206 protein-coding genes, 5 tRNA genes, 1 pseudogene, 3 CRISPR repeat arrays and 1 riboswitch (2 of these 216 only partly in view) are annotated in these 230,686 nt (G+C 55.9%); of the genes and pseudogenes, 126 read left to right on the top strand and 86 right to left on the bottom strand.

What is annotated here, in order from left to right:
- Positions 1-374: the end of an ADP-forming succinate--CoA ligase subunit beta gene (gene sucC, locus ACOTY9_RS10095; protein ID WP_006809579.1), read on the top strand. The gene continues 793 nt to the left of window position 1, outside the view; the window shows 374 of its 1,167 coding nt (coding positions 794-1,167); its start codon lies off the left edge, out of view; its stop codon occupies positions 372-374.
- The gene (gene sucD / locus ACOTY9_RS10090) at positions 374-1,243 is read left to right on the top strand and encodes a succinate--CoA ligase subunit alpha (RefSeq protein WP_008501094.1); all 870 of its coding nucleotides are present in this window, start codon (positions 374-376) and stop codon (positions 1,241-1,243) included. The genes sucC and sucD overlap by 1 nt, the downstream gene beginning before the upstream one ends.
- 83 nt (positions 1,244-1,326) lie before the next feature.
- On the opposite strand, the gene ACOTY9_RS10085 is transcribed toward sucD, so the two are convergent.
- Positions 1,327-2,043 (bottom strand): GntR family transcriptional regulator, encoded by a 717-nt coding sequence (locus tag ACOTY9_RS10085; RefSeq protein ID WP_014883040.1) that lies wholly within the window; start codon positions 2,041-2,043, stop codon positions 1,327-1,329.
- A 171-nt stretch (positions 2,044-2,214) separates the two neighbouring features.
- Between ACOTY9_RS10085 and mngA the strand changes: the two genes are divergently transcribed.
- The 20 genes from mngA (at position 2,215) to pnuC (ending at position 19,073) form a co-directional block, all read left to right on the top strand.
- Positions 2,215-4,131: a PTS 2-O-a-mannosyl-D-glycerate transporter subunit IIABC gene (mngA, locus tag ACOTY9_RS10080; RefSeq protein WP_063434279.1), complete on the top strand. Its 1,917-nt coding sequence runs from the start codon at positions 2,215-2,217 to the stop codon at positions 4,129-4,131.
- Positions 4,132-4,154: 23 nt separating this feature from the next.
- Positions 4,155-6,785, top strand: coding sequence for a mannosylglycerate hydrolase (gene mngB, locus ACOTY9_RS10075; RefSeq protein WP_180261949.1), 2,631 nt, complete (start codon positions 4,155-4,157; stop codon positions 6,783-6,785).
- Between the two features lie 671 nt (positions 6,786-7,456).
- The gene (gene cydA / locus ACOTY9_RS10070) at positions 7,457-9,025 is read left to right on the top strand and encodes a cytochrome ubiquinol oxidase subunit I (RefSeq protein WP_014883043.1); all 1,569 of its coding nucleotides are present in this window, start codon (positions 7,457-7,459) and stop codon (positions 9,023-9,025) included.
- Between the two features lie 15 nt (positions 9,026-9,040).
- Entirely contained in the window at positions 9,041-10,180 is a 1,140-nt protein-coding gene (gene cydB / locus ACOTY9_RS10065) for a cytochrome d ubiquinol oxidase subunit II (RefSeq protein WP_014883044.1), read from the top strand.
- Positions 10,181-10,194: 14 nt separating this feature from the next.
- Positions 10,195-10,308 carry a cytochrome bd-I oxidase subunit CydX gene (gene cydX / locus ACOTY9_RS10060; protein ID WP_003858598.1) on the top strand — a complete coding sequence of 38 codons (114 nt, stop codon included), beginning with the start codon at positions 10,195-10,197 and terminating at the stop codon, positions 10,306-10,308.
- Positions 10,308-10,598 (top strand): cyd operon protein YbgE, encoded by a 291-nt coding sequence (ybgE, locus tag ACOTY9_RS10055; RefSeq protein ID WP_010428735.1) that lies wholly within the window; start codon positions 10,308-10,310, stop codon positions 10,596-10,598. The genes cydX and ybgE overlap by 1 nt, the downstream gene beginning before the upstream one ends.
- A gap of 148 nt (positions 10,599-10,746) precedes the next feature.
- Positions 10,747-11,151 (top strand): tol-pal system-associated acyl-CoA thioesterase, encoded by a 405-nt coding sequence (ybgC, locus tag ACOTY9_RS10050; protein ID WP_003858593.1) that lies wholly within the window; start codon positions 10,747-10,749, stop codon positions 11,149-11,151.
- Positions 11,148-11,840 (top strand): Tol-Pal system protein TolQ, encoded by a 693-nt coding sequence (tolQ, locus tag ACOTY9_RS10045; RefSeq protein WP_348565687.1) that lies wholly within the window; start codon positions 11,148-11,150, stop codon positions 11,838-11,840. The genes ybgC and tolQ overlap by 4 nt, the downstream gene beginning before the upstream one ends.
- A 3-nt stretch (positions 11,841-11,843) precedes the next feature.
- Complete coding sequence (tolR, locus tag ACOTY9_RS10040) at positions 11,844-12,272, top strand: colicin uptake protein TolR (RefSeq protein ID WP_003858589.1); 429 nt, start codon at positions 11,844-11,846, stop codon at positions 12,270-12,272.
- 28 nt (positions 12,273-12,300) lie between these two features.
- Entirely contained in the window at positions 12,301-13,569 is a 1,269-nt protein-coding gene (gene tolA, locus ACOTY9_RS10035) for a cell envelope integrity protein TolA (RefSeq protein ID WP_014883046.1), read from the top strand.
- Positions 13,570-13,699: 130 nt separating this feature from the next.
- Positions 13,700-14,992 carry a Tol-Pal system beta propeller repeat protein TolB gene (tolB, locus tag ACOTY9_RS10030; RefSeq protein ID WP_013097529.1) on the top strand — a complete coding sequence of 431 codons (1,293 nt, stop codon included), beginning with the start codon at positions 13,700-13,702 and terminating at the stop codon, positions 14,990-14,992.
- Between the two features lie 35 nt (positions 14,993-15,027).
- The gene (pal, locus tag ACOTY9_RS10025; protein WP_003858578.1) at positions 15,028-15,549 is read left to right on the top strand and encodes a peptidoglycan-associated lipoprotein Pal; all 522 of its coding nucleotides are present in this window, start codon (positions 15,028-15,030) and stop codon (positions 15,547-15,549) included.
- A gap of 9 nt (positions 15,550-15,558) precedes the next feature.
- A complete protein-coding gene (gene cpoB, locus ACOTY9_RS10020; protein WP_023332428.1) occupies positions 15,559-16,356 on the top strand; it encodes a cell division protein CpoB in 798 nt (265 codons plus the stop codon).
- A gap of 161 nt (positions 16,357-16,517) precedes the next feature.
- Positions 16,518-16,593, top strand: a tRNA-Lys gene (locus ACOTY9_RS10015).
- Positions 16,594-16,619: 26 nt separating this feature from the next.
- Positions 16,620-16,695: transfer RNA gene (locus tag ACOTY9_RS10010), tRNA-Val, on the top strand.
- Positions 16,696-16,698: 3 nt separating this feature from the next.
- A tRNA-Lys gene (locus ACOTY9_RS10005) sits at positions 16,699-16,774 on the top strand.
- Positions 16,775-16,920: 146 nt separating this feature from the next.
- Positions 16,921-16,996 (top strand) — tRNA-Lys (locus tag ACOTY9_RS10000).
- A gap of 24 nt (positions 16,997-17,020) precedes the next feature.
- A tRNA-Lys gene (locus ACOTY9_RS09995) sits at positions 17,021-17,096 on the top strand.
- Between the two features lie 191 nt (positions 17,097-17,287).
- Positions 17,288-18,331 (top strand): quinolinate synthase NadA, encoded by a 1,044-nt coding sequence (gene nadA, locus ACOTY9_RS09990; RefSeq protein WP_032637167.1) that lies wholly within the window; start codon positions 17,288-17,290, stop codon positions 18,329-18,331.
- 22 nt (positions 18,332-18,353) lie between these two features.
- A complete protein-coding gene (gene pnuC, locus ACOTY9_RS09985; protein WP_014883049.1) occupies positions 18,354-19,073 on the top strand; it encodes a nicotinamide riboside transporter PnuC in 720 nt (239 codons plus the stop codon).
- Here the strand turns inward: pnuC and zitB are convergent.
- Together zitB and ACOTY9_RS09975 are read right to left on the bottom strand one after the other, a co-directional pair.
- A complete protein-coding gene (gene zitB / locus ACOTY9_RS09980; RefSeq protein ID WP_014883050.1) occupies positions 19,070-20,008 on the bottom strand; it encodes a CDF family zinc transporter ZitB in 939 nt (312 codons plus the stop codon). The two genes, pnuC and zitB, sit on opposite strands and share 4 nt — an antisense overlap.
- 105 nt (positions 20,009-20,113) lie before the next feature.
- Positions 20,114-20,494, bottom strand: coding sequence for a protein YbgS (locus tag ACOTY9_RS09975; RefSeq protein ID WP_014883051.1), 381 nt, complete (start codon positions 20,492-20,494; stop codon positions 20,114-20,116).
- 303 nt (positions 20,495-20,797) lie between these two features.
- Between ACOTY9_RS09975 and aroG the strand changes: the two genes are divergently transcribed.
- Positions 20,798-21,850: a 3-deoxy-7-phosphoheptulonate synthase AroG gene (gene aroG, locus ACOTY9_RS09970; protein WP_050862805.1), complete on the top strand. Its 1,053-nt coding sequence runs from the start codon at positions 20,798-20,800 to the stop codon at positions 21,848-21,850.
- A gap of 61 nt (positions 21,851-21,911) precedes the next feature.
- Here aroG and gpmA read toward each other — a convergent pair whose 3' ends face one another.
- The 7 genes from gpmA to modE all read right to left on the bottom strand — a co-directional run bounded on the left by gpmA (position 21,912) and on the right by modE (position 29,660).
- Positions 21,912-22,664: a 2,3-diphosphoglycerate-dependent phosphoglycerate mutase gene (gene gpmA, locus ACOTY9_RS09965; protein WP_008501111.1), complete on the bottom strand. Its 753-nt coding sequence runs from the start codon at positions 22,662-22,664 to the stop codon at positions 21,912-21,914.
- Between the two features lie 205 nt (positions 22,665-22,869).
- Positions 22,870-23,913 (bottom strand): galactose-1-epimerase, encoded by a 1,044-nt coding sequence (gene galM, locus ACOTY9_RS09960; RefSeq protein WP_348565686.1) that lies wholly within the window; start codon positions 23,911-23,913, stop codon positions 22,870-22,872.
- Positions 23,907-25,055, bottom strand: a complete 1,149-nt coding sequence (gene galK / locus ACOTY9_RS09955) for a galactokinase (protein WP_014883054.1) — start codon at positions 25,053-25,055, stop codon at positions 23,907-23,909. The genes galM and galK overlap by 7 nt, the downstream gene beginning before the upstream one ends.
- 3 nt (positions 25,056-25,058) lie before the next feature.
- A complete protein-coding gene (gene galT, locus ACOTY9_RS09950; RefSeq protein ID WP_023332433.1) occupies positions 25,059-26,105 on the bottom strand; it encodes a galactose-1-phosphate uridylyltransferase in 1,047 nt (348 codons plus the stop codon).
- Positions 26,106-26,114: 9 nt separating this feature from the next.
- Entirely contained in the window at positions 26,115-27,131 is a 1,017-nt protein-coding gene (gene galE / locus ACOTY9_RS09945) for a UDP-glucose 4-epimerase GalE (RefSeq protein WP_023332434.1), read from the bottom strand.
- Positions 27,132-27,331: 200 nt separating this feature from the next.
- Entirely contained in the window at positions 27,332-28,804 is a 1,473-nt protein-coding gene (gene modF, locus ACOTY9_RS09940) for a molybdate ABC transporter ATP-binding protein ModF (protein WP_032637161.1), read from the bottom strand.
- A 67-nt stretch (positions 28,805-28,871) separates the two neighbouring features.
- Positions 28,872-29,660 (bottom strand): molybdenum-dependent transcriptional regulator, encoded by a 789-nt coding sequence (modE, locus tag ACOTY9_RS09935; protein WP_023332436.1) that lies wholly within the window; start codon positions 29,658-29,660, stop codon positions 28,872-28,874.
- A 127-nt stretch (positions 29,661-29,787) separates the two neighbouring features.
- On the opposite strand from modE, the gene ACOTY9_RS09930 reads away from it, so the two are divergent.
- From ACOTY9_RS09930 to modC, 4 genes are all read left to right on the top strand, one after another.
- Positions 29,788-29,937: an AcrZ family multidrug efflux pump-associated protein gene (locus ACOTY9_RS09930; protein ID WP_014883059.1), complete on the top strand. Its 150-nt coding sequence runs from the start codon at positions 29,788-29,790 to the stop codon at positions 29,935-29,937.
- Between the two features lie 176 nt (positions 29,938-30,113).
- A complete protein-coding gene (modA, locus tag ACOTY9_RS09925) occupies positions 30,114-30,887 on the top strand; it encodes a molybdate ABC transporter substrate-binding protein (RefSeq protein WP_014883060.1) in 774 nt (257 codons plus the stop codon).
- The gene (modB, locus tag ACOTY9_RS09920) at positions 30,887-31,576 is read left to right on the top strand and encodes a molybdate ABC transporter permease subunit (RefSeq protein ID WP_032637160.1); all 690 of its coding nucleotides are present in this window, start codon (positions 30,887-30,889) and stop codon (positions 31,574-31,576) included. Before modA ends, modB begins: the two co-directional genes overlap by 1 nt.
- 2 nt (positions 31,577-31,578) lie before the next feature.
- Positions 31,579-32,637, top strand: a complete 1,059-nt coding sequence (gene modC / locus ACOTY9_RS09915) for a molybdenum ABC transporter ATP-binding protein ModC (protein ID WP_014883062.1) — start codon at positions 31,579-31,581, stop codon at positions 32,635-32,637.
- On the opposite strand, the gene ACOTY9_RS09910 is transcribed toward modC, so the two are convergent.
- On the bottom strand, positions 32,638-33,456 hold the full coding sequence (locus tag ACOTY9_RS09910) for a pyridoxal phosphatase (protein WP_032637158.1): 819 nt from the start codon (positions 33,454-33,456) through the stop codon (positions 32,638-32,640).
- A 140-nt stretch (positions 33,457-33,596) separates the two neighbouring features.
- Here ACOTY9_RS09910 and pgl point away from each other — a divergent pair, with 140 nt between their 5' ends.
- Together pgl and tisB are read left to right on the top strand one after the other, a co-directional pair.
- Complete coding sequence (gene pgl / locus ACOTY9_RS09905) at positions 33,597-34,592, top strand: 6-phosphogluconolactonase (protein ID WP_023338174.1); 996 nt, start codon at positions 33,597-33,599, stop codon at positions 34,590-34,592.
- 444 nt (positions 34,593-35,036) lie between these two features.
- Complete coding sequence (gene tisB / locus ACOTY9_RS09900; RefSeq protein ID WP_023332440.1) at positions 35,037-35,126, top strand: type I toxin-antitoxin system toxin TisB; 90 nt, start codon at positions 35,037-35,039, stop codon at positions 35,124-35,126.
- 52 nt (positions 35,127-35,178) lie between these two features.
- On the opposite strand, the gene ACOTY9_RS09895 is transcribed toward tisB, so the two are convergent.
- Positions 35,179-36,462 carry a putative acyl-CoA thioester hydrolase gene (locus ACOTY9_RS09895; protein ID WP_014883065.1) on the bottom strand — a complete coding sequence of 428 codons (1,284 nt, stop codon included), beginning with the start codon at positions 36,460-36,462 and terminating at the stop codon, positions 35,179-35,181.
- A gap of 225 nt (positions 36,463-36,687) precedes the next feature.
- Here ACOTY9_RS09895 and hutI point away from each other — a divergent pair, with 225 nt between their 5' ends.
- The 5 genes from hutI (at position 36,688) to hutH (ending at position 42,930) form a co-directional block, all read left to right on the top strand.
- Positions 36,688-37,908 (top strand): imidazolonepropionase, encoded by a 1,221-nt coding sequence (hutI, locus tag ACOTY9_RS09890; RefSeq protein ID WP_348565685.1) that lies wholly within the window; start codon positions 36,688-36,690, stop codon positions 37,906-37,908.
- Positions 37,905-38,843 (top strand): formimidoylglutamase, encoded by a 939-nt coding sequence (gene hutG, locus ACOTY9_RS09885; RefSeq protein WP_032637153.1) that lies wholly within the window; start codon positions 37,905-37,907, stop codon positions 38,841-38,843. The genes hutI and hutG overlap by 4 nt, the downstream gene beginning before the upstream one ends.
- Before the next feature lie 19 nt (positions 38,844-38,862).
- Entirely contained in the window at positions 38,863-39,597 is a 735-nt protein-coding gene (locus tag ACOTY9_RS09880; RefSeq protein ID WP_014883068.1) for a histidine utilization repressor, read from the top strand.
- 127 nt (positions 39,598-39,724) lie between these two features.
- Positions 39,725-41,413, top strand: coding sequence for a urocanate hydratase (gene hutU, locus ACOTY9_RS09875; protein WP_014883069.1), 1,689 nt, complete (start codon positions 39,725-39,727; stop codon positions 41,411-41,413).
- A complete protein-coding gene (hutH, locus tag ACOTY9_RS09870; protein ID WP_196361331.1) occupies positions 41,410-42,930 on the top strand; it encodes a histidine ammonia-lyase in 1,521 nt (506 codons plus the stop codon). Before hutU ends, hutH begins: the two co-directional genes overlap by 4 nt.
- 83 nt (positions 42,931-43,013) lie before the next feature.
- Here the strand turns inward: hutH and ACOTY9_RS09865 are convergent, their stop codons facing one another.
- Both ACOTY9_RS09865 and bioA read right to left on the bottom strand, forming a co-directional pair.
- A complete protein-coding gene (locus tag ACOTY9_RS09865; protein WP_014883071.1) occupies positions 43,014-43,490 on the bottom strand; it encodes a kinase inhibitor in 477 nt (158 codons plus the stop codon).
- Positions 43,491-43,538: 48 nt separating this feature from the next.
- On the bottom strand, positions 43,539-44,828 hold the full coding sequence (gene bioA / locus ACOTY9_RS09860; protein WP_072093594.1) for an adenosylmethionine--8-amino-7-oxononanoate transaminase: 1,290 nt from the start codon (positions 44,826-44,828) through the stop codon (positions 43,539-43,541).
- Positions 44,829-44,914: 86 nt separating this feature from the next.
- Here bioA and bioB point away from each other — a divergent pair, with 86 nt between their 5' ends.
- Genes bioB through bioD form a run of 4 tightly spaced genes read left to right on the top strand, consistent with a single transcriptional unit; the run spans position 44,915 to position 48,542 of the window.
- Positions 44,915-45,955 (top strand): biotin synthase BioB, encoded by a 1,041-nt coding sequence (gene bioB / locus ACOTY9_RS09855; RefSeq protein ID WP_008501133.1) that lies wholly within the window; start codon positions 44,915-44,917, stop codon positions 45,953-45,955.
- Complete coding sequence (gene bioF, locus ACOTY9_RS09850) at positions 45,952-47,109, top strand: 8-amino-7-oxononanoate synthase (RefSeq protein WP_014883073.1); 1,158 nt, start codon at positions 45,952-45,954, stop codon at positions 47,107-47,109. Before bioB ends, bioF begins: the two co-directional genes overlap by 4 nt.
- Complete coding sequence (gene bioC / locus ACOTY9_RS09845; protein ID WP_032637148.1) at positions 47,093-47,848, top strand: malonyl-ACP O-methyltransferase BioC; 756 nt, start codon at positions 47,093-47,095, stop codon at positions 47,846-47,848. The genes bioF and bioC overlap by 17 nt, the downstream gene beginning before the upstream one ends.
- Entirely contained in the window at positions 47,841-48,542 is a 702-nt protein-coding gene (gene bioD, locus ACOTY9_RS09840) for a dethiobiotin synthase (protein ID WP_045134235.1), read from the top strand. Before bioC ends, bioD begins: the two co-directional genes overlap by 8 nt.
- Here bioD and ACOTY9_RS09835 read toward each other — a convergent pair.
- A complete protein-coding gene (locus ACOTY9_RS09835) occupies positions 48,505-49,227 on the bottom strand; it encodes an ABC transporter ATP-binding protein (RefSeq protein ID WP_023332449.1) in 723 nt (240 codons plus the stop codon). The genes bioD and ACOTY9_RS09835 overlap by 38 nt on opposite strands.
- A 750-nt stretch (positions 49,228-49,977) precedes the next feature.
- On the opposite strand from ACOTY9_RS09835, the gene uvrB reads away from it, so the two are divergent.
- Complete coding sequence (gene uvrB / locus ACOTY9_RS09830; RefSeq protein ID WP_014883077.1) at positions 49,978-51,993, top strand: excinuclease ABC subunit UvrB; 2,016 nt, start codon at positions 49,978-49,980, stop codon at positions 51,991-51,993.
- Positions 51,994-52,066: 73 nt separating this feature from the next.
- Here uvrB and yvcK read toward each other — a convergent pair whose 3' ends face one another.
- Positions 52,067-52,975: a uridine diphosphate-N-acetylglucosamine-binding protein YvcK gene (gene yvcK, locus ACOTY9_RS09825; protein ID WP_045281104.1), complete on the bottom strand. Its 909-nt coding sequence runs from the start codon at positions 52,973-52,975 to the stop codon at positions 52,067-52,069.
- A 226-nt stretch (positions 52,976-53,201) separates the two neighbouring features.
- A riboswitch (molybdenum cofactor riboswitch) is annotated at positions 53,202-53,336 on the top strand.
- Between yvcK and moaA the strand changes: the two genes are divergently transcribed.
- From moaA to ACOTY9_RS09795, 6 genes are all read left to right on the top strand, one after another.
- Entirely contained in the window at positions 53,324-54,313 is a 990-nt protein-coding gene (moaA, locus tag ACOTY9_RS09820) for a GTP 3',8-cyclase MoaA (protein WP_248177374.1), read from the top strand. (Overlaps the previous riboswitch by 13 nt.)
- A gap of 24 nt (positions 54,314-54,337) precedes the next feature.
- Positions 54,338-54,850 carry a molybdenum cofactor biosynthesis protein B gene (moaB, locus tag ACOTY9_RS09815; protein WP_032637144.1) on the top strand — a complete coding sequence of 171 codons (513 nt, stop codon included), beginning with the start codon at positions 54,338-54,340 and terminating at the stop codon, positions 54,848-54,850.
- Between the two features lie 3 nt (positions 54,851-54,853).
- Complete coding sequence (moaC, locus tag ACOTY9_RS09810; RefSeq protein ID WP_014883081.1) at positions 54,854-55,339, top strand: cyclic pyranopterin monophosphate synthase MoaC; 486 nt, start codon at positions 54,854-54,856, stop codon at positions 55,337-55,339.
- Positions 55,332-55,577, top strand: coding sequence for a molybdopterin synthase sulfur carrier subunit (gene moaD / locus ACOTY9_RS09805; RefSeq protein ID WP_014883082.1), 246 nt, complete (start codon positions 55,332-55,334; stop codon positions 55,575-55,577). Before moaC ends, moaD begins: the two co-directional genes overlap by 8 nt.
- Position 55,578: 1 nt before the next feature.
- Positions 55,579-56,031: a molybdopterin synthase catalytic subunit MoaE gene (gene moaE / locus ACOTY9_RS09800; RefSeq protein WP_014883083.1), complete on the top strand. Its 453-nt coding sequence runs from the start codon at positions 55,579-55,581 to the stop codon at positions 56,029-56,031.
- A gap of 64 nt (positions 56,032-56,095) precedes the next feature.
- Positions 56,096-56,803 carry a Bax inhibitor-1/YccA family protein gene (locus ACOTY9_RS09795; protein ID WP_014883084.1) on the top strand — a complete coding sequence of 236 codons (708 nt, stop codon included), beginning with the start codon at positions 56,096-56,098 and terminating at the stop codon, positions 56,801-56,803.
- A gap of 89 nt (positions 56,804-56,892) precedes the next feature.
- Here the strand turns inward: ACOTY9_RS09795 and ACOTY9_RS09790 are convergent, their stop codons facing one another.
- Genes ACOTY9_RS09790 through ACOTY9_RS09780 form a run of 3 tightly spaced genes read right to left on the bottom strand, consistent with a single transcriptional unit; the run spans position 56,893 to position 59,851 of the window.
- Positions 56,893-57,855, bottom strand: a complete 963-nt coding sequence (locus tag ACOTY9_RS09790) for a YbhN family protein (RefSeq protein WP_348565683.1) — start codon at positions 57,853-57,855, stop codon at positions 56,893-56,895.
- Positions 57,855-59,093 carry a cardiolipin synthase ClsB gene (clsB, locus tag ACOTY9_RS09785; RefSeq protein ID WP_014883086.1) on the bottom strand — a complete coding sequence of 413 codons (1,239 nt, stop codon included), beginning with the start codon at positions 59,091-59,093 and terminating at the stop codon, positions 57,855-57,857. The genes ACOTY9_RS09790 and clsB overlap by 1 nt, the downstream gene beginning before the upstream one ends.
- Entirely contained in the window at positions 59,090-59,851 is a 762-nt protein-coding gene (locus ACOTY9_RS09780) for an endonuclease/exonuclease/phosphatase family protein (RefSeq protein ID WP_180253472.1), read from the bottom strand. The genes clsB and ACOTY9_RS09780 overlap by 4 nt, the downstream gene beginning before the upstream one ends.
- A gap of 133 nt (positions 59,852-59,984) precedes the next feature.
- Here ACOTY9_RS09780 and ACOTY9_RS09775 point away from each other — a divergent pair, with 133 nt between their 5' ends.
- Entirely contained in the window at positions 59,985-60,395 is a 411-nt protein-coding gene (locus ACOTY9_RS09775; RefSeq protein ID WP_014883088.1) for a YbhQ family protein, read from the top strand.
- Here ACOTY9_RS09775 and ACOTY9_RS09770 read toward each other — a convergent pair.
- From ACOTY9_RS09770 to cecR, 5 genes are read right to left on the bottom strand one after another with little or no spacing between them, the layout of a single operon-like run.
- Positions 60,357-61,463: an ABC transporter permease gene (locus tag ACOTY9_RS09770; RefSeq protein WP_023332455.1), complete on the bottom strand. Its 1,107-nt coding sequence runs from the start codon at positions 61,461-61,463 to the stop codon at positions 60,357-60,359. The genes ACOTY9_RS09775 and ACOTY9_RS09770 overlap by 39 nt on opposite strands.
- Before the next feature lie 9 nt (positions 61,464-61,472).
- Positions 61,473-62,606: an ABC transporter permease gene (locus ACOTY9_RS09765; RefSeq protein ID WP_023332456.1), complete on the bottom strand. Its 1,134-nt coding sequence runs from the start codon at positions 62,604-62,606 to the stop codon at positions 61,473-61,475.
- Positions 62,596-64,335: an ATP-binding cassette domain-containing protein gene (locus ACOTY9_RS09760; protein ID WP_348565682.1), complete on the bottom strand. Its 1,740-nt coding sequence runs from the start codon at positions 64,333-64,335 to the stop codon at positions 62,596-62,598. Before ACOTY9_RS09760 ends, ACOTY9_RS09765 begins: the two co-directional genes overlap by 11 nt.
- Positions 64,328-65,323 carry a secretion protein HlyD gene (gene hlyD, locus ACOTY9_RS09755; protein ID WP_023332458.1) on the bottom strand — a complete coding sequence of 332 codons (996 nt, stop codon included), beginning with the start codon at positions 65,321-65,323 and terminating at the stop codon, positions 64,328-64,330. Before hlyD ends, ACOTY9_RS09760 begins: the two co-directional genes overlap by 8 nt.
- Positions 65,320-65,997 carry a transcriptional regulator CecR gene (gene cecR, locus ACOTY9_RS09750; RefSeq protein ID WP_014883093.1) on the bottom strand — a complete coding sequence of 226 codons (678 nt, stop codon included), beginning with the start codon at positions 65,995-65,997 and terminating at the stop codon, positions 65,320-65,322. The genes hlyD and cecR overlap by 4 nt, the downstream gene beginning before the upstream one ends.
- Positions 65,998-66,205: 208 nt before the next feature.
- Here cecR and rhlE point away from each other — a divergent pair, with 208 nt between their 5' ends.
- Together rhlE and dinG are read left to right on the top strand one after the other, a co-directional pair.
- On the top strand, positions 66,206-67,588 hold the full coding sequence (rhlE, locus tag ACOTY9_RS09745; RefSeq protein ID WP_023332460.1) for an ATP-dependent RNA helicase RhlE: 1,383 nt from the start codon (positions 66,206-66,208) through the stop codon (positions 67,586-67,588).
- 97 nt (positions 67,589-67,685) lie between these two features.
- On the top strand, positions 67,686-69,863 hold the full coding sequence (gene dinG, locus ACOTY9_RS09740) for an ATP-dependent DNA helicase DinG (protein WP_348565681.1): 2,178 nt from the start codon (positions 67,686-67,688) through the stop codon (positions 69,861-69,863).
- On the opposite strand, the gene ACOTY9_RS09735 is transcribed toward dinG, so the two are convergent.
- The 5 genes from ACOTY9_RS09735 to ACOTY9_RS09715 all read right to left on the bottom strand — a co-directional run bounded on the left by ACOTY9_RS09735 (position 69,850) and on the right by ACOTY9_RS09715 (position 75,242).
- Positions 69,850-70,362, bottom strand: a complete 513-nt coding sequence (locus ACOTY9_RS09735) for a fimbrial protein (protein WP_045281117.1) — start codon at positions 70,360-70,362, stop codon at positions 69,850-69,852. The two genes, dinG and ACOTY9_RS09735, sit on opposite strands and share 14 nt — an antisense overlap.
- Before the next feature lie 5 nt (positions 70,363-70,367).
- Positions 70,368-71,357, bottom strand: coding sequence for a fimbrial protein (locus tag ACOTY9_RS09730; RefSeq protein WP_348565680.1), 990 nt, complete (start codon positions 71,355-71,357; stop codon positions 70,368-70,370).
- Positions 71,358-71,377: 20 nt separating this feature from the next.
- The gene (locus ACOTY9_RS09725) at positions 71,378-73,888 is read right to left on the bottom strand and encodes a fimbria/pilus outer membrane usher protein (protein WP_045307504.1); all 2,511 of its coding nucleotides are present in this window, start codon (positions 73,886-73,888) and stop codon (positions 71,378-71,380) included.
- A gap of 74 nt (positions 73,889-73,962) precedes the next feature.
- Positions 73,963-74,637, bottom strand: a complete 675-nt coding sequence (locus ACOTY9_RS09720) for a fimbrial biogenesis chaperone (RefSeq protein ID WP_047026667.1) — start codon at positions 74,635-74,637, stop codon at positions 73,963-73,965.
- 68 nt (positions 74,638-74,705) lie between these two features.
- Positions 74,706-75,242 carry a fimbrial protein gene (locus ACOTY9_RS09715; protein ID WP_014883100.1) on the bottom strand — a complete coding sequence of 179 codons (537 nt, stop codon included), beginning with the start codon at positions 75,240-75,242 and terminating at the stop codon, positions 74,706-74,708.
- Between the two features lie 252 nt (positions 75,243-75,494).
- Between ACOTY9_RS09715 and ybiB the strand changes: the two genes are divergently transcribed.
- Positions 75,495-76,457, top strand: coding sequence for a DNA-binding protein YbiB (gene ybiB / locus ACOTY9_RS09710; protein ID WP_014883101.1), 963 nt, complete (start codon positions 75,495-75,497; stop codon positions 76,455-76,457).
- 118 nt (positions 76,458-76,575) lie between these two features.
- Here ybiB and ybiJ read toward each other — a convergent pair whose 3' ends face one another.
- The 3 genes from ybiJ to mcbA all read right to left on the bottom strand — a co-directional run bounded on the left by ybiJ (position 76,576) and on the right by mcbA (position 77,778).
- Positions 76,576-76,836, bottom strand: a complete 261-nt coding sequence (gene ybiJ, locus ACOTY9_RS09705; RefSeq protein WP_014883102.1) for a DUF1471 family protein YbiJ — start codon at positions 76,834-76,836, stop codon at positions 76,576-76,578.
- A 285-nt stretch (positions 76,837-77,121) separates the two neighbouring features.
- Complete coding sequence (locus ACOTY9_RS09700; protein WP_014883103.1) at positions 77,122-77,388, bottom strand: DksA/TraR family C4-type zinc finger protein; 267 nt, start codon at positions 77,386-77,388, stop codon at positions 77,122-77,124.
- A 123-nt stretch (positions 77,389-77,511) separates the two neighbouring features.
- Positions 77,512-77,778, bottom strand: coding sequence for a DUF1471 family periplasmic protein McbA (mcbA, locus tag ACOTY9_RS09695; protein ID WP_014883104.1), 267 nt, complete (start codon positions 77,776-77,778; stop codon positions 77,512-77,514).
- Between the two features lie 243 nt (positions 77,779-78,021).
- Here mcbA and rlmF point away from each other — a divergent pair, with 243 nt between their 5' ends.
- A complete protein-coding gene (gene rlmF / locus ACOTY9_RS09690) occupies positions 78,022-78,933 on the top strand; it encodes a 23S rRNA (adenine(1618)-N(6))-methyltransferase RlmF (protein ID WP_023332468.1) in 912 nt (303 codons plus the stop codon).
- A 47-nt stretch (positions 78,934-78,980) separates the two neighbouring features.
- Here the strand turns inward: rlmF and ybiO are convergent, their stop codons facing one another.
- The 6 genes from ybiO to rhtA form a co-directional block, all read right to left on the bottom strand.
- A complete protein-coding gene (gene ybiO / locus ACOTY9_RS09685) occupies positions 78,981-81,194 on the bottom strand; it encodes a mechanosensitive channel protein (RefSeq protein WP_014883106.1) in 2,214 nt (737 codons plus the stop codon).
- A 123-nt stretch (positions 81,195-81,317) separates the two neighbouring features.
- Positions 81,318-82,040, bottom strand: a complete 723-nt coding sequence (gene glnQ / locus ACOTY9_RS09680; protein ID WP_014883107.1) for a glutamine ABC transporter ATP-binding protein GlnQ — start codon at positions 82,038-82,040, stop codon at positions 81,318-81,320.
- A complete protein-coding gene (glnP, locus tag ACOTY9_RS09675) occupies positions 82,037-82,696 on the bottom strand; it encodes a glutamine ABC transporter permease GlnP (RefSeq protein WP_003858462.1) in 660 nt (219 codons plus the stop codon). Before glnP ends, glnQ begins: the two co-directional genes overlap by 4 nt.
- A 93-nt stretch (positions 82,697-82,789) precedes the next feature.
- Positions 82,790-83,533, bottom strand: a complete 744-nt coding sequence (gene glnH / locus ACOTY9_RS09670; RefSeq protein WP_348565679.1) for a glutamine ABC transporter substrate-binding protein GlnH — start codon at positions 83,531-83,533, stop codon at positions 82,790-82,792.
- Between the two features lie 362 nt (positions 83,534-83,895).
- Positions 83,896-84,399: a DNA starvation/stationary phase protection protein Dps gene (dps, locus tag ACOTY9_RS09665; protein WP_008501171.1), complete on the bottom strand. Its 504-nt coding sequence runs from the start codon at positions 84,397-84,399 to the stop codon at positions 83,896-83,898.
- A gap of 299 nt (positions 84,400-84,698) precedes the next feature.
- Positions 84,699-85,586, bottom strand: coding sequence for a threonine/homoserine exporter RhtA (rhtA, locus tag ACOTY9_RS09660; RefSeq protein WP_014883109.1), 888 nt, complete (start codon positions 85,584-85,586; stop codon positions 84,699-84,701).
- A 355-nt stretch (positions 85,587-85,941) separates the two neighbouring features.
- Here rhtA and ompX point away from each other — a divergent pair, with 355 nt between their 5' ends.
- On the top strand, positions 85,942-86,460 hold the full coding sequence (gene ompX / locus ACOTY9_RS09655) for an outer membrane protein OmpX (protein ID WP_014883110.1): 519 nt from the start codon (positions 85,942-85,944) through the stop codon (positions 86,458-86,460).
- Positions 86,461-86,571: 111 nt separating this feature from the next.
- On the opposite strand, the gene ACOTY9_RS09650 is transcribed toward ompX, so the two are convergent.
- On the bottom strand, positions 86,572-88,155 hold the full coding sequence (locus tag ACOTY9_RS09650) for a phosphoethanolamine transferase (protein WP_348565678.1): 1,584 nt from the start codon (positions 88,153-88,155) through the stop codon (positions 86,572-86,574).
- 283 nt (positions 88,156-88,438) lie between these two features.
- On the bottom strand, positions 88,439-88,567 hold the full coding sequence (gene mntS / locus ACOTY9_RS09645) for a manganase accumulation protein MntS (protein WP_014831181.1): 129 nt from the start codon (positions 88,565-88,567) through the stop codon (positions 88,439-88,441).
- A gap of 183 nt (positions 88,568-88,750) precedes the next feature.
- Here mntS and mntR point away from each other — a divergent pair, with 183 nt between their 5' ends.
- From mntR to ACOTY9_RS09600, 9 genes are all read left to right on the top strand, one after another.
- Positions 88,751-89,224, top strand: a complete 474-nt coding sequence (gene mntR / locus ACOTY9_RS09640; RefSeq protein WP_014169260.1) for a manganese-binding transcriptional regulator MntR — start codon at positions 88,751-88,753, stop codon at positions 89,222-89,224.
- Positions 89,221-90,330, top strand: a complete 1,110-nt coding sequence (locus ACOTY9_RS09635; RefSeq protein ID WP_023332471.1) for an anion transporter — start codon at positions 89,221-89,223, stop codon at positions 90,328-90,330. Before mntR ends, ACOTY9_RS09635 begins: the two co-directional genes overlap by 4 nt.
- A 101-nt stretch (positions 90,331-90,431) precedes the next feature.
- Positions 90,432-91,526: an HlyD family secretion protein gene (locus tag ACOTY9_RS09630; RefSeq protein ID WP_421637338.1), complete on the top strand. Its 1,095-nt coding sequence runs from the start codon at positions 90,432-90,434 to the stop codon at positions 91,524-91,526.
- On the top strand, positions 91,523-93,094 hold the full coding sequence (locus ACOTY9_RS09625) for a DHA2 family efflux MFS transporter permease subunit (protein WP_045134221.1): 1,572 nt from the start codon (positions 91,523-91,525) through the stop codon (positions 93,092-93,094). Before ACOTY9_RS09630 ends, ACOTY9_RS09625 begins: the two co-directional genes overlap by 4 nt.
- Positions 93,094-94,617, top strand: a complete 1,524-nt coding sequence (locus ACOTY9_RS09620) for an efflux transporter outer membrane subunit (protein WP_023332473.1) — start codon at positions 93,094-93,096, stop codon at positions 94,615-94,617. Before ACOTY9_RS09625 ends, ACOTY9_RS09620 begins: the two co-directional genes overlap by 1 nt.
- A gap of 102 nt (positions 94,618-94,719) precedes the next feature.
- On the top strand, positions 94,720-95,760 hold the full coding sequence (locus ACOTY9_RS09615) for an aldo/keto reductase (protein ID WP_014883115.1): 1,041 nt from the start codon (positions 94,720-94,722) through the stop codon (positions 95,758-95,760).
- 161 nt (positions 95,761-95,921) lie between these two features.
- Complete coding sequence (locus ACOTY9_RS09610; protein ID WP_014883116.1) at positions 95,922-97,298, top strand: glycoside hydrolase family 1 protein; 1,377 nt, start codon at positions 95,922-95,924, stop codon at positions 97,296-97,298.
- Positions 97,299-97,349: 51 nt separating this feature from the next.
- The gene (locus ACOTY9_RS09605) at positions 97,350-98,672 is read left to right on the top strand and encodes a PTS sugar transporter subunit IIC (RefSeq protein WP_014883117.1); all 1,323 of its coding nucleotides are present in this window, start codon (positions 97,350-97,352) and stop codon (positions 98,670-98,672) included.
- A gap of 15 nt (positions 98,673-98,687) precedes the next feature.
- Positions 98,688-99,404 (top strand): GntR family transcriptional regulator, encoded by a 717-nt coding sequence (locus tag ACOTY9_RS09600; protein ID WP_063861127.1) that lies wholly within the window; start codon positions 98,688-98,690, stop codon positions 99,402-99,404.
- A gap of 42 nt (positions 99,405-99,446) precedes the next feature.
- Here the strand turns inward: ACOTY9_RS09600 and ldtB are convergent, their stop codons facing one another.
- Complete coding sequence (gene ldtB, locus ACOTY9_RS09595; protein WP_063861126.1) at positions 99,447-100,367, bottom strand: L,D-transpeptidase; 921 nt, start codon at positions 100,365-100,367, stop codon at positions 99,447-99,449.
- 222 nt (positions 100,368-100,589) lie between these two features.
- Between ldtB and ACOTY9_RS09590 the strand changes: the two genes are divergently transcribed.
- Positions 100,590-102,185, top strand: a complete 1,596-nt coding sequence (locus ACOTY9_RS09590) for an ABC-F family ATPase (protein ID WP_014883120.1) — start codon at positions 100,590-100,592, stop codon at positions 102,183-102,185.
- A 90-nt stretch (positions 102,186-102,275) separates the two neighbouring features.
- Here ACOTY9_RS09590 and ACOTY9_RS09585 read toward each other — a convergent pair whose 3' ends face one another.
- Positions 102,276-104,639 (bottom strand): TIM-barrel domain-containing protein, encoded by a 2,364-nt coding sequence (locus tag ACOTY9_RS09585; protein ID WP_047343483.1) that lies wholly within the window; start codon positions 104,637-104,639, stop codon positions 102,276-102,278.
- A 17-nt stretch (positions 104,640-104,656) separates the two neighbouring features.
- Positions 104,657-105,958: an MFS transporter gene (locus ACOTY9_RS09580; protein ID WP_014883122.1), complete on the bottom strand. Its 1,302-nt coding sequence runs from the start codon at positions 105,956-105,958 to the stop codon at positions 104,657-104,659.
- A 288-nt stretch (positions 105,959-106,246) separates the two neighbouring features.
- Here ACOTY9_RS09580 and ACOTY9_RS09575 point away from each other — a divergent pair, with 288 nt between their 5' ends.
- Complete coding sequence (locus ACOTY9_RS09575; protein ID WP_032637126.1) at positions 106,247-107,320, top strand: LacI family DNA-binding transcriptional regulator; 1,074 nt, start codon at positions 106,247-106,249, stop codon at positions 107,318-107,320.
- Here the strand turns inward: ACOTY9_RS09575 and ACOTY9_RS09570 are convergent.
- The 4 genes from ACOTY9_RS09570 to ACOTY9_RS09555 form a co-directional block, all read right to left on the bottom strand.
- Positions 107,317-108,573 carry a DUF1479 domain-containing protein gene (locus ACOTY9_RS09570; RefSeq protein ID WP_241819786.1) on the bottom strand — a complete coding sequence of 419 codons (1,257 nt, stop codon included), beginning with the start codon at positions 108,571-108,573 and terminating at the stop codon, positions 107,317-107,319. The two genes, ACOTY9_RS09575 and ACOTY9_RS09570, sit on opposite strands and share 4 nt — an antisense overlap.
- Positions 108,574-108,722: 149 nt before the next feature.
- Entirely contained in the window at positions 108,723-109,538 is an 816-nt protein-coding gene (locus ACOTY9_RS09565) for a Cof-type HAD-IIB family hydrolase (protein WP_241819787.1), read from the bottom strand.
- 167 nt (positions 109,539-109,705) lie between these two features.
- On the bottom strand, positions 109,706-112,138 hold the full coding sequence (locus ACOTY9_RS09560) for a formate C-acetyltransferase/glycerol dehydratase family glycyl radical enzyme (RefSeq protein WP_179120653.1): 2,433 nt from the start codon (positions 112,136-112,138) through the stop codon (positions 109,706-109,708).
- Between the two features lie 4 nt (positions 112,139-112,142).
- Positions 112,143-113,042 carry a glycyl-radical enzyme activating protein gene (locus tag ACOTY9_RS09555; RefSeq protein ID WP_241819788.1) on the bottom strand — a complete coding sequence of 300 codons (900 nt, stop codon included), beginning with the start codon at positions 113,040-113,042 and terminating at the stop codon, positions 112,143-112,145.
- A 127-nt stretch (positions 113,043-113,169) separates the two neighbouring features.
- Here ACOTY9_RS09555 and fsa point away from each other — a divergent pair, with 127 nt between their 5' ends.
- Positions 113,170-113,832: a fructose-6-phosphate aldolase gene (gene fsa, locus ACOTY9_RS09550; RefSeq protein WP_023336970.1), complete on the top strand. Its 663-nt coding sequence runs from the start codon at positions 113,170-113,172 to the stop codon at positions 113,830-113,832.
- Between the two features lie 89 nt (positions 113,833-113,921).
- Here fsa and moeB read toward each other — a convergent pair whose 3' ends face one another.
- Both moeB and moeA read right to left on the bottom strand, forming a co-directional pair.
- A complete protein-coding gene (moeB, locus tag ACOTY9_RS09545; RefSeq protein ID WP_047343480.1) occupies positions 113,922-114,674 on the bottom strand; it encodes a molybdopterin-synthase adenylyltransferase MoeB in 753 nt (250 codons plus the stop codon).
- Position 114,675: 1 nt separating this feature from the next.
- Positions 114,676-115,908, bottom strand: coding sequence for a molybdopterin molybdotransferase MoeA (gene moeA / locus ACOTY9_RS09540; protein WP_032637117.1), 1,233 nt, complete (start codon positions 115,906-115,908; stop codon positions 114,676-114,678).
- A 188-nt stretch (positions 115,909-116,096) separates the two neighbouring features.
- Here moeA and iaaA point away from each other — a divergent pair, with 188 nt between their 5' ends.
- From iaaA to gsiD, 5 genes are read left to right on the top strand one after another with little or no spacing between them, the layout of a single operon-like run.
- Positions 116,097-117,035 carry a beta-aspartyl-peptidase gene (iaaA, locus tag ACOTY9_RS09535; protein WP_023336973.1) on the top strand — a complete coding sequence of 313 codons (939 nt, stop codon included), beginning with the start codon at positions 116,097-116,099 and terminating at the stop codon, positions 117,033-117,035.
- Between the two features lie 11 nt (positions 117,036-117,046).
- Positions 117,047-118,918 (top strand): glutathione ABC transporter ATP-binding protein GsiA, encoded by a 1,872-nt coding sequence (gene gsiA / locus ACOTY9_RS09530; RefSeq protein ID WP_023338180.1) that lies wholly within the window; start codon positions 117,047-117,049, stop codon positions 118,916-118,918.
- Between the two features lie 23 nt (positions 118,919-118,941).
- A complete protein-coding gene (gsiB, locus tag ACOTY9_RS09525; RefSeq protein ID WP_047026679.1) occupies positions 118,942-120,480 on the top strand; it encodes a glutathione ABC transporter substrate-binding protein GsiB in 1,539 nt (512 codons plus the stop codon).
- 5 nt (positions 120,481-120,485) lie between these two features.
- A complete protein-coding gene (gsiC, locus tag ACOTY9_RS09520) occupies positions 120,486-121,406 on the top strand; it encodes a glutathione ABC transporter permease GsiC (protein WP_045268560.1) in 921 nt (306 codons plus the stop codon).
- A gap of 1 nt (position 121,407) precedes the next feature.
- The gene (gene gsiD, locus ACOTY9_RS09515) at positions 121,408-122,319 is read left to right on the top strand and encodes a glutathione ABC transporter permease GsiD (protein ID WP_014883135.1); all 912 of its coding nucleotides are present in this window, start codon (positions 121,408-121,410) and stop codon (positions 122,317-122,319) included.
- A gap of 63 nt (positions 122,320-122,382) precedes the next feature.
- Here gsiD and rimO read toward each other — a convergent pair whose 3' ends face one another.
- Complete coding sequence (gene rimO, locus ACOTY9_RS09510; RefSeq protein ID WP_045134211.1) at positions 122,383-123,708, bottom strand: 30S ribosomal protein S12 methylthiotransferase RimO; 1,326 nt, start codon at positions 123,706-123,708, stop codon at positions 122,383-122,385.
- A 216-nt stretch (positions 123,709-123,924) separates the two neighbouring features.
- Here rimO and bssR point away from each other — a divergent pair, with 216 nt between their 5' ends.
- Together bssR and ACOTY9_RS09500 are read left to right on the top strand one after the other, a co-directional pair.
- Positions 123,925-124,308 carry a biofilm formation regulator BssR gene (gene bssR / locus ACOTY9_RS09505; protein WP_023332493.1) on the top strand — a complete coding sequence of 128 codons (384 nt, stop codon included), beginning with the start codon at positions 123,925-123,927 and terminating at the stop codon, positions 124,306-124,308.
- A gap of 106 nt (positions 124,309-124,414) precedes the next feature.
- A complete protein-coding gene (locus ACOTY9_RS09500; RefSeq protein ID WP_023336979.1) occupies positions 124,415-125,533 on the top strand; it encodes a PQQ-dependent sugar dehydrogenase in 1,119 nt (372 codons plus the stop codon).
- Here ACOTY9_RS09500 and ACOTY9_RS09495 read toward each other — a convergent pair whose 3' ends face one another.
- Entirely contained in the window at positions 125,534-126,160 is a 627-nt protein-coding gene (locus ACOTY9_RS09495) for a glutathione S-transferase family protein (RefSeq protein ID WP_023338183.1), read from the bottom strand. It abuts the gene before it with no gap.
- Between the two features lie 242 nt (positions 126,161-126,402).
- On the opposite strand from ACOTY9_RS09495, the gene dacC reads away from it, so the two are divergent.
- The gene (dacC, locus tag ACOTY9_RS09490) at positions 126,403-127,608 is read left to right on the top strand and encodes a serine-type D-Ala-D-Ala carboxypeptidase (protein WP_045268580.1); all 1,206 of its coding nucleotides are present in this window, start codon (positions 126,403-126,405) and stop codon (positions 127,606-127,608) included.
- 67 nt (positions 127,609-127,675) lie between these two features.
- Here dacC and deoR read toward each other — a convergent pair whose 3' ends face one another.
- The 3 genes from deoR to ACOTY9_RS09475 all read right to left on the bottom strand — a co-directional run bounded on the left by deoR (position 127,676) and on the right by ACOTY9_RS09475 (position 129,846).
- Positions 127,676-128,434 carry a DNA-binding transcriptional repressor DeoR gene (gene deoR / locus ACOTY9_RS09485; protein WP_014883141.1) on the bottom strand — a complete coding sequence of 253 codons (759 nt, stop codon included), beginning with the start codon at positions 128,432-128,434 and terminating at the stop codon, positions 127,676-127,678.
- A 67-nt stretch (positions 128,435-128,501) separates the two neighbouring features.
- Positions 128,502-129,110, bottom strand: coding sequence for an undecaprenyl-diphosphate phosphatase (ybjG, locus tag ACOTY9_RS09480; RefSeq protein ID WP_023338185.1), 609 nt, complete (start codon positions 129,108-129,110; stop codon positions 128,502-128,504).
- A gap of 7 nt (positions 129,111-129,117) precedes the next feature.
- A complete protein-coding gene (locus ACOTY9_RS09475; RefSeq protein ID WP_023332498.1) occupies positions 129,118-129,846 on the bottom strand; it encodes a phosphatase PAP2 family protein in 729 nt (242 codons plus the stop codon).
- A gap of 168 nt (positions 129,847-130,014) precedes the next feature.
- On the opposite strand from ACOTY9_RS09475, the gene ACOTY9_RS09470 reads away from it, so the two are divergent.
- Positions 130,015-131,247 carry an MFS transporter gene (locus ACOTY9_RS09470; protein ID WP_014883144.1) on the top strand — a complete coding sequence of 411 codons (1,233 nt, stop codon included), beginning with the start codon at positions 130,015-130,017 and terminating at the stop codon, positions 131,245-131,247.
- A 67-nt stretch (positions 131,248-131,314) separates the two neighbouring features.
- Here the strand turns inward: ACOTY9_RS09470 and ACOTY9_RS09465 are convergent, their stop codons facing one another.
- Positions 131,315-132,127, bottom strand: a complete 813-nt coding sequence (locus ACOTY9_RS09465) for a Cof-type HAD-IIB family hydrolase (RefSeq protein ID WP_014883145.1) — start codon at positions 132,125-132,127, stop codon at positions 131,315-131,317.
- Positions 132,117-133,331 carry an MFS transporter gene (locus ACOTY9_RS09460; protein WP_014883146.1) on the bottom strand — a complete coding sequence of 405 codons (1,215 nt, stop codon included), beginning with the start codon at positions 133,329-133,331 and terminating at the stop codon, positions 132,117-132,119. The genes ACOTY9_RS09465 and ACOTY9_RS09460 overlap by 11 nt, the downstream gene beginning before the upstream one ends.
- A gap of 81 nt (positions 133,332-133,412) precedes the next feature.
- Between ACOTY9_RS09460 and ACOTY9_RS09455 the strand changes: the two genes are divergently transcribed.
- Entirely contained in the window at positions 133,413-133,964 is a 552-nt protein-coding gene (locus ACOTY9_RS09455; RefSeq protein ID WP_014883147.1) for a TetR/AcrR family transcriptional regulator, read from the top strand.
- 249 nt (positions 133,965-134,213) lie between these two features.
- Here ACOTY9_RS09455 and ACOTY9_RS09450 read toward each other — a convergent pair whose 3' ends face one another.
- Positions 134,214-135,899 (bottom strand): aspartate:alanine antiporter, encoded by a 1,686-nt coding sequence (locus ACOTY9_RS09450; protein WP_014169303.1) that lies wholly within the window; start codon positions 135,897-135,899, stop codon positions 134,214-134,216.
- A 279-nt stretch (positions 135,900-136,178) separates the two neighbouring features.
- Here ACOTY9_RS09450 and ACOTY9_RS09445 point away from each other — a divergent pair, with 279 nt between their 5' ends.
- Positions 136,179-136,547: an inner membrane protein YbjM gene (locus tag ACOTY9_RS09445; protein ID WP_014883148.1), complete on the top strand. Its 369-nt coding sequence runs from the start codon at positions 136,179-136,181 to the stop codon at positions 136,545-136,547.
- A 30-nt stretch (positions 136,548-136,577) separates the two neighbouring features.
- Here the strand turns inward: ACOTY9_RS09445 and ACOTY9_RS09440 are convergent, their stop codons facing one another.
- Positions 136,578-136,847 carry a GrxA family glutaredoxin gene (locus tag ACOTY9_RS09440; protein ID WP_014883149.1) on the bottom strand — a complete coding sequence of 90 codons (270 nt, stop codon included), beginning with the start codon at positions 136,845-136,847 and terminating at the stop codon, positions 136,578-136,580.
- Positions 136,848-137,030: 183 nt separating this feature from the next.
- On the opposite strand from ACOTY9_RS09440, the gene nfsA reads away from it, so the two are divergent.
- From nfsA to ACOTY9_RS09385, 11 genes are all read left to right on the top strand, one after another.
- Entirely contained in the window at positions 137,031-137,753 is a 723-nt protein-coding gene (gene nfsA / locus ACOTY9_RS09435; RefSeq protein ID WP_014883150.1) for a nitroreductase NfsA, read from the top strand.
- Positions 137,754-137,804: 51 nt separating this feature from the next.
- A complete protein-coding gene (rimK, locus tag ACOTY9_RS09430) occupies positions 137,805-138,707 on the top strand; it encodes a 30S ribosomal protein S6--L-glutamate ligase (protein ID WP_032664871.1) in 903 nt (300 codons plus the stop codon).
- Positions 138,708-138,770: 63 nt separating this feature from the next.
- Positions 138,771-139,247: a YbjN domain-containing protein gene (locus tag ACOTY9_RS09425; RefSeq protein WP_003858385.1), complete on the top strand. Its 477-nt coding sequence runs from the start codon at positions 138,771-138,773 to the stop codon at positions 139,245-139,247.
- 351 nt (positions 139,248-139,598) lie between these two features.
- Positions 139,599-140,711, top strand: a complete 1,113-nt coding sequence (gene potF / locus ACOTY9_RS09420; protein ID WP_014883152.1) for a spermidine/putrescine ABC transporter substrate-binding protein PotF — start codon at positions 139,599-139,601, stop codon at positions 140,709-140,711.
- Positions 140,712-140,809: 98 nt separating this feature from the next.
- Entirely contained in the window at positions 140,810-141,943 is a 1,134-nt protein-coding gene (gene potG, locus ACOTY9_RS09415; RefSeq protein ID WP_348565677.1) for a putrescine ABC transporter ATP-binding subunit PotG, read from the top strand.
- A 10-nt stretch (positions 141,944-141,953) separates the two neighbouring features.
- Positions 141,954-142,889, top strand: coding sequence for a putrescine ABC transporter permease PotH (gene potH / locus ACOTY9_RS09410; RefSeq protein ID WP_014883154.1), 936 nt, complete (start codon positions 141,954-141,956; stop codon positions 142,887-142,889).
- Positions 142,886-143,731 (top strand): putrescine ABC transporter permease PotI, encoded by an 846-nt coding sequence (potI, locus tag ACOTY9_RS09405; RefSeq protein WP_014883155.1) that lies wholly within the window; start codon positions 142,886-142,888, stop codon positions 143,729-143,731. Before potH ends, potI begins: the two co-directional genes overlap by 4 nt.
- A 20-nt stretch (positions 143,732-143,751) precedes the next feature.
- Positions 143,752-144,270 carry a YbjO family protein gene (locus tag ACOTY9_RS09400; protein ID WP_045134203.1) on the top strand — a complete coding sequence of 173 codons (519 nt, stop codon included), beginning with the start codon at positions 143,752-143,754 and terminating at the stop codon, positions 144,268-144,270.
- A 40-nt stretch (positions 144,271-144,310) separates the two neighbouring features.
- Positions 144,311-145,450: a 23S rRNA (uracil(747)-C(5))-methyltransferase RlmC gene (gene rlmC / locus ACOTY9_RS09395; protein ID WP_348565676.1), complete on the top strand. Its 1,140-nt coding sequence runs from the start codon at positions 144,311-144,313 to the stop codon at positions 145,448-145,450.
- A 105-nt stretch (positions 145,451-145,555) separates the two neighbouring features.
- Positions 145,556-146,263: a response regulator transcription factor gene (locus ACOTY9_RS09390; protein WP_045134201.1), complete on the top strand. Its 708-nt coding sequence runs from the start codon at positions 145,556-145,558 to the stop codon at positions 146,261-146,263.
- The gene (locus ACOTY9_RS09385; protein ID WP_045268579.1) at positions 146,247-147,716 is read left to right on the top strand and encodes a sensor histidine kinase; all 1,470 of its coding nucleotides are present in this window, start codon (positions 146,247-146,249) and stop codon (positions 147,714-147,716) included. The genes ACOTY9_RS09390 and ACOTY9_RS09385 overlap by 17 nt, the downstream gene beginning before the upstream one ends.
- Before the next feature lie 87 nt (positions 147,717-147,803).
- Here ACOTY9_RS09385 and artJ read toward each other — a convergent pair whose 3' ends face one another.
- The 6 genes from artJ to ACOTY9_RS09355 form a co-directional block, all read right to left on the bottom strand.
- Positions 147,804-148,535 carry an arginine ABC transporter substrate-binding protein ArtJ gene (gene artJ / locus ACOTY9_RS09380; RefSeq protein ID WP_348565675.1) on the bottom strand — a complete coding sequence of 244 codons (732 nt, stop codon included), beginning with the start codon at positions 148,533-148,535 and terminating at the stop codon, positions 147,804-147,806.
- Between the two features lie 195 nt (positions 148,536-148,730).
- Positions 148,731-149,399: an arginine ABC transporter permease ArtM gene (artM, locus tag ACOTY9_RS09375; protein ID WP_014883161.1), complete on the bottom strand. Its 669-nt coding sequence runs from the start codon at positions 149,397-149,399 to the stop codon at positions 148,731-148,733.
- Positions 149,399-150,115: an arginine ABC transporter permease ArtQ gene (artQ, locus tag ACOTY9_RS09370; protein WP_014883162.1), complete on the bottom strand. Its 717-nt coding sequence runs from the start codon at positions 150,113-150,115 to the stop codon at positions 149,399-149,401. The genes artM and artQ overlap by 1 nt, the downstream gene beginning before the upstream one ends.
- A gap of 6 nt (positions 150,116-150,121) precedes the next feature.
- Complete coding sequence (artI, locus tag ACOTY9_RS09365) at positions 150,122-150,853, bottom strand: arginine ABC transporter substrate-binding protein ArtI (RefSeq protein ID WP_008500032.1); 732 nt, start codon at positions 150,851-150,853, stop codon at positions 150,122-150,124.
- A gap of 19 nt (positions 150,854-150,872) precedes the next feature.
- Complete coding sequence (artP, locus tag ACOTY9_RS09360) at positions 150,873-151,601, bottom strand: arginine ABC transporter ATP-binding protein ArtP (protein WP_014883163.1); 729 nt, start codon at positions 151,599-151,601, stop codon at positions 150,873-150,875.
- 226 nt (positions 151,602-151,827) lie between these two features.
- Complete coding sequence (locus tag ACOTY9_RS09355; protein WP_348565674.1) at positions 151,828-152,346, bottom strand: lipoprotein; 519 nt, start codon at positions 152,344-152,346, stop codon at positions 151,828-151,830.
- A gap of 97 nt (positions 152,347-152,443) precedes the next feature.
- Between ACOTY9_RS09355 and ACOTY9_RS09350 the strand changes: the two genes are divergently transcribed.
- The 3 genes from ACOTY9_RS09350 to ACOTY9_RS09340 all read left to right on the top strand — a co-directional run bounded on the left by ACOTY9_RS09350 (position 152,444) and on the right by ACOTY9_RS09340 (position 154,487).
- The gene (locus ACOTY9_RS09350) at positions 152,444-152,767 is read left to right on the top strand and encodes a heavy metal-binding domain-containing protein (RefSeq protein WP_023332507.1); all 324 of its coding nucleotides are present in this window, start codon (positions 152,444-152,446) and stop codon (positions 152,765-152,767) included.
- Positions 152,764-153,594 carry an N-acetylmuramoyl-L-alanine amidase gene (locus tag ACOTY9_RS09345; protein ID WP_348565673.1) on the top strand — a complete coding sequence of 277 codons (831 nt, stop codon included), beginning with the start codon at positions 152,764-152,766 and terminating at the stop codon, positions 153,592-153,594. The genes ACOTY9_RS09350 and ACOTY9_RS09345 overlap by 4 nt, the downstream gene beginning before the upstream one ends.
- Positions 153,595-153,863: 269 nt before the next feature.
- A complete protein-coding gene (locus tag ACOTY9_RS09340) occupies positions 153,864-154,487 on the top strand; it encodes a helix-turn-helix domain-containing protein (protein WP_348565672.1) in 624 nt (207 codons plus the stop codon).
- On the opposite strand, the gene ACOTY9_RS09335 is transcribed toward ACOTY9_RS09340, so the two are convergent.
- Positions 154,488-155,126 (bottom strand): hypothetical protein, encoded by a 639-nt coding sequence (locus ACOTY9_RS09335; RefSeq protein ID WP_045268550.1) that lies wholly within the window; start codon positions 155,124-155,126, stop codon positions 154,488-154,490.
- Entirely contained in the window at positions 155,126-156,691 is a 1,566-nt protein-coding gene (locus ACOTY9_RS09330) for a peptidoglycan-binding protein (protein WP_348565671.1), read from the bottom strand. Before ACOTY9_RS09330 ends, ACOTY9_RS09335 begins: the two co-directional genes overlap by 1 nt.
- Before the next feature lie 300 nt (positions 156,692-156,991).
- On the opposite strand from ACOTY9_RS09330, the gene gspC reads away from it, so the two are divergent.
- From gspC to ACOTY9_RS09255, 15 genes and pseudogenes are all read left to right on the top strand, one after another.
- A complete protein-coding gene (gspC, locus tag ACOTY9_RS09325; protein ID WP_014883170.1) occupies positions 156,992-157,723 on the top strand; it encodes a type II secretion system protein GspC in 732 nt (243 codons plus the stop codon).
- A 13-nt stretch (positions 157,724-157,736) separates the two neighbouring features.
- Entirely contained in the window at positions 157,737-159,668 is a 1,932-nt protein-coding gene (gene gspD / locus ACOTY9_RS09320) for a type II secretion system secretin GspD (RefSeq protein ID WP_348565670.1), read from the top strand.
- Positions 159,669-159,682: 14 nt separating this feature from the next.
- Positions 159,683-161,161: a type II secretion system ATPase GspE gene (gene gspE / locus ACOTY9_RS09315; RefSeq protein ID WP_014883172.1), complete on the top strand. Its 1,479-nt coding sequence runs from the start codon at positions 159,683-159,685 to the stop codon at positions 161,159-161,161.
- The gene (gspF, locus tag ACOTY9_RS09310; RefSeq protein WP_023336989.1) at positions 161,161-162,369 is read left to right on the top strand and encodes a type II secretion system inner membrane protein GspF; all 1,209 of its coding nucleotides are present in this window, start codon (positions 161,161-161,163) and stop codon (positions 162,367-162,369) included. Before gspE ends, gspF begins: the two co-directional genes overlap by 1 nt.
- Positions 162,370-162,372: 3 nt before the next feature.
- Entirely contained in the window at positions 162,373-162,822 is a 450-nt protein-coding gene (gspG, locus tag ACOTY9_RS09305; protein ID WP_014883174.1) for a type II secretion system major pseudopilin GspG, read from the top strand.
- Complete coding sequence (gene gspH / locus ACOTY9_RS09300; RefSeq protein WP_201405446.1) at positions 162,822-163,307, top strand: type II secretion system minor pseudopilin GspH; 486 nt, start codon at positions 162,822-162,824, stop codon at positions 163,305-163,307. Before gspG ends, gspH begins: the two co-directional genes overlap by 1 nt.
- Positions 163,300-163,680 (top strand): type II secretion system minor pseudopilin GspI, encoded by a 381-nt coding sequence (gene gspI / locus ACOTY9_RS09295; RefSeq protein WP_023332514.1) that lies wholly within the window; start codon positions 163,300-163,302, stop codon positions 163,678-163,680. Before gspH ends, gspI begins: the two co-directional genes overlap by 8 nt.
- On the top strand, positions 163,677-164,348 hold the full coding sequence (gspJ, locus tag ACOTY9_RS09290; protein WP_348565669.1) for a type II secretion system minor pseudopilin GspJ: 672 nt from the start codon (positions 163,677-163,679) through the stop codon (positions 164,346-164,348). Before gspI ends, gspJ begins: the two co-directional genes overlap by 4 nt.
- On the top strand, positions 164,345-165,355 hold the full coding sequence (gspK, locus tag ACOTY9_RS09285) for a type II secretion system minor pseudopilin GspK (RefSeq protein ID WP_023338196.1): 1,011 nt from the start codon (positions 164,345-164,347) through the stop codon (positions 165,353-165,355). The genes gspJ and gspK overlap by 4 nt, the downstream gene beginning before the upstream one ends.
- Before the next feature lie 15 nt (positions 165,356-165,370).
- Entirely contained in the window at positions 165,371-166,504 is a 1,134-nt protein-coding gene (gene gspL / locus ACOTY9_RS09280; protein ID WP_348565668.1) for a type II secretion system protein GspL, read from the top strand.
- The gene (gene gspM / locus ACOTY9_RS09275) at positions 166,501-166,986 is read left to right on the top strand and encodes a type II secretion system protein GspM (protein ID WP_014883180.1); all 486 of its coding nucleotides are present in this window, start codon (positions 166,501-166,503) and stop codon (positions 166,984-166,986) included. The genes gspL and gspM overlap by 4 nt, the downstream gene beginning before the upstream one ends.
- Positions 166,983-167,780 (top strand): A24 family peptidase, encoded by a 798-nt coding sequence (locus ACOTY9_RS09270; RefSeq protein WP_348565667.1) that lies wholly within the window; start codon positions 166,983-166,985, stop codon positions 167,778-167,780. The genes gspM and ACOTY9_RS09270 overlap by 4 nt, the downstream gene beginning before the upstream one ends.
- 252 nt (positions 167,781-168,032) lie before the next feature.
- Positions 168,033-170,747: pseudogene (locus tag ACOTY9_RS09265) on the top strand (glycosyl hydrolase family 18 protein).
- Positions 170,748-170,850: 103 nt separating this feature from the next.
- Positions 170,851-171,291: a type III secretion system invasion protein IagB gene (gene iagB, locus ACOTY9_RS09260; protein ID WP_014883183.1), complete on the top strand. Its 441-nt coding sequence runs from the start codon at positions 170,851-170,853 to the stop codon at positions 171,289-171,291.
- A 133-nt stretch (positions 171,292-171,424) separates the two neighbouring features.
- Positions 171,425-173,248: a glycoside hydrolase family 19 protein gene (locus ACOTY9_RS09255; RefSeq protein WP_063861102.1), complete on the top strand. Its 1,824-nt coding sequence runs from the start codon at positions 171,425-171,427 to the stop codon at positions 173,246-173,248.
- Between the two features lie 104 nt (positions 173,249-173,352).
- Here ACOTY9_RS09255 and ACOTY9_RS09250 read toward each other — a convergent pair whose 3' ends face one another.
- The 4 genes from ACOTY9_RS09250 to poxB form a co-directional block, all read right to left on the bottom strand.
- Positions 173,353-174,366: an NAD-dependent epimerase/dehydratase family protein gene (locus ACOTY9_RS09250; RefSeq protein ID WP_014883185.1), complete on the bottom strand. Its 1,014-nt coding sequence runs from the start codon at positions 174,364-174,366 to the stop codon at positions 173,353-173,355.
- An 89-nt stretch (positions 174,367-174,455) separates the two neighbouring features.
- Entirely contained in the window at positions 174,456-175,895 is a 1,440-nt protein-coding gene (locus tag ACOTY9_RS09245; protein WP_023332521.1) for an SDR family oxidoreductase, read from the bottom strand.
- 10 nt (positions 175,896-175,905) lie between these two features.
- Positions 175,906-176,907 (bottom strand): low-specificity L-threonine aldolase, encoded by a 1,002-nt coding sequence (gene ltaE, locus ACOTY9_RS09240; RefSeq protein WP_032637088.1) that lies wholly within the window; start codon positions 176,905-176,907, stop codon positions 175,906-175,908.
- 38 nt (positions 176,908-176,945) lie between these two features.
- Positions 176,946-178,664 carry a ubiquinone-dependent pyruvate dehydrogenase gene (gene poxB / locus ACOTY9_RS09235; RefSeq protein ID WP_282375542.1) on the bottom strand — a complete coding sequence of 573 codons (1,719 nt, stop codon included), beginning with the start codon at positions 178,662-178,664 and terminating at the stop codon, positions 176,946-176,948.
- A 151-nt stretch (positions 178,665-178,815) separates the two neighbouring features.
- Here poxB and ACOTY9_RS09230 point away from each other — a divergent pair, with 151 nt between their 5' ends.
- The gene (locus ACOTY9_RS09230; RefSeq protein ID WP_023338201.1) at positions 178,816-179,250 is read left to right on the top strand and encodes a DoxX family protein; all 435 of its coding nucleotides are present in this window, start codon (positions 178,816-178,818) and stop codon (positions 179,248-179,250) included.
- A 165-nt stretch (positions 179,251-179,415) separates the two neighbouring features.
- Positions 179,416-179,923: a CRISPR direct-repeat array (repeat unit 28 nt; unit sequence GTTCACTGCCGTACAGGCAGCTTAGAAA).
- Between the two features lie 202 nt (positions 179,924-180,125).
- Here ACOTY9_RS09230 and hcr read toward each other — a convergent pair.
- The 4 genes from hcr to aqpZ form a co-directional block, all read right to left on the bottom strand.
- Entirely contained in the window at positions 180,126-181,094 is a 969-nt protein-coding gene (gene hcr / locus ACOTY9_RS09225) for an NADH oxidoreductase (RefSeq protein ID WP_023337002.1), read from the bottom strand.
- Positions 181,095-181,104: 10 nt separating this feature from the next.
- On the bottom strand, positions 181,105-182,757 hold the full coding sequence (hcp, locus tag ACOTY9_RS09220; protein WP_014883191.1) for a hydroxylamine reductase: 1,653 nt from the start codon (positions 182,755-182,757) through the stop codon (positions 181,105-181,107).
- 144 nt (positions 182,758-182,901) lie between these two features.
- Entirely contained in the window at positions 182,902-183,801 is a 900-nt protein-coding gene (locus ACOTY9_RS09215) for a lysine exporter LysO family protein (protein WP_032637084.1), read from the bottom strand.
- Between the two features lie 170 nt (positions 183,802-183,971).
- Positions 183,972-184,667, bottom strand: a complete 696-nt coding sequence (gene aqpZ / locus ACOTY9_RS09210; RefSeq protein WP_014883193.1) for an aquaporin Z — start codon at positions 184,665-184,667, stop codon at positions 183,972-183,974.
- 289 nt (positions 184,668-184,956) lie between these two features.
- Between aqpZ and ACOTY9_RS09205 the strand changes: the two genes are divergently transcribed.
- On the top strand, positions 184,957-186,615 hold the full coding sequence (locus ACOTY9_RS09205) for an ATP-dependent endonuclease (RefSeq protein WP_014883194.1): 1,659 nt from the start codon (positions 184,957-184,959) through the stop codon (positions 186,613-186,615).
- On the opposite strand, the gene ACOTY9_RS09200 is transcribed toward ACOTY9_RS09205, so the two are convergent.
- Positions 186,612-187,568 (bottom strand): VirK/YbjX family protein, encoded by a 957-nt coding sequence (locus ACOTY9_RS09200; RefSeq protein WP_014883195.1) that lies wholly within the window; start codon positions 187,566-187,568, stop codon positions 186,612-186,614. The genes ACOTY9_RS09205 and ACOTY9_RS09200 overlap by 4 nt on opposite strands.
- Before the next feature lie 159 nt (positions 187,569-187,727).
- Here ACOTY9_RS09200 and macA point away from each other — a divergent pair, with 159 nt between their 5' ends.
- Positions 187,728-188,843: a macrolide transporter subunit MacA gene (macA, locus tag ACOTY9_RS09195; protein ID WP_014883196.1), complete on the top strand. Its 1,116-nt coding sequence runs from the start codon at positions 187,728-187,730 to the stop codon at positions 188,841-188,843.
- A complete protein-coding gene (gene macB / locus ACOTY9_RS09190) occupies positions 188,840-190,780 on the top strand; it encodes a macrolide ABC transporter ATP-binding protein/permease MacB (protein ID WP_014883197.1) in 1,941 nt (646 codons plus the stop codon). Before macA ends, macB begins: the two co-directional genes overlap by 4 nt.
- 70 nt (positions 190,781-190,850) lie before the next feature.
- Here macB and cspD read toward each other — a convergent pair whose 3' ends face one another.
- Positions 190,851-191,072 (bottom strand): cold shock-like protein CspD, encoded by a 222-nt coding sequence (gene cspD, locus ACOTY9_RS09185; protein WP_008499993.1) that lies wholly within the window; start codon positions 191,070-191,072, stop codon positions 190,851-190,853.
- Between the two features lie 267 nt (positions 191,073-191,339).
- On the opposite strand from cspD, the gene clpS reads away from it, so the two are divergent.
- The 9 genes from clpS (at position 191,340) to cas6f (ending at position 204,258) form a co-directional block, all read left to right on the top strand.
- Positions 191,340-191,660 carry an ATP-dependent Clp protease adapter ClpS gene (gene clpS, locus ACOTY9_RS09180; protein ID WP_006174393.1) on the top strand — a complete coding sequence of 107 codons (321 nt, stop codon included), beginning with the start codon at positions 191,340-191,342 and terminating at the stop codon, positions 191,658-191,660.
- A gap of 27 nt (positions 191,661-191,687) precedes the next feature.
- Positions 191,688-193,967 carry an ATP-dependent Clp protease ATP-binding subunit ClpA gene (clpA, locus tag ACOTY9_RS09175; protein WP_014831269.1) on the top strand — a complete coding sequence of 760 codons (2,280 nt, stop codon included), beginning with the start codon at positions 191,688-191,690 and terminating at the stop codon, positions 193,965-193,967.
- Between the two features lie 254 nt (positions 193,968-194,221).
- A complete protein-coding gene (locus ACOTY9_RS09170; RefSeq protein ID WP_248082077.1) occupies positions 194,222-194,662 on the top strand; it encodes a hypothetical protein in 441 nt (146 codons plus the stop codon).
- A 175-nt stretch (positions 194,663-194,837) separates the two neighbouring features.
- Positions 194,838-195,887: direct repeats of the CRISPR family, unit length 28 nt; unit sequence GTTCACTGCCGTACAGGCAGCTTAGAAA.
- A 334-nt stretch (positions 195,888-196,221) separates the two neighbouring features.
- The gene (cas1f, locus tag ACOTY9_RS09165) at positions 196,222-197,205 is read left to right on the top strand and encodes a type I-F CRISPR-associated endonuclease Cas1f (protein WP_248082079.1); all 984 of its coding nucleotides are present in this window, start codon (positions 196,222-196,224) and stop codon (positions 197,203-197,205) included.
- Complete coding sequence (gene cas3f, locus ACOTY9_RS09160; protein WP_248082081.1) at positions 197,202-200,432, top strand: type I-F CRISPR-associated helicase Cas3f; 3,231 nt, start codon at positions 197,202-197,204, stop codon at positions 200,430-200,432. The genes cas1f and cas3f overlap by 4 nt, the downstream gene beginning before the upstream one ends.
- A gap of 15 nt (positions 200,433-200,447) precedes the next feature.
- Positions 200,448-201,749 (top strand): type I-F CRISPR-associated protein Csy1, encoded by a 1,302-nt coding sequence (csy1, locus tag ACOTY9_RS09155; protein ID WP_347484545.1) that lies wholly within the window; start codon positions 200,448-200,450, stop codon positions 201,747-201,749.
- Entirely contained in the window at positions 201,746-202,681 is a 936-nt protein-coding gene (csy2, locus tag ACOTY9_RS09150) for a type I-F CRISPR-associated protein Csy2 (protein ID WP_347484547.1), read from the top strand. The genes csy1 and csy2 overlap by 4 nt, the downstream gene beginning before the upstream one ends.
- A gap of 11 nt (positions 202,682-202,692) precedes the next feature.
- On the top strand, positions 202,693-203,694 hold the full coding sequence (gene csy3 / locus ACOTY9_RS09145) for a type I-F CRISPR-associated protein Csy3 (RefSeq protein ID WP_121527681.1): 1,002 nt from the start codon (positions 202,693-202,695) through the stop codon (positions 203,692-203,694).
- A gap of 9 nt (positions 203,695-203,703) precedes the next feature.
- Positions 203,704-204,258, top strand: coding sequence for a type I-F CRISPR-associated endoribonuclease Cas6/Csy4 (gene cas6f / locus ACOTY9_RS09140; protein ID WP_348565666.1), 555 nt, complete (start codon positions 203,704-203,706; stop codon positions 204,256-204,258).
- 21 nt (positions 204,259-204,279) lie between these two features.
- Here cas6f and ACOTY9_RS09135 read toward each other — a convergent pair whose 3' ends face one another.
- From ACOTY9_RS09135 to trxB, 7 genes are all read right to left on the bottom strand, one after another.
- On the bottom strand, positions 204,280-204,753 hold the full coding sequence (locus tag ACOTY9_RS09135; RefSeq protein WP_121527683.1) for an RES family NAD+ phosphorylase: 474 nt from the start codon (positions 204,751-204,753) through the stop codon (positions 204,280-204,282).
- Positions 204,750-205,193, bottom strand: coding sequence for a type II toxin-antitoxin system Xre/ParS family antitoxin (gene parS, locus ACOTY9_RS09130; RefSeq protein ID WP_248227768.1), 444 nt, complete (start codon positions 205,191-205,193; stop codon positions 204,750-204,752). The genes ACOTY9_RS09135 and parS overlap by 4 nt, the downstream gene beginning before the upstream one ends.
- Before the next feature lie 236 nt (positions 205,194-205,429).
- Positions 205,430-206,179: a CRISPR direct-repeat array (repeat unit 28 nt; unit sequence GTTCACTGCCGTACAGGCAGCTTAGAAA).
- Positions 206,180-206,350: 171 nt separating this feature from the next.
- Positions 206,351-206,569 carry a translation initiation factor IF-1 gene (infA, locus tag ACOTY9_RS09125; RefSeq protein WP_002211347.1) on the bottom strand — a complete coding sequence of 73 codons (219 nt, stop codon included), beginning with the start codon at positions 206,567-206,569 and terminating at the stop codon, positions 206,351-206,353.
- A 284-nt stretch (positions 206,570-206,853) separates the two neighbouring features.
- On the bottom strand, positions 206,854-207,558 hold the full coding sequence (gene aat / locus ACOTY9_RS09120; RefSeq protein WP_047343454.1) for a leucyl/phenylalanyl-tRNA--protein transferase: 705 nt from the start codon (positions 207,556-207,558) through the stop codon (positions 206,854-206,856).
- 45 nt (positions 207,559-207,603) lie between these two features.
- A complete protein-coding gene (cydC, locus tag ACOTY9_RS09115; RefSeq protein ID WP_348565665.1) occupies positions 207,604-209,325 on the bottom strand; it encodes a heme ABC transporter ATP-binding protein/permease CydC in 1,722 nt (573 codons plus the stop codon).
- Positions 209,325-211,091: a heme ABC transporter permease/ATP-binding protein CydD gene (gene cydD / locus ACOTY9_RS09110; protein WP_348565664.1), complete on the bottom strand. Its 1,767-nt coding sequence runs from the start codon at positions 211,089-211,091 to the stop codon at positions 209,325-209,327. Before cydD ends, cydC begins: the two co-directional genes overlap by 1 nt.
- A gap of 114 nt (positions 211,092-211,205) precedes the next feature.
- A complete protein-coding gene (gene trxB / locus ACOTY9_RS09105) occupies positions 211,206-212,174 on the bottom strand; it encodes a thioredoxin-disulfide reductase (protein WP_023332535.1) in 969 nt (322 codons plus the stop codon).
- Between the two features lie 544 nt (positions 212,175-212,718).
- On the opposite strand from trxB, the gene lrp reads away from it, so the two are divergent.
- From lrp to ACOTY9_RS09055, 10 genes are all read left to right on the top strand, one after another.
- Entirely contained in the window at positions 212,719-213,213 is a 495-nt protein-coding gene (gene lrp, locus ACOTY9_RS09100) for a leucine-responsive transcriptional regulator Lrp (RefSeq protein ID WP_000228469.1), read from the top strand.
- 135 nt (positions 213,214-213,348) lie between these two features.
- The gene (locus ACOTY9_RS09095; protein ID WP_348565663.1) at positions 213,349-217,038 is read left to right on the top strand and encodes a DNA translocase FtsK 4TM domain-containing protein; all 3,690 of its coding nucleotides are present in this window, start codon (positions 213,349-213,351) and stop codon (positions 217,036-217,038) included.
- 128 nt (positions 217,039-217,166) lie between these two features.
- A complete protein-coding gene (gene lolA, locus ACOTY9_RS09090) occupies positions 217,167-217,781 on the top strand; it encodes an outer membrane lipoprotein chaperone LolA (protein WP_014883204.1) in 615 nt (204 codons plus the stop codon).
- Positions 217,782-217,790: 9 nt separating this feature from the next.
- Entirely contained in the window at positions 217,791-219,134 is a 1,344-nt protein-coding gene (gene rarA, locus ACOTY9_RS09085; protein ID WP_014883205.1) for a replication-associated recombination protein RarA, read from the top strand.
- A 92-nt stretch (positions 219,135-219,226) separates the two neighbouring features.
- A complete protein-coding gene (serS, locus tag ACOTY9_RS09080; protein WP_023332538.1) occupies positions 219,227-220,519 on the top strand; it encodes a serine--tRNA ligase in 1,293 nt (430 codons plus the stop codon).
- A 212-nt stretch (positions 220,520-220,731) separates the two neighbouring features.
- Positions 220,732-223,176 carry a dimethylsulfoxide reductase subunit A gene (dmsA, locus tag ACOTY9_RS09075; RefSeq protein WP_023338208.1) on the top strand — a complete coding sequence of 815 codons (2,445 nt, stop codon included), beginning with the start codon at positions 220,732-220,734 and terminating at the stop codon, positions 223,174-223,176.
- Positions 223,177-223,186: 10 nt separating this feature from the next.
- Complete coding sequence (locus ACOTY9_RS09070; RefSeq protein WP_014883208.1) at positions 223,187-223,804, top strand: DMSO/selenate family reductase complex B subunit; 618 nt, start codon at positions 223,187-223,189, stop codon at positions 223,802-223,804.
- Position 223,805: 1 nt separating this feature from the next.
- Positions 223,806-224,669 (top strand): dimethyl sulfoxide reductase anchor subunit family protein, encoded by an 864-nt coding sequence (locus tag ACOTY9_RS09065; RefSeq protein ID WP_014883209.1) that lies wholly within the window; start codon positions 223,806-223,808, stop codon positions 224,667-224,669.
- A 274-nt stretch (positions 224,670-224,943) separates the two neighbouring features.
- A complete protein-coding gene (locus ACOTY9_RS09060; RefSeq protein WP_047343753.1) occupies positions 224,944-226,092 on the top strand; it encodes an MFS transporter in 1,149 nt (382 codons plus the stop codon).
- 123 nt (positions 226,093-226,215) lie between these two features.
- A complete protein-coding gene (locus ACOTY9_RS09055; RefSeq protein WP_023332541.1) occupies positions 226,216-226,737 on the top strand; it encodes an anti-virulence regulator CigR family protein in 522 nt (173 codons plus the stop codon).
- 36 nt (positions 226,738-226,773) lie between these two features.
- On the opposite strand, the gene pflA is transcribed toward ACOTY9_RS09055, so the two are convergent.
- The 3 genes from pflA to focA form a co-directional block, all read right to left on the bottom strand.
- Entirely contained in the window at positions 226,774-227,514 is a 741-nt protein-coding gene (gene pflA / locus ACOTY9_RS09050; RefSeq protein ID WP_014883212.1) for a pyruvate formate lyase 1-activating protein, read from the bottom strand.
- 205 nt (positions 227,515-227,719) lie between these two features.
- Positions 227,720-230,002 (bottom strand): formate C-acetyltransferase, encoded by a 2,283-nt coding sequence (gene pflB / locus ACOTY9_RS09045; RefSeq protein ID WP_023332542.1) that lies wholly within the window; start codon positions 230,000-230,002, stop codon positions 227,720-227,722.
- A gap of 51 nt (positions 230,003-230,053) precedes the next feature.
- A protein-coding gene (gene focA / locus ACOTY9_RS09040) for a formate transporter FocA (protein ID WP_014883214.1) crosses the window boundary here: on the bottom strand, positions 230,054-230,686 show its 3' portion. It continues 225 nt past the right edge of the window; the window shows 633 of its 858 coding nt (coding positions 226-858); its start codon lies off the right edge, out of view; it ends in the stop codon at positions 230,054-230,056.

Here is a 230,686-nt window from a genome sequence, read left to right as displayed (position 1 = left end):
GTGCGGGCCTGGCAATGGGCACCATGGACATCGTTAAGCTGCACGGTGGTGAGCCAGCGAACTTCCTCGACGTGGGCGGTGGCGCAACCAAAGAGCGCGTGACCGAAGCGTTCAAAATCATCCTCTCTGACGACAATGTTAAAGCGGTTCTGGTTAACATCTTCGGCGGCATCGTTCGTTGCGACCTGATCGCCGACGGTATCATTGGTGCGGTAGAAGAAGTGGGTGTTAACGTTCCGGTGGTTGTACGTCTGGAAGGTAACAACGCTGAACTCGGCGCGAAAAAACTGGCTGACAGCGGCCTGAATATTATTGCAGCGAAAAGTCTGACGGATGCAGCTCAGCAGGTTGTTGCCGCAGTGGAGGGGAAATAATGTCAGTTTTAATTAATAAAGATACCAAGGTTATCTGCCAGGGCTTCACCGGTAGCCAGGGGACTTTCCACTCCGAACAGGCGATTGCCTACGGCACGCAGATGGTTGGCGGCGTCACGCCAGGTAAAGGTGGCACCACGCACCTGGGCCTGCCGGTGTTCAACACCGTGCGTGAAGCCGTAGAAGCGACGGGCGCAACCGCGACCGTTATCTACGTTCCGGCACCGTTCTGCAAAGACTCCATTCTGGAAGCGATCGACGCGGGCATCAAACTGATCATCACCATCACTGAAGGTATCCCGACGCTGGATATGCTGACCGTGAAAGTGAAGCTGGATGAAGCTGGCGTGCGCATGATCGGCCCGAACTGCCCGGGTGTTATCACGCCAGGCGAATGCAAAATCGGCATCATGCCGGGTCACATCCACAAGCCGGGCAAAGTGGGCATCGTGTCCCGTTCCGGTACCCTGACCTATGAAGCCGTTAAGCAGACCACCGATTACGGCTTCGGCCAGTCCACCTGTGTGGGCATCGGCGGTGACCCGATCCCGGGCTCTAACTTCATCGACATCCTGAAACTGTTCCAGGAAGATCCACAGACCGAAGCGATCGTGATGATTGGTGAGATCGGTGGTAGCGCGGAAGAAGAAGCGGCTGCTTACATCAAAGAACACGTGACCAAGCCAGTTGTCGGTTACATCGCGGGTGTGACCGCGCCGAAAGGCAAGCGTATGGGTCACGCAGGGGCGATCATCGCCGGTGGTAAAGGTACGGCTGACGAGAAATTCGCAGCGCTCGAAGCCGCAGGCGTGAAAACCGTTCGCAGCCTGGCGGATATCGGCGAAGCACTGAAATCCATCATTAAGTAAGTCCTCTCTGCTCCCCGACAGGGGAGCGTTGAAGTAAAAAAATGTCCGTTTCGACATGGTTGGCCGCTGAAAAGCGGCCTTTTTTATTGCCTGCGTTTGGCAACGAGCGTGAACTTGTAATCGTCGGTATTGAAGACGTTGCGACTGTATTCAAATACCCGTCCGTCCTTCAGGAAACCGCGGGAGGCTTTTTCCAGGATCGGTTTGGCCGGATCGAGCGCCAGCGCGGCGATCGCCTCCTCTGATGGCATGATAGGCACCAGCTCCTGCTCGCTGCGATCGATAACCATCTTTTTGATCTGCTCGACGTAGTGGTATTTCGAATTTTCCATCACGTCCCAGGTGAGGTCGGGGAACATTGCCAGCGGCATCCATGTCTCTTCCAGGTTAACCGGCTTCTGCTTGATGAAGCGTACGCGCTTCACGTGCCAGACTTTATCCTCCGGATTGATGGCCAGCGTTGCCGCAAGCCGCTCATCGGCTTTCACCACTTCAAAAATTTTAACATCACTGTGCGTATCGACGTTTCGGTCCGCCAGCTTTTCGTAAAAACCGGTGAGCTGGTAGATATCGTAATTTACGCGTTCCTCTTTTACATAAGAGCCGCTGCCCTGAATGCTTTCGATAATCTGCTCATCAGCCAGCAGTTTCAGGGCCTGCCGGACGGTGACACGGCTAACGCTGAACGTCTCCTGAAGGCTGGACTCCGTCGGGAGCGCGTCACCGGGTTTTAACTCCCCGGCGTTAATTTTCTCGCGAAACGCATCGGCTATCTGCCGGTACATCGGTTTATTACCCATTTGATTGCGCCTGCTTAATACCTTTTCAGGGAATTATGCATTCAACTGATGATTTGTAAATAATACAAATAAAATACAAATTAGCTTATTAGTGAAAGTGATCACATACATGTATTATAAGGTCTGCCAGAATCCATCCCAGACAATAACGATCTAAATGTGAGGATCACTATGAACCTGACGACCCTGACCGATCCGCGTGCAGTTTGCGTTCAGGCGCGGTTTTCCTGCCGGGATGAGGCAATCCGTCAGCTTGCGACACGTCTGGTGGCGCTGGGCAAAATCGCTGATGCCGATGCTTTTATTAAAGAAGTTTTCCATCGGGAATCGCTTGGCCCCACCGCCCTGGGCGAAGGGCTGGCGGTGCCACACGGTAAATCAGCCGTCGTGAAAGAAGCGGCCTTCGCCGTGGCAACGCTGCGCGAACCGCTAGAGTGGGAAGGCGTGGACGGACCGGAAGAGGTTGAGCTGATTTTTCTTCTCGCCATTCCTCCTGCCGAAGCGGGGTCGACACATATTCAGGTACTGACGGAACTGACGTCTCGCCTGGCGGATGACGATCTCCGGGCGCGCGTGATGGCAGCCACCACGGCGGAAGATGTGCTTGCTGCACTGGAAGCGACCCCTGAAGCGCAAGAGGCCGCCGTTGCGGTGAATGCCCCGACGATCGTTTGCGTTAGCGCCTGTCCGGCTGGAATTGCGCATACCTATATGGCTGCGGAATACCTGGAAAAAGCGGGACGCAGGCTGGGCGTCAACGTGGTGGTCGAAAAGCAGGGGGCGAACGGCATTGAGGGGCGCATCACTGCGCAGCAGTTGAAGGAGGCGAAAGCATGCATTTTTGCCGCAGACGTGGCGATCAAAGAGCGTGAGCGTTTTCAGGGGATCCCCGCGGTTTCCGTCCCCGTTGCGGAGCCCCTGCGCCATGCTGAAGCGCTAATTGAGCGCGCGCTGGCGCTACGGCCTTCATCCGAAGCGGGTCATGAGTACGTCGATACCGAAACGAAAAAGGGCGTAAAAAGTGAGCTCAAACAGGCGCTCCTCAGCGGGATCTCCTTTGCGGTGCCGCTGATCGTCGCTGGCGGTACGGTGCTGGCCGTGTCGGTACTGCTGGCGCAAATCATGGGCTTGCAGCACTTGTTCGACCAGGAAAACTCGTGGCTGTGGATGTACCGCAAGCTTGGCGGCGGCATGCTCGGAATTTTGATGGTTCCCGTTCTGGCCGCGTATACCGCTTACTCGCTGGCGGATAAACCCGCGCTGACACCGGGATTTGCTGCTGGTCTTGCTGCCAATATGATCGGCTCCGGTTTTCTGGGGGCTATCGTGGGCGGCCTGATCGCGGGTTACCTGATGCGCTGGGTGAAAAATCACATCCGCCTGAGTAGCCGCTATAACGGCTTTTTAACCTTTTATCTCTATCCGGTCATTGGCGTGCTGGGGGCGGGTAGCCTGATGCTGTTTGTGATCGGCGAACCGGTGGCCTGGCTTAATAACACGCTCACCGTCTGGCTTAATGGTCTGTCCGGTGCGAATGCGCTGCTCCTGGGGGCGATCCTCGGCTTTATGTGTTCATTTGATTTGGGCGGGCCGGTCAACAAAGCCTCTTACGCGTTTTGCCTGGGCGCGATGGCGAACGGCGTATACGGTCCCTATGCCATTTTTGCCTCCGTCAAAATGGTCTCGGCCTTTACCGTGACGGCGTCAACGATGCTGGCTCCGGGACTGTTTAAACCGTTTGAAATTGAAACCGGTAAATCAACGTGGCTGCTCGGACTCGCGGGCATTACCGAAGGGGCGATTCCGATGGCGATAGAAGATCCCCTTCGCGTCATTGGCTCCTTTGTGCTCGGCTCCATGGTAACCGGCGCGATTGTTGGGGCGATGGGGATCGGGCTGTCTACCCCGGGGGCGGGTATTTTCTCTCTCTTTTTACTTCACGACGCAGGGCTGACCGGTGTGGTTGCCGCGGCGGGCTGGTTTGGCGCGGCGCTGCTGGGGGCCGCTATCTCCACGTTTATTCTGCTGCTCTGGCGACGCCAGGCGGTAAAAAAGGGCAAATACGTCACTGAAGACGCCATACGGTAAAAACTCACACACAGGAAACGAAGATGAAAGCTGTATCTCGCGTTCATATCACACCGCATATGCACTGGGACCGTGAGTGGTATTTCACCACCGAAGAGTCACGTATTCTTCTGGTCAATAATATGGAAGAGATCCTGACCCGCCTGGAGCAGGATGACGAGTATAAATATTACGTCCTTGATGGGCAGACGGCGGTGCTGGAGGATTATTTTGCCGTCGTGCCTGAAAACCGCGCGCGCGTGAAGGCCCTTGTCGAGCGCGGAAAACTGATTATTGGCCCCTGGTATACCCAGACTGATACCACCCTCGTCAGCGGCGAGTCGATCGTCCGCAACCTTATGTATGGCATTCGCGACTGTATGGCGTTCGGCGAGCCGATGAAAATCGGCTATCTGCCGGATTCATTTGGTATGTCCGGTCAGCTTCCGCATATTTATAACGGGTTTGGCATAACGCGGACCATGTTCTGGCGCGGCTGCTCGGAACGACACGGAACCGATAAAACGGAATTTCTCTGGCAGAGCCAGGACGGCAGCGAAGTGACGGCACAGGTGCTGCCGCTGGGCTACGCGATTGGTAAGTACTTACCGGAGGACGAAGCGGGGCTGCGAAAGCGGCTCGACAGCTATCTCGAGGTGCTGGAAAGCGCCTCCGTCACCAAAGAGATTTTGCTGCCCAACGGTCACGATCAGATGCCGCTGCAGCAGAATATTTTTGCAGTAATGGACAAGCTGCGAGAAATCTATCCCCAGCGTCAGTTTGTGATGAGCCGGTTCGAAGAGGTATTTGACCACATCGATGCGCACCGCGATGAACTGGCGACGGTAAAAGGGGAGTTTATCGACGGGAAATACATGCGCGTTCACCGGACAATCGGCTCTACGCGCATGGACATCAAAATCGCCCATGCGCGTATTGAGAACAAAATTGTCAATATCCTCGAGCCACTGGCGACCCTTGCCTGGACGCTGGGCTTCGATTACCACCACGGTCTGCTGGAGAAAATGTGGAAAGAGATCCTCAAAAACCACGCTCACGACAGCATCGGTTGCTGCTGCAGCGACAAAGTGCATCGTGAGATTGTCTCCCGCTTCGAACTGGCTGAAGACATGGCAGACAACCTGGTGCGTTTCTATATGCGCAAGATTGTCGACAACATGCCGCAAAGCGATGCCGATAAGCTGGTGATGTTCAACCTGATGCCCTGGCCGCGTGAAGAGGTGATGAACACCACCATCCGACTGCGTGCCAGCCAGTTCCGTTTGCGGGATGATAAAGGTAACGAGATCCCGTATTTCATTCGCAGCGCACGCGAACTCGACCCCGGTCTCATCGACCGACAGATTGTCCATTACGGCAATTACGAACCGTTTATGGAGTTTGATATTCAGCTCAGCCAGATACTGCCGTCGATGGGGTACCGTACGTTGTTTATCGAACCGAACGTGGCCGGGAAGCAGCGCCCAGCGGTGAAAAACACAGAATCCTTCCTTGAAAATGCGTTCTGGCAGGTTGATTTCAATGAAGACGGCACGTTGCGCCTGCGTGACAAAGAAACCGGGCTGATTTATGACCGCGTACTGGAAATCGAAGAGAGTTCGGATGATGGCGATGAGTACGACTACTCGCCTGCCCGGGAAGAGTGGAGGCTCACTTCAGCACAGGGTGAGCATCAGGTTGAGGTGACGCATGAAGGCTGGCAGAGCAGGGCGGTGATCCGTCATCGGATCGCTGTTCCGGCTAATCTGGCCGAACGCACGGCGCGTCAGAGGAACGGTTCTCTCAGCGCTGAGTGTGAAATCACGCTTAGCCACAACAGCAGACGCATTGATGTGGCGGTTCGTCTGGACAATCAGGCTGACGACCACCGCGTTCGCGTGCTGATCCCAACGCCGTTTACAGCCCAGGAGGTGTTAGCGGATACGCAGTTTGGTACGGTCACGCGTGCTGCGCAGGATCCCGCCATGCAAAACTGGCAGGAGGAGGGCTGGAAAGAAGCGCCGGTTCCCGTCTGGAACTTACTCAATTACGCCGTCCTGCAGGAGAAACGAAACGGGCTGGCGCTGTTCACCGAGGGACTGCGCGAATTTGAAGTGGTGGGCGAGGATAAAAAAGCCTTTGCCGTAACCTTGTTGCGTGGCGTGGGGCTACTCGGCAAAGAAGATTTGCTGTTGCGTCCCGGCAGACCATCAGGGATCAAACTGCCCGTTCCTGACTCCCAGGTTCGGGGCGCGTTAAGCTGTCGCTTTAGTCTCTTCAGTTTCAGCGGTACGCCGGAAAATGCGGGTGTCGCGCAGCAGGCTAAATCGTGGTTAACGCCCGTACAGTGCTACAACAAAATTCCCTGGGATGCCATGAAACTGAACCGCGCACCGTTTACCACGCCGGAAAGTTACAGTTTGTTAGCGCTTTCGCCAACGGGATGTGTGCTCAGTGCTCTCAAAAAGGCGGAAGATCGTGATGAGCTTATTCTTCGTCTGTTTAACCCGTCAGCGTCCAGCGCATGTGATGCGACGTTATCTGTGAATCCGACGGTGAAACGGTGCTGCGAAACGGACATGAATGAACAGGTGTTAGCGCAGCATGAAGGCGAGGGCATTGCCGGGGTATTCAGGCCTGGACAGTCACGCACCTTTAGCGTGCTTGTCGGCTGAAAACAGTGATAAAAGGCTGCAGCGTTAGCGGCCTTTTTTCATTGAATAGTCACACCGTGGTGTTAACTTATGGGGTGATAAAGGTAAATTAAATGTAATTTCTAAGGGTTGCAGAAAAGCAATGGAAAAATAATCTGGCTCGACTACGCTTTATTGTTGGTTGCGCTTGAAAAGGACAATTTCTCTCGCGTTAATAAAAATCACTTCTGTTTATATTTTTTCCTTCTTCGATAACCTATCACATCCTTGCATGTACATATCGTTAACATGGTTTTTACTATTCTCACCGCGATTAAACATGATTAACATTGCTGCTGGTTTTTGATTTAAATCAATGTTTAATCCTTGGAAAAAGGCGTTGAAAAGCGCTAAATTGTTCCCGATCAAAATGGCCGAAAAGTGGTAATTTTGCTATAAATTGATCGCCGTCGAAAAACGTAAATGTGATTCAATAAAAACCTGTTTATTGTAAGGGTTTTGCAGCGTATTATATTTGCGGGATCAATTTGAGTTTTTTATTAACCTATTTGTAACCTGACGTCATCGTTTTTATCCTTCTTCAGGGTAATAACGACGACCAGGATGCGAATAATTTGTATTGGGGCATGCGTGTGGATCTCTTCTGACGGGGTTCACTCTCGGAGTCTTCATGCGATGAGCAAGGAGTCATAATGTTAGACGTAGTCGAACTGTCGCGCTTACAGTTTGCCTTGACCGCGATGTACCACTTCCTGTTTGTGCCGCTGACGCTCGGTATGGCGTTCCTGCTGGCCATTATGGAAACGGTTTACGTCCTCTCCGGCAAACAGATTTATAAAGATATGACCAAGTTCTGGGGCAAGTTGTTTGGTATCAACTTCGCACTGGGCGTGGCCACCGGTCTGACCATGGAGTTCCAGTTCGGGACTAACTGGTCATATTATTCCCACTATGTAGGGGACATCTTCGGTGCGCCGCTGGCCATTGAAGGTCTGATGGCCTTCTTCCTCGAATCCACCTTTGTAGGTCTGTTCTTCTTCGGCTGGGACCGTCTGGGTAAAGTTCAGCATATGGCCGTCACCTGGCTGGTGGCATTAGGTTCGAACCTGTCCGCGCTGTGGATCCTGGTGGCGAACGGCTGGATGCAGAACCCCATCGCGTCTGATTTCAACTTCGAGACCATGCGTATGGAGATGGTCAGCTTTGCCGAGCTGGTCCTGAACCCGGTTGCACAGGTGAAATTCGTTCACACCGTGGCTTCTGGTTACGTGTGCGGCGCGATGTTCATTCTGGGCATCAGCTCTTACTACATGCTGCGCGGTCGTGACTTCGCCTTTGCTAAGCGCTCCTTTGCTATCGCTGCAAGCTTCGGTATGGCTGCCATCCTCTCTGTTATCGTTCTGGGTGATGAATCCGGTTACGAAATGGGTGACGTGCAGAAAACCAAACTGGCTGCAATCGAAGCTGAATGGGAAACTCAACCCGCGCCTGCTGCCTTTACGCTGTTCGGTATTCCCGATCAGGACGCGCAGGAAAACCGCTTCGCGATTCAGATCCCTTACGCGCTGGGTATCATCGCCACCCGTTCTGTTGATAAGCAGGTCACTGGTCTGAAAGAGCTGATGGTTCAGCACGAAGAGCGTATCCGTAACGGTATGAAAGCCTACTCGCTGCTGGAACAGCTGCGTGCCGGTTCGACCGATCAGGCGGTACGTGACCAGTTCAACGACGTGAAGAAAGATCTGGGTTACGGTCTGCTGCTGAAACGCTATACCCCGAACGTTTCTGATGCGACGGAAGCGCAGATCCAGATGGCGACCAAAGACTCGATTCCGCGTGTTGCGCCACTGTACTTCGCATTCCGTATCATGGTGGGCTGCGGCATCATCATGCTGCTGATCATTGCGGCTTCCTTCTGGTCCGTCATTCGTAACCGCATCGGCGAGAAAAAATGGCTGCTGCGCACGGCGCTGTACGGTATTCCACTGCCGTGGATCGCTATCGAATCCGGCTGGTTTGTTGCGGAGTATGGCCGTCAGCCATGGGCCATTGGTGAGGTACTGCCAACGGCGGTAGCGAACTCTTCCCTGACTGCAGGCGACCTGATCTTCTCCATGCTGCTGATTTGCGGTCTGTACACCCTGTTCCTGGTGGCTGAACTGTTCCTGATGTTCAAGTTCGCGCGCCTTGGCCCAAGCAGCCTGAAAACCGGTCGCTATCACTACGAGCAGTCCACTGCGACTACTCAGCCGGCACGCTAAGACAGGAGTCATCAAATGATCGATTATGAAGTATTGCGTTTTATCTGGTGGCTGCTGATTGGCGTTCTGCTGATCGGTTTCGCTGTCACCGATGGTTTCGACATGGGGGTGGGGATGCTCACTCGTTTCCTCGGTCGTAATGACACCGAGCGTCGAATCATGATCAACTCCATCGCCCCGCACTGGGACGGTAACCAGGTGTGGCTGATCACCGCAGGCGGCGCGCTGTTTGCTGCCTGGCCGATGGTCTACGCGGCTGCGTTCTCCGGCTTCTATGTGGCGATGATTCTGGTGCTGGCCTCTTTATTCTTCCGTCCGGTCGGTTTCGACTACCGTTCCAAGATTGAAGACACCCGCTGGCGCAACATGTGGGACTGGGGCATCTTCATTGGTAGCTTCGTTCCACCGCTGGTGATCGGCGTGGCGTTCGGTAACCTGTTGCAGGGTGTACCGTTCCACCTGGACGAATACATGCGTCTTTACTACACCGGTAACTTCTTCCAGTTGCTAAATCCGTTTGGTCTGCTGGCGGGTGTGGTGAGCGTGGCGATGATCATCACGCAGGGCGCAACATACCTGCAGATGCGTACTGTGGGTGAACTGCACCTGCGTTCCCGTGCGACGGCTCAGGTTGCTGCACTGGTGACGCTGGTTTGCTTCGCACTGGCAGGCGTATGGGTGGTGTACGGTATTGATGGTTATGTTGTGACGTCTGCGATCAACCATACGGCACCGTCTAACCCGCTGACCAAAGAAGTGGCGCGTCAGGCTGGCGCATGGCTGGTGAACTTCAATAACATGCCTGCGCTGTGGGCGATCCCGGCTCTGGGTGTACTGCTGCCGCTGCTGACCATGCTGACGTCTCGTCTGGAGAAAGGCGCGCTGGCGTTCCTGTTCTCCTCGCTGACCCTGGCGTGCATCATCCTGACGGCGGGTATTGCCATGTTCCCATTCGTCATGCCATCCAGCACCATGCTGAATGCTAGCCTGACCATGTGGGATGCAACCTCCAGCCATATGACGCTGAACTTAATGACTTACGTTGCTTGCGTGTTCGTTCCGATTGTTCTGGCTTACACCATCTGGTGTTACTGGAAAATGTTCGGTCGTATCACCAAAGAACATATCGAAAGCAACACCCACTCTATGTACTAAGTAAGGAGCTGAATATGTGGTATTTCGCATGGATTTTAGGGACGCTTCTTGCCTGTGCTTTTGGTGTCATCACCGCCCTGGCGCTTGAGCATGTTGAAGCGACGAAAGCGGGTGAAGAAAAACACTGATGAATATTATCGCGACGCTTTACGCGGTAATGGATAAGCGCCCGTTACGGGCGCTTTCTTTAGTGATGGCATTACTGCTGGCAGGCTGCATCTTCTGGGACCCGTCGCGTTTCGCGGCAAAAACCAGCGAACTGGAAATCTGGCATGGCTTCCTCATTATGTGGGCAGTGTGTGCTGGGGTGATCCACGGCGTGGGCTTTCGTCCGAAAGCGGTACACTGGCAGGGCATTTTCTGCCCGCTGATTGCCGATCTGGTTCTCCTCGCCGGTTTGATTTTCTTCTTCTTCTGAATAAGAAATGTCCTATAACGATATGGGCTTACCCGAGCCCATAAAAATTTACTCTCCGTTTACTTTCTCCCATTCCAAACCATCTTTCCCGCGCGTATAGTAGCGAAGTTTGAAAGCTCCAACTTTTCTTGTATTACTGGGATGTAAAGTGAATACAACGCTGTTTCGATGGCCGGTTCGTGTCTATTACGAAGATACCGATGCCGGTGGTGTGGTTTACCACGCCAGCTACGTTGCTTTTTATGAACGGGCACGCACAGAGATGCTGCGCCATCATCACTTTAGTCAACAGGTGCTGTTGGCTGAGCGAGTTGCCTTCGTGGTACGCAAGATGACGCTTGAGTATTTTGCGCCTGCCAGACTCGACGACATGCTCGAAGTCCAAACTGAAATTACATCAATGCGCGGGACCTCACTGGTTTTCACGCAGCGGATAGTCAACGCAGAGAACACCGTACTGAACTCAGCTGAAGTACTGATTGTTTGTGTTGATCCAACCATAATGAAGCCTCGTGCGCTTCCTAAGTCTATTGTCGCGGAGTTTAAGCAGTGACTGACATGAATATCCTTGATTTGTTCCTGAAGGCAAGCCTTCTGGTTAAACTTATCATGTTGATTTTGATTGGTTTTTCAATCGCATCCTGGGCCATCATCATCCAGAGAACGCGTATCCTCAATGCTGCTGGCCGTGAAGCGGAAGCGTTTGAAGATAAGTTCTGGTCGGGTATTGAGCTTTCTCGCCTGTATCAGGAGAGCCAGGGGCGCCGTGAAAACCTGACCGGCTCCGAACAAATTTTCTATAGCGGCTTCAAAGAGTTTGCTCGCCTGCATCGCGCAAATAACCATGCGCCGGAAGCGGTTGTGGAAGGCGCTTCTCGTGCGATGCGTATCTCCATGAACCGTGAGCTGGAAAATCTTGAAACGCACATTCCTTTCCTCGGTACTGTCGGCTCCATCAGCCCGTATATCGGCCTGTTTGGTACAGTATGGGGGATCATGCACGCCTTTATCGCGCTGGGTGCGGTGAAGCAGGCGACGTTGCAGATGGTTGCACCGGGTATCGCTGAAGCACTGATTGCGACCGCTATCGGTCTGTTTGCGGCAATCCCGGCGGTAATGGCGTACAACCGCCTGAACCAGCGCGTGAACAAACTGGAACTGAACTACGACAACTTTATGGAAGAGTTCACTGCGATTCTGCACCGTCAGGCGTTTACCAGCAGCGAGAGCAACAAGGGGTAAACCATGGCCAGATCGCGTGGACGAGGTCGTCGCGAGCTCAAGTCCGAAATCAATATCGTTCCACTGCTGGACGTCCTGTTGGTACTGCTGCTGATCTTCATGGCAACAGCGCCAATCATAACCCAGAGCGTGGAGGTGGATCTGCCGGATGCGACAGAATCACAGGCGGTGAGCACCAATGACGATCCTCCGGTCATCATTGAAGTTTCCGGCGTAGGGCAGTACAGCGTGGTGGTAGAAAAAGATCGTATGGATCAGCTTCCACCGGAGCAGGTGATAGCTGAGGCGCAGCGTCGCCTGGAGTCAAATCCGAAAACGGTCTTCTTAATCGGTGGCGCGAAAGACGTACCCTACGATGAAATTATTAAAGCGCTGAACTTGCTACATAGTGCGGGTGTTAAGTCAGTTGGCTTAATGACTCAACCTATTTGATCATCCGCGTAGTTTTTGGGAACCGATAGTGTCAAAGGCAACCGAACAGAACGACAAGCTTAAGCGAGCGATAATCGTCTCCGCAGTGCTGCACGTGATTCTTTTTGCAGCGCTGATCTGGAGTTCGTTCGATGAGCATATTGATGCATCAGGCGGCGGTGGAGGGTCTTCCATCGATGCCGTTATGGTGGATCCCGGTGCGGTAGTGCAAAACTATAATCGCCAACAGCAGCAGAAGGCGAGTGCAAAACGGGCTGAAGAACAGCGTGAAAAACAGGCGCAACAGCAAGCGGAAGAGCTGCGTGAAAAGCAGGCCGCGGAGCAGGAACGTCTGAAGCAGCTTGAGAAAGAACGTTTGCAGGCGCAGGAAGCGGCGAAAGAGCAGGCGGAACAGCAGAAGCAAGCTGAAGAGGCCGCGAAAAAAGCGCAGGAGCAGCAAAAGCAGGCGGAAGAAGCGGCCGCTAAAGCCGCAGCGGATGCCAAAGCGAAGGCTGATGCCCAGGCAAAATTAGCGGCTGAAGCAGCGAAGAAAGCGGCTGCCGATGCCCAGAAAAAAGCTGAAGCCGAAGCCGCGAAGAAAGCCGCTGCTGATGCTCAGAAGAAAGCCGAAGCCGAAGCGGCGAAGAAAGCGGCTGCTGACGCTCAGAAGAAAGCTGAAGCCGAAGCGGCGAAGAAAGCCGCTCAGGAAGCAGAGAAGAAAGCAGCGGCTGACGCTGCGAAGAAAGCGGCTGCTGCCGAGAAGGCCGCGGCTGAAAAAGCGGCTGCGGCTGAAAAAGCTGCTGCTGATAAAAAAGCGGCTGCCGAGAAAGCTGCAGCAGATAAAAAAGCGGCTGCCGATAAGAAAGCTGCGGCTGAAAAAGCCGCTGCCAAAAAGGCCGCTGCAGATAAAGCGGCTGCGGCTGCCGGCGTCGACGATTTGCTGGGCGACCTGAGTTCAGGTAAGAACGCACCAAAAGCGGGTGGCGGGGCGAAAGGGAACGGTCAGCCGTCTAAAGACAGCGGGACCTCCGGCGCCAACGGCGGGGCAACGGGTGCAGATATCAGCGCTTATGCGAAGCAGATTCAGGTGGCGATCCAAAGCCGTCTGTTTGATGCGGGCCTGTATCAGGGCAAACAGTGCGTGCTGCATATCAATCTTGCCCCAGATGGACGGTTGAAAAGCGTCACTTCTGAAGGGGGCGATCCTGCGCTTTGCCAGGCAGCGTTAGCCGCAGCAAGATCGGCGAACATTCCTAAACCGCCGAGTGAGGCTGTTTACGATAAGATAAAAGATGCCAAACTAGACTTTAAGCTGTGATCGTCTTTCCTTTGGGAAGTATAGAAAACCGACTATTGTCATAGCCAGGATCGTGTAGTTTTGTCTATTTGAGTTTGTTAACATTCTGCTAAATTATCGTGGGTAAGGTTACCCGGATAAGGGAGATATGATGAAGCAGGCATTACGTGTAGCATTTAGTTTTTTAATGCTGTGGGCAGCTGTGCTGCACGCAGAAGTACGTATCGAGATCACCCAGGGGGTGGACTCGGCACGCCCAATCGGTGTTGTTCCGTTCCAGTGGGCCGGTCCTGGCGCTGCACCTGAAGATGCCGGTGGCATCGTGGCGGCTGACCTGCGTAACAGCGGTAAATTCAACCCGTTAGATCGTTCTCGTCTGCCTCAGCAGCCGGGCAGTGCACAGGAAGTACAGCCTGCTGCATGGTCTGCGCTGGGTATTGATGCGGTCGTTGTGGGTCAGGTTACCCCTAACCCGGACGGCTCTTACAACGTGGCCTGGCAGCTGGTAGATACCGGCGGTGCACCGGGTACCGTTCTGGCACAGAACTCCTACAAGGTCACTAAACAGTACCTGCGCTACGCGGCTCACGCGGCCAGCGATGCGGTATTCGAAAAACTGACCGGCATTAAAGGTGCGTTCCGTACCCGTATTGCTTATGTGGTGCAGACCAACGGCGGTCAGTTCCCGTATGAGCTGCGCGTCTCTGACTACGACGGCTACAACCAGTTCCTGGTGAAACGTTCTTCCCAGCCGCTGATGTCTCCAGCCTGGTCTCCGGACGGTTCTAAACTGGCATACGTGACTTTCGAGAGCGGTCGTTCTGCGCTGGTTATCCAGACGCTGGCTAACGGTGCTGTGCGTCAGGTAGCGTCGTTCCCACGTCACAACGGTGCGCCTTCCTTCTCTCCGGACGGCTCTAAACTGGCCTTTGCGCTGTCTAAAACCGGTAGCCTTAACCTGTATGTAATGGATATTGGCTCTGGCCAGATCCGCCAGGTGACCGATGGTCGCAGCAACAACACCGAACCTTCATGGTTCCCGGACAGTCAAAACCTGGCGTTTACCTCTGACCAGGCTGGCCGTCCACAAATCTATAAAGTAAACATCAACGGCGGTGCTCCGCAGCGTATTACCTGGGAAGGTTCGCAGAACCAGAACGCAGACGTGAGCAGCGACGGTAAATTCATGGTAATGGTCAGCTCCAACGGTGGGCAGCAGCACATTGCCAAACAAGATCTGGTAGCGGGTGGCGTTCAAGTTCTGTCGTCAACGTTCCTGGATGAAACGCCAAGTCTGGCACCTAACGGCACTATGGTAATCTACAGCTCTTCTCAGGGGATGGGATCTGTGCTGAATCTGGTTTCTACAGATGGGCGTTTCAAAGCGCGTATTCCGGCCACTGATGGACAGGTAAAATCACCTGCCTGGTCGCCGTATCTGTAAATAATAATTAATTGATTACTAAAGGAATCATAGAAATGCAACTGAACAAAGTGCTGAAGGGGCTGATGATCGCTCTGCCTGTAATGGCAATCGCAGCGTGTTCTTCTAACAAGAACGCAAGCAATGACCAGAGCGGCGAAGGCATGATGGGTGCCGGTACCGGTATGGACGCGAACGGCAATGGCAACATGTCTTCTGAAGAGCAGGCGCGTCTTCAGATGCAGCAGCTGCAGCAGAACAACATCGTTTACTTCGATCTGGATAAATACGACATCCGTTCTGACTTCGCTGCGATGCTGGATGCTCACGCTAACTTCCTGCGTAGCAACCCATCTTACAAAGTCACCGTAGAAGGTCACGCGGACGAACGTGGTACCCCAGAGTACAACATCTCCCTGGGTGAACGTCGTGCTAACGCTGTTAAAATGTACCTGCAGGGTAAAGGCGTTTCTGCTGATCAGATCTCCATCGTTTCTTACGGTAAAGAAAAACCTGCAGTACTGGGTCACGACGAAGCGGCTTACTCCAAAAACCGTCGTGCCGTACTGGTTTACTAAGAGAATGGCATGAGCAGTAACTTCAGACATCATCTGTTGAGTCTGTCGTTACTGGTTGGAATAGCGGCCCCCTGGGCCGCTTTTGCTCAGGCACCAATCAGTAGTGTCGGCTCAGGCTCGGTAGAAGACCGGGTCACTCAACTCGAGCGTATTTCTAACGCTCACAGTCAGCTTTTAACCCAACTCCAGCAACAACTTTCCGATAACCAAAACGATATTGACTCTCTCCGCGGTCAGATTCAGGAAAGCCAGTATCAGCTTAACCAGGTTGTGGAACGTCAGAAGCAAATCTTGTTGCAGATAGATAGCCTCAGCAGCGGTGGTGGTGCAGCAGCACAACCCGCAGCAGGCGATCAGAGCGGAGCGGCGACATCCGCGCCCGCGCCGTCTGCGGATGCTTCCGCCTCCACAGGCGCGCCTGTACAGAGCGGTGACGCGAATACGGATTACAATGCGGCCATTGCCCTCGTGCAGGATCAATCTCGTCAGGACGACGCGATTGCTGCGTTTCAGAACTTTGTTAAGAAATACCCTGATTCAACCTACCAGCCAAATGCCAATTACTGGCTTGGTCAGTTGAATTACAACAAGGGTAAAAAGGATGATGCGGCGTTTTATTTTGCCTCCGTGGTGAAAAATTACCCAAAATCGCCGAAAGCGCCAGATGCGATGTATAAGGTTGGCGTGATCATGCAGGACAAAGGAGACACTGCGAAAGCCAAAGCGGTTTATCAGCAGGTGGTCGCCAAATTCCCTGGTACCGAAGGTGCCAAACAGGCGCAAAAACGTCTGAATTCGATGGGATGATTATCGCATGACCAGAAATCGCGTTATTTCTGGTCGTGCAGCATGATTCGTAAGCAGTTAAGTGATCTTCATCGAAATTTTTGTTGCGCAGAATTCTTAAATCAGTAATATATGCCGCCGTTGCCACGGGATATCAAACAACGTGAAAACAGCGTAAAAGTGGGTCGTTAGCTCAGTTGGTAGAGCAGTTGACTTTTAATCAATTGGTCGCAGGTTCGAATCCTGCACGACCCACCACTTAAGCAGTTCCGGTAGTACAGAGTGGGTGATTAGCTCAGTTGGTAGAGCATCTCCTTTACACGGAGGGGGTCGGCGGTTCGAGCCCGTCATCACCCACCACTCGGGTCGTTAGCTCAGTTGGTAGAGCAGTTGACTTTTAATCAATTGGTCGCAGGTTCGAATCCTGCACGACCCACCAATTTTAATGTCTTACTCAGATATTAAACGTGAAGGATAACGTTGCTTTAGCAACGGCCCGAAGGGCGAGGCGAAGCCGAGTCATCCTGCACGACCCACCACTTAAACGTGGTACCGAGTAAAAATCTTCGAAGTCAGCACCCGAATGGGTCGTTAGCTCAGTTGGTAGAGCAGTTGACTTTTAATCAATTGGTCGCAGGTTCGAATCCTGCACGACCCACCACTTCGAAGAAAAAAATCCCGCAAGGGGTCGTTAGCTCAGTTGGTAGAGCAGTTGACTTTTAATCAATTGGTCGCAGGTTCGAATCCTGCACGACCCACCAATGTAGAAAGGCGCCCTAAAGGCGCCTTTTTGCTATCTGCAATTCTATAAATGCTCCACACCTCTATTCCCGGTGACTTTTCACTCCAGATTCGCTATCTTGTTTAGTATACAAAACACAATTGCCATGCGTTTTGCTATGTCAGGCAAAAGAAAGGCAATATTGTTAAGCCAGTAAAACGAGAAGCCATAATGAGTGTGATGTTTGATCCCGAAGCCGCCATCTATCCGTTTCCGCCAAAACCTGTTCCGCTAAGCCAGGACGAAAAACAGTTCTACCGCGAGAAGATCAAACGTCTTCTGAAAGAGCGAGACGCGGTGATGGTGGCGCATTACTACACCGACCCGGAAATCCAGCAACTGGCGGAAGAGACCGGGGGCTGCATCTCTGACTCTCTGGAGATGGCGCGCTTTGGCGCAAAACATCCTGCTTCCACGCTGCTTGTTGCTGGCGTGCGTTTTATGGGCGAAACGGCGAAAATTCTCAGCCCGGAAAAAACCATTTTGATGCCGACGCTGAATGCCGAGTGTTCGCTCGATCTTGGCTGCCCGATTGACGCGTTCACCGCCTTCTGCGACGCCCATCCTGACCGTACCGTGGTGGTTTATGCCAACACCTCCGCGGCGGTAAAAGCGCGGGCAGACTGGGTCGTGACCTCCAGCATCGCCGTTGAGCTGATTGAGCATCTGGACAGCCTGGGTGAGAAAATTATCTGGGCACCTGACCGACATCTCGGCAATTATGTTCAGAAGCAGACAGGCGCTGACGTCCTCTGCTGGCAGGGGGCCTGCATTGTGCACGACGAATTTAAAACCCAGGCGCTGGCACGCATGAAGGCGCTTTATCCTGACGCCGCCATTCTTGTTCACCCTGAATCCCCCCAGTCCATTGTCGACATGGCGGATGCCGTGGGTTCAACCAGCCAGCTTATCAACGCGGCCAGAACGCTGCCGCACAAGCAGCTCATCGTGGCGACCGATCGCGGTATCTTTTATAAGATGCAGCAGGCCGTGCCGGAGAAAGAGCTCCTTGAAGCCCCAACGGCAGGCGAGGGCGCGACGTGTCGCAGCTGCGCGCATTGCCCGTGGATGGCGATGAACGGTCTGAAAGCGATTGCCGAAGGGCTGGAGACGGGCGGCGCCGCGCATGAAATTCATGTCGATGCTGCGCTGCGCGAAGGTGCGTTAATTCCGCTTAACCGCATGCTGGATTTTGCGGCTACACTACGTACTTAATTCAAAACGTTCCGGGGAAAAGATGGATTTTTTTAGCACGCAGAACATTCTGGTTCACATACCGATTGGTGCAGGTGGCTATGACCTGTCATGGATTGAGGCCGTCGGCACGCTGGCGGGTTTACTCTGCATCTGGCTGGCAAGCCTGGAGAAAATCAGCAATTACGCGTTCGGGCTGATTAACGTTACGCTTTTTGCGATTATCTTCTTCCAGATCCAGCTGTACGCCAGTCTGCTTTTGCAGTTGTTCTTCTTCGCCGCCAATATTTACGGCTGGTACGCGTGGTCGCGGCAGAACAGCCAGCAGGAGGCTGAGCTACAGATCCGCTGGCTACCCCTGCCGAAAGCCATTGCCTGGTTTGTCGCTTGCGTGGTCGCTATTGGATTCATGACCGTTTATATCAACCCGGTGTTTGCCTTCCTGACCCGCGTGGCCGTTTCGGCTATGTCCGGTATCGGCCTGAGCGTAACGATGCCAGAACTTCAGCCGGATGCTTTCCCATTCTGGGATTCCTGCATGATGGTGCTGTCAATTGCGGCGATGATCCTGATGACCCGTAAATACGTTGAGAACTGGCTGCTGTGGGTCATCATCAACGTTATCAGCGTGGTCATTTTCGCGCTGCAGGGCGTCTATGCGATGTCGCTGGAATATCTGCTGCTGACCTTCATTGCCCTGAATGGCAGCCGTATGTGGATTAAGAGCGCGCGTGAGCGAGGCTCTCACGCGCTTTCCCGCTAATGGTGATGATGATGTGAATGGTTGGGCTGCGCCTCGTTAAGGTGGCAGTCCGGCCCGTTACAGGCCTGATACTCCATCTGGACGGTGGCGTGGCCAATCTCGTAATGATGTTCCAGGAAATGATGAATGCGTTCCAGTAATGCATCGTGATCGTGAGGTGGGATCACCTGAACGTGTAGCGTCATCACCGGTTTTTCACCTACCTGCCAGACATGCACATGATGAACATTGCGCACTTCCGGGACAGAACGGCGCAGGTTACGCTTCAGCTCGTCAATGTCCATGGATGCGGGTGCCCCTTCAAGCAGTTCATTGACGCTCTCCTTCAGCAGACTCCAGGCGCTACGTAAAACCAGACACGATACAAGCACGGAGAGAATCGGGTCGACTGGCGTCCAGCCTGTATAGAGGATCACCAGCGCGGCGACTATCGCCCCGACTGAGCCGAGCAAATCCCCCAGCACATGCAGGGCAGCAGCGCGCACGTTGAGGTTCTTTTCCCCGCTGCCGCGATGCAAAATCCAGAATGCCAGAATATTTGCCAGCAGCCCCGCGACGGCAATCACCATCATTGTCGTTCCGGCTATTGGCTGCGGGTGCCTGAAGCGTTGGATGGCTTCCCAGACGATAAGAATAGTAATGACCACCAGCGCGATGGCGTTAACAAACGCGGCAAGCGTAGTCAGCCTCAACCAGCCGAAGGTATGGCGTGCGTTCGGAGGACGACGAGCAAATTGCACTGCCAGCAGAGCGAAGAGTAGCGCTGCGGCATCGGTCAGCATGTGCCCGGCATCAGCCAGCAGCGCCAGCGAGCCGGAGACCAGACCGCCAATGACCTCGATAACCATAAACGTGGCCGTAACGCCGAAGGCCAGCATGAGTCGTTTTACGTTGTCATTTCCGGGAGAAGATGCGTGTGAGTGGGTGTGCGCCATGTCTGCTTTCCTGTTTCGTTATTTTTTAGTGTAGCGTTTTTAACAGGTTACTCCAAAAAGAAAGGAGAGCCTGGGCTCTCCTTTCGCATTTAAAGCACTGACGACTTACTGGGTTGTGCCATCGGTTTTGGTATTGGCATCGTTACCCACTTTGTCGTTAGGGTCGGGACATTTGCCGTCCTTACACATTGAGTTCTTATGAACTTCATCTGAACTCATATTGTCGTGATTCATGGTGCCGGAATCACTGCCGTTCGGATGCAGCATGGTGCCGCCGGTATTGGTGTTGCCGGTATTGATCTGGCTGTTATCGACATTATTTGGGGCGATATTCTGTTTCGCATCAGGGGCGACCTGGCCTGCTTCTGCTGCCGCATTGGCATCACCGTTGCTGTCTGAGGTGCCCGTTTCAGCAGCCAGGACGCTGCCGCTTGCCAGGGTGAGAGTGGCGGTCAGGAAGAGGGTTGCCAGTTTTGTCATTTTCATCATGGTGCTCCTGTTCTTGTCGTTACGCTGGATAACTTTCTCCAACAGTGCATCTTTTTAGAGGCGAAAGATTCCGCCTTACGGACTTACGTCAGTAGGGAATCGCGTTTAGGCGTATAAAATTGGTTGTTACAGTTAAAAAGCTTAGGTTAGATCTCATTTTTCGCTATTTTGTGGCGATTTTTAGGCGAATTCCAGGAATTATCTGCGTGAAGTGTAAAACCGTGTTTACACTTCCTGGTCGACAAGATAGATTGAAAGGATTGCTTTCATTACTAAAGATATGGCAGAGCTGGAAAGAAAATGAATTATCAGAACGACGATTTACGCATTAAAGAGATCAATGAGTTATTACCTCCTGTAGCGCTCCTTGAGAAATTCCCCGCCACTGAAAATGCCGCAAACACGGTTTCTCATGCTCGCAAAGCGATCCATAAGATCCTGAAAGGTAATGACGATCGTCTTCTGGTGGTGATTGGTCCATGCTCTATCCACGATCCTGCTGCGGCAAAAGAGTATGCGGCAAGGCTGCTTCAGCTGCGCGAAGAGCTGAAGGATGAGCTGGAAATCGTCATGCGCGTCTATTTTGAAAAACCGCGTACGACCGTTGGCTGGAAAGGGCTCATTAACGATCCGCACATGGATAACAGCTTCCAGATCAACGACGGTCTGCGTATTGCGCGCAAGCTGCTGCTGGAGATCAACGACAGTGGCCTGCCTGCTGCCGGTGAGTTCCTGGACATGATCACGCCACAATACCTGGCTGATTTGATGAGCTGGGGCGCAATTGGTGCCCGTACCACGGAATCTCAGGTTCACCGCGAACTGGCATCCGGTCTCTCTTGTCCGGTTGGTTTTAAAAACGGCACTGACGGCACCATTAAGGTGGCTATCGACGCCATTAACGCAGCGGGTGCGCCGCACTGCTTCCTGTCCGTGACCAAATGGGGTCATTCCGCCATCGTGAACACCAGCGGTAACGGGGATTGCCATATCATTCTGCGTGGCGGCAAAGAGCCAAACTACAGTGCAAAACATGTGGCCGACGTGAAGGTCGGGCTGGAAAAAGCCGGGCTGCCACCGCAGGTGATGATCGATTTCAGCCATGCCAACTCCAGCAAGCAGTTTAAAAAGCAAATGGACGTCGGGGTTGATGTCTGTCAGCAGATTGCCGGCGGTGAGAAGGCGGTGATTGGCGTGATGATTGAAAGCCATCTGGTCGAAGGTAACCAGAACCTGGAAGGCAGCGAGCCGCTGGTGTACGGCAAGAGCGTCACGGATGCCTGCATCGGCTGGGACGATACCGACACCCTCCTGCGTCAGCTGGCGAACGCGGTGAAAGCACGTCGCGGTTAAGTCCTGAGGCAGAAATAAAAAAGCGCGGAAGGCTCCGCGCTTTTTTTATGTCTGGCGAAAATTACTTCGCTTTACCCTGGTTCGCGACAGCCGCGGCTTTCGCTGCGATTTCATCCGCGTTACCCAGATAGTAGTGTTTGATTGGTTTGAAGTTTTCGTCAAACTCATACACCAGCGGTACGCCAGTTGGGATGTTCAGTTCAAGAATTTCGTCTTCACCCATGTTGTCCAGGTATTTCACCAGCGCACGCAGGGAGTTACCGTGAGCGGCGATGATCACGCGCTCACCGCTTTTCAGGCGTGGCAGAATGGTTTCGTTCCAGTAAGGCACAACGCGGTCGATGGTCAGCGCCAGGCTTTCGGTGGTTGGCAGCTCAGCGTCAGTCAGTTTCGCGTAACGCGGGTCGTGGCCCGGGTAGCGCTCGTCATCTTTGGTCAGCTCTGGTGGGGTTACCGCGAAGCCGCGACGCCACTGTTTAACCTGCTCGTCACCGTATTTCTCAGCGGTTTCGGCTTTGTTGAGACCCTGCAGCGCACCGTAGTGGCGCTCGTTCAGTTTCCAGGATTTCTCAACCGGCAGCCAGGCCTGATCCAGTTCGTCGAGCACGTTCCACAGCGTGTGGATGGCACGTTTCAGCACAGAGGTGTAAGCAAAATCAAAGCTGAAGCCTTCTTCCTTCAGCAGTTTACCTGCTGCTTTTGCTTCGCTTACGCCTTTCTCAGACAGATCAACGTCGTACCAACCGGTAAAGCGGTTTTCGTTGTTCCACTGGCTTTCGCCGTGACGCACCAGGACCAGCTTAGTAATAGCCATCTCTTACTCCTCAAGCATTTTTAGAATGATAACAATTCTCATTATATTGCTGTGGCCAGGCCAGCAGCAACGCTTAACCCTAACCATAGCGAAAATAGTCTTCGAGTGTAAGATGCTTGTGAATCCAGGGTTATGATTTTGTCTGCGATCGGCGCTATTTTCAGCAAGGGGAGCAGAAAAAAGCCCTCGATGTGAGGGCCTGTCGTTAAGCGCGCGGAATGAAATGATACTCGGTGACGCTCACGTACTCTTCACCCGGGCGCAGAACGCAATCTGGCTGCGGCCATTCCGGATGATTCGGGCTGTCAGGCAGGAACTCGCTCTCCAGTGCCAGACCCTGCCAGTCGCTGTATTCATTGTGTTCGCGTGCCGTTGTGCCGCCAAGATAGTTACCTGAGTAGAACTGCAGGGCAGGGGCGGTGGTATAAACGGTCATCTGCAACTTCTCGTCAGCAGACCAGACCTGCGCGGCGGGCTGGCTGATATCGCCTTTGGCCTGCAACAGGAAAGCGTGGTCGTAGCCTTTCACCTTGCGCTGATCGTCATCACTCAGGAAATCCTGTGCGATAGCTTTCGCAGTGCGGAAGTCGAAGCTGGTGTCGTTCACCTGCTTCAGGCCCTGATACGGTATGCCCATTTCGTCAACCGGCAGGTACGCGTCCGCAAGAATTTGCAGCTTGTGGTTGCGCACGTCGCACTGGTTGCCGTCCAGATTAAAGTAGGCATGGTTAGTCAGGTTAACCGGACACGGCTTGTCGACCGTGGCACGGTATTCGATGGCGATTCGGTTGTCGTCGGTCAGCGTGAAGCGTGCGGAGGCGATAAGGTTGCCCGGGAAGCCCTGATCGCCATCAGGTGAATCCAGCGAGAACAGCACTTCGCTGTCATTTTGACGGACAATTTTCCAGCGGCGTTTATCAAACCCTTCCGGTCCGCCGTGAAGCTGGTTCTCACCCTGACTTGGAAGGAGAGGGTACGCCACGCCGTCGAGTTCGAAACGGCTTTTAGCGATGCGGTTGGCATAGCGGCCGACGGACGCTCCCAGAAAAGCAGATTGGTTAACATACTGCTCAGGCGATGCACAGCCGAGCAGCGTTTCACGCACGCTGCCGTCCGGCATCGGTACGCGGGCGGAGAGCAGGGTTGCACCCCAGTCCATCAGCGTAACCACCATCCCCGCGTGGTTGCGCAGGGTTAACAGGCGATACGGCAGCCCATCCGGTGCGAGGGTAGGTGTTTCGTTTAGCACTGTCCGGCTCCTTGTGATGCTTTACATACATAGAAGGTTTCTTTAATACCTGTCTTTGCTTCGTACTGCTTCGTCACGGCATCCTGTACGGCAGGGACCAGCTCTTCCGGTACCAGCGCAACGATGCAGCCCCCGAAGCCGCCGCCGGTCATGCGCACGCCGCCTTTATCGCCGATGGTCGCTTTGACGATCTCAACCAGGGTATCAATTTGCGGGACGGTGATTTCAAAGTCATCGCGCATGGAGGCATGCGATTCAGCCATCAGTTCTCCCATGCGTTTCAGGTCGCCTTTCGCCAGCGCGGACGCGGCTTCAACGGTACGGGCGTTCTCCGTCAGCACGTGACGAACGCGTCTGGCGACAACCGGATCCAGCTCATGCGCAACCTTATTGAATTCATCAAGCGTCACGTCGCGCAGGGCGGGCTGCTGGAAGAAGCGTGCACCGGTTTCACACTGCTCGCGGCGGGTGTTGTACTCGCTGCCCACCAGCGTGCGCTTAAAATTACTGTTGATAATCACAACAGCCGCGCCTTTGGGCAGCGGAACGGCTTTGGTGCCAAGCGAGCGGCAGTCGATCAGCAGCGCGTGCTCTTTTTTGCCCAGCGCGGAGATCAGCTGGTCCATAATGCCGCAGTTACAGCCCACGAACTGGTTTTCTGCTTCCTGACCGTTAAGGGCGATTTGCGCCCCGTCCAGCGGCAGATGATAAAGCTGCTGGAACACGGTCCCCACGGCGACTTCCAGAGAGGCAGAGGAGCTTAAGCCCGCGCCCTGTGGCACGTTGCCGCTGATCACTAAATCCGCACCGCCAAAGTTCTTGTTACGCTTCTGCAGATGCTTCACCACGCCGCGCACATAGTTAGACCACTGCTGGCTGTCGTGCGTCACAATGGGGGCATCAAGGGAAAACTCGTCGGTTTCGTTACCGTAATCCGCCGCTATTACGCGGACGTTACGGTCGTCGCGCTTTGCGCAACTAATAACCGTCTGGTAATCAATGGCACACGGCAGCACAAAACCGTCGTTGTAGTCAGTATGTTCACCGATCAGATTGACGCGGCCAGGCGCCTGAATAACATGGGTGGCAGGGTAGCCAAATTTCTCAGCAAACAGGGATTGTGTTTTATCTTTCAGACTCATTTTTTAGACTCCTGATTCGCGATAGTGGACGTCACTCACGGCACGCAGACGTTCGGCTGCCTGTTCCGCCGTCAGGTCACGCTGGGTTTCCGCCAGCATTTCATAGCCCACCATGAACTTACGTACCGTCGCAGAGCGAAGCAGTGGCGGATAGAAATGGGCATGCAGCTGCCAGTGTTGGTTCTCTTCACCGTTAAACGGTGCGCCGTGCCAGCCCATGGAATACGGGAAAGAGCACTGGAACAGGTTGTCGTAACGGCTGGTCAGTTTCTTCAGCGCCAGCGCAAGGTCGTCGCGCTGTGCGTCGCTGAGATCGGTCATGCGCTGTATGTGCGCTTTCGGCAACAGCAGCGTTTCAAACGGCCAGGCGGCCCAGTAAGGTACGACGGCGAGCCAGTGTTCGGTTTCCACCACGGTACGGCTGCCATCGGCCAGCTCACGCTGGGTGTAATCAACCAGCATGGGTGAGCCGTTTTCCTCGAAATAGGCTTTTTGCAGGCGGTCTTCGCGTTCGGCTTCGTTAGGCAGGAAGCTGTTCGCCCAGATCTGGCCGTGCGGATGCGGGTTGGAGCAGCCCATCGCCGCACCTTTGTTTTCAAATACCTGCACCCATGGGTAAGTCTGCCCCAGCTCAGCGGTTTGCGCCTGCCAGGTGCCGATCACCTCTTTCAGTGCCTCAACGCTCAGCTCCGGCAGCGTTTTGCTGTGATCGGGCGAGAAGCAGATCACGCGGCTGGTACCCCGCGCGCTTTCACAGCGCATCAGCGGGTCATGGCTCGCAGGCGCGTCCGGCGTGTCGGTCATTAGCGCAGCAAAATCGTTGGTGAAGACGAAGGTGCCTTTGTAGTCCGGGTTTTTATCTCCGGTGACGCGCGTGTTGCCCGGACACAGGAAGCAATCCGGGTCATGCTGCGGTAGCGTTTGTTTCGCAGGCGTCTCTTGCGCCCCCTGCCAGGGGCGCTTGGCGCGATGCGGAGACACCAAAATCCATTGTCCGCTTAACGGGTTAAAACGACGATGCGGATGATCGACGGGATTAAACGAAGTCATGAAGGATCCTTAGTCCGGATAGCCTTGCGGGTGGCGTGACTGCCAGTGCCAGGTATCCTGTGCCATTTCATCAAGCGTGCGGGTAACACGCCAGTTAAGCTCTTTGTCGGCTTTAGTGGCATCCGCCCAGTAAGCGGGCAGGTCACCATCACGACGCGGTGCGAAGTGGTAGTTCACTGGCTTACCGCAGGCTTTGCTGAAGGCGTTAACCACGTCCAGCACGCTGCTGCCGACCCCGGCGCCGAGGTTGTAAATATGCACGCCCGGTTTATCTGCCAGCTGTTGCATGGCCGCAACGTGACCGTCGGCCAGATCCATCACGTGGATATAGTCGCGCACGCCGGTACCGTCCTGGGTTGGGTAGTCGTTACCAAAAATCGCCAGCGACTCACGACGGCCTACCGCCACCTGGGCGATATACGGCATCAGGTTGTTCGGGATGCCCTGCGGATCTTCACCCATATCGCCAGACGGATGGGCGCCGACCGGGTTGAAGTAGCGCAGCAAGGCGATGCTCCATTCCGGCTGCGCTTTTTGCAGATCGGTCAGGATCTGTTCCACCATCAGCTTGCTTTTGCCGTACGGGCTTTGTGGCGTGCCTGTCGGGAAACTTTCAACGTAGGGGATTTTTGGCTGATCGCCATAGACGGTGGCGGAGGAGCTGAAGATAAAGTTTTTAACGTTTGCCGCACGCATGGCGGAGATGAGACGCAGGGTACCGTTGACGTTGTTGTCGTAATACTCAAGCGGCTTCGCAACGGATTCACCAACGGCTTTCAGACCGGCGAAGTGGATCACCGCTTCAATGGCGTGGTCGTGAAGGATTTCGGTCATCAGCGCTTCGTTGCGGATGTCGCCTTCCACGAAAGTGGGTTGTTTCCCGCCAAGACGTTCAATCACCGGCAGCACGCTGCGCTTACTATTGCACAGGTTGTCGAGGATGATCACATCGTGACCATTTTGCAGCAGTTGCACACAGGTATGACTTCCGATGTAACCGCTACCACCTGTTACCAGAACTCGCATGATTCGCTCCATTAGGCTTATGGTATGTAATAACCATAGCATAACAGAGACGCTAAAAGTGTGACATGGGATAAAATAGTGGAATCGTTTACACTCGTTTTCAAACTCGCTTTTTCAATCACTCAGACCATTCTAGATCAAAGAGATAGTGTTGTATTGATGCAAGTTATCTGAAAAGAGGAGGGCGGGGCCCTCCACGGTTAGTCGATGTGGCTGAGAAGATAGCGATAGCGCTCGCCGTCCGGAATGAACTCAAGACGATGGGTGATACAGGAAGGGGCATCCTCGGCATGGTGTGAAACAAACAGCAGTTGGGTTTCACCCTCGGCAATGAGAATATCCACAAAGCGACGAATCAGCTGGCGGTTTAGCGGATCCAGACCCTGCAGGGGCTCATCCAGAATTAACAGTGTCGGGTGTTTTACCAGCGCGCGAACGATCAATGCCAGGCGCTGCTGCCCCCATGACAAACTGTGAAACGGCGCGTCGGCCACCCGGCTATCCATCCCCAGAATATCCAGCCACTGCTGGGCCAGCTTGTGCTGCTTGTCCGACACCGCCTGATAAATTCCGATGGAGTCAAAATACCCGGAGAGGATCACGTTACGTACCGTGGTACTGACCCGGTAATCCAGATGCAGGCTGCTGCTGACGTAGCCGATATGTTTTTTAATATCCCAGATGGTTTCACCGCTGCCGCGACGACGGCCAAACAACGTGAGATCGTTGCTATAGCCCTGCGGATGGTCGCCGGTGATGAGGCTCAGCAGCGTGGATTTTCCCGCGCCATTCGGGCCGACAATCTGCCAGTGCTCGCCCGGATTCACCGTCCAGCTAAGATGGTTAAGGATCGGGCGGTCGTCATAAGAGACGATACCATCACGCAGCACGATGCGTGGCTGGTGAGGATCGAGCGCGTGGCGGGCTGACGGGGCATCGGGTTCCGGAAGGGTGATGCCGTCGAGCTGTTCACTGTGCGCGAGCTGGGCGATCAGCGCCTGCTTAAGCAGCGCCGACTTTTCGCCCGTCTCGGTCAGATGGCAGTCGGCCAGCACACCGGCATGCTGGACAAAATCCGGAATCTCATCAAAGCGGTTAAGTACCAGCACAAGGGTATATCCCTGCTGATTAAGCGAGCCCAGCAGATGCGCCAGCTGCGCCCGGGACTGGACGTCAAGGCCGTCGAACGGTTCGTCGAGGATCAGCAGCTCAGGCTCGCTCATCAGCGCCTGGCAAAGCAGGGTTTTCCGCGTTTCGCCGGTAGAAAGATATTTGAAGCGTCGGTTGAGCAGGGCGGTAATGCCGAACTGTTCAGCCAGGCGCTGACAGCGGGCAGGATCTTTCACCTCATCCTGGATAATTTCCGCCGTTGTACGGCCGGTATCTTCTTCTCCAGGACTGAGTAAATCGGTATTGTTGCGCTGCCATTCGTCGCTCACCAGCTTTTGCAGTTGTTCAAAAGAGAGGCGCGTCAGGCGCGTAACGTCGCTCTGGTATTCCCCTTTGAGGAGGGTGAGCTCCCCCGCCAGCGCACGGGCCAGCGCGGATTTACCGCTACCGTTAGTGCCAACAAACGCCCAGCTTTCAGCCGCGCGTATTGTCAAATCAGCAATCGCCAGCGTCCGGGTATCGCTAAGACGAAACGTACCTTGCGAAATATGCAATAATGCCATGATTTATCCCATTTTTTGCAGCAACAGATGTCAGGGATACTCACTGTCAGCGCGGTTGTCAATGCGCTCAGCACAATGTGGCGATAATCACCCGGTCTGCGTTGAAATATGCGGTGACGACAGCACCTTCTTCTAAGCCGTCCGCCTCGCTGCAAGGTACCGTCGCGCAGAGTGATTGTCCGTCCGCCAGCGTCATAAGCACTTCGCATTGCGCCTTACCGCGTTCAATATGGCTGATTGCGCCCGATAGCTGGTTATCCGCTGCCTGTGCCGTGTCGGGGTTACGCGTGATATTGACCCATGGCGCTTTCAGTAACACCAGCACCTCTTTACCTTCATCCAGGCCAAGGCGCTCTGCACTCTGCGCGGTGATTGCGGCTTTCAGACGCGTTGTTCCATCGGCAAGCAGGATCTCAACATGCTGTTGTATCTGAAGATTATCGCGCGCCGTCACCGTACCAAACCACTGGTTGCGGGCGCTGGTTTGTAACGAGAAGCGGGAAATGGCGGCCAGCAAACTGTCCAGTGGAACGCTATCGTCATCACTCAGTACATCAAACGCTTTTTGCTGGATCTGGCCCAGAAGATCGTAAAGCTGAATCAGGCGCTGGCCGTAGCGCGTCACCCTGGCGCCGCCACCGCCCTTACCGCCCGTGGCTCTGTCCACCAGCGGGTGTTCGCTCAGGGTGTTCATTTCATTGATGGCATCCCAGGCGCTTTTATAGCTGATCCCGGCATTCTTTGCCCCCTGGCTAATCGAGCCCGTTTGTTCTATTTGTTTAAGCAGGGCTATACGTCTGGGGTCGGCAAAAAGCTTTTGCTGTAGTCGGAGAGTAAGAAGAATTTCGGCCTGCATAACAGTGTCCTGGCAAAAAGGATATTGTGACCCAAATGGTGCGGGGCGCAAAGGCTACCGCACAAAAGGGGATGTTTTTCTTACTTTTCAGGGTAGAATAAGCCCTTCACAATATCTGGAGAAAACCATGTTAGAGTTGTTGAAAAGTCTGGTATTCGCCGTGATCATGGTGCCAGTAGTGATGGCCATCATCCTCGGTGCCATCTACGGCCTGGGTGAAGTGTTCAACCTCTTTTCGAACATTGGTCACAAAGACCAGGCTAAAAAGCAGCATTGATTCCCTTCAAAACGCCCGGCTAGCCCGGGCGTTTTGCTCTCAAGCTTTTCTCATTTTCTCCGATAGTATTAAGAATCAGTCCAGCTTACCCCTTGAGCGGTACGATATAGCGCTGGGATCTCCATGAAGATATCGTTATATTATCGCCTATATAACGCTATATACAGGAGCTACAAATGGCACGTTCATGGGTACGTCTTTTCGCAGGGGCAACGCTGACGCTTTCACTTGCCGGGCAGGCGCTGGCGGACGACGGAAAAATTACGGTTTTTGCGGCGGCGTCACTGACCAACGCGCTGCAGGATATTGCGGCGGCATATAAAAAAGAGAAGAACGTCGATGTTGTCTCCTCTTTCGCCTCTTCATCTACGCTGGCGCGCCAGATAGAAGCGGGGGCACCGGCGGATCTGTTCATTTCAGCCGATCAGAAATGGATGGATTACGCGGCGGAGAAGAAATCAATTGATCCGGCAACCCGCGAAACGCTGCTGGGGAATAGCCTGGTTGTCGTGGCACCAAAAGCCAGCGCGCAGGCGGATATTACCATTAACAAAGAGACCAACTGGATGAGCCTGCTTAACGGTGGCCGTCTGGCGGTGGGCGATCCGGAGCATGTTCCGGCGGGGATCTACGCCAAAGAAGCGCTGCAAAAACTGGGCGCGTGGGAGACATTGTCGCCGAAACTGGCGCCGGCGGAAGATGTACGCGGTGCGCTGGCGCTGGTGGAACGCAACGAAGCCCCGCTGGGGATTGTATATGGCTCTGATGCCGTTGCCAGCAAGGGTGTGAAAGTGGTTGCAACGTTCCCGGAAGACTCCCACAAGAAAGTGGAATATCCTGTCGCGATTGTTGATGGACATAAAAACGCGACCGTGACGGCCTTTCGCGATTACCTGAAGGGGCCAGAAGCGTCCGCAATCTTTAAACGTTATGGATTTACGACTCACTGATGATATTGACCGATCCTGAATGGCAGGCTGTTCTGCTGAGCCTTAAAGTCTCTTCCCTGGCGGTTGCGCTGAGTTTGCCCTTTGGGATCTTCTTTGCCTGGTTACTGGTGCGCTGCCGGTTTCCCGGCAAAGCGCTGCTCGACAGCGTACTTCATCTCCCGCTCGTTTTACCCCCCGTGGTGGTCGGCTATCTGTTGCTGATTTCGATGGGGCGACGCGGTTTTATCGGCGAGAAGCTCTACGACTGGTTTGGGCTGACGTTCGCCTTTAGCTGGCGCGGTGCGGTACTGGCCGCGGCGGTGATGTCATTTCCGCTGATGGTGAGGGCGATCCGCCTCGCGCTGGAAGGGGTGGACATGAAGCTCGAACAGGCGGCCCGCACGCTGGGTGCCGGGCGCTGGCGCGTCTTTTTCACCATCACGCTCCCGCTTACGCTGCCGGGGATTATAGTTGGCACGGTACTGGCGTTTGCCCGTTCGCTGGGCGAGTTCGGCGCGACCATCACGTTTGTATCGAACATTCCCGGCGAGACGCGAACGATTCCGTCAGCCATGTACACCCTGATTCAAACACCCGGCGGAGAAGGCGCGGCGGCGCGACTGTGCATCATTTCAATCGTCCTGGCCCTGGCTTCGCTGCTGGTGTCTGAATGGCTGGCGCGGCTGAGTCGCGAACGGATGGGGAAATAAGGATGCTGGAACTGAATTTCACCCAGACGCTGGGGAACCACACGCTGACGCTTAACGAGACGCTGCCTGCAAGCGGCATCACCGCCATTTTTGGCGTCTCCGGTGCGGGAAAAACCTCTCTGATTAATGCGATTAGCGGCCTGACACGCCCGCAGTCAGGGCGAATTGTTCTGAATGACCGCGTTCTGAATGACGTGGAGAACAAAATATACCTCTCGCCGGATAAACGTCGCATCGGCTATGTTTTCCAGGACGCGCGCTTGTTCCCGCACTACAGCGTGCGCGGCAACCTGCGCTACGGTATGGCCAAAAGTATGGCCGGGCAGTTTGATAAGCTGGTGACGCTGTTAGGTATTGAGCCTCTGCTCGACAGGCTGCCTTCCTCGCTTTCCGGTGGAGAAAAACAGCGTGTGGCGATTGGCCGTGCCTTGCTGACCGCGCCCGAGCTGCTGTTGCTCGACGAACCGCTGGCTTCGCTGGATATTCCGCGTAAACGTGAACTGCTGCCCTACCTGCAGCGCCTGACCCGCGAGATTAACATTCCCATGCTCTACGTCAGCCACTCGCTGGATGAGATCCTCCATCTGGCCGACAAAGTGCTGGTACTGGAAGAGGGCAGCGTAAAGGCCTTTGGCAACCTGGAAGAGGTATGGGGAAGCAGCGTGATGCATCCCTGGCTTCCAAAGGAGCAGCAGAGCAGTATCCTGAAAGTGAGCGTGCTGGAACACCACCCGCATTATGCGATGACCGCGCTGGCGCTGGGCGACCAGCATCTGTGGGTGAGCAAGGTCGACAAGCCGTTACAGTCCGCGCTGCGTATTCGCATTCAGGCATCGGACGTCTCGCTGGTGCTGCAACCGCCGCTGCAAACCAGCATTCGTAATATTCTGCGCGCCAAAGTGGCGGAGTGTTTTGATGATAACGGTCAGGTGGAAGTGAAGCTTGAGGTGGGAAGCAGGACGCTCTGGGCGCGCATCAGCCCGTGGGCCAGGGACGAGTTAGGTATCAAGCCCGGCCTGTGGCTTTACGCGCAAATCAAGAGCGTCTCGATCACTGCCTGATTACAGCAGGTGGGTATAAATGTACTGCGCGATGCTATCGGTGGTGTTATCGCCAATCACCACGTTAGCGCGCGCTTTCACCGCGTCATCGGCGTTGCCCATCGCCACGCCGGTACCGGCAGCCTCCAGCATACTGATATCGTTATAGTTATCGCCAAAGGCAATCACGTCACGCATCGACCCTCCCTGAGATTCCACGTACTGCGTCAGGCGCTTGCCCTTGCTGTTGCCTTTACGGGCAATATCTACCTGATCGTGCCATGACCATTCACATTCCAGACCCAGGGTCTGTTCAACCTGTTTCGCGAAGGTATTCAGTTTGGTGGTGTCTTCATCCGTCAGGGCGAATTTCCAGATAGCGTCAACATCCTGAGCGGCCTGGCGCAGGGAGGACACCTGGGTAAAGACCGGACGCTGCGCTTCCGGCAGCGAAAGTGCCCAGTTACTGGTGCGCACCACATGGCCGGTAGGGCGCTCGTACAGCATCGCGTTGTCCACATACATCAGGCCATGAATGGCATGCTCATCCAGCAGATCAATCAGTTGCAGCGCCTGAGGAACCGGTAGCGGGTCGGAGGCTAAAACCTTTTTTGCCTGATAATCATACAAATAAGTGCCATTACAACAAATTGCAGGTGTATCTAACGCCAGTGCCTGATAAAAAGGATGAATGGCAACGTGATGTCGACCCGTTACGATAAGGAGTTGATACCCGGCTTCCTGGGCTCGTTTAAGCGCTTCAAGGGAGGAGGGAAGCAGGGTTTTCTGAGGGGTCAGTAATGTTCCGTCTAAATCCAGGGCAATCACACGCGAGGTCATTTGTTCTTCCGGGTTAATGTTGAATTTTAGGTCTCAGGCGATGTTACACCGAGAGTAAATCGCTGCAAAATTCCTGGCTAAAATTCAGCATTCACCGTTAAAAATAATCACTTTCACGCGCAGTGAGGAAAGGAGTATTCATGAAACAAACCGTTTATACCGCCAGTCCTGAAAGTCAGCAGATCCACGTCTGGCGTTTGAATGCAGAAGGTTCGCTCACGCTGGTTCAGGTTGTTGATGTTCCGGGGCAAGTACAGCCAATGGTCGTCAGCCCGGATAAACGTTTTCTCTATGTTGGCGTACGCCCTGAGTTCCGGGTGCTGGCCTACCGCATCTCGCCGGACGACGGTGCGCTGACCTACACTGCCGAAGCGCCGCTGCCGGGCAGCCCGACCCACATCTCGACCGATCGTAAAGGGCGTTTCATCTTTAGCGGCTCTTACAATGCGGGCTGCGTCAGCGTGACCCGCCTTGACGACGGCATTCCGGTCGACACAGTCGACGTGGTGGAAGGACTGGAAGGGTGTCACTCGGCGAATATCTCTCCGGACAACCGCACGCTGTGGGTGCCTGCACTGAAGCAGGATCGCATCTGCCTGTTTACCCTGAGCGACGATGGTCACCTGGTGGCGCAAAACCCGGCTGAAGTGACTACCGTTGAGGGCGCAGGCCCACGCCATATGGTCTTCCACCCGAACCAGCAGTATGCCTATGTGGTAAACGAACTGAACAGTTCGGTAGACGTGTGGGAGCTGAAAGATCCAAACGGTCAGATCGAATGCGTGCAGACGCTGGATATGATGCCATCTGACTTCTCTGACACCCGCTGGGCGGCGGATATCCACATTACGCCTGACGGCCGTCATCTGTATGCCTGCGACCGTACCTCCAGCCTGATTACCGTCTTTAGCGTCTCCGAAGATGGCAGCGTGCTGGCCATTGAAGGTTTCCAGCCAACGGAAACTCAGCCGCGTGGCTTTAATATCGATCACAGCGGTAAATACCTGATTGCGGCAGGGCAGAAATCCCACCATATCGCGCTGTATGAAATCAAAGGCGTACAGGGTCTGCTGGAAGAAAAAGGACGCTACGCCGTAGGCCAGGGACCGATGTGGGTCCTGGTCAACGCTCACTAAGTGGCCTGAAACAAAAAACCTCGCGAATGCGAGGTTTTTTTATGCCCGGTGGTAGCCGGGTAGAGCACATCAAAACGTAACCAACCTGATTATCATAATGTTGACTTAAGACGATGTAAAATCATCACCAATGAAGAAAAGACGTTCTCAAGCGGTGGTTCGCAAAAATAATTAATATAATCAATGAGATATTTGGTTTTTCTTTATGGATTCCTAAACTCTTCATAACTGTTTTTATGTACAGTAATGGTTTGATATCATTCTGTTCGTTGGTTTGATGTGTTGCAGTTCCGCAATTCAGGATCCTTTTTAAGTCCTGGCTGTCGGGTGGTGCCGACAGTGCCTAAACTGCGGAGCACATCAAAACATAGCCAACACACCTCTGGTGACAGGCAGCGGAAAGGTAAGGCAGAGGAGAAGTGCTCTATACCAAAGGAGTGGCGTATGAGCGGTGTGGAATGGGCAATTCTGTTCCTGCAACTCATGGTTGCGATTATGCAACTATTGGATGCGTATCTTAAGTTTGGTGCCTGACGCATTCAGTCGCAGTAAAAAGGGGGATTAAAATCCCCCTTTTACTCTCATCTTACTGCTTCGGCTCTGCAACCACCTTGCTACCCAGACCGCGGTTGTTGTATTCCCACATGCGGTTGAAGTTCGCGTCGTTCAGATTGCGCTGCACGTTCCCTTTATCATCCACCGCACCGGTATTGCCGGAGAACGGACGTTTGGAGATCGCGGCATCAGCCCACGGCTTCGCCATGTTAAAGCCTTCGTTGATCACGCTGTCGCGGATCACGACCTGACCGTTAGTGGCAGAGTCCACATCCAGGGAGCGACCCAGCTGTGCCACGCCGTCACCGGCAGCGTTAAAGCGGCTGTTAACGGCCAGGAAGCCGTAGAACAGGTTAGACTGTGTTGCTGGCGCAAACACGTAACCTTCCTGCTGAGTGCGCGAGTTCACCACGCGGAAATCGGTGTTTTCAAATACCACCGCGCCGCGACCGGACACCAGATCCACGTCACCTTCAATGTAGCTGTTGGTCACCAGCGTACGGGTCAGGCGGTTGTTCTGCAGCGTGTTCTTAACATCGCTGTTGGTCACAAAGAAGGTATTCTGACGGCCCAGAATGTTGACGTTGTTAATCTGCACCTTATCGCCATCACTACGCAGCGCGACGGCCTGGTGAGTACCGGCATCGACGCTGTCGCCGAGGGTATTTTGAATGGTCAGGTTTTGCAGCTGCAGACCATTATTTTGGGACCAGAATACCGCCGAGCACATCAGGCCAACGGTAGCGGAACGCTTGCTCTGGCAGTTATCAAACATGTACCACGCCGGTTTACCTGGCATATATTTACCGGCCGGGTTCACCAGGCGACGCCAGGTGGTGCTGTCGATTTCGGAATCAATCGCCAGGCCAATTTTCACGTCGATTGCTTTTTCGCCCAGACCGTAAAGGGTGATGCTGCCTGGCGCGGCCGGAACATACACGGTGCCTTCGTATTCGCCCGGCAGGATCGCGATGTACTGGCGAGAGGCGCTGTGTTTGGTAATGGCCGCGTCAACCGCTGCCTGAATGGACGTGTGCGTTACGCCCTGGGCGCCAGCCGGGCCAACCACGAAGTCAGGCTGTTTCGGCAGGTTAATAGAAGACGGTGTCCACGGCGCAGCGTTAGGATCCATCGCTGAGAAGTAGTGGGCACGGTCGAAGTTCTTCGCTTCATCAGCGGACAAAATCGGGCGGGACGCGGTGCCCGGTGCTACCTGCTCAGAAGGCAGCTGATCCGGTGGTGTTGAACTGCATGCGGATAAGGTCACGCCAAAGGCGAGCGCTAACGCCAGACGGGAAATCCTGGAAATGTTCAAGGTGGAGCTCCTGGGTATGCAAGTCTTAAACGGGATAGACGAAATAGCCTGCTTTTTTATACTAAGTTGAGCGAAACGGGAAGATAAAAAGGGTAAAAGTTGCATTTTTTACCCCCGGGAGGCGGGAAAGTCATCACAAATAAATAACATTTTCTACCAGAACGGTTGACAGCAGACGGCGGATGAAAATAAATGTCTATACAACCTATGACAAGTGGAATGCCCATGCAGCTTCATCCTGACGATGTAATATGGCGAAATGCGCGACTGGCAACGATGGTTCCCGATGCCTCCGCACCCTATGGTCTGAAAGCGCAACACGCCCTGGTCGTGCGCGGTCAAACCATCCTGGCCGTGATACCTGAATCTGACATTCCTTCCGGACACCGTCACTGCATCGATCTACAGGGGCGTCTGGTGACGCCGGGGCTGATTGATTGCCATACCCATCTGGTATTTGGCGGCGACCGCGCGGCAGAGTGGGAGCAGCGCCTGAACGGTGTCTCTTATCAAACCATCAGCGCGCAGGGCGGCGGGATTAACGCCACCGTGACGGCGACACGCAACAGTTCGCCGGAAACCCTGTTGAAGCTGGCGCAGCAGCGGCTAGAGCGTCTCATGAATGAAGGCGTGACGACCATAGAAATTAAATCGGGATACGGACTTAACGCGGATGCCGAAGAGAAAATGTTGCGGGTTGCTCGCCAGCTTAGTCTGAGTAATCTGGTCGAGATTAGCCCGACGCTTCTGGCGGCACATGCCGTCCCTGCGGAATACCGACAGGATCCGGATGCGTATCTCACGCTGGTCTGCGAGCAGATCATGCCCACGCTGTGGCAAAAAGCGTTATTTGAAGCGGTAGATGTGTTTTGTGAAAACGTCGGCTTTACCCCGTCGCAAACCGAGCGCCTTTTCCAGGCCGCCACCGCGCTGGGTATTCCGGTGAAAGGGCATGTTGAGCAGCTGTCTAATCAGGGCGGTGCGGCGCTGGTCAGCCAGTATAAAGGGCTGTCAGCGGATCATATCGAATATCTCGACGACGCAGGCATTCAGGCGATGGCGCAAAGCGGTACGGTGGCGGTATTGCTCCCCGGCGCGTTCTATTTCCTTCAGGAGCGCCAGCGCCCGCCGGTTGAACAGCTCAGAAAACAGGAAGTGCCGATGGCGGTGGCCACCGACTATAACCCCGGCACCAGCCCGTTTGCGAGCCTGCACCTGGCGATGAATATGGCCTGCGTCCAGTTTGGCCTGACCCCTGAAGAGGCCTGGGCTGGCGTCACGCGACACGCCGCGCAGGCGCTGGGTCGCGGCGCAACCCACGGGCAATTGCAGGCGGGGTATGTGGCCGATTTTATCGTCTGGGATGCTGACCATCCGGTTGAGATGGTCTATGAACCGGGTCGCAATCCGTTGTATCAGCGTATTTTCCGTGGGGAGGCAGTATGAGGTTATGGCGGCCCGTAGCCGAAACGGTCTGGCAGGGGCGTGACGACAGCGCCGAGGCCAGCAATGCAAAGCGTATTTTTCAGACGATACAGCAGCAGGCGCAGTTTACGCCGCTTTCCTCTGGCATCGCGCTGATCGGGTTTGAATGCGATGCAGGGGTTAAACGCAATCAGGGCAGGTCTGGCGCCGTACAGGCCCCTGATATCCTGCGCAACGCGCTGGCGAATATGGCCAGCCATCAGGGACACGAACGGCTTGCTGATATGGGATCCGTGTATGTCGAAGGTGATGAACTTGAAGCGGCACAGCGGGTTTTAAGCGATGCGGTGACGGCCTGCCAGCAGTCCGGGATGCGCACGCTGATCTTTGGCGGCGGGCACGAGACCGCCTGGGCGCATGGTCGGGGCATTCTCGATGCCTTCCCGAACGAGCGCGTGACAGTGATTAATCTTGATGCCCATCTCGATCTGCGCAAGGCCGAGCGTGCAACATCTGGTACCCCGTTTCGTCAACTGGCCCATTACTGCGAGGACCACGGTCGGGCGTTTCGCTACGCCTGCTTTGGCGTCAGCCGGGCAGCCAACACGCAGGCACTCTGGGATGAAGCGGAACGCCTGAACGTCACGCTGGTGGAAGACTGGCATTTCAGACGCGATGCGTTATCTGCGCTGGAAAAGGTGCTGGCGCAGGCCGATCGGGTCTACCTGACTATTGACCTCGACGTTCTGCCGGCGAGCGAAATGCCTGCCGTATCCGCCCCTGCGGCGTTAGGGGTACCGGCGCTGGATCTTCTGCCGGTTATCGAACAAATCTGTCGCAGCGGTAAGCTGCAGGCCGCCGATCTGGTAGAGTTTAACCCGCAGTACGACAGGGACGGACAGGGCGCGAAGCTTGCCGCTCGTCTGGCCTGGCAAATTGCTCACTGGTGGGCATAACCCGAGTTAAGGAGTCATGATGTTTTCACGCTCGCCCCTGGCGCAGTCGAGCCCTCCTGCGCCTTTCTACGAAAAGGTGAAGCAGGCTATCAGCGAAAAAATTGCTACCGGTGTCTGGCGCCCTCACGATCGTATTCCGTCCGAGGCCGAACTGGTGGCGCAATTTGGATTTAGCCGGATGACCATCAACCGGGCGCTGCGCGAACTGACCGATGAAGGTCTTCTGGTGCGCCTGCAGGGGGTCGGCACTTTCGTGGCGGAGCCCAAAGGTCAGTCGGCGCTGTTTGAAATCCGCAGTATTGCCGATGAGATACACTCGCGAAATCATCAGCACCGCTGCGAGGTGCTGGTGCTCGAAGAGACCGAGGCGAGCGCCGAGCAGGCCGCCGAGCTGAATGTTAAAGAAGGGAGCCGCATCTTCCACTCCGTGATGGTGCATTTTGAGAACGACATTCCGGTACAGATTGAAGATCGCTGCGTTAACGCAGAGCGGATACCGGAGTATCTGAGCCAGGATTACACCCAAACCACGCCGCATGCGTACCTCTCGCTGGTCGCACCGCTGACGGAAGGGGAACACATTGTGGAGGCTGTGCGCGCCACGCCGCAGGAGTGTGAACGGTTGCGCATTAAAGAGCACGATCCGTGCCTGCTGATCCGCCGTCGAACCTGGTCATCATCGCAGATTGTCTCCCATGCCAGGCTGCTTTTCCCGGGTAACCGTTACCGGCTGCAGGGCCACTTTATGTCATAAGTTTTATAAGCGTGATCGCTAACGCAATATAACAAAATTGTATCTTTTTTGTTAAAACTGACCTTGTGTGTGCTTGTCTATACAAGTATATCTAAATGCATCATCTGTCCTTTATGAGGAGCACACAATGTCGTCAGGTAAATACCGCCAGCAGGATGTCCGCGCCGCGCGCGGCACCACGCTTACTGCCAAAAGCTGGCTCACCGAAGCCCCGCTGCGCATGTTGATGAATAACCTCGACCCTGAGGTGGCGGAGAACCCCCACGAGCTGGTGGTCTACGGCGGCATAGGCCGCGCCGCGCGTAACTGGGAATGCTATGACGCAATTGTAAAATCCCTGACTCATCTCGAACACGACGAAACCCTGCTGGTGCAGTCCGGCAAGCCGGTCGGCGTATTCAAAACCCATAAAAATGCGCCACGCGTGCTGATCGCCAACTCTAACCTGGTGCCGCACTGGGCGACGTGGGAACACTTCAACGAGCTGGATGCCAAAGGGCTGGCGATGTATGGTCAGATGACCGCCGGGAGCTGGATCTACATTGGCAGCCAGGGGATTGTGCAAGGCACTTACGAAACCTTCGTGGAAGCCGGCCGCCAGCACTATAACGGCTCGCTGAAAGGCCGCTGGGTATTGACTGCCGGTCTCGGCGGTATGGGCGGCGCGCAGCCACTTGCCGCCACGCTTGCTGGCGCCTGCTCGCTTAACATTGAGTGCCAGCAGAGCCGCATTGATTTCCGTCTGCGTACCCGCTACGTCGACGAGCAGGCTGATAACCTCGACGATGCGCTGGCGCGCATCAAAAAATACACCTCGGAAGGCAAAGCGGTGTCGATCGCCCTGTGCGGCAACGCGGCAGAGATTCTGCCTGAACTTGTCGCCCGCGGCGTTCGCCCGGATCTCGTCACCGACCAGACCAGCGCCCATGACCCGCTGCACGGTTACCTGCCAAACGGCTGGACGTGGGAAGAATATCAGCAAAAAGCGGAAACCGACCCGGAAGGCACGGTACTTGCCGCGAAACGTTCGATGGCTGAACACGTCTCCGCGATGCTGGCCTTCAGCAAGATGGGCATTCCGACCTTCGATTACGGCAATAACATCCGCCAGATGGCGAAAGAGATGGGCGTGACGAACGCCTTCGACTTCCCGGGCTTCGTGCCTGCCTATATTCGCCCGCTGTTCTGTCGCGGCATTGGGCCGTTCCGCTGGGTTGCCCTGTCCGGTGACCCGGAGGATATCTACAAAACCGATGCCAAAGTGAAAGAGATCGTCGCGGATGACGAACATCTCCACCACTGGCTGGACATGGCGCGCGAGCGCATTAACTTCCAGGGCCTGCCTGCGCGTATCTGCTGGGTCGGTCTGGAGTGGCGGCAAAAACTGGGTCTGGCCTTCAATGAAATGGTGCGCAGCGGCGAAGTCTCCGCACCGATTGTCATTGGTCGCGACCACCTTGATTCCGGCTCCGTTGCCAGCCCTAACCGTGAAACGGAAGCCATGCGCGACGGCTCGGATGCCGTTTCAGACTGGCCGCTGCTGAATGCCCTGCTTAATACCGCCAGCGGCGCGACCTGGGTCTCGCTGCACCACGGCGGTGGCGTGGGAATGGGCTTCTCCCAGCACTCGGGGATGGTTATCGTTTGTGACGGTACCGATGAAGCCGCCGCGCGTATCGCTCGCGTGCTGCACAACGACCCGGCCACCGGCGTGATGCGTCACGCGGACGCGGGTTACGAGATTGCTATTGACTGTGCCAAAGAGCAGGGGCTAAACCTGCCGATGATCCCTGCCACACAAGGAAATCATGAATGAACGCCTTAACACTTACGCCCGGTTCCCTGACGCTTAAACAGCTGCGAAACGTCTGGCGTCAGCCGGTTACGCTCTCGCTTGATGAAAGTGCCCACGCCGCCATTAACGACAGCGTTGCCTGCGTGGAGGCCATTGTTGCCGAAGGGCGCACGGCTTACGGGATCAACACCGGGTTTGGTCTGCTGGCACAAACGCGCATTGCAACGCACGATCTGGAAAACTTACAGCGTTCACTGGTGCTGTCTCACGCGGCGGGGGTCGGCCAGCCGCTCGATGACGAGATTGTCCGTCTGATGATGGTGCTTAAAATCAACAGCCTGGCGCGCGGTTTCTCCGGCATTCGCCTGAGCGTGATCCAGGCGCTGATGGCGCTGGTTAATGCCGACGTCTATCCGTGGATCCCGGCGAAAGGTTCCGTCGGCGCCTCCGGCGATCTTGCGCCGCTGGCGCATATGTCGCTGCTTCTGTTGGGGGAAGGGCAGGCACGCTGGCAGGGCGAATGGCTTCCTGCCAAAGAGGCGCTGAACAAAGCCGGTTTAGCCCCGATCACCCTGGCGGCGAAGGAGGGGCTGGCGCTGCTGAACGGCACGCAGGCGTCGACTGCCTTCGCGCTGCGCGGCCTGTTTGAAGCGGAGGATCTGTTTGCCTCGGCGGTGGTGTGCGGCGCGCTCACCACCGAAGCCGTGCTGGGTTCGCGTCGTCCGTTCGACGCCCGCATCCACGAGGTGCGCGGCCAGCGCGGCCAAATTGACGCCGCCGCCATGTATCGCCACGTGCTCACCGACACCAGCGAAATTGCGGATTCACACCACAACTGTGAAAAAGTGCAGGATCCGTACTCTCTGCGCTGCCAGCCGCAGGTGATGGGCGCGTGCCTGACGCAGCTGCGCCAGGCCGCAGAGGTACTGCTGATAGAGGCCAACGCGGTATCCGATAACCCGCTGGTCTTCGCCCAGGAAAACGAGGTGGTCTCCGGCGGTAACTTCCACGCCGAGCCGGTGGCGATGGCGGCGGATAATATCGCCTTGGCCATTGCCGAAATTGGCGCGTTGTCAGAACGCCGTATCGCGCTGATGATGGATAAACATATGTCGCAGCTGCCACCGTTCCTGGTGCGTAACGGCGGGGTCAACTCGGGCTTTATGATTGCCCAGGTGACGGCTGCCGCGCTGGCGAGTGAAAACAAAGCGCTGTCGCACCCGCACAGCGTCGACAGCCTGCCAACCTCGGCGAACCAGGAGGACCACGTCTCGATGGCCCCGGCTGCCGGACGTCGTCTCTGGGAGATGGCCGCCAACACCCGCGGCGTGCTGGCGGTGGAATGGCTGGCGGCAAGTCAGGGTATTGATTTGCGTGAAGGGCTGAAATCCAGCCCGCTGCTGGAGCAGGCGCGTCAGGCGCTGCGTGAGCACGTATCGCATTACGATGACGACCGCTTCTTTGCGCCGGACATTGATAAAGCGATGCAGCTTCTGGAAGAGGGACGGCTGGTAGGGCTGCTACCTTCCGTGCTGTGATTCGTGCCCGGTGGCGCTGCGCTTACCGGGCCTACGAGTGCAAAATGTAGGCCGGGTAAGGCGTAGCCGCCACCCGGCTTTTTTTACGAATACATCGCCGTAATCGACGCGCTACCAAGCGAATGGAAATGCACGTTAAAGCCTACCATCGCGCCACTCGCGCCTTCATCGACCTCAATCTTGTCCACATCCAGCGCATGCACCGTGAAGATATAGCGGTGGGTTTCCCCTTTTGGTGGCGCCGCGCCGCCGTAGCCCGCTTTACCAAAGTCAGTGCGCGTCTGAATAGCGCCTTCCGGCAGGGCGACCAGGCCGGAGCCGGAACCCTGCGGCAGCACGCGCGTGTCGGCAGGCAGGTTTGCTACGATCCAGTGCCACCATCCGGAGCCGGTTGGCGCATCCGGGTCGTAACAGGTCACGACAAAGCTTTTCGTGCCAGCCGGAACCTCATCCCACGCCAGGTGCGGGGAGATATTATCGCCCTGATACCCCATGCCGTTGAAAACGTGGCGTTCCGGCAGCTTTTCGCCGTCGCGCAGATCTTTGCTGATGATTTTCATACGGTTTACCCTCGTTAATCACTCGTTCTCGAAGTGTAACGCATAGGGCTAAATCGTGAAATGCGCAGGTATGTTGACCGCGTCGACTACCGCAGCGGTGAGCTTACGCAGCTGCTCAGCAGTGATGATATACGGCGGCATCAGGTAGATCAGCTTGCCGAAAGGCCGCACCCAGACGCCCTGCTCAACGAAGAAGCGCTGCAGCGCCGCCATATTCACCGGATGCGTGGTTTCAATTACCCCGATGGCGCCCAGCACGCGCACGTCCGCCACAAAATGGGCACCCGAGGCGGCGCTCAGCTCGTCTTTCAGCTGCGCTTCAATCGCCGCGACCTGCGTCTGCCACTCGCCGCTCTCCAGTATGGCGAGGCTTTCACTTGCGACGGCGCAGGCCAGAGGGTTGCCCATAAACGTCGGACCGTGCATAAAGCAGCCCGCGTCGCCGTCGCTGATGGTGTCGGCAACATGACGGGTCGTGAGGGTGGCCGAGAGCGTCATGGTGCCGCCAGTCAGCGCTTTGCCCAGGCATAAAATATCCGGGGCGATACCCGCATGCTCGCAGGCAAACAGCTTCCCGGTGCGGCCAAAGCCGGTGGCGATTTCATCGGCAATCAGCAGAATGCCCTCGCGGTCGCACATCTTGCGAATACGCTTCAGCCATTCCGGATGATACATCCGCATTCCGCCTGCGCCCTGCACAATCGGCTCCAGGATCACGGCGGCGATATCATGACGATGTGCCGCCATGAGTCGCGCGAAGCCAACCATGTCCATCTCGTTCCACTCGCCGTCGAAGCGGCTTTGCGGGGCAGGCGCGAACAGGTTTTCCGGCAGATACCCTTTCCACAGGCTGTGCATGGAGTTATCCGGGTCGCAGACCGACATCGCCCCGAAGGTATCACCATGATAGCCGTTGCGGAACGTGAGGAAGCGCTGGCGCGTTTCGCCTCTGGCGTGCCAGTACTGCAGCGCCATTTTCATCGCCACTTCCACCGCCACGGAGCCGGAATCGGCCAGGAAGACACACTCCAGCGATTCAGGGGTCATTGCCACCAGGCGACGGCACAAATCCACCGCAGGTTGATGGGTGATCCCGCCAAACATGACGTGCGACATCTGGTCAATCTGGGCCTTCATCGCCGTATTCAGGCGCGGGTGGTTATACCCGTGAATGGCCGCCCACCAGGAGGACATCCCGTCCACGAGCTGTTCACCGCTGGCAAGGTGCAGCTCGCAGCCGTGGGCCGAGGCCACCGGATAGACGGGAAGAGGGCGGGTGGTGGAGGTGTAAGGGTGCCAGATATGCTGCTTGTCGAAGGCGAGATCGTCCTGGGTCATAATCGACTTGTAAACCATTTTGAAAAGTTTTAGGTTTACGAGTATAAACCGAACCGAAAATTAACAAAACCCTTTGGAGAAGCCCGATGGCTCACCACGCACGCTGGACGATGTCGCAAGTTACTGAATTATTCAATAAACCTTTCCTTGAGTTGATGTTTGAAGCCCAACAGGTGCATCGTCAGCACTTCGATCCGCGCCATGTTCAGGTCAGCACGCTGCTGTCGATCAAGACCGGCGCCTGTCCTGAAGACTGCAAATATTGCCCACAGAGCGCACGCTATAAAACCGGTCTTGAATCCGAACGCCTGATGGAAGTAGAGCAGGTGCTCGATTCCGCGCGTAAGGCGAAAAACGCCGGTTCGACCCGCTTCTGCATGGGGGCGGCGTGGAAGAACCCGCACGATCGCGATATGCCGTATCTGGAGCAGATGGTGAAAGGGGTGAAGGAGATGGGCCTCGAAGCCTGTATGACGCTCGGAACGCTGAACGAAGAACAGGCGCAGCGCCTCTCGGCGGCAGGACTGGATTACTACAACCATAACCTCGATACCTCGCCGGAGTTTTACGGCAACATCATCACCACGCGCACCTATCAGGAGCGTCTGGATACGCTGGACAAAGTGCGTGACGCGGGGATCAAAGTCTGTTCCGGCGGTATTGTGGGCTTAGGTGAAACGGTGAAAGATCGTGCGGGTCTGCTGCTGCAGCTGGCGAACCTGCCAACGCCGCCGGAAAGCGTCCCGATTAACATGCTGGTGAAGGTCAAAGGCACGCCGCTGGCGGATAACGAGGACGTGGATGCGTTTGATTTTATTCGCACTATCGCGGTGGCGCGCATCATGATGCCGACCTCTTATGTACGCCTTTCTGCGGGCCGTGAGCAGATGAACGAGCAGACCCAGGCAATGTGCTTTATGGCCGGGGCCAACTCCATCTTCTACGGCTGCAAGCTGCTGACCACGCCGAACCCGGAGGAAGACAAAGATGTTCAGCTGTTCCGCAAGCTGGGGCTGAACCCGCATCAGACCGAGGTGCTGACGGGCGATAACGAGCAACAGCAGCAGCTGGAGCAGCAGATTTTCAATGCCGACACCGACCAGTTCTACAACGCGGCAGCAGTATGACCTGGCAGGCACGTATCCAGTCGGCGCTCGACGAGCGTCGGGCGACTGATGCGTTTCGCGTACGCAAGGTGGTCGAAAACGGCGCAGGCCGTTTTCTGACCCGCGACAGTCGGCGTTACCGTAACTTCTCCAGTAACGATTATCTCGGTCTTAGCCAGCATCCGGCTATCGTTCGCGCCTGGCAGCAGGGGGCAGAGCGGTTTGGCGTGGGCAGCGGTGGATCGGGGCACGTTAGCGGCTACACCCCGGCACATCAGGCGCTGGAGGAGGCGCTTGCCGACTGGCTGGGCTACCCGCGCGCGCTGTTGTTTATCTCGGGTTTTGCCGCCAATCAGGCGGTGATTACCGCCCTGATGGGGAAGGACGACCGCATTGTCGCCGACCGCTTAAGCCATGCCTCGCTGCTGGAAGCGGCAAGTTTGAGTCCGGCTCAGCTGCGCCGCTTTGCCCATAACGATGCGGGGCAACTCGCTGCGCTGCTGGATAAACCGTGCGAGGGGCAACAACTGGTGGTCACGGAAGGGGTATTCAGCATGGACGGCGACAGCGCACCGCTTGCCGTACTGCACGAGGCTGCCAGACAGCAACATGCCTGGCTGCTGGTCGACGATGCCCACGGTATAGGCGTGACGGGTGATGAAGGGCGGGGAAGTGTTCACCAGCAAGGCGTCAGGCCGGAGCTGCTGATCGTCACTTTCGGCAAAGGTTTTGGCGTGAGTGGCGCCGCCGTACTGTGCAGCGAGTCCGTTGCAGACTATCTGCTGCAGTTTGCCCGGCACCTGATCTACAGCACCAGCATGCCACCGGCGCAGGCCGTGGCGTTGTCTGCGTCCCTGGCCGTCATTCGTAGCGCAGAAGGGGAGGAACGTCGCCAGCGGCTGGCAGAGCATATCTGCCGCTTCCGTCAGGGACTGGCGGCGCTTCCTTTCCGCAGTACTGATTCACAAAGTGCCATCCAGCCGGTGATCGTAGGGGAAAACGCGCAGGCGCTCTCCCTGGCACAAACGCTGCGCGATCGGGAGATGTGGGTCACGGCCATTCGTCCACCCACCGTTCCGCCGGGCACGGCGCGTCTGCGGCTCACGCTGACGGCGGCGCACGAGACCGAGGATATTGCTGCACTGCTGGAGGCGCTGCATGTTGCCAGTCAATAAGCAGGCCATTGCGGCGGCGTTCGGCCGGGCCGCGCGCAGCTATTCACAGCACGATGAACTGCAGCGCCAGAGCGCACAGGGGCTGATGACGTTGCTCGGCGAGAGGCGCTTTACCCAGGTGCTTGACGCCGGGTGCGGCCCCGGCGGGAATAGCCGACTCTGGCGCGAGGCGGGAAGTCACGTGACGGCCATCGACCTGTCTCCCGCTATGCTGGATGAGGCGCGCCAGCAGCAGGCTGCGCATCGTTATCTGGTGGCGGATATCGAGGCGATTCCGCTGGCGGACGCGCAATTCGATCTGGTCTGGAGCCATCTGGCGGTGCAGTGGTGCAGCAGCCTGCCGCAGGCGTTGAGCGAGCTTTATCGCGTCGCCTGCCCGGGCGGCAAGGTGGCGTTTACCACGCTACTGGAAAGCTCGTTACCTGAGCTCAATCAGGCATGGCTGGCGGTGGATGAACAGCCGCACGCCAACCGCTTTTTGTCATATGAGCAGGTTACGCAGGCCCTGGCAGGCTGGCGCTATCGCAGTACGGTGCAGACCATCACTCTCGATTTTACCGATGCTTTAAGCGCGATGCGCTCGCTGAAGGGCATTGGCGCCACGCATCTGCATGCCGGGCGCGAGAAAAAACCGCTGACCCGGGGCCAGCTGCAGCGCCTTGAGCTGGCCTGGCCGCAGCAGCGGGGCCAGTTCCCGCTCTCTTATCAACTTTTTCATGGGATTATTGAACGTGACTGAACGTTATTTTGTCACCGGGACGGATACGGAAGTGGGCAAGACGGTTGCCAGCGCTGCCCTTTTGCAGGCGGCGCGAAAGCTTTGGAAAAACACCGCCGGGTATAAGCCTGTGGCTTCCGGCAGCGAGATGACGGCGGAGGGGTTACGTAACACCGACGCGCTGGCGCTTCAGCGTAACAGCACGCTCGAACTCGCCTATTCAGCGGTGAACCCGTATACCTTTGCCGAGCCGACCTCGCCGCACATTATCAGCGCCGATGAAGGCCGTCCGATTGATTTTACCGTGCTCTCTGCCGGGTTACGAACCCTGGAAAGCCAGGCCGACTGGGTGCTGGTGGAAGGTGCAGGCGGGTGGTTTACGCCGCTCTCTCAGGACCAGACGTTTGCTGACTGGGTGCAGGCCGAGCAACTCCCGGTCATACTCGTTGTCGGCGTCAAGCTCGGCTGTATTAACCACGCCATGTTGACGGCGCAGGCCGTTCAGCAGGCAGGGCTGCGTCTCGCGGGCTGGATAGCCAACGACGTGGTCACGCCGGGCAAGCGACACCATGAGTATCTGACGACCCTCAAACGGGTGCTCCCCGCGCCATTCCTGGGGGAGATCCCCTGGCTTGCGGACGATGCCGAACAGGCCGAAACCGGTCAGTATCTTGACCTCAGCGTCTTGCTTCCAGCGACATCCAGTGGGCAATAAGCTCATCGTTGAGTTCGTTAACGTGGCCCTGTGCCACGTTACGTCCGCGGTAGAGCATGCAAAACCGATCCGCAACCCGGCGGATAAACGACAGCTGCTGTTCTGCCAGCAGCACCGTCATCCCAAGCTCCCGGTTTAGCCGTACCAGCAGTTGTGCAAGCTTATGGGCAAAGCCCTGGCCGGCACCGTGCATAGGTTCATCCAGAATCAACATACGCGGGCGATTGACCAGCGCATTTGCCAGAGCAAGCTGATACTGCGCCTCTGGCGAAAGGGCGTTGCCTCGCGTCTGACGCAGCGCGTAAAGTTCGGGAAAGAGCTCGTACACTTCACTTTTCGCTGCCGGGTCGGATTTATCCATCGCCCGCATGGCAATGTGCAAATTTTCCTCAATCGTCAGCTGAGAAAAAATCCGCCTGTCCTGCGGGACATAGCCAATCCCCGGTCCGGAACGTTGTTCGGCCGTCTGGCTGAGTAAATCACGCGGCGGCGCACCCGCTTCATGCCAGATGATGGTGCCGCTATCCACGGGCACTTTCCCGGCAATGCAATTCATTAGGGTGGTTTTTCCCATCCCTGGCAGGCCAACAACGCCGGTACACATCCCTTGCGGAAAATCTAAATCCACGTTCCATAGCGTATGTTGGCTTCCGTAAAACTGATTCACTGCACGCAGACTCAACATCTTTCTCTCCTTAAAAATGTGTCGGTGACGCTCGGTTTTTGAATGTGCAAAACCCCTGCCAGAAACCGTGAAGTGATTAAAAAAGCGGCTTTTTTAAGAATGTTCCACCACTAAGTGGGGTAAGGAAACCGGGAGTTGCACATCGACGGTGCTGGCGGTGTTGAGTCGTGGTGCAGGGGAAAATGGCGGAAATGTGAGCAAGATCCCATCAGGTGGTTATGAATGACGCAACTGTTTATCGACAAAAAATAGCGATAAAAATTTTTTGTTGCCGTCTCGTGGGAAAATCCGGGAATTTGCCGAGCGGCACTCTGCACGGGCTGGAAGCAGTTATCCACTATTCCTGTGGATAACCATGTGCATTAGAGTTAGAAAACACGCGATAAGCGAGAGAAGACGCGGCTTTCGCCCAAATTGACGCGAAACGCGGCTTTAGAAAATATCGTTTAAAATTTAATTGCTTAGATAAAAGCAATTACCGTAATGAAAGTGTCACGCGCTACCATAAAACTCTCATTACCTGGCTTGACAAATGTTAAAAAAGAAAAAGTTCTGGGGATAACCCACGTTGACTGGTTTTTTATCTCGTCAGAGTCGAAATTTTATCCATTAACGCGCTAATCCTTAAGCCGCTATGCTAAATATCCTGACATGCTACTGGTTTTTCATCCAGTGTTTTTTACTGGCATTCCTGGCAACAAGGAGTAAAATTACTCACCTGCCGCTTATAACGTCATCAGGTCGTCGCCCATGAGTAAACCGTTCAAACTGAATTCTGCTTTCCGTCCATCTGGCGATCAGCCTGAGGCGATCCGTCGTCTGGAAGAGGGGCTGGAAGATGGGCTTGCGCACCAGACGCTGCTGGGGGTAACCGGTTCCGGTAAAACGTTCACCATCGCCAACGTGATCGCGGATCTGCAGCGCCCTACGATGGTGCTTGCCCCCAACAAAACCCTCGCGGCACAGCTTTACGGCGAGATGAAAGAGTTCTTCCCGGAGAACGCCGTTGAGTATTTCGTCTCCTACTACGATTACTACCAGCCGGAAGCCTATGTGCCGAGCTCTGACACCTTCATCGAGAAAGATGCCTCAGTGAACGAACACATCGAGCAGATGCGACTGTCGGCGACCAAGGCGCTGCTGGAGCGTCGCGATGTGGTTGTGGTGGCGTCGGTTTCGGCGATTTACGGCCTGGGCGACCCGGACCTCTATCTGAAGATGATGCTCCACCTGACGCAGGGGATGATCATCGATCAGCGTGCGATTTTGCGCCGACTGGCGGAGTTGCAGTACACCCGTAACGACCAGGCATTTCAGCGCGGAACGTTCCGCGTGCGCGGGGAGGTGATCGACATCTTCCCGGCGGAATCGGACGATATGGCGCTGCGCGTTGAGCTGTTTGATGAAGAGGTTGAACGTTTATCGTTGTTTGACCCGCTAACCGGTCACGTTGAGTCGGTGATCCAGCGTTTTACCATCTACCCTAAAACGCACTACGTGACGCCGCGCGAGCGTATCGTGCAGGCGATGGAAGAGATCAAAGTGGAGCTGGCTGAACGCCGTAAGGTGCTTCTGGCGAACAATAAGCTGCTGGAAGAGCAGCGCCTGAGCCAGCGAACCCAGTTCGATCTGGAGATGATGAACGAGCTCGGCTACTGCTCCGGTATTGAAAACTACTCCCGTTTCCTCTCCGGTCGTGGGCCGGGTGAGCCGCCGCCGACGCTGTTTGACTACCTCCCGGCCGACGGCTTGCTGGTGATAGACGAATCCCACGTCACCATTCCGCAGATTGGCGGGATGTACCGCGGTGACCGCGCGCGTAAAGAGACGCTGGTGGAGTACGGGTTCCGTCTGCCGTCGGCACTGGATAATCGTCCGATGAAGTTTGAAGAGTTTGAGGCGCTGGCGCCACAGACTATTTACGTGTCGGCCACGCCGGGCAACTACGAGCTGGAGAAATCGGGCGATGAGGTGATTGATCAGGTGGTTCGTCCGACCGGGCTGCTGGATCCGATTATCGAAGTGCGTCCGGTGGCGACCCAGGTGGACGATCTGCTCTCTGAGATCCGCAAGCGTGCCGCCATCAACGAGCGTGTGCTGGTGACCACGCTCACCAAGCGTATGGCGGAAGACCTGACGGAGTACCTGGAAGAGCACGGCGAGAAGGTGCGTTATCTGCACTCGGATATCGATACCGTGGAGCGTATGGAGATCATCCGCGATCTGCGTCTGGGTGAGTTTGACGTGCTGGTAGGGATCAACCTGTTGCGAGAGGGGCTGGATATGCCGGAAGTCTCGCTGGTGGCGATTCTGGACGCGGATAAAGAGGGCTTCCTGCGTTCCGAGCGCTCGCTGATCCAGACCATTGGCCGCGCCGCGCGTAACGTCAATGGCAAAGCGATTCTCTACGGCGACAAAATTACCCCGTCGATGGCGAAAGCGATTGGCGAAACGGAACGCCGCCGTGAGAAACAGCAGCGCTATAACGAAGAGCACGGCATTACTCCGCAGGGGCTGAACAAGAAAGTGGTGGATATTCTGGCGCTCGGTCAGAACATTGCGAAGACCAAAGCGAAAGGCCGCGGCAAGGCGCGTTCCGTGGTGGAAGAAGATACCGTCGTACTGACGCCGAAAGCGCTGCAGCAGAAGATCCACGAGCTGGAGGCGCAGATGATGCAGCACGCCCAGAACCTGGAGTTCGAAGAGGCGGCACAGATCCGCGATCAGCTTCATCAGCTGCGGGATTTGTTTATTGCGGCATCGTGAGTTGGTGATGTGTTTTCTCCCTCTCCCTGTGGGAGAGTGCCGGGGTGAGGGCAACAGGCCGCATAAAACGAACCTAACCCAGCGCCTGAATCGCCTTCTCCAGCGCTTCGCGCAGCAGATGGCGGTCGTGGCGGTATTTAATATCGCTGGCCTCCAGCGGCACCTGAATCACCACCCGCTCGCCGATACCGGAGACATCCACCTTAGGCCCAACCACCACGCCGTCGATGATTTTCTTGCCGACGTACTGCTCCATCAGGCTCAGTTTGTCTGCCAGCGACAGGCTTGCCGCCGCCGGGCTCAGCTCACGCCCCAGATTACCGATGTAAACCATCGGAGCAGGGGTGCGACGCAGCGCCTGCGCCAGCTCTTTGACCAGCAGGATCGGCATCAGGCTGGTATAAAAACTGCCCGGGCCAATCAGGATTAAATCCGCTTCGCCAATCGCTTCGACGGCTTCACGCGTCGCCGGTACGCTCGGGTAGGTCATCAGCTCTTTGGGCGGCAGCAGAAGCTGGTCGATATTCACTTCGCCGTACACTTCGTGATCGTCAGCATCAATGGCCATTAAATCCACCGGCTGTTCTGACATCGGGATCAGGAACGCATCCACCTTCAGCAGATTTCGTATCAAATTGATGGCTTCAAGCGGGCGCACGCTCAGGTGATCCAGCGCCTTAAGCATTAAATTTCCAAGGTTATGCCCGGAAAGTTCCCCGTTGCCGCCAAAACGGTACTCAAACATCGCTGATGCGACGCTCGGTTCGGTAATCAGCTGGTTGAGACAGTTGCGCATATCCCCCCAGGCGATGCCGCCTTCGGCACGTCTGATCCGCCCGGTTGAGCCGCCATTATCGGTGGTTGTCACTATCCCTGTCAGCCTTGAGCCCAGTGACGACAAAGAGGACATCACCCGGCCCAGACCGTGGCCTCCGCCAAGAGCGACCACTCGGTCAAGATCCGCAAAAGTGCGATTGCGCATACCAATTCCTTATCACGTTTGATCTGCGTAACACTACCTGAACTACCCCTAAAAGACGATGCCTCATACGAAGCAAAATGACGTATATCAATGCGAAAAGAGGGTTTTTAGGTATTCTGTAGCGAAAATGCACGATTGAGTCGCTATATACATAATTATATAGCGAAAGGTGATGATGGCGAAGTGAGAATTTCCGCGCTACTATCGCCATAACCACGTTTTCGAATTTGAAAACATACACTCTAGCCTTTGTGCCTGTGTCGAAAGATATGGCGCTCTGGCCGTGGCGGATCTGCCACCAGGGTACAGAAAGAAATGACTGTGCCTCCCGTATCTGGAAAGGTGTACATGGCTTCACAACTGACTGATGCTTTCGCGCGTAAGTTTTATTACTTACGTCTGTCGATTACCGATGTGTGCAACTTCCGTTGCACCTACTGCCTGCCCGACGGTTACAAACCGGGCAGCGTCACCAATAACGGCTTTCTCTCCGTGGATGAGGTGCGCCGCGTTACGCGCGCGTTCTCCGGGCTTGGCACCGAAAAGGTCAGGCTGACCGGAGGCGAACCTTCTCTGCGCCGTGATTTCCCCGACATCATTGCCGCCGTGCGTGAAAACGAACATATCCGCCAGATTGCGGTGACCACCAACGGTTACCGGATGGCGCGTGATGTGGCGACCTGGCGCGACGCGGGCTTAACCGCCATCAACGTCAGCGTGGACAGCCTCGATGCCCGCCAGTTTCACGCCATTACCGGCCAGGACAAGTTCCGCCAGGTGATGGACGGCATCGACGCGGCATTTGCGGCCGGGTTCGAGAAAGTCAAAGTCAATACGGTGCTGATGCGTGATGTGAACCATCATCAGCTCGATACCTTCCTGGCGTGGATCAAATCCCGTCCCATCCAGCTGCGTTTTATCGAGCTGATGGAAACCGGTGAGAGCAGTGACCTGTTCCGCCGCCATCACATTTCCGGCATGGTGTTGCGCGACGAGCTGCTCAAACGCGGCTGGATCCACCAGATCCGCCAGCGCAGCGACGGCCCGGCGCAGGTCTTCTGCCACCCGGATTACGAGGGTGAGATTGGCCTTATCATGCCCTATGAGAAAGACTTCTGCGCCAGCTGTAACCGTCTGCGCGTCTCCTCCGTGGGCAAGCTCCATCTCTGCCTGTTCGGCGACGGCGGCGTAGATCTGCGCGATCTGCTGGAAGACGATGCTCAACAGGCCGCGCTTGAAGCGCGCATTTCTGAAGCGCTGACGCACAAAAAACAGACCCACTTCCTGCATCAGGGCAACACCGGCATTACTCAGAACCTGTCTTATATTGGCGGGTGATCAGGCTTAAGAAGGAATCAGAAGATGAGTCAGGTAAGCGCAGAATTTATCCCGACACGCATTGCTATTCTTACCGTTTCCAACCGCCGTGGCGAAGAGGATGATACGTCCGGCCACTGGCTGCGCGAGGCGGCCCATGATGCGGGGCATCACATCGTCGATAAAGCGATTGTGAAAGAGAACCGCTACGCCATTCGCGCGCAGGTTTCGCAGTGGATTGCCAGCGATGAAGTGCAGGTGGTATTGATCACCGGCGGCACCGGTTTTACCGCAGGCGATCAGGCGCCTGAAGCGCTGATCCCGCTGTTTGACCGCGAAGTGGAAGGCTTCGGCGAAGTGTTCCGCATGCTCTCCTTTGAGGAGATTGGTACTTCCACGCTGCAGTCGCGCGCCGTCGCCGGGGTGGCCAACAACACCCTGATTTTCGCCATGCCGGGCTCGACCAAAGCCTGCCGTACCGCATGGGAAAACATCATCGCCCCGCAGCTGGATGCCCGTACCCGTCCGTGTAATTTCCATCCCCATTTAAAGAAATAAGCTATGTCACAACTGACCCACATTAACGCCGCCGGCGAAGCGCATATGGTGGATGTCTCCGCCAAAGCGGAAACGGTGCGCGAGGCGCGCGCGGAAGCGTTCGTTACCATGCAGCCGGAAACGCTGGCGATGATTATCGACGGCAGCCACCACAAGGGTGACGTCTTTGCCACCGCCCGCATCGCCGGTATTCAGGCCGCCAAGCGCACCTGGGACCTCATTCCCCTTTGCCATCCGCTGATGCTTAGCAAGGTGGAAGTGAACCTGCAGGCGCAGCCGGAGCATAATCGGGTGCGCATTGAGTCCCTGTGCCGCTTAACCGGGAAGACCGGCGTTGAGATGGAAGCCCTGACGGCAGCCTCCGTTGCCGCGCTGACCATCTACGACATGTGTAAAGCGGTGCAGAAAGATATGGTGATTGGCCCGGTTCGCCTGCTGGCAAAAAGCGGCGGCAAATCCGGTGATTTCAAGGTGGACAGCCATGATTAAGGTGCTCTTTTTTGCCCAGGTGCGCGAGCTGGTGAATACCGACAGCCTGACGCTGGAGGGCTCTTTTGAAAACGTCGCCGCCCTGCGTGCGCATCTGGCCGCACAGGGCGAACGCTGGGCGCTGGCGCTGGACGAAAGTAAGCTGCTGGCCGCCGTGAACCAGACGCTGGTTGAGTTCAGCCATCCACTAACCGCAGGGGATGAAGTGGCCTTCTTTCCGCCGGTCACAGGGGGGTAAGATGGCTGAGACCCGAATTCTGGTGAGCCCGGCGCGTTTTAACGTGGGGACAGAATATGACTGGCTGGCCGAGCGTGACGAAGACGGCGCGGTCGTGACGTTCACCGGCAAGGTGCGCAACCACAACCTCGGTGACAGCGTGAAGGCACTGACGCTGGAGCACTACCCGGGCATGACGGAGAAATCGCTGGCGGCCATTGTGGAAGAAGCGCGAGGCCGCTGGCCGCTCGGGCGCGTCACGGTGATCCACCGCATCGGCGAGATGTGGCCAGGCGAAGAGATTGTCTTCGTGGGCGTGACCAGCGCGCACCGCGGTAGCGCGTTTGCGGCAGGGGAGTTCATGATGGATTACCTCAAAACTAAAGCGCCGTTCTGGAAGCGGGAAGCGACGCCGGAAGGGGAGCGCTGGGTGGAATCCCGCGATAGCGATAAACAAGCCGCCAGCCGTTGGTAGTCGGTTGACGTGGATGTGTTAATCTTAACGTGTGTGTCTACTTAATCTTAATCAGGAGTGAATCATGGACCGATTTCCGCGTTCCGATTCAATAGTACAGCAGACCCGTAGCGGCCTGCAGACGTATATGGCTCAGGTGTACGGCTGGATGACAGTTGGCCTGCTGCTTACCGCGTTTATCGCGTGGTATGCGGCGAACACGCCTGAACTGATGATGTTTATCTTCTCCAGCAAAATCACCTTCTTTGGGCTGATTATCGCGCAGCTGGCGCTGGTGTTTGTCCTCTCCGGGCTGGTGCAAAAGCTCAGTGCGGGGATGGCGACCACGCTGTTTATGCTCTATTCGGCGCTAACGGGGCTGACGCTTTCCAGTATTTTCATCGTCTACACCTATTCCTCCATTGCCAGCACGTTTGTGGTGACCGGCGGGATGTTCGGCGCGATGAGCCTTTACGGCTACACCACCAAACGTGACCTGAGCGGTTTCGGCAGCATGCTGTTTATGGGGCTGATCGGGATTGTGCTGGCGTCGCTGGTGAACCTGTGGCTGAAGAGTGAAGCGCTGATGTGGGCCGTGACCTACATTGGTGTGGTGGTCTTCGTTGGGCTGACGGCGTATGACACCCAGAAGTTGAAAAACATCGGCGAGCAGATCGACGTGCGCGACAGTTCAAACCTGCGCAAATACTCGATTCTGGGCGCGCTGACGCTCTATCTGGACTTCATCAACCTGTTCCTGATGTTGCTGCGTATTTTCGGCAACCGTCGTTAAGGTTGTTTTGCCGGGTGGCGGCTTCGCCTTACCCGGCCTACGAAACGCGAACCGTAGGTCGGGTAAGGCGAAGCCGCCACCCGACTTATTTACTTCGCTAACATCCTCTCATTCTTCGCCCGTAGTTTCTTCGCCCGACTCTCCAGCACCAGATAACAGACCGTGGCCAGCGCCAGCGGCAGGAAGTAATAGAGCATGCGGTAGGCGAGCAGGGCGGCAATAATCGCTCCCTGAGAAACATGCTCTCCGGCCAGAAGCGCAATGAACACCGCCTCCAGCACCCCAATCCCCGCCGGGATATGCACAATAACCCCGGCGATACTGCTCACCAGCAGCACGCCCAACACGAAGAAGTAATTCACGTCCTCGCCAATCAACAGCCAGATAATTGCTCCCATCGCCATCCAGTTAGCGCTGGATACCGCCATCTGCAGCATGGCAAACTTCCACGACGGCAATACCAGTTTCTGCCCTCTGAGGGTCATATGACGGCGTTTAGCAAACGCGCAGGCCCACAGATAAAAAGCGATAATCAGCAGCAGCACGATGCCGAGAATACGCAGCGTGGCTTCATCGATGTACCAGTGCGCGGGCAGCTGGACCACGCCGATGGTGAAAATCACCCCGCCGAGCAGAATATAGCCCAGCCAGTTAGTGGTGATGCTCAGGGAAAAAATGCGGGTTATAGTCCCGCCCGGCAGCCCGAGACGCGAGTAGAGGCGATAGCGCATGCCAATCCCCCCGACCCAGGTACTCAGCGTCAGGTTGAAGGCGTAGCAAATAAACGACACCAGCATCACCTGGCGTTTAGCCAGCTTGTGGCCGCAGTATGCCCGGCCCAGCAGGTCGTAGCAGCCGTACATCAGGTAGCTCACGATCACCAGCCCTGTCGCGCCCAGCAGCACCATCCGGTTGTAGTTGCGGATAACTTTCCACACCTCCTCCCAGTCAACTTTTTGGGCGTAAACCACCAGCAGCACGGCGACCGCAATAAAGAACAGCCAGGTGAGAATTTTTTTCGCCAGCCGCCAGCGCGGATGTGATTTCGACATCAGGGTTTGCCTCCATCTTCCGCTTCAACGCGGTCCTGGGTTTCCATTTCGGGTTGTACCGGCGGGTCCACCTGCGCCAGCTTCGGCGTATGCGCTGGCAGCCAGCCGACCATCGCCGGGAAATGGCGAAGGAAGTGGAACACCACTACGCTGATGCCCAGGTTCCACCAGGTGCGTTTCGGCACCATAGACTCATCCACGCGCACGCAGTCGTTAACAATCAGGGCCTGCAAATTATCCCGCAGGGTCTGATTAAACTGGCGATCGTGGATGATCAGGTTAGCTTCGAGATTCAGCGATAAGCTCAGCGGATCCAGGTTGCTGGAGCCGACGGTGGCCCAGTGATCGTCCATCAGCGCGACTTTGCCATGTAGCGGCCGACGGCGATATTCGTAGATCTGAACGCCGCCTTTGACCAGATAGTTATACAGCAGCCGCGCGCCAACTTTGACTATCGGCATATCCGGCTCGCCCTGCACAATCAGCTTCACCCGTACGCCGCGCCGGGCCGCATTACGCATGGCATGCAGCAGGCGATAGCCTGGGAAAAAGTAGGCGTTAGCAATGATCACTTCGCGCTTCGCGTTGGCGAGCATCTTCAGGTAATGGCGTTCAATATCGTCCCGGTGCTCGCCGTTATCGCGCCAGACGAAAAGGGCCTGCGCTTCGCCGGGCTTGCGGTTCTCCTCCGGGCGATGGCGGCGTTTCCACCAGCGGCGAACGGCCTCTTTCCCCGGCAGGTTCTCCAGTTCGAATAATACGATGTCCTGTACTACCGGGCCCTCAATGCGAATGGCGTAATCCTGTTTTGCTTCCGGGCCGTAGTCGGACATATGTTCAGCGGAGTAGTTAATGCCGCCGACAAACGCCACCGTCTCATCCACCACCACAATTTTGCGGTGCATCCGCCGGAAAAGGTTGGTACGCATGCCAAACAGGCGCGGGCCGGGATCGTAGTAGCGGAACACCACGCCCGCAGCGGTCAGTTCATTCACGAACCCGTCGCTGAGGTCCGGTGAGCCATAGCCGTCCAGCAGCGCTTCAATTTTGACGCCGCGCCGGGCGGCACGCAGCAGTACGCTGTGTAACTGTTTGCCCACGTCGTCCTCGAACCAGATAAAGGTTTCGAGGATCACTCTCTGCTTAGCGTTATCAATCGCCTTAAAGACGGCCGGGTAATACTCGTCGCCGTTGACCAGCAGCGAGATCCGGTTGCCTTCCTGCCAGGAACATTTCATAAGTGGATCTCCGCGCTGAGCGGGGCATGGTCGGACAGATGTCGCCAGTTAAGTAAGGCCAGCGCCGTCGGGCTGCTGGCATGGGCATTTTTCACGTAGATACGGTCCAGGCGCAGCAGGGGAAAGCGCACCGGGAACGTCCGTGCCGGGCGACCATGGGCCCGGGTAAAAATCTCCTCCAGCCCTGCATTGACCTTCAGAGGATGGTTCGCGCGCTGCCGCCAGTCGTTAAAATCACCGGCCACGACCACGGGTTCACCGTCGGGAAGCGCATTGGTCCAGTCAGCCAGCATCTCTAGCTGCGCCTGACGGTGGGCTTCGCGCAGGCCAAGATGCACGCAACCGACATGAACGGGCACCGTGAGTGCCGGTGGCGCGATGCGGCAGTAAAGCAGCCCGCGCTTTTCGCTCTCACCTACGGAAACGTCCCGGTTCTCATAATGTTCGATAGGAAAACGTGACAGCACCGCGTTCCCGTGATGGCCTTCCGGATAGACCGCGTTGCGCCCGTAGGCGTAATCACTCCACATCGTGTCGGCCAGAAATTCATAGTGCGGCGTATCGGGCCAGTTCTCGAAATGCATGGGATGCACCTCGTGCGCGCCCATCACCTCCTGCAGGCAGACAATGTCCGCGCTGACGGTGCGAACCGCGTCGCGCAGCTCCGGTAAAATGAAGCGGCGATTAAATGCTGTGAAGCCTTTATGAATGTTTATCGTCAGCACTTTAAGCGAGAAATGCTGCATTTTTTGAGTCATAAGCCCCTTCCTGAGTGACTATCCCAATGAAAATAAAGTGTAGTCGGCGTCACAAAAAGATGCGGCGTTACGGAATTTTCCGTAAAGTGCGGTAGTCTGATTAAGCAGATAAAAATCCTTCAGGAGAGAAGCCATGAAGTGGCAACAACGTGTTCGTGTCGCAACGGGGTTAAGTTGCTGGCAGATAATGTTGCATTTACTGGTCGTGGCCGTACTGGTGATGGGCTGGATGAGCGGCACGCTGGTGCGTGTTGGCCTGGGGCTATGCGTCCTCTATGGCGTCACCGTGCTGTCGATGCTGTTCTTACAGCGCCACCATGAAGCGCGCTGGCGCGAGGTGGGTGATGTGCTCGAAGAGCTCACCACCACCTGGTACTTTGGTGCCGCGATGATTGTGCTTTGGCTGCTGTCACGCGTGCTGCAAAACAACCTGCTGCTGGCCCTGGCGGGTCTCGCAATCCTTGCAGGGCCTGCGGTGGTCTCATTGCTCACCAAAGAGAAAAAGCTACGCAATGTTGCGTCTAAACATCGCGTACGCCACTGACCCCGTCGTGGCCGCTATGACCAGTAGCGGCCACAAACTCCCCCAGACAATATCCAGACTCGCATCCTTCAGATAGATCTGCTTGGTAATGTCCGTGAAGTGGCGTATCGGGTTTATCCATGTGATGTCCTGCAGCCACACCGGCATGTTCTCGACAGGGGAAACGTACCCGGAGAGCAAAATCGCTGGCATCATAAAGACAAACACGCCGATAAACGCCTGCTGCTGCGTCGAGCACAGCGCCGAAATTAACAGCCCAAACCCCACCAGCGACAGCCCGTAAATCACCATCGTGAAGTAAAACAGCGCCAGCGAACCGGCAAACGGGATTTGATAGGCCCAAATTCCCACGCCCAGCACGATAGTGGCCTGAAATGTCGCGACAATCAGCGCCGGCACCGCTTTGCCAACAAAGATTTGCCAGGTCGCGAGCGGGGAAACCAGCAGCTGATCCAGCGTACCTTGCTCCCGCTCGCGGGCGACGGACAGGGAGGTGACGATCATCACCCCGATGGTGGTGATCATGGCGATCAGCGACGGCACCACAAACCATTTGTAGTCCAGATTCGGGTTGTACCAGTTACGCACCACCAGCTCGCTGTTGTTGGGCTTCGGTTTGCCGTCCATCAGCTCCTGCTGATAATTCTTCACCACCTGCTGCAGATAGTTGGCCGCAATCTGGGCGCTGTTAGAGTTGCGCCCGTCGAGGATAAGCTGCATCGGCGCGGTCTGGAAGGTATCCAGGTTACGGGAAAAATCTGCCGGGAAGCGCACCAGCAGCAGGGCTTTTTGCGTATCGATGGTCGGCTGGATTTCCTGCGGGCTTTTCAGCAGCAGGATATGGGTAAACGCTTTTGCACGGGCAAAGCGCTGCGTCAGCTCGACGGAATGTTTACCGTTGTCTTCGTTGTAAATGGCGATGGTGGCGTTGGTCACCTCAAGCGTCGCGGCAAAGGGGAACAGCAAAACCTGGATCAGCACCGGCAAAACCAGAATGGCGCGGGTTTGCGGTTCGCGCAGCAGGGATTGCAGCTCTTTTCGTATTAACGTCCATAGTCGGTGAAACATGTTCGCTCCTTAATCCAGACGCCGTTTGGTTTTCAACCACGTCAATCCGATAAACATCACCGCTGACGCCATTAAAAACAGCGTGTTGATAATCAGCACCACCGGAATATTCCCCGCCAGGAACAGGCTTTGCAGCGTGCTCACGAAATAACGCGCCGGAATGATGTAGGTCACGGCGCGGATCACCGCTGGCATACTGTCTATCTGGAAAATAAACCCGGACAGCATGATCGACGGTAAAAAGGCGGCGTTGAGCGCCACCTGCGCGGCGTTAAACTGGTTGCGGGTGATGGTGGAGATGAGCAGCCCCATCCCCAGCGTGCTAAGTAAAAACAGGCTGGTGATAAAGAACAGCACCACCAGCGAGCCGCGGTACGGCACGCCGAGGATAAAGACGGCGACAAGCATGCAGAGCAGCATCGCCAGCATCCCGAGGAAGTAGTAGGGGATGAGCTTGCACAGCAGCAGCTCGACGCGCGTCACTTCTGTGGAGAGCAGCGCCTCCATGGTGCCACGCTCCCACTCGCGGGCGATCACCAGCGAGGTCAGGATCGCGCCAATCACCGTCATGATAATCGTCACCGCGCCCGGAATGATAAAGTGCTGGCTGATGGCGGCAGGGTTAAACCAGTAGCGTGTTTGCACGTCGATGAGCGGTTCAAACGTCTCCCCCCGGTCTTCGGCGCGCTGCATCTGCCATAGCTGCCAGATCCCCTCCACGTAGCCCTGAACGAAGTTCGCAGTGTTCGGTTCGCTGCCGTCGGTAATCACCTGGATCGGCGCGTCGGCATTCGCCCGCGCCATATTGGCGGCGAAATCCACCGGGATGACCACCAGCCCGCGAATTTTCCCGGCCTGCATCTTCTGGATCAGCGCCTGCCGGTTATCGCTGATGGTGGCGTCAATGTACGGCGAGCCGGTCATGGCGTGGGTGAAGTCCAGCGCCTCTTCGCTCTGCTGTTCCAGCAAAATGCCGACCCGCAGCTTGCTGGAGTCGAGGTTGATGCCGTAGCCAAAGATAAACAGCAGCAGCAGGGGGATCACCACCGCAATCAGCCAGCTACTCGGGTCACGCACGATCTGCCGCGTCTCTTTTATGCATAACGCGCGCACCCGGCGCCAGGAAAGGGCGTTACTGCGCATGGGCATTCTCCTTATCCCAGTCGTGGATGAGGGTGATAAACGCCTGCTCCATGGTCGGGTCTGGCACGGCATCGTCGGCGGCCTGGTTTTTCAGGTCGTCCGGGGTGCCGTGGGCAATCAGCTTGCCGCGATAGACCAGCCCGATGCGGTCGCAGTATTCCGCCTCATCCATAAAGTGGGTGGTCACCATCACCGTCACCCCTTTCTCCACCATGCTGTTGATATGCAGCCAGAACTCGCGGCGGGTGAGGGGATCCACCCCGGAGGTCGGCTCATCGAGGAAAAGAATATCGGGCTCGTGCATCAGCGAGCAGGCCAGCGCGAGGCGTTGCTTAAAGCCGAGGGGCAGTTCGTCGGTGGCGTGGGAGGCAATATTCGTTAACCCGAAGGCATCGCTCATGCGGCGGATTTTCTCGTTCTGCGCGCGCCCGCGCAGGCCGTACACGCCGGAGAAAAAGCGCAGATTCTGCTCGACGGTCAGGTTGCCATACAACGAGAATTTCTGTGCCATATAGCCCAGATGCTGGCGCGCCTTGCCGGAGCTGACTTTGAGATCCATATCCAGCACCAGCGCCTTGCCGGACGTCGGCACCAGCAGGCCACACATCATTTTAAAGGTGGTGGATTTCCCCGCGCCGTTCGGCCCGAGCAGGCCAAAAATCTCGCCGCGTTTTACCGCAAAGTTGACGTTATCGGTGGCGGCGAAATCGCCGAACTTTTTGGTCAGGGATTTGGCTTCAATCACCGTCTCGCCCGGCGTACCTTCAACCGTGTGGAGGATCGCGCCGAGAGGCGATTCCGATGTCCCCGCGCCGCCCAGCAGGTCGATGAACGCATCTTCAAAGCGCGGCGCCGTCTCTGCCATTTCAATTTCAGGCATGCCAGGCGCGCGGCGAATATCCTCGACGGTGGCCTCCTTTTTGAGGATTACGCGCACGGACCGACCCTGAATCATCCCGTCGCTCACCTGCGGCAGTTTCAGCACTCTCTGCAGCAGCCTGCGGTTGGACTCCTGCGGGCAGTGGAGGAGGAAACTGCGTCCGGCCACGCTCTGCGTCAACGTCGTTGGCTCGCCCTGATAAAGCAGCTCGCCTTCGTTCATCAGCAGCACGTCCCGGCACTGTTCCGCTTCGTCGAGGTAGGAGGTGCTCCAGAGGATCAGCATCCCGTCGCCTGCCAGCTCGTGCACCATCTGCCACAGCTCACGGCGGGAGATGGGGTCCACGCCGACGCCGGGCTCGTCCAGCAGCAGGACCTTTGGTTCGCCGACGAGCGTACAGGCCAGCCCCAGCTTTTGCTTCATCCCGCCGGAGAGCTTGCCCGCCAGCCGGTCGGTGAACGGGCCGAGGGAGGTGAACTCAAGCAGGCGGGCGAAGGTTTTCTGCCGGGTTTCGCCGGTCACGCTGCGCAGGTCGGCATACAGGTTCAGGTTTTCCATCACCGTCAGATCTTCATACAGACCAAACTTCTGCGGCATATAGCCGAGCATGGCGTGGAGCGCGCCGTCGTCTTTGATAGGGTCAAGGCCAAGCACGCTGGCTGCGCCTTCATCCGGCTTTAGCAAACCGGCCAGCATCCGCATCAGCGTGGTTTTGCCTGCGCCGTCCGGGCCGACCAGGCCGGTCACATAGCCTTTCTGAATGGTGCAGTTCAGCGGGGCGACCGCCGGTTTGTCCATCCCTGCGAAGCGTTTGACCAGATTGTTGAGCTGGATAACCGCGTCATTCATGTCGTTCCCCGTTGTTCACTTTTACGGTAACAGGCATGCCCTGACGCAGCGCGTCGTCCGCATCGGTGACGATGATGCGCAGACGGTACACCAGGTCGGTACGCAGGTCCGGCGTTTCAACGGTTTTCGGGGTGAATTCGGCGGTGGGGGAGACAAAGCCGACTTTGCCGTGATACGGCTTATCCGGACGACCATCGGTATAGAGCAGCAGCTCGCGGCCCGGCTGCATCTGGCCGAGATTTGGCTCGTCAATGTAGGCGCGCACCCAGACCGGGCGGGTCAGGGAGAGCGTTAATACGGTGCTGCCCGCGCTGAGCATGCTGCCCGGCTCCACGGCACGGGTCATCAGCGTACCGTCAGACGGGGCGATGAGGGTTGTATCATGCAGATCCAGCTCTGCCTGGGCCAGCTGCGCCTGCGCCTGTTCAAGGCTGGCTTTGGCCTGGGCAATGTCCTGCGGGCGGTTACCGGTGGTGTACTGGCTTAATTTATCCTGCGCGGATTTCAGCGTCGCCTGCGCCTGGTCGCGGGATGAACGCGCATTCTCCAGATCGTTGGCTGAAATGGTGCGGCTTTTCCACAGCCCCTGCTGACGGTTATAGAAATTCTGCGCGTAGTCGTAGGCAGCTTTCGCCTGCTTAACGGCAGCGGCGGCCTGGGCGATCTCTTCGTCACGATAACCCGCCAGCATCAGGTCATATTGCGCCTGGGCAACGGAAACGCCCGCTTTGGCCTGCATCAGGGCGTTCTCGTAGGGGGCTTTATCCAGCATGCCCAGCGTTTGCCCGCGTTTAATGGCATCACCTTCGTCAACGCTCAGCGAGGCGAGACGGCCACCCACGCGGAAGCTCATATTCACGGTACGAATATCCACATTACCATACAGCGTCAGGCCCCGGTCCTGATGGCTCTGATACCACAGCCAGCCACCGACGCCCGCGGCAAGCAAAACAACAACCACCAGAATGATGGCGACAGGTTTTTTCATGACTTCAGGCTCCTTTGCGTTAAGCCTTGCAGGATCAGATCGAGATGACAGGTGATGACCTGGCTAATCTGCGCGGCTTTATCCTCATCGAATTGTGTCCAGCCGGTGCGTAACAGGATGGTTTCCCGCCCCAGACGAAAGGCAAGGATTTCACCCAGCAGGGCATGGGTATGCAAAATGGTCACGGTATCGCTGGCATCCCGCCCGGTATAGGCGGCGATCAGGTGGGTCAGGTGGGTATGCATCGGAGCAATGACCTGATCGTGTACCAGCTGATAGGCAGTTGTAGGGGAGAGCTGCTCGCGGGAGATAAACTTACTCAGGTTGAGCGTATCGTCGTGCGTCAGCAGGCGGATCATATTATGGCAGGCATTCAGGATAAGCCGCCGGATAGCGTCACGATCCGGCGTCGGCTGGCTCAACAGCTCGCTGGCTTCTTCAACGTGCGGACGAAAATGTGTGCCGATAAAATCGGCAATCCACTGGGCGCAGGCGAGGTACAAATCCTCTTTTGAGCCAAAATAGTAGGTGATCGCCGCAATGTTTTGCCCGGCCTGGGCGGCGATATCTCGCGTGGTCGCGTGCAGGCCATACTCGCCAAACTGCGCCAGCGCGGCAGCAATCAGCTGGCTTTTGGCCTGTTCACCTTTGGTTGTCGTTGGGGTCGTATTCATGGCGGCATTAAAAATTAATCAATCGATTGATTAAAAATAGCCCCGAATTGCTTCACCGTCGAGCGTTCGTGCTGGGATATTTTATGCGCCACGTCACAAAAGCTGCTACACTCCGCACCTTCACGACATTGTGGTTTTTGTCCTTCCCCTTTTCGTTATATCTCCCTGAAAACTACACCTGTGATGGTCGGGGCGGTTCGGAGTTTTTATGTCTTTTGATTCCCTTGGCCTGAACCCGGAAATTCTGCGTGCCATCGCAGAGCAGGGCTACGTTGAGCCAACCCCCATCCAGCAGCAGGCGATCCCCGCCGTTCTTCAGGGGCGTGACCTGATGGCCAGCGCCCAGACCGGCACCGGTAAAACCGCGGGCTTTACGCTGCCGCTGTTAGAGCTGCTGGTAAAAAACCAGCCGCACGCCAAAGGCCGTCGTCCGGTTCGTGCGCTGATCCTGACCCCAACCCGTGAGCTGGCGGCGCAGATTGGTGAGAACGTGCGTGACTACAGCCGCTATCTCAACATTCGCTCGCTGGTCGTTTTCGGTGGCGTCAGCATTAACCCGCAGATGATGAAGCTGCGCGGCGGCGTGGACGTGCTGGTGGCAACGCCGGGCCGTCTGCTGGATCTCGAACACCAGAACGCGGTGAAGCTCGATCAGATTGAAATTCTGGTGCTGGATGAAGCTGACCGCATGCTGGATATGGGCTTTATCCACGACATCCGTCGCGTGCTGGCCAAGCTGCCTGCGCGTCGTCAGAACCTGCTGTTCTCTGCCACCTTCTCCGACGAGATCAAGGCGCTGGCAGAAAAGCTGCTGCATAATCCGCTGGAAGTGGAAGTGGCGCGTCGCAACACCGCCTCTGAGCAGGTGACGCAGCACGTTCACTTTGTCGATAAAAAGCGTAAGCGGGAGCTGCTCTCCCAGATGATCGGCCAGGGTAACTGGCAGCAGGTGCTGGTCTTTACCCGCACCAAGCACGGTGCGAACCACCTGGCGGAACAGCTCAATAAAGACGGTATCCGCAGTGCCGCCATCCACGGTAACAAGAGCCAGGGTGCGCGTACCCGTGCGCTGGCGGACTTCAAATCTGGCGACATCCGCGTGCTGGTGGCAACCGACATCGCCGCGCGTGGTCTGGACATTGAAGAGCTGCCGCACGTAGTAAACTACGAGCTGCCAAACGTCCCGGAAGATTACGTTCACCGTATCGGTCGTACCGGCCGCGCGGCGGCAACCGGTGAAGCGCTCTCTCTGGTCTGCGTCGATGAACACAAGCTGCTGCGCGACATCGAACGTCTGTTGAAGAAAGAGATCCCACGCATCGAAACCCCGGGCTACGAGGTGGATCCGTCCATCAAGGCGGAGCCGATTCAGAACGGTCGCCAGGGCGGCGGTCGTGGTCAGGGCGGCGGTGGTCGCGGTCAGCAGCCGCGTCGTGCTGAAGGCGGCGCGCCGAAATCATCCGGCAAACCCCCGCGTCGCAACAACGACAGCAAACCGGCCGGCGAAAGTCCGTGGCGCAGCGGTGAAGGGAAACCGGCAGGGGAAGGGCAGCGTCGACGCCGCCCGCGTAAACCTGCTAACCCGCAGTAATCTGGAAGCCCGGTCGTAAAGCCGGGCTTTTCTTTTTGCGGCAGCGAAGAGAAAGTGCCACAATAGTGGCTGTTTATACAGTATTTCAGGTTTTTCGATGGCTTTAACCGCGGCGCTGAAAGCGCAAATTGGCGCATGGTACAAGGCGCTACAACAGCAGATCCCCGACTTTATCCCCCGAGCGCCGCAGCGGCAGATGATTGCTGACGTGGCAAAAACGCTTGCCGGGGACGACGGGCGACATCTGGCGATTGAAGCGCCGACCGGCGTCGGGAAAACCCTGTCATATCTCATTCCCGGTATTGCCATCGCGCGGGAAGAGGACAAAACGCTGGTGGTCAGCACCGCCAACGTGGCCCTGCAGGATCAGATTTTCAGCAAAGATTTGCCGCTGCTGCGCAAAATCATCCCCGACCTGCGCTTTACCGCCGCCTTTGGGCGCGGGCGCTACGTGTGCCCACGTAACCTGGCGGCGCTCGCCAGCAGCGAGCCGAATCAACAGGATCTGCTCGCGTTTCTTGATGACGAGCTGACGCCGAACAATAAGGCCGAGCAGGAGCAGTGTGCAAAACTCAAAGCCGAACTCGACGGCTATAAGTGGGACGGCCTGCGGGATCACACCAGCCAGGCCATCAGCGACGACTTATGGCGCAGGCTCAGCACCGACAAAGCCAGCTGTCTGAACCGCAACTGCCACTACTACCGCGAGTGCCCGTTCTTTGTCGCCCGGCGCGAAATTCAGGAGGCGGAGGTGGTTGTCGCCAACCACGCGCTGGTGATGGCCGCGCTGGAGAGTGAGGCGGTGCTACCGGAGCCCAAAAATCTGCTGCTGGTGCTCGACGAAGGCCACCATCTGCCCGACGTGGCTCGGGACGCGCTGGAGATGAGCGCCGAGATCACCGCGCCCTGGTTCCGCCTGCAGCTGGATCTGTTCTGCAAGCTGGTGGCAACCTGCATGGAGCAGTTCCGCCCGAAAACCACGCCGCCGCTGGCGGTGCCGGAACGGCTAAGCGAGCATTGTGAAGAGGTTTACGGCCTGATCTCCTCGCTCAATAACATCCTCAACCTTTATCTTCCCGCAGCCCAGGAGGCGGAACATCGCTTTGCGATGGGCGAACTGCCGGAAGAGGTGATGGAAATTTGTCAGCAGCTGGCAAAGCACCTTGAAAAGCTGCGCGGGCTGGCGGAGATGTTCTTAAACGATCTGAGCGAGAAAACCGGCACGCATGACGTGGTGCGTCTGCACCGTATTCTGCTACAGATGAACCGCGCGCTGGGCATGTTCGAAGCGCAGAGCAAACTCTGGCGGCTGGCCTCAATGGCGCAGGCATCAGGCGCGCCGGTCACCAAATGGGCCACCCGCGACGTGCGGGACGGGCAGGTGCATCTCTTCTTCCACTGCGTGGGCATCCGCGTGGCCGATCAGCTGGAAAAGCTGATCTGGCGCAGCGTGCCGCACGTGGTGGTGACCTCTGCCACGCTGCGTTCTCTGAACAGTTTTTCTCGTTTGCAGGAGATGAGCGGGCTTAAAGAAAAAGCGGGTGACCGCTTTGTGGCGCTGGACTCGCCGTTTAACCACTGCGAGCAGGGCAAGCTGGTCATTCCGTGCATGACGTTTGAGCCGCTGATCGACAACGAAGAACAGCACATTGCGGAAATGGCGGCCTATTTCCGCGAACAGGTCGAGAGTAAAAAATACCCTGGCATGCTGGTGTTATTTGCCAGTGGACGCGCCATGCAGCGTTTTCTGGAACACGTCACCGATCTGCGTTTACTCCTACTGGTGCAGGGTGACCAGCCGCGTTACAGGCTGGTGGAAACCCACCGTAAACGCATTGATAACGGCGAGCGTAGCGTGCTGGTGGGATTGCAGTCTTTCGCGGAAGGTCTTGACCTGAAAGGCGACTACCTGACGCAGGTCCACATTCATAAAATTGCCTTCCCCCCCATCGACAGCCCGGTGGTGATCACCGAGGGCGAATGGCTGAAAAGCCTTAACCGCTATCCGTTTGAGGTGCAGAGTCTGCCTGCGGCATCGTTTAACCTGATTCAGCAGGTGGGGCGTTTGATTCGAAGCCACGGCTGCTGGGGCGAAGTGGTGATCTACGATAAACGTCTGCTGACCAAAAATTATGGACAGCGGCTGCTCAACGCGCTACCGGTCTTCCCGATTGAACAGCCGTCGGTACCGGAGATAAAAAAACGCCCGGCAAAACAGGCTGCCGGGCGTCGAAAAAGCATCCGTGCTAAGGGGCGCGGTCCTACTGGTAAGTGAAGGTCACCTGAACGACGCTGCTGAACGTGCCTGCGGTAACAGGCATAGCGGTGGCGTAATAGCGTGCGGCCAGCGGGAAGGTGGCGGTATGGTCGTTCTGGTCAATCAGCGCGTTAAAGCTGGCCTGCGGTGCGATGAGGATATGGTCCTGGCTGTCCGCCAGCTCCAGCGCCAGCCCCTTCGCGCTGCCCGTGTTGGCAAACTTGGTTGGGTGGGTAGCATCCGCCTGACCGTAAAAGAAGGCGGTCGCCAGGGCGAGGGATTTAGGACAATGTGTCACCTTCAGGCTGAAGGTTTTCCACGCGCCGGTATCCCCCACGTCGTGGAATTCACTGGAAGCCGCCTGGCCTAAATCAACGGTTAAATCCTTGCTGGCGCTGTCCACGAGGCAGGTGTTGGCATAAATGTTACCGACCATTTGCAGCTGAATATCGTCAGCCCGGGCCAGACAGGTGAGCGTGCTGGCCAGCGCGGCCAGCACAAAGAGATGTTTCTTCATTTTCATCACTTATAGGCCAGAGTAATGGTGGCGACGGCGTTCGCCGGGCCAGGGGTGACTTCATCTGCCACCTGCAAATAGTTCAGCTTGACCGGGATATCCATCGTCTGGTTGGCATAGGCCAGGGTTTCAGTTGGGGTGTAGGTATCGAACGTTGCCAGCTCGTTGTCGATCGCCATTTCAATCCCGACCCCCGTTGCCATGCCATCCTCCGGCGTGAGCTTAAGCACCCCCTGATAACCGGGTACGTAGCCGTCGCTGCTGGTGACCTTAAATTCAGGCTGAACGGTGGAGTTACAGTTCACCGTGATGTTGAACTCCCGCGCGGGCATCGCCAGCGTGCCGACCATGTTGAAATCGCTGACCGGGAAATCGCCCATGTTGACGGTCAGGCTTTTTGGCAGCACGGAACAGGTGACGTTTTCAAGGTTTACGTTACCGGCATAGCTAACATTGTTGGGTGAACCGATGCCTTCGTGACCAAAAACGCCAATGCCAAAAACGGTCTGGCTTTGATTTAGCGTACCGGATTCTACCGCGGTATCCGTTTTTACCAGCTCCAGCGTGACGTTAAAATCGAACGTCTGGTTGCCGTCAGTTGAGACATAGCCAATAGGCGTGCCGCGGGAGTCGCAGGTGACCCCGCCCGCACCGCTGATGCGCTGACCTTTGTCATTCATCAGCGCAATACCAACCCCCTTCACGCCGGATTCATAGACCCCGGAAAGGCCGGGAATTTCCGTGCCGTAGCCGTAGTAGCAGGAGACGATCTCCAGACCCTTATCTGCAGCACTATCGCAGTGGCCCGCGACGTGTACCGTCTGTTCGGTGCCGGGGATGGTCGCGCCGACGGGAAGCGTGGTGGAGACGGAAACCGTGGACAGGTTAATGGTCTTTGGCATATCCGGCGACGTACAGGTGGCTTTTGCATGCGGCATAAACAGCGATGCGGTTGCCAGTATGAGTAAGAAAAAGCATTGTTTTACAAGCTGCATAGGTGAACCTGCTCGGTTGATTACTGACACTGCGCGGCAGCGTTAATAATGTCTGTTTTCTCTTTTTCATCCGTGAGCGTGTATTCCGCAACGCAGTGGTCGCTGGCTTCCTGTCCCCATGAGACGGAAAGCTTGCCGCGATCGGGCATTCCGGAAAGATAGGTTTGGCCATCAGTGCCGACGATAAATTCGCTGTCCTTATCCTCGGTGGTGACCGTTGCGCCGAAGGGCAGCGGCTTCCCGTTGTGCGTCAGCGTCATCAGGACGCGATGACCCACGCGGGTATTGAAGCTTGCCCGCACCACCGCACCGCGGGTTGGCGTGACGATCTGCGAAGCGTGCGTCACGTCAGCCTCGTCAGGCAGCGTTTCGGTATCCAGCGAAATCGTGTTGTGGCGATAGGCGGTAACAAACGGCACCACGGTATAGCCGCGGAAGTCAGTTTCCACGCCCGTCTGGTTGGCGATGTGCGTGCCGCTGGCTCCGGGCGCTTTCACCAGCGCAATGGTCTCGCCCAGCGGCTGGCTCAGCGTCAGGCCGTTAGCGTGGGCTATCATGCCCCCCTGCAGACCGACGTTGGTGGTCCGCTGGTATTTGTCCTGGCTGAAACCGCCACTCACTTCCCCGTAGGTGGCTTTATAATCGGCGTTCAGACTGGTAGAGGTACCGTTCTCTGATGAGTCATAGCCTTCCTGCACGTTCCAGTTAAGGTTGTTCTCCTCCAGCGCCGTCCCGTTCAGGCCCAGCGTGTGCGTGGTGCCGTCTTTATTGTTATTCATGTTGTAGGAGGCCCAGGTGTTGCTCATCCAGCGATCCAGCGGTACCGACACGCTCAGCGCGAACAGGTTATCGTTACTGACCGAATCGCCTTCGTCATCACGGCTGTTGGTGTTTTTGTTGAGGCTATAGCTCATGCTGTAGGTGATTCCCTTCCAGCTGTTGTTATAGCTGACGCTCATCGAGGTCATGTCCTGACCCTGGTTCCAGTAGGTCTCTTTGACCAGGCTCAGCGTAAACGATCCCCAGCCTTCGCCGAGGGTTTGATCGATGGTGGCCTCGGTACGCGCGCGGCGCTGCTGCGGTGCTGACCAGTCATCGGCGCGGGTATAGGACTCCATGGTGTCTTCGAGGGTGTAAAACCCTTTACTGTTGTAGCGATAGCCAGCCAGAGCGAAGTTTGTGCCCGTACCCGCGAAATCTTTGCTGTAGCGCAGACGCCAGGATTGCCCCTTGCTGGCCTGCTGTTTTTTGAGCAGCGCTTTGGCGCGCGTCACGTCGACAGAAAACGCGCCAAGATCGCCAAAGTTTTTACCGGTGCCCAGCGCCTGTGACTGATAATGGCTGCTTTGCTGCACGCCACCGTAGGCGGTGAATCCGTACGGCAGGCCATAAATGACACTCCCCTGAGCGAAGGGCGTTTTTTCCACGTCTTTGTCATAAGAGCGGTAGCGCCCGGCAGTGACGCTGTATTTCAGGTGCTTTTCGCGCTGGAGGACCGGAACGGAGGCGTAGGGCACCACAAAGTGACGTTCGCTGCCGTCCGTCTCTTTCACGGTGACCTGGAGATCGCCGCTGCTGCCGGTGGGATACAGGTCATTGATTTCAAATGCACCCGGCGCAACGGTATTTTGATAAATCACGTAGCCGTTCTGACGTACCACCACCAGCGCATTACTGTGGGCCGTGCCGCGGATGATCGGGGCATAGCCTTTTTCGCTGTCCGGCAGCATATCGTTGTCGGAGTTCAGCTGCGCGCCGGTATACGGAACGCTGTCAAATACGTCTGCCGGGGAGCTGCTTTGGCCTACGGTCAGATCGCTTTTTAACGCCACGATATCGCGCTGGGCATAGGTGTAGACCGAGTTAAAGGATTGCTCTTCTTCGTGACCGCTGGTGCTGCGACTCCAGGTGGAGTAGTTGCGCAGGCGCCACGCGCCGACGTTCAGGCCCGGACGCAGGTTAACGTACTGGCTGCTGTTGTCCTGCATGCCCTGCTGACGGGCGTGGCTCTGGCTGGCGCTGGCGCTGTAGTTGAGGATGCCCGCCGTGATCCCCTCATCAAATTCTGTTGGGTCAATATAGCCACGGGGAACCTGACCGAGCGCGGACTGCGGAATGCTCAACAGAAGCTGCTGGTTGCTGACGCGAAATGTCGCCGTCGCCGCCGGTATGGCGTGCAAATCCGCGCATGAGCCTTTCACGGCAAGCTGAGGATAGTCGTCAGTTTTAATACCCAGGCTTTTTAAATCGGACAGAGTAAAGCAGGGCTGAAGGGAATTTTCTCCATTATCCTGCTTTTGCAATATAAAGGTCACGTCGCGGGTATCAATTTTATTATTATTGATAAAGATCGTGACCTGATATTTCCCTGGCGCCTGTCCCGGGCCTTTTTCATAAATGGAGAGATCGGTTTTTCCCTGCTGTGGATTATCCACATCCAACAACGCTGGATTAAAATAATCATCCGCCCGCGTTTGCTGCGAAAAACCCACGGCCGCTAACCCGCATAGCAGGGTCAGCAGCGTAAGCATCCGATAAACGGAAGGCAATTGCCTTCTTGGGGTTGAAGAATAGGTAATCATAAGGTGCGTTATTGGGTACGGTATTAATGCACGGATGCAGAGAGCGTTTTGCTGATGCTGCCGTAATCAGTAATAATTGACCAGGACACGGTTGAACCGCCGGTATGTGCAGGCAACGCAAAATGGGTTTCGGTTTTTGGTACGGCCCAGGTCGCTTTATCGACCTTATGACCGTTAAGGGTGACCGACTGGAAATTCATATAAAACGGCGTCGGGTTGTTAACCACTAAATCATTGCCCTCGCGGTGCCACTCAAGCTGATCCGCGACCGTTTCCGGTTTACCCTTGACGGAGGCCGGGCGGTACATCAGCTTAATGCGCGTGTTAACCGCAATTTGCAGGGTATTGACCCCTGCCACCTTTTTTGAGGAGGGGATGGCTTTTATATTCAGCCAGAACATCGACTCGCGATCTTCAGGCAAATTTCCGCCGGTACGTACGACGCGCAGAACGTTTTCCTGCTTCGCATCAAGACGAAACAGTGGCGGCGTAATCAGAAAGGGAGCTTTGGCCAGGTCTTTACCGCCAGAATCCGCCCAGGATTGCACCAGATAATCCGTTGCATCTGGGTTTGAAATACCGATAGAGGATTCCTTTTTGCCTCCCTGGTAGACCAGGCGCGTGCCGTTAATAATAACGCCTGCATGTGCCGTTGCAGCTACCAGTAAAAGGGTGCTGAGTAAATAACCGTGACGCATAGTTTTTTCTCAAAATAAGGCGGGACTATCTCTTTTTTGCAAAAGGAAATAGTCCCTGGTGAGCAATATCAGTTATAAATAACCGTGAATGTTGAAACAGAGTTTGCCGGGCCAGCGGTAATAGCCGCACCGGTTTGAATATAACGCGCGGCAAACTGCAGATCGTTTACTGCGGTGCCGGAGGCCAGCGGATACTCTTTTGACGGAGTATATAAACTGACGGGCTGCTCAGAAGAGTCGATCAGCTGAATGGCTACGCCGGTTGCGGCATCTGCATCGGGGGTTAACGCCAGGGTGCTGTTGTTATTGGCATCCGGGGTTCCACCGAAGTTGATTGCCGCCGCCGTAACGGTTTCCGGGCAGTTTTTTAACTCAATATCAAACTTCGTGGCGGTGCTGGTGGAGCCGGCACCGGTAAAGACCGTCTTGGAGACTTTGCCTAATGTCACGTTCAACGGGTTACTTAAACCATTCACAACCTGACAGGCGGAATCGATGATTTCGCCCGTAAAGTTGATCTGTCCTTCACCGTCTGTTGCTGCAAAAGCGGATGCCGAGCAGCCAATCACCGACGCGATAAAAAGACCTAACGCAATCTTGTTCATAATAGTTCCTGGTGTGTGGGTAAAAACGTGCCTAAGGTTTTTGCCCGTTGTCCTCAATGATTTCCGTTCGTTATTTAATCAAAGAATGGATGGATAAGAATCTTCTATAGGCATCACAAATAATTGAATCAGTGCTTGCATAATTTTTTTCTTCGGTAAAACAGATGGCTCTGGCGGTGGGGATAAAAAGCTACCTGGCAGGTTTCATCGGGGATATAGTGTTAACAAGGTGACGTTTTCAGGAGAGATACCGTGGATTATCGTAAAATTATCAAAGAGGTAGGGCGTGGAAAAAACCATGCCCGCGACCTGGATCATGAGACAGCGCGTGCGCTTTACACCCGTATGCTCAACGGTGAGGTTCCCGATCTCGAACTCGGCGGCATTCTTATCGCCCTGCGCATTAAGGGAGAAGGTGAAGCGGAGATGCGCGGCTTTTATGAGGCGATGCAGGCGCAAACGCTGCGTCTGACGCCACCTGTGGCAAAACCGATGCCGATCGTCATTCCCAGCTATAACGGCGCGCGCAAGCAGGCCAACCTGACGCCGCTGCTGGCTATTCTGTTACATAAGCTGGGTTTTCCGGTGGTGGTGCATGGGGTGAGTGAAGATCCGACCCGCGTGCTGACAGAAACGATTTTTGAACTGCTGGGGATCGAACCCACTCTCCACGCCGGGCAGGCGCAGGCGAAGCTCGATAGCCATCAGCCGGTCTATATTCCCGTTAAGGCGCTCTGCCCGCCGCTGGAAAAGCAGCTCGCAATGCGCTGGCGAATGGGCGTGCGTAACAGCGCGCATACGCTGGCGAAGCTGGCCACGCCGTTTGCCGAAAATGCCGCGCTGCGCCTTTCCAGCGTTTCGCACCCGGAATACGTGGGGCGCGTGGGGAAATTCTTTGAAGAGATTGGCGGCAACGCGTTGCTGATGCATGGGACGGAAGGCGAGGTCTACGCTAATCCGCAGCGCTGCCCGCAAATAATGCTGATCGACGCGGCTGGGACGCGTATCGCGCTTGAACGTGGGGAAGAGAACAGCGGCGTTATTCTGCCGGAGGCGAAAGATCCCTACATCACCGCGAAGTGGATTGAACAGTGCCTTGCCGGAAATGTGCCGGTGCCGCAGTCCATCAGGTTACAGATGGCCTGCTGCCTGCTGGCGACCGGGGAAGTTGACACGGTCGAGGCTGGCATGAAACGGGTTGAGGCGGCATTTTAGGCAAAAAAAAGCCCGTCCAGTGGCGGACGGGCAAGCAAGGGTAACAAACAACAGGGTCAATGAGGGTTGGAGCAGCTCACCAGAGGGTTTGGTGAGGGTACAGCATTCATTCAGGCGATTATTTGTAGATAACCGCAGTACCGCTCAGCTTGTTGTTGGTGTTAGCGGAGGTGATGGTGTATCCGCTTGCACCGGCAGCAGCTGCTTTCTCAGCCAGTTTGGCTTCCAGACCGTCCAGCGTGGTCGCGCCTTCTGCACTCACCACACCGATTTTATTCATGCTCTGCGCCTGAGTAGATGAAACAGGCTCTACAGCGAATGCGCCAAAAGACAGAGCGGACAGGGCAACAGCAGCAACAGCATATTTGATGGTTTTCATAATTAATCTCTCGCAGGTTATTCTGTTAAGGGGACGATGTTCCGTCGATGTGATAAGTATCACGTTTTTTCTGCAGAGATAAAATCGAAGAGAATTGACGTGGTTAATCAAAAAAATTGAATGACAAATAACTTATTGATTATTAATAAATTCAAATTACGGCTTTACACTTCTTGTTGATACGCTTTACAGAAGAAAGATGAATGGCACATTTTGCTACGCGGTTCGCTAAAAAGCGTGAGCGTAAAGGTAAGCATTCGGGCGGTTAACTTAGGTAAAGGAAAGTCAGCGTAACTGGCTGTCTTTCGATCCTCTGCGATTATATCCCGAATGTGAAGCGTTTTTTGAATCTTTATCCTGCTGACAGGTTATACATAACCTTACCCCGGGAATGGCTTTTTGCCGCGCCTCAGGAATGGGCTCTCCGCACTCTTCGCATTCCGTTAAACTTTCGCCGCGCGGAATTTCGCCGCGAGCGCGCGCAACCGCATCTTCAATCGTACTGTTGATCTGTTCGTTCACGGCATCATCATTTGCCCAACCGGAAGCCATCTTGCCCTCCTGATATCGGTTTAAGCCATAGCGTTAATATGGGGTTAAAAAATGCACAATCAAGGTGAGAGGGGAGACAAACTGCATCTGGCAGGCAGATGCAGTCGGGTGAAAGGAAACACGTTATTTATAGATAGTCGCTGTGCCGTACATATGGTTATCTCCACCTGCGGAGTTCACCACGAAGCCTTTAGCGCCTTCCTGGCGAGCTTTTTCAGCCAGTTTATCCTGAAGATCGTCAAGGTTGCTTGCGCGGCTTACCGAGACGGTACCGGCCGGGCGCAGCTGGCTGGTGTCCGTGCTTTGGGTCAGGGACTGAACGGCCATAGCGGAGAAAGAGGCGCTCGCCAGGGTACCGGCGAGAAGAGCAAGGGTTAGATACTTTTTCATAATCACATCCTCATGAGGAAACAACAGGTGATTCCCTTTAAGTTTAGAAGCCTGACGAGTGTGATTTAGCGCAAATATTTGATGATGATCTGATTATTTTTTGAACGATAAAAGCTGACAATCCGCTGACAGATCATAGACATAAAGGTGTTTGATTTATGGCGCTTTTTTAAGGGTTGCAGAGAAAGATTTACCGTAGAGCCAGCACAAGGTATCTTACGCCGCTGTTTAAAGGAGAATGCCATGACTTCCCAAAAGCCGGGATTGCACCCACGAAATCGCCATCGCAGCCGCTACGACATGAACGCACTGTGCCAGAGTTGTCCGGCGCTGCAGGACTATATTGTCGAGACCCCCGCGGGTGAACCGTCGGTTAACTTTGCCGATCCGCTGGCGGTGAAAACCCTGAACAAGGCGCTGCTGGCGCATTTTTACGGTGTGGCGCACTGGGATATCCCGGAAGGCTTTCTCTGTCCTCCTGTTCCGGGCCGTGCTGATTACGTTCATCACCTTGCCGATCTTCTCGCCGACGATCGTGACGGCGCGATCCCCCAGCAGGCTTCCGTCCTGGATATTGGTACCGGGGCAAACCTGATTTACCCCCTGATTGGCGTGCATGAGTACCACTGGCGCTTTACCGGGAGCGAAATCGGTGCCGAGGCGTTTGCCAGCGCGCAGGCGATAATCAGCGCTAACGCTGGCCTGAGTCGTTCCATTCGTCTGCGTCGCCAGAAGGAGGCGACGTCAATCTTCAACGGCATCATTCACAAAAACGAAAGCTATGACGCCACGATGTGTAATCCGCCATTCCATGATTCGGCGGCAGCGGCCCGTGCAGGCAGCGAGCGCAAACGCCGCAACCTGGGTCAGGCCGAAGATGCCGTGCTGAACTTTGGTGGACAGCAGCAGGAGCTGTGGTGCGAGGGCGGTGAAGTCGCCTTCATCCTGCGGATGATTGCCGAAAGCAAACAGTTTGGTCGCCAGGTGAAATGGTTCACCACGCTGGTTTCCCGCGGAGATAACCTGCCGCCACTCTACCGGGCCCTCACCGAAGCAGGCGCGGTGAAAGTGGTGAAAAAAGAAATGGCGCAGGGCCAGAAGCAGAGCCGCTTTATTGCCTGGTCGTTTATGGATGACAACAAACGCCGCAAATAAGGTGTCCCGCAGGCCGGGTCAGGCGAAGCCGCCACCCGGCAACACGGCTACAATGTCGGCTCCTGCGGAGGTGGCATCGATGCCGGTGAAGGCAACACCTGATACGTCTGCACCGGCATCCGCACGTTAGCCAGATCAAAATGTTTTTTCACCATGCTGTCGAGCGCAAAGCGCACCGTCCACTGCTTCAGCGGCTGGGTGGTGAACGACACGCGAAGCGTAAATGCCGTATTCGTCAGCCCGACGATCCCGGCAAATGACGGCTCGCCAATTACAAGGCCGCGAATATCCTCCATCTGCATTAACTCTTCTACTGCGTCCCGCAGCGCCTGCTTCGCTTTGTCAGCATTCTCATGACGATCCACATCGTAGTTCGCCACAACGGAGCCAATCCCGCGCACAAAGTTGGCGAAGGTGGTGATCGATGACCACGGAATAATGTGGTATGCCCCGGTATCCTGACGCACGCCCACAGAACGAATCGACATCCGCTCGACCGTGCCGGTCAGCGGCCCGATGGTTACCAGATCGCCGGTGTTCATTCCGTTCTCAAACTGGATAAAAATGCCGGTAATAATATCCTTCACCAGCGTTTGTGACCCGAAGGAGATCGCCAGTCCCAGCGCACCGGCACCTGCCAGCAGCGGAGCGATGTTTACGCCGATTTCCGACAGCACAATCATGATGGTGATGGTACTGATGATCACCGCCAGCGCATTGCGGAACAGGGTCAACAGCGTGCGCGCACGGGCGCTGGGGAGCGGTCTGCCGTGAATATCGGACACCAGACGGTTCTCGATAAGGCTCGCCAGCAGCGTCCACCCAACGGCGGAGAAAAACAGAATCAGTGCGATACGAATTAAAATATCAACGGTCTTCTCGCCTGTGCCGTTATGCAGCCAGTTCCAGAAATCAAACAGGTTCCACGCATTCAGCAGCAGCATAATCGCCACGCAGACGGTCAGAATGCGCGCCACTTTGAGGGAGACTGACATCCAGCCGTTCACGCGTTTTTGCAGTTCCGGATAATTACGCTGTACGTGCGGGGACAGGGTGATGGTTTTCGAAATCCAGCGCGACAACAGCCCCGACACAAATGCCGCGATGCCGATAATCGCCAGGCTTTTGAACGTCGCCCCCATCATAAATTTCAGGCTATTACCCGGGTCGAACAGTGAGAAGAAGCACAGCACGATGAAATAAGCGCTTGCCAGCCAGTGCCACACCAGCGCGAAGGCGCGAATGAAGAGGCTAAAGAACGACAAAGAACGATCGGCCAGATGCAGCAGACTCTCCGTGATCGCCTTTTTATTGTGGAAGATAAGGTACAGCGACCAGACGGTAATACAGAGCATGATCAACACGTTCGCCAGCGCGCCAAACTGCACGTTGACCTGGTTGGAGATGATCGGCACCGCAACCAGCAGGCCGTAGCCAATCAGGCCGCTGAGCACGCTGAGCCGCACGGCCCAGTATTTCGCGCTGTCGTTACCGATCGTAAACGGGCGGAGTTCAGGCACGCGCGGGCAAAAGATGACGCGCAGTACCGCTTTAAAAAATTCGATGAGCGCAAACGCATTCAGAAAGAGCGCCTGCTGGAAGGCAATGGTTTTGTTGCCCGTATTGAGACGGTCCGCCAGCACCTGACCCACAAACAGCGTCAAGGCCAGCAGCAGTAAATCAATAATAAAGGCTCCGGCGATCATGGCGGGGAGGTGCAGCCAGCTGTTTTTATGCTGGTTCTTTTTTCGGCCCCAGTAGCCCATCTTGCGGTAAAGCGGCCAGGCACAGAGGCGTACCAGCCAGTAAAAAATAAATACCGCGCCCGCCAGCATCAAAAACTGGGTGGCGGCGGCGCTAAAGGTTTGCGGGTTAAATGCCTTATGGGGCGATCCCATCAGGTTGCGAAAGAGCTGGGCAAAGCGTGTTGAGAGCGCTTCACCAAAGCGTCGGCTCACGTCGGTGACGTTTTCCAGTACGGTTTTTTGTTCCTCTACCTGCGGCGCGGTGAGGGTGGGAACGGTCTCCTTTGGCGGCGTGGCGGCGGCTTTACGCAGCTGATCGATTAACTCTTTTCGGGAGGCATCGTTTTCAAGCACGTCGGCAAGTGCGCCGTAAGCCGCTTTTTTTTGTTCAACATCCGGTTCCGGGGGCGGCGTACTTTGCTGGGACGCGGTCGTTCCGGTGGTCACGCCGGGGATCGCCACGGCGAGGGATGGCGCACTAAACAGGCTTATCAACAGCAGCAGGAACCACGGCACGGCGTCCTCCGACAAAATATCGTGCAAAATGATAAGTATAGAGGGCGCGGGGAGGAGGGGAGTTTTTGGGAACAATCTGGCGTAAAAAAGCCGGGCAAGCCCGGCTCAGCGTGAAGCGTAAGATCAGGAGACGTGCTGCAGGAACTCCTGCAAACGCTGGCTCGGCGGATTAGCAATCAGTTCCTGCGGGTTACCGTCTTCCGCGATACGACCTTTATCGATAAAGATCAGGCGGGACGCGACTTTCTCCGCAAAGCCGATTTCGTGGGTCACGATAACCATCGTCATCCCTTCCTCTGCCAGATCCTGCATGACTTTCAGCACTTCGTGGCGCAGCTCCGGGTCGAGTGCGGACGTTGGCTCATCAAACAGCATCATCTTCGGCTTCACAGCCAGCGCGCGGGCAATCGCGACGCGCTGCTGTTGACCACCGGAGAGCTCGGAAGGGTAGTGGTGCGCACGTTCTGCCAGACCCACTTTTGCCAGCAGATCTTTTGCCAGCGCTTCCGCCGCCGCTTTGCTGGCACCGCGCACGCGCAGCGGGCCGAACATCACGTTTTCCAGCGCCGTCAGGTGAGGGAACAGGTAGAACTGCTGGAACACCATGCCCGCTTCCTGACGAATCAGGCGCTCGTCCACTTTCGGGTCATTGACCTTCAGACCGTCGACAATCAGATCGCCGCTGGTGACCTCTTCCAGTTTGTTAATGCAGCGCAGCAAAGTGGATTTACCGGAACCGGACGGCCCGATAATGACCACCACTTCACCTTGGGTAATGTTCAGATCAATATTGTGCAGCACCTGGGTTGGGCCAAAGTGCTTGGAAACGTTTTTAAATTCAATCACAGGATTTTCATCCTTCTTTCAAGACGACGCAGAACGAAGCTCAGAACCAGAGTAATGATCAGGTAGACAACGGCTACCGCACTCCAGATTTCCAGCGCGCGGAAGTTGCCAGCAATGATCTCCTGCCCCTGACGGGTCAGCTCAGCCACGCCGATAACGATGAACAGCGACGTATCTTTAATACTGATGATCCACTGGTTACCCAGCGGTGGCAGCATGCGACGCAGCGCCAGCGGAAGAATGACGTGGCGGATCGTTTCGCGACGCGAAAGGCCCAGCGCCAGACCCGCTTCACTGAAACCTTTATGAATCGACAGCACCGCACCGCGGGTGATTTCCGCAATGTAGGCGCCCGAGTTGATCATAATGGTCACGACGGCTGCGCTGAACGGATCGATACGCAGGTCGGTGAAGGCCATTGGCAGGGCGAAGTAGATGAACATGACCTGCACGACAATCGGGGTGCCGCGGATCACTTCGATGAAAACCAGTGCGATGTGGTTTGCAATCCAGCCGCCGTAGGTGCGGGCGAAACCGGCGACAAGACCGATAATCAACCCGCCCACCAGACCCAGGACCGAAATCCACAGGGTCATTTTAGCGCCTTCAAGCAAGAGTGGAATGGCAGGCCAGATGGCGCTCCAGTCAAACTGCATGATGTATTCCTGTATACCGTGGTGAAAAACGAAAAATGTAGGCCCGGTAAACGTCAGCGCCACCGGGCGTTACAAACCTGATTTCAGGTGAAATTATTTAGGCTCAGTACCGAACCATTTTTTGTAGATTTCGTTATACGTGCCGTTCTCTTTAAGCGTTTTCAGCGCGCCGTTCACTTTCGTGCGCAGATCGTCGCTGCCTTTCGGGAATGCGATACCGTACTGCTGTGCTTCCAGAGAGTCGCCTACCGCTTTGAACTTGCCGTTACCTGCGGTTTTGATGAAGTACAGGATGTTCGGTGTATCGTGCAGAACAGCGTCAGCACGGTTGGTGCCGAGTTCCATGTACGCGTTGTCGATGTTCGGGAACTGACGCAGGTCTTTGGTTTTAATGTTCGCTTTTGCGTAATCCACGGAACCGGTACCGCCCTTCACTGCGACAACTTTACCGTCGAGGTCTTTCACGCTTTTGACGTCATTGTTATCGGCTTTGACCATGACCAGCAGACCACTTTTGTAGTAACCGTCAGAGAAGTCGATCGCTTTTTTACGCTCTTCGGTGATGGTGATACCCGCCAGGGCCAGATCAACGTTTTTGGTTTGCAGTGCCGGGATGATGCCGCTGAAGTCCATTGGCTTCAGGGTGTAATCCAGTTTGAGTTCTTTTGCGATAGCGGCCCACAAATCAACATCGAAGCCAACGTATTTATCACCCTGTTTGAATTCAAACGGAACGAACGCCGTGTCGGTCGCCACAACCAGTTTGTCGGCAGCCTGAGCGGACACCGCAAAAGCCAGGGTAAGTGCAGCCAGTGAAACTTTTAATACAGACTTCATAGCATTTCCTTTTATATCCACGGGGCGATCCCCTGAGAGAACGACAGGCACAATGAAAAAATCGTGCCAACTTTACAAGCTGTTGTTTTGCAAAGGGGATGGAGTCATGCATTGCACAAAAAACGGGGCAATGATGTTGTGTTGCACCATGGTGGAGCACCATTTTGGTGCGCGTCGTTTGGCTCAACTGACGGGGAGATATTTAGCGTAAATTCTGACGAAAAAACAATCTTCCATTAACGGTTGTGTGAGGTGATTATTACAATTTCTTCACTTTTGCACCGTATCAGGCCAAAAGTGTGCACCATAGATGTGCAAAACCCTCACCGGAAGGCGAGGGTTCGATAGAAAAATCGTATGGATTACTCGATGTTAGATTCGATAAACCACAGGAACTGATCCAGATCGCGGGAGGCGGCGGTGAAGATATCTGCCGTATCCTCATCTTTGGCTTCGCTAATCGCTTTGCGCACGTCATTGGCCACAATCGCGTAACGGTCTGCCAGCTCTTTCAGGTGATCCTGCACGGTATGGATATCCAGCGGGTAGCTTTTCAGTGGCGTTTTACTGTTAATCACCTGCGTGGTACCCAGCGCAACACCACCCAACTGTACGGCACGTTCAGCCATCGTATCGAGGTGTGTCACCAGTGCTGTGCGGAAGCCATCCAGCATTTCATGAACGGCAATAAAGTTTGCACCGCGCATATTCCAGTGGGCCTGTTTGGTGATCAGCGAAAGATCGATGAACTGGATCACCTGGCGATTCAGCAACTCAATGGTCGCTTTTTTGTCGCTATCCGATACATCGTTACGGGTATAAAGCAGATTAGACGCTTTCGTTTTCACCAGTTTAGCGGTACTCATAATCTCATATCCTCTTGATGTTAATGTCCCAGGTAATTACGGAACTAAGTATAGCACCGGATTTTTTCTCTGCGGTCTGGCTGTGCCTATCGGTTTAATAGCAAGAAGGAGGTTGATAATATAATTTACTGATATAAATAGATTATTTTAGAATTGATACAGATCAATCTTAATTGAGGACAGAGAAAAAAGGCTTGGCAGGATATTTCGATAATATGACAAAGTATGTAAGAAATTATAACGCCTGACGATCTGGCCTTTATTCTGCATGGCCACAAAGCCATGCAGAATATATGGCATCAGTTGATGTCGATTTTCTCAACTTTGGGTTCCGGGCGCATGGTGAGCGTTGACCCCATTGAGGCTGCAATAATAGAGCAGAGTGCCAGCGTCTGGGTAAACGTCAGCGTTTCGCCAAGGAATACCATTCCGGAGATTGCCGCCAGGGCAGGCTCCATGCTCATCAGGGTGCCAAAAATGCGTGTCGGCAGACGCGTCAGAGCGATCATCTCCAGAGAATAGGGGAGCGCCGTTGAGAGCACTGCGACCGCCAGTCCAATGGGCATAACTGACCATTGCCAGATAGACGCCGTGGCCTGCGCCATACCGATCGGCACAAAAACGATAGCCGCAATCACGGAACCCAGGGCGACCGTTGCCGGGCCATGTTCTTCGCCAGCGCGCTGCCCGGTGAGGATATAAACGGCCCAGCAGGCACCGGCTCCGAGAGCCAGCGCGGCACCCGTAAGATCAATCTCAGTGACATTCTGGCCGAGCGGCAACAGGAACCATAAGCCCAGCACCGCCAATACGACCCAGATAAAATCCACCGGACGACGGGAAGAGAAAAGTGCCACCGCCAGCGGACCGGTAAACTCCAGCGCGACGGCGATCCCGAGGGGGATGGTCTGGATGGAGAGGTAGAACATATAGTTCATCGCCCCAAGAGACAGACCATAAAACAGCAGGGGGAGACGTTGCTCTTTTTTGAAGCGCAGACGCCAGGGTTTGAAAATGGCAACCAGTATCGCCGTGCCCAGCACGATACGCAGGGCCGTCACCCCGGGTGCCCCTACCAGTGGAAAGAGCGATTTTGCCAGCGAGGCACCGCTTTGAATGGACAACATGGCAATGAGTATGACTGCTACCGGCAACCAGACCGACGACGTGCGGGATAACCCAGGCATCCTTTCTCCTGTCAGCTTCTGTCAAATGAAGTAAAGGTTGCAGTGTAAAGGAAATATACAGCGACGGTTGAGACTCTGTTGAAAAAAAAGCCCCATGAAATCCGTAAAATGGTTAACTACTGCTGGATTAATCGTCTTAAAGATTAGGAATAATCTGGATGAATGTAACAGCACAGACGCGCAATATGGGCGTTTTGTAGGAAAAATCGCATGTGATTTGAAAGAGTTAGCTGAGGTTGGAAACGTTCTGTTACAGGAAAGACCTCGTTAGACATCACGAATCACAAAGAGTTTCGCAAAATTTTTTGATATATTTAAAACTTACGGACTTACTTGAAGCACATTTGAGGTGGTTATGAAAAAAATTGCATGTCTTTCAGCACTGGCCGCTGTACTGGCTGTTTCCGCAGGTACCGCTGTAGCGGCTACTTCTACTGTAACCGGTGGTTACGCTCAGAGCGATATGCAGGGCGTAATGAACAAAACTAACGGTTTCAACCTGAAGTATCGTTACGAGCAGGATAACAACCCGCTGGGCGTGATCGGTTCTTTCACCTACACCGAGAAAGATCGTACTGAAAACGGCGCGTACAACAAAGGCCAGTACTACGGTATCACTGCTGGTCCAGCTTACCGTCTGAATGACTGGGCAAGCATCTACGGTGTTGTAGGTGTTGGCTACGGTAAATTCCAGCAGACCGAAAACCAGGGTCTGAACCGCACTGCAAGCACCAGCGACTACGGCTTCTCCTATGGCGCAGGCCTGCAGTTCAACCCAATCCAGGACGTTGCTCTGGACTTCTCCTATGAGCAGAGCCGTATCCGCAACGTTGACGTTGGCACCTGGATCGCGGGCGTAGGTTACCGCTTCTAATCACTCCGGTGATCGAATAAAAAATCCGCCCAATGTGGCGGATTTTTTTTTGTTTGTTCCCTCTCCACGTGGGAGAGGATCAGGGTGAGAGCATCAGTCTGACGGCAGAAATCACTTACTCTTAATATCAAAAATATCCGTACCCAGATGGTTATAGTCAACTTTCTGTAACTTGAAGTTGGTAACGTACACTGGGGGCGCTTTCTTGTTGGAGATGAACGGATACGTATTTTTTATCTCTTCGGCTTTAATCCCCGTCCACTGAGAGAAGAACTGCAGGAAATCATTCGCCGAACGGCGCGCTTTAATCACGCGATGCGTTCTATCATCACTCGACAGCACCATAAACGGGACCTGGAAGTTCTGCTGGAACTTGTCGTCATGGGCCAGGTATTGCACTTCTTTGCCACGCTCTTTAAACGCCAGCCCGTGATCCGAGAAATAGACCACAGAGAAACTGTCGCCCGTATTGCGCAGCTGATCGTACAGCTTGCTGAGCAGATCGTCGGTTTGCGTCATGGTGTAGAGATAACAAGAGGTCTCTTTGGACTGCACGAAATCCGCGTATTTCCCGTCAGTGCGATCGCAGGCCTGCGGGTGTGAGCCCATCAGGTGAAGGACAATCAGCTGAGGCTGGGTGCGTGGGGTGGCAAACACCTGCGCCGTCATTTTCAGCAACGCTTCGTCTTTCGTATTTTTGTCGGCCTCAAAGTCACCGCTCTTCAGGAACTGCACTTCGTCAGCACGCTTCGCAATACTGGCGATGGCCGTATCGTATTCGCCAATTTGCCCCTGATTAGAGAACCACCATGTCTGGAAACCTGCGCGGTTTGCCAGGGTAACAAAGTTATCCTGGTACTGGGGTTTGCCCTCTACCACACGGTTTAGCGTCAGACCCAGCGATTTCTGCGTCGAGCCACTGGCCGCGACATAATCAGTAAACAGGGTGCCATTGACCGAGCTGGCAAACGGCGTGTTATTCCAGTGTCCGCCGAATGCGCCCATTGCGTCGCGACGGGCACTCTCGCCGATCACTACCACGTAGGTATGGTATTTCGGCTTCACCGCCAGCACGTTCCAGGTGTCTTTCTTATTGGAAAGTTCAGCCATGCGCGCCTGCTCGTCGAGTACTTCTCTGTTATTCACGACAACGTCTTTCACGAAGCGGAAAACCGGATAGCCTACGTTAATGAGCCTTAACTTACCGTCCCAGGGAATATTCTGGATGGGGGCAACGAACGCCACCGCAATACTGAATACCAGACAGAGAATTTCGATCTTGCCCCAGGATTTTTTCTCAACTGACTGACGGCGAATGGCAATAACCCCCAGCGCGAAGATAAAGAGCCCTACCACGTAGCTGTACCACGGGAAGATGGTCAGGATCTCCGTCGACTCTTCCATATTGGTCGAGTGCAGCGCGAGCAGGGTATTAAAGTTTGGCGAGCCATAAGCCTGGCCAAACGGGAAATAGAGGGCAGCGACCAGCGAACAGATTCCAATCAGCGTTTTTTGCACGCGCGGTGCTGCCCGCCACAGTACATGCAGAATGCAGGTGAACGCCACCGCATACAGCAGGCTGAAGGGATAGCCGAGTGCAAAGTTAATCAGCAATGACTGCAAAAAGTAAAACGCCGTCCACGGGCTTAAGGCCCGGCTACGGGTAACGACAGAATCTATCAGGGTTAAATTCATAGGTCACTATCATGGATAAAAACGCCATGTGCTCACCCTGGCGTCAAGGGTCATAACCTGCCTGACAGTGCGTAGAAAGGGAATGAGGGTCCGCTTCAGCGAGCCGCAAATAGTGCAGGGCTGCAAGAAGATAGTGCGAGCGCAAAATAATAGCAACAGTTGCTCAACAGATGTTTTGCGAAGAGGATTGCAAATCCGTAAAAAAGATCGGGAATAGGGCGGCCGGAAGCCAGTTTACAGCGGGAATGTGACGCAGAGATGAAGCGGCGTACCGCAACGCCGCTTAGTGGGAAGGTTTGTCGTCCTGATGCGGTTTGTTGTTAAACATATCGCACAGCATGTTCAACAGCATCAAGCGCACTTTAAAGGGAGAGTGGGTAAACACGGTCATACACCTCTTGAATTCGTTCATAAGACCTCCTGATTTTTGATCCCTTCGATCCGTGAAGGGTGACTGCATTACATACAGATATAGCACAGGCTATATTGTATAGCTATGGCTATTTCGTTAATTTTTTGTGCTTGCAGAGGGATGGTTTACAATGTGCGCTCTCGATACCGGGCGCTGGAAGCGTCACCCCACTGAGGAAGTACAATGAACCGTCGCGCAGGTAAGCCAACAATCAGAAAAACGACGCAGCTGGTGAATGTTGAAGAACATGTCGAAGGGTTTCGCCAGGTCCGTGAAGCGCACCGTCGTGAACTGATTGATGACTATGTTGAGCTGATTTCCGATCTGATCCGTGAAGTCGGGGAAGCGCGGCAGGTCGATATGGCCGCCAGACTGGGGGTATCACAGCCGACAGTGGCTAAAATGTTAAAACGTCTGGCTTCGGTGGGCTTAATTGAAATGATCCCCTGGCGCGGTGTATTTCTGACGCCGGAAGGGGAGAAGCTTGCACAGGAGAGCCGCGAGCGTCACCAGTTAGTCGAGAACTTTTTACTGGTACTGGGCGTTAGCCCGGAGATTGCCCGCCGGGATGCGGAAGGAATGGAGCACCACGTAAGTGAAGAGACGCTGGTGAAGTTTCGTGAATTTACCCTTAAATACGGTCCCTCCGCTGAATGAAAATCCCCGGACTGCATGCCCTGGCACGCGATCGTTTCTTCCATCTCTTATTAATCATTGGCGCAGGGTTAAGCCTCTTTGTGCCGTTTGCGCCCCGCGCCTGGGTTGCCGCCATTGACTGGCGCACCATCATTACCCTGAGTGGGTTAATGATGCTGACCAAAGGGGTTGAGCTGAGCGGCTATTTTGACGTGCTGGGCCGTAAAATGGTGCGCCGTTTTGCCACCGAGCGCAGGCTGGCGCTGTTTATGGTCTTCTCCGCTGCGGTGCTGTCGACGTTTCTGACCAACGATGTGGCACTGTTTATCATCGTGCCCCTCACGCTGACGCTACGCAGGCTTTGCGAGATCCCGGTCAGCCGGCTGATCATCTTTGAAGCGCTGGCCGTGAACGCCGGTTCTCTGTTGACCCCTATCGGCAACCCGCAAAATATCCTGCTCTGGGGGCGGTCCGGCCTGTCGTTTGCCGCCTTTACCTGGCAGATGGCCCCGCTGGCACTGGTGATGATGCTGTCGCTACTGGCGGTATGCTGGTTTGCTTTTCCGGATAAAAAACTACAGTACCATAGCGGAACCGCGGGCCCGCAGTGGCAGCCGCGTCTGGTCTGGAGCTGCCTCGGGTTGTACATCGTCTTTCTCATCGCGCTGGAACTGAAGGTTGAGCTGGCGGGTGTGCTGCTGGTCGCCGCAGGCTTTGTCGTGCTGGCACGCCGGGTGCTGGTGAGCGTGGACTGGACGCTGCTGCTGGTCTTTATGGCGATGTTTATTGATGTGCATCTTCTTATCCAGCTTCCGGTGCTGCAAAACGTGTTGCACAGCGTCAGCACGCTGTCTCAGCCGGGTCTGTGGCTGACGGCCATTGGCCTGTCGCAGTTTATCAGCAACGTGCCTTCCACCATTCTGCTGCTCAACTATGTTCCGCCTGACACCCTTCTGGCCTGGGCGGTGAACATTGGCGGGTTTGGGCTGCTGCCCGGCTCGCTGGCAAACCTCATTGCCCTGCGTATGGCCAGCGATCGTCGTATCTGGTGGCGCTTCCATCTCTGGTCCCTCCCCATGCTGGTGTGGGCTGCGGCGATCGGTTTCGGATTATTCCTTCTCATATAGTGCGCAATTTGTCAGTTTTTCCTGGCAAACGTATAGCAACGTCCTAGCTTTAGTGAACGGCATAGTGTGATGCCGCTCACTGACAGGACCGTTGCTGAACTATGGCTGAAGATCAAAAAACGCCTGCTGACGAGCAGGAAAACAACAATAATGAACGTAAGCGACCGGGCAAAAAACCGTTAATTATCCTCGGCATTGTCGTGGTAGTGATGGTTGTCGTGGCGCTGGTCTGGTGGTTTTTAACCCGTAACGAAGAGACAACTGACGACGCCTTTACCGATGGCGATGTGGTGACGATTGCCCCCAAAACGGCGGGCTATGTCACCGGGCTGCACGTGCGCGATAACCAGCGCGTTAAAAAAGGCGATCTGCTGGTGGTTATCGATCCACGCGATACCACCGCCCAGCGCGATCAGGCTCAGGCTCAGCTTGGACTGGCTATCGCGCAGCTCCATCAGGCCCAGGCGCAGCTGGCGCTCTCAAAAGTGCAGTATCCTGCCCAGCGCGACGAAGCGAAAGCGCAGGTACTGAAAGCGCAGGCCGATCTGGCGAACGCGCAGGCGGAGTACCGTCGTCAACGCGGCGTCGACCCGCGGGCGACCACGCAACAAAGTATTGATTCTGCGAACGCACAGCTGCGCAGCGCGCAGGCTGCACTGGCCAGCGCCCAGGCGCAGCTGGAAGTGGCGGAGCAGGTTCAACTGCAAATTCGCCAGCAGGAAACCAACGTTGAAGCACGTGAGCGTCAGGTCGAGCAGGCGAAAGCGCAGCTCGAAACGGCCAATCTGAATCTCTCCTACACCGAAGTCCGCGCCCCGTTCGACGGTTTTGTCACCAAACGCAACGTGCAGCCCGGGACGCTGGTGCAGGCGGGCACCGCGCTGTTCTCATTGGTTTCCCCTAACGTATGGGTGGTGGCGAACTTTAAAGAGTCCCAGCTTGAACGCATGAAGCCCGGCGATAAGGTCAACGTCTCCGTGGATGCGTGGCCGGATATGGAACTTGAGGGCCACGTCGACAGTATTCAGCAGGGCAGTGGCTCACGCTTCTCCGCTTTCCCGGCAGAAAATGCCACCGGCAACTTCGTCAAAATTGTGCAGCGCGTGCCGGTGAAAATCGTGATTGATAAGGGACTCGACCCGAATAAACCGCTGCCGCTGGGGCTGTCGGTGGCGCCGAAGGTGACAGTGGAATGACGGATCATAGCCACGACAGCTGGAAACCCGCCAGTAACCCGTGGGCGGTGGCGATTGTGGTCACCCTGGCGGTGTTTATGGAAATTCTGGACACCACCATCGTTAACGTGGCGCTGCCGCACGTCGCGGGTTCGCTCTCCTCCAGCTATGACGAATCGACCTGGGTTTTAACCAGCTATCTGGTGGCGAACGGCATCGTGCTGCCCATCTCGGCGTTTCTAAGCCGGGTGTTTGGCCGCAAGCAGTTCTTCTTAATCTGCATTGTGATGTTCACCGTCTGCTCGTTCCTGTGCGGGATCGCCACCGAGCTGTGGCAGATCATCCTGTTCCGCGTGATGCAGGGCTTCTTTGGCGGCGGGTTGCAGCCTACCCAGCAGTCGGTGCTGCTCGACTACTTCAAGCCGGAGGACCGGGGCAAAGCGTTTGGTCTCTCCTCTATTGCGATTATCGTTGCGCCGGTGCTCGGCCCGACGCTCGGCGGCTGGATCACCGACAACTACTCCTGGCGCTGGGTGTTCTTTATCAACATCCCGGTGGGGATCGTCACGGTACTGGCGATCTATCAGCTGCTGGAAGATCCGCCGTGGGAGAGTAAATCGAAAGAGAAGCTAACCATCGACTGGACGGGGATCGGGCTGATCGCCTTAGGGCTCGGTTGTTTGCAGGTGATGCTGGACCGGGGAGAGGATGAAGACTGGTTCTACTCAAACTTTATCCGCACTTTCGCCGTGCTGACGCTGATCGGTATCATCGGCGCGATCTACTGGCTGGTGTATGCCAGAAAGCCGGTGGTGGATCTGTACTGCCTGAAAGACCGCAACTTCGCGATCTCCAGCCTGTTAATGGCTGGGATGGCGATGATTTTATACGGCAGCTCGGTGGTGATCCCGCAGCTGGCGCAGCAGGATCTGGGCTATACCGCCACCTGGTCCGGGCTGGTGCTGTCGCCCGGCGCGGTGCTGATTGTACTCACCATCCCGCTGGTGCTGAAGCTCATGCCGGTGGTGCAGACGCGCTGGATTATCGCCTTTGGCTTTACCTGCCTGGCGGCATCGTTCTTCTGGTCACGTACGCTGACGCCGGATATCGACTTCGAAACTCTGGTGCTGTTCCGCAGCGCTCAGTCGATTGGGCTGGGGTTCCTGTTTGTGCCGCTCACCACGATTGCCTTCATCTCGATACCGAGACGGCTCAACGCCGACGCGGCGGCGCTGTTTACCATGTTCCGCAACGTGGCGGGCTCGATTGGGATTTCGCTCTCGACGGCGGCCATTACCGAGCGCTCGCAGGCCCATAGCGCGCATCTGGCGTATCACGCTTCACCGTTTAACGAGCAGTTTCAGCAGGCGATACGCGAAAGCGCCCAGGCGATCCAGAACTTCACGACTCAGGTGGGTGACCCAACCGGCATTGCCACCGGGCGGATGTACCAGACCATGATCGAGCAGTCGCGCTTCCTGGCCTACATCGACGTCTTCACCCTGCTGAGCGTGGTGGCCTTGTTACTGATTCCGTTTTGTTTGTTGCTCTCGCCGGTTAAGAGCGAGGGGAGTGCAGGAGCACATTGATGATACACAGACGTTTACACCCCCTGATGATAATGCTGCTGCTGGCTGGCTGTGCCGTGGGACCGGATTACCAGCCACCCGCACCGCCGGCCGTCACGCACTGGAACGATAAGGGCGACAGCGGCGTGAAATCGCAAACCATCTCCGCTGCGACCAACCCGCGCTGGTGGAAAACCTTCGGCTCGCCGCAGCTCGATAGCCTCGTTGAACGGGCTATTGCCGGAAACCTGACCCTGCAGCAAACGGTGCTACGCATTGCCGGGGCACGTGAACAGATTAATCAGGCAGGCGGAGCATTTTTCCCGTCGGTTAATGGCAATCTACAGGCGACGCGCCAACAGCTCGGGCTGGAAGGCGAGCTGAAATCCCACGGCGTGTATGACCAGCTGGATAATGTCGATCCAGCCCTGCGGGGCGCGTTAGGCCCGCTGACGCAGCCGATCAACCTCTACCAGGGCAGTTTCGACGCCCAGTGGGAAATTGACCTGTGGGGCAAGGTGCGCCGTCAGGTGGAAGCCGCGGAAGCCCAGCAGAAGGCGGCTATCGAGCAGCGTAACGACGCGCTGGTGTCGCTGGAAGCGGAAGTGGCGCGGGCGTGGCTACAGCTGCGCGGCGCGCAGAGTATTATCGCCACCCTGAACACCCAGATTGAGAGCGCGCAGCAGACGCTGGATCTCACCGAAAGCCGTCAGCGCGGCGGGCTCTCGCCACAGATGGACGTAGAAAATGCCCGGGCGCAGCTGGGAAATCTGGAAGCGCAACTGCCGCAATATCAGGCGCAGGCGCGGCAGGCGATGAACGGCCTGGCAATCCTCCTCGGCAAGCCGCCGGGCGCACTGGATGCCGAACTCCAGTCAGCGCAGCCAATGCCTGCGCTGCCGGATATCGTGCAAACGGGCATTCCGTCCACGCTGGCGCGCCGTCGTCCGGACGTGCGTGAGGCGGAGGCGAATCTTCATGCCGCCACGGCGCAAATCGGCGTCTCGGTGGCCGAGCTGTTCCCGAGCTTTACCCTCTCTGGGCAGTTTGGCCTGCGTAACAGCGAAACCAACTGGCTGACCGACTGGAGCAGCCATTTCTACAGCTTCGGTCCGCAGGTTTCTATTCCAATTTTCCAGGGCGGACGACTGGTCTCCAGCGTGAAGGTGGCGCGCGCGCAGCAGGGGGCAGCGGTGCTGGACTATCGGCAGACGGTGCTCACCGCGCTCGGCGATGTTGAAAACGCGCTGGTCAGCTACCGCACCGACCAGCAGCGTGAAGCGGGCCTCGCAAAAACGATCGACGCCCTGCAAAACGCCTTTGACTTAGCCAGCGACAGCTACCGACAGGGCATCGCCAGCTTTATCGACGTACTGGATGCCCAGCGTCAGCTCGCCCAGGCTCAGCAGCAGCGCGCTCAGGCGCAGGTGCAAAGCGCGCTCGATCTGGTGGCGCTCTACAAGGCGCTTGGCGGCGGCTGGGAGCCGTATCAGCAGGTGCAGCTCCCGGATTACAGCGTCTTTGGCGACGCCCCGCGCGGATAAATTCAGAGGATTGGGCAAGAAACGGACAGGAACGCCACATTCGCGATGACAGAGGGGCGGGTATAACTAACTGGCACCCATTCGACATGTGAGGAATGACTTATGCGTTATCAAAAACTGGGCAACACCGGTCTGTTTGTTTCTGAACTCTGCCTCGGAACCATGACCTTCGGCGGGGAAGGCGGCATGTGGGGCAAGATTGGCCAGCTGCAGCAGAGCGAAGCCGAACAGCTGGTGGGCCGCGCGCTGGATGCCGGGATCAACTTTATCGACACCGCCGACGTTTACTCGGAAGGGCGCTCGGAGGAGATCACCGGCCAGGCGCTGAAGAACCTGAAAGTTCCGCGGGAGAACGTGGTGGTCGCGACCAAAGTGTTCGGTGAAACCGGCACCGCGGGCGTGAACTCGCGCGGCAGCTCGCGATATCACATCATCGGCAGCGTGAAGGAGAGTCTGCGCCGCCTGCAGCTGGATCATATCGATCTCTACCAGCTGCACGGCTTTGACCCTGCCACCCCCATTGAAGAGACGCTCCGTGCGCTGGATACCCTGGTACAGCACGGCCACGTGCGCTATATCGGCGTCTCGAACTGGGCAGCGTGGCAGATTGCCAAAGCGCTTGGCATCTCCGAGCGTCTGGGGCTGGCACGCTTCGCGTCTTTGCAGGCGTATTACACCATCGCCGGGCGCGATCTTGAGCGCGAGCTGGTGCCGATGATGCAGAGCGAAGGCGTCGGGCTGATGGTCTGGAGCCCGCTGGCGGGCGGTCTGCTGAGCGGGAAATACGATCGCAACGGGCAGAGCGAATCGGGCGGGCGCCGTCTGGAGTTTGACTTCCCGCCGGTCAATAAAGATCGCGCCTTCGACTGCGTGGATGTAATGCGCACGATTGCCGAAAGCAAAGGCGTCTCCGTCGCGCAGATCGCGCTGGCGTGGCTGCTTCATCAGAAAGCGGTAACTAGCGTGATCGTGGGCGCGAAACGCGTCGATCAGTTGAATGACAATATCGCCGCAACCGGGATCCGCTTAAGCGAAGACGAGCTTAAAAAGCTTGATGCCGTCAGCGCGTTGCCGGGGGAATACCCGGGCTGGATGCTTGAGCGCCAGGGGGAATATCGTCGTAACCAGCTTGCACAGCAATAACCGTCCTCTCCCCGGTGGCGCTTCGCTTACCGGGGCTGCTTTCCGTAGGCATTATTTCAATCCATCTCACAAAAAACGATCCTCCCCTTTGATCCCCTTTTCATCTTCGCCTATATGACTAGTCATGAAATTTAAAATGACTAGTCATATAGGGAGAGAGCATGAATACATCGCTGCCAGCCAATTTTTTATGGGGCAACTCGGTCTCCAGCATGCAGACGGAAGGGGCATGGAACGAGGGCGGAAAGGGCATGTCGGTCTACGACATTCGTGAAGCCGGGGAAAATATCTCCGACTGGAAAGTGGCGACCGACTCCTACCACCGCTACAGGGAAGATTTCGACCTGATGCAGGATCTGGGCATGAACTGCTACCGCTTTCAGATCTCATGGAGCCGTGTCTGCCCGCAGGGCGATGGCGCGTTCAACGACGAGGGGATCGCGTTTTACGACCGCTTTATTGACGATCTTATCGCGCGCGGCATCGAGCCGATGATCTGCCTCTATCACTTCGATATGCCGTTGGCGCTGGCGCAGGAGTACAACGGGTTTAACGATCGCCGCGTGATGGAGGCCTTTATCCGCTACGGCAAGAAGATGATCGACTGCTTTGGCGACCGGGTGAAGTACTGGCTGACCTTCAACGAGCAGAACATTTTCCATATGCCGGAAGCCTTCCGCATTTCCGGTTACCTGAAAGGGGAGCAAACCCTTCGCGAGCTCTATGAGTTACAGCACCATGCGATGGTGGCGCATATGTCGCTGACCGAGTATCTGCACCAGACCAAACCGGGCCAGCTGATGGGCGGCATGCTGGCGCACCAGTTGATTTACCCGGCGACCTGCAAACCGCGCGATATCTTCTGCGCCCAGCAGTACGATGAATTCCTCAACCAGAACCTGCTGCGCGTTTTTGCGGGTCAGGGTTACAGCCCGGCGGTGATGGCGGTGGTGGAGCAGGAAGGCTTTGGCGATATCTACCGCGACGAAGATTTAGCGCTGCTGGCGCGCACCAAAAACGACTATATGGCCTTCAGCTATTACGCCAGCAAAACGCTGGACAGCGATGCCATCCCGGAAGGCACGCCGGTCAACTATTACCTGCTACACGGTGAAAAAAATAACCCGTACCTGAAAGCCACCGAGTGGAACTGGCAGATCGACCCTATGGGCTTTCGCACCATCATCACCCGCTACGCCAACGACTGGCGGATGCCGGTCTTCCCGATTGAAAACGGTATTGGCGTGATTGAGTCCTGGGACGGCGTCAACCCGATTGAGGACACCTACCGCATCGACTACCACCGGGCGCATATCGACGCAATGAAAGCGGCGATGTTCGAAGATGGCGCAGAGGTCATCGGCTACCTCGGCTGGGGGTTAATCGACATTCTCAGCTCCCAGGGCGACATGCGTAAGCGCTACGGCGTGGTCTACGTCAACCGAGAAAACCACGACCTGAAAGACCTGAAGCGCGTGCCGAAGAAAAGCTACGCCTGGCTGAAACAGGTCATTCATACCAACGGACGCGAGATGTAAGCCGTACGCTGCCGGGCCGTTTTTGTGACTGATTGATGGGAACTATCCGCTATGTCTGAAACAAAAATCACACCGCATATGCAGTCCTTTGTCGATAAATTTGTTGAGTTCTCGGCGCGCCTGGCAAACCAGGTGCACCTGCGCTCCCTGCGCGATGCCTTCGCCACGGTGATGCCGATTTTCATCCTCGCCGGTCTGGCGGTGCTGGTGAACAACGTGGTGTTCCCGTGGATTTTTGACGGCGACACGCTCACGCAGTTTAAGGTCTGGGGGGAGGCGATAATCAACGGCACGCTGAATATCGCCGCGCTGCTGCTGGCCCCGATGATTGCCTGGTCGCTGGCGCGCAATAAAGATTTCGACAATCCGGTCTCGGCAGTGGTTATCGCCGTCAGCAGTTTTATCATCATGATGCCGATGCGCCTGCAGTTGACGCCCGTCGGCAGCGAGACCACGGTGAACGTCACTCAGGTACTGACGTTCGCCAATATCGGCTCTACCGGGATTTTTGCCGGAGTGCTGATCGGGCTACTCTCAACGGAGCTGTTTATTGCCATTTCGCGGCTCAAGGCGCTGCACATTTCGCTGGGGGAAAATGTGCCTCCGGCGGTGAGTAAATCCTTTACCGCGCTGATCCCAACCATTCTGACATTGTCAGTATTTGCCGTGCTGGCAGCACTGCTGGCAAACGTGCTGCACACGGACCTGATCCATCTCATCACGACCTTTATCCAGCAGCCGCTGCGGCTGATCAACACCAGCCTGCCGGGAACGATTTTTATCTACAGCTTCGGTAACTTCCTGTTCACGCTCGGGATTCATCAGTCGGTGGTCAACAGCGTGGTACTGGAACCGTTCCTGCTGATCAACACCAACGAGAACATGCTGGCCTTTGCCAATGGCCAGCCCATCCCGCATATCATCAACAACATCTTCGTGCCGACGTTTGGCATGGTGGGCGGGACGGGCAGCACCATTTCGCTGCTGATCGCCATCTTTATCTTCTCCCGGCAGAAGTCGGCGAAGCAGGTGGCGCGCCTGTCGCTGGCGCCCGGTTTATTCAACATCAACGAGCCGGTGATTTTTGGCCTGCCGATTGTCTTTAACCTGCCGCTGATGATCCCGTTTGTGCTGTTGCCCGCGATTGGCATTTACGTTGCCTGGCTCTGCACCACGCTGGGGTTAATGTCGCGCTGCGTGGTGATGATCCCGTGGACCACGCCGCCGATTCTGAGCGCCTGGCTGGCCACGGCAGGGGACTGGCGGGCGGTGGTGGTGCAGTTGGCAATCATTGTTTTTGGTGTATTCTTCTACCTGCCTTTCCTCAAGATTGCCGAGCGAGTGGCGTTGAAAAACAGCGGGATAGAAAACTAACTGAAAGGAAGGACGATGGCGGCGAAGTACATCACCATAGCGCGGGAAATTAAAAAACGCATTATCAGCCAGCAGTACGCCGCCAACGAACCCCTGCCGGACCAGTTTGCGCTGGCAGCGGAGTTCAGCACCAGCCGGATGACCATCCAGCAGGCGATGCGCCAGCTGATTGTCGAAGGTCTGGTTTATACCCGTCAGGGGCAGGGTACCTTTATCCGCAAAAACTTCCTTCAGCTTTCCCAGTGGGATCTCTCCGGCAGCGACTATTTTGGTGCCACCAAAACCTGGGAACATCTGGGTACGGTCACGAGCCAGGTGGTGCATTTTGAACTGCGCTTCCCGAACGAGAAAGAGCAGGCGTCGCTGATGATTAATGCCGATGCGCCGGTCTATGATTTTATTCGCCTGCGTTTATTAAACGGTGAACCGATGTCGCTGGATTCAACGGTAATGCCGATGACCCTGGTGCCCGGCCTGACGAAAAGCCATCTTGACGGTTCGGTGTTTAAGTATGTTCAGGAGACGCTGGGGCTGAAAATTATGGGGTCATACAGGGTGGTGCGGGCACTAAAACCCAATGCGCTGGACAGGCAACATCTGGTCTGCGAGGAAACCGATCCGGTGCTGGAGGTGGAGCAGGTCATTTATCTGGAAGATGGCACGCCGCTGGAATATGCCCACTGCCACTATCGGTACGACCACGGCGGGATCGTTATCGTGAATAACGGGTAAAAAAAAAGCGGGCATCGAAGCCCGCTTTTTTAATGCTCGTTATTAGTTCAAACGCACCGGCATACCGGAGCGGTTCTGCACGGCCTGGTCAACGATGGTCGTTTCCACGTCAGGCTGAGAGGTCACCGCCTGCACCGCGCTAGTCAGCGTAACAGGGACGACTTCGTTGTTGTTGATCTGGTCTTCGCTGGTAGACAGCGGGTTGTGCACTTCAATGTAACGGCTACCGTCTGGCTCAGTGGTCGCTTTTACCGGTTCGTTAATGAACTGCACGCGCGTACCGACCGGCACGTTTTCGAACAGGAACTTGATGTCGTCGTTACGCAGACGCACGCAGCCGTGGCTTACGCGCAGGCCGATACCGAAGTTGGCGTTGGTGCCGTGAATGGCGTACAGACGGCCAATGTACAGCGCGTACAGACCCATCGGGTTATCCGGGCCGGCTGGCACAACGGCTGGCAGCGGTTCGCCGGCAGCAATGTATTCTGCGTGCATTTTGGCGGTAGGGGTCCAGGTTGGGCCCGCTTTCTTACGCTCAACTTTGGTGGTCCAGTTCATTGGGGTGTCTTTACCCAGCTGGCCGATACCGATTGGCAGCACGATAACGGTGTTGGTGCCTTTCGGGTAGTAATACAGACGCATTTCGGCGCTGTTAATGACGATACCTTCATGAACGGTATCCGGCAGGATCAGCTGCTGAGGAATATTCAGTACGGTACCCGCTTTTGGCAGATACGGGTCAACGCCCGGGTTTGCTTCCAGCATATTGGACAGGCCCAGCTGGTACTGTGCGGCGAAATACTCCAGCGGCTGAGAGTTACCTTCTGGTACCGTCACCACCTGGTTTTCGCCCACCAGACGGCTTCCGTCTGTCGGCAGGGGATACGTCACCGCAGACGCGGTCTTACAAAAACCTACTACGGCTAACGCCGCCGCAAAAAGCGTTGTTAATTTCATGTTCATGTTGTGCGAGGTATCTAAGCCATTCAGGCGATGAGTTGATAAGTCTGAATCTATGATGGGAGCGCATTATATGTGCATTCCCGCTCGCAGGGAATTCAGATGTGTACGAAATCACATTTTTTTCGATTTTGTTAAAGTTTAGTGGATTGCCGCAACACGGGATCTCAATTCGGAATTGTGGCATAATGCCGTGTTTATCACACTTTTCGCAGGAATCTCCCCGTGTTAGTTACCAGCAACGTCACTATGCAGTTTGGCAGTAAGCCGCTGTTCGAAAACATTTCCGTCAAATTTGGCGGCGGCAACCGTTACGGCCTGATTGGTGCCAACGGTAGCGGAAAATCCACCTTTATGAAGATCCTCGGCGGCGACCTGGAGCCGACGCTTGGCAACGTGTCGCTCGATCCGAACGAGCGCATCGGTAAGCTGCGTCAGGATCAGTTCGCCTTCGAAGAGTTCACCGTGCTGGACACCGTGATCATGGGGCACGCGGAGCTGTGGGAAGTGAAGCAGGAGCGCGATCGCATTTACGCCCTAGCTGAAATGAGCGAAGAGGACGGCTACAAAGTGGCCGAACTGGAAACGCATTACGGCGAGATGGATGGCTATTCAGCTGAAGCGCGTGCGGGCGAGCTGCTGCTGGGCGTGGGCATTCCTGTTGAACAGCATTACGGCCCGATGAGTGAAGTCGCGCCAGGCTGGAAGTTGCGTGTCCTGCTGGCGCAGGCGCTGTTCTCTAACCCGGACATCCTGCTTCTCGACGAACCAACGAACAACCTGGACATCGACACCATCCGCTGGCTGGAGCAGACGCTGAACGACCGCGACAGCACCATGATCATCATTTCGCACGACCGTCACTTCCTGAACATGGTCTGTACGCACATGGCGGATCTGGATTACGGCGAGCTGCGCGTGTACCCGGGCAACTACGACGAATACATGACGGCTGCGACCCAGGCGCGTGAACGCCTGCTGGCCGACAACGCCAAGAAGAAGGCGCAGATTGCGGACCTGCAATCCTTCGTCAGCCGCTTCAGCGCGAACGCCTCTAAGTCTCGTCAGGCGACGTCCCGCGCCCGTCAGATCGACAAAATCAAGCTGGAAGAAGTCAAAGCTTCCAGCCGTCAGAACCCGTTCATCCGCTTCGAGCAGGACAAGAAACTGTTCCGTAATGCGCTGGAAGTGGAAGCCCTTACCAAAGGCTTCGATGAAGGTCCGCTGTTTAAAAACTTCAACCTGCTGCTGGAAGTGGGCGAGAAAATTGCCATTCTGGGTGCCAACGGCGTGGGTAAATCCACCATGCTGAAAACCCTGGTTGGTGAACTGCAGCCGGACAACGGCACCGTGAAGTGGTCAGAAAACGCGCAGATTGGTTACTACGCGCAGGACCACGAATACGAGTTCGAAAACGACCTGACCGTCTTTGACTGGATGAGCCAGTGGAAGCAGGAAGGCGACGACGAGCAGGCGGTGCGTAGCATTCTGGGTCGTCTGCTGTTCAGTCAGGACGACATCAAAAAGCCGGCGAAAGTGCTGTCCGGTGGTGAAAAGGGTCGCATGCTGTTCGGCAAGCTGATGATGGAAAAACCCAATATCCTGGTAATGGACGAACCGACTAACCACCTGGATATGGAATCTATCGAATCGCTGAACATGGCGCTGGAGATGTATCAGGGCACGCTGATCTTCGTTTCTCACGACCGTGAATTCGTCAGCTCGCTGGCGACCCGCGTGATCGAAATTACGCCAGAGCGCGTGGTGGACTTCACCGGTAACTACGAAGATTACCTGCGCAGCAAAGGTATCGAGAGTTAAAAAAAGCCGGGTGGCGGCTTCGCCTTACCCGGCCTACGTTCCATTCCCTCTCCCTGTGGGAGAGGGTCAGGGTGAGGGCATCAGGCCGCACTACACCACCCAATCACACCTTTCTTCACCATTCACCAGCAGCTTACGTTTTTCCCCCGCCGGTAACGACACCTTCAGCGCGTTCCACGCCGGACGATAATCACCGCGTGCACTGATGTTCAGGTTGACGGTTGCCCCGTCGCACACCATTTCCCATGCCACCCACAGCGCATTGCCGTTCTGGTAGCCCCAGGACTCGCCGTCATCTTCAAACAGCAGGCCGGACGTGGTGCCGACGCCTTTCACCGGGAACAGCTTCAGCTCGCGGGTATCGTCTTTTTCGGCGCTCACGTGACGGATGCGCTCGCTGAGCGGCAGACCGGCACCGGCGCGCACCAGCAGCGGCAGTTTCTCCAGCGGCGCGTCGAGGACGATCGCTTGCCCGCCAGCGAACCATTCGTGAGTGTAGAAATCGTACCAGCCGGTTTCGTTATCCGGCAGCCAGACGTGGCGTTTACGCTGCCCGGCCTCGACGACGCTGGCGACAAGGAGGTCGCGACCCAGCAGGAAGTCATCGCACTCTTCGAAGGTCCGCGCGTCGTGCTCGTGGTCGAGGAAGGTCGGGCGCAGCATCGGTTCGTCGTCGGCGTGCGCCTGCCAGAGCAGGGTGTAGAGATAGGGCAGAAGACGGTAGCGCAGCTCAATCGCACCGCGAATAGCGGGGGTGACGCCCGGGTACATCCACGGCTCGTTGACCGTGTGGTCATCGTTCCACGAGTGAATGGTAAAGCGCGGATGCATCACGCCGTTTTGCACCCAGCGCACGAACAGTTCGGCGTCTGGCTTGTCGCCGGAGAAACCGCCGACGTCGTGGCCGACGTTGAACAGCCCGGAGAGGCTCATGCCCAGCCCCATGCGGATGTTATAGCGCAGGGTATCCCAGTGAGTGCGGTTATCGCCGCTCCAGGTCTGGACGTAGCGCTGCATCCCGGCGCAGCCGGAGCGGGAAATGAGATACGGACGTTTTTCCGGCGCGAAACGCTGCTGCGCTTCCAGCGAGGCGCGCATCATCAGCAGCGGCATCACCGGGCGAATGTGTTTGATGGCAATCTCTTTGCCGAAGCCAAAACAGCGTGCTTCCCCGTCCCATACTTCGTATTCGTTGTTGTCGTTCCAGGTCGAGTCTATCCCCATCTCCAGCAGCTGCGTGGTCACGCCGTTCTGCCACCACTGTACCGTCTGCGGGTTAGTGAAATCGAGATGCGAGCCTTCGTCATCCCAGAAGCTGGAACGTTCAGGTGCATCAGTTTCTGAGTCGCGAATGAACAGGCCACGTTCCGCCACTTCGTTATAGCGGGGATGATCCTGCAGCAGACAAGGCTTGATGTTGGCGGCCAGCTTTAACCCGGCATCGTGGAACGCCTGGCTCATTACCTTCGGCTGCGGCACTTTGTCATGGTTCCAGTTAAAGACGTAGCGCTTGCCGTTAATGGAGGTATAGCCGGAGGAGAGCTGGAACGAGTCGCATGGAATCGCGTGTTCTTCACACAGGCGGATAAAGTTCATCAGCTGGTTTTGCGCGTCCGGCGCGTCGGTATAGTGCATGGTCGAGCCGCTGTAGCCCAGGCTCCATTTCGGTCCGAACAGCGTTTTCCCGGTCAGGCGCACGAAGGCTTTGGTGACGTCCAGTACGCGCTTGCCGGTAAAGATGTAGTAATCGATATCGCCCGCTTCCGCCTGCCAGCGCCGATAGGCGGTGTGGTAGTTGTCGATCTCGTTGCCCAGATCCAGCCAGCAGCTGCTCAGGTTATCGTAGAACAGGCCGTAGCTCACGTCGTCGCGACGGGTAAGGGTGAATGGAATGTGCTTGTACAGCGGGTCGGTGCTGGCGGCGTTGTAGCCCATCGCATCCAGGTTGCGCATCTCGTAGCGTTTACCGTTGCGCTGTAGATCGCCCGCTTTCTCGCCCAGCCCGTAGAAACGTTCGTCCTTGCGACGGCTCAGATAGTGCGCCACGCCGTCACCGTGGGCGTTCAGCAGGTACGCACTGGTCGGACGGTCATTGACCAGCGGCTGCCACTCGCCCGCGTCATTGCGGTAGTGCCACTCCAGCCACAGGGGCTGGTGGACGGTCACCCGAAGCTGCTCCGTCGCCACCGTCACGGTATTTTCCTGCCGCGTCAGCGTCCAGGCCGGGCAGGTAAAGCCACTGACATCGTCACGACGGCGACCTTCCCACGGCACGTCTTGCGCCGGGGCGATGCTCCAGGTGCGGTCCAGCGCCAGTTCACCTTTGCGTTTGATCAGCACGCGGAACAGGTTCTCTTCCAGCACATACAGGCACAGGCGGTGCTGGTTATCCACCAGCAGTTCCAGATGGTTTGCCGACTGCGTATCAACGGTCCAGTTTTTCAGGGTTTTCATATGCAATACATCCACTATCAGGCGCGCTTGGCGCGACGTTCAGCAATAAATGCTACCAGGAAGACAGCGCCAATCAGGTCAAAGAAGCCCATGGCAATAAAGAGCGGGTTAAAGCCGATTTTGTCGGCGGTCACACCGATTAACAGCGAGAACAGGAAGCTGGCGATCCACGCCGCCGAGCCGCGCATGCCGTTGACGGTCGCCATCTGGCCCTTATCAAACGACTCCACGACCAGGGCGCTGAGCATGCAGGAGATAATCTGGTGCCCAAAGCCGCCGATGGAGATCAGCACGATGGTGATATACGGGTCGCGGGTAATGGCGACAATGCCCAGAGAAATCATCAGAAACGCGCCGGTGACGGAGCTGGCGACGACCGAGTTAACGCGGGAGCAGCCGAACAGGCGGGTGTACAATCGCGTCAGGTAGCCACTTGCCACGCTGCCGAGGTCAGCGGCGAGGAACGGAAGCCAGGCGAACATCGCAATCTGCTTCAGGTCCATGCCGTGTTCTTTGGCGAGATACAGCGGCACCCAGAAGCTCAACACCGCCCAGGCCGGTTCCGCCATAAAGGCCGGGATGGCGATACCGTAGAAACGTTTGTTTTTCGAGACGGTTTTCAGCGCGGTCAGGAACGGCAGTTTGACCGCAGGCGGTTCGTTATCCTGCTTGATAAATGCCAGCTCATCCTTGCTCAGGTTCGGGTGCTGCTCCGGGTTGTGGTAGAACGCCCACCAGAGGATCACCCACAGCAGCGCCAGCACGCCGGTAAACATAAACGCACCCTGCCAGCCAAACGACGCGTGAGCAAAGTAGATAATAGGCGGGGCCAGCATCGCACCGATGGAGAAGCCCACGCCCGCCCAACCGGCGGCAACAGGACGTTCCGATTTCGGGAACCATTCACCGATGGTTTTGGCGTTCGCCGGGGTTGCGGCGGCCTCAGACGCCCCCATAAAGAAGCGCAGGATAGCCAGGTGCAGCCAGCTTCCGGCCCCCGCGTGGAAGATACACATCAGCGCCCAGATCCCGGCGCAGACCATAAAGCCAATCTTCAGGCCGATGACGTCAATCAACCAGCCGCACAGGGGCTGGAAAATGGTGTAGGCGATCTGGAATGCGCCGACGATCCAGGAGTATTGCTCGGTGGTGATCCCGAGGCTCTCTTTCAGTTCCGGCGCGAGGATCCCCAATGAGTTTCGGGTGATGTAGTTAACGGTGACGCCCAGTAAAAACAGCACCAGCACGTACCAGCGCAGGTTCTTGATGACGCGACGAGTTTTGCTTGTCGCAACGGTGTTATTGATGTCCTGACTCATTTTACTCTCCATAAGACGGACGCTAAGGGGACGGAGGTTCAGGTGTCACACAGATTGTTATGCCTTTGATTTCTATCCGTTTAGAATGCTTAAGTTGCTATACAACTAGTATGGAAGTTGTGTGACAAGTTCACCTTAAGGGAGAAAATGAGTGGGCAATAGTGGATTTTGTGCAAAGTTTCTCATAACGGGCGCAAACCCTCTGGCATGATGGCCGTTATGCCCTTTATTACCTGACGGATACGCTATGAAAATTTTTTCATTTCGCAAATGGAGCCAGATCACAAAATGGACAAAAGGCTAAAAATCACCGAAATCGCGGCCCGTACGCAACTCTCTATCAGTACCGTTTCCCGCGTGCTGGCGGGCAAAGCGAACACCAGCGAAAAAGCGCGTGCAAAGGTGCTGGCGTGCGCACGGGAGCTGGGGGTGATGGATGGCATGGCGGCGGGGCGTCTGCTGCTTAACAGCCTGGTGGTTTTTGCTCCCCAGCGAGCCTTTGACGAGCGGTCCGACATCTTTTACTACCGCGTGATCCAGAGCATCAGCAAAGGGCTGGCTTCGCACGAGGTTCGGCTACGCTACTGTGCGCTGGAGGAGAACGACAGCGACGCGCAGCTTTTTCTGGCACGCATGAACGAGCCGGATACCCAGGCAGCCATTCTGCTCGGTATTGACGATCCGCATATCCACGATCTGGCGGTGGACGTGGGGAAACCCTGCATGCTGATTAACTGCCGTGACCGCCACATGCGTCTGCCTGCCGTAGCGCCGGACCATCGCGCCATTGGCGAGCGGGCGGCGGAATACCTGTTCGAAATGGGACACCGCGACGTGATGAACGTGCTGTGCCTGCGCCGTTACACCATGGAGCTGCGCCTGGCAGGGATCCGCGACGCGTGGCACGCCCATAACCTGACGTTCAGCGACAAGCGCGATCTGCTGGTGGTGCCGAGCTTTAGCGCGCGCGAAACGGAACAGCTGGTTAGCGAGTGGCTTAACCAGCAGAAGGGAAAAGATCTGCCCACCGCGTTTTTGGTCGGCGGCGACTTTATGGCGGCGGGCACCATCAGCGCTTTGCAGAAACAGGGATTGCGGGTACCGCAGGACGTTTCCGTCATGAGCATCGACGGCTTTAATCTGGCGGCGATTCAGGATGTGCCCCTGACGGCAGTGCATGTCCCGCGTGATGAACTGGGAACGGAAGCGGTGCATATGCTCCAGCAGCGGCTGATGCGCCCTGACGCGCCGGTGGGAACCTTGCTGCTGAACGGCACGCTGACCGTGCGGGAATCGGTACGGCGGATACGTCAGGGGAAACGACGCACCGCCGTTGAGCGGGAAGGGCTGTACGACAGTTAAACCATACCCAGCGCGCGCTTGCCGTGGATGTTGAGATCGTTCACGGTAAAGCGGTCCTGCCAGCTTTTTTCATAATCTTCACGCGGGAAATCTCCCGGTGACGCACCGGTTTCCAGCGCTTCCTTCACCTTTTTCGCGTAGGCGAGGTTCTTCTCGCACATCGGCGCGGCAGGGATGTACATCACGTTGCCCCAGCCCTGCTGATTTTCCACCGGAGCGACGGAGTGGATCACATCGCAGTGCCACCACACGGAGTCCCCTGCGTCCAGCGCCGGTATGCTGGTTAATGCTTCGATGAGCAGCGGGTGCCATTTTTCCGAAATCGGCAGCACGCGGCCCGGCGCGACGCCGCAGAGTTCATCTTCCGGCACGTCGTCCAGCAGCGGACGCAGCAGAATGTACGCCATCGCTTCCGGGATGGGCACCACGTGCAGCAGTCCCTGGCCCGGGATCATGTCCGACAGCGCCGTCCAGCCCTGGAAAGTACGGAACACCGAACACTTGGTGGTGTTATCCACGGTGTACTCTTCCACTTCGGTGCGGTGCGCGGCGTTCCACGAATCGTACTTATCAATATTGCCGTCAAACACGCGGGCAAACACCTGCTGATAGGCAGGCAGCAGCCAGCGCTCCAGCGCGCCGGAATCGGTGTGCGCGCCCAGCCCTTTAGAGGTGGTGCCCGGTGGGCGGCGGCGAATACGATCCGGATAAATCACGCTGACATCCGGGTCGAACCACTGCTTGCCGTTGCTCTCGAATGTCCATAAACGGTTCAGGAACGACTGCACCTGCGCCATCTCTTCGCTCTGACGCGCCTGCATTTGCGCCTGCGACCAGTAGATCGGGTAAATCTCCGGACGAGAGGCGGTTAAGGTGCCGAAGAAGTTATCGCCCGGCCCTTTATACACCTCGTCAAACTTATTGAGATCGAGATAGTCGAGCATCGACTGATCCCACGCCAGCGCCTGTTCGCGCGGAAAATGACCTTTGATCACCGCGCAGCCCCGACGCTTAACCGCCTCGCGCTGTTCAGCGGTGATTGTGCCGTTTTTCACATCCGCGAACGGGATCGTCGGCCAGACGGGTTGGCCTTTATTCTTGAGGGCGTTGATCTCTGCCACGCGGGTGGCAATGTTGTCGCTGAGCTTGTCGAACACCGCCTGAACATCACCGATCTGGGCGCGTAGCTCGCGCTTCATCTGACGAATTGCCGCTTTGTGGTCCGCTGGCAAAGTTTCACTGGTAAAGGTCATAACTGCCTCGCATCTTTCATTCGAAAGTAAAAATATCTACAAGTGATACTTTAAGTTAAAAATAAGTTAATGCAAGTTTAAAAACTTGACGCAAGCCACAGGTCGGAAAAAGAGTGAGAGGCCGGAGCGCGGCTCCGGCGGGAGAGAGATTAGGCGTCGAACGGGGAATGGTGATCGAGCACGGCCTGAATGACGTTCAGCGCGCCCTGATGGTTGTTGTCGTCGGTGCTGTAGCGGGCGATCTGTTTGATGCTTTCTGCCGCGTTGTTCATTGCAAATGAGTATTTCACCAGCTTCAGCATCTCCGCGTCATTGCCGCTGTCGCCAATGGCCACGCACTGCTGCGGGGAGAGCTCCCAGCGCTTCAGCAGGCGGCTGATGCCGTTGGCTTTATGCAGGCCAGGAATGATCAAGTCCACAAACCCAAAGCCGCTGGTGACCGGTTTCATAATGCCGTCGAGAGAAACATGCAGCGCGTCGATCAGGTTCGGGATATCGCTGTCGGGCAGGTTCAGTGAGAACTTGAACAGCACATCGTCAATCTCGTGATAATCGCTGACGCGCGTTAAGCGATGGTAGTGCTTAGACATCAGCGCCACAAATTCGTCCGGGGCTTTATCGCTGACGTAAGCGCTCTCCAGTCCGCAGGCCACGAAGTTCAGCGCGTTATCTTTCAGCAGTTCACCAATGACGATCTGCGACTCATGGCGAGTCAGTTCGCCGTGGAAAACGTGTTCCCCGTGATCGAACACCAGCGCGCCGTTTTCCGCCACGAAGGAGATTCGATCTTTTAGCTCAGGGAAGAAGGAGATGAGCTGATAATACTGATTGCCGCTGGCGACAACGAATTCAATGCCGCGGGCGTTAAGCTGCTCAAACTGTGCCTGGAAGCGGTCACGATCGTACTGCTTGGCATCATCAAGGAAAGTTCCGTCCATATCGGTGACGATAACTTTTACGGTCATACTGTGCTCCTGGGTCACTGCGTTTTGAAACATTCTAATAACAAGGTGACGGGGAGCACAAATTTAATTTCGAATGAAAGTCAGAAAGCCGGGTGGCGGCTTCGCCTTACCCGGCCTACGGGGGAGACAATGTAGGCCCGGTAAGCGCAGCGCCACCGGGCGTTTTTTTACAACGTATGCTCGGTACGCGCAATAATATCGTCCTGTGCATCCGGCGACAGGGCGGTGAAGAACGCCGAGTAGCCCGCTACGCGTACCACTAAATCGCGGTACTGGTCAGGGTGTTTCTTCGCTTCCAGCAGCGTTTCGCGCGAGACGATGTTGTACTGAATATGCCAGCCTTTATGCACCTCGAAGAAAGTGCGCAGCAGCACCATCAGCTTCTGGCGATCGCTGTCGTTTTCCAGCGTCGACGGGTTCAGCTTCTGGTTCAGCAGCACGCCGCCCAGAATCGCCTCGGTAGGGAGTTTACCCACGGAGCCGATGACCGCCGTCGGGCCGAGGTGGTCGGTACCGGACGCCGGGCTTGCCCCTTCCGCCAGCGGGGTATGCGCCTTACGTCCGTCCGGAGTCGCCATCGTTGCCGCGCCAAACGGCACGTTTGCGGAGATGGAGGAGGTGCCCGCGTAGTAGTTACCGCCAATCGGACCACGACCATAGCGCGGGTTGTGGTACTGCTTCAGCTCTTCAATGTAGGTCTGGTAAGCACGCGTCAGCAGCATATCCACGCTGTCGTCGTCGTTACCGTACTTCGGTGCGCCGTTAATCAGACGCTGACGCAGCTGCTCGTGGGTCAGCCCGTCGAAATCATCCGCCAGCGCTGCCGCCAGCTGCTGTTGACCGATGACGCCCTGTTCAAACACCAGCTTCTTCACCGCCGCCAGACTGTTGCCGAGGTTGGCGATACCCACCTGCAGGCCGGAAACCCAGTCATACTTCGCGCCGCCCTGCTTGATGCTTTTCGCGCGTTCGATGCAGTCGTCCACCAGCGCCGAGCAGAGAATATCGTGCACGTTCTCTTCCAGCATGGTGTCCACCACGTACTCAATTTCGATGGATTTGCGGGTGTAGTAGCGAATCTGCATATCCCACGCCGCCATCACCTCCTCGAAGTTATCGAAGTTACCGGCAGAGAGCGCTTTTTCCTGCGGCAGGAATACCTTACCGCTGGTGGCGTCGCGGCCGCCTTCCAGCGCGGCGAGCATCACGCGGGCAAAGTTGATAAAGCTCATGCCGGTGCAGCGATAGCCCCACTTGCCGCCCACGGCGGTTTCGATACAGCCGATGGCCGCGTAGTCATAGGCGTCATCATGTTCAACGCCGAGCTTGATAAATTCCGGGATAACGATTTCATCGTTGTTGAACGCTGGCATCCCGAAGCCGCAGCGGATCACCTGTACGCAGGCGTCAAGGAAGTCGTTGCTCATGCCTGCGTGGTAACGCACGCTCAGGTTCGGCTGAGTGGAGCGCAGGCGACCGCAGGATTCCAGAATCGCGTAGGAGAGCGGGTTGACCGCGTCCATTGGCTCACCGTTGACCAGCTTCTGGCCGCCGATGGTGACGTTCTGGTACAGCGGGCTACCGGCAGAGGCCTTAGAGTGCGAGCCGGAGCGGATCTTGTTCACTTCCAGCAGCTTCAGCCAGCAGCTGTGCAGCAGCTCAATGGCGTGTTCGCGGTCGAGACTCTGGTTCAGCTCCACGTCGCGGCGGTAGAACGGATAGAGATACTGGTCCATACGGGCGAACGACACGGAGTGACCGTTAGACTCAATCTGCAGTATCAGCTGAATGAAATAGCACAGCTGCAGCGCCTGCCAGAAGGTTTTTGGCGGCTCGTGGGCAATCACGTCGCAGTTTTCCGCCATCGCCAGCAGCTCGTCGCGGCGGCTTTCGCGGGTTTCCGTGGCCGCCATTTCGCGTGCCAGAGCGGCAAAACGTTTGATGTGCAGGCTCACCGCGTCCAGCACGATATCGATCGCTTTCAGGAACTGGTCGCCGTGCAGATCGTCCAGCACCGTCAGGTTGATACGCGAGCGGCGCTCGGCGACTTTAGCGCGCAGGCCGTCGAGACCTTTCTCCAGCACCAGCGGGAAGTTCACCGCCAGGTGCGCGTCGCCGGAGGTCATGTTGCCTTCGGCTTTGATAATACCGGTTTCCAGCAGGCCTTTTTGCTCGTCGGTGAACATGCCGTAGCAGCGATCCTGCACCGTCTGGCCGCGCCACCACGGGCAGATCGCATGCAGGACGCGCTTGTTCTCTTCGCTCACCGCAAAGCCCGCGCCCGGACGGTCCGCCAGATCGTCGATCTCTTTTTCAATCCAGGAGACGGTGTATTCCGGGAAGATCGGTGCGGCGCGAACTTCGCTTGCCTGGTTACCGATAATCAGCTCGTCGTGTTTGATCCAGATGGTACGCTCAGCCAGATGATGTGCCAGCGCCAGGGCGCGACGCACCGGGATCGGCTTGTCCATGTGCTGCTGGTACATTTCGGTGTAATGCTGCGCGCGCTCGGTACAGACCGGCGGCTTAACGATATGGACCAGCGCGGTTTTGTGCGCCTTGATGCGCTCGCTGAGGGTGTTGAGATTTAACGTCGTCATAGGTTTATCCTCGTAAGGTCGCGGTTAACCCTTTCTGGCAGGCGTACTGCTGCGCGAAGTCTAGCAGGGCAGGGTTATCCAGCGGTTTGTCAGGGGCAGAGTAGGGTTGGCCAAGCAGGGTGTATTTGTTCATGCCCAGCGTGTGATACGGCAGGAAATGAATATCATCGACGCCAAGTTCATCGGCGGCGAAGTTGGTAATGGCGGTTACGGACGCTTCATCGGCATTGAACCCCTGAATCAGCGGTACGCGAATGGTGATTTTTTTCCCGGCAGCGGCAAGGCGCTTCAGGTTATCGAGGATCCGTTTGGCCGAGCCGTCCGTCCACTGTTTGAACACCTCAGGATCGACGTGTTTCAGGTCGGCGAGGAACAGATCGACGTACGGTAATGAAGGCTCGATATATTGCCACGGCACGTGAAGACAGGTTTCAACGGCGGTGTGGATCCCCTGTTCGTGGCTGGCTTTAAACAGCGCGTGCGCCAGCTCCGGGTTCATAAACGGCTCGCCGCCGGAAAGCGTAATACCGCCGCCGCTGCGGTCGTAAAAGGGCTTATCGCGCAGCACGGTCGCCATGATCTCGCCCACCTGCTGTTCTTCACCGCATACGGTCAGCGCCTGCGTCGGGCAGCAGTCAGTGAGGGCGTTGAGCGTCTCTTCACGCAATTTTTCACGGTGGATGACGAGACCATTCAGCGCGCGTTCGATACAGCCCGGCGCCGCCTGCTGACACAGGTCGCAGCCGTCAAGGCACAGGCGCGCATCAAACAGCACGTCCCGGCTACGGGAACGGCTTTCCGGGTTCTGGCACCAGCGACAGCCCAGCGAGCAGCCTTTCAGGAACACCACGGTACGAATACCGGGGCCATCGTGGGTGGAGTAACGCTGAATATTGAAGATCATGTTTTTACCCTCAAGTTGCATACGAAGATTAAATGACTTTCGAATGAAAGTTATCTTGATGCAGGTCAACTCCTGAGCAGGTTTTCCTGTGATAGGTTAAGTGCAGACTAATTTTGAGGGTGACATCATGGAACTTTATCTCGACACATCAGACGTTGCGGCAGTCAAAAAGCTGGCGCGTATCTTTCCGCTGGCGGGCGTGACCACCAACCCAAGCATTGTGGCGGCAGGTAAAACGCCGCTGGATGAGCTTCTGCCCGCGCTGCACGACGCGATGGGCGGTAAAGGCCGTCTGTTCGCGCAGGTGATGGCGACGACCGCTGAAGGTATGGTGGAAGACGCGCGTAAGCTGCGCGCGATGATTAACGACCTGGTGGTGAAAGTGCCGGTAACTGCCGAAGGGCTGGCAGCCATCAAGATGCTGAAAGCGGAAGGCATTCCGACGCTGGGTACGGCGGTGTATGGCGCGGCCCAGGGTATGCTCTCTGCGCTGGCAGGAGCAGAGTATGTCGCGCCATACGTGAACCGCGTGGACGCGCAGGGCGGGGACGGTATCCAGACCGTGGTTGAGCTGCAACAGCTGCTGACGCTGCACGCCCCGCAATCAAAAGTGCTGGCCGCGAGCTTTAAAACCCCACGTCAGGCGCTGGACTGCCTGCTGGCAGGATGCGAGTCCATCACGCTGCCGCTGGACGTGGCGCAGCAGTTTATTACCTCTCCTGCGGTAGACGCAGCGATTGTGAAGTTTGAGCAGGACTGGCAGGGGGCGTTTGGTCGGACGTCGATCTGACGGGTGCGGCCTGATGCCCTCACCCCAACCCTCTCCCACAGGGAGAGGGAGCAAACGCTAAAACGGCAACCTGAAGGTTGCCGTTTGCTTTAACCTCCACAAACCTCACACCCCGGATTACGCATCAGCTTCATCTCGCGGAACTGGCAGGTCATCGCGTCATACATCACGATTTTTCCTGCGGCAGGCGTACCGTAATGTGCCAGCACTTTAATCGCTTCCATCGCCTGCAGCGACCCAATCACGCCGACGAGCGGCGCCATCACGCCCGCCTCAACGCAGGTTAGCGCATTCTCACCAAACAGACGGCTCAGGCAGCGGTAGCAGGGGGCCCCCTCCGCATAGGTGAAGACGCTGATCTGCCCCTCCATGCGGATCGCCGCACCGGAGACCAGCGGGGTTTTGTGGGCAAAACAGCCTGCATTAAGCTGGTTACGAACGGCGACGTTATCGGTGCAGTCGAGCACCAGATCGTGCTGCGCAATCTGCGCAAATAACGCCTCGTCATCCAGCATCGCGTCAAGCAGGGTGAACTGAACGTTGGGGTTGATGCGCGCCAGGGCAGCCCGGGCGGATTCCACTTTTGGCTCGCCAATGGTTGCGTCGCTGTGCAGCGTCTGGCGCTGCAGGTTAGACACCGATACGGTATCAAAATCCAGCAGCGTCATCCTGCCCACGCCCGCCGCGGCCAGGTATTGCGCGGCGGCGCAGCCGAGCCCGCCGAGGCCAACAACCAGCACGCTGGCCGCCTTGAGTGCTTCCTGTCCTTCGAAATCAAATCCGCGCAGGACAATCTGGCGGTTGTAGCGCATCATCTCCTGGTCGCTCAGTTCCACCGTCATGTCAGCCTCCGAACAGGTGGTTGAAGCGCTCTACCTCAACCCATTCACCCGCTTCCACGTTGCCGCGCTCGCGCTCCAGCACGATAAAGCAGTTGCCCAGGCTGAAGGAGCTGAAAATGTGCGAACCCTGGTGCCCGGTCGTGCTGACTTCCAGCTCACCGTGCGCGTTATGCGCCAGAATGCCGCGCTGGAAATCTAGCCGACCCGGCGATTTTTTCAGGCGCGTCGCGGCGCGCACGCGCAGGCGTTTCGGCAGCGGGCTGGCGGCGTTGCCGGAAAGCTTCGCCAGCAGCGGGATCACCAGCTGGTAAAAGGTAAGTGCCGCTGAGACCGGGTTACCCGGCAGACCGCAGAACCAGCTGTGCGGAAGCTTGCCAAACGCGAACGGTTTGCCCGGTTTGATTGCCAGCTTCCAGAAGGCGATTTCGCCCAGCTCTTCAAGAAGGGTTTTGGTGTAATCCGCTTCCCCCACGGAGACGCCGCCGGAGCTGATGACCACATCGGCGGATTTATCCGCCTCAATAAATGCCGCGCGCAGTTTTTCCGGATCGTCAGGAATGATGCCGAGATTAATCACTTCGCAGCCCAGCTGCTCCAGCATCAGGTGGACTGCCAGCCGGTTGGTGTCGTAAATCTGACCGTCCTGCAGCGGCTGGCCCGGAAGCTGCAGCTCGTCACCGGTGGAGAACACCGCGACGCGCACTTTCCGGATAACGTCAATGTCCGCGATGCCGAGCGAGGCCAGCACCGGCAGCTCCGCCACCGTCAGCTTCTGCCCGGCGGCAAAGACCGTTGCGCCAAGGGTAATGTCCTCGCCGGTACGGCGGATGTTCTGGCCCGCTTTGACGCTGGCGGTAAAACGCACGCCGTCGTCCGTCTGTTCGGTTTCTTCCTGCATCACCACGGCATCGCAGCCTGGCGGAACCGGCGCGCCGGTCATGATGCGCACGCAGGTGCCCACAGGCCATTCACCGCTAAACGGCTGACCGGCAAAGGCTTTACCCGCCACCGGCAGGGCGTTGCCCGTCTGGAGGTCCGCCAGGCGTACCGCATAACCGTCCATCGCGGAATTATCGAACCCCGGCACGTTAAGCGGAGAGACGATATCGCGCGCGGCGATTCGGCCAAAACAGCGCACGAGGGGCAGCGTTTCGACGTCTTGCAGCGGCGAAAGTCGGTCAAGCATCTGCGTGAGTGCCGTCTCAAGCGGCATCAGTCCGGCGGTAAAATCCATGGTGGGCTCCTGAGGAGTAACAACGAAAGCGTCCATTATGGCAGAAAAGTGCGGCTAACTGTATGACCCGATGGGTGTACGCTTTACATCACAGTTGCGTCTTTCTATATTCAAAAATCATCTGAAGTTTCATCGACGATAATGATATTTATAGAAAAAGCCGCGAATCAGGCTAACGGGTGATGTGAATGGTTAATGCGGTAATCGCAATTCATGGTGGCGCAGGGGCAATCACCCGTGCACAGCTCAGTCCTGAGCAGGAAAAGCGTTATATTGACGCGCTGTACGCCATTGTTGAAACAGGTCAAAAAATGCTGGAAGCGGGCGAGAGCGCGCTTGATGTGGTCACCGAGGCGGTGCGTCTGCTGGAGGAGTGTCCGCTCTTTAATGCAGGCATCGGTTCAGTCTTTACCCGGGATGAAACCCACGAGCTTGATGCTTGCGTGATGGACGGCGTCACCCTTAAGGCAGGCGCCGTGGCGGGAGTGAGTCGTCTGCGCAATCCGGTGCTGGCAGCGCGTCTGGTAATGGAAGAGAGCCCACACGTGCTGCTGACGGGCTCCGGGGCGGAGGCGTTTGCCTTCGGTCATGGAATGGAACCGGTCTCTCCCGATCTGTTTTCCACGGACGCGCGTTTTCAACAGCTGCTGGAAGCCCGTTCGGCGGGCATGACGCAGCTTGACCATACTGCGCCGCTGGATGAAACCACCAAAATGGGCACGGTTGGCGCGGTGGCGCTTGATAAAGCCGGTAACCTCGCGGCGGCGACCTCCACGGGCGGCATGACCAACAAGCTGCCCGGACGCGTCGGCGACAGCCCGTTGCCGGGCGCTGGCTGCTATGCCAACAACGCCACGGCCGCCGTCTCCTGTACGGGCACCGGCGAAGTCTTTATTCGCGCACTCGCGGCCTACGACATCACCGCTCTGATGGACTACGGCGGTTTAAGCCTGAGCGAGGCCTGCGAGCGTGTGGTAATGGAAAAATTGCCTGCTCTGGGCGGCGTTGGCGGCCTAATTGCCGTGGACCGTGAGGGCAATGTGGCCCTGCCGTTTAACAGCGAAGGGATGTATCGCGCCTGGGGTTACGCCGGTGATGAACCGAGCACGGGCATCTATCGTGAATAAGGGGGCCGCGCGTGCCGCACAGTGAAGAGCTGGACAACGGCGAAGTACTGGCTGTCCATCAGCTGAATATTGCGTTTCAGGAAGAGCGGCAGTTCATCCCCGCAGTAGAAAATTTATCGTTCTCGCTCAGACGCGGCGAGACGCTGGCGATTGTTGGCGAATCCGGTTCCGGTAAATCGGTCACCGCGCTGGCGCTGATGCGTCTGCTGGAACAGACGGGCGGGCAAATCAGCAGCGAGAAGATGCTCCTGCGCCGCCGTAATCGTCAGGTCATTGATTTAAACGAGCTGAGCGGCGCGCAGATGCAGGGCGTGCGCGGGGCAGATATTGCGATGATCTTTCAGGAGCCGATGACTTCGCTTAACCCGGTTTTCCCGGTAGGGGAACAGATTGCCGAGTCCATCCGGCTGCACCAGGGGCTAAGCGGCGATGAGGCGCTCAACGAAGCCAGAAGGATGCTGGAGCTGGTGCGCATTCCCGAGGCGCAGGCCATTCTGGGACGTTACCCGCATCAGCTTTCCGGCGGTATGCGCCAGCGGGTGATGATTGCCATGGCGCTCTCCTGCCGTCCGGCGGTACTGATTGCGGATGAACCGACAACGGCGCTGGACGTGACGATTCAGGCGCAGATCCTGCAGCTTATCAAAGTGCTGCAGCAAGAGATGGAGATGGGGGTAATATTTATCACCCACGATATGGGCGTGGTGGCTGACATCGCCGACCGGGTGCTGGTGATGCACAAGGGCAATGCGGTGGAAACCGGCACGGTCGAACAGATTTTTCATGCCCCTGTGCATCCTTATACTAAAGCGCTGCTGGCGGCGGTGCCGCGTCTTGGCGCGATGAACGGCAGCGACCTGCCGCGTCGTTTTCCGCTGATTTCCCTTGAAGCGACAGGGCAGCAGGAGGATGAACGCGAGCAGGATACCGTGGTGCCGGGCAAACCCATTCTTGAAGTGCGCGACCTGGTGACCCGTTTTCCGCTGCGCAGCGGGATTTTCAATCGCCTGAAGCGCGAAGTCCACGCGGTCGAAAACGTCAGTTTCGATTTATGGCCGGGCGAAACGCTGGCGCTGGTGGGGGAGTCCGGCTGCGGGAAATCCACCACCGGACGCGCACTGCTCCGGCTGGTGGAGACGCAGGAAGGGACAATCACCTTTAACGGCGAACGAATCGACACCCTGCCAGACAACAAATTACAGGCGGTACGCCGGGATATTCAGTTTATTTTCCAGGATCCGTATGCCTCCCTCGACCCGCGCCATACGGTGGGATACTCCATTATGGAGCCGCTGCGGGTGCATAATCTGCTCGACGGCGAAGCAGCGCAGCGTCGCGTGGCCTGGCTGCTGGAGCGCGTCGGCCTCAAGCCGGAACATGCCTGGCGTTATCCGCACGAGTTTTCCGGCGGGCAGCGGCAGCGTATCTGCATTGCCCGTGCGCTGGCGCTGAACCCGAAGGTGGTGATTGCGGATGAGTCCGTTTCGGCGCTGGATGTCTCAATCCGGGCGCAAATCATCAACTTATTGCTCGATTTACAGCGGGATATGGGCATCGCTTTCCTGTTTATCTCGCACGATATGGCGGTGGTCGAGCGCATCAGCCATCGCGTGGCGGTGATGTTCATGGGGCAAATCGTGGAGATAGGTCCGCGAAGGGCAGTGTTTGAGAACCCGCAACATCCTTACACTCGCAAGCTTATCGCGGCGGTACCGGTTGCTGACCCCGCGCATCGTCACGGCCAGCGCGTGCTGCTGCAGGATGAAATGCCGAGCAATATTCGCAAACGCGGCGAGGCCGTGGAGCGCGTGACGCTGCGCGAAGTCGGGCCGGGTCATTTCGTCGCTCCCCCGCGTCAGGACAATGCGTTTTCGCGGTTATAACTTACAACAGGCAGGAGAACACAATGGTTACTTTTGTAGCGCGTAGATGGTTGTTAGCCGCGAGCGTGACGGCAGCCCTGGCCGCTGCCCCCGCGTTCGCTGCCAAAGATGTGGTGGTTGCTGTCGGCTCCAACTTCACCACGCTGGATCCGTATGACGCCAACGATACGCTTTCCCAGGCGGTGGCGAAATCGTTCTATCAGGGGCTGTTCGGCCTGGATAACGAGATGAAGCTCAAAAATGTTCTGGCGCAGGGGTATACCGTCTCCGACGACGGTCTGGTCTATACCATCAAGCTTCGTTCCGGCGTGAAGTTCCAGGACGGTACCGATTTCAATGCGGAGGCGGTAAAGGTCAACCTTGACCGTGCCAGCAACCCGGAAAACAGCCTGAAGCGCTATAACCTTTATAAAAACATCGCCAGCACCGAGGCGGTGGATCCGACGACGGTCAAAATCACGCTGAAAGCGCCGTTCTCGGCGTTTATCAATATACTGGCGCACCCGGCAACGGCGATGATCTCGCCTGCCGCGTTGAAAAAGTACGGCAAGGAGATTGGCTTCCACCCGGTCGGTACCGGCCCGTACGAGCTGCTCACCTGGAACCAGACCGATTTTGTGAAGGTGAAGAAATTCCCAGGGTACTGGCAGAAAGGGCTGCCGAAGCTGGACACCATCACCTGGCGTCCGGTGGTGGATAACAATACCCGCGCAGCGATGCTGCAAACGGGTGAGGCGCAGTTTGCTTTCCCCATCCCGTATGAGCAGGCCGCCATTCTGCAGAAAAACAGCAAGCTGGAGCTGGTGGCCAGTCCGTCAATCATGCAGCGCTATATCAGCATGAACGTCACGCAGAAGCCGTTTGATAACCCAAAGGTACGTGAAGCGATCAACTATGCGATTAACCGTCAGGCGCTGGTGAAGGTCGCTTTTGCGGGCTATGCCACCCCGGCGACCGGCGTGCTGCCTCCGGCTATTGCCTATGCGCAAAGCTATCAGCCGTGGCCGTACGATCCGGCTAAAGCGCGCGAGCTGCTCAAAGAGGCGGGCTTCCCGAACGGTTTCAGCACCACGCTGTGGTCGTCGCATAATCACAGTACCGCCCAGAAGGTGCTGCAGTTCACCCAGCAGCAGCTGGCGCAGGTGGGCATCAAGGTGCAGGTCACCGCGATGGATGCCGGTCAGCGGGCCGCGGAGGTCGAGGGGAAAGGGCAGAAAGAGAGCGGCGTGCGGATGTTCTATACCGGTTGGTCGGCGTCGACCGGTGAAGCCGACTGGGCGCTTGCACCGCTGTTTGCTTCGCAAAACTGGCCGCCAACCCTGTTTAACACCGCGTTTTACAGCAATCCGCAGGTGGACAACGATCTGGCCGATGCCCTGAAAACCACTAAACCGGAAGAGAAAGCGCGCCTCTACAAAGACGCCCAGGACCTTATCTGGAAAGAGTCGCCGTGGGTACCGCTGGTGGTGGAGAAACTGGTTTCAGCCCATAACAAAGCGCTGACCGGGTTCTACATCATGCCGGATACGGGCTTTAGCTTTGACGATGCGGATTTAAAATAACACTCATGCTGAATTATGTTTGTAAACGCTTGCTTGGGCTTATCCCGACGCTGCTGATTGTGGCGATACTGGTATTTTTGTTTGTGCATATGCTGCCGGGCGATCCGGCGCGTCTGGTTGCCGGGCCGGAAGCAGATGCCGCCGTCATTGAGATGGTGCGCAAGCAGCTGGGCCTGGATCAGCCACTGTATATGCAGTTTCTTCATTACATTTGCAACGTTCTGCAGGGCGATTTTGGCATCTCGATGGTGTCGCGTCGTCCGGTAGCGGAGGAAATCGCCAGCCGCTTTATGCCCACGTTCTGGCTAACGATTGCCAGTATGAGCTGGGCAGTGGTGTTTGGGCTGGGCGCCGGGATTGTTGCGGCGGTCTGGCGCAACCGCTGGCCGGATAAGCTCGGTATGGCGCTGGCGGTCACCGGTATCTCTTTTCCGGCGTTCGCGCTGGGGATGCTGCTGATGCAAATCTTCTCCGTTGAGCTGGGCTGGCTGCCGACCGTTGGGGCCGATACCTGGAAGCATTACATTCTGCCCTCTATGACGCTGGGGGCTGCCGTCTCGGCGGTAATGGCCCGCTTTACCCGCGCCTCCTTCGTTGACGTGCTGAGTGAAGATTATATTCGCACCGCGCGGGCGAAAGGGGTCAGCGAGAAGTGGGTCATTCTTAAGCACGGGTTTCGTAATGCGATGATCCCGGTGGTGACGATGATGGGACTGCAGTTTGGCTTTCTGCTGGGCGGCTCTATCGTCGTGGAAAAGGTCTTCAACTGGCCGGGGCTGGGGCGTCTGCTGGTCGATTCGGTCGAGATGCGCGACTACCCGGTAATTCAGGCGGAAGTCCTGCTTTTCTCCCTGGAGTTTATTCTTATCAATTTAGTGGTGGATGTGCTCTACGCCGCCATTAACCCGGCCATCAGGTATAAGTAAAATGCGATTGTTGAACTGGCGACGTCAGGCCGTTTTAAACGCTATGCCGGGGCTGAAACCGGAGCATATCCGCACGCCATGGTCGGAATTCTGGCGGCGTTTTCGCCGTCAGCCGGTCGCCATGACGGCGGGGCTGTTTGTGCTGCTGCTGATTGCGGTGGCGATCGTTGCACCCTGGGTGGCGCCGTTTGATGCGGAAAACTATTTTGACTACGACCGCCTGAACGATGGGCCGTCCATGCTCCACTGGTTCGGCGTGGATTCCCTTGGGCGCGATATCTTCAGCCGCGTGCTGGTGGGGGCGCAAATCTCGCTTGCCGCCGGGGTGTTTGCGGTACTGATCGGCGCGGCAATCGGTACCGTGCTGGGTCTCGTCGCCGGATATTACGAAGGCTGGTGGGACCGCATCATCATGCGAATCTGCGACGTGCTGTTTGCCTTCCCCGGTATTCTGCTGGCCATTGCCGTGGTGGCCATTATGGGCAGCGGCATGGCGAACGTGATTATTGCCGTTGCGGTATTTTCGATTCCCGCCTTTGCCCGACTTGTGCGCGGCAACACGCTGGTGCTGAAACAGCAGACGTTTATCGAGTCCGCCCGCAGCATGGGGGCCAGCGATGCCACCATTCTGTTCAGCCATATTCTGCCGGGAACGGTGTCGTCTATTGTGGTCTATTTCACCATGCGCATCGGCGTGTCGATTATTTCTGCGGCCAGCCTGTCGTTTCTGGGGTTAGGCGCACAGCCACCGACGCCGGAGTGGGGCGCGATGCTGAACGAGGCGAGGGCAGATATGGTGATTGCGCCGCACGTGGCGATCTTCCCGAGTCTGGCGATTTTCCTGACCGTGCTGGCGTTTAACCTGCTGGGGGACGGGCTGCGCGACGCGCTGGATCCGAGGATTAAGGGGTAGGGCAGTGGAATGTGCCGGGTGGCGGCTACGCCTTACCCGGCCTGGAAATGAGGTGCAGTGCGATTAAACCCGGCTACCCCACAGGTCATATTCGTCCGCGTTTTCAACCTTCACGCGAATAATATCACCCGGCTTAACGCGAGTTTCGCCGTTCAGGTACACCGCGCCGTCGATTTCAGGGGCATCTGCCATGCTGCGGCCAATTGCGCCTTCTTCGTCCACTTCGTCAATGATAACCATGATCTCACGGCCCACTTTCTCCTGCAGACGTTCAGCAGAGATCTGCTGTTGCAGCTGCATAAAGCGGTTCCAGCGCTCTTCTTTCACCTCTTCCGGCACCTGATCCGCCAGTTCGTTGGCTGTTGCGCCTTCAACCGGGCTGTACTTGAAGCAGCCTACGCGGTCCAGACGCGCTTCTTTCAGGAAATCGAGCAGCATCTGGAAATCTTCTTCGGTTTCACCCGGGAAGCCGACGATGAAGGTTGAGCGCAGGGTCAGATCCGGGCAGATTTCGCGCCACTGTTTAATGCGTGCCAGCTGACGGTCAACGGAGCCAGGACGCTTCATCAGCTTCAGGATACGCGGACTGGCGTGCTGCAGCGGGATGTCCAGATACGGCAGGATTTTGCCTTCCGCCATCAACGGAATGACGTCGTCAACGTGCGGATATGGGTAGACGTAATGCAGACGCGTCCAGATCCCCAGCTTCGCGAGCTGCTCGCACAGGCCCACCATGCTGGTTTTCACCGGCTCGCCGTTGTGGAAACCGGAACGGTGCTTCACGTCTACGCCGTAAGCAGAGGTATCCTGAGAAATCACCAGCAGTTCTTTCACGCCAGCATCGGCCAGACGTTTAGCTTCCGCCAGCACGTCGCCAATCGGACGGCTCACCAGATCGCCACGCATGGACGGGATGATGCAGAAGGTGCAGCGATGGTTGCAGCCTTCGGAAATTTTCAGGTAAGCGTAGTGACGCGGCGTCAGCTTCACGCCCTGTTCCGGCACCAGGCTCAGGAACGGATTGTGCTTTGGTTTTGGCACGTAGTGATGAACATGTTCCAGCACCTGCTCGTAACTGTGCGGGCCAGTGATCTCCAGCACCTTTGGATGAACTTCGCGGATCTGGTCCTCTTTCGCGCCCAGACAGCCGGTCACAATGACTTTGCCGTTTTCCGTCAGGGCTTCACCGATGGCTTCCAGGGACTCCTGAACCGCGCTGTCGATAAACCCGCAGGTGTTCACAATCACCATATCGGCGTTGTCGTAGCTTGGCACCACGTCATAGCCTTCGGTACGAAGTTCGGTCAGGATGCGTTCGGAATCCACCAGGTTTTTCGGGCAGCCGAGGGAGACGAAGCCGATTTTCGGCGGGTGCGTAACATTGCTCATAGGTTAAAAATTCATCAATTATGGAGTTATCAGGGCGGGATTTTACAGCGTATCGCGTGGGATTTATACACTCTTTGCAAGCGGGATGTGTCGGGCAGAGGTTGTAACATTGTAAATAATGTTAATCAGTTAAGAATAATTGATCTCAGGCATTAAACTGTACAAAAAATGAACTTATTCTGACTGTGCAACATGGCTGACAGAGGAGGAAATAGTATGTCCGTTGACAGACTGAAACGCGATCTGCTTAACAAGCTGATCAACGCCCGAATCGACCTGGCCGCTTATCTGCAGCTCAGGAAGGCCAAAGGCTATATGTCAGTCAGCGAAAGCGAACATCTGCGTGATAATCTGTTTGAACTTTGCAATTTCATGCGTGAAAAAGCACCGATCCTGAGGGCGGAATACGATGAATGCGAGTTAATGGCGCTGCGTCGTGCCGCTGAGGTGCTCTCCATTGCTGGGGTATGTTTGATGAACGGACGCCACGACTGCCCGAATTTTATCGCTGTAAACGCGGAGAAGCTTGAAAACTGCCTGACAACGCTCTCTCTATGCATCATGTGTCTGTCCGAGCATGAGAAGCTTGAACAACACTGAGCCCGGGGGAGGCAACTCCCCCTTCTGATTAAGCTTTTGTAAAAGTGGTAACGCGCCCGGAGGTACTGGCTAATCTTTATGCCATATGCCGAAAAAGGAGCGCGTCATGCCACGGTCCTCGTTGATTTTCCTTCCTGCGTTGTGCTTTTCCTTTTCACTTCTTGCGGCGCCAGAGGCGGTGAAGGTCGAGGTGCTGCAAAACCGACTCGATCACCCCTGGTCGATGGCGTTCCTGCCGGACAATAAAGGGCTTCTGGTCACCCTCAAGGGCGGGCAGCTCAAACACTGGCAGGCCGGAAAAGGGCTTTCCGATCCCATTGTCGGCGTTCCGAAGGTCTGGGCGAACGGTCAGGGAGGACTGCTGGATGTGGTGCTGGCGCCGGATTTTGCAACGTCGCGCCGCGTCTGGCTGAGTTACGCCGAAGCAGGGCATGACGGCAAAGCCGGAACGACGGTGGGTTATGGCCGCTTAAGCGACGATCTTTCCCGCATCGAGGCATTCCAGGTCGTGTTTCGCCAGATGCCGAAACTCTCGACCGGTAACCATTTTGGCGGACGGCTGGTGTTTGACGGCAAAGGCTACCTCTTTATCGGACTCGGCGAGAACAACCAGCGTCCGACGGCGCAGGACCTGGACAAGCTGCAGGGGAAAGTGGTGCGCCTGACCGAGGACGGTAAAGTCCCTGCGGATAACCCCTTTGTGAACACCGCCGGCGCACGGCCGGAAATCTGGTCTTATGGCATTCGCAACCCGCAGGGAATGGCGATGAATCCGTGGAGCGACACGCTCTGGCTGAACGAACATGGCCCGCGCGGCGGGGATGAAATCAATATCCCGGAGAAAGGCAAAAATTACGGCTGGCCGCTGGCGACACACGGCATTAATTACAGTGGCCTGAAAATCCCCGAAGCCAAAGGTGAACACGTCGAGGGAACCGAGAAGCCGCTGTTTGTCTGGAAAGTCTCGCCCGCGGTCAGCGGCATGGCGTTCTACAACAGCGACGTTTTTCCGCAGTGGAAAAACAAATTGTTTATTGGGGCGCTAAAGGAGAAAGACGTTATCGTCCTGAGCGTAGAGGGCAATAAGGTCACGGAGGACGGGCGCATCCTGGGCGATCGGGATCAACGTATTCGCGATGTGCGGGTGGGGCCGGACGGGTATCTGTATGTGCTCACCGATGAAACGGACGGGCAACTGCTAAAAGTTAGCCCGTCCGGTGCGTAATCAGGTGACCGGGGTCATCACGACGTTACGATACGCCGGACGCTCGCTCAGTTGCTTGAGCCAGCGTTCAAGGTGAGGGCGCGGCGTCCAGTTCAGCCCCATATTGGTCAGGTTCCAGACAAACGGCGCCACGGCAATATCCCCTACGCCGAACGTCTCGCCGGAGAACCAGGCGTGCTTCGCCAGTTCGTCATCCATCATGGCAAACAGGTTTTCACAGGCATCCTGAGCGGCATGAATAGCGGGATAGTCGCGCTCGGCCTCGGGGGTTCTCACTAGCCCCATCAGGATCACCCGGTGAACAGGAGAGAACGTCTGGTTTGCCCAGTCCATCCACTTTTCACCCTGGGCGCGCTGCGCCGGGTTTTCAACCCACAGACGGCCAAGACCGTACTGGGCGGCGAGGTAGCGCACAATAGTGTTAGATTCCCAAAGCGTTGCGTCGGTTTCGTCATCGCGCAGCAGCGGCACCAGGCCGTTCGGGTTCATCGCCAGATAGTCGGCCTCTCTGTTTACCCCGAATGCCATGCCAGCCATGATTTGATTAAACGGTAAATCCAGCTCTTCCAGCGTCCAGAGCACTTTCTTCACGTTGGTCGAATTGTTCCTGCCCCACAGCGTAATCATATTTACTCCTGATGAGTTGTGAATCCGGGTCACCTTTTTCGCCATGGTGAGATAAACCTAACAATTACGCAACAGAAGACAAAAAAATCGCCTGAATCAAAGCGTAAATGAATGTTATTGCATAAACTTTAATAACTTTACCCTCGCTGGGTTTCTTTCACCGTTTTAGTGCGCTATTACTCATCGCTTCTTGCGACACGGTGATGTGACGTAATTTTTGAATGGACACTCGGGTGGCATTTATGACGCGAAAAATGACTTCTCTGCGCAGCCTGGCGGCAGGCTCTGCGCTCCTTTTCCTGTTTGCACCAACTCTCTACGCAGCAGAACAGGCTGCGCCCGAAGCGCCACCGGTGGATGCGCGCGCCTGGATCCTGATGGACTATGCCAGCGGGAAAGTGCTGGCGGAAGGCAATGCCGATGAGAAACTCGATCCGGCCAGCCTGACCAAGATCATGACCAGCTATGTGGTCGGCCAGGCCTTGAAAGCCGGTAAGATCAAGCTGGACGATATGGTCACCATCGGAAAGGACGCCTGGGCGACCGGCAACCCCGCGCTGCGCGGGTCATCGGTGATGTTCCTGAAGCCAGGGGATCAGGTGTCCGTTTCCGATCTGAATAAAGGGGTAATTATTCAGTCGGGAAATGACGCGTGTATCGCGCTGGCCGATTATGTGGCCGGCAGTCAGGATTCTTTCATTGGTTTGATGAATGGCTATGCGCAGAAACTCGGCTTAACCAACACGACATTCAAAACGGTTCACGGCCTGGATGCGCCGGGACAGTTCAGTACCGCGCGCGACATGGCGCTGTTGGGGAAAGCGCTGATCCACGACGTACCGGATGAATACGCGATCCACAAAGAGAAAGAGTTTACCTTCAACAAAATTCGCCAGCCGAACCGTAACCGTCTCCTGTGGAGCAGCAACGTTAACGTGGACGGCATGAAGACCGGCACCACGGCGGGCGCGGGCTATAACCTGGTGGCCTCTGCGACGCAGGGCGACATGCGTTTGATCTCGGTTGTGCTGGGCACCAAAACCGACCGCATCCGGTTTAACGAATCAGAAAAACTGCTGACCTGGGGCTTCCGTTTCTATGAAACCGTGACGCCGATTAAACCGGATGCCACGTTCGTCAGCCAGCGCGTCTGGTTTGGGGATAAGAGTGAAGTGAATCTCGGGGCGGGAGAAGCCGGTTCCGTGACCATTCCACGCGGTCAGCTGAAAAACCTGAAGGCCAGCTATACCCTGACCGACCCGCAGCTCACCGCGCCGTTGAAAAAAGGCCAGGTGGTCGGGACGATTGATTTCCAGTTAAACGGTAAGTCAATTGAACAGCGTCCGCTGATCGTGATGGAAGCGGTAGAAGAGGGTGGCTTCTTCAGCCGGATGTGGGATTTCGTATTGATGAAATTCCACAGCTGGTTTGGCAGCTGGTTCAGCTAATCCATCATGCTTTTCTCCCTCTCCCTGTGGGAGAGGGGCGGGGTGAGGGCATCAGACCGCACCCCTCTCAATACATCAACTTCACCTGCTGCGCCTTCGCATGGGCCACAATTTCCTCATCCGGGCGGCAATCGCTGACGATGGCGTCAAACTGCGCCAGCTCGCCCATTCTTGCCGACCGCACTTTGCCAAATTTACTGTGATCGACCACCAGCACATGGTATTGCGCGGCGCTTAAAGCCCAGTGCTTTACCGGCAGCTCCTCCAGGTTAAAGCAGGTCGCCCCCTGACGCACATTCACGCCCGCGGCGGAATAGAACGCGATGTCCGGACATAAGTTGCTGAGCGTGTCCTGCAGGTTGAGCGGCTTAAAGATAGCGTTGCTGGCGTGAAACTCACCGCCGCAGAGGATCACCCGGCACTCGGGTTTCTCCTGCAGCGCCAGAAAGGTGTTCAGGGAGTAACACACGGCGGTAAAGGGAATACTGCTGTCGATGGCTTCGATAATCCACGGCGTGGTGGTGCCGCAGTCAAAAAACAGCGTCTGGTGCGGCTGTACCAGCGTGGCGGCCAGGCGCGCGGCTTTGCGTTTCTCTTCCACCAGACGCGTTTTCTGATCGCTTATCAGATAATGGCTGGCGCTACGCGGCTCAAGCACAATGTACCCGCCCAGCAGCACCACGGGAGCGCTGTCGCTGTTCAGATCACGACGAATAGTCATCTCTGAGACGCCGAGGAGGTTGGCGGCTTCCTTAAGATGCAGCTTATCACTACGCTTCAGCGCCTGAAGCAGCTGAGCTATGCGGTCATCGCGTCGTGTTTCCATAGTTCCTCAGGATAAAAAAAATGAGCCCCCGCAGGGCGGGGGCTCAGTGTAACCTGTCCGGTTGGGGTTAGTCACGTATCCAGCCTTTGCGGATCGGGAGGGCAAAAATGGCGCGATAAAGGGAAGAGAGCCCCCGGTAGAGCGCTTCACCGAAGAGATTCCACAGGATTGCCGCGCTCACGCAGCCAATCAGTCCTACCAGGAAACCGCCGACCATATCCAGCGGCCAGTGGACGCCAAGATACACGCGGGACCAGGCAATCGCCGCGGCTGCCACCATCAGCACCGCACCAGACCACAGGCGATGCCAGAACAGGAAAGCCAGCGCGAAGGTGAAGATAACCGTACCGTGATCGCTCGGGAAGGAGTCATCCGGCGCGTGGTGCAGGAAGGTATAACCGACATGGTCGACAAAAGGACGATCGTGCGGGAACGCATGGCCGAGAATATAACTAACCAGTACGCTGACCCCGAGCGCCATCGCGACTTTGATCACCAACTGGCGCTGTGCCTTCACCTGGCTGCGAGGGCCCCAGAGCCAGAGGATAGCGGCCAGCACAGGCACGATACTAATCAGATCTTTTGCCAGGAAGGTGGCGAAATCAATCATCCACTCTGGCGAGGCCGGTGTGGCGTTGATCAGATAAAACAGCTGATAATTCAGATTCTCTAGCATAGCGTTATCACTCTTTTGCAAACCGGGTGGAAACCAGCCCGTAGACGGCCACCTGGGAAAACCAAACCCACCACCCGGCCCACAGGTTGTGAGAGAAAAAATGTGCCCCGCGCATCACCTGACCGAAGCCCATCGCCAGACCCAGCAGCACGCCGAGGGCAACAAAGCTCCAGGCGAGACGTGGACGCTCGCGCCAGAAGGCAAAAAACAGCCCCATCACCATAAAACCGCTGGAGGCATGGCCGCCGGGGAAACAGCGCCCCGGACCGCTGTCTGTCGGGACGGCGCTAAACAGGGGGTAAGACATCGCCTTCCCGCCATACTCCACCAGATCCCACGGGCAGCTGTGGTGGCTAATGCTTTTCAGTACGCCCACTACCAGCGCGCCAAGCCCCATCAGCAGCGCCGCCGTAACCAGCCTGGCGTTACGTTTGTAAGCGCCGTAAAGCAGCGCCACGGCACCTAAGGCGATGGCGATGTACTTCGCCAGACGATGGTTGAGCAAATCCAGCAGGTGGTCTTTCTGCAGCGGGAAGCTCTGCGTCGCCGCGTCATACCAAAAACCGGTGATCCATCTGTCGAGCGCTTCATCGCGCGAAAGCCACGTAAACACCACGGCAAGGACTAACAGCACGAAAAGCTGATAACCATAAAAGCGGGAGGGTAAGCGGTAAAGTCGTTTTGTCTTATTTGTCTGTAAGTTAGACAATTCTGAACGGCTGGAAGTGAGTGCCATAATTTGGGATCGTTGACGAGTAATCGGGCTATCATAAATCTGTCAACTTAAGGAAACCTTAAACGAAGACGATATGTGCTTTATTTCTGTTTATCCTCGATAAATCACTATCTCGGGCTGCGGCATTTCATTACACTCGTCGCGATTTTGTCATTTTAAAGAGATTGCATGTTAAACCGTTCTTCTTCTGGTTCACGTCTGGGTCGTCAGGCGTTGCTTTTCCCCCTGTGTCTGGTGCTCTACGAATTCTCCACCTATATCGGCAACGATATGATCCAGCCCGGCATGCTGGCCGTTGTGGAGCAGTACAACGCGGGAATTGAATGGGTGCCGACCTCCATGACCGCCTATCTGGCTGGCGGCATGTTTTTACAGTGGCTGTTAGGGCCGCTGTCGGATCGTATTGGCCGCCGTCCGGTGATGCTGACCGGCGTGGTGTGGTTTATCGTCACCTGCCTCGCTACGCTGCTGGCGCAAAACATTGAGCAATTTACCCTGCTGCGTTTCCTGCAGGGGGTGAGCCTGTGCTTTATCGGTGCCGTGGGGTATGCCGCCATTCAGGAGTCGTTTGAAGAGGCGGTGTGTATCAAAATTACCGCGCTCATGGCAAACGTGGCGCTGATTGCCCCTTTACTCGGGCCGCTGGTGGGCGCCGCGTGGGTGCATGTTGCGCCCTGGGAAGGGATGTTTATCCTCTTTGCGGTTCTCGCCGCTATCGCGTTCTTTGGCCTGCACCGCGCAATGCCGGAAACGGCGACCCGTCTGGGTGAAAAACTCTCGCTCAAGGAGCTGGGCCGGGATTACAAAGAAGTGCTGAAGAATGGCCGCTTTCTGGCGGGGGCGCTGGCGACCGGGTTCGTGAGCCTGCCGCTGCTGGCGTGGATTGCGCAGTCTCCGGTCATTATCATCAGCGGTGAAAAGCTCAGCAGCTACGAGTACGGTCTGCTGCAGGTGCCGATTTTTGGCGCGCTGATTATCGGTAACCTGGTGCTGGCACGTCTGACGTCACGCCGCACCGTGCGTTCACTGATTATTATGGGGGGCTGGCCGATTGCAGCAGGGCTGATTCTGGCCGCGGTGGCGACCGTTGCGTCATCCCACGCTTATCTGTGGATGACGGCGGGGCTCAGCCTTTATGCTTTCGGGATTGGCGTGGCGAACGCCGGGCTGGTGCGCCTGACGCTGTTTGCCAGCGAGATGAGTAAAGGCACGGTGTCCGCGGCGATGGGTATGCTGCAGATGCTGATTTTTACCGTCGGTATCGAGGTGAGCAAGCACGCTTACGCGATGGGCGGCAACGGTCTGTTCAGTCTGTTTAACCTCGCCAACGGCGTGCTGTGGGTTGGCCTGATGATGGTGTTCCTGAAGGACAAACGCGTCGGCAACGCCCTGCAACCATAATCTTTTTCCCCTCTCCCCTTTGGGGAGAGGGCCAGGGTGAGGGGCGAGGGCACCAGACCGCACGATATCAATTAAACGGTGCCTCTCCGTTCAACACCTTCTCAATCACATCCAGCACACCTTCCTCGTTATTATGCGGCGCTTCAAACCGCGCCACCGCTTTAATATGCGGTCTGGCATTCGCCATCGCGAAGCTGAACCCGGACTGACGCAACATCTCCACATCGTTGCCGCTGTCACCGAAGGCCACCACTTCACTGTCCTCTATGCCCCAGCGCTGTTGCAGGATCCGCAGGCCGTTGGCTTTGTGCACGCCGGGGATAATCAGGTCGATACTGCCGTGGCCGGTTGTCACGGGCACCATAATGTCGTTAAGCTTTTCATGCAGCATCGCCTGGATGCGCGGAATTTCATGGTCTGACACGTTCAGCCCAAACTTGAAGAAAATGTCGTTCAGGTTGTCGAAATCACTCACCATTTCGAGCCGGTGATAGTACTTCGCGGCGATATCCTTAAAGTTATCGTCATAGCATTTCAGCGTATAGGCGCTGTTTTTTCCGCAGGCGATAATCTCAATGCCCGGAACGTCGTTTAATACATTTGCGACGGTCTCGAAATGGGCTTTCGACAATTCACCGTTAAAGACATCCTCTCCGGCGCTCACGACCCAGCCGCCGTTCTCAGCGACGAACGCAATTTCATGGGCAATCTCCGGGAAAAAGGAGATCAGCTGATAGTACTGGTTGCCGCTGGCGACCACGAAGCGAATGCCTTGCGCCTTCATGCGGGCGTACTGCGCCAGAAAGCGCGGGCGGTTATAGGTCTTGGCATCGCTCAGGAATGTGCCATCCATGTCGACGGCGATCAGTTTAACGCTCATATCCCTTCTCCAGTGTCGTTTGTTTCGTTTCCGGCTTTGCCACCGCGCGCGCCACCAGCGCGGCGATGATCACCAACCCTAACACCACCAGCATGGCGCTGCGCAGCCCGTAGTGTTCACCCAGGAAGCCGAGCAGCGGCGGCCCCACCAGGAAGGCGAGGTAGCCCGTTGTCGCCACCACGCTGACGCGCGTCGGGGCATCCGGCCCGGTGTCGCTGGCGGCGGAAATGGTCAGCGGGAAGCCGAGTGACGCCCCCAGTCCCCAGAGGATCACCGAGACGCCGGCAATCCAGTCCACGTCCACAAAGATAATCATCGCAATCCCCAGGCCGCCCAGCAGGGCGCTGGCGCGCACCACCGCCACGCGGCTGTAGCGGTCGATAAACCAGCCGCCGGTGAAGCGCCCAACGGTCATCCCCAGCGTAAACCCGGCGTAAATCAGCGAGCCGGAGGTCGGGCTAAAGCCGTGACCGTCCACCATCAGCAGCGGGAGCCAGTCGTTGGCGGAGCCTTCTGCAAACGCCATCGCCAGTACCACCACGCCGATCAGCATCAGCTGGAAATCGCGGTAGAAGGGGAGTCCTTTTTCGGCTGACGAGCGTTCGTCAGCAGAGTTTTTACCGGTGCCGTCCGGGATGGCCCGGATGCCGGTGAGGATCGGAATGATGCACACCAGCGCCGCCAGCAGGATATGCAGATTGGCGGTCACACCCGTGGCCGTCAGCGCCATCCCCACGCCCGCACCGGCCAGCGTACCGAGGCTATAGAAGCCATGCATCATGGGCAGCACGGTTTTGTTCATCTCACGTTCGACCGCCGCCCCTTCAACGTTGATGGCTACCTCCGCAGAACCGAAGCTGCCGCCAAATACCGTCAGCCCCAGCGCGAACAACACCGGCGAGGCAAACCACAGCGCGATGCTCAATACCACCATCCCGAACACCGCGCAGCACATGGTGGTGCGGATCACAGCTCGCGTACCAAAGCGCTTCACCAGCCATGCGGAACAGAGAATGCCGCTCATGGAACCGATCGACAGGCCGAACAGCACGATGCCCATCTCAGCCGTAGAGACAGACAAAATATCGCGAATGGCGGGCGTGCGCGTGGCCCAGGAGGCCATCAGCAGACCGGGAATAAAGAAGAACATAAACAGCGCCCACATGCGGAGCTGCAGGGTTTTACGGGGAGAGGTCAGCGTCATTGGGGTAGCACCAGAAGTACAACAATAGCGACAACACTAGCAAGTTTGTGTACATTTGTACACAAACCACGTGAGGAATTTATGAGCAGACCACCGAACGATCCGCATCGCCGGGAGAAGATCCTGCAGGCAACACTCGATACCATTGCCGAGCACGGTATTCACGCCGTCACGCACCGTAAAATCGCCGCCTGCGCGGGCGTGCCGCTGGGGTCGATGACCTACTATTTCGACGGTATGGAGCCACTGCTGGAGGAAGCGTTCACATGGTTTACGCAACAGATGTCGCAGCAGTATCGGGATTTCTTTGCGGGCGTCACCGGGCCTGAAATGGCGTGCGAGTCCATCACCACCCTGATCCACAGTTCGCAGGTGACGACGCCGCACAACATGGCGCTGATGTACCAGCTTTACGCCTTTATGCACCGCAGCGCGGCGCTCAAAACGGTGATGCAGGACTGGATGAAGATGAGCCAGACTACGCTGGAGCAGTGGTTCGATCCGGTTACCACCCGCGCGCTGGATGCGTTTATCGAAGGGATGACGCTGCACTATGTGACCGACCGGGCGCCGTTAACCCGGGACGAGATTCGGGCGATGGTGGGGAGAATTGCGGGCGAGGGAAACGCTTAGACATCGCTCGTTAAGCCTGGCATTACGTATGCCCACGTTTAGAAAGCTGGATAACGGGCTTTGGTTATTCATTGTTGGGGTTTATTTAAGGCAACAAAAAACCCATCAACCTTGAACCAAAACGGCGGGGTTGATGGGCTCCACAAATTGGGGACATCAAAGAAAAGCAGTGGCACTAGTTATGACTGCCCCCTGATAAAAAAGTTCTGCGCGTAACAAAAATTTTTTCATTACGCGCAAACTTCAGAGTTATCCGAGTCCTGGCCAGATGATGATGATCAGCGTACCTGCCAGCGTCAGCAGTACGTTGGCGATAGCGTAGGTGCCTGCATAGCCCAGCGCCGGAATGTTGCTGCGCGCGGTGTCGCTGATAATTTCCATGGCCGGCGCACAGGTACGCGCCCCCATCATTGCTCCGAAGAGCAGGGCGCGGTTCATGCGCAGCACGTAGGCACCAAACAGGAAGCAGATCACCACCGGCACCAGGCTGACGATAAGGCCGGAAACCAGCATCTGCCAGCCGACGGCACCCAGGCTGTGTCCAATGCCGCTGCCGGCGCTTAAGCCGACACCCGCCATAAACACCATCAGACCGAACTCTTTTACCATGTTCAATGCGCCCTGAGGAATGTAACCGAACGTCGGATGGTTCGCTCGCAGGAAGCCCAGCATGATCCCGGCAAACAGCAGACCGGCGGCGTTACCGATGCCGAAACTGAAGTTGCTGAACTGGAAGGTGATCATCCCGATCATCAGGCCCACAATAAAGAAGGCGCAGAAAGCCAGCAGGTCAGTGACCTGGCTGTGAATGGAGATAAAGCCGATGCGGTCGGCAACGGTTTTTACGCGTCGCGCGTCGCCGCTGACCTGCAAAACGTCGCCTTTGTTGAGCACGACGTTGTCGTCGATGGGCATCTCAATCTGGCTGCGGATTACACGGTTAAGGAAGCAGCCGTGGTCGGTCAGCTTGAGCTGCGCCAGACGACGGCCAACGGCGTTATGGTTTTTCACCACGATCTCTTCGGTGACGATGCGCATGTCGAGCAGATCGCGGTCGAACACCTCTTTGCCGTTTCGGAAGCTTGGGTCGAGACGGGCGTGCGCGTCCGGGTAACCCACCAGCGCGATGTCGTCGCCCATCTGCAGCACCGCGTCACCGTCCGGGTTCGCCAGAATGCCGTTACGGCGGATACGTTCGATGTAGCACCCGGTCTGGCGGTAAATCCCCAGCTCGCGAAGATTTTTCCCGTCTGCCCATGCCACCAGCTCAGGTCCGACGCGGTAGGCGCGGATCACCGGGAGGTAGACTTTACGTTTGCTGTCGGTATCCAGCCCGCGCTCACGGGCGATTTGCTGGGCACTGGTCTGCAGATCCTGATGCTGCAGTTTTGGCAGATAGCGCGCGCCGACAATCAGGCTCACCAGACCAATCAGATAGGTCAGGGCATAGCCCAGGCTCAGGTGGTCGAGCGCGGTCGAAAGCTGTGCGCCAGCCATGCCCGAATGGCGCAGGGTATCGCCTGCACCTACCAGCACTGGCGTAGAGGTCATGGAGCCTGCCAGCATACCGGCCGTTAACCCGATATCCCAGCCAAACAGCTTACCCAGCCCTAAGGCGATCAGCAGTGCGCTGCCGACCATCACCAGCGCCAGCATCAGATAATTTTTGCCGTCGCGGAAGAAAATCGAAAAAAAGTTCGGTCCTGCTTCCACGCCAACACAAAAAATAAACAACATAAAACCTAAGTTGAGCGCGTCCGTGTTAATGCTGAAGTGCTGCTGGCCTAATAATAAGGAGACGACTAAAACGCCAATGGAATTACCAAGTTGAACCGATCCCAGGCGCAATTTACCCAGGCAAAGACCCAGCGCCAGTACCACAAATAATAACAGGATGTAATTCCCATTTAACAAGTCTGCGACGTTTATATTCACGGAGGCTAACTTCTTGTTTACCAGTAAGTTGTTGAATGAAAGGACTTTTTGGGCTACTGTTTTCTGGGTCAGGGAAAGGCGTTAACGCTCCCTGTTTCCTGCTTTATTCCCTAAAACATTAGCTGGCGTGTAGTTTAATCGCATTAGCTACTGACAGCTACTGATTATCGCATCACCCTGTGTGTACTTTGGCAAGGATTGCCGCATTGCTTTATCTGACTGGGCGTCTACCCGACGAAAGTGTATTTGATAGAGATAAGTCAGGAGGATTGTTTGAATATGAAACGAAACTGGGCGGGGGTGATCAGCTGCTTTTTGCTGTTCACGGTCGTATGCATGTCGCTCGCATTTAATGTGAAGGGCGCATTCAGGGCGTCCGGGCATCCGGAGCTGGGGTTGCTCTTCTTCACGCTACCGGGAGCCGCCGCCAGTTTTCTCTCCCGTAAAGGGGAAGTGGTGAAACCGTTACTGGGGGCGATACTTGCAGCGCCATTATGTCTGCTGCTAATGCGCCTGCTGTATGTTTCAACGCGGAGTTTCTGGCAGGAGCTGGCGTGGTTGCTAAGTGCCATATTCTGGTGCGCCCTTGGCGCGCTCTGCTACTTATTTGTGCGCAGCCTGATTCAGCACCGACGGCACCACAAATAAAAACGCCCTCAGGGTGAGGGCGTCCTTTCATTACTGCTCGGCAAACAGGCCAAGATGTTCTTTGGCGTAGGCTTCAAAGTCGGTGCAACCGCCGATGTGTTTCTGATCGAGGAAGATCTGTGGGACGGTTTCAACCGGCTTACCGACTGTTTTTTCCAGATCGGCTTTGGTGATGCCTTCCGCGTGGATGTCCACATAGCGGAAATTGAAGTCATCGCGTTCTGCGGTCAGTTTCTCTGCCAGCTCTTTTGCGCGCACACAGTAAGGGCACCCTGGACGACCAAAAATTACTGCAAACATTTCTCTCTCCTCAAAAAACAAGCCTGACGGCGAATGACACGTATAGTGCCCCATAACCTGTCGTCATTAAAGAAGGTTTCGCCTGTCGTTATAATACCTATGAGCTATGTTTCGCCAATTACACCGCGCAGATCATTGCCTATACTGGCTGCCATACGTTTTAAGCAAGCAAAGAGAGAGAAGATGACACCCACGATTGACCTGCTCCTTTCCCACCGTTCCATTCGCCACTTCACCGATGAGCCGATCACCGAGGCGCAGCGTACCGCCATTATTAACAGCGCAAGGGCGACCTCCAGCTCCAGTTTCCTGCAGTGCAGCTCCATTATTCGCATTACCGACCCGGCGATGCGTGAACAGCTGGTGACGCTGACCGGCGGGCAGAAGCATGTGGCCCAGGCCGCCGAGTTCTGGGTATTTTGTGCCGACTTTAACCGCCATCTGCAGATTTGCCCTGAAGCGCAACTGGGGCTCGCCGAACAGCTGCTGCTGGGCGTCGTGGATACCGCGCTGATGGCGCAAAACGCCTTTACGGCGGCGGAATCGTTGGGACTAGGCGGGGTCTATATCGGCGGGTTGCGTAACAACATTGAAAGCGTCACCGAACTGCTGAAGCTGCCAAAACATGTACTGCCGCTGTTTGGCCTCTGCCTCGGCTGGCCGGCGGATAATCCGGACCTGAAACCGCGTATTCCTGCGGCAATGCTGGTGCACGAGAACCACTACCAGCCGGTCGATCGTGATGTCCTGAATCACTATGATGAAGAGCTGGCGAATTACTATCTGACGCGTGACAGCAATAACCGCCGCGATACCTGGAGCGACCACATTCGCCGCACCATCATTAAAGAAAATCGCCCGTTTATTCTCGATTATCTGCATAAACAGGGCTGGGCGACGCGATAGTCCATTCTGTATGATATGAAGGCTTTTTCCATGTCTTCAGAGAGGTGCAGGGTGAAAATTGCCATATTGTCCCGGGATGGAACGCTCTATTCATGTAAACGCCTGCGAGAAGCGGCGGCAAAATGCGGACATCAGGTTGAGATCCTTGACCCGATGTCCTGCTATATGAACATCGACCCCGCCGCTTCATCTATACACTACAAAGGCCGCAAGCTGCCGCATTTTGATGCGGTGATCCCGCGTATCGGCTCCCAGATCACCTATTACGGCACCGCCGCGCTGCGCCAGTTTGAGATGCTGGGCAGCTATCCGCTCAATGAATCCGTGGCCATTTCCCGCGCCCGCGACAAGTTGCGCTCGTTGCAGCTGCTCGCCCGTCAGGGGATCGATCTCCCCGTTACCGGAATAGCCCATTCGCCGGACGACACCAGCGATCTGATCGACATGGTGGGCGGCGCGCCTTTAGTGATCAAGCTGGTAGAAGGCACGCAGGGTATCGGCGTGGTGCTGGCGGAGACGCGGCAGGCTGCTGAAAGTGTGGTCGACGCCTTTCGGGGACTGAATGCGCACATTCTGGTGCAGGAGTATATCGAAGAGGCGAAAGGGCGTGATATTCGCTGTTTCGTGGTCGGAAATGAAGTGGTGGCGGCCATTGAGCGTCAGGCCAAAGAGGGCGATTTCCGCTCTAACCTTCACCGCGGCGGCATAGCGAGAGTGGCTGATATTAGCGATCGCGAGCGGGACATTGCCGTAAAAGCCGCGCAAACGTTGGGGCTGGACGTGGCGGGCGTTGACCTCCTGCGGGCGACGCGCGGGCCGCTGGTCATGGAGGTGAATGCCTCACCGGGGCTGGAAGGCGTGGAAAAAACCACGGGGGTCGATATTGCAGGTAAAATGATCACATGGATCGAGCGTCATGCCACGCCGGGCTACTGTCTGAAAACGGGCGGTTAAATGGCATTGAACGCACTTTTTGCGTAATCTATGCGAAGTTTTTATTAGAGAGGCTGCACCGCGATGGATTTACAGGTCGTACCAACACTGGATACGTTACGTCAATGGCTCGATGATGCCGGTATTACGTTCTTTGAATGTGATTCCTGCCAGGCGCTGCATCTGCCTCATATGCAAAATTTCGACGGTATTTTTGATGCCAAAATCGATCTGATTAACGACGTGATCCTTTTCTCCGCGCTGGCCGAAGTGAAGCCGTCTGCGCTACTGGCGTTAGCCTCCGACCTGTCGGCCATCAATGCCAGTTCTTTGACGGTGAAAGCATTTCTCGATATACAGGATGATAATCTGCCAAAACTGGTCGTTTGCCAGTCTTTATTCTCCGGGGCAGGGCTCTCCTTTAAGCAGTTCGCCTGGTTTATGCGCTTGAGTGAAGAGCAAATTTCCATGGTCATGATGGAAGCCAATGCACACCATCTGCTGTATAGCGCGGAAGATGATGCAGAGAATAATGATGCATCTCCCAATTTTCTTCACTAAGGCTGCCTGACTTTTGCGCAGTCGCTGCCATGGCGGCTGCATTAGGCCATTTTTTCTGCTGCTTTTAACCTTTCTTTAAAGAATTTTTCACCTCCCCAAAGGCCGTTTCGGCTTATCACGTAGACTAAACCTGCATAAAAAATTGATAAAAGGCGTTTTTTCGTCTGGGCTATAGCCGGAGACACGGGCTACAGTTATTCTTGCGATGCTTCAAAAAGCGAGCGGATCCTGCCGGGTAAAGAGGTTTCTTTTTATTTTGAGCAGAGCGACAAACTATGCATGATTTTTGCATATATCCAGATTGCACAGTTTTAGTTCGTTTGTTAACGAGCTTTCAGAAGGAATAACACTATGATCGCCTTGAATAAAAAATGGTTATCGGGTCTGGTTGCGGGTGCTCTGATGGCCGTCTCTGCCGGCACGCTCGCTGCGGAACAAAAAACGCTGCACGTTTATAACTGGTCTGACTATATTGCGCCGGACACCGTGGCCAATTTTGAGAAAGAGACCGGCATTAAAGTGGTCTACGACGTTTTCGATTCCAACGAAGTGCTGGAAGGAAAACTGATGGCAGGCAGCACCGGGTTTGACCTGGTCGTGCCTTCCGCGAGTTTCCTGGAGCGTCAGCTGACCGCGGGTGTCTTCCAGCCACTGGACAAAAGCAAATTACCGAACTGGAAAAACCTCGATCCAGAAGTCCTGAAGCTGGTGGCTAAGCATGACCCGGATAACAAATACGCCATGCCTTACCTGTGGGCGACCACCGGTATCGGCTACAACGTGGATAAAGTTAAAGCGGCGCTGGGCCCGGACGTCAAGCTGGACAGCTGGGACGTGGTGCTGAAGCCGGAAAACCTTGAGAAGCTGAAAAGCTGTGGCGTCTCTTTCCTGGACGCGCCAGAAGAGATCTTTGCCACCGTGCTTAACTACCTGGGCAAAGATCCGAACAGCAACAAGGCGGATGACTACACCGGTCCGGCGACCGATCTGCTGCTGAAGCTGCGTCCAAACATTCGCTATTTCCACTCTTCCCAGTACATCAACGACCTGGCGAACGGTGACATCTGCGTTGCGATTGGCTGGGCAGGGGACGTGTGGCAGGCGGCGAACCGCGCGAAAGAGGCGAAAAACGGCGTGAATGTGTCCTACTTCATCCCGAAAGAGGGGGCGCTGGCCTTCTTCGACGTCTTCGCGATGCCAGCTGATGCGAAAAACAAAGACGAAGCGTATCAGTTCCTCAACTACCTGATGCGTCCGGACGTGATCGCCCACATCAGCGACCACGTTTATTACGCCAACGGTAACAAGGCTTCCGTGCCGCTGGTGAGTGAAGCGATCCGCAGTAATCCGGCAATTTATCCGCCAGCGGACGTGTTCGCCAAGCTCTTCACCCTGAAAGTACAGGATCCAAAAATTGACCGCGTACGTACCCGTGCGTGGACCAAGGTGAAAAGCGGTAAGTAACCCTTTGTCACAGGCCGGGCAAGCGAAGCGCCCCCGGCAACAGGCGCACCGTTCTGGTGCGCCTGCACCATGATTTGATTTCTGCCGGAGAGCACCCCGTGAATGACGCGATCCCCCGCCCGCAGGCGAAAGTCCGTAAAGCGCTGACCCCGCTTCTTGAAATTCGTAACCTCACCAAATCTTTCGATGGCCAGCATGCCGTGGACGACGTCAGCCTGACTATCTATAAAGGTGAAATATTCGCGCTACTGGGCGCATCGGGCTGTGGCAAATCAACCCTGCTGCGTATGTTAGCCGGTTTTGAACAACCCACGGCCGGGCAAATCATGCTTGATGGCGTGGATCTCTCCAGCGTGCCGCCGTACCAGCGCCCGATTAACATGATGTTCCAGTCCTACGCACTGTTCCCGCACATGACGGTGGAGCAGAACATCGCCTTTGGCCTGAAGCAGGATAAATTGCCAAAAGCCGAAATCACCGCGCGCGTGGCCGAGATGCTGAGTCTGGTCCACATGCAGGAGTTCGCGAAGCGTAAACCGCACCAGCTTTCAGGCGGCCAGCGCCAGCGCGTGGCGCTTGCCAGAAGCCTGGCAAAACGTCCGAAACTGCTGCTGCTCGACGAGCCGATGGGGGCCCTGGATAAAAAACTGCGTGACCGTATGCAGCTGGAAGTGGTGGATATTCTTGAGCGCGTCGGCGTGACCTGCGTAATGGTGACCCACGACCAGGAAGAAGCCATGACCATGGCCGGACGTATTGCGATCATGAACCGCGGGAAGTTTGTGCAAATTGGCGAGCCGGAGGAGATTTATGAGCATCCAACCACCCGCTACAGCGCCGAGTTCATCGGTTCGGTCAACGTCTTCGAAGGGCTACTGAAAGATCGTCAGGAGGATGGCCTGGTCATTGAATCGCCGGGTCTGCAGCATCCGCTCAAGGTCGATCCTGACAGCGCCGTGGTGGACAACGTGCCGGTCTACGTCGCGCTGCGTCCGGAGAAGATCATGCTCTGTGACGATCCGCCAGCCGATGGCTATAACTTCGCCTTGGGTGAAGTGGTGCACATTGCTTACCTGGGCGATTTGTCTATCTATCACGTGCGTCTGAAAAGCGGTCAGATGCTGAGCGCCCAGCTGCAAAACGAACATCGCTACCGCAAAGGTCAGCCGACCTGGGGCGACGAAGTGCGCCTGTGCTGGGATGCTGACAGTTGTGTCGTGCTGACGGTATAAGGAGCGGCCAATGAGTACACTTGAACCTCCAGCCCGCGCAGCCAGCTGGCTGACGCGCCTTAAGATGAAGCACGGCCGCAAGCTGGTGATTGCCATGCCTTACGTGTGGCTGATCCTGCTGTTCCTGCTGCCATTCCTGATCGTTTTCAAGATCAGCCTGGCGGAGATGGCGCGGGCGATCCCGCCGTATACCGACCTGTGGGAGTGGGCAGACGGGCAGCTGACGTTGACCTTAAACCTCGGTAACTACCTGCAGCTCACCGAGGACCCGCTCTATATTGAAGCCTATCTGCAGTCGCTGCAGGTGGCGGCGATCTCGACGCTCTGCTGTCTGGTGATGGGCTATCCGCTGGCGTGGGCCGTGGCGCACAGTAAACCCTCGACGCGTAATATCCTGCTGCTGCTGGTGATTTTGCCGTCGTGGACCTCATTCCTGATCCGCGTTTACGCCTGGATGGGGATCCTGAAAAACAACGGCGTGCTGAATAACGTCCTGATGTGGCTTGGGGTTATCGATCAGCCGCTGACGATCCTGCACACCAACCTCGCGGTCTATATTGGCATTGTGTATGCCTATCTGCCGTTTATGGTTCTGCCGATCTATACGGCGCTGACGCGGATAGATTACTCGCTGGTGGAAGCCTCGCTTGACCTCGGTGCGCGTCCGCTGAAAACCTTCTTCAGCGTCATTGTCCCGTTGACCAAAGGTGGGATTATCGCCGGGTCGATGCTGGTCTTTATTCCGGCGGTAGGGGAGTTTGTGATCCCGGAGCTGCTCGGCGGGCCGGACAGCATCATGATTGGCCGCGTGCTGTGGCAGGAGTTCTTCAATAACCGCGACTGGCCGGTGGCGTCTGCGGTGGCGATTATCATGTTGCTGCTGTTGATCGTGCCGATCATGTGGTTCCACAAACATCAGCAGAAACAGATGGGAGACCACGGATGAATAACTTACCGGTAGTGCGCTCCCCGTGGCGAATTGCGATCCTGGCGATCGGCTTTACCTTCCTGTATGCGCCAATGCTGATGCTGGTGATCTACTCGTTCAACAGTTCCAAACTGGTGACGGTCTGGGCGGGCTGGTCGACGCGCTGGTACAGTGAGCTGTTCCACGACGATGCAATGATGAGCGCGGTAGGGCTGAGCCTGACCATCGCCGCACTGGCGGCAACGATGGCCTCTGTTCTGGGCACCATCGCCGCGCTGGTGATGGTGCGTTTCGGCCGTTTTCGCGGTTCGAACGGCTTCGCCTTTATGATCACCGCGCCGTTGGTCATGCCGGACGTGATTACCGGCCTTGCGCTGCTGCTGCTGTTCGTGGCGCTGGCGCATGCCATCGGCTGGCCGGCGGATCGCGGCATGCTCACCATCTGGCTGGCGCACGTCACGTTCTGTACCGCCTATGTCGCCGTGGTGATCTCCTCGCGTCTGCGCGAGCTGGATCGCTCGATAGAAGAGGCGGCGATGGATCTCGGCGCGACCCCGCTGAAGGTCTTTTTCATCATTACCCTGCCGATGATCATGCCGGCGGTGATCTCCGGCTGGCTGCTGGCATTTACCCTCTCGCTCGACGATCTGGTGATCGCCAGCTTTGTCTCCGGCCCGGGGGCGACAACGCTGCCGATGCTGGTCTTCTCCAGCGTGCGCATGGGGGTTAACCCGGAGATCAACGCCCTGGCCTCTATCATCCTCGGCGTGGTCGGAATTGTCGGATTTATCGCCTGGTATTTGATGGCGCGCGCGGAAAAACAGCGCGTGCGTGATATCCAGCGTGCAAGACGCGGCTGAAGCATTTAAAATTTCCAGTGATGTGCCGCGTATCACGCGGCACTGTTTTTCAGGGAAGTAAAACATTGGGATTATTAAAAAAATCACGGCTTACGCACGCTCGTCCTAACGTTCCTGCGCTGGTACAGGTGGCGGCGCTCGCCATTATTATGATCCGCTGCCTGGACGTGCTGATGATTCTGAATACCCTGGGCGTGCGCGGTATCGGTGAATTCATTCACCGCAGCGTGCAGACGTGGAATCTGACGCTGGTTTTTCTGAGCAGCCTGGTGCTGGTGTTCATTGAGATCTACTGTGCGTTTTCGCTGGTCAAAGGGCGCAACTGGGCGCGCTGGGTCTATCTGCTGACGCAGGTGACCGCCGCCAGCTACCTGTGGGCCGCCTCGCTGGGGTATGGCTATCCCGAACTGTTCAGCATTGCGGGCGGATCAAAACGCGAGATTTTGCACGCGCTGTTTTTGCAAAAACTGCCGGATATGCTGGTGCTGTTCTTCCTGTTCGTGCCTGCGTCCAGTCGACGGTTCTTCCAGTTGCAATAATGTGTATAATCGCAGCCCCCGTTATTCTTAAGGTTTTCATATGCAGTGCGCACTCTATGACGCCGGACGCTGCCGCTCCTGTCAGTGGATAGAACAGCCGGTCTCTCAACAACTCACCGCCAAAATGGCCGACCTGCAACAGCTGCTGGCTGAACACGCGGTGGGGGAGTGGTGCGCACCCATCAGCGGACCGGAGCAGGGCTTTCGCAACAAAGCCAAAATGGTGGTCAGCGGCAGCGTCGAAAAACCGCTGCTGGGGATGCTGCACCGCGACGGCACGCCGGAAGATTTAACCGACTGCCCGCTGTATCCCGCGTCGTTTGAACCCGTCTTTGCCGTACTCAAACCGTTTATTGCGCGGGCAGGGTTAACGCCCTACCACGTCGCCCGCAAGCGCGGCGAACTGAAATATCTCCTGCTGACGGAAAGCCAGCTAGACGGCGGCATGATGCTGCGTTTTGTGCTGCGCTCGGAAGCGAAGCTGGCGCAGCTTCGTGCGGCGCTGCCGTGGCTGCAGGCGCAACTGCCGCAGCTTAAGGTCATTACGGCAAACATACAGCCGGTGCACATGGCGATTATGGAAGGGGAGAAAGAGATCTTCTTCACCGAACAGCCTGCGCTGGCCGAAAATTTCAACGGCGTACCGCTGTGGATCCGCCCGCAAAGCTTCTTCCAGACCAACCCGACCGTGGCGAGTGCGTTGTATGCCACCGCCCGTGACTGGGTTCGGGCGTTAAACATTCATCATATGTGGGATCTGTTCTGCGGCGTGGGAGGTTTCGGCCTGCACTGCGCCACGCCTGAAATACAGCTGACCGGGATTGAGATCTCGGCCGAAGCGATTGCCTGCGCGAAACAGTCCGCCGCCGGGCTGGGATTAACGAATCTCCACTTCCAGGCGCTTGACTCTACCCAGTTCGCCACCGGCCAGGGTAATGTGCCGGAACTGGTGCTGGTCAACCCGCCGCGACGGGGCATCGGAAACGCACTCTGCGATTACCTGAGCCAGATGGCACCGGATTACATCGTCTACTCCAGCTGCAATGCGCAGACCATGGCGAAAGATATCGCCAGCCTGCCGGGCTACCGCATTGAACGCGTTCAGCTTTTCGATATGTTCCCGCATACCGCGCATTACGAAGTGTTGACGTTGTTAACCCGTAGGCCGGGTAAGGCGTAGCCGCCACCAGGCAAGAACCCGGCACAATGTTCAACAAAATGTGAACTCTTCCCCCGCTCGAAATCAGGTAAGCTTACGTCATAAGAAATGATTGAAGGCTGACCCATGAAGCACATCCTGCTGGTGGAAGACGACCACGATATCGCGGCGCTTCTGCGACTCAATTTAGAAGACGAAGGCTACGCCATCACCCACGAGCCCGACGGGGGCAACGCCCTGCAGCGCCTGGAAAAACAGTCGTGGGATGCGGTGATCCTCGACCTGATGCTCCCAAACGTTGACGGGCTGGAGATTTGCCGACGCATCCGTCAGATGACGCGCTACCTGCCGGTCATCATCATCAGCGCCCGCAGCAGCGAAACCGACCGCATTACCGGGCTGGAAACCGGTGCCGATGACTATCTGGCTAAGCCGTTTTCGGTGCAGGAGCTGATTGCCCGCATTAAAGCGCTGTTCCGCCGTCAGCAGGCGATGGGGCAGGCACAAACGGACGGGCAAATTCAGGCGCACGGTTTGACGATCGATCCGCTGGCGCGCAGCGTCCTGCTCCACGGACAGGTGGTGGATCTCACCCCGCGCGAATTCGAACTGCTTTACTTCTTTGCCCGCCACCCTGGCGAAGTGTTTTCCCGTCTGGCGCTGCTGGAGCAGGTCTGGGGTTATCAGCACGAAGGCTATGAGCATACCGTCAACACCCATATCAACCGCCTGCGCATCAAGATTGAGAAGGACGCTGCCGAGCCGGAAATCGTTCGCACCGTCTGGGGTAAGGGATACAAATTTGCGGAGCCAACGCCTGATGCGTCGCTTTAGCCTCAGCCAGCGCCTGACGCTGCTGTTCATTCTGCTGATGATGCTCTGCGCCACCGTCGCCTGCGCGGTACAGCTCTACACCAGTACGCAATACGGCAACGCGATGGTGCAGCGGTTGTCGGGCGGACTGGCGCAGCAGATCGTCCAGCGGGAACCGATTCTCGACGCGCAGGGCAGGGTTGACCGCAGTTCGCTGAAACCGCTCTTTGACCGTCTGATGACCTTTAATCCGAGCGTGGAGCTCTATGTTGTCTCACCCGACGGCGATATCCTGGCCGATGCCGCCCCGCCGGGGCATATTCAGCGGCAAAAAATCGATCTGGCACCGGTTCAGACCTTCCTGAGCGGCACCGCCATCCCGGTACTGGGCGACGATCCGCGCAGCCAGAACAAAAAAGTCTTCAGCGCCACGCCGCTGCGTCAGGACGGCGAGCTTAAGGGCTACCTGTACATTATTTTGCAGGGCGAGGAGTCGAATGCGCTGGCGGACATGGCCTGGCATAAGGCGCTGTGGAGCACGGTGCTCTGGTCATTGCTGTGGGTTGCACTGTTCGGCCTGCTGGCGGGATTACTGGTCTGGTACTGGGTGACGCGTCCGGTTAAACGCCTGACGGAAGAGGTCACCGGGCTTGAGCAGGACAGCATTAGCGCAATCAGGCTGCTGGCAGCAGAGCCGCCGGACGTCGCGGCCAATGACGAAGTGGCACGCCTGCGCAACAGTTTTATCGAGCTGGCGCGCAAAATCACCCGCCAGTGGGATCAGCTGGCCGACAGCGATCGCCAGCGCCGGGAGTTTATCGCCAATATTTCGCACGATCTCCGCACGCCGCTGACCTCTCTGCTGGGTTATCTGGAAACACTATCGCTGAAATCCACCACGCTGACGCCTCAGGAGCACCAGCAATATCTCGCCACCGCCCTGCGTCAGGGGCAAAAGGTACGCCATCTTTCCCAGCAGTTGTTTGAGCTGGCGCGTCTTGAGCACGGCGGTATTAAACCGCAGCGCGAGCGTTTCGCGATGGGGGAGCTGATTTCCGACGTGGCGCAGAAGTTTGAGCTCACTGCCCGCACGCGAGAGGTCAATCTGCATATTGACGTGCCTGGGCCGTTGCCGCTGGTCAATGCCGATGTATCAATGATCGAGCGCGTGGTGACCAATTTGCTGGATAACGCAATGCGTCATACGCCGACCGGCGGGGAAATTCGTCTGGCGGTCTGGCAGGAAAATGAACAGCTTCAGGTCGAAGTGGCTGACAGCGGTACGGGCGTGGATGCGTCGCTGCGCGACGATCTGTTCCAGCGGCCTTCGGCGTTGAACACCCAGGCCTCGCGGGAGAACCGCGGCGGGTTAGGGCTGTTAATCGTCAAACGGATGCTGGAGCTGCACGGCGGTGGAATACGGCTGATGGAGTCGGTGAGTGGGGCACGATTCAGGTTCTTTGTGCCGTTGTGAGAATTGCCGGGTGGCGCTGCGCTTATCCGGCCTACAAAACCCCCCTCGTAGGCCGGGTAAGGCGAAGCCGTCACCCGGCAAAACACCTTACTGCGGGAACCACTGCTCGCTGATTTTCTGGTACGTACCGTCAGCTTTAATCGCTTTCAGTGCGCCGTTCAGTTTTGCAAGCAAAGCTTTGTTATCCGGACGTACCGCGATGCCGAGGCCGGTACCGAAGTACTGTGGATCGGTCACTTTCTCGGTCGCCGTGCCCAGCTGCGGGTTGGTTTTCAGCCACTCGTTGACCACGGCGGTATCGCCGAAGACGCCATCAATACGGCCATTTTTCAGGTCGATAATCGCATTCTGATAGCTGTCATAGGCCACGGTTTTCACTTCAGTATGTTTGTCCTGCAGGTATTTCTGGTGCGTGGTGCCGTTTTCCATCCCGATGCGTTTGCCTTTCAGCTCGTCGAAGGACTTATACGCCCCTTTCTTCGCAATCACTACCGCCGAGTTGGCGTAGTACGGGTCGGTGAACGCTACCTGCTTGCTGCGCTCTGGGGTGATGTCCATTCCGGAGATTACCGCATCGTATTTTTTGAACTTCAGCGACGGGATCAGGCTGTCAAAGGCGTGGTTGGTAAAGGTACAGTCGGCCTGCATCTGTTTGCACAGCGCTTTCGCCAGGTCGATATCGAAACCGACGATCTGGTTGCTCGCATCCAGCGATTCAAACGGCGGATAGGTGGCGGACACGCCAAAATTGATTTTATCCGCTGCGGATGCGCCTGCGGCGAACGTTGCCAGTAATGCGGCCAGAACTAACTTTTTCATGGTAATGCTCCCGTCTGTCTTATTGATGCGCCGTGTCTGCGGCCTGGATGTACAATGCCAGTTAATGAATTTATATGCAATAAAAATGATTAAATATTATTTTTATGGCAAAAAAAAGCGGATAACCAGAAAGTTATCCGCATTGATTAATCACATTTATGCACTTCTTGCCGGGTGGCGCTGCGCTTACCTGGCCTACGATCTGCGCTCAAACGCTAAAGCTTTACGCTCAATCAGGCGCATCATCAGCGTCAACAGGCCGTTCACGACCAGATACACCACGCCCGCCGCGCCGAAGACCATCACGTCATAGGTGCGTCCATACAGCAGCTGTCCGTGGCCCATCACTTCCATCAGGGTGATGGTATAGGCCAGAGAGGTACTCTTGAACACCAGCACCACTTCGTTGGAGTAAGAGGAGAGCGCACGCTTAAAGGCGTACGGCAGCAGGATCGCCAGCGTGTCTTTCTTGCTCATGCCGAGCGCCCCACAGGACTGCCATTGCCCTTCCGGGATGGCACGAATCGCGCCGTAGAACAGCTGGGTGGTATAGGCCGCGCTGTTCAGGGAAAGGGCTATCAGGGCGCACAGCCACGGCTCAGAGAGCAGATGCCAGATAACCGGATATTCCTGCAGCGACGGGAACTGTCCCGGGCCGTAGTAAATCAGGAAGATCTGCACCAGCAGCGGCGTACCGGTAAACAGGGTGATGTAGCCGCGCACAATCCATACCAGTACCGGCGTTTTCAACGTCAGGACGATGGTGAAGATGAGCGCCAGGATCAGCGCCACGATAATGGACGCCACGGTCAGCGTCAGGCTGGTGTGCAGCCCTTTCATGAGCTCCGGGAAATATTCAAGCATCAGCCTGGTCTCCGTTCAAAGCGCGTCGCCCGCAGGTCAATACGCTTGAGGATGTACTGACTGAGCAACGTGATCACCAGGTAGATCGCCGCCGCCACAATGTACCAGGTAAAGGGCTCCTGAGTACGGGTGGCGATGCTTTTGGTTTGCAGCATCAAATCGTTAACGCTGATCAGGCTCACCAGCGCGGTATCTTTCAGCAGCACCAGCCACTGGTTACCAAGGCCCGGCAGGGCATGGCGCCACATCTGCGGCATGACCAGGCGGAAGAAGATCGCTGATTTCGACATACCCAACGCCTGACCCGACTCCCACTGCCCCTGCGGCACGGCTTTCAGCGCACCACGCAGGGTTTGCGACGCGTACGCCGAGTAGAGCAGGGAGAGGGCTATCACGCCGCACAGGAACGGGCTGACGTCGAAGTTTTCAATCTGCATTTGTACCGGAATCTGCGCAAAGCCAAGATTGACAGTGAAGCCATCCGACAGCGTAAGCAGCAGCTGCGAGGAGCCGAAATAGATAAACAGGACCACCAGAATTTCCGGTAGTCCACGCAGCACAGTGACCAGCGCGGAGCCTGTCCAGGCGACGGGGAACCATTTCGCGGATTCCCACACCGCAAAGAACATCGCCAGCACCAGGCCGATAATCAGTGCGCAAACGGCAAGGCCGACGGTCATCCCGGCGGCGCTTGCTAAAGGAAAAATTTCATTCATCAGGAATTACTTCTGGAACCATTTTTTGTAGATGGTTTCGTAGGTGCCGTCTTTCTTCACTTTTTCCAGCGCAGCGTTGAACTTCTGCTGCAGCTCAGTGTTGCCCTGACGAACGGCAATCCCCAGACCGGTACCGAAGTAGTCCTTATCGGTCACTTTGTCGCCTACTGGCGCCAGTTTATCGTTCGCTTTCAGCCACTCGGTCACGACCGCGGTGTCGCCAAAGACGCCGTCAATACGACCATTTTGCAGATCCAGCTTCGCGTTCTGGTAGCTGTCATACGGAACGGTGGTGATTTCCGGATGCTTATCCATGATGAATTTCTGGTGCGTGGTGCCGTTCTGCACGCCCACTTTTTTGCCTTTCAGCTGATCAACAGAGGTGAATTTCCCTTTCTGACCAATGAACAGCGCCGAGTTGTCGTAGTAAGGGGTCGTGAACAGCACCTGCTTTTCACGCTCAGGGGTGATGTCCATACCGGCCATGACGGCATCGATACGGCGGAACTTCAGGCTTGGGATCAGGCTATCAAACGCCTGGTTGCTGAAAGTGCAGGTCGCATCGATCTCTTTACACAGGGCGTTTGCCAGGTCTACGTCAAAGCCAACAATTTTATTGTTTGCATCAATGGACTCAAACGGAGGGTAAGACGCTTCCGTGGCAAAACGAATGGTCTGGGCTGCGGTAGCGGAAAGGGTAACGCCAGCAAGCAGCACGGCAAGTAATACTTTTTTCATTATATTTCCCCTGACACAATCAATGAGATAAATAGTTTTTGAAGGCATCGGTTTGCGGGTTAGCGAAGCAGCTCGCATCACCTTGCTCAACGATATACCCATTTTCCATGTAGACCACACGGCTGGCGGTTTTACGCGCCACTTCCACTTCGTGGGTAACGATGACTTGCGTGATATTGGTTTCCGCCAGCTCACGAATTATGCTGACGATCTGAGCGGTGATTTCCGGGTCCAGCGCCGCGGTCGGTTCATCAAACAGCAAAACCGCCGGTTCCATCATCAACGCACGGGCAATCGCCACACGCTGCTGCTGACCACCCGAAAGATGCAGCGGATAACGGTCACTGTAAGGCTTAAGGCGCAGACGCTCCAGCAGCTTTTCGGCACGGCCGATGGCCTGATCCTTACTTAACCCCAGCACGCGGCACGGGGCTTCAATCAGGTTTTGCAGCACCGTCAGATGCGGCCAGAGATTGTATTGCTGGAAGACCATGCCGACGTTTTGACGCAGCTCGCGAATCGCTTTATCAGACGGCGTTTTCGCGAAATCAAAATGGTTACCGGCAATCGCCAGCGTACCTGAACGGGGCATTTCAAGCAGATTAAGGACACGCAGAAGGGAGCTTTTACCTGCACCGCTTGGGCCAAGCAAAACCAGCGTTTCGCCTTCCGGGCAGTTCAGCGTGATGTCAAACAGCGCCTGGTGTGCGCCGTAGAAGCAGTTAATGCCGTTTAGTTTAATACTCATCGGGGCAGTCTTTACTCATCCAGGCAATCTATAGCAATTGAGGCCGCAGATAGTACCGTTGACAGAATAGTTATGCAATATTTCTGCGTTAAAAGTTAAATATAACCCGTATTTCCTCTTAAACATAGCACAAAATAGCGAAGGGCAAAGGCGGCGAGTATAAATGTCGGCATTCCGCGAGAAATGCCGGACATTTTACGGGGGTAACATTTTTATAACTGATGATTTAGCGGTTCTCAATCGCCTGGCGCAGCGTGCCTGCCGGGGCATGAACGCTGCCGCCAATGTAGCGTACGTCGTCGACAGCCCAGCACTGACCTTCACGGATCATCAGTACCTCATCCTGCCAGGACTGGGTCCCCTGGGTCAGCTTGACGCGCAGCGGAATGTTTCGCGCATCGGTGTTGGGAATGGTAGAAGCGCTGGCCACTTCCGCACTGTCCGGCAGCGTGGTACGGCTGGAGAACGGATCGGATTTAAGCAGGGTATTATGCTGCGGATCGCGGGTGGCGTCGTTGAGCAGTTTTGCCAGACCGTCACTCAGGTAAGGGCGCAGGCCGGTGAGATCGTTGCTGCGGTGCTGAATGCGGTAATCATAGAACTGCTGCGCCACGGTGTCCGGGCCGCCGTCAATGCAGGGGCCGCTGCGGGTACCAATATCCTTAAAGGCTGGCGTGACCGTGGTGGTACAGGCGCTGAGCACCAGCGCGCAGGGCACCAAAAGTGTTAAAGCAGAGTAGCGCATGTTGATTTCCTTATTTATTAACTATCCTTTCAATCATAGCGTAACGAACCGATAATGCTGTGCCTAAGGCATTGAACGCTAAAGAAGGAGAGAAACTATGCAGTTTTCAACAACGCCAACCCTGGAAGGGCAAACAATAACCGAGTATTGCGGCGTGGTGACCGGAGAAGCAATTCTCGGTGCCAATATTTTCCGCGACTTTTTTGCTGGCATCCGTGACATCGTCGGTGGACGATCCGGTGCCTACGAAAAAGAGCTGCGTAAAGCGCGAGAAATTGCCTTTAAGGAGCTGGGCGAGCAGGCCAAGGCGCTGGGTGCGGATGCGGTTGTCGGCATTGATATCGACTACGAAACGGTCGGGAAAGATGCCAGCATGCTGATGGTGAGCGTCAGTGGAACGGCGGTGAAAACCCGTCGATGAAGCGTTCGCTCTCCACTCTCCTGCTGGCGCTGTTGCTGGCAGGATGTGCCTCGGAAAAGGGCATCGTTGATAAAGGCGCGTACGAACTGGATACCCGCCATCAGGCGCAGGCGGCCTACCCGCGAATAAAGGTGCTGGTGATCCACTACACCGCCGATGATTTTGACACGTCGCTGGCGACCTTAACCGATAAAAACGTCAGCTCTCATTATTTGATCCCCGCAAACCCGCCAGCACCGGACGGCAAGCCGCGTATCTGGCAGCTGGTACCCGAGAGCGAACTGGCCTGGCATGCAGGTATCAGCTTCTGGCGCGGTACCAACCGAATTAATGATACGTCTGTAGGCATTGAACTTGAAAATCGTGGCTGGCAAAAGTCTGCTGGCGTAAAGCGTTTTACACCTTTCGAACCCGCGCAGATTGCGGCGCTGGTGCCACTCGCCAAAGACATCATTACCCGCTACAACATCAGACCTGAGAACGTGGTGGCCCATTCGGACATTGCGCCGCAGCGCAAAGACGATCCCGGTCCGTTGTTCCCGTGGCGACAGCTGGCTCAGCAGGGGATAGGCGCATGGCCCGATCCCGCGCGCGTCGCATTTTATATCAACGGACGACCGCGCTTTCAGGCGGATGATACCGCAGCGTTACTCGATTTGCTTGCGCGCTACGGCTATGACGTACCGGCCAACAGCACCCCAGCGCAGCAAAAACGTATCATCATGGTATTCCAGATGCACTTCAGGCCTGACCTGTGGAACGGCGTCGCAGATGTCGAAACGATGGCCATTGCTGAAGCGCTTTTAGAGAAATACGGGCAGGGGTAATCCTTCGGATACCCCCGAAAGCGCCAATTACTCCTGATTTACTTGAGATTAATCTTAGGTACAAACTCAATTCATTTTTAGTTAATTGACTTAAAATTATCCGCATTTAAGATAGACACATAGCTTGCTAATTAATGCAGCAAATAAATATATCTCATTCATCTTTTATTTTTCTCCTTGAGCGTATCATCAGGAAAAATATTCTAAGGCTAAGGTTTTTGTGCTTTGGTCTGCATACTAAAAATTAACATCTTAAATCGGGTATAACAATGTTAAGTATTTACGGTAAAAAGTTACGTCCACAGGACGAAATGAATAGTATTATTTCTGCAACCTCAGGTTTTGAAGAGAAAACCTTAAAGAAATGGCAGAAAATATCCACGTCTGATTCACAATATATTCATATTATCGTCAGTGGCGAAGTTGAATTCCGACGTGAATCCGACGAACTGTGTATGTTCACGGTTACCGGTCAGTGCATTTTTGGTCTCTCTTCGATGTACTACGAAGCCACCCATATGTACGGCCTCGTTCGGGCCAATACCGTGGTGCGCTCAATTAAAAAAGAGACCTTCGCACAGCTCATGACGGATAACAATTTGTGGCCTCAACTGACCAAAGTTCTCTCCTGGTATATTTGTATGTTGAGCAAACGTGACGATGTTCTGGTTGCCCGCAGTGCCTATTCAGTCGTACGTGAGTTTTTATACGAGATCAATGACCTGATTGTTCATCAGCAACGCGATATTAACGTTTATGATTATATTCAGGAGTACACCAACCTGGCTCGTAGCACCATCATTAAAATTCTTTCCGATCTGAAAAAAGGTCAATATATTGTTGTGGAAAAGGGAAGACTCCTTAACCTGACAGCCTTGCCTGAAAAATATTAACTACTCCAGCCGGTCTCCTTTCTCACTCAAAGGGGACCGGGCATCCACTTTATGATTCACATCCCTCTGCGAATTATCCTGCGTTTCGTCAACCGGCGGTGCGGGAATTTTGCCTTGCGAATAATCTTGCTCTTGTTCTTTTAACGCCTGCTTAAGTAACTCGCTTATAGAAGCGTCATCACTGCCTGTGCTGGCGGAGGCGGCTTCGTGTGCTTCGGTTCCGGGTAACGTATCCCGGGAAGTATCATGGGGCACGTCACCATCAGGTGCCTGCTGCCAGTCGGCATCATCGCTGTTGATGGGCAGATCCTGCATGGCAGGAACATCCGCCTGCACCGGAGCCGGTTTTGGCTGCGGATGCGGATGGGGATGCGGGAACGGCTTGCTCACATACACATAGTGCATATCTGAAAGCTGCGTTTCCGGTTTCGCGGCGCTTGCTTTGACCGGTTCCGGCGCCGGATGGCGCAGGTTCCAGTAAACATGCGCGTACAGCCCTGCCATGATCATGGCGCACAGAGCCACCATCCCTAAAAAGGCATGGCTAACGATGTTTCTCAGACGGGGGAGGCGGTATGAAAACCAGACCGCCTCGCCGGTGGTGTAACTGCGCTGAGCCGCAAGACAGATGGTAGACATTAGGAATGCTTCTCCTGCGTGTTGGCGTCGGGTGTGGCATGCGTGGTCTGGAGCAGTACGCTCGGCGCGGTATGGGTTTCACGCATCAACTGCATCAACGTATCTTCGCCAGGAATGCCATCCACATGCAGATGCATTTTTTGCTGGAATACGCGGGTGCGTTTCATCATCTCCGCCGTCCAGGTCTGCGAATGGGTTTCTGGCTGGCCAAGCGCCAGGCTCAACTGCTGGTCAAGCCAGCCCATGTCTTTCGTGTCGCTGGCGGCACTGATAGCGTCTTTACCTTCCGGCGTCAGGCGGTGCAACTGGGTAAAGTTGCCGGTCGCATGCTGGTTGAACCAGCGGCGGCTTACCTGCCAGGTACGGTTATTCATCAGCAGGTCGAGAGACGTATCTCCGACGCGGGCGACCACGGCATAGTTAAGATGATCGCCGGTTTTCAGCTCGCTCACCCACGGATACCCCTCCTGGGCCAGCGAATCGGGTGAGGCATTCCCCTGTTTACACATCAGGTTCACCTTCGCGGCGTTCTGGCACAGGGCATCATCCGCCGAGGCGTCATACCCCCACATCAGGTAGAGCTGGTGCATGGCATCCGGCTGATTAACCATTTCGTTGTCGATAACCGGCACCACCGGTGCTTCAACTTTTGGCGCCTGCTGTTTCCAACTGACGGGTACCGGGAGTTGAACCGGAAGTTTTCCGACGATCGACGACGTTAAATACCAGCCGCAGGCGGCGAACAGCACTGAGGCAAAAAGCCCCACGGTTGCCAGGCGCTTACCGTGTTTTTTCGCCGGGAGGATCTCCCCTGCCGCCAGCCGTAAATGACGCGGGCTGACCTGGGCTGCACGTTCGGTCCAGGCAGCCAGCAGCGACAGATGCGACAGTTCATTCAGTTTGCTGATATTCCCTTTGGTCAGCGCATGCATTTTACGCACGCGTGCCGGGGATAACGGTGCGCTCTCGCACCCGTGTTCTTCACACTGCGCCTGTACATAGCTGAGATATTCCCGGCAGGTAAGGGGACGCAAAGTGTGGCGGGTATGCACATATTCACGCAGTTCAGATTGCTGCATCAGAACAACGTCCCGATCCGCCGCGCCCGTCAGCACCACCGACAGGCGAAACGCCAGCTCCTGGGCACGGGTGAGTAGCATCCCCAGCACCTCGTGACAGCTCTCTTTCATCGCCTCGCAATGGCTAACGATCAGTACCTTCGCCCGGTTTTTATCCGCCTGCCACTGGTGCAGTACGGCATCCACCGCCTGAATCCGCTTCTTGTTCTCTTTGGTTCCCGGGCTGAGCTTGTACAGCAGGCTACTGGCACTCAGTTTTGGAAACGCATTAATAGCAAGCACGTCGGGGTGGGCAGATTTGAGGGCGTCACTGAACTGCCCCAGCAGAGGGGCATCGTCGGAAAAGAGCCCGATAATTCCCGCCTGTTGGGTTTTCTCCTTCAGCAGGTTGAAAACATCCTGATGATAAGGCACCAGAAAATCGCCGTTTGAGCGGACGATCTTCCGAAAGGGCGGATTTTTAAAATTAAAGTGCTTCTGATACATAACGACTTACCGTCTCTGATTGGGAATAGCAACAGGACGAGAAAGTAAAGCAACGCCAGGGTGTGGTCAATTTACACACAGGGTAAAAATATCCACTGGACGATGCCTAACATCTGGATTTTATACGGTCAATAGTTTTCTGTATGAAAGTTAGCGGCAAAGTCAGTGGTCGAATTTACAGCAGCTCATTACTATTTTCTCACATGTTAGCGCAGCACGACGCTGCTTATTTTCGCTTTGCTATAGGCCAGATGAAAAATGAGGTTCTCATTTCTGTCACGGTGGATAACCCCCTGTATTATGTTTGCGCTGTTGCTATTTTGCGGCCAACAAGGGTATCTGACGTTTAAAGATTATAAAAAAGTTACAAATAAGTTGGCTAATTCTGATGTGCAGCCGCTGAAAAAACGTCGCGAAGAAAAATCCTTCACGCTTTTCACGGCTGCTGTTCGCCAGGATAACGTCGAGATAGCGGCAAAAGCGCCGCTGGCAGCGGAGATCGAAGGTATCGTGCGCAGTGATGATGCCTGGCTCTCCTTCGCCGTCATTAAAACCCCCGGAGGGGCGAGAAGCTACCGGGAGGGCGAGCCGTTGACCGGTTTTACCGACGCGTTTGTTCAGGAAATTAATAAAGATAATGTGGTGGTTAATTATGAAGGTGCTACGCAGGTACTCGCATTAAATAAGCCGGATTATTTTAAGGGCGGCGTTGACAGCGGCCCGGTGACGAAATCGACGAAGGATGCAGGCGCGGAAAGCGTGCATCTGGATGATTATCTGGTGTTAAAGCCTCTGATCGAAAAAGGCCAGCTGGAAGGCTACAACATTAATCCAAGGAACGCCTCCGCCTTCTTCAGTCATTCAGGACTGGAAAAGGGGGATGTGGCGGTAAAAGTAAACTCTGTCGATATGACCGATGAAGCAAAGGCAAAAAATATTATTGCCAACTGGTCGAAAATGAAAGAAGCGGAGGTCGTCGTCAGACGTCACGCTCACCTTGAAAATATTCGGATTAATGTTCTAAACAATTAACAAGTGTACAGCCATGAAGAAATTTCCTTGGGCGTGCGTGGCGCTGACCGCATTGTCGTTATATTCAGGTTCGCTGTTCGCGGCGAACTTTAGCGCGAGCTTTAAAAATACCGATATTCGGGAGTTTATCGATACGGTAGGCCGCAATCTTAATAAAACCATTCTTGTCGATCCGTCCGTTCAGGGCACGGTATCCGTAAGAACCTATAACGTGCTGACGGAAGATGAGTATTACCAGTTCTTCCTGAGCGTGCTGGACCTGTTCGGCCTGTCGGTGATCCCGATGGACAACGGCATGGTCAAAGTGGTGCGTTCAAGCGTCGCCCGCACCGCAGGGGCGCCGCTGGCGGACAGCAGCAACCCGGGCAAAGGGGATGAAATCATCACCCGCGTCGTGCGCATGGAAAATGTGCCAGTACGCGAGCTTGCTCCGCTGTTGCGCCAGCTCAACGACGCAACCGGCATCGGTAACGTGGTTCACTTTGAGCCGTCCAACGTGCTGCTGTTAACCGGCAAAGCCTCGGTGGTGAACCGCCTGGTGGATCTGGTTCAGCGCGTAGATAAAGACGGTGTTCAGCGCCGTGAAATTGTGCCGCTGCGCTTTGCCTCTGCCAAAGAGCTCTCAGACATGTTGAACAACCTCAACAACGAAGAGCAGAAAGGGCAGAACGCCCCGCAGCTGGCCACGAAAGTGGTTGCGGATGACGAGACCAACAGCCTGGTGATCAGCGGCTCGGAAGCGGCGCGCACCCGCACCCGCTCTCTGATTCATGAGCTGGATCGCGAGCAGAACAACGAAGGGAATACCCGCGTGTTCTATCTCAAATACGCCAGCGCCACCAAGGTGGTGCCGGTGCTGACCGGGATTGGCGAACAGCTGAAAGACAAAGCGGGCGCGCCAAAGGCGAAAACCGCCGCCGCGTCCAGCGATCTGAATATTACCGCCGACGAGTCAACCAACTCTCTGGTGATCACCGCGCAGCCTAACGTGATGAACTCCCTGGAGAAGGTGATCGATAAGCTCGATATCCGCCGTCCGCAGGTGCTGGTGGAAGCCATCATTGCGGAAGTACAGGACGGTAACGGCCTGGATCTGGGCGTGCAGTGGACCAGCAAGCACGGCGGCGTCCAGTTCGGATCCACCGGCCTGCCAATCGGGCAGGTCAAAAATGGCACGATGAAAGGGTTGTCGTATACCGGTCTGGCAACCGGCTTCTTTAACGGTGATTTTGGTGCGCTGATGACCGCGCTCTCCACCGGGTCCAAGAACGACATTCTTTCTACGCCAAGCGTGGTGACGCTGGATAACAAAGAAGCGTCGTTCAACGTCGGTCAGGATGTGCCGGTACTGTCCGGTTCGCAAACGACCAGTGGCGACAACGTCTTTAACTCCGTTGAGCGTAAGACGGTGGGGACCAAGCTGAAAATCGTGCCGCAGATTAACGACGGCGACATGATTCATCTGAAGATTGAACAGGAAGTCTCCAGCGTTGACGCTAACGCGACTGAAGACGCCAGCCTCGGCCCAACCTTCAACACCCGTACCATCAACAACGAAGTGATGGTACACAGCGGCCAGACCGTGGTGTTGGGCGGTCTGATGGAAAACGTCACCAAAGAGACCGTCTCCAAGGTGCCGCTGCTGGGCGATATTCCGCTGGTGGGCCAGCTGTTCCGCTACACCTCTGAGGATACCTCTAAACGTAACCTGATGGTGTTCATCCACACCACGGTGCTGCGCGACGACGACAACTACAGTGCGGCGTCGAAAGAGAAATATGACCAGATCCGTGCTCGCCAGCAGCAGCGCATGGAGGAGAAAAAGCTGGGCATCGTAACGAACAGCAATAACCCGGTGATGCCAGCATATCCGTCCGCGCCTTCTGCAGACGCGGTGCCGGTGAAAACCAGCGCAGCCGCAACGCGCAACCCGTTTAAAGAGTAAGGCGGAGGGGCAACGTGGACGAACTGAGTAAAACCCTGTGTAGCAGCAGCTATGCAAAAGATAACGGCGTTTTATTTTACAACAATGACGTCTTTATCCGTGAAGACACCCCGGCATTTGCGCTGCTGGAAGTGCGCCGGGTGCTGGGACGCACGTTCGTCCCGGTGACTCTGACGCCAGAGGCCTTTGACGAGCTGCTGGCGAAAATCTGGCAGCAGAGCAGCGGCGTCTCTCAGCAGCTGGTGGACGATATGGACGCGGATATCGATCTGATGGCGTTAACTGAGGAGATCCCGGACAACGAAGATTTGCTCGACAACGACGAAAACTCGCCGGTGATCCGCCTGATCAACGCCATTCTTGGCGAGGCGGTCAAAGATGGCGCGTCGGATATTCATATCGAAACCTTTGAGCGCACGCTGAGCATTCGTTTTCGCGTCGACGGCGTGCTGCGCCCGGTGCTCCAGCCAGCGCGCAAGCTCGCGCCGCTGCTGGTGTCGCGCATCAAGGTGATGTCAAAACTCGACATCGCCGAGAAGCGTTTGCCGCAGGATGGACGTATCTCCCTGCGCATCGGCCGTAAGGCAATCGACGTGCGTGTATCGACCATTCCTTCGCAGTACGGCGAGCGTGTGGTGATGCGTCTGCTCGATAAAAGCAATCTGAAGCCCGACATCAACAAGCTTGGCCTGATTGATGAAGAGCTGGAAAAGTTGAAAGGGCTGATTGACCGCCCGCACGGCATCATCCTGGTCACCGGGCCGACTGGCTCCGGTAAAAGTACCACCCTGTACGCCATTCTTTCGGCGCTGAACGGTCACGAACGCAACATTCTGACCGTAGAAGACCCGATTGAATACGAACTGGAAGGGGTGGGGCAGACGCAGGTTAACCCGCGCGTGGACATGACCTTTGCCCGCGGACTGCGCGCCATTCTGCGTCAGGATCCGGATGTGGTGATGATCGGGGAAATTCGTGACGGTGAAACCGCGCAAATTGCGGTGCAGGCGTCGCTCACCGGTCACCTGGTCATGTCTACGCTGCACACCAACAGCGCCGCGGGGGCGATCACCCGTCTGCGGGATATGGGGCTGGAATCCTTTTTAATTGGTTCATCGTTGCTCGGTGTCATTGCCCAGCGTCTGGTGCGTCGGCTGTGTACGCATTGCCGGACCACCAGTCCGCTGGACGCCAATGAGAAAGCGCTGTTCAGCTTTATGGACACGCCGCCAAAAGCCATCTACCGCGCGGTGGGCTGTGAACACTGCCGCCAGAGCGGCTACCAGGGGCGCGCCGGTATTCATGAGTTTCTGGTGGTGGACAGCACCATGCGCCGCGCCATTCATGAAGATAAAGACGAAATGTCCATTGAAACGCAGCTCTTTAAGCAGGCCTACAGCCTGCGTGAGAACGGCCTGCTGAAGGTCATTAGCGGCGTGACCTCTCTCGAAGAGGTGATGCGCGTTACCGCCGAGCGTGGAGGAGATGCGTAATGGCCTTCTACGCCTGGACGGCAACGGATGCAGCGGGGAAAACCCAGCGCGGCACGCTGCAGGCTGAGGGGCAAAAGCAGGTTCGCCAGATGTTGCGCGAGCAAAAGCTGATGCCCGTCAGCATCAACGAAACCCGTGAGGCTGCGTCTGCCGGAAAAGCGAAAACCGGCGCAAAGCTCTCTACGCCGGTGCTGTCGATGTTTACCCGCCAGCTTTCCACGCTGGTCAACGCGGCGCTGCCGCTGGAGAGCGCGCTCAAAGCGATTTCCAAACAGACGGAAGACAAAAAGCTGGCGGCGATGGTGGTTGAAATTCGCGAGAAGGTGGTGGAAGGGCACACGCTGTTTGACGCCTTCAGCCAGTTTCCGCGCACCTTCGACAAACTCTACTGCACGCTGGTGATGGCCGGTGAAAAGACCGGTCACCTGGGCGACGTGCTGGAAAAGCTGGCCGAATACAACGAGCAGCGTCAGAAGATGAAAAGCAAGCTGACGCAGGCGATGGTCTACCCGATTACCCTGACGGTAGTGGCCATTGCGGTCATCAGCATTCTGCTGGTCGCGGTGGTGCCGCAGGTGATCGAACAGTTCACCCACATGAAGCAGCAACTGCCGATCACCACCCGCACGCTGATTGCAGTGAGTGATTTCCTGCAGGCTTACGGGATTTATATCGCGGGCGGCATCGGCGGGGGGATTGTCGGTTTCAAAGCCTGGGTCAGAAACGTCAAAAACCGCTTTCGCTGGCACAGCTGGCTGGTGAACGGTTCGCCGATCAAAAAACTGGTGTGCGCCATCAACAGCGCCCGCTATATCCGTACCCTGAGTATTCTGCAGGCCAGTAGCGTGCCGCTATTGGAGGGGATGTATATCGCGATGGACGGTATCGAAAACCTCTACGCCCGGCAGGTGCTGGAGCAGGCGGCGGATACCGTCCGCCAGGGGGCATCGCTGTATGCCGCGCTGGAGCAGGCGAGGCTTTTCCCGCCGACCATGCTGTATATGATTGCCTCCGGGGAAGAGAGCGGCGAATTAGGTAATTTAATGGACCGCGCGGCGGAAAACCAGGAATCGGCATTACAGCATCGCATTACGTTAACGCTGTCGGTATTTGAACCGGCGCTGGTGGTATCCATGGCAACGATTGTTTTATTCATCGTGCTGTCAATATTACAACCGCTTCTGCAACTTAATAATATGGTAGGTTAAATCATGGCTTTAAAACGTAAAAACCTGGCTCGCCAGGCGGGCTTCACATTGCTCGAATTAATGGTGGTCATTGTTATTCTCGGCGTACTGGCGAGTATGGTAGTGCCCAATTTAATGGGTAATAAAGAAAAAGCGGATGCCCAAAAGGCGACCAGCGATATTGTCGCGCTCGAAGGTTCGCTGGATATGTATAAGCTGGATAACCACCGTTATCCGACAACCGAACAAGGCCTGCAGGCGCTGGTGACCAAGCCGGAAATCGCGCCAATCCCGAACGGCTACCGCGCGGATGGCTATATTCGCCGTCTGCCGCAGGACCCATGGGGTAATGATTATCTCCTCGTAAGCCCGGGTGAGCACGGTGCGGTTGACGTCTTCTCGTCTGGCCCGGACGGTGAAGCCAACACCGCCGATGATATTACGAACTGGTCTCTGGATAAGAAAGAGAAATAATGAAAAATCAACGCGGCTTTACGTTGCTGGAAATTATTCTGGCGCTGGTGATATTTGCCAGCTGCGCCATGATGGTGGTGTCAACAATACCTTCGCGCAGCAGTGCGGATATATTTGGCCAGCAATTAAAAGCCCTCGTTGATTATGGTTCAGACCGTGCGGTGATGGACGGAAATATCGTCGGACTGGTGATCACCACGGATAACTATCAGCTGGTGACGCTCGAAGATAAAGAGGGCGAGCGTCGCTGGGTACCGTTATCCGCGGGCCGTATCACCACCAAAGGTGATTTCCCGGAGGAGATGCACGTATCGCTCTCGCCGCAGCGCCTGGCCGCGACGCTGACGTCCGATCCGCAGGTGCTTTTTCTGCCGGACGGCGAAATTAGCCGCTTCACGCTGACGCTGCAAAGCTATGACAAAGAGCACCATTTCCGCGTGGTGTCGCAAGGCGCGGCGCCCGTATCGGTAGAAAACGATGGCTAACGGTAAGAAAAAGCAAACGGGGATGACGCTGCTGGAGGTCATGGTGGCGCTGGTCATCTTCTCCACCGCCGCGCTGGCGCTGATGAACTCGGTGTCTCTGAACGTGCGTTTCACCCACGGCCTGGCCGATACGCTGCAGGCCAGCTGGGTGGCGGAAAACCAGCTGGCGGAAGTGCAACTGACTAAAAGCGACTTTCCCGATGCCGAAGAACGGGGAAGCGAAACCATGGGCGGGCGCGGCTGGACGTGGCGTAAACAGCGCATCAAAACGGCGGACAACCGCTGGGCAAACGCCATCAGCGTTTATGCGGAAGGCGACGACAGCCAGCCCGTGATATCGCTGCAGATTGTGCCGCCGGGAGAGATCAAGTGAACAAAGCCCGACGCCAGCGCGGATTTACCCTGCTGGAGATCATGATTGCGCTGACCATTTTTGCGGTGATCAGCACCCTGGCCTGGCAGATTCTGGACGGCGCGATGCGCACCAGTTCGGCAACCGACGCCAGCGCGGCGAAGCTCAATCAGCTTCAGCGCGCCTGGAGCCTGATGGAACGCGATTTTTACCAGCTTCAGGCGCGCGCGCCGCGCAACGAGCCGGACCTGTTCCGTCAGGTCGATGATGCGCTGGAACTGACCACGCTCAACGGCGTGAGCGGTACGGTGCAGCTCGAACGCGTGCGCTGGCGGCTGGAAGAGGGGCGTCTTTACCGCGATGTTTGGCCGGTCATTGACAGCCCGGCGGACGTGAAACCGGACGAAGTGCCGATCGTCAGCGAGGTGAAATCCCTGGCGTGGCGTTTTTACCGTCAGGGCTGGCAGAAAAGCTGGAGCGACCCGGCGCATCTGCCGGACGGGGTTGAGCTGACGCTGACGATGGAAAACGGTGATACCTGGCGCTGGGTCTTCACGACCCCGGGCGATCTGCCTGCGGTGGCTGCCCCGGCACCGACCACCGGGTCAGAAGCCGCGCCTGCCGCCGCGCCAGAGGCAGGGACTGCGCCGCAACCCGCGCCACAACCTGCTCCGGAGGCGAAACCATGAGTGCCTTACGCAAACAGAAAGGGGTGGCGCTGCTGGTGGTGTTGATCCTGCTGGTGATGATGTCGGCCCTGGCCGCCAAAATCAGCCAGCAGTTCTGCCGCAACCTGCAGAAAACGCATTACCAGGTTAGCCAGCAGCAGCTGCGCTGGGCGATGCAGGCCCAGGAAAAAGTGGTCAAAGACCGTCTGCAGAGTGACGCCAGCGGCGAGAGCAACGCGCTGTCACCGGAAGGGGACTGGCAGCAGCCGCTGGAAACGCAGGGGGAAGATTACACGGTGGTAAGCCAGGTCGAAGATGCCCAGGACTGCTTCAACGTTAATAACCTGCTGGCAGCAGAAAAGCCTGCCCAGGGGCAAGCGCAGACTGCCGTGCCGGAAAAGCCGCGCAACGAGCGAATTGTTGAGCAGATCCTGACGCAGAGCGGGCTAAGCCAGTCCACGGCGGAAGAAGTTTACCTCCAGCTGGTGGACTACCTCGATGGCGACACGACGACGGCCAAAGAAGGCGCCGAGAGTGATGCCTGGGCAGGCGTCGTGCCTGCCCGTCAGCCGGCTAACCAGATGATGCGCACCATTGCGGAGATCAAACTGCTGCCTGCGTTCCCGGCGGCGGCATATCCGAAGGTAAGCAAACTGCTGTGCGCGTTACCGGACACCGCCAGCAAGGTGGATGTGAATACCCTGAAACCGGAGCAGGCCGCCTTACTGGCCGCCCTGTTCCCGGAGAAATTAACTGAAGATGACGCCCTTCGCCTGATTGAATCGCGTCCTGAAAGCGGCTGGGAAAATATGGAGACCTTCAGCAAAGCGCTGGAGCAAACCTTCCCGCAGCTGAAAGATGACCTTCCGCAGGTGGCAGAGCTTCTCTCAATAAATAGCCGGTATTTCCGCGTTAACTACACCGGCAATACCGATGAATTAACGCTTCGTGTGGTAAGCCAGCTTCAGGTTAATAACGAAGCCGGTGAGATCGTGACGTGGCAGCGTCGTTACCGAATGATTGAATAAGAAAAGTAGATCGCTATGAAACAGGTACTTTTTGTTCGTCCCGACAGCGTCGAGGGCGGGAAAATAATGTGGTGTGTCTCCGGCACTCAGCAGGTGGAAACCGTGGCTAGCCTGGAGGCACTGGCGGATCATCCGCTGGCGACGCGCGTATGTCTGCTGTTGCCGGCCAGCAGCATGATCTTCCGCCATTTTACGTTGCCGAAAAAGGTCGCTTCTCTGGCGACGGCGTTCTCGTGGATGGCCGAAGAGACGCTGATTGGTGACGTGGACACGCTTCACTGGACCGTGCTTAGCAAAAAGGGCGCGGAGGTCGACGCGGTGGCGATCGATGCCGACAGTCTTCAGGCGTGGTTAACCCGCTGTCAGGAGGCGGGTCTGACGGTGGTGCAGGCGCTACCGGATGCCTGGCTGCTGCCCGTTACGGCGGGCGGCAGCACGCTGGTTGCCGAAGGTGAAACCTGGTGGCTGCGGTTATCCCCGCACGTCGCGGGTGAAATGGAGGCCAACCTGCTGCCGCTGCTGATGCAGAAAGCCGGAGAGGGTGAGGTCTGCTGCTACGGTGATGCACCAGCCGGTGTGGATGTCGATGTCGTACTGCCCTGGCAGCATCCGCTGGTGCTGATTCAGCCCCAGTGGCAGGCCTGCCGCGTCACGCTTCTGCACGGGGCGTTCAGCGCCAAAGCCAGCAATGGCAAAGCCGCCAGACGGTTAAACGTGGCGATGGCCGCCGTAGGGCTGCTCTCCCTTAGTCTGCTGCTGGGGCCACGTATCGCGATGGCCTGGATGCTGGTACAGCAGGAAAATCAGATCCAGCAGGAGATCCAGCAGGTCTACGAACACCATTTCCCGAGCATGCGTCACAAGACCAATATTAAGTACCACTTTGGTCAAAACATGAAGAAGCAGGGCAAAGGGATCTTTCTTCAGCTTGACGATCTGGAGAAAGCCCGACAGGCCGTTCCGGCAATGGAAATCGACCTGCTGGAATACGATGCGCGGCAGAATACGTTGACGCTGAGCGTCAGCGCACAAAACCAGACCGCATTACAGACGTTTGTGAACCAGGCCAGTGAGAAATTTGATTTCAGTCTGCAGCCCGTGTCCACGTCAGCACCTTATACCGCCATGATCGCAGGGAAATATAAATGAAACAGCGAATTGCGCAGCTTAAGTCTCGTTACCAGAATTACAGCGCCAGGGAAAAAGTCATTTTAAAAATATGTGCCGCCGCCCTGCTGGGGGCCGCGGTCTATTACGCCGGGGTTATGCCGCTGGATAATATGATTCAAAATAGTGCTTCGACCCTGGCCAGACAAAAAGAAACCCTGAACTGGATGCGCAGTGAAATAGATAAAAACCATTTGCAGGTTCAGGTAACCAAAACAAATAACCCGCGTGCGCTGGTGGAAAATAGCGCCCAGGAGATCCATCTTCCCCTGACGGATGTGCATCAGGATGGACAAACGTTATCGTTCGTGGTCAGCCGCGTGAACGTTTATGAATTAAAGAACTGGCTGCGGGAAATTAACCAGACCTCCGGCGTCAGGCTGCAGAAAATGAACCTTACGCCGGTGGATCATCTCAGCGACGTGAAGGCTGAAGTGCAACTCACGTGGGGTAAAACCGCATGAACAGCGTTGCGCTGATGCGGGACGTCTACCCGGTGGGGTTCGCGATCGCGAGCGCGGTGTTAGGCGGCATGGTGGGCAGTTTTCTCGGCGTTGTCGCCGAACGCGTGCCGGCCATGGTAAGGGAAGAGGAGGGATGCGGAAACCTGCTCTTTCCGTCCTCGCACTGCCCGGTGTGCCAGCACGCGCTGGCGGCCTGGGAGAATATTCCGCTGGTGAGCTGGCTGCTTCTGCGCGGGCGATGCAGCCAGTGCAAAACCGCTATCCCGCTGCGAATCTTTCTGGTTGAGCTGGTTTCCGCCCTGTTTTTTGGCCTGACGGCGTGGTGTATGCCCGACGTTCAGGCGCTGTTTTCTCTGTGGCTGCTGGCCTGCTTTTTACTCCCGTTGACGATGATTGACTGGCGGCATCAATTGCTCCCGGATTGCCTGACCCAGCCGCTGCTCTGGGCGGGACTGTTGCTTCATGCGTTCGATCACCAACTGCCGCTACGCGACGCGCTGCTCGGCGCGGTGGCGGGCTATATGTCTCTTTGGTTGCTTTACTGGGCGTTTCGTCTGGCTACCGGGCGGGAAGGTCTGGGATACGGTGATTTCAAGCTGCTGGCGGCATTAGGTGCCTGGTGCGGCTGGCAGGCTCTGCCCTCGATTGAACTCGCGGCCGCACTGAGCGGTATCGTTGGGTATTTTGCTTTAAATAATTCAAATAAAAATAACCTCACTATTTCTTTCGGACCTTACCTTTCTTTTGCTGGAATAGTTGTGTTTATTGGACAGCAGTTTGCTTTCATATTTTAAATATACAGGTCAAGCTTTTTTATAAATTTTTCGGCGGTGGAAGAGAAGGACGTCTCTTTGCGCTCAGTGTATCGTAAAGGATATAAGCTACACGGAATTTGGGCTTGTATCTTTTTATGGAGGAATACAAAGCAGCAAAACGTTTTTTGTCTCGGTTGTCAGGTTAGTTAAATACGCATTACGCGAAACACGCCATGTTCTCAAGGAAGGCATGGGTATTAACGTTACGAATAAATTTATCAGGAAATAAAAATGAATTTTATGAAGCCTAAATATCTGGCGCTCTTTATTGCGGCGGCAACCAGCTCCGCATTCGCAGCGGCACCAGGCGCACCGTCCATTGGTTCCGGCAATGACAAATTTGCGCTGGTTGAAGTGGATCAGGCCGCTCAGGATTATAACAGTCTGGTTAAAGTCCATAATGACGGCGTAGATGTCAAAGTCGAGTGGAACGTCTGGAGCGGCGATGCGCCAACTTCAGCCAAAGTGCTGTTGGACGGTAAAACCGTGTGGACCGGTGCCGGCGGCGCGGCAGGTTCCGCAACGTTCAAAGTGAAAAAAGGCGGACGTTATCAGGAGCAGGTTGAAGTCTGTAACAACAGCGGCTGTACGAAAAGCGCCAGCAAGCTGATCATCGTTGCGGATACCGACGGTAGCCACCTGCTGCCGCTGAACACGACAATGCACGAGAACAACAAATCCTTCGCGCAGCATACCGATAAAGTGGTTGCGGCCTACTTCCCTGAGTGGGGCGTTTACGACCGTAACTTCCCGGTTGACAAAATTCCTGCTGCGAACCTCAACCACATTCTGTATGGCTTCATTCCAATCTGTGGCGGTGACGGCATCAACGACGGCCTGAAAACCGTAGAAGGCGGCAACAGCTAAGGCGTTCTGCAGCGCGACTGCCAGGGACGTCCTGACTTTACCGTGGCGATCCACGATCCATGGGCTGCCCTGCAAAAACCGCAGGCTGGCGTGTCCAACTGGGACGACCCGTACAAAGGTAACTTTGGTCAGCTGATGGCGCTGAAGAAAGCGCATCCGGACCTGAAAGTACTGCCATCTATCGGTGGCTGGACCCTGTCCGATCCGTTCTTCCACATGGGCGATCCGGCTATCCGCGCACGCTTTGTCTCCTCTGTTAAAGATTTCCTGCAGACCTGGAAATTCTTCGACGGTGTGGATATTGACTGGGAATTCCCGGGCGGCGGCGGTGTGACCGAGACGAAAGGCAACCCGCAGCAGGATAAAGCGACCTATACGGCGCTGATGCACGATCTGCGCACTATGCTCAACGAGCTGTCTGCCCAGACTGGCCGTACCTATGAGCTGACCAGCGCAATCGGTGCGGGTAAAGATAAGATTGAAGACGTGGACTACACCACTGCTCAGCAGTACCTCGACCACATCTTCCTGATGAGCTACGACTTCTACGGCGGCTGGAGCAACACCGAGCTGGGCCACCAGGCTGCGCTGCATGCGCCAGCATGGCGACCAGACACCAACTACACCACGGAAAACGGGGTTGATGCCCTGCTGCAGCAAGGCGTACAGCCTGGCAAGATCGTGGTCGGTGCGGGCATGTATGGCCGCGGCTGGACGGGTGTACACGGCTACACCGGTAACAATCCATTCACCGGTACCGCGACCGGTATGGTGAGAGGTACCTGGGAACCGGGCGTGGTTGACTATCGTCAGATCGTTAACGAGTACAAAGGCAAACCAGGCTGGGAATACGGCTACGACGCGGATGCAGAAGCGCCATACGTGTTCAACAAAACGACGGGTGACCTGATCACCTATGAAGACGCGCGTTCTACTGCTGCAAAAGGCAAATACGTGCTTCAGAAAAACCTGGGTGGTCTGTTCGCATGGTCTATTGACTCCGATACCGGCGACATCCTGAACGCCATGAACGAAAGCCTGCTGGGTGGCGGCTCTAGGCCGGTTGATCCTGTTGTGACCAACCATGCGCCAATCGCCTCTTCTGCAGACCAGAACGTTTCTGGCCCGGCAACCGTTACGCTCGATGGTTCCGCGTCCAGCGATCCAGACGGCGATGCAATTACCTACAAATGGACTCAGGTTTCTGGCCCATCGGTCACCCTGACCAACAGCACCAAAGCGAAAGCGACCTTCAACGTCGCGGCTGCGACCAGCGATCAGACCATGGTGTTCCGCCTGACGGTTACCGACGCCAAAGGCCTGAGCAACGCGATTGACGTGCAGGTTGTTAACAAGGCGCCGAAGGCTAACCAGGCACCGGTTGTGAACCCAATGGAAGCGGTGACGCTGCAGGCGGGTGAAACCTATGTTGTGCATGCACAGGCTGCGGATCCAGACGGTGATAACCTGACCTATACCTGGAGCGTTCCGGCAGATATGCACGCGACCGGTACTGACACCGCGAACGTGACCATCACTGCGCCAGAAGTGGCTTCTACCTCTTCCTACACCCTGAGTGTGGTGGTAGGCGATGGTAAAACCAGCGTGCAGTCTAACGTCCAGGTAACGGTTAATCCGAAACCAGCCGACGTGACGCCGCCAGCTGATGATGTGACTCCGCCGTCTGACGACGTTACACCACCTGCTGATGACGTGACTCCGCCATCTGACGAAGGCACTGCAACCGGCAGCTGCGACGCACCGGTTGACGCCAACGCCGGCAACTACGCCGCGTGGGATTCCAGCAAAATCTACAACACTGGCGATACCGTAAGCTTCGACCATCTGGTGTGGAAAGCGAAGTACTGGACTCAGGGCAACCAGCCTGGCTTCGGCGTGGACGCATGGGAACTTGCGAGCAACGTGAAGATGAACTGGCGTTCTGATCTGGTGTACAACGGCGGCGAAACCACTACTTACCAGGGCAACGTTTACCGTGCCAAATGGTGGACCCGTGGTGACAACCCAGCGAACAGCGATGTATGGGTCAAAGAAGGCCCAGCGACAGATTGCCAATAATCTGAGCTGATAAAGACTCCCCCCGTATAAGGGGGGAGTAAATCAAAAATGATTTTACAGGATGTTGTTAAGGAGAAATAAACGAAACGGTCAGCAGGTAAAAATGAAAAAGTTAATTTTTTTATTATTGATTATCAGCCAAAGCGCGCTGGCAAACTGTTGGGATAAAGCGGCACATTATTATCACGTCGATCCTTATTTACTGTACGCCATTGCCAATGTGGAGTCGGGAATGAACCCGTATGCGGTCGGCAGAAACCATGACGGTACGCGTGACGTGGGGTTGATGCAAATTAACAGCTCACATTTTTCGGCACTGGAGAGCAGGGGGATAGATGAATATCGGCTAATAACCGAACCCTGTACCTCGATTATGGTTGGCGCATCGATTTTATCCAGCATGATTAAAGTGTATGGCTATAACTGGGAGGCGGTCGGCGCCTATAACGCCGGATTAAAGAAAGAAAATTATCCGCAACGCATGATATACGCCCACAAAGTGTGGAAAAAATATCAGGAACTGAAAGCGACAGCAAACGAATGAGTTTTTTATTTTTGAAGAATTCCTGAGGGTGTTCTTCGAAAAGAGAAAACAGCTGTCTGCGGTTTATTTATTAACGGATTAATACATAAGCCTGGATTGTTATTATTTAACTTAAATAAACAGGAATAGTGAAATGAACAAAAGGACGTTACTGAGTGTTCTCGTTGCCGGCGCATGCGTAGCACCGTTTATGGCGCAGGCTGCCTCGCTGCAAGCGACCACCAGTGAACCATACACCATGAACGCCAGCGATCTGGCGAAGAAAGAGAAAGAGCTGACCAGCTTCCCGCTGATGGATGCCGTAAAGGAAACCATTAAGACGCTGGACAACGCCCAGGTTGAACTGATTGAACCTGGTCGTGCGGCGAACCCGGAGAACGTGAAACGCGTGGAAGGGATCGTGAAAGCCAGCGACTGGGAATATCTCTTCCCGCTGCGCGCGCAGGCGTACACCTACAGCAACTTCCTGAAAGCGGTTGGTAAATTCCCGGCGCTGTGTAAGACCTACAATGACGGTCGCGACAGTGACGCTATCTGCCGTAAAGAGCTGGCAACCATGTTTGCGCACTTTGCTCAGGAAACGGGCGGTCACGAAAGCTGGCGTCCGGAAGCCGAATGGCGTCAGGCCCTGGTTCACGTGCGTGAGATGGGCTGGAGCGAAGGCCAGAAGGGCGGCTATAACGGCGAATGTAACCCGGACGTCTGGCAGGGTCAGACCTGGCCGTGCGGTAAAGATAAAGACGGCGACTTCCTGAGCTACTTCGGTCGCGGTGCGAAGCAGTTGTCCTACAACTACAACTACGGCCCGTTCTCTGAAGCGATGTACGGCGACGTGCGTACGCTGCTCGACAAACCTGAGCTGGTGGCGGATACCTGGCTGAACCTGGCAAGCGCGATCTTCTTCTTCGCCTATCCACAGCCGCCTAAACCAAGCATGCTGCAGGTTATCGACGGTACATGGCAGCCGAACGATCACGATAAAGCCAACGGTCTGGTCCCTGGCTTCGGCGTGACCACCCAGATCATCAACGGTGGCGTTGAGTGCGGTGGTCCAACTGAAATTGCACAGTCTGAAAACCGTATCAAGTACTACAAAGAGTTCGCGAACTACCTGAAGGTCCCTGTTCCGGCGAACGAAGTGCTGGGCTGCGCGAACATGAAGCAGTTCGACGAAGGCGGTGCTGGCGCGCTGAAGATTTACTGGGAGCAGGACTGGGGATGGAGCGCGGATACGCCAAGCGGCGAAACCTACTCTTGCCAGCTCGTTGGTTACCAGACGCCGTTCAGCGCGTTCAAAGAGGGTGATTACAGCAAGTGCGTGCAGAAGTTCTTTAACGTGAACATCGTTAACGACGACGGTTCCGTTACGCCGGATGAAACCCCGGTAACGCCAACGCCTACGCCGTCAGAAGACGAAACGCCGGCGCCAGCGCCAGTTCCGGATGAAACCCCGGCTGAACCTGCTGCGGTGAACCACGCGCCAGTGGCGCATATCGCGGGTCCAATCGGCGCCGTTGAGGCGGGTGCACATGTCTCTCTGAGCGCGGAAGGTTCTACCGATGCAGACGGCAACGCGCTGACCTACACCTGGCGTTCCCAGGACGGTCAGACCGTAACCGGTCAGGATAAAGCGGTTGTCACCTTTACTGCTCCAGAGTCTGCAACGGCTCAGCAGATTGAAATCAGCCTGACCGTGAGCGACGGTGAGTTGAGCAGCACGACCTCTTATCTGCTGAACGTGAAAGCCAAAGCAGCACCGTCTCAGGACGAAGGCACGTCTGGCGATTACGCGGCGTGGAGCGCGAACAGCAAGTACAAGGCCGGTGATATCGTGAACAACCACGGTAAACTGTTCCAGTGCAAACCGTTCCCGTACAGCGGCTGGTGTAACAACGCCCCGGCATACTATGAACCAGGCGCTGGTCTGGCATGGTCTGATGCCTGGACCGCTCTGTAAAAGCAAACGGCAACCGAAAGGTTGCCGTTTTAGTTTTTGCACCCTTTCCAGCGGTACGGTGCAGTTGTAGGCCCGGTAAGGCGAAGCCGCCACCAGGCAACAGGCTAGCGGTGCAGTTTGCCGTGATCCCGTAACCACGCCGCCGTGCGCACAATCCCTTCATCCAGCGTCACCACCGGCCGATACCCCAGTTCGTTCTCTGCCCGCGAAATATCCAGCGTGAAATCAAAGTTGAGTTTTGAGACACCGTAATGCGTCAGCGCAGGTTCTTTGGCCGCTTTACTGCCGAATCGCTCCATGCTGCGGGCAATCATGTCAAGCATGGGGTAGGGGACAGAACGGATGCGGCAGTCGATCTGCAGTTCATCAATCAGCCGCTGCACAATGCTGCGTAGCGTACAGGGTTCGCCGTTGGTGATGTTATAGGCGCGGCCAGAGATCAGCTTATCGCAGTCCGGCTGGCTGGCCAGCCACATGGCGTGGACGGCGTTTTCGTAATAGGTCATATCCACCAGCGCATCGCCACCGCGCGGCAGCAGCACGCTGCCGTAGTGATGCATCATCTGCGCCAGGCGCGGAATAAACACTTTGTCGTGCGGTCCGAACAGGCTCTGCGGACGCAGTACCGTAAAGCGGGTGTGCGGGTTCGACTGCGCCAGCAGGTCGATCACCTCTTCACTGGCCGCCTTGCTGCGCGCAAATTCACAGGCAAAGCGTGCCGGACGGAAATCTTCCTGCACATCGCGATGGTGGTGATAGTCGAAATAGAGCGACGGGGAGGAGATATGAATAAAGTTACGTACCCCCCAGGCAACGGCCCATTCGCCCAGACGGCGGGTGGCCCGCACGTTGGCGAGATCGAAGGCTTCCTGGGTCCCCCACGGAGAGGTAAAACTGGAGCAGTGCCACAGCGTATCGATTCCGGCGAGCATCACCTTCGCCTGCGAGGAGACCAGCTCCGTCAGGTCGGCATGGACGAACTCTGCGCCCATTTTTTGCAGCAGTTTTCCCATCGCCTCGTTGCGACCGGTAGCCCTGACGCTAATGCCCTTGTTGCGCAGAAATTCGACCGCATTTCGGCCTAAGCCGCTGGTCGCCCCGGTAACCAGTACCTTCATATCAATCCACTGTGTTGAAAAAGAATTTCGTGCGCATTCTTTCGTGAATTACGGCGCTATGCAATGGGAAAGGTGAAAGAAAAAGCGTTTTAATGAGTTATTTTCGTTTTTTGTTCTGCCAGTTGCGCAATTCGTTTCGCCATTCCCCGGAAGATAAAAAGATGGGCGGGGATCATGAACAGCCAGTAAAACAGGCCCGGCATCCCGTGCGGGTGCCACCAGGCGCGGACGTCCAGTTCCCGGCGATCGCCTTTATCCTTGAGGGTGAAGCAGAGTCGCCCCAGCCCCGGCGCTTTCATACCGAACAACAACGCCAGCTGCTTTTCCGGCTCGACGATGATCACTTTCCAGCTGTCCACCGCGTCGCCCACCTCAAGATACGGGCGTGCCGGGCGACCTTTCGCCAGCCTGTGCCCCACCAGCAGATCCATTGTCCCACGCGTTTGCCAGAGAAGATTGCCGAAGAAATAACGTTCTTTGCCGCCAATTTGGTTCACCACTTCCCACAGCGCCTCAAGGCTGGCAGAGGTTTTTACCGTGCAGCCCGCCTGTTTCGGGTAATAACCGTACTCCGGCCGCCAGCGGGCAAAGGCCTGCGCGTCATAACCCCAGTCGCTGGAGTTCACCAGCTGCTCTTCTTCTTTCAGCGTATTGCGTACCGCGTCGTCAAACCGGATCAGATCCTGAGGGATTAAGGCGCGCAGCTCGCGATCGTCCGCCAGCAGATCGTGTTTCAGCCCCTGAATCAGCGCTTTGGCGGTGGTCGGCGGCACGGAGGTGATCACATTTAAAAACCAGACTGAGATCCAGCGGGTCGGGAAGGGGATGGGGATCAGCCAGCGGCGGCGTCCGCTGACGCGCATGAAATGTTCGAACTGCTGCTGATAGCTCAGCACTTCAGGGCCTGCTGCTTCAAGCACCCGGTGTTGCTCCGCCGGGTGATCGAGCAATGCCACCAGATAGTGGAGCAAGTTCTCCAGCGCAATCGGCGTGGTGCGCGAGCGGACCCAGCGCGGCGGCGTCAGTACCGGCAGGTTGTAGACCATATCGCGCATCACTTCAAAAGCGGCTGAGCCCGCGCCGACGATGATCCCTGCGCGCAGTTCGGTGACGGGGATATTCGCCCCGCGCAGGGTGTCCGCCGTCAGCTGGCGCGCGCGCAGGTGATCGGACTGCTCGCTCTCAGGCGCCTGGAGCGAACTTAAAAAAATCACCTGCTTCACCGGCGTTTGCAGCAGGGCATCGCGGACGTTCAACGCCACCTGTCGCTCGTGGGCGATAAAATCACCGCCTTCGCCCATGCTGTGGACCAGGTAGTAAAGCGTGTCGACCTCTTCCAGCAGCGCGGGAAGCGCCTTCGGCCAGTTGAGGTCAACGTTGTGGCAGGTGACGCCCGGCAACGCCAGCTTTTGCAGGCGGTCGGTGTTGCGTGCCGCTGCCAGCACCTGATGTCCCCGCTGGCTCAACGCCGTGGTGAGATGCTGACCGATATACCCGCTGGCGCCCAGCACCAGAATGCGTTGCGGCACGTGAGGCTCCTTAGCGCTGTAAAAACGCCTGCCAGTGTTTCACCACCTCTGCCAGCTGTTCGCGGTTCACGTCGAGGTGCATGACCAGACGCACCACCGGAGAGGCGTTGATCAGCACGCCGCGCGCTTTCATAAATTCGCCCAGCGCAGCGGCGTGGTCATCGCCCACGCGAATGAACAGCATGTTGGTGTCGTGGCGCATCACGTCCGCTCCGATCTCGCGCAGCTGTGTGGCCATCCATGCGGCGTTATCGTGATCGTCTTTCAGGCGCGCCACGTTATTTTTGAGAGCATACAGACCCGCCGCCGCCAGAATACCGGCCTGGCGCATGCCGCCGCCGGTCATCTTACGCCAGCGGTTGGCGCGCTTGATGTAATCCGCATTGCCGACCAGCAGGGAACCCACCGGCGTACCCAGCCCTTTGGAGAGGCAAATGGTGAACGAGTCGCAATATTGCGTAATCTCTTTCAGCTCGCAGCCGTACGCCACTACGGCGTTAAAAATGCGCGCACCGTCAACGTGCAGGCCGAGCTTGCGCTCGCGGGTGAAGTCCCATGCCGCTTTCAGGTACTCGCGCGGCAGCACTTTACCGTTGTGGGTATTTTCCAGACTGAGCAGTTTCGTGCGGGCGAAATGAATATCGTCGGCTTTGATTTTTGCCGCGACCTTATCGAGCGGGAGTGTACCGTCCGGCGCGGCGTCAATCGGCTGCGGCTGGATGCTGCCGAGCACCGCCGCACCGCCGGCTTCGTAGAGATAGTTATGCGCGCCCTGGCCGACAATATACTCTTCGCCGCGCTCGCAGTGGCTGAGCAGCGCCACGAGGTTCGCCTGCGTGCCGGTCGGCAGGAACAGCGCGGCCTCCTTGCCACTCAGCTCTGCCGCATAGCGCTGTAACGCGTTGACCGTCGGGTCATCGCCGTAGACGTCGTCCCCGACCGGGGCGGCCATCATCTCTTCGAGCATGGCACGGCTCGGGCGGGTAACGGTATCACTACGCAAATCAATCATTTCACATCCCTTTATTTTAAGAGGTCACGTGAAATGTTTTACCTGAGCCAGTTGGTTTTTGCCAGTTCGATCACTTCATCACCGCGGCCGCTGATGATGGCGCGCAGCATATAGAGGCTAAAACCTTTCGCCTGTTCCAGCTTGATTTGCGGTGGAATAGCCAGCTCTTCTTTGGCGACTACCACATCCACCAGCACCGGACCGTCGATAGAGAAGGCGCGCTGCAGGGCTTCATCCACGTCAGACGCTTTTTCCACGCGAATACCGGTGATGCCGCACGCCTCGGCAATGCGCGCGAAGTTGGTGTCATGCAGTTCGGTACCGTCCGTCAGATAACCACCGGCCTTCATCTCCATCGCCACAAAGCCCAGTACGCTGTTGTTGAAGACCACGATTTTGAGCGGCAGCTTCATCTGTACCACGGAGAGAAAATCACCCATGAGCATGCTAAACCCGCCGTCGCCGCACATGGCCACCACCTGACGTTCCGGTGCCGTCGCTTTTGCGCCCAGCGCCTGCGGCATGGCGTTGGCCATCGAGCCGTGGTTGAACGAACCCAGCAGGCGGCGTTTGCCGTTCATCTTCAGGTAGCGTGCTGCCCAGACGGTTGGCGTGCCGACGTCGCAGGTAAAAATGGCGTCGTCGTCAGCGAAATGACTGATTTGCTGTGCCAGGTACTGCGGGTGGATGGCTTTGTCGCTTGGTTTGGCGAGATCGTCCAGCCCCTTACGGGCATCGCGGTAGTCACTGAGGGCTTTATCAAGAAACGCGCGATCCGTTTTCTCCTCGAGCAGCGGCAGCAGGGCGGCCAGGGTGGATTTAATATCGCCTACCAGCGCCATATCCACCTTGCTGTGCGCGCCGATGCTGGCCGGATTGATATCGATCTGAATGATTTTGGCATCCGTCGGGTAAAACGCGCGGTAAGGGAACTGGGTACCGAGTAAAATCAGCGTGTCGGCGTTCATCATGGTGTGGAACCCGCTGGAGAAACCGATCAGCCCGGTCATTCCCACATCGTAGGGGTTGTCGTACTCGACGTGCTCTTTGCCGCGCAGGGCGTGAACAATGGGGGCTTTTAGTTTACCCGCGAATTCAAGTAGCTCCTTGTGCGCACCCGCGCAGCCGCTACCGCACATCAGGGCAATATTGCTGGAGTAACGCAGCAGCTGCGCCAGCTTTTTCAGTTCTTCTTCCGCAGGCTTCACCACAGGCTGCGGGGCGTGATACCAGTGGGTGCTGGCCCCTTCTGGTGCGGCCTTGAGGGCCACATCACCCGGGATAACGACCACCGACACGCCGCGGTTCAGCACCGCCTTGCGCATGGCGATTGCCAGAACCTGCGGGATCTGCTCCGGGGATGAAACCAGTTCGCAATAGTGGCTGCATTCACGGAACAGCTCCTGCGGATGCGTCTCCTGAAAATAGCCGCTACCGATTTCGGAAGAGGGGATATGGGCGGCAATCGCCAGCACCGGCACGTGGTTACGGTGGCAGTCAAACAGACCGTTGATCAGATGCAGGTTACCTGGCCCGCACGAGCCTGCACACACGGCCAGTTCACCGGTGAGCTGCGCTTCGGCTCCCGCGGCAAATGCGGCGACCTCTTCATGGCGGGTCGGCATCCATTCAATGGTTTTCATTTTGTTAAGGCTGTCGCTCAGTCCGTTCAGGGAATCGCCGGTTACGCCCCAAATACGTTTCACGCCAGCCTGTTCCAGGGTTTTCGCTATATATGCAGCCACGGTTTGTTTCATGGGTGTCCTTCTCCTTTTTGTGATATCGCTTACAAGCTTAGAAGAAAGTCGCTGTATTGCCTGCTCAATACCCCTCAATTAACAGGGTTTCCTTGCGCGATAATTCGGCATAATCTGGTGCTGGCTCAGGTGAAAACAGGAATCATTTCAAATGGTTAAATCATTGTTAATTGCTGTTAATGAAAAGCTATCGTGCGACGATCTTGGCAAACTCTTGTTACGACTTGCCGTCGGTGGGTTGATGCTCTTTCACGGTTTGCACAAGTTATTCGGCGGCGTGGGTTTTATCAGCGGCATGCTGGTGGAAAAAGGGTTGCCGGGGTTTATCGCCTATGGCGTGTTGATTGGCGAAGTGGTGGCACCGATGTTGATTATTGTCGGCCTCTTTACGCGACCGGCCGCGCTGATGCTGGCGTTTACGATGATTGTGGCATGGCTTATGGTAGGAATGGGTGAAACGTTCGCCCTCGATAAGGTTGGGGCATGGGCGATTGAAAGCCTGGTGTACTTCTTTATTGGCTCGCTGGCGGTGGCATTTTTAGGGGCTGGGCGGTTTGCGCTGGGGAAAGCACCGGCGTGGCGTTGAGGTTTGGGCTCTGGTATGAAGGAAAGGGTCTATGGACCCTTTTTTATGAGTGATTTTTAACTTATTGATTTTATTGTGCTGAAATGTATGTGAAGAAAAAAGGGATCGAGACGATTTTTTAGGTTATTTCTTTATCTGACAAAGTGATAGGTGTAGATTGTTCCAGTTCACTGCCGTACAGGCAGCTTAGAAAGTCTTCGCCCTCGGTAAAAGTTACCGATTTTAGTTCACTGCCGTACAGGCAGCTTAGAAAGTTGACCGCGGGACGAAGCCCATGACAGCTACGTTCACTGCCGTACAGGCAGCTTAGAAATCGCTCTGTACCCCGCGGTGGCTTTCGTCTCTGTTCACTGCCGTACAGGCAGCTTAGAAATGCTGAATCGTGCGCCCGATTTTGTGAAAAGCGTTCACTGCCGTACAGGCAGCTTAGAAATGCTCCAGGCTCCAGTGATGATTCACGCGCCCGTTCACTGCCGTACAGGCAGCTTAGAAATAATAACACCTCGACCAATAACCGCGTTAACTGTTCACTGCCGTACAGGCAGCTTAGAAATATGAATATCTCCTGACCAAAATCACATCTAAGTTCACTGCCGTACAGGCAGCTTAGAAAAGTTCGGCTCGTTCAACCCCAGCTCTTTGCGAGTTCACTGCCGTACAGGCAGCTTAGAAAGGAACTGTCGGTTAATTCGGTTGAAGGTGAACGTTCACTGCCGTACACACAGCAACCATATATAGTTCGGCACAAACACTGTGCCGCCCGACAAAAAAGCCCGGTGGCGCTAGCGCTTACCGGGCCTACGACGATCCAGCCCCTACAAGGTAGGCCGGGTAAACGCAGTGCCACCCGGCAAAAACGGGGGCACCGCGTCAGATTATGCGAGGACCAGATCCCCCTGCGGATGGCATGAGCACGCCAGCACGTAACCCTCAGCAATTTCCGCGTCGGAGAGCGTCATGGTACTGGTGACAGTGTACTCACCTGAAACCACTTTCGTCTTACAGCAACCGCATACGCCCGCACGGCAGGCGGCCACTACCGGCACCTTATTGCTTTCGAGTGCCTCCAGCAAAGTCGTTCCCACGCGGCCAAAGAAGGTCTGCGCAGGCTGTAGCTTAGTAAACTGAATCCCGCTGGTTGCCGCCTCCGCTACCGGCGTGAAGAATTGCTCCTTGAAGAAGCGGGTCACGCCAAGCGCCTTCACTTCTTTCTCGACGATATCCATGTAAGGCGCCGGGCCGCAGGTCATCACGGTACGGTGCGCGATATCCGGCACGCTTTGCAGCAGCTCGCGGCTCAGACGACCGGGCACAAAACCGTGGACCGCATTGTGTTCTGCCACCAGTGTTACCGGATAATTACGCCACTCCTCGGCAAAAATGACATCTTCCGGAGAGCGAACGCTAAAGATCACCTGCACGTCGGCCTGCGGACGGTTTTTCGCCAGCCAGCGGCGCATGGACATAATCGGCGTGACGCCACAGCCCGCCGCCAGCAGCAGGAATTTATCTTCCGCCTTATCGTCACAGGTGAAATCGCCCTGGGCGTCAGACAGCCAGATATAGTCTCCGCGCTTCACGTCACGGGTCAGCCACTGCGAGCCAGCACCGTCATCAATACGGCGAATGGTAAGCGTGATGTATTCGCTCACGCCCGGCGTTGAGGAGATCGTGTAGGCACGCAGGGTGTCCGCCGAATGGCGGACACTGACCAGCGCATACTGACCGGCACGGTACGGATAGTAATCGTGGCAAATCAGTGAGAGCGTCCACACATCCGGCGTCTCCTGGTGGATGTGATGAACCTGCATCCGCCACGGACATTGTGAGGTTGGCATGGTCATGAATAACTCCTTACGCGCTCAGCAGCTGCTTCATATCATCTTCAACGTTGGTGACGGAGCGCAGGCCGAATTTTTCGTTCAGCACGGCCAGCAGGTCCGGCGTCAGGAAGCCTGGTGCGGTCGGGCCGGTCACGATGTTGGTCACGCCCAGAGAGAGCAGGGTCAGCAGGATGACGATCGCTTTCTGCTCAAACCACGAAAGCACCAGCGACAGCGGCAGGTCGTTCACGCCACAGCCCAGTTTCTCCGCCAGGGTAACCGCCAGAATAATGGCCGAGTAAGCATCGTTACACTGGCCCGCATCGATCAGGCGCGGCAGACCTTCGATATTGCCGAAGTCCAGCTTGTTGAAACGGTATTTACCGCACGCCAGGGTCAGGATCAGGCAATCGTCCGGTACGCTGGTGGCGAAATCGGTGAAGTAGTTACGCTCACCGCGCGCGCCGTCGCAGCCGCCGACGAGGAAGATGTGGCGCAGCTTTTCACGGCTGACAAGATCGATCAGCGAATCTGCGGCGCCGAGCAGGGTTTCTCGGCCGAAGCCGACGGTGATCAGATGCGGAATTTCGCTGTACGGGAAGCCCGCCATTTGCTGCGCCTGGGCAATAACCGGACCGAAATCGTCGCCTTCGAGGTGGCTCACGCCCGGCCAGCCGACGATGCTGCGGGTCCAGATGCGGTCGTCATACGCGCCCACGGTAGGGTCGATGATGCAGTTAGAGGTCATCACGATAGGGCCTGGGAAGCGGGCGAACTCCACCTGCTGGTTCTGCCAGCCGCTGCCGTAGTTACCGATCAGATGTTTGAATTTACGCAGCTCCGGGTAGCCGTGCGCAGGCAGCATTTCGCCGTGGGTATAAACGTTGACGCCAGTGCCTTCAGTTTGCTTCAGCAGGTTGTAGAGATCTTTCAGGTCATGACCGGAGATCAGGATACATTTACCCTCGGTCGCCTTCACGTTGACCTGCGTTGGCGTCGGGTGGCCGTAGGTACTGGTTTCACCGGCATCCAGAATGCTCATCACGCGGAAGTTCATCTGGCCGATTTCCATTGAGCACTCAAGCAGGGCGTTCATATCGGCAGGCCAGGTACCCAGCCACGCCATGATTTTGTGGTACTGCGCGTAGATATCGTTGTCGTACTGACCGAGAACGTGCGCGTGCTCCATATACGCCGCTGCGCCTTTCAGACCGTACAGGCACAGCAGGCGCAGGCCGAGAATGTTCTCGCCAATCGCCGCTTTGTCTTTATTCGGGGTAAAGTCTGCCGCCTGACGCTGGAGGTCGCCCAGGTCATCACTCGCCAGCTGGAGTTCTGACATCGGGTTGTCCACGCGAGCGTTAGCATCAGCGTTCAGGCACTGCGCTTTCAGCGCTTCACGCAGGGCGATAGCTTCACGGGCATAGCCGACGATGCGAGGGGAATCAAAGTTAACGTTGGTCAGCGTAGAGAAGAATGCGCGCGGCGCGAAGCTGTCGACGTAGTGGTCGACGATGCCGTATTCGCGGGCTTTGAATGCCCATGCGGAAAGGCCTTGCAGGGCCGCAATCAGCAGGTCCTGCAGGTCTGATGTTTCTGCGGTTTTGCCGCACATACCCTGCGCGTAAGAGCAGCCATTGCCTGCCGGGGTACGGATGGTTTGTTCACATTGCACACAAAACATAATCACACCTGTTAAAGTTATATTTGATATACATGTTTAAGGTTATGCCTGTGCCAGAACGGTGAAAAGCGCTTTATGCTACAAAATAGAGGGAGATTGATTTAGCGCAATTTTGGCGGCAGGCACCCTACCGCCAAAGAAGTATCAGGCAGAGAAGAACGCCATCAGAATGGGAACCAGCAAACTCAAAATAAAGCCGTGCACGATGGCTGCGGGCACCATTTCCAGCCCGCCTGAGCGCTGAAGTACCGGCAGGGTAAAGTCCATCGATGTCGCGCCGCACAGACCCAGTGCGGTAGAGCGACTGCGGCGAACCAGCCCCGGGATCAGCATAATGGCAATCAGCTCACGCGCCAGATCGTTAAAGAAGGCGGCGCTGCCGATCACCGGACCGAATGATTCAGTCAGCAGAATACCGGAAAGGGAGTACCAGCCAAATCCGGAGGCCATTGCCAGGCCGGTTTTCAGCGGCAGATCGAGAATAAAAGCATTAATCACACCCGCCACCATTGAGCTGGCGACAACCATTACGGCAATAATCATTCCCCGACGGTTCAAAACAATCTGTTTCAGGGTCATGCCGTTATTTCGCAGCTGGATACCAATCAGGAACAGCAGGAAGATCAGGGTATATTCACTGGCTTCTGTCGCGTGCTGTAAAAATGCCCATCCGGTGAGACCCAGAAGAAAACCGAGCACCACGACGCCGCAGAGTTTTAATGACTCAAGTGCCATCGCAATACGGGAGGGCAGCTTTTCCTGGTGGTGATGGTTTTTCCAGGGAATGGTGCGTTCCAGCCACAGCAGTGCGGCAATATTGCACAGCAAAATAACCGTAACCGTGACGGCTGAATAATGCAAAATGGAGAGTAAATTCGCGGACAGGTTATCCAGGAAGGCCAGGCTGATCCCCATAAAGAAAAGAATGAGGTAAACAATCCCGCTGAGAAAACGGTTGATAAGCCGTAATGCAGATTCCTGACGCAGCGGAATAAGGTAGCCCGCAATCAGGGGCAGCAGAATAATGAGGAGTCCTGAAAACATGAACAGCCGGTCCTTTTGAGTGTCTGTTGAGCGCCAGAGACACTACCCAATAAAGGCTATTCAGTAAAGCGGCAAAAGAAAGCCGGGTGGCGGCTACGCCTTACCCGGCTTGTATGTGCGGCCTGTTGCCCTCACCCCGGCCCTCTCCCACGAGGAGAGGGAGGGAAAGATTAATCGCGTTTTTCCAGCAGGGTGCGATACAGCACGCCGCCCAGAATACCGCCGATAATTGGCATTACCCAGAACAGCCACAGCTGCTCAAGCGCCCAGCCGCCCTGGAAGATGGCGACGGCGGTACTGCGTGCCGGGTTAACGGAGGTGTTGGTGACCGGAATTGAAATCAGGTGGATAAGCGTCAGCGCCAGACCAATAGCAATAGGGGCAAAGCCAGCAGGCGCGTGTTTGTCGGTGGCGCCGTGGATCACCAGCAGGAAGCCCGCGGTCAGCACAATTTCAATCACGATGGCAGACAGCATGGAGTAACCGCCCGGCGAGTGCTCGCCAAAGCCGTTTGAGGCGAAGCCGCTGGCGGCCGCGTCAAAGCCGGCCTTACCGCTGGCAATAACGTACAGAACGCCAGCCGCAATAATACCGCCCACCACCTGCGCCACGATGTAGCCAATGACGTCTTTAGCAGGGAAACGACCGCCCGCCCATAAACCTAACGTCACAGCCGGGTTAAAATGACCACCGGAAATATGCCCCACGGCGAAGGCCATGGTTAATACGGTTAAGCCAAACGCCAGCGCGACGCCGACAAAACCAATGCCTAATTCCGGGAACGCTGCTGCCAGAACGGCGCTACCGCAGCCACCAAATACCAGCCAGAATGTACCAAAACATTCTGCAGCCAATTTTCTAAACATAACCACCTCAAATAATTTCCGCGCGCTTTCCCGCGGGCGGGATATATCGCCATAAAGGGATGACGACTCAAAGAGCCCGTATTTTAGAAACCAACAACATCCCTTCGCCACTTAAATAAATTCGATAAATTTGATTTAAGGCAATGTGATGTCATTCCTTGTTCAAATGAGCGGTAAATAGAGCATAGACCAATTCTTGTCAGGGTGAATGTTATGCTGTCGTGACAAGATTCCTCCCGCTATACTGCTGATAACTTAAAGGAAAAAGTGTTCATTTCGCGGGGGATTTATGCTTCTCGAACGTGTGGAAATTGTCGGGTTTCGCGGTATTAACCGCCTGTCGCTGCAGCTTGAGCAGAACAACGTCCTGATCGGCGAGAACGCGTGGGGTAAGTCCAGCCTGCTCGATGCGCTGACGTTACTGCTTTCCCCCGAAGACGATCTGTATCACTTTGTCCACGACGATTTCTGGTTCCCGCCCGGGGACGTGACGGGACGCGAGAAGCACCTGCATATTATCCTGACGTTCCGTGAATCCGAGCCAGGCCGTCACCGCGTGCGTCGCTTCCGACCGCTGTCACCCTGTTGGGTGCCCTGTGACGATGATTTCCACCGGATTTTCTATCGCCTGGAAGGCGAGATGGCGGAAAACGAAGGGGTCCTGACCCTGCGCGAGTTTCTTGATGAAAAAGCCAACCCGATCCCGCTGGACAACATCGACGATTTGGCTCGCCACCTGACCCGCCTGACGCCGGTATTGCGGTTGCGTGATGCGCGCTTTATGCGGCGTATCCGTAACGGCACGGTACCGAATATGCCGGAGGTGGAAGTCACCGCCCGCGAGCTGGATTTTCTGGCGCGTGAGCTGGTGTCGCGTCCACAAAACCTGACCGATGGTCAGATTCGCCAGGGGTTGTCCGCGATGGTACAACTGCTGGAGCACTATTTTTCCGAGCAGGGGACATCGGAGTCGCGCCACCGGCTGATGCGCCGTCGCTCTCATGATGAACAACGCAGCTGGCGCTATCTCGACATCATCAACCGGATGATCGACCGGCCCGGCGGTCGTACCCATCGGGTGATTCTGCTGGGGCTGTTTTCAACACTTTTGCAGGCTAAAGGCACCGTGCGTCTTGACCGGGATGCCCGCCCGTTGCTGCTGGTGGAAGACCCTGAAACGCGGCTTCACCCCATCATGCTCTCGGTGGCGTGGCATCTGCTGAATTTGCTGCCGCTCCAGCGGATTACGACCACCAATTCTGGTGAGCTATTATCCATGACGCCGGTTGAGCATATCTGCCGTCTGGTGCGCGAGTCTTCGCGGGTCTCCGCGTACCGTCTCGGGCCTGGCGGTTTAAATGCTGAAGACGGGCGGCGCATCGCGTTTCATATTCGTTTTAATCGCGCGTCGTCACTTTTTGCCCGCTGTTGGCTGCTGGTGGAAGGGGAAACGGAGACCTGGGTCATCAACGAACTGGCGCGTCAGTGTGGGCACCATTTTGATGCGGAAGGCATTAAGGTGATCGAGTTTGCCCAGTCGGGATTAAAACCGCTGATAAAATTTGCCCGCCGGATGGGTATTGAATGGCATGTGCTGGTGGACGGTGACGAGGCGGGTAAAAAGTATGCCTCGACCGTGCGTAGCCTGCTGAATAATGAACGGGAAGAAGAGCGCGACCATTTAACCATGCTCCCCGCGATGGACATGGAGCACTTTATGTATCGTCAGGGGTTTGACGATGTGTTCCACCGCATTGCGATGGTGCCGGTCGATGTTCCGATGAACATGCGCCGCGTGATCGCCAAAGCGATACACCGTTCGTCAAAACCGGATCTCGCCATTGAAGTGGCGACGGAAGCGGGAAGGCGGGGCGTGGAGGCGGTGCCCACTCTGCTGAGGAAGATGTTCTCCCGCGTGCTGTGGCTGGCACGCGGGAGGGCGGATTAACCCCGGGTCGCCTGATTCACCTGCTGAATCAGGCTGTCCAGCAGTTCGTAGCGACGGCGATATTCGGAACGTTTTTTGCTCGCGATCTCTTCCATCGGTTTACGCGGCATGACAAGCGGCAGCATAAAGTTACCGCTATCCTGCTTTTCACCGCCGAGGGAGAGCCAGAAGCTGTCATAATCAGCCAGCAGTTTTCCCTCTTTTTTCTTGCGGTAGCGCCAGCTGCGATAAATATGGGTGTCGTTACTGACGGCAACAATCTGTTCGACCGGGAAAGCGGCGCCGAGCGTCATGGCGGTTTCAACCAGCAGACGTTTCGGGAACAGCCCATGGCAGGCCTTCGTCGCTTTCTGGATCCGCTCATGGGGAACATGCGCTTTTGCGCCCTGCAAACCGCCAATGAACAGCGTCGATTTTCCGGCAAGCGGGCAGAGCGTGAAGGTTATCTCCGCCAGGACTGTATTTTGATCGTCACAGAAGACGAGGGTGGCTTCTCCCTCTTTATCCATAAACGCATCAGCACACAGGCGAACGGTAAAGTGCTGTTCATCTTTACCGGTTAAGGTCAGCAGCGTGGCACCCTGCTTCGAAAGATAGCCCTGCAGCAGCGTCGCCGGAAGCTGGCGGCTCATGGTCTGATAGTGCCAGCTTAGAGACTCCAGCGCGTGCTGACGTTCCATATTCACCGTCAGCCACGGGCGGTGCATCCGGCAGGGCAGCCCCGGCTGAGCTTGTAATATCTGCATCAGACGCGGCTGCTTTGCCAGGCGCGTCAACAGGCGAGAGGTAGTGACGGGAGCCGCAAGCGACCGTAATACGAACTTGCGCCGATAAGCCGGATTCTGCCATGCCAGTCCTGGGGTAAGCTTACCCAAAGCCAGGTTTTTGAAAAGCTGCCAGCCGGAGGCAGGCTGCGTCAGGGGGGAATAAGGCGTATCGACGATGGAAGACATGATAAATCCTGAATCTTTTGGAATATCACTATTTCAACAAGAGGAATATCAACATCTCGTCAACAAATTAGGACGATTTCGGAGAACAGGGGTTTCGTTAAGGAGTCGTTTAGATAGAATCAACATTTATTATTGCCAGAACATTTATTTGGAATATTTATGAACCTCAAGGGAAAACGCAGAACGCTATTTCTGCTGCTGGCGGTCGTGATTTTAGTCGGTGGATTCTGGTTATGGCAGGTGCTTAACGCACCGGTGCCGCAGTACCGGACACTGATCGTTCGCCCCGGCGAACTGCAGCAAAACGTCCTGGCGACGGGCAAGCTTGATGCATTGCGCAAGGTTGACGTCGGCGCTCAGGTCAGCGGCCAGCTGAAAACGCTGTCGGTAGAGATTGGTGATAAGGTAAAAAAAGGCCAGTTGCTGGGTGTTATCGATCCTGAACAGGCCGAGAACCAGATCCGCGAGGTGGAAGCCACGCTTATGGAGCTGCGCGCCCAGCGTGCTCAGGCGCTGGCTGAACGTAATCTGGCCCAGGTCACGCTCACCCGTCAGCAGGCGCTGGCAAAAACCCAGGCCATTTCGAAGCAGGATTTAGATACTGCCACGACGGAGCTGGCGGTCAAGCAGGCGCAGATTGGCACCATCGACGCACAAATCAAACGCAATCAGGCCTCGCTGGACACGGCGAAAACCAACCTCGACTACACGCAAATCGTTGCGCCGATGGCCGGTGAAGTCACCCAGATCACCACGCTGCAGGGGCAGACGGTAATTGCCGCCCAGCAGGCGCCTAACATTCTGACGCTGGCGGATATGAGCACTATGCTGGTCAAAGCGCAGGTTTCCGAGGCGGATGTGATCCATCTGAAACCGGGGCAGAATGCCTGGTTTACCGTGCTTGGCGACCCGCAGACGCGCTATGAAGGCGTGCTGAAAGACATTCTGCCGACGCCGGAAAAGGTTAACGACGCTATCTTTTACTACGCCCGTTTTGAAGTGCCAAACCCACAGGGCGTGCTGCGTCTGGATATGACTGCCCAGGTGCATATCCAGCTGACCGGCGTGAAGAACGTGCTCACCATTCCGCTCTCCGCGCTGGGCGAATCCGCCGGGGACAATCGCTATAAAGTGAAAGTGCTGCGCAACGGCGAGACGCGCGATCGCGAAGTGGTGATTGGCGCGCGTAATGATACCGATGTGGTGGTGGTGAAAGGGCTGGAAGAAGGTGAGGAGGTGGTTGTCAGTGAAAGCCTGCCCGGAGCCGCGAAATGACCGCGCTGCTTGAGCTGAAGGATATCCGTCGCAGCTATCCGTCGGGCGACGGTCCGGTGGAGGTGCTGAAAGGTATCTCCCTGCGCGTGGAAGCGGGCGAGATGGTGGCGATTGTCGGCGCGTCAGGCTCCGGTAAATCGACGCTGATGAACATTCTCGGCTGCCTGGATAAACCCACCAGCGGGACCTATCGCGTGGCCGGGACGGATGTCTCCACGCTCGACGGCGACGCGCTGGCGAAGCTGCGCCGGGAACATTTTGGTTTTATCTTCCAGCGTTACCACCTGCTCTCACACCTGAACGCGGCGCAAAACGTCGAGGTGCCAGCCGTCTATGCAGGCGTGGAGCGGAAGAAACGTCTTGAGCGTGCGAAGACGCTGTTAACGCGTCTCGGGCTGGCTGAACGCGTGGAGTACCAGCCGTCGCAGCTGTCCGGTGGCCAGCAGCAGCGCGTGAGTATTGCCCGCGCGCTGATGAATGGCGGGCAGGTGATCCTCGCGGATGAACCCACCGGGGCGCTCGACAGCCATTCCGGTGAAGAGGTGATGGCGATCCTCCACCAGCTTCGCGATCAGGGGCACACGGTGATCATCGTTACCCACGATCCGCAGGTGGCGGCGCAGGCGGAACGCATTATTGAGATCCACGACGGCGAGCTGGTCAGCAACCCGCCGCCGCGTGCGTCCAGAGCGGCAGCTCCGAAAGAAGCGCTGCCGGCCTCAACCGGCTGGGGACAATTTTCCAGCGGCTTTCGTGAAGCGCTGAACATGGCCTGGCTGGCGATGGCGGCCAACAAAATGCGCACCCTGCTGACCATGCTCGGGATTATCATCGGTATCGCCTCGGTGGTCTCGATTGTGGTGGTGGGCGACGCCGCCAAGCAGCTGGTGCTGGCCGATATTCGCGCCATCGGTACCAATACCATTGATGTCTATCCCGGCAAGGACTTTGGCGACGACGAACCGCAGTATCAGCAGGCGCTTAAGTATGACGATCTGGCAGCGATTCAGAAGCAGCCGTGGGTAAACTCCGCCACGCCAGCCGTTTCGCAAAATCTGCGTCTGCGGGTGGGGAATGTTGACGTTGCCGCCAGCGCCAACGGCGTCAGCGGGGACTACTTCAACGTCTACGGCATGACCTTCAGCGAAGGGGCGACCTTTAATGCCGAACAGCTGGCGGGCAGGGCGCAGGTGGTGGTGCTGGACGCGAACTCGCGCAGGCAACTCTTCCCTAATAAAGCCAATGTCGTCGGCGAAGTGATCCTGGTCGGCAACATGCCTGCCACGGTCATTGGTGTGGCGGAAGAGAAACAGTCGATGTTTGGCAGCAGCAAGATCCTGCGCGTCTGGTTGCCCTACACAACGATTTCCGGGCGGATCATGGGGCAGTCATGGCTCAACTCCATCACCGTGCGCGTGAAGGAGGGCTACGACAGCGCGCTGGCCGAACAGCAGCTTGAGCGGTTGCTCACGTTGCGCCACGGGAAGAAGGATTTCTTCACCTGGAACATGGACGGCCTCTTGAAAACGGCGGAAAAGACCACACGTACTCTTCAGCTGTTCCTCACGCTGGTGGCGGTGATCTCGCTGGTCGTCGGCGGCATCGGGGTGATGAATATCATGCTGGTGTCGGTCACGGAACGTACCCGGGAGATTGGCATCCGCATGGCGGTCGGGGCCAGAGCCAGCGACGTGCTGCAACAGTTTCTGATTGAGGCTGTGCTGGTGTGCCTGGTCGGCGGGGCGATGGGCATTGCGCTCTCGATGATAATCGCGTTTGCACTCCAGCTCTTTTTACCCGGCTGGGAGATTGGCTTCTCGCCGGTTGCCATTATTACCGCATTTTTGTGTTCGACCTTCACCGGCATTTTGTTTGGCTGGCTCCCCGCCCGCAACGCGGCGCGGCTGGATCCGGTGGATGCGCTGGCTCGGGAATAACCCGAAAATAAAAATGCCAGCCGATCGGGCTGGCATTTTGACTGCGGGATGTACACAATAAAACAGAGCGCTATGCAACCGTCTCTGCTTCAATGGGTACGATAAGGCTTGCATGATTGCCTTTTGGTCCCTGGTGTACATCGAACCGGACGGACTGCCCGGCTTTGAGCGTTCTGTAACCATCCATCTGAATGGTGGAATAGTGAGCGAAGATATCCTCGCCGCCGCCTTCGGGGCAGATGAAGCCAAACCCTTTGGCGTTGTTGAACCACTTAACAGTACCCATTTCCATGCTTCGACATCCTTCGTAAATCTTATAAGTTAAGATGGAATGAACCGGTGGTGGAGTGGGGGCTGTTCAAAACCTCGCCATCTCACGCTTGTACAATTTAGAGAAACGAAAGACGTCGTCAAGCGTTTGGCGCTGGAGATGGGACAATAATCAACCAAAGTTTGAAGCAGTTAACGCTATTGCAACGGTTTGTGACAGACATCGCGGATGACAGTAATAGATGATTGTTATCTAACATCTGAGGTAGATTCAAAGTGGTTATGCAAAATGGGTAAGACCAACGACTGGCTGGATTTTGACCAGCTGGCGGAAGATAAAGTGCGTGACGCGCTAAAACCGCCATCTATGTATAAAGTTATGTTAATGAACGATGATTACACGCCGATGGAATTTGTTATTGACGTGCTACAAAAGTTCTTTTCTTATGATGTAGAACGTGCAACGCAACTGATGCTTACCGTTCATTATCGAGGCAAAGCCATCTGCGGCATCTTTACGGCAGAAGTGGCGGAAACCAAAGTGGCGATGGTGAACGACTATGCGAGGGAGAACGAGCATCCGTTGCTGTGTACGCTGGAAAAGGCCTGATAAGGCATAAAATTGGGGGAGGTGCCTATGCTCAATCAAGAACTGGAACTCAGTTTAAACATGGCTTTCGCCAGAGCGCGTGAGCACCGACATGAGTTTATGACCGTCGAGCATTTACTGCTCGCGCTGCTTAGCAACCCATCTGCCCGCGAAGCGCTGGAAGCCTGCTCCGTGGATCTGGTGGCGCTACGTCAGGAACTCGAAGCCTTCATCGAACAAACCACACCGGTGCTGCCAGCCAGTGAAGAGGAGCGCGACACGCAGCCGACGCTCAGCTTCCAGCGCGTGCTGCAGCGCGCGGTATTCCACGTCCAGTCTTCCGGACGTAGCGAAGTGACTGGCGCAAACGTCCTGGTCGCCATCTTCAGCGAGCAGGAGTCACAGGCGGCCTACCTGCTGCGCAAACACGAAGTCAGCCGACTCGACGTGGTGAACTTTATTTCTCACGGAACGCGCAAAGACGAGCCTAACCAGGCATCGGATTCCAGCAATCAGGTCAATAACAATGAAGAGCAAGCAGGCGGGGAGGATCGTATGGAAAACTTCACCACCAATCTTAACCAGCTTGCTCGCGTTGGCGGTATCGACCCGCTGATTGGTCGCGATAAAGAGCTGGAGCGCGCGATCCAGGTGCTGTGCCGTCGCCGCAAAAACAACCCGCTGCTGGTGGGTGAGTCAGGCGTGGGTAAAACCGCGATTGCCGAAGGTCTGGCCTGGCGCATTGTGCAGGGCGACGTGCCGGAAGTGATTGCCGATTGCACCATCTACTCGCTGGATATTGGCTCGCTGCTGGCGGGCACCAAATACCGCGGCGATTTTGAAAAACGCTTCAAGGCGCTGTTAAAACAGCTGGAGCAGGACACCAACAGCATTCTGTTTATCGATGAGATCCACACCATCATCGGCGCAGGTGCGGCGTCCGGTGGCCAGGTAGATGCCGCTAACCTGATCAAACCGCTGCTCTCCAGCGGCAAGATCCGCGTGATTGGCTCCACGACCTACCAGGAGTTCAGCAACATCTTTGAAAAAGACCGTGCGCTGGCGCGCCGCTTCCAGAAAATTGACGTGACCGAACCGTCCGTTGAGGAAACGGTGCAGATCATCAACGGTCTGAAGCCGAAGTATGAAGCGCACCACGACGTGCGTTACACCGCGAAAGCGGTCCGTGCGGCGGTGGAGCTGGCGGTGAAATACATCAACGATCGTCATCTGCCGGATAAGGCGATTGACGTGATTGATGAGGCAGGGGCGCGAGCGCGCCTGATGCCGGCCAGCAAGCGTAAGAAAACGGTTAACGTGGCGGACATTGAGTCCGTGGTGGCCCGCATCGCGCGTATTCCTGAGAAGAGCGTCTCTCAGAGCGACCGCGACACGCTGCGCACCCTCGGCAATCGCCTGAAAATGCTGGTCTTTGGTCAGGATAAAGCCATTGAGGCCTTAACCGAAGCGATCAAGATGGCCCGCGCCGGGCTGGGGCATGAGCACAAGCCTGTCGGGTCCTTCCTGTTCGCTGGCCCAACCGGCGTCGGGAAAACCGAGGTGACGGTTCAGCTCTCCAAAGCGCTGGGCATTGAGCTGCTGCGCTTTGATATGTCCGAGTATATGGAGCGCCACACCGTCAGCCGCCTGATTGGTGCGCCTCCGGGCTACGTGGGCTTCGACCAGGGCGGCCTGCTCACCGACGCGGTGATCAAGCATCCGCACGCGGTACTGCTGCTCGATGAAATCGAGAAAGCGCACCCGGATGTGTTCAACATCCTGCTGCAGGTGATGGACAACGGGACGCTGACCGACAACAACGGGCGCAAGGCGGACTTCCGCAACGTGGTGCTGGTGATGACCACCAACGCCGGGGTACGTGAAACCGAGCGTAAATCCATCGGCCTGATCCATCAGGACAACAGCACCGATGCGATGGAAGAGATCAAGAAGATCTTTACGCCGGAGTTCCGTAACCGTCTGGACAACATTATCTGGTTCGATCACCTGTCTACCGAGGTGATCCATCAGGTGGTGGACAAGTTCATCGTCGAGTTGCAGGTACAGCTGGACCAGAAAGGCGTATCGCTGGAAGTGAGCCAGGAGGCCCGCAACTGGCTGGCTGAAAAAGGCTACGACCGTGCGATGGGTGCCCGTCCGATGGCGCGCGTGATTCAGGACAACCTGAAGAAACCGCTGGCGAACGAGCTGCTGTTTGGCTCGCTGGTGGACGGCGGTCAGGTGACCGTGGCGCTGGATCAGGCGAAGAACGAGCTGACGTACGACTTCCAGAGTGCGGCGAAGCACAAGCCGGAAGCGGCTCACTGAGTAGTAAGGTAAAAGCAAAACGGCAACTTCGGTTGCCGTTTTTTATTGTTTGCTCCCTCTCCCTGTGGGAGAGGGCCGGGGTGAGGGCATCAGGCCGCAGAGGAATTTTGCGAGGCGCTTTCCAGTTTCTTTCGATGTCTGTTGCTGGATGAATCCACAGTAATAAAATGGCGGCGCACCTGCAAAATCAGGTGTCGGGATTGGCGTCCTGAAAGCGTGTGCACAGACAATCTTGCGTGCATAAAGGATCACATATGACTGATATTAATGGCTTCACCCAACTCTACACCGAACTCTCCCTCAATCCCGATCTTCCAACCCTTGCTGAGCGCTGCAAACTACTCACCGAAATCCTCCTCGACTGCAAATCACTCCCGCAGACGCAGCCCGTGTGCCGTTGCCTTGGTGCATACCTGGAAGAAATGAAAACCGGCCTCACAGAATCAATGCGTGACTTTCAGGTGGTGGAATTTGAGCACGAAGCGGAAGAACCGCGACAAAAAGAGTGGCTGCTGGAAGATACAGAAACGAAATGCGACTACTGCCGGGCATTAAACCATGTGCTGCTGGTATCGCATTTTGACCGCGATATGTTGCCACACCTGACGGGATTACTGCATGACATCACGCATTCAATGGCGGCAGATGTGGTATCTCCTCATGATGCTGGAACGGGAAATTCTGTTATTTCTTGAGTGGAGTGCACACCGCCAGGGGCTGTCCCCTGGCGACAACGGAGAAACCCTTTTTTTGAGATGCTTTATAACTCATTGATTTATAATGTTTGCTTTTACGTTGCAGAAAAAGGGTTTTGCCTGTTAACGTTGCGTAGTTGCCTTAATAACAATAAGATAGCGCTGTTTTCTTCCAGTTCACTGCCGTACAGGCAGCTTAGAAAATGGTGCGCTACGTACAACGTAGATCACGGACGTTCACTGCCGTACAGGCAGCTTAGAAACAAGACCGACCATCACGGCCAGTGAACGAACCGTTCACTGCCGTACAGGCAGCTTAGAAATTACCGTCTCGTTTGGGATAATTTTCAGAAATGTTCACTGCCGTACAGGCAGCTTAGAAAAGGCGAGCGGCACAGCCATTGCTCTGACGCAGAGTTCACTGCCGTACAGGCAGCTTAGAAATGTCGCGCAACTGGTCATAAACGCGCAGCGCCGTTCACTGCCGTACAGGCAGCTTAGAAAACTAAACTGGCAACCAGTGGATGCCATCATGTGTTCACTGCCGTACAGGCAGCTTAGAAATAAAGAGAGAAAGCGGGCTCAACGCGCCCGCGGTTCACTGCCGTACAGGCAGCTTAGAAAAGTCCATTCGGCCTGCATGTTTTATCTTCAACGTTCACTGCCGTACAGGCAGCTTAGAAATGGGACACATGAATAGCCTTGCTGGTGGTATATGTTCACTGCCGTACAGGCAGCTTAGAAAGACCATGTTGACCGGCTGGCCGTCCCACGTTGGTTCACTGCCGTACAGGCAGCTTAGAAAATTACTTCCCCACTCTTGCGCATCTTGGCGAGGTTCACTGCCGTACAGGCAGCTTAGAAAATATCAGCCTCAGAATACGCATATGCGCACCTGTTCACTGCCGTACAGGCAGCTTAGAAAGGTTTACTCTGTGCCTGGCTACATTGACCACTGTTCACTGCCGTACAGGCAGCTTAGAAATTTCTCCCCTCGCACAGCTTGCCGACGTTTTTGTTCACTGCCGTACAGGCAGCTTAGAAATTGGGTACTGGCTCAACTGCTGGTTCGAAGAAGTTCACTGCCGTACAGGCAGCTTAGAAATGAACTATGTCGGCCAGGCTGGTGCGACAATGGTTCACTGCCGTACAGGCAGCTTAGAAAGTTATTGAAGTTCCTGTGAGTGCCGGCAAAGCGTTCACTGCCGTACAGGCAGCTTAGAAAATGCTGACGCGATCCGATCCCGGGATATCTGCGTTCACTGCCGCACAGGCAGTACCTCTCAAACCAACCCACTGTAATATTCACCAAACCTATTTAAAACCTTATACCATCCAATCTGCACTCTCTATTTTCACAATAGATAAAAAACCTATTCACGCATAAATTATATTCCAGCAAATATATTATTCGTAAAAATAATATATTGTCATGAAAACATGATTTCCCACTTTATTACCACGATGATTATTATTCATTTGATGTCCGTCACATTTGTTTTCATTCATTCTTCGCTAACATACTGCACATTCAACACCTTGAAATAAAAGCCCTTGCTATGTCCGTAAACAGCATCACTCCTACAGACTTAAAAACCATTCTGCATTCAAAGCGTGCCAATATTTATTACCTGGAAAAATGTCGCATTCAGGTGAATGGTGGCCGTGTTGAATATGTTACCCAGGAAGGAAAAGAGTCGTTTTACTGGAATATTCCTATCGCGAATACTACGGCGGTGATGCTGGGAATGGGAACCTCCGTTACTCAAATGGCAATGCGGGAATTTGCGCGGGCAGGGGTGATGGTCGGTTTTTGTGGAACCGATGGCACGCCACTTTATTCTGCGAACGAGGTGGATATTGACGTCTCCTGGCTCAGCCCGCAAAGCGAATATCGTCCGACGGCATATTTACAAAACTGGGTCTCATTCTGGTTTGATGAAGAAAAACGCCTGCAGGCGGCAAAGCAGTTTCAGTTTATTCGTTTACAGCAAATCGAAACGCAGTGGGCGGGAGTGCGGATGCAGCGAGAAACTGCTTTTCAGCCTGATAAGGGCACGCTGGAAGCTATTCTGGAACGTGCCAGACAGGGCATGGAAAACGCACAGGATCATACCTCGCTGATGCTCCGGGAAGCGCAGCTCACAAAATCACTCTATAAACTGGCCAGCCAGACCGTGGGCTACGGCTGCTTTACTCGCGCCAAACGGGGTGGCGGGGCGGATATGGCGAACCGTTTTCTCGATCAGGGCAACTACCTGGCCTACGGGCTGGCGGCTATCGCGGCCTGGGTGACGGGAATTCCGCATGGTCTGGCCGTAATGCACGGTAAAACCCGACGCGGAGGACTGGTCTTTGATATTGCTGATTTAATCAAAGACGCTTTGATTATGCCGCAGGCATTTATCGCCGCAATGCAGGGGGAGGATAATCAGCAGTTTCGCCAGCGCTGCATCAACGCGTTTCAACAGGCTGATGCGCTGGATGTGATGATCGCCACCTTGCAGGAAACCTCGCACTTGCTGGCGGGCGTCGAAAAATGAATGTGCTGATTATCTCTCGATGTACCAAACGTGCGCGCGAGCAAAGCTGCCAGATTATCGATCAGTTTGCTGAGCGCACCGGAGACGCGGCGTGGCAGACGACGATAACCATGGAAGGCGTCACCACCCTGCGCAAGCTGCTGCGTAAAACGGCACGCCGCAACACCGCCGTAGCCTGCCACTGGTTGAAAAAAAACGGACAAACCGAGCTGCTGTGGATAGTCGGGAATTTGCGACGCTTTAACGCGCAAGGGCGCGTGCCAACCAATCGCACGACCCTGCAAATTATCCGTAATGACAGCGAACATCGCTGGCAAAGTGCGGAAAGCATCGCCCTGCTGGCGGCGATCGCCGCGCTGTTTCATGATTTTGGTAAAGCGGGGATGTGCTTCCAGCAGACGCTTAAAGGGGAAAGTAAGCACGTCTGTCAGCCGTATCGTCATGAATGGATCTCGGTTCGTCTGTTTGAGGCCTTTGTGGGGGAGCAATCCGATGCGCAGTGGCTGACATCGTTGACGCAGCTTAAAGCCGCTGACGAAAAGGCCATGCTCAACGCGCTGAAGATGGACACAGACAAGAACTGCAGCCTTTTGGGGAACCTCCCGCCTCTGGCGAAAGTGGTGGTATGGCTGATATTGTCGCATCACCGTTTACCGCAGTCGCATTCGACTCGTCCTCAACTGATCTATTGCGAAGGCTGGTTTGAGAAACAGCTGAACGCAGACTGGAACTCGCTTAATCATAAATCCACCGAAAAACATCCGTGGAAAGCGCGCGATTTTAAAAATGTCTGGAAATTCCCTCACGGTACGCCGCTAAAAAGTAAAACCTGGCGCGAGAAGGCCCGGCAGATTGGTAAACGCATCCGTAACCTGCCCGCGCTGCTTCATGCGGGATCGCTGGATAATCTCTTTACTCTTCATCTTGCCCGCCTGTCTCTGATGTTGGCCGATCACGTTTACTCCTCTCAACCGGCTTATTCCGGATGGCAGGATGATGCCGTCCAGTGCTGGGCCAACAGCGACCGCCAGTCCGGGCAGCTTAAGCAAAAGCTGGATGAACACAATGTCGGCGTCGCGCATCTGGCGCTGTTGATGGGGCGTTCTCTTCCGGCGTTGCGCCGTTCATTGCCTGCCATCGCCCGGCATAAAACGTTTCGGGAAAGGGCGAAAGATCCGCGTTTTAACTGGCAAAACAGGGCGTGGGACGTGGCGTCCTCCCTGCGCGAGAAGAGTGAAGAGCAGGGCTTTTTCGGCATCAATATGGCCTCGACCGGATGCGGGAAAACCTTTGCGAATGCCCGGATCATGTACGCGCTGGCAGATGAACAGACAGGATGTCGTTTTAGCGTGGCGTTGGGGTTACGCACGCTGACGCTGCAAACGGGTCAGGCGCTACAGTCGCGTCTGGGGCTGGATGATGACACGCTGGCCGTGCTGACCGGTGCCGCAGCAGTGAAGGAGTTATATCAGGGCAATGATGCTGACGATTCCAGCAGCGCCAGCGACGAAACGTTATTCGCCAGCCATCACTATGTGCATTACGAAGGGGCGACCAGTCACGGGATTGCTCAGCAGTGGCTGGTGAAAGAACCGGCGCTAAATCGCCTGGTCAGTGCGCCTGTACTGGTCACCACCATCGATCATCTGATGCCTGCTACGGAAGGCGTGCGCGGTGGCAGACAGATCCCCGCCATGCTGCGCCTGCTGACCAGCGATCTGGTACTTGATGAGCCTGATGATTTTGACGTCGATGATTTGCCCGCCCTGTGTCGGCTGGTGAACTGGGCGGGCATGCTCGGTGCCCGCGTGCTGCTTTCCTCCGCAACGCTGCCTCCCGCGTTAACGGAAGCGCTATTTGAAGCCTATCGGGAAGGGCGCAGAGCCTGGCAGGCTGCGTGCGGTCAGTCGGACAGACCGATGAGTATCTGCTGCGCCTGGTTTGATGAGTATGGCGCGCAGTCACAGGATGTGGCCGACGATGCTCAATTTCGGCAGGCGCATGGCGATTTTGTCAGGCAGCGGATTAAACATCTGCCAGACCAGCCCTGGCTTCGTCTGGGTAAACTGGCCGCCATTGAACCGCTCTCTTCCCGCGCGGCCGATGTTGTCTCTTCGCTGGCACAGACGTTATACGAGCAGATGATCGTGCTGGACGGCGATCATCGCAGCACGCATAAAAGCGGCAAAACCGTGTCGTTTGGTCTGGTGCGGATGGCGAACATCAACCCGCTGGTTGCCGTCGCGCAAGCGCTGATGGCGTTACCTTCTCCGGACAATTACCGCATTCATTACTGCGTGTACCACAGCCAGCACCCGCTGGCGGTGCGCGCGGCGATTGAAAAACGACTCGACGCCGCGTTCACGCGCCACGAACCGGAGCAGGTTTGGGAATTGCCTGAAGTTAAGCGGGCGCTGATGTCACCAGAACAGCACCACCTCTTTGTCGTGCTCGGAACATCCGTTCTCGAAGTCGGGCGCGATTTCGATGCCGACTGGGGGATTATCGAGCCGAGCTCGATGCGTTCACTTATTCAGTTTGCGGGGCGTATTCAGCGCCATCGTCAGAGTGTCCCTGAGCGCGAAAATCTGGTGATTCTCCAACGCAACATACGTGCGCTTCGCGGAGAAAAGATTGCCTACTGCCGACCCGGTTTTGAAACCGAGCAGCATCCGCTGGCTCATCATGACCTTAATGAACTTCTTACTGAAGAAGGCTATCGCATGATCAATGCGAGCCCACGCATTGTTGAGGATTTGCCCGGCAATGCGCTGGCGGCGCTGGAGCACACTCGTTTACGGACCGCGCTGCTGGACAGCGGCGATAAATCAGATGTGGTCGCTGCGTCCTGGTGGCGGCTGCCGCTCACGTGGAACGGTGAGTTGCAGCGGCGGACCCCTTTTCGCCGTGCTTCACCGCAGGAAACTTTCTTTTTGCGTATGGAAGAGGAAGACGATGAACCTGAGTTTTGCCTGATGCAGGAAAACGGGGTGTTAAAACCTGCGGGAGGGTTTTGCGAACAGCCGTTGTTGATGGCTGAGGGAGTAGCGCCGTGGATGGCGATTGATTATGGCGAGGTATTACAGGCGCTGGCCGAGACGAAGCAGATGGAGCTGGCTGCGGTGTCTCGACGGTATGGCGAAATTACGTTGAGAGTGACCCGGGAGGAGGAAACAGAGAAATGGTTGTATCACCCCGCATTGGGTGTGTTCAGGGAATATCTCTAAGAGTCAGGAGCGAGTATGTCAGTTGAAGCACTAAGCGCTTTCCTTGCTGAGTATATAGCCGGTCGACGGCAAGCAAAGCTGGAAGCATTTGATAAAGCGGCCGCAAAGCGCAGCGAAGATAGCGCAACGCTTGCGGCAGAACGCCGGGAACTGGAACGTCGCTATGAGCCGAAAGCATGGCTGACGGATGCAGCGAAGCGAGCCGGACAAATTAACCTCGTGACCCATGCGGCGAAATTTACCCACGGGGATTCAAAAAGTAGCAGTATTTACAGCGAGGCAGTGGCGCAGGAAGGGTATCTCAGCACCGCCGCGTTGTCAGGTCTGGAATCGGATGCGGTGGGCAACGCTGCTGTTATGGATGTAGCAAAGTTGCTACAGGCTCGAGTCGAAGATGGCGATTCTCTATTGGCTAGTTTTCAGCGTGGCGATCACAGAGCGCTCGCCACTTTCACCGATGATGCTAATCAGTTGAATGAATGGATTGCCGGATTCTCACGAACTTTGATTCCAGGAAAACCTGTTTCGCACGTGTTGGCGAAGCAAAGTTATTTCCCTGTTGGTGATGATTACCACCTATTAAGCCCGCTCTTTGCCACTTCGTTGGCTCACGTCCTGTATCAGAAAATGGCTGCCGTGCGCTTTAGCGAAGAGGCTAAAGCTATATGGAAAGCTCACAGTAAGAAAACGTGGCATCCCATTCCGCTGACAATATTTCCAAATTCAGCAGAAATGCGTTTTGGAGGCTCCAACAAGCAGAATGTTTCGTATTTCAATAGCGTGAGAAGAGGGGGGATCTGGCTACTTTCCTGCCAGCCGCCGCAATGGACGCAAGTTGAAAAAACGCCGACTGAAGTCCGTTCAATCTTTAAGTTTGGTGAAGAGTTTGATCGTAAAGCTTACGGCATCGTTCAACGCATGCTTACCGTCATAAATCGTCCCGGTAAAAACGTTAAAATTCGCGACGATCGCGATGAATGCATTGATCAGCTTATTGATCTCTTGTTTGAAATATCAACAAAACTCCAGTCTGAAAAATGGCAAAATTGGACGCTTAAATGCCCTGTTCTTAAATCCCATCAGCAGCTCTGGCTCGATCCCTGGCGCACAAAAACAGACGAAGCCTTCCGTCTTGAACGAGAAAAAGACGACTGGCAGGACGCTGTGGCGGAAGATTTTGCCCTCTGGCTCAATGCACGTCTGAGAAAGACACTGCCTGATGTGGGGGAAGTGGAAAAGCGTGTTTGGGAATCACGTACACATTTGCGCATGAACCTGCGAGACATGGAGAAAATTGTCCGGGAGGCTCTGAAATGAGTTCGTTAATCCTACTTCGTCGTATCAAAATTGAAAATGCAAATACTGTTGCTGGCCTTACGTATGGATTTCCTGCAATCACCCATTTTATGGGATTTTCCCATGCGTTATCTCGCAACTTGATGGAAACACACGGGTTAAAAATTGATGGCTGTGCGGTTGTGAGTCACGAGCAACAGATTCATGCGCACAGGTCCAATTATGATTACCATTTCTCTCTGACCCGTAACCCACTGAACCATAAAGGGGAAATTGCACCCTTCAATGAGGAAGGTCGCATGCACTTAACCGTTTCATTACTGCTGGAATGTCACGGCGAAATCCCTAACGGTGAATACGGGCAGCGTGACCTCGCAGCGTTTCTTTCACAGGTGTACCCAACCCTCAGGTTGGCAGGCGGAATGATCACCAATATTGAGTGTATTTCAGTTATGGCGATGCCCACCAGCGGTCAGGAAATTAGTCGATTACAGTGGCAATTGATGCCGGGCTTTACCTTGCGCGATCGCAGTAGCTGGCTGGGTGAGCATCATCAAACGCTTCTGAAAAACGACCCAAATGCCACGCTTCTTGACGCCTGGCTCGACTTTGCTTCGTTAAAAATGCAGGCCGAAACGCCAGAAGAGGGAGATATCCACGAAGGCGACTCGGCCAGATGGCAACATGTTCCTAAGCCCAATTCCGGTTATCTGGTGCCAATAATGACTGGTTATCAGCGTATCTCAGAAATTTATGCTCCTGGCTCTATAACTCCAGTGCGAGATGCAGAAATACCCTTCGCGTTTGCTGAAGCGGTGTATGGCATAGGTGAATGGTGTGGGGTGCATAAAATCCGGTCTCTTGAGGATATTTTTTGGCGTTACCGAACGACAGAAACGGGTTATTACTGTCAGGGCGCGGGCGCGCCAGTGGCATTTGAGCATTTAAATTAAAAGGAATGAATATGGCAAAGGTTTCAAAAGCAGATAAGAAAAAAGGAATGGTACTTGCGTTCGAACGTAAATTGGCAACGTCGGATGCGGTGATGTATTCAGGATGCTGGGAGGGTGAGAATTGGGAACCGATTCGCGTTAAGGAAAAAGCAGTGCGTGGCACTATTTCTAATCGTTTGCACCATCCCACAACAAATGATCCAACTAAATTAGATGCTGATATTACAAAAGCAAACCTTCAGCGAGTGGATGTAGCAGCACTACCAGCAGACGCTGACACGTTAATGGTGAAATTTACACTGCGCATTCTGGGTAATTTGTCCACGCCTTCTTTATGCGATGATCGTGTTTATCATAACGCACTTAAACAGGTGATTGATGACTATACCGATGAGCATGGTTTTTCTGAACTGGCTCGTCGTTATGCAATCAATCTGGCAAACGGTCGCTTTTTATGGCGTAACCGCGTCGGTGCTGAAAAAATTGTCGTAAAAATCACTGGCTGCGGGTCATGGTCGTTTGATGCGTTTGATTATTCGTTGCACAATTTTTCTGCCAGCGATAAGCAACTTGACGAACTGGCGCTTGAAATTGAAAAAGGGCTAAAAGGTGATGGATTTGTCCTGCTGAGTGTTGAGGCGCAGGTGCTTCTTGGCGCAGGGCAAGAGATTTTTCCTTCGCAGGAGCTTGTACTAGACAGCAATAACAATAAAAGTCGTGTTCTATACCAGGTGGATAGTGTGGCAGGAATGCACTCCCAAAAAATTGGCAATGCGATCCGTACCATCGACAGCTGGCATCCACACGTCGCAGAATTTGGTGCGATTGCCGTTGAGCCCTATGGCTCTGTCACTACTCGTGGTGTAGCTTGTCGTCAGCCCATTGGCAAAATGGACTTTTATACACTTCTCAATAACTGGGTGACGAAAAAACAAAAACCAGATGTTGAGCAACAGCATTACGTGATGGCTGTGCTGATCCGTGGTGGTGTATTTGGTGGAAAGGATGATTGAGGAATCGTGATGGATCACTATCTTGAGATCCGTGTCCTGCCCGACCCGGAGTTCAACGAGGAAATGCTGATGGCGGCGCTGATGGCTAAACTGCATCGTGCGTTGGGCCAGCGGGGGCAGGGGGATATTGGTATTAGCTTCCCTGCGCATGGCATCAAGCCCGGCCCGGTGTTACGCCTGCACGGTACTCACCCGGCGTTAAGCGAACTCGAATCACTGGTGTGGCGAAAAGGATTGAGCGACTACTGCATGTCTTCGGACATCCAGCCCGTGCCTGTCGTCAAGCAGTGGCGCTGCGTGAGCCGCGTCCAGGTGAAAAGCAGCGCGCAGCGTCTGATGCAACGCTCGGTAAAAAAAGGATGGCTAACGGAGGAGGAGGCGCAGCAGCGTCTTCTGACGATGCAGGAGGCGAGGACGGATTTACCCTGGCTTAACTTGCGCAGTCTCTCAACAGGCCAGTCTTTTAAGCTCTTTATTCTCCATGGTGATGTGCTCTCTGCGCCTGTCTCCGGAATATTTACGACCTACGGACTCAGCGCGACGGCAACGGTTCCCTGGTTCTGAGAAGCTTAACCGCATCCGCGCTCAGGGTGCGGTTTTTTCAGCCAGGCGGGTATCAAAATTAAAGGGCAGTTGCTGAACAGAATTCAGCGCCGTGTGGAAGGACGGATGTAAGGGGTTAAGGATGGCATTGTTTTCATAAGGAATGATGCAGGAGGGTAAGATGAGCGCGAGGGCGCTTTTAGCCTGCAACCAACCGGTTCCCAGATCCATCGTTGATACGGGGGCCGGATTTTCCTGCCAGTCCTCGGGGAGCCACGCTTTATCCAGGTAATCAATCTGGTCATCCGGGATATCAATGCTGAAAAGCTGGTACTGATTCAGTACAGTATCTTTTCGAACGTGCACCAAAATCTCCAGTGAGGCCAGTGAAATGGAGGTGGACACATACACAGCTGGATGGCCTTTATGATTCCACCGCCCGCCATACTGGTTTGCACCACTTCCGCTCCACGCTTCGCTGGCATAGCGCCCCGTTACCAGTCGATAAAAAATCATGCGAACACACCATGTTCGAGTCGACCAATCAAGTCGGTGACTTCCAGTGCACCGGTTTCGGTCGCGATCAGGTCGATAGGGGCAACATTTCCTAGCCCGCGCACAGGTGCCTGCAGCCAGTTCCATGCCTCTTCTTTACTGCCAAAATAGTCGACAGCAGCATCCAGCACCCGAACGAAACGGGCCACGCGTTCGCTTTCATCCGGCGTCAGCGTCCGTCCCGCGCTTTTGCGGCGGGCCACGTTACGTTCATTAATTCCGGTGACGCGCAAAATGTCCGCTTTCGACATCGCCGTCCACTCATGAATATTGTCGAGGACGCTGACGGGTAATCCCTGATTGAGAAATTCGATTAGCCGCATACCTCTGTTCGCAGGTAAACCGGCGTACCGCCAAAGCGCGTTATCAGCAGGTTTCTGCGCGGGGATCCATGTTCTCATGTTGCCTCCTGGGTGATGTCATTTGTCATGGCTAAGTATAGTCATTTGTCATAATGAATGAAATGGATGTTTTTTATGCAGGGGGTATAAGAAGAAGGGCGTTTGACCCTAATTTTTAGTGAGTTTGTAAGGTATTGATTTTAAATGGATATTTTGAGGGGGTAAAAAAGAGGGTAAAAGAAGGGTTTTTAGCTTTTTTTGTATGAAAATCATAATGGTGTGGGGATATTATTTGAGTTCACTGCCGTACAGGCAGCTTAGAAATTGGCGAGTTGGCGTGAGTTACGGTAGATACAGTTCACTGCCGTACAGGCAGCTTAGAAAATATTTTGTATCGCTGACTGTCTGTGTCTTCTGTTCACTGCCGTACAGGCAGCTTAGAAAGTCTTCAAGTGCCATAAAATCCCCTTATAAGCGTTCACTGCCGTACAGGCAGCTTAGAAAGTTAACTTCTGATGAGATTGCTGTCAGCGTAATGTTCACTGCCGTACAGGCAGCTTAGAAAAGCTCCTGCGGGCCCTAGCAAATTCTTACCCTGTTCACTGCCGTACAGGCAGCTTAGAAAGTAAGATGTGGAAGTCTGGTGATTTACCTGCGGTTCACTGCCGTACAGGCAGCTTAGAAATTTCAACTCGGACAGGGTCGCGTCAGCGTCAAGTTCACTGCCGTACAGACAGCTTAGAAACGCAGTCGTCAATTAAAACTGACATCTTGTCGGTTCACTGCCGTACAGGCAGCTTAGAAATTGTACAAACTGACCTGGAAAGCCTGGGTTATGTTCACTGCCGTACAGGCAGCTTAGAAAGCATGGAACATGACGAGCTGTTATTCTGGCTGTGTTCACTGCCGTACAGGCAGCTTAGAAAACCTACCAGCAGCGTACCGGTGGCTTTTGCTCGTGCACTGCCGTACAGGCAGCTTAGAAAACGAAAGGGAAAACAATGCATTCACTTGCGCATTCCACTGCCGTACACGCAGCTTATCAAAATAGAAAATAAGGACTCCCCTCCTAACTTTCTACACTGTCGAGCAGACAGCCCCGCAGCTGATACGAACCGCCAAATAATTGTTCAAATAATCGACTGCACCACAAAAAAATAAGGCCGGGAAAATCCCGGCCTTATTTAATATTCATCTGCCATTACAGGCGAAAACAATTAGCGACTACGGAAGACAATGCGGCCTTTGCTCAGGTCGTACGGGGTCAGTTCAACAGTCACTTTGTCGCCCGTTAAAATGCGGATATAGTTTTTGCGCATTTTACCGGAGATGTGCGCAGTTACCACGTGACCGTTTTCCAGCTCTACGCGAAACATGGTGTTAGGCAACGTATCAAGTACGGTACCCTGCATTTCAATATTGTCTTCTTTGGCCATCTAATCCTCTGGGGTATCACTACCAAGTTTTGAACCGGCAAGATAATGCCGAAATTCATCAATTAAGTAAAGAATTGCGCGTTTAAAACGCAGCAAAACAGTTTCGGCGCATTGCCCAAGCGTCACGGTACAACCGAACGGAAAGCGCATTCGTAAAGGGGATACAACAGGATAAACGTCAGGACGTTATCTGAAGCGAAGGTCCCAAACGGCGGCGGGGCAACAGGCAGAAGCTACTCTGCGGCATAATTATAACACCCTCACAAAAAATATGCGGAAAACATTTAGGCATTGGGCATAAAGAGCGTTCTCGGTATCCAGAAGTCGCGCGGGAGCTTCTGCTGGCGGCTGGCATCCAGATGCTCGATGTACTGGCGTCGCGGGATCTCAACGGCGCCGAGGGAGGCCGTATGCTCATTGAGGACCTGACAATCGATCAGGTTTCCGCCGCGTTGCGCGAATTCCTGGCAGAAAATGAGCAGCGCGGTTTTCGAGGCGTTCACCGCGCGAGAGAACATCGACTCGCCGCAAAACAGCGTCCCTTGCGCCACGCCGTACATGCCGCCGACGAGTATGCCGTCTTCCCATACTTCGATGGAGTGAGCGTAGCCAAGCTCATGAAGCTGGTGGTAGGCGGTAATAATATCGCGGGTTATCCACGTCCCTTCATAGCGGTCTTGCGCACAGCCTTCAATGACCTGACCAAACGCGTGATTGAGGGTGACGCGATACGGGGATTTGGCATGGAAACGCTTCATGCTGCGGCTGAGGTGAAACTGCGCTGGCCACAGCACGGCGCGCGGATCGGGCGACCACCATAAAATCGGGTCGCCGGGAGAAAACCACGGGAAGATGCCGCGCTGGTAAGCCATCAAGAGCCGTGCAGGGCTGAGGTCCCCACCCAGGGCCAGCAGCCCATTGGGCTCACGTAGCGCTCCCTCCGGCGACGGGAACGCAATGTTATGACGAGAAAGCTGGACCAGGCGCATGACAGCAAAACTCCAGTACGCGAGTGAGGACGCTACAAATATAGTCTACAGACGCTGTTTAAACTGGTAGTAGCGACCCTGTTTCGTCAACAGCTCTGCGTGACTACCTTGCTCAATAATGTGTCCGTTGTCCATCACAATTATCCGGTCAAAACTTGCCAGTCCACGCAGGCGGTGTGTGACCATCAGCACGGTTTTCCCTGTCATCACATTCGCCAGTAAATCAAGGATTTGACTCTCAGTCGTCGCATCCAGTCCTTCAGTCGGTTCGTCGAGCAGCATCAGCGGTGCATCATGCAGCAGCGCACGCGCAATCGCCAGACGACGCAGTTCTCCACCGGAGAGCTGACGACCGCCTTCACCCAGCCAGCTGTTCAGCCCGTCGTCCTCAAGCAGTTTTTGCAGCCCGACCTGTTCCAGCGTGGCGCGAAGCGCGTCGTCCGAAGCCTCCGGCGCGGCCAGTAACAGGTTATCGCGCAGGGTGGCGCTAAACAGATGCACACGCTGTGGAACGACGCTGACGGTCTTACGTAGCGCCTGCTCGCTGAAATCTGTCAGCAACGTATTATTGAAGCGAATCTGGCCGCGCTGCGGATCCCAGGCGCGGGTCAACAACTGTAGCAGCGTCGATTTACCGCAGCCGGTGCGGCCAAGGATCGCAATCCGCTGCCCCGCATCAACTGACAGAGTGATACCTTCCAGCGCATTCTGCGCCTGTTTGTCATAGGCGAAGGTCACGTCATCAAGCGTCAGCGTCACCTGCTCAGGCACCGCGGTCTGCGCTGCGCTGAACGTTACCTCAGGCTCCTGCTCGGCAATCTGTGTGATGCGCAGGGCAGAGGCGATCACCTGACCAAGATGCTGGAAAGCGCCCGTTACCGGTGCCAGCGCTTCAAAAGCGGCCAGTGCGCAGAAAACGAAGAGGGCAATAAGCGGACCTGGCTGAGGATTACCGCCAACTCCGCCGGAAGCCAGCCACAGCATGGCAATCACCGCCACGCCGCCGATCAACATCATCAGCGCCTGAGAGAAGGCCGTCAGTTCCGACTGACGGCGCTGGGCTTCGTGCCAGTTCAGCTCCGTACTTTCCATCCGGGCGCGATAGCGCTTGCTGGCGCCAAAAATGGTCAGCTCTGCCTGCCCCTGAAGCCAGGAGGTCAGCTGCTGGCGGTAATCGCCGCGCAGACGCGTCAGGTTTTCCCCCGTGGATTTTCCGGCGCGGTAAAACAGCGGCGGCAGAATAATGAGCGTTAACAGCATGATCCCGCCGAGCGTTAGCGCAACGGGAACATCCAGAACAGCCAGCCCCAGCGTGACCACCACAATCACCACAAACGCGCCCACGATCGGGGAGAGCACGCGCAGGTAAAGGTGATCCAGCGTATCGACATCCGCAACGACACGGTTCAGTAATTCACCCTGACGAAAACGCGCCAGCCCGGCAGGGGAGAGGGGCAGCAGTTTGCTGAAGGTGTAGATACGCAGATGCTGCAGGACGCGGAACGTGGCGTCGTGGCTGACTAACCGCTCGAAATAGCGTCCCGCCGTGCGGGTAATGGCTGTACCGCGAACACCTGCCGCCGGAAGCATATAGTTGAAGCTGTATAATCCGGCAAACCCCGCCACGGCCGAGGCCGACAGGAACCAGCCGGAAAGCGTGAGCAGGCCGATACTGGCGAGCAGCGTCACAATGGCCAGCACAATCCCCAGCGTCAGCATCCATTTATGGCGTTTATAGAGCGCAAGATAAGGCAGCAGTGCACGCATCAGATGTCCTCCTGACGGTTTGCCAGCAGGGCGGCAAACGGCCCCTGCGCGGCAACGAGTGAGGCGTAATCGCCTTGTTCAACAATACGTCCGTTTTCCATCACCCAGATCTCGTCCCAGTTAGCAATTCCTTCCAGCTGATGGGTAACCATCAGCGTGGTTTGCTGCAAGGAGGCGGCGTTCAGCGCCGCCATGACGCGCAGCTCACTGTGTGCGTCCAGACTGGCTGCGGGTTCATCCAGCAGCATCAGCTGGCACGGGTTAAGCAGAGCGCGGGCAACGGCCACGCGCTGCGCCTGTCCAACCGACAGCCCGGCAGACTGGTCGCCGACCACGGTATCTATACCTTGCGGGAGCATCGGCAGAAACTCGCTGACCCAGGCGCGGTCGAGAACCGATTGCAGTTCATCTTCACGCGCGTCCGGGCGCGCCAGCAGAACGTTTTCACGCAGCGTAGAGGCAGGCAGTTGTGGGTTTTGCCCCACCCAACTGAGCTGTTGACGCCAGGCGTCAGGATCGAGATGACGCAGTTCGGTTTTGTTGATCCGCAGTGAACCGGTGTAGGCCATAAAACCGGATAACGCATTCAGCAGAGAACTTTTCCCGGAACCGCTGGTGCCAACCAGCACCACGCGCTTTCCGGCCGGCAGGGTGAAGTTCAGCGGGCCTGCCAGCACTTTCCCTTCCGGCGAGAGGATGCAGAAATCGCTCGCGTCGAGGGTTACCGGCTCTTTGCTGTTCAGCGTCACGTCACCCCGATCCGGATGCGCCAGCGGCGTCTCCAGGAATGTTTTCAGGCTATCAGCTGCGCCAACTGCCTGCGCTTTGGCGTGATAGAACGTCCCCAGGTCGCGAAGCGGCTGGAAAAATTCCGGGGCCAGGATCAGCGCCAGGAAACCGGCGGAAAGGGTCACTGCCGTGCCGTAATGACCGAAATCCAGCGCGCCCAGATAGGAGAAGCCAAAGTAGACCGCCACGAGGGCAATAGACAGCGAGGTAAAGAACTCCAGTACGCCGGACGACAGGAATGCCAGGCGTAACACCTCCATGGTGCGCTGACGGAAGTCCTGCGATGCCCGACGAATGTTTTCGGTTTCCGCTTCACCACGACCAAAAATGCGCAATGTTTCCATGCCGCGAAGACGGTCCAGGAAATGGCCGCTTAAGCGCCCCAATGCCAGGAAGTTACGGCGGTTGGCATCCGCAGCACCCATTCCGACCAGCGCCATAAAGAGGGGAATCAGTGGCGCGGTGCCCATCAGGATCAGCGCAGCCATCCAGTTCACCGGGAAGATGGCGATCACAATCAGCAGCGGAACGAAGACGGCAAGCGCCATCTGTGGCAGATAGCGTGCGTAGTAGTCGTGCATATCGTCAATCTGTTCAAGGATCAACGTCGCCCAGCTTCCGGCCGGTTTACCCTGGATCCACGCGGGCCCGGCTTCCTGCAGACGATCGAGCACCTGACGGCGGATCTCGTAGCGGATATGCTGTCCGGCATGGAAACCGACGCGCTCGCGCAGCCACACCACCCATGCGCGCAGGATAAAAATCAGGACCAGGACGATAAAAGGCATCAGGAGCGCTTCGCGCGGAATGTTCTCCATGATCATGTGGTTAAGAATGCGGGCCAGCAGCCATGCCTGGGCAACAATCAACAGACCACTGACAAACCCCAGAACACGGGAGATCGTAAGCCAGCGGCGGGAAATAACGCTTTGCTGTTTCAGCCAGCGTGTTAACTCTTGTTGACGGGTTTTTTCCATTGCGTATTTTGCAGGTGACGTTATAAGAAATTAGACATCTGCATGTTACACGCGAGCAAAAATAAAGGCGACCTGTGGCCGCCTTTATTTACGTTTGTTACTGACTTGTAAAGATTATTTACCTTGTTCAGCCAGTCCATCAAGATAGCGTTCTGCGTCCAGCGCGGCCATACAGCCGGTGCCCGCAGAGGTGATCGCCTGACGGTAAATATGGTCCATCACATCACCAGCAGCGAACACGCCAGGGACGCTGGTTTGAGTTGCATTACCGTGAATACCAGACTGCACCTTGATGTAGCCGTTTTCCAGTTCCAGCTGACCTTCGAAGATAGCGGTATTCGGGCTGTGACCGATTGCCACAAACAGGCCAGCCACGTCCAGCGTTTCGACGTTATCGGTGTTCTGGGTGTCACGAATGCGCAGTCCGGCAACGCCCATCTGATCGCCCGTTACTTCTTCCAGGGTGCGATTAGTGTGCAGCACGATGTTGCCGCTCGCCACTTTATCCATCAGACGTTTGATCAGGATCTTCTCGGCGCGGAAAGTGTCACGACGGTGGATCAGGTGCACTTCAGAGGCGATGTTTGCCAGGTAGAGCGCTTCTTCCACGGCGGTGTTGCCGCCGCCGATAACCGCGACTTTCTGGTTGCGATAGAAGAAACCGTCGCAGGTTGCGCAGGCAGAGACGCCGCGGCCTTTAAACGCTTCTTCAGACGGCAGGCCGAGGTAGCGGGCAGAGGCGCCGGTGGCGATAATCAGCGCGTCACAGGTGTACTCGCCGCTGTCACCCGTCAGGCGGAACGGACGGTTCTGAAGATCGACCTTGTTGATATGGTCGAACAGGATTTCAGTTTCGAATTTCGCGGCATGCTCGTGCATGCGCTCCATCAGCAGCGGCCCGGTCAGGTCGTTCGGGTCGCCCGGCCAGTTTTCCACTTCTGTGGTGGTGGTCAGCTGACCGCCTTTTTCCATACCGGTGATCAGTACCGGTTGCAGGTTAGCGCGTGCAGCATAGACCGCCGCGGTATATCCCGCAGGTCCGGAACCAAGGATTAGCAACTTACTGTGTTTGGTCGTGCCCATGAGATCCCCATTGTTGTTGGCAGGCAATGGGCTGGATTGTAGGGAATTTGTTGCCGTAAAAAAAGAGCACTGGAGTTTTGCTTTCGATATATGCAATAGCTACGCCCGATGGATATGACGCAGTGTTATCACGTCTGCTGCTGAAAATCGCGCGTTTATAAGGCAGTAAAATGAGGATTAATACCCCTCCGTAATGAATATCCGGCATCTTGTACTAAAAATCGATGTTTTGCTTTGACAATCCCCTGCGCTTTTGCGAAAACATTCAAGGAAGAAAAAAAACCGCGTTAACCGTATGCCGCATAGGCATGCACGTAAATGCCATTTTTACCGTGTCAGTGAAATCTACGCATGGCGTGGACAGACGCCATACGTGATGTCGGTGACGGCCTTCGGGCAACGGTCTTCTTACCAATAGAACCCGAATCCGCATCGCGTCAAATACATAACCAGGCGATGTGATGACTAACGGGTACAGGCTCTGAACAGTGATGTGCACAGGGTCCAGGCAGGAGTAGGGAAGGAATACAGAGAGACAATAATAATGGTAGATAGCAAGAAGCGCCCTGGCAAAGATCTCGACCGTATCGATCGTAACATTCTTAATGAATTGCAAAAGGATGGGCGTATTTCCAACGTCGAGCTTTCAAAACGTGTGGGTCTTTCCCCGACGCCGTGCCTTGAGCGTGTGCGCCGACTGGAAAGACAGGGTTTTATTCAGGGCTATACGGCTCTGCTGAACCCGCATTATCTGGATGCCTCACTTCTGGTATTTGTTGAGATTACTCTGAATCGTGGTGCACCGGATGTGTTTGAGCAATTTAACGCCGCTGTACAAAAACTTGAAGAAATTCAAGAGTGTCACCTGGTGTCCGGTGATTTCGACTACCTGTTGAAAACCCGTGTGCCTGATATGTCCGCCTACCGTAAGCTGCTGGGGGAAACCCTGCTGCGTCTGCCAGGCGTGAACGACACCCGTACTTATGTGGTGATGGAAGAGGTCAAACAGAGCAATCGTCTGGTTATTAAGACGCGCTAACACGGAACAGGTGCAAAATCAGCGTAGTTTGATTACACTCCTGTTAATCCATACAGCAACAGTGCCGGGGAGTCCCGGCGCTGTTGTCCGTTTTAGCAAACAGGCAGGATATGCCTGATACCTGGAGAGCCTTTCTTGAGCCAGGAATACACTGAAGACAAAGAAGTCACACTATCGAAGCTAAGCAGCGGACGTCGTCTCCTCGAGGCTTTGCTGATTGTTATTGCCCTTTTTGCCGTCTGGCTGATGGCAGCCTTACTCAGTTTCAACCCTTCCGATCCCAGCTGGTCACAAACCGCATGGCATGAACCTATCCATAATTTAGGTGGTGTACCCGGTGCCTGGCTTGCGGACACGCTCTTTTTCATATTCGGTGTGATGGCCTACACCATTCCCGTCATTATCATCGGCGGATGCTGGTTTGCATGGCGTCATCGTCAGAACGATGATTACATCGACTATTTTGCGGTTTCCCTGCGCCTGATTGGCGCGCTGGCACTGATCCTCACCTCCTGCGGGCTGGCGGCGATTAACGCCGATGACATCTGGTACTTCGCCTCCGGCGGGGTCATTGGTAGCCTGCTCAGTTCTGCGTTACAGCCCATGCTGCACAGCAGCGGTGGCACGCTGGCGCTGCTGTGCATCTGGGCGGCAGGATTGACGCTGTTTACCGGCTGGTCATGGGTGAGCATTGCCGAAAAAATCGGCAGCTTTATTCTCACGATCCTGACGTTCGCCAGCAACCGGACCCGCCGCGACGATACGTGGGTCGATGATGACGACTATGAAGAGGAATACGATGAAGAAGACGAGGCCCCGGTACAGCGTCGTGAATCTCGTCGTGCCCGTATTCTGCGCGGTGCCCTGGCGCGTCGCCAGCGCGTCGCGGAAAAATTTGCCAACCCGCTTGGACGCAAAACGGATGCCGCGCTCTTCTCCGGTAAACGTATGGATGAAGACGAGCAGGTTGAGTACCGTGCCGCGGGTGCCGCTGTCGATCCTGATGATGTGCTGTTCTCCGGCAGCCGTGCTACCCCGGGTGAATTTGACGAATACGATCCGCTGCTGAACGGCCATACGGTCACCGCACCGGTTGCGGCAGCCGCAGCCGCCACGACTGCCGCGCAGGCGTATGCCGCGCCTGTCGAAGCCGTGATGCCCTCCGCGCCGGTTCCACCACCAGAATCCGTTATTCAGCAGCCAAACGTTGCGTGGCAGACCGCGCCCGGTGTTCATACGCCGGAGCCCGTTATCGCGCCTGAACCTGAAAGCTATATTCCTGTGCAGCAGGAACCGTGGCAGCAGCCTTACCAGCCGCCGCAACCTGAGTATGAACCGCAGCACTATGAGCAGCCTGTGGCCCAGCCGTATCAGGAATATGTGCCTGAACCGGTTGAACCTGCGCAGCCATATGCAGAGCCTCAGCCTGAACCTGAGGTGATGGAAGAGGTGAAACCGTCTCGTCCGCCAATGTACTATTTTGAAGAAGTTGAAGAACGCCGCGCCCGTGAACGCGAGCAGCTGGCGGCCTGGTATCAGCCTGTGCCTGAACCCGCGCAGGAGCCCGTTACGAAGGCACCTTCAGTTTCGGTTCCGCCGGTCGACGCGACGCCTGCGGTTGCACCTGTCGCCGAAAGCGTGAAGCAGGGCACCGTGGCCGCTGCTGCTGCCGCACCTGTCTTCAGCCTGGCTACGGGGGGCGCACCGCGTCCTCAGGTGAAAGAGGGGATTGGTCCACAGTTGCCACGCCCTAACCGCGTTCGCGTTCCTACCCGTCGTGAACTTGCCTCTTACGGCATCAAACTGCCATCCCAGCGTATGGCCGAAGAAAAAGCACGTGAGCCGGACTACGAAGATGACGCAGATGACATGCACCAGGACGAACTGGCTCGCCAGTTCGCGGCACAGCAGAATCAACGCTACGGTGAAGAATACCAGCACGATGAGCCCGCTCTGGACGATGAAGATGAAGCTGCAGAGGCAGAGTTAGCGCGTCAGTTCGCGGCAACGCAACAGCAGCGCTACTCCGGGGAACAGCCAACGGGTGCCAACCCGTTCTCATTGTCTGATTTCGAGTTCTCACCAATGAAAGACCTGGTGGATGATGGTCCGAGTGAGCCTTTATTTACCCCGAGCGTGATGCCTGAAGCTGAACCTGTGCGTCAGCAGCCTGCCCCGCAGGCCTATGCGCAGCCGCAACAACCGGTTCAGCAGCCGTATGCTCAACCGCAGCAGCCACAACACCAGCCGCCGCAGTTCCAGCAGCCAGCGCCACAGCCGCAGGAGAGCCTGATTCACCCGCTGCTGATGCGTAACGGTGACAGCCGTCCGCTGCAGCGTCCAAGCACGCCGCTGCCGTCACTGGATCTGCTGACGCCACCTCCTGCTGAAGTCGAGCCGGTTGATACTTTTGCTCTGGAGCAGATGGCCCGTCTGGTGGAAGCCCGTCTGGCTGACTTCCGCATTAAGGCGGATGTGGTGAACTACTCCCCGGGTCCGGTCATCACCCGTTTCGAACTGAACCTGGCGCCGGGCGTAAAAGCCGCGCGTATTTCTAACCTGTCTCGTGACCTGGCGCGTTCTCTGTCGACCGTGGCGGTGCGTGTGGTGGAAGTGATTCCGGGTAAACCGTACGTGGGTCTTGAACTGCCGAACAAAAAACGTCAGACCGTCTACCTGCGTGAAGTGCTGGACAACACCAAGTTCCGTGATAACCCCTCTCCGCTGACCGTGGTGCTGGGTAAAGATATCGCTGGCGATCCGGTGGTGGCAGACCTCGCGAAAATGCCTCACCTGCTGGTGGCCGGTACGACCGGTTCCGGTAAGTCCGTCGGCGTGAACGCCATGATCCTCAGCATGCTCTACAAAGCGCAGCCGGAAGATGTGCGTTTCATCATGATCGACCCGAAAATGCTCGAACTGTCCGTCTACGAAGGTATCCCGCATCTGCTGACGGAAGTGGTCACCGACATGAAAGACGCTGCCAACGCCCTGCGCTGGAGCGTCAACGAGATGGAACGCCGCTACAAGTTGATGTCTGCATTGGGCGTGCGTAACCTGGCCGGTTATAACGAGAAAATCGCCCAGGCGATGCGCATGGGGCGTCCGATTCCGGATCCTTACTGGAAGCCGGGCGATAGCATGGATGCCCAGCATCCGGTGCTGGAAAAACTGCCTTATATCGTCGTGCTGGTGGATGAGTTTGCTGACCTGATGATGACCGTCGGTAAGAAGGTAGAAGAGTTGATTGCTCGTCTGGCGCAGAAAGCGCGTGCGGCCGGTATTCACCTCGTGCTGGCCACCCAGCGTCCTTCGGTGGACGTTATTACGGGTCTTATCAAAGCGAACATTCCGACGCGTATCGCCTTTACCGTATCAAGTAAAATTGACTCCCGTACCATTCTTGACCAGGGCGGCGCAGAGTCGCTGCTGGGTATGGGTGACATGCTCTATTCCGGCCCGAACTCCACCTCTCCGGTGCGTGTCCACGGTGCGTTCGTCCGCGATGAAGAAGTTCACGCCGTTGTGCAGGACTGGAAAGCACGCGGTCGCCCACAATATGTGGACGGTATTACCAGCGATACGGAAAGCGAAGGTGGCGGCGGTGGCTTTGACGGCGGCGAAGAGCTGGATCCGTTATTCGATCAGGCGGTTAATTTCGTCACCGAAAAACGTAAAGCCTCGATCTCTGGCGTCCAGCGTCAGTTCCGCATTGGCTATAACCGCGCGGCGCGTATCATCGAACAGATGGAAGCCCAGGGCATCGTGAGCGAGCAGGGGCATAACGGTAACCGCGAGGTGCTGGCGCCGCCGCCGTTTGATTAACCTTCAGCGATTGCAAAGAAGGGTAAATCAGCCAAAATTAAGCATTTTCTTCTGTCGCCTGCCTTCGGGCAGGTCCAGAATAGATGACGGAAACCCCATTTCGGGAAGACGTATTTTAAGGAATAACAATGAAAAAAATCGCCATCGCCTGTGCATTACTCACCAGTTTTGTTGCCAGCAGCGTCTGGGCTGATGCGGCCAGCGACCTTAAAAGCCGACTGGATAAAGTGAGCAGCTTCCACGCCAGCTTCACGCAGAAAGTGACTGACGGCAGCGGCAACGCGGTGCAGGAAGGTCAGGGAGATTTGTGGGTAAAACGCCCGAATCTGTTTAACTGGCACATGACTCAGCCGGATGAGAGCATCCTGGTCTCTGACGGTAAAACACTGTGGTTCTTCAACCCGTTCGTTGAGCAGGCCACGGCAACCTGGTTGAAAGATGCCACCAGCAATACGCCCTTTATGCTGATCGCCCGCAACCAGGCCAGCGACTGGCAGCAGTACAATATTAAGCAGAACGGTGATGAGTTTGTCCTGACGCCGAAAGGCAGCAACGGCAACCTGAAGCAGTTCACCATCAACGTCAGCACCAACGGGACCATCAATCAGTTCGGCGCGGTTGAGCAGGACGATCAGCGCAGCAGCTACCAGCTCAAGTCTCAGCAGAACGGCGCCGTGGATGCTTCGAAATTCACCTTCACCCCGCCGCAGGGCGTAACGGTGGACGACCAACGCAATAAGTAAGAGGCATGAGTGAGCAATCTGTCGCTCGATTTTTCAGATAATGCGTTTCAACCTCTGGCCGCTCGTATGCGGCCAGAAAATTTAGCGCAGTACATCGGCCAGCAGCACCTGCTGGCTGCGGGGAAACCCTTGCCGCGGGCCATTGAGGCCGGGCATTTGCACTCCATGATCCTCTGGGGACCACCCGGGACCGGTAAAACGACCCTCGCTGAAGTGATTGCCCGCTATGCCAACGCTGACGTCGAACGTATCTCGGCGGTCACGTCCGGCGTAAAGGAGATCCGCGAGGCAATCGAGCGCGCGCGCCAGAACCGTAATGCCGGGCGCCGCACCATCCTCTTTGTCGACGAAGTTCACCGCTTCAACAAGAGCCAGCAGGATGCTTTTTTACCGCATATTGAAGACGGCACAATTTTCTTCATCGGCGCGACCACCGAAAACCCCTCGTTTGAACTGAATTCGGCGCTGCTCTCTCGCGCCCGCGTTTACCTGCTCAAATCCCTGACCGCCGAGGATATCGAAAAGGTTTTGACCCAGGCGATGGACGATAAAGCACGCGGCTACGGCGGGCAGGATATCGTTCTGCCTGACGAAACGCGCAGGGCGATTGCGGAGCTGGTTAATGGCGATGCGCGCCGCGCGCTGAACACCCTGGAAATGATGGCCGATATGGCCGAAGTGGATGATGCCGGAAAGCGGGTGCTGAAGCCGGAACTCCTGACCGAAATTGCCGGTGAGCGCAGCGCGCGTTTTGATAATAAAGGCGATCGTTTCTACGACCTGATCTCGGCGTTGCATAAGTCCGTCCGCGGCAGCGCCCCGGATGCGGCGCTTTACTGGTACGCGCGCATAATCACCGCGGGTGGCGATCCGCTGTACGTGGCGCGCCGCTGTCTGGCGATTGCCTCAGAAGATGTCGGCAATGCTGACCCGCGCGCCATGCAGGTTGCCCTTTCTGCCTGGGACTGCTTTACCCGCGTGGGCCCAGCAGAAGGCGAGCGTGCGATTGCGCAGGCGATTGTCTATCTGGCCTGCGCGCCGAAAAGCAATGCTGTCTATACCGCCTTTAAGGCCGCGATGTCGGACGCACGTGAACGCCCGGATTACGATGTGCCGGTTCATCTGCGCAACGCGCCAACCAAACTGATGAAGGAGATGGGCTACGGGCAGGAGTATCGCTATGCGCATGACGAGCCCAACGCCTATGCCGCCGGGGAGGAGTATTTCCCGCAGGAAATGGCACAAACCCGCTATTATCACCCTACAAACAGAGGTCTTGAGGGCAAGATTGGTGAAAAGCTCACCTGGCTCGCCGGACAGGATCAAAATAGCCCTATAAAACGCTACCGTTAGTTCGATCGTTGCGGTAATGTTGGCATAGTATCCTTGTGACCGCAGGCTGTGGTCACATTTTCCTATTTTAATTCGATAAGCACAGGATAAGCATGCTCGATCCCAATCTGCTGCGTAATGAGCCAGACGCAGTCGCTGAAAAACTGGCACGCCGGGGCTTTAAGCTGGATGTAGATAAGCTGCGCGCTCTTGAAGAGCGTCGTAAAGTTCTGCAGGTACAAACTGAAAATCTGCAGGCAGAGCGTAATTCTCGATCGAAATCCATTGGCCAGGCGAAAGCGCGCGGGGAAGATATTGAGCCATTACGCCTGGAAGTGAACAAATTGGGTGAAGAGCTGGATCAGGCGAAAGCCGAGCTGGACGTTCTTCAGGCCGAAATTCGCGATATTGCGCTGGCGATCCCGAACATTCCTGACGACAGCGTGCCTGTCGGCAAAGACGAGAACGACAACGTTGAAGTGAAACGCTGGGGTACGCCTCGCGAGTTCGACTTCGAGGTGCGCGATCACGTCACGCTGGGCGAAATGCACGCGGGTCTGGACTTTGCGGCCGCGGTTAAGCTGACCGGTTCTCGCTTCGTGGTGATGAAAGGCCAGATTGCCCATCTGCACCGTGCGCTGGCCCAGTTCATGCTGGATCTGCACACCGAGCAGCACGGTTACAGCGAAACCTACGTCCCGTATCTGGTCAACCACGATACGCTGTACGGTACGGGTCAGCTGCCGAAATTTGCCGGCGACCTGTTCCATACCCGTCCGCTGGATGAAGAAGCAGACAGCAGCAACTATGCGCTGATCCCTACCGCAGAAGTGCCGCTGACTAACCTCGTGCGTGATGAGATCATCGACGAAGACGAACTGCCGATCAAACTGACCGCACACTCTCCGTGCTTCCGTTCTGAAGCGGGATCTTATGGCCGCGACACGCGTGGTCTGATCCGTATGCACCAGTTCGATAAAGTCGAGATGGTGCAGATTGTTCGTCCGGAAGACTCCATGGACGCGCTGGAAGAGATGACGGGTCACGCCGAGAAAGTCCTCGAGCTGCTGGGCCTGCCGTATCGTCGTATGGCGCTGTGCACCGGTGATATGGGCTTTGGTGCCTGCAAAACCTTCGACCTGGAAGTGTGGGTACCTGCGCAGAACACCTACCGTGAAATCTCCTCCTGCTCTAACGTCTGGGATTTCCAGGCGCGCCGCATGCAGGCACGCTGCCGCAGTAAATCTGACAAGAAAACCCGTCTGGTGCATACCCTGAACGGTTCTGGTCTGGCTGTGGGTCGTACGCTGGTTGCCGTGCTGGAAAACTATCAGCAGGCAGATGGCCGTATTGAGATCCCTGAAGTGCTGCGCCCATACATGAAAGGTCAGCAGTACATCGGCTAAATATGTGCCTCAAAACAAAAAAAGCGCCTTCGGGCGCTTTTTTTATGCCTGTGAATTGATACGACGCAATACCCCCTGCCTCTAAAGTAGTAATACTCCTCCGAATGAAAGTCAGCAGAAAAAGCTGATAACGAATAATTTCGTTATATATAAAACTACATAGCGGTTTGTGCCGCCTCTCTTTTCTTTGTGAGCAACCAAAGTGAGTCTCTATGAAAATCAACGCGCCTGAAGAATTGCTGGCTGCCGAGGTCACTCGCCGTGGTTTGATGAAAACCACGGCAATAGGCGGCCTGGCTGTAGCCAGCAGCGCTTTCACGCTCCCTTTTACCCGACTGGCGTCAGCGGCGGATGCACTATCCCCGGCCTCAGTCCCGGAAAAAGTGGTGTGGAGTGCCTGTACGGTAAACTGCGGTAGCCGTTGCCCGCTGCGTATGCACGTAGTGGATGGCGAAATAAAATATGTCGAAACCGACAATACCGGGGACGATAACTACGAAGGGTTACACCAGGTTCGCGCCTGTCTGCGTGGCCGCTCCATGCGTCGTCGCGTCTATAATCCGGATCGTCTTAAGTACCCAATGAAGCGCGTGGGTAAACGTGGGGAAGGGAAGTTCGAGCGCATTAGCTGGGATGAAGCCTACGATATTATCGCCACCAATATGCAGCGGCTGATCAAAGAGTATGGCAACGAATCCATCTACCTGAACTACGGTACCGGAACGCTGGGCGGCACGCTAACCCGCTCCTGGCCACCGGGAAAAACGCTGGTGGCGCGTCTGATGAACTGCTGCGGCGGTTATCTTAACCACTATGGTGACTACTCCTCTGCACAAATCGCCGCAGGACTGAATTACACCTACGGTGGCTGGGCAGACGGCAACAGCCCGTCTGATATCGAAAACAGCAAGCTGGTCGTTCTGTTCGGGAACAATCCGGGTGAAACGCGTATGAGCGGCGGCGGGGTGACCTACTACCTCGAACAGGCGCGTGCTAAATCCAATGCCCGCATGATCATTATCGATCCACGCTATACCGACACCGGTGCAGGGCGCGAAGATGAGTGGATCCCAATCCGTCCAGGTACCGATGCCGCGCTGGTCTCCGCGCTGGCGTGGGTGATGATCACTGAAAATCTCGTCGATCAGCCGTTCCTGGATAAATACTGCGTCGGTTATGACGAGAAAACCCTGCCAGCCAGTGCCCCAGCTAATGGCCACTACAAGGCGTATATTCTCGGTCAGGGCAGCGACGGCGTGGCGAAAACGCCGGAGTGGGCGTCCACCATCACCGGTATTCCGGTCGAGCGTATTGTTCAACTGGCGCGTGAGATTGGCTCAGCCAAACCGGCCTATATCAGCCAGGGGTGGGGACCGCAGCGTCATGCGAACGGTGAAATTGCCACCCGCGCAATCTCCATGCTCTCCATTCTGACCGGCAACGTGGGGATTCATGGTGGTAACACTGGTGCGCGTGAAGGCTCATATGAAGTCCCATTTGAACGTATGCCAACGCTGGACAACCCGGTGCAAACCAGCATTTCCATGTTTATGTGGACCGATGCGATTGAACGTGGCCCGGAAATGACCGCCTTGCGCGACGGCGTGCGCGGTAAGGACAAGCTGGACGTGCCGATCAAGATGATCTGGAACTACGCCGGTAACTGTCTTATCAACCAGCATTCGGAAATCAACCGCACTCATGAAATCCTGCAGGACGACAAGAAGTGCGAGATGATTGTGGTGATCGACTGCCACATGACCTCCTCGGCAAAATACGCCGACATTCTGCTGCCGGACTGCACCGCGTCTGAGCAGATGGACTTCGCGCTGGATGCCTCCTGCGGCAACATGTCTTACGTGATCTTCACCGATCAGGCGATCAAACCGCGCTTCGAGTGCAAAACCATCTATGAGATGACCTCCGAGCTGGCGAAGCGTCTGGGCGTTGAGCAGCAGTTTACCGAGGGACGTACTCAGGAAGGCTGGATGCGCCATCTCCATGAACTCTCCCGCAAAGCCATCCCAGACCTGCCGGATTTCGATACCTTCCGCAAGCAGGGCATGTACAAACAGCGCGATCCTGAAGGGCATCACGTTGCCTACAAAGCGTTCCGCGAAGATCCGCAGGCGAACCCGCTGACTACGCCGTCGGGCAAAATTGAAATCTACTCCGAAGAACTGGCAAAAATTGCGTCTACCTGGGAGCTGCCGGAGGGGGACGTTATCGATCCGCTGCCGATCTACACGCCAGGATTCGAAAACTATAACGATCCGCTCACGGCGAAATTCCCGCTGCAGTTGACCGGTTTCCACTATAAAGCGCGCGTTCACTCCACCTACGGTAACGTCGACGTACTGAAAGCCGCCTGCCGCCAGGAGATGTGGATCAACCCGATGGATGCGAAAGCGCGTGGTATTAACAATGGCGATCGCGTGCGCATCTTCAACGGTCGCGGTGAGGTACACATTGAAGCCAAAGTCACGCCACGCATGATGCCAGGCGTCGTGGCGCTGGGAGAAGGGGCATGGTACAGCCCTGATGCCAACCGCATCGATCAGGCAGGCAGCATTAACGTACTGACCACGCAGCGTCCGTCGCCGCTGGCGAAAGGCAACCCGTCTCACACAAACCTTGTTCAGGTTGAAAAGGTTTAAGGAGTAACCGATGACAACCCAGTATGGATTTTTCATTGATTCCAGCCGTTGCACCGGGTGCAAAACCTGCGAGCTGGCCTGTAAAGATTACAAAGATCTCACCCCGGACGTGAGTTTCCGTCGCATCTACGAATACGCCGGAGGCGACTGGCAGGAAGATAACGGTGTCTGGCATCAGAACGTGTTTGCCTATTACCTGTCGATTGCCTGTAACCACTGCGAAGACCCTGCCTGTACGAAGGTCTGTCCGAGCGGGGCGATGCACAAGCGTGAAGACGGTTTCGTGGTCGTGGATGAAGATGTTTGTATCGGCTGCCGCTACTGCCATATGGCCTGCCCGTACGGAGCACCTCAGTACAATGCCGCCAAAGGGCATATGACCAAGTGCGACGGCTGCCACTCTCGCGTCGCGGATGGCAAAAAACCGATCTGCGTCGAGTCCTGTCCGCTGCGCGCGCTGGACTTTGGCCCTATTGAAGAACTGCGTCAAAAACATGGTCAGCTTGCTGCGGTAGCACCGCTGCCGTCCGCGCACTTCACGAAGCCGAGTATTGTGATTAAACCCAACGCCAACAGCCGTCCTACAGGTGATACCACCGGCTACCTGGCAAACCCGAAGGAGGTGTGAGATGGGAAGTGGATGGCATGAATGGCCGCTGATGATCTTCACGGTCTTTGGTCAGTGCGTGGCGGGTGGCTTCATCGTGCTCGCGCTGGCACTGCTGAAAGGTCAACTCACTGCTGAACAGCAGCAGCGTTTAGTGTTGAGCATGTTTGGCCTGTGGGTGCTGATGGGGATTGGTTTTATCGCCTCTACGCTGCACCTGGGCTCACCGATGCGCGCGTTTAACTCGCTTAACCGCGTGGGGGCATCGTCCCTCAGTAACGAGATTGCCAGCGGGGCGATTTTCTTCGCCATCGGCGGGCTGGGCTGGTTGCTGGCAGCGCTTAAAAAATTGCCTGCAGGTCTGCGTAGCCTCTGGCTGATCGTGACCATGGTGCTGGGCGTGGTGTTTGTATGGATGATGGTGCGTGTCTATAACACCATTGATACCGTCCCTACCTGGTACAGCGTCTGGACGCCAATGAGCTTCTTCCTGACGATGTTTATCGGCGGGCCGCTGCTCGGCTATCTGCTGTTGCGCGTGGCGGGGGTAGACGGCTGGGCAATGCGTTTGCTGCCAGCCGTATCGCTGCTGGCGCTGGTGGTGAGTGCAATTGTTGCTCTGATGCAGGGTGCTGAGCTGGCCACCATTCATAGCTCCATTCAGCAGGCCTCTGCGCTGGTGCCGGATTACGGTTCTCTGATGGCCTGGCGTATCGTGCTGCTGGTAGCGGCGTTGGTATTCTGGATCGCGCCTCAGCTAAAAGGCTACCAGCCTGCTCTGCCGTTGTTATCACTGGCCTTTGTGCTGGTGCTGGCAGGGGAGTTGATTGGTCGTGGCGTCTTTTATGGTCTGCATATGACGGTCGGTATGGCCATCGCCAGCTAATCTTATTTTTTGTTATAAAAAGCCGGGACATAGCGCCCGGCTTTTCTTTTTTCATTCATGAAATTTTTCGACTGTCGTTTTGTTTTAATTTCTACCATTAATAAATAAAAACAGAGACATAATTAATATCTATAGCAGGCACTGCATTAGCAGGATAAGTTTTTTAAATCGACAGGGAACATATCGTGCGAGCCGGCTAAATCAGTGGATTGACTTTGTTTTTGCCAGTGGCATGATGCGCACGAAATCTGAACTTCCTCACGGTTTTTAATCCATGACCACCTATACCCGGCCAGTGCTACTGTTGCTCTGTGGCCTGCTTCTGCTGACCCTGGCGATCGCAGTGTTGAATACGCTCGTCCCGCTGTGGCTCGCCCATGAAAACTTACCGACCTGGCAGGTGGGTATGGTTAGCTCGTCCTTTTTCACCGGGAACCTGCTGGGCACATTATTAACCGGTAGCCTGATTAAACGCTTTGGCTTTAATCGCAGCTATTATCTGGCTTCGCTGATTTTCGCCGCCGGGTGTGCCGGGTTGGGCCTGATGGTCGGCTTCTGGAGCTGGATGGCGTGGCGCTTTATCGCCGGTGTCGGTTGCGCGATGATTTGGGTGGTTGTTGAAAGTGCGCTGATGTGCAGCGGCACGTCACGTAACCGCGGACGCCTGCTGGCAGCCTATATGATGGTTTACTATGTGGGCACCGTGCTGGGACAACTGATGGTCAGCAAACTGCCAACGGACCTGATGAGCGTGCTGCCATGGGTAACCGGTATGGTGCTGGCGGCGATCCTGCCGCTGCTCTTTACGCGTATCGTTAACCAGAAAAGTGAGCATCAGGAAGCGACCCACATCTGGCCGATGCTGAGGCTGCGCCAGGCGCGTCTGGGAGTGAATGGCTGCATTATCTCGGGGATTGTTCTGGGCTCGCTCTATGGTCTTATGCCGCTCTACCTGAACCATCAGGGTGTCAGCGATGCCGGGATTGGTTTCTGGATGGCGGTCATGGTGAGCGCGGGGATTGTCGGCCAGTGGCCGATCGGCCGCCTGGCCGATCGCTTCGGTCGCCTGCTGGTGCTGCGCGTTCAGGTCTTTGTGGTGATCATGGGCTGTCTTGCTATGCTCAGCAACGCCGCGATGGCCCCAGCGCTGTTTATCCTTGGGGCAGCGGGGTTCACGCTTTATCCGGTCGCGATGGCGTGGGCCTGTGAGAAAGTTGAACATCACCAGCTGGTGGCGATGAACCAGGCGCTGTTATTAAGCTATACCATCGGCAGCCTGCTGGGACCAACATTTACCGCGATGCTGATGCAGAATTATTCTGACAATTTGCTGTTTATCATGATCGCCAGCGTGTCGTTTATTTATCTCTTAATGCTGCTGCGCAAAGCAGGCGAGCATCCAACGCCTGTGGCGCACGCCTGATTAAATAAAAGCCTGTCATTGACAGGCTTTTTTGTCCCTGTCACATATAAGACTTTTACGTATTGTTTGTTTTCCCCGCCCGGCGATAATTCAAATGAGTTCTACCACTAAAAGGCAACAATCATGTCTAAACGTCGTTTTTCCACTACCGCACTTGCCGTAGTGTTGTCTTTAACGTTTGCAGCGGCTCCGGTCATGGCTAATCCAGGAAACGGGAATGGCGGTGGTCACGGCAACGGTGGCGGACAAGGTAATGGCGGCAATCATGGTAACGGGAACTCTGGTAACCATGGTAATAAGCAAAATAGCGGTCAGGATAACCCAGGGAAATCTGATAAGAGCTTTAAAAGCAGCAAAGATGTCGGCAATGATGTTGACGCTCGCGTGAGCTTCGATCATGCCCGTCACCTGGCACTGAATTACGGCTTAACGGGCTATGAGTCTCTGCCTCCGGGTATTGCGAAAAACCTGGCCCGCGGTAAACCACTTCCTCCGGGTATTGCGAAGAAAACCGTGCCAGCCTCTATGCTCGGCCAGCTTCCATCCTACCCAGGTTATGAATGGCGCGTGGTGGGTGACGATCTGGTCTTAATTGCGCTGAGTACGGCGATTGTGACTTCCGTTATTAACGGCGTCTTTAAATAGAATTTAAAAAGGCCCGGTTCTCACCGGGCCTTTTCTTTAATACATGACCTTGTGGCCATACTGCTCAAGAATACCTTTCACGCGCTCCATCGTCTCTTTTTTCGGTGGCTTCACGCCATCAAGTTTGTACTCTTCACCCATCGCCACCCATTTATGTTTGCCGAGTTCGTGATAGGGCAGAAGCTCAATTTTCTCGACGTTGCCCATGTCGCGGGTAAATTCCCCCAGGCGGTGCGCAGAGTCGTCATCATCTGACCAGCCGGGAACAACAACATAGCGGATCCAGGTTTTGATGCCTTTGTCGGCAATATACTTCGCAAATTCCAGCGTACGGTGGTTGGAAACGCCAACCAGATTCTGGTGGATCTCATCATTCATCTGTTTGAGATCGAGCATCACCAGATCGGTCACTTCGAGCAGTTCATCAATAACCGGATCGTAGCGGCGCACGAAGCCGTTGGTATCGAGACAGGTGTGAATGCCTTCCTTGCGGCAGGCGCGGAACCAGTCGCGGACAAATTCAGCCTGAAGAATGGCTTCGCCGCCGGATGCGGTCACGCCGCCGCCGGACGCGTTCATAAAGTGGCGGTAGGTCACCACCTCTTTCATCAGATCTTCCACGGTGACTTCTTTCCCACCATGAGTGTCCCACGTGTCGCGGTTGTGGCAGTACAGGCAGCGCATCAGGCAGCCCTGGAAGAAGGTAATAAAGCGGATACCCGGGCCATCGACGGTGCCACAGGATTCAAAGGAGTGAATGCGACCAATAGTTGACATTGCGGTGAGATCTCCGAATTTGGCCCATCCGGGGGCCTATGTAGTTGCACAGCTCAAAGGCTATGTCGAGTCTGTTTTGGCTGTTATCCATTAAGTATATAGATAGCGGACAAAAGAGACTGATGAAGCGAGGGTATTAAAAAGGCCCCACTTGCGTGGAGCCTTTATTGTACGCCTTTTAACGCGTGATTTCAGTCAATTCCACTTACATGGACTGAGTGAAAGTACGGGTGATAACGTCCTGCTGCTGTTCTTTAGTCAGGGAGTTAAAACGTACTGCATAGCCAGATACACGGATGGTCAGTTGAGGATATTTCTCAGGGTGTTCCATCGCATCGAGCAGCATTTCACGGTTCATTACGTTCACGTTCAGGTGCTGACCACCTTCGATGGACGCTTCGTGGTGGAAGTAACCATCCATCAGACCCGCGAGGTTAGTTTTACGCACTTCGTCGTCTTTACCCAGCGCGTTTGGCACGATGGAGAAGGTATAAGAGATACCATCTTTCGCGTAGGCAAACGGCAGTTTAGCAACGGAGGTCAGAGAGGCTACTGCACCTTTCTGGTCACGACCGTGCATTGGGTTAGCCCCTGGTCCGAATGGCGCGCCAGCACGACGACCGTCTGGGGTGTTACCTGTTTTCTTACCATACACAACGTTAGAAGTGATGGTCAGAACAGACTGAGTCGGGATAGCGTTACGGTAGGTAGTCAGTTTCTGAATTTTCTTCATGAAACGTTCTACCAGGTCAACCGCCATGTCATCAACGCGAGAGTCGTTGTTACCAAACTGCGGATACTCGCCTTCGATTTCGAAGTCTACAGCCAGGCCGTCTTCGTCACGAATTGGTTTAACTTTCGCGTATTTGATTGCAGACAGGGAGTCAGCAGCAACGGACAGACCTGCGATACCACACGCCATGGTGCGGATAACGTCACGGTCGTGCAGCGCCATCAGAGAGGCTTCGTAGCTGTACTTGTCGTGCATGTAGTGGATAACGTTCAGTGCAGTCACGTACTGCTTCGCCAGCCAGTCCATGAAGTGGTCCATGCGCTCCATGACTTCGTCATAGTTCAGCACGTCGCCTTTGATAGGTTCAGACTTAGGACCCACCTGCATTTTCAGTTTTTCATCAACGCCGCCGTTGATGGCGTACAGCATGGTTTTCGCCAGGTTTGCACGCGCACCGAAGAACTGCATTTGCTTACCAACAACCATTGGGCTTACGCAGCAAGCGATAGCGTAATCGTCGTTGTTGAAGTCCGGACGCATCAGGTCATCGTTCTCGTACTGCAGAGAAGAGGTGTCGATGGACACTTTAGCGGCGAATTTCTTGAAGTTCAGAGGCAGTTTTTCAGACCACAGAACGGTGATGTTCGGCTCCGGAGAAGGACCCATGGTGTACAGGGTGTTCAGGAAGCGGAAGCTGTTTTTGGTGACCAGCGTACGGCCGTCAACGCCCATACCACCGATAGATTCGGTTGCCCAGATTGGGTCACCAGAGAACAGTTCATCGTATTCTGGGGTACGCAGGAAGCGAACCATACGCAGTTTCATGACCAGGTGGTCAATCATTTCCTGAGCGTCTTGCTCGGTGATTTTACCTGCTTTCAGGTCACGTTCGATGTACGCATCCAGGAAGGTGGATACGCGGCCGAAGGACATTGCTGCACCATTCTGAGACTTAACAGCGGCCAGGTAGCCGAAGTAGGTCCACTGGATAGCTTCCTGGGCGTTGGTTGCAGGACCAGAGATATCGCAGCCATATTTCGCTGCCATCTCTTTGATCTGACCCAGCGCACGGTGCTGTTCAGCAATTTCTTCACGCAGACGGATAGTTGCTTCCAGGTTTACGCCGTTTTCCAGGTCAGACTGCAGGGAAACAAACTGCGCGTATTTGTCTTTCATCAGGAAGTCGATACCGTACAGCGCAACGCGACGGTAGTCACCAATGATACGGCCACGGCCATACGCATCTGGCAGACCAGTCAGAACGCCAGATTTACGGCAGTTCAGAATGTCTTTGGTGTAAACATCGAATACACCCTGGTTGTGGGTTTTACGGTATTCGGTGAAGATTTTTTTCAGCATTGGGTCCAGCTCGCGGTTATACGCTTTGCAGGAACCTTCAACCATTTTGATACCACCGAACGGGATGATTGCGCGTTTCAGTGGTGCTTCAGTCTGCAGACCAACGATTTTCTCAAGGGCTTTGTTGATATAGCCAGCATCGTGAGAAGTGATGGTGGAAGCAACGGAGGTGTCAAAATCAACTGGCGCGTGAGTGCGGTTTTCCAGTTTAACGCCTTCCATTACGCTGTCCCACAGCTTGGTGGTCGCGTCAGTTGCGCCAGCCAGGAAGGATTCGTCACCTTCATACGGGGTATAGTTTTTCTGAATGAAGTCACGGACGTTGACTTCATTCTGCCAGTCACCTTTCGCAAAACCTTCCCAGGCTGTGGCTAACTTTTCATTAAGCTCGGACATGTAACACCTACCTTCTTAAGTGGATTTTTTATTTACTGCCTGAGATAACCATCAATGATGGTCGTCGCCACGCAGGTAAATGACCCAGTATGTCAACCCAACTAACAGACCCCCACCGATAATGTTCCCGATAGTGACGGGGATCAGGTTATCAGTAATGAAATTCATAATAGTCAGGTGAGAGAAACTTTCCGGGGATGAACCAATTGCGGTCCAGAACTCCGGGCTTGCAAAGTTGCGGATAACAATCCCCATCGGGATCATGAACATATTCGCAATACTGTGCTCAAAGCCGCTGGCAACAAACATCGCAACCGGCAGAACCATAATCATGGCTTTATCCATCAGGCTACGACCAGAATAGCTCATCCAGACCGCCAGGCAGACCATCAGGTTTGCAAGGATGCCGAGAGCAACGGCTTCGATAAATGTGTGGTGCATTTTGTGGTCGGCGGTTTGCAGGACGTTAAGCCCCCAGCCGCCGTTGGCGGTCATGTACTCGCCAGAAAGCCACATCAACAGAACAAAGAGCAGACAGCCAATCAGGTTGCCAACGTAGACGTTAAGCCAGTTGCGCGCCAGTTGACCCCAGGTAATTCTTCCGCTGGCTTTTGCCACGACAATCAGCACCGTTGAGGTGAAGAGGTCGGCACCGCAGATGACGCAAAGAATCAGACCCAGTGA

The sequence above is a fragment of the Enterobacter cloacae complex sp. SHL012 genome (genome assembly GCF_049237505.1).
GTDB classification, from domain to species: Bacteria; Pseudomonadota; Gammaproteobacteria; order Enterobacterales; family Enterobacteriaceae; genus Enterobacter; species Enterobacter kobei.
This window is presented reverse-complemented; position numbering and strand designations above follow the sequence as displayed.

Bases quoted from the DNA above. Each gene is read 5' to 3' on its own strand.
- ACOTY9_RS09055 (WP_023332541.1), top strand. From the start codon at position 226,216: ATGTCTAAACGTCGTTTTTCCACTACCGCACTTGCCGTAGTGTTGTCT.
- bioA (WP_072093594.1), bottom strand. From the start codon at position 44,828: ATGACCCAGGACGATCTCGCCTTCGACAAGCAGCATATCTGGCACCCT.
- clsB (WP_014883086.1), bottom strand. From the start codon at position 59,093: ATGAAATGTTCCTGGCAGGAAGGCAACCGGATCTCGCTGCTGGTCAAC.
- rhlE (WP_023332460.1), top strand. From the start codon at position 66,206: ATGTCTTTTGATTCCCTTGGCCTGAACCCGGAAATTCTGCGTGCCATC.
- ybgE (WP_010428735.1), top strand. From the start codon at position 10,308: ATGAATATTATCGCGACGCTTTACGCGGTAATGGATAAGCGCCCGTTA.
- potI (WP_014883155.1), top strand. From the start codon at position 142,886: ATGAATAACTTACCGGTAGTGCGCTCCCCGTGGCGAATTGCGATCCTG.
- serS (WP_023332538.1), top strand. From the start codon at position 219,227: ATGCTCGATCCCAATCTGCTGCGTAATGAGCCAGACGCAGTCGCTGAA.
- ACOTY9_RS09390 (WP_045134201.1), top strand. From the start codon at position 145,556: ATGAAGCACATCCTGCTGGTGGAAGACGACCACGATATCGCGGCGCTT.
- moeB (WP_047343480.1), bottom strand. From the start codon at position 114,674: ATGACGGTGGAACTGAGCGACCAGGAGATGATGCGCTACAACCGCCAG.
- ACOTY9_RS09725 (WP_045307504.1), bottom strand. From the start codon at position 73,888: ATGCTTACGCTGCTGACCCTGCTATGCGGGTTAGCGGCCGTGGGTTTT.
- modE (WP_023332436.1), bottom strand. From the start codon at position 29,660: ATGCAGGCCGAAATTCTTCTTACTCTCCGACTACAGCAAAAGCTTTTT.
- gsiB (WP_047026679.1), top strand. From the start codon at position 118,942: ATGGTTACTTTTGTAGCGCGTAGATGGTTGTTAGCCGCGAGCGTGACG.
- gspF (WP_023336989.1), top strand. From the start codon at position 161,161: ATGGCCTTCTACGCCTGGACGGCAACGGATGCAGCGGGGAAAACCCAG.
- ACOTY9_RS09910 (WP_032637158.1), bottom strand. From the start codon at position 33,456: ATGACCTCGCGTGTGATTGCCCTGGATTTAGACGGAACATTACTGACC.
- ACOTY9_RS09345 (WP_348565673.1), top strand. From the start codon at position 152,764: ATGAAGCGTTCGCTCTCCACTCTCCTGCTGGCGCTGTTGCTGGCAGGA.
- ACOTY9_RS09425 (WP_003858385.1), top strand. From the start codon at position 138,771: ATGGATTTACAGGTCGTACCAACACTGGATACGTTACGTCAATGGCTC.
- ACOTY9_RS09135 (WP_121527683.1), bottom strand. From the start codon at position 204,753: ATGATTTTTTATCGACTGGTAACGGGGCGCTATGCCAGCGAAGCGTGG.
- ACOTY9_RS09065 (WP_014883209.1), top strand. From the start codon at position 223,806: ATGGGAAGTGGATGGCATGAATGGCCGCTGATGATCTTCACGGTCTTT.
- cydB (WP_014883044.1), top strand. From the start codon at position 9,041: ATGATCGATTATGAAGTATTGCGTTTTATCTGGTGGCTGCTGATTGGC.
- gsiC (WP_045268560.1), top strand. From the start codon at position 120,486: ATGCTGAATTATGTTTGTAAACGCTTGCTTGGGCTTATCCCGACGCTG.
- zitB (WP_014883050.1), bottom strand. From the start codon at position 20,008: ATGGCGCACACCCACTCACACGCATCTTCTCCCGGAAATGACAACGTA.
- ACOTY9_RS09615 (WP_014883115.1), top strand. From the start codon at position 94,720: ATGCGTTATCAAAAACTGGGCAACACCGGTCTGTTTGTTTCTGAACTC.
- ybjG (WP_023338185.1), bottom strand. From the start codon at position 129,110: ATGCTAGAGAATCTGAATTATCAGCTGTTTTATCTGATCAACGCCACA.
- cydD (WP_348565664.1), bottom strand. From the start codon at position 211,091: ATGGAAAAAACCCGTCAACAAGAGTTAACACGCTGGCTGAAACAGCAA.
- ACOTY9_RS09200 (WP_014883195.1), bottom strand. From the start codon at position 187,568: ATGTCTTCCATCGTCGATACGCCTTATTCCCCCCTGACGCAGCCTGCC.
- ACOTY9_RS09575 (WP_032637126.1), top strand. From the start codon at position 106,247: ATGGACAAAAGGCTAAAAATCACCGAAATCGCGGCCCGTACGCAACTC.
- dacC (WP_045268580.1), top strand. From the start codon at position 126,403: ATGACGCGAAAAATGACTTCTCTGCGCAGCCTGGCGGCAGGCTCTGCG.
- ACOTY9_RS09070 (WP_014883208.1), top strand. From the start codon at position 223,187: ATGACAACCCAGTATGGATTTTTCATTGATTCCAGCCGTTGCACCGGG.
- hcr (WP_023337002.1), bottom strand. From the start codon at position 181,094: ATGACCATGCCAACCTCACAATGTCCGTGGCGGATGCAGGTTCATCAC.
- moaB (WP_032637144.1), top strand. From the start codon at position 54,338: ATGAGTCAGGTAAGCGCAGAATTTATCCCGACACGCATTGCTATTCTT.
- mntS (WP_014831181.1), bottom strand. From the start codon at position 88,567: ATGAACGAATTCAAGAGGTGTATGACCGTGTTTACCCACTCTCCCTTT.
- lolA (WP_014883204.1), top strand. From the start codon at position 217,167: ATGAAAAAAATCGCCATCGCCTGTGCATTACTCACCAGTTTTGTTGCC.
- pal (WP_003858578.1), top strand. From the start codon at position 15,028: ATGCAACTGAACAAAGTGCTGAAGGGGCTGATGATCGCTCTGCCTGTA.
- hutH (WP_196361331.1), top strand. From the start codon at position 41,410: ATGAACGCCTTAACACTTACGCCCGGTTCCCTGACGCTTAAACAGCTG.
- ACOTY9_RS09560 (WP_179120653.1), bottom strand. From the start codon at position 112,138: ATGACGACGTTAAATCTCAACACCCTCAGCGAGCGCATCAAGGCGCAC.
- ACOTY9_RS09620 (WP_023332473.1), top strand. From the start codon at position 93,094: ATGATACACAGACGTTTACACCCCCTGATGATAATGCTGCTGCTGGCT.
- ACOTY9_RS09355 (WP_348565674.1), bottom strand. From the start codon at position 152,346: ATGCGCTACTCTGCTTTAACACTTTTGGTGCCCTGCGCGCTGGTGCTC.
- rimO (WP_045134211.1), bottom strand. From the start codon at position 123,708: ATGAGCAATGTTACGCACCCGCCGAAAATCGGCTTCGTCTCCCTCGGC.
- gspD (WP_348565670.1), top strand. From the start codon at position 157,737: ATGAAGAAATTTCCTTGGGCGTGCGTGGCGCTGACCGCATTGTCGTTA.
- ACOTY9_RS09555 (WP_241819788.1), bottom strand. From the start codon at position 113,042: ATGATCTTCAATATTCAGCGTTACTCCACCCACGATGGCCCCGGTATT.
- ACOTY9_RS09650 (WP_348565678.1), bottom strand. From the start codon at position 88,155: ATGAATTTAACCCTGATAGATTCTGTCGTTACCCGTAGCCGGGCCTTA.
- clpA (WP_014831269.1), top strand. From the start codon at position 191,688: ATGCTCAATCAAGAACTGGAACTCAGTTTAAACATGGCTTTCGCCAGA.
- cas3f (WP_248082081.1), top strand. From the start codon at position 197,202: ATGAATGTGCTGATTATCTCTCGATGTACCAAACGTGCGCGCGAGCAA.
- gspL (WP_348565668.1), top strand. From the start codon at position 165,371: ATGAAACAGGTACTTTTTGTTCGTCCCGACAGCGTCGAGGGCGGGAAA.
- pflA (WP_014883212.1), bottom strand. From the start codon at position 227,514: ATGTCAACTATTGGTCGCATTCACTCCTTTGAATCCTGTGGCACCGTC.
- bssR (WP_023332493.1), top strand. From the start codon at position 123,925: ATGTCCGTTGACAGACTGAAACGCGATCTGCTTAACAAGCTGATCAAC.
- uvrB (WP_014883077.1), top strand. From the start codon at position 49,978: ATGAGTAAACCGTTCAAACTGAATTCTGCTTTCCGTCCATCTGGCGAT.
- ACOTY9_RS09270 (WP_348565667.1), top strand. From the start codon at position 166,983: ATGAACAGCGTTGCGCTGATGCGGGACGTCTACCCGGTGGGGTTCGCG.
- tisB (WP_023332440.1), top strand. From the start codon at position 35,037: ATGAGCGGTGTGGAATGGGCAATTCTGTTCCTGCAACTCATGGTTGCG.
- glnP (WP_003858462.1), bottom strand. From the start codon at position 82,696: ATGCAGTTTGACTGGAGCGCCATCTGGCCTGCCATTCCACTCTTGCTT.
- cspD (WP_008499993.1), bottom strand. From the start codon at position 191,072: ATGGAAATGGGTACTGTTAAGTGGTTCAACAACGCCAAAGGGTTTGGC.
- cas6f (WP_348565666.1), top strand. From the start codon at position 203,704: ATGGATCACTATCTTGAGATCCGTGTCCTGCCCGACCCGGAGTTCAAC.
- yvcK (WP_045281104.1), bottom strand. From the start codon at position 52,975: ATGCGCAATCGCACTTTTGCGGATCTTGACCGAGTGGTCGCTCTTGGC.
- ACOTY9_RS09635 (WP_023332471.1), top strand. From the start codon at position 89,221: ATGAAAATCCCCGGACTGCATGCCCTGGCACGCGATCGTTTCTTCCAT.
- iagB (WP_014883183.1), top strand. From the start codon at position 170,851: ATGAAAAAGTTAATTTTTTTATTATTGATTATCAGCCAAAGCGCGCTG.
- fsa (WP_023336970.1), top strand. From the start codon at position 113,170: ATGGAACTTTATCTCGACACATCAGACGTTGCGGCAGTCAAAAAGCTG.
- artI (WP_008500032.1), bottom strand. From the start codon at position 150,853: ATGAAAAAAGTATTACTTGCCGTGCTGCTTGCTGGCGTTACCCTTTCC.
- tolR (WP_003858589.1), top strand. From the start codon at position 11,844: ATGGCCAGATCGCGTGGACGAGGTCGTCGCGAGCTCAAGTCCGAAATC.
- ACOTY9_RS09500 (WP_023336979.1), top strand. From the start codon at position 124,415: ATGCCACGGTCCTCGTTGATTTTCCTTCCTGCGTTGTGCTTTTCCTTT.
- ACOTY9_RS09760 (WP_348565682.1), bottom strand. From the start codon at position 64,335: ATGAATGACGCGGTTATCCAGCTCAACAATCTGGTCAAACGCTTCGCA.
- ACOTY9_RS09835 (WP_023332449.1), bottom strand. From the start codon at position 49,227: ATGTTGAGTCTGCGTGCAGTGAATCAGTTTTACGGAAGCCAACATACG.
- ACOTY9_RS09455 (WP_014883147.1), top strand. From the start codon at position 133,413: ATGAGCAGACCACCGAACGATCCGCATCGCCGGGAGAAGATCCTGCAG.
- ACOTY9_RS09865 (WP_014883071.1), bottom strand. From the start codon at position 43,490: ATGAAAATCATCAGCAAAGATCTGCGCGACGGCGAAAAGCTGCCGGAA.
- mntR (WP_014169260.1), top strand. From the start codon at position 88,751: ATGAACCGTCGCGCAGGTAAGCCAACAATCAGAAAAACGACGCAGCTG.
- cpoB (WP_023332428.1), top strand. From the start codon at position 15,559: ATGAGCAGTAACTTCAGACATCATCTGTTGAGTCTGTCGTTACTGGTT.
- hutG (WP_032637153.1), top strand. From the start codon at position 37,905: ATGAGGTTATGGCGGCCCGTAGCCGAAACGGTCTGGCAGGGGCGTGAC.
- bioC (WP_032637148.1), top strand. From the start codon at position 47,093: ATGTTGCCAGTCAATAAGCAGGCCATTGCGGCGGCGTTCGGCCGGGCC.
- bioF (WP_014883073.1), top strand. From the start codon at position 45,952: ATGACCTGGCAGGCACGTATCCAGTCGGCGCTCGACGAGCGTCGGGCG.
- ACOTY9_RS09570 (WP_241819786.1), bottom strand. From the start codon at position 108,573: ATGACCTTTACCAGTGAAACTTTGCCAGCGGACCACAAAGCGGCAATT.
- ACOTY9_RS09255 (WP_063861102.1), top strand. From the start codon at position 171,425: ATGAACAAAAGGACGTTACTGAGTGTTCTCGTTGCCGGCGCATGCGTA.
- ACOTY9_RS09720 (WP_047026667.1), bottom strand. From the start codon at position 74,637: ATGCGTCACGGTTATTTACTCAGCACCCTTTTACTGGTAGCTGCAACG.
- gspK (WP_023338196.1), top strand. From the start codon at position 164,345: ATGAGTGCCTTACGCAAACAGAAAGGGGTGGCGCTGCTGGTGGTGTTG.
- ldtB (WP_063861126.1), bottom strand. From the start codon at position 100,367: ATGAACATGAAATTAACAACGCTTTTTGCGGCGGCGTTAGCCGTAGTA.
- ACOTY9_RS09715 (WP_014883100.1), bottom strand. From the start codon at position 75,242: ATGAACAAGATTGCGTTAGGTCTTTTTATCGCGTCGGTGATTGGCTGC.
- hlyD (WP_023332458.1), bottom strand. From the start codon at position 65,323: ATGAAAAAACCTGTCGCCATCATTCTGGTGGTTGTTGTTTTGCTTGCC.
- ACOTY9_RS09770 (WP_023332455.1), bottom strand. From the start codon at position 61,463: ATGTTTCACCGACTATGGACGTTAATACGAAAAGAGCTGCAATCCCTG.
- mngB (WP_180261949.1), top strand. From the start codon at position 4,155: ATGAAAGCTGTATCTCGCGTTCATATCACACCGCATATGCACTGGGAC.
- ACOTY9_RS09630 (WP_421637338.1), top strand. From the start codon at position 90,432: ATGGCTGAAGATCAAAAAACGCCTGCTGACGAGCAGGAAAACAACAAT.
- moaC (WP_014883081.1), top strand. From the start codon at position 54,854: ATGTCACAACTGACCCACATTAACGCCGCCGGCGAAGCGCATATGGTG.
- deoR (WP_014883141.1), bottom strand. From the start codon at position 128,434: ATGGAAACACGACGCGATGACCGCATAGCTCAGCTGCTTCAGGCGCTG.
- ACOTY9_RS09880 (WP_014883068.1), top strand. From the start codon at position 38,863: ATGTTTTCACGCTCGCCCCTGGCGCAGTCGAGCCCTCCTGCGCCTTTC.
- gpmA (WP_008501111.1), bottom strand. From the start codon at position 22,664: ATGGCTATTACTAAGCTGGTCCTGGTGCGTCACGGCGAAAGCCAGTGG.
- pflB (WP_023332542.1), bottom strand. From the start codon at position 230,002: ATGTCCGAGCTTAATGAAAAGTTAGCCACAGCCTGGGAAGGTTTTGCG.
- cecR (WP_014883093.1), bottom strand. From the start codon at position 65,997: ATGAATACGACCCCAACGACAACCAAAGGTGAACAGGCCAAAAGCCAG.
- ACOTY9_RS09625 (WP_045134221.1), top strand. From the start codon at position 91,523: ATGACGGATCATAGCCACGACAGCTGGAAACCCGCCAGTAACCCGTGG.
- csy2 (WP_347484547.1), top strand. From the start codon at position 201,746: ATGAGTTCGTTAATCCTACTTCGTCGTATCAAAATTGAAAATGCAAAT.
- macB (WP_014883197.1), top strand. From the start codon at position 188,840: ATGACCGCGCTGCTTGAGCTGAAGGATATCCGTCGCAGCTATCCGTCG.
- gspH (WP_201405446.1), top strand. From the start codon at position 162,822: ATGAAAAATCAACGCGGCTTTACGTTGCTGGAAATTATTCTGGCGCTG.
- ACOTY9_RS09495 (WP_023338183.1), bottom strand. From the start codon at position 126,160: ATGATTACGCTGTGGGGCAGGAACAATTCGACCAACGTGAAGAAAGTG.
- mngA (WP_063434279.1), top strand. From the start codon at position 2,215: ATGAACCTGACGACCCTGACCGATCCGCGTGCAGTTTGCGTTCAGGCG.
- modC (WP_014883062.1), top strand. From the start codon at position 31,579: ATGCTGGAACTGAATTTCACCCAGACGCTGGGGAACCACACGCTGACG.
- poxB (WP_282375542.1), bottom strand. From the start codon at position 178,664: ATGAAACAAACCGTGGCTGCATATATAGCGAAAACCCTGGAACAGGCT.
- ACOTY9_RS09930 (WP_014883059.1), top strand. From the start codon at position 29,788: ATGTTAGAGTTGTTGAAAAGTCTGGTATTCGCCGTGATCATGGTGCCA.
- ACOTY9_RS09790 (WP_348565683.1), bottom strand. From the start codon at position 57,855: ATGTCGAAATCACATCCGCGCTGGCGGCTGGCGAAAAAAATTCTCACC.
- tolB (WP_013097529.1), top strand. From the start codon at position 13,700: ATGAAGCAGGCATTACGTGTAGCATTTAGTTTTTTAATGCTGTGGGCA.
- artP (WP_014883163.1), bottom strand. From the start codon at position 151,601: ATGAGTATTAAACTAAACGGCATTAACTGCTTCTACGGCGCACACCAG.
- ACOTY9_RS09440 (WP_014883149.1), bottom strand. From the start codon at position 136,847: ATGTTTGCAGTAATTTTTGGTCGTCCAGGGTGCCCTTACTGTGTGCGC.
- ACOTY9_RS09445 (WP_014883148.1), top strand. From the start codon at position 136,179: ATGAAACGAAACTGGGCGGGGGTGATCAGCTGCTTTTTGCTGTTCACG.
- aat (WP_047343454.1), bottom strand. From the start codon at position 207,558: ATGCGCCTGGTCCAGCTTTCTCGTCATAACATTGCGTTCCCGTCGCCG.
- ACOTY9_RS09340 (WP_348565672.1), top strand. From the start codon at position 153,864: ATGTTAAGTATTTACGGTAAAAAGTTACGTCCACAGGACGAAATGAAT.
- ACOTY9_RS09730 (WP_348565680.1), bottom strand. From the start codon at position 71,357: ATGCAGCTTGTAAAACAATGCTTTTTCTTACTCATACTGGCAACCGCA.
- gsiD (WP_014883135.1), top strand. From the start codon at position 121,408: ATGCGATTGTTGAACTGGCGACGTCAGGCCGTTTTAAACGCTATGCCG.
- hutU (WP_014883069.1), top strand. From the start codon at position 39,725: ATGTCGTCAGGTAAATACCGCCAGCAGGATGTCCGCGCCGCGCGCGGC.
- ACOTY9_RS09470 (WP_014883144.1), top strand. From the start codon at position 130,015: ATGTTAAACCGTTCTTCTTCTGGTTCACGTCTGGGTCGTCAGGCGTTG.
- rlmF (WP_023332468.1), top strand. From the start codon at position 78,022: ATGACTTCCCAAAAGCCGGGATTGCACCCACGAAATCGCCATCGCAGC.
- nadA (WP_032637167.1), top strand. From the start codon at position 17,288: ATGAGTGTGATGTTTGATCCCGAAGCCGCCATCTATCCGTTTCCGCCA.
- hcp (WP_014883191.1), bottom strand. From the start codon at position 182,757: ATGTTTTGTGTGCAATGTGAACAAACCATCCGTACCCCGGCAGGCAAT.
- modA (WP_014883060.1), top strand. From the start codon at position 30,114: ATGGCACGTTCATGGGTACGTCTTTTCGCAGGGGCAACGCTGACGCTT.
- cydA (WP_014883043.1), top strand. From the start codon at position 7,457: ATGTTAGACGTAGTCGAACTGTCGCGCTTACAGTTTGCCTTGACCGCG.
- ACOTY9_RS09735 (WP_045281117.1), bottom strand. From the start codon at position 70,362: ATGAAGAAACATCTCTTTGTGCTGGCCGCGCTGGCCAGCACGCTCACC.
- moaA (WP_248177374.1), top strand. From the start codon at position 53,324: ATGGCTTCACAACTGACTGATGCTTTCGCGCGTAAGTTTTATTACTTA.
- ACOTY9_RS09565 (WP_241819787.1), bottom strand. From the start codon at position 109,538: ATGACCGTAAAAGTTATCGTCACCGATATGGACGGAACTTTCCTTGAT.
- ACOTY9_RS10085 (WP_014883040.1), bottom strand. From the start codon at position 2,043: ATGGGTAATAAACCGATGTACCGGCAGATAGCCGATGCGTTTCGCGAG.
- sucD (WP_008501094.1), top strand. From the start codon at position 374: ATGTCAGTTTTAATTAATAAAGATACCAAGGTTATCTGCCAGGGCTTC.
- ACOTY9_RS09605 (WP_014883117.1), top strand. From the start codon at position 97,350: ATGTCTGAAACAAAAATCACACCGCATATGCAGTCCTTTGTCGATAAA.
- ACOTY9_RS09580 (WP_014883122.1), bottom strand. From the start codon at position 105,958: ATGAGTCAGGACATCAATAACACCGTTGCGACAAGCAAAACTCGTCGC.
- ACOTY9_RS09330 (WP_348565671.1), bottom strand. From the start codon at position 156,691: ATGTATCAGAAGCACTTTAATTTTAAAAATCCGCCCTTTCGGAAGATC.
- potH (WP_014883154.1), top strand. From the start codon at position 141,954: ATGAGTACACTTGAACCTCCAGCCCGCGCAGCCAGCTGGCTGACGCGC.
- iaaA (WP_023336973.1), top strand. From the start codon at position 116,097: ATGGTTAATGCGGTAATCGCAATTCATGGTGGCGCAGGGGCAATCACC.
- ACOTY9_RS09600 (WP_063861127.1), top strand. From the start codon at position 98,688: ATGGCGGCGAAGTACATCACCATAGCGCGGGAAATTAAAAAACGCATT.
- hutI (WP_348565685.1), top strand. From the start codon at position 36,688: ATGCAGCTTCATCCTGACGATGTAATATGGCGAAATGCGCGACTGGCA.
- ACOTY9_RS09205 (WP_014883194.1), top strand. From the start codon at position 184,957: ATGCTTCTCGAACGTGTGGAAATTGTCGGGTTTCGCGGTATTAACCGC.
- artJ (WP_348565675.1), bottom strand. From the start codon at position 148,535: ATGAAAAAGTTAGTTCTGGCCGCATTACTGGCAACGTTCGCCGCAGGC.
- ACOTY9_RS09230 (WP_023338201.1), top strand. From the start codon at position 178,816: ATGGTTAAATCATTGTTAATTGCTGTTAATGAAAAGCTATCGTGCGAC.
- ACOTY9_RS09700 (WP_014883103.1), bottom strand. From the start codon at position 77,388: ATGGCTTCCGGTTGGGCAAATGATGATGCCGTGAACGAACAGATCAAC.
- ACOTY9_RS09780 (WP_180253472.1), bottom strand. From the start codon at position 59,851: ATGACTCAAAAAATGCAGCATTTCTCGCTTAAAGTGCTGACGATAAAC.
- ompX (WP_014883110.1), top strand. From the start codon at position 85,942: ATGAAAAAAATTGCATGTCTTTCAGCACTGGCCGCTGTACTGGCTGTT.
- ACOTY9_RS09465 (WP_014883145.1), bottom strand. From the start codon at position 132,127: ATGAGCGTTAAACTGATCGCCGTCGACATGGATGGCACATTCCTGAGC.
- cydC (WP_348565665.1), bottom strand. From the start codon at position 209,325: ATGCGTGCACTGCTGCCTTATCTTGCGCTCTATAAACGCCATAAATGG.
- artM (WP_014883161.1), bottom strand. From the start codon at position 149,399: ATGCTTGAATATTTCCCGGAGCTCATGAAAGGGCTGCACACCAGCCTG.
- potF (WP_014883152.1), top strand. From the start codon at position 139,599: ATGATCGCCTTGAATAAAAAATGGTTATCGGGTCTGGTTGCGGGTGCT.
- ACOTY9_RS09775 (WP_014883088.1), top strand. From the start codon at position 59,985: ATGAAGTGGCAACAACGTGTTCGTGTCGCAACGGGGTTAAGTTGCTGG.
- ACOTY9_RS09170 (WP_248082077.1), top strand. From the start codon at position 194,222: ATGACTGATATTAATGGCTTCACCCAACTCTACACCGAACTCTCCCTC.
- dinG (WP_348565681.1), top strand. From the start codon at position 67,686: ATGGCTTTAACCGCGGCGCTGAAAGCGCAAATTGGCGCATGGTACAAG.
- infA (WP_002211347.1), bottom strand. From the start codon at position 206,569: ATGGCCAAAGAAGACAATATTGAAATGCAGGGTACCGTACTTGATACG.
- ACOTY9_RS09250 (WP_014883185.1), bottom strand. From the start codon at position 174,366: ATGAAGGTACTGGTTACCGGGGCGACCAGCGGCTTAGGCCGAAATGCG.
- ACOTY9_RS09795 (WP_014883084.1), top strand. From the start codon at position 56,096: ATGGACCGATTTCCGCGTTCCGATTCAATAGTACAGCAGACCCGTAGC.
- mcbA (WP_014883104.1), bottom strand. From the start codon at position 77,778: ATGAAAAAGTATCTAACCCTTGCTCTTCTCGCCGGTACCCTGGCGAGC.
- artQ (WP_014883162.1), bottom strand. From the start codon at position 150,115: ATGAATGAAATTTTTCCTTTAGCAAGCGCCGCCGGGATGACCGTCGGC.
- moaE (WP_014883083.1), top strand. From the start codon at position 55,579: ATGGCTGAGACCCGAATTCTGGTGAGCCCGGCGCGTTTTAACGTGGGG.
- cydX (WP_003858598.1), top strand. From the start codon at position 10,195: ATGTGGTATTTCGCATGGATTTTAGGGACGCTTCTTGCCTGTGCTTTT.
- ACOTY9_RS09460 (WP_014883146.1), bottom strand. From the start codon at position 133,331: ATGACGCTGACCTCTCCCCGTAAAACCCTGCAGCTCCGCATGTGGGCG.
- lrp (WP_000228469.1), top strand. From the start codon at position 212,719: ATGGTAGATAGCAAGAAGCGCCCTGGCAAAGATCTCGACCGTATCGAT.
- modB (WP_032637160.1), top strand. From the start codon at position 30,887: ATGATATTGACCGATCCTGAATGGCAGGCTGTTCTGCTGAGCCTTAAA.
- ACOTY9_RS09400 (WP_045134203.1), top strand. From the start codon at position 143,752: ATGTGCCGCGTATCACGCGGCACTGTTTTTCAGGGAAGTAAAACATTG.
- gspC (WP_014883170.1), top strand. From the start codon at position 156,992: ATGTTTGCGCTGTTGCTATTTTGCGGCCAACAAGGGTATCTGACGTTT.
- ltaE (WP_032637088.1), bottom strand. From the start codon at position 176,907: ATGATTGATTTGCGTAGTGATACCGTTACCCGCCCGAGCCGTGCCATG.
- rlmC (WP_348565676.1), top strand. From the start codon at position 144,311: ATGCAGTGCGCACTCTATGACGCCGGACGCTGCCGCTCCTGTCAGTGG.
- bioB (WP_008501133.1), top strand. From the start codon at position 44,915: ATGGCTCACCACGCACGCTGGACGATGTCGCAAGTTACTGAATTATTC.
- ybiJ (WP_014883102.1), bottom strand. From the start codon at position 76,836: ATGAAAACCATCAAATATGCTGTTGCTGCTGTTGCCCTGTCCGCTCTG.
- gspG (WP_014883174.1), top strand. From the start codon at position 162,373: ATGGCTTTAAAACGTAAAAACCTGGCTCGCCAGGCGGGCTTCACATTG.
- gspM (WP_014883180.1), top strand. From the start codon at position 166,501: ATGAAACAGCGAATTGCGCAGCTTAAGTCTCGTTACCAGAATTACAGC.
- ACOTY9_RS09975 (WP_014883051.1), bottom strand. From the start codon at position 20,494: ATGAAAATGACAAAACTGGCAACCCTCTTCCTGACCGCCACTCTCACC.
- moaD (WP_014883082.1), top strand. From the start codon at position 55,332: ATGATTAAGGTGCTCTTTTTTGCCCAGGTGCGCGAGCTGGTGAATACC.
- csy1 (WP_347484545.1), top strand. From the start codon at position 200,448: ATGTCAGTTGAAGCACTAAGCGCTTTCCTTGCTGAGTATATAGCCGGT.
- pnuC (WP_014883049.1), top strand. From the start codon at position 18,354: ATGGATTTTTTTAGCACGCAGAACATTCTGGTTCACATACCGATTGGT.
- ACOTY9_RS09215 (WP_032637084.1), bottom strand. From the start codon at position 183,801: ATGTTTTCAGGACTCCTCATTATTCTGCTGCCCCTGATTGCGGGCTAC.
- modF (WP_032637161.1), bottom strand. From the start codon at position 28,804: ATGGCATTATTGCATATTTCGCAAGGTACGTTTCGTCTTAGCGATACC.
- nfsA (WP_014883150.1), top strand. From the start codon at position 137,031: ATGACACCCACGATTGACCTGCTCCTTTCCCACCGTTCCATTCGCCAC.
- ACOTY9_RS09610 (WP_014883116.1), top strand. From the start codon at position 95,922: ATGAATACATCGCTGCCAGCCAATTTTTTATGGGGCAACTCGGTCTCC.
- gspI (WP_023332514.1), top strand. From the start codon at position 163,300: ATGGCTAACGGTAAGAAAAAGCAAACGGGGATGACGCTGCTGGAGGTC.
- ACOTY9_RS09335 (WP_045268550.1), bottom strand. From the start codon at position 155,126: ATGTCTACCATCTGTCTTGCGGCTCAGCGCAGTTACACCACCGGCGAG.
- macA (WP_014883196.1), top strand. From the start codon at position 187,728: ATGAACCTCAAGGGAAAACGCAGAACGCTATTTCTGCTGCTGGCGGTC.
- glnH (WP_348565679.1), bottom strand. From the start codon at position 83,533: ATGAAGTCTGTATTAAAAGTTTCACTGGCTGCACTTACCCTGGCTTTT.
- ACOTY9_RS09585 (WP_047343483.1), bottom strand. From the start codon at position 104,639: ATGAAAACCCTGAAAAACTGGACCGTTGATACGCAGTCGGCAAACCAT.
- aroG (WP_050862805.1), top strand. From the start codon at position 20,798: ATGAATTATCAGAACGACGATTTACGCATTAAAGAGATCAATGAGTTA.
- dmsA (WP_023338208.1), top strand. From the start codon at position 220,732: ATGAAAATCAACGCGCCTGAAGAATTGCTGGCTGCCGAGGTCACTCGC.
- rhtA (WP_014883109.1), bottom strand. From the start codon at position 85,586: ATGCCTGGGTTATCCCGCACGTCGTCGGTCTGGTTGCCGGTAGCAGTC.
- ACOTY9_RS09765 (WP_023332456.1), bottom strand. From the start codon at position 62,606: ATGCGCAGTAACGCCCTTTCCTGGCGCCGGGTGCGCGCGTTATGCATA.
- parS (WP_248227768.1), bottom strand. From the start codon at position 205,193: ATGAGAACATGGATCCCCGCGCAGAAACCTGCTGATAACGCGCTTTGG.
- trxB (WP_023332535.1), bottom strand. From the start codon at position 212,174: ATGGGCACGACCAAACACAGTAAGTTGCTAATCCTTGGTTCCGGACCT.
- clpS (WP_006174393.1), top strand. From the start codon at position 191,340: ATGGGTAAGACCAACGACTGGCTGGATTTTGACCAGCTGGCGGAAGAT.
- ACOTY9_RS09350 (WP_023332507.1), top strand. From the start codon at position 152,444: ATGCAGTTTTCAACAACGCCAACCCTGGAAGGGCAAACAATAACCGAG.
- ACOTY9_RS09060 (WP_047343753.1), top strand. From the start codon at position 224,944: ATGACCACCTATACCCGGCCAGTGCTACTGTTGCTCTGTGGCCTGCTT.
- galE (WP_023332434.1), bottom strand. From the start codon at position 27,131: ATGCGAGTTCTGGTAACAGGTGGTAGCGGTTACATCGGAAGTCATACC.
- galT (WP_023332433.1), bottom strand. From the start codon at position 26,105: ATGACTTCGTTTAATCCCGTCGATCATCCGCATCGTCGTTTTAACCCG.
- moeA (WP_032637117.1), bottom strand. From the start codon at position 115,908: ATGGATTTTACCGCCGGACTGATGCCGCTTGAGACGGCACTCACGCAG.
- ACOTY9_RS09475 (WP_023332498.1), bottom strand. From the start codon at position 129,846: ATGGCACTCACTTCCAGCCGTTCAGAATTGTCTAACTTACAGACAAAT.
- cas1f (WP_248082079.1), top strand. From the start codon at position 196,222: ATGTCCGTAAACAGCATCACTCCTACAGACTTAAAAACCATTCTGCAT.
- pgl (WP_023338174.1), top strand. From the start codon at position 33,597: ATGAAACAAACCGTTTATACCGCCAGTCCTGAAAGTCAGCAGATCCAC.
- galK (WP_014883054.1), bottom strand. From the start codon at position 25,055: ATGAGTCTGAAAGATAAAACACAATCCCTGTTTGCTGAGAAATTTGGC.
- dps (WP_008501171.1), bottom strand. From the start codon at position 84,399: ATGAGTACCGCTAAACTGGTGAAAACGAAAGCGTCTAATCTGCTTTAT.
- csy3 (WP_121527681.1), top strand. From the start codon at position 202,693: ATGGCAAAGGTTTCAAAAGCAGATAAGAAAAAAGGAATGGTACTTGCG.
- aqpZ (WP_014883193.1), bottom strand. From the start codon at position 184,667: ATGTTTAGAAAATTGGCTGCAGAATGTTTTGGTACATTCTGGCTGGTA.